Raw genomic sequence first — 230,686 nt, 5'->3', positions numbered from 1 at the left:
GCCAATTTCCATTTTGCCAAGATTGCTCAAAGGCTGTACATAATCGATCTTCGCCGTTTTGATCTCAATATTGGAAGGCTGGTTACTGCGGGAAGTATCACTGCTTAGGAAAGCTTTTCCAATGCCATCTATAGATAGTGCGGTGATGTTGGCGTATTGCCTGTTGGTATTACGCGCATAATCCAGATCTACATTCAATTCCTTGCCGGTAGAATCCAGTATACCACGATAGTTAAGGTTATAAGCTCCTCTTTTCCACTTGTTATACATCAGGGAATTGGTATTCAATATGGAGTCCAGCTGGCCAACACGGCCAACATGGGTAGTAGCGTAACTGAATCTATCCTGGTTCCTCATAGCTATATCCGCCATTACGCCAATGGTATTGTTTTTATTGATGAAATAATCTACGCCTATTTTACCCCCCTGATATCTGGATTTATTACGCTGGCTATTTGTTTGGTCGTATATATTGGTAAAGCCGTTTTCAGGAACAGTACGGTAAAGACCCAGGTACTGCTGCTGATCGCGGTTACTGTAGTTATAAGAACCATACATGTTGAAGTTGGCATTCCGGTGATTCAAATTCACCCCGGTATTCCAACGGGGACGTATACCATAGGCGCCACCCAGGGTAAAGTTGCCATTAGTACCGAAATTGATGTTCTTTTTCAGTTTAAGGTTAATGATTCCCGCGTTGCCGGCTGCATCATATTTGGCGGAAGGGTTCGCGATCAGTTCAATCTGCTCGAGGTTAGAAGCCGGCATACTTTTCAGCAGCTCTACAACGTCCTGGGAACTCATATTGGTTGGTTTGCCATCTATCATAATAACTACCCCACCTTTTCCTTTCATGGAAATGTTACCATCTTTGTCTACGGTAATAGTGGGGGATTTTTCGAGTACTTCCATTGCAGAGCCGCCGGAAGTTGTAATGCTGCTCTCTACGTTTACTACCATTTTTTCGGCTTTCTGTTCTATAAACGGTTTGCGGGCAGTTACATCTACTCCTTTCAGGGCTTTAGAAACGGCTGCGAGCATAATTACCGGAAGCGTTACATTAGCTTCTTTCACTTCAAATGCAGGGCCGTAGCTTTTGTTCATCCCCATGGCTACCGCCGCTATCAGGTATTTACCTTGCTTTACCTGCTCAAATTCATATTTACCATTGATATCGGCGATAGTTCCCTTTACCAGGGAAGAATCTTTTGCTTTTAATAAGGTTACGGTGGCTAACTCTACGGGTTTATTTCCTGCCTGGTTCACCTGACCTTTTACAACAGGCGCTTGCTGGGCTATTGCGGTGAAGGAGGTAACTAATAGTATATTTACTATGAGGGCTAACATTTTCATATTTAATTTTATACACATACAGAGGGCGATTTAGAGAGATATTTGATTTTAGGTGATTACTTATCTAGAACCTTAGTTTATATACTACAGTAGATAAACTACTACGATGCAAAAGTAGGTATCATGTATTGCATAGTACACTAGATTACACCAACGGTAAAAATAAAGTATGAGCGGTAAAAATTTACCACAAGGGTGAATAAGAAATCACTATAAGCCTTGTGAACGACTTAAAGACGACTGACTACGATAAAAGTTTCAAAGCGAAAGCAGCTATTTTATAAAGGCAGATGGGGTATAAATGGATAGGTTTGATAAGCACCATTTTAATAAGAAGAGACTTCTTTAGGAATAAACGGAGGGATTATGCGTATCTTAATTCAGGCGTTCATCTATTTTCCGGTAAGTAGGTTTACGGCGGAGTTGATGATACACCTGCATCATTACTACAAAAAGAGTAATGCATAATAGTAAGAGGGTCATCAATAAAAGGCTACGGAAGGCCAATAATAAGCGTGCAGGGGAAAACCAACTGGCCACACTTCTGGAATCTTCTGCCGCCCAGTTGGCCAAGGGATCTGTATTAGGGTTAAAATCTGCGTAAGTGTTCCCATTGGTGAAATGTGTAGCAGCAATAATCATTTGCAACTGCTTTCTGATTTGCTGCATTTCTGTTACTTTACCAATCGCCGTAAAACAAATGGCTCCCCGCCTGCCCAACAACCGTATTTCATAATTAAGTACCGGCGGGAGGTTATTTTCAAATCTCAGTACCCTTCCCCAATGCAGTAGATGATTTCTTTTATCAAAAAAGGGAGGAAAAGCCCAGTACATTCCGGTAATAATACCGGCCCCCTTCTGGCGGCGCAATACATTTTGATACCGCAAAGCATCTTCCATGTCAAGCAATAACTTGTTGTAATTTATTTTAGTGGCTACCTGTTCTTCCAGATGCCCGGAAGGCTCAAAGGTGATCACAATCCCTCTGAAGTTTTTATCCATAGGCCCCATCCGTTCGGGGAGCAGCATCCCCCTGGTATTCGAATCTTCAGGATTACTCCATAAATGTTCCACCAAAACACGGGTTTGACTGGCGTCCAGCAAACGGTAACCTGCCGGCACATTTAATATAATGCCATTACCCAGATCCTGAATACCAGCTTTATAAGAAAATGTAGCAGCAATAATGTCTGATGAATCTAGCTTGTCGTATCTACAAAGACTATCTTCCCTGGGCGCACTCAGGGTTTTGAAGCTAGTTATCAGACAAAACAATATCACGACGCAGCAGTAAAACGTACGCATAGGTCCAGGTATTTAACCAGCTCAACAAACAAGGATAAAGGGGAAATTACTCAGTAAAATATCGGTTATTTAAAATTACAACTAAATAGTGCTGTAATAACGCTATTAAAGAATTAGCATTAAAATATAATGATGCAATAACACATAAGCATTTATCAGGGGTGCTCTAACTCCAGCTCTTCGAGAATATGGGGTAACTCCTGTTGCAGCAATGCAAAAAACTCCCGCTCTTCTTTCCGGATATGCGTTTCCAGGGCTGTTGCCAGCAAGTCCATTGCAGCATCTGGATCTGTGCTTTCAGCAAGCCCGCTGTACATGCGGGATATTACCAGGTGCTCTTCCTGCAGTTCTTTTACCATAACGTCTATAGCATCTTTCTTGCCCACGCATTTCTCGAACAGGTATTCTTCTTTTTGAATATGGGGCACCATTAACTCCTGGAAAACCTTAACAATATATTCAAGCCGGGCTTGTGTTTCCAGGGGAAACCCCTCATAAGCGGCGGCATCTTTTTTCAGGTAGCGGCATACGAATAATAGACGCTTATGCTCGTGCGACAGGGGCACCAGTGACATGTGACGTTGCATAAAATATGATCAGGAAGCTTGAAATAGAATCAGGAAAGCTTATTTGTAGCAGTATTATTTTTCCGGTAAACAGTTATTAATACAACACCGCCAATAACCAGGAGTGTAGAAATGATTTCAGCCTGCGTAGGATGGAATCCGAAGATATCGTATCTCGTATCTACTCTTATTTTCTCGATAAAAAACCGTTCAATGCCATTCAGAATAAGGTAAATACCAAATATTACCCCTGGTATCTTTACTTTTTTACGGATAGCCCACAACACTAAGAATAGCGCTAAACATACAATAATTTCATATAGTGGGGTAGGAAATACTGCAACCGGCAATACTTTACAGTATTGTCCTTCGCATCCTGCGAGCTGTACACCCTCCTTAATTACATTGTGGGGATAACCATAAGCAAAAAACCAGTCTGGCAAAAAACCCAATGCTGCAGGTTTCTCAAAAGAGGCATGCGGTATTTGATCAAAGCTGCTATATTGTTGTTGAAAGAAAACGCTGTTTTTCTGTATTGCTTCGTCAAAGGTAAGCGGCGCCATTTTTACGGTATTGCCGGTATTGGTGTCAATACTGTAAGCACTGTTATAAATGCCCCAATCGCCATCGCCGGCAAAATGACAACCCATCCTACCAATACCATAGGCCAGCATGAGGGCAGGTGCAGCGCTATCTATCAACCCACGTACGTTGATCTGCTTTTTACGTGCATATATAATGATAATAGTAGCGGCTACAATTAATCCACCGTAAAAGGTAAGTCCGCTAAAAGACAATAAAGCGCCCACCGGATCTTGTACGAAATCGTTCCAATTTTCGAGATTATGAAAAATCTTGGCGCCTAGCAAGCCGCCAATAGCAGCCATTACCACAATATCTGGCACCCGCTGGTGCGGCATTACCAGCACTGTTCTTTCTTCCGGTTTGCCGGAAGCCTGTTTCTTGCTGGAATAATATTTATAACCTCCCATAACAGCAGCCAGCAATATACCGCCCACTATACTTCCCTGGTTGGAAAACATAAATGACTGCAGATCGGCAGAGGCAATATCCCATTGAAAGAAAATACCCAGGATTTTATATCCTATCAGAAACCCTACTACCGTGTTACCAATAATTTCACCCTGTGAAATTGGTTTTCCGATGATGATTTTTTCCGGAACACCCTGCATCAGCCCCATAGCTTCACGACGTTTTAATTCCCGTGTGATCACATAGGCAGCAGCTAAAAAAGCAATGGCCACAAAAAAGCCAAATGTCTGAAAAATCTTAAAAACCGGAATCTCCAGGCCAAACAGGTCTCTGAATGCGTAATATAAATTTGGATACATAGCCGACAAAAAATTGGTGATCTGAACTTTCCTATGAACAAAGCCGAATTTAATCAACAGGAAAATCAAACCACCAAAGTACGATGCAATTTCGAATTTCTATATATCGAAATTAGAAATATGAATTATTTAGCAATACTGTTCAAATGCATCATTCAGGTTAGCTGCAATCATTTGTGCAGAACGACCTTCAATCATATGACGCTCGATGAAGTGTACCAGTTCACCATTTTTAAACAGTGCAATCGCTGGAGAAGAAGGAGGATAAGGCAACAGATGAGTACGGATCTGTCTTATAGCTTCTTCATCAAAACCTGCAAAACTGGTCGTCAGTCTATCTGGCTTCTTTTCACTCATCGCTACCGCCATCAATACGCCTGGACGAGCGGTGCCGGCAGAACAACCACATACAGAGTTAATTACAACAAGGGTAGTACCTTCCTGTTTTAAAGCTTCATCTACGCTGGAGGCTGTCAGCAATTCTTCAAAACCATTATCTGTTAGTTCAGCCTTTCTAGGCAATACAAATTCTGCTGGATACATATCGTTAAAGTTTTTTCTGTTAGAATTTTTACAAAGTTAAGCATATACCACCATAAAGAAAAAAACTCCCCGTCTAGGTAGACTTTTTGACATTTAAAATACAAAACACATGACATTATGTCCTTATCTGTAACCTTTTTACTAACAAATAGGCAGTTTTCCTCAGGTGGTATCTGGTTTGATCTGTACCCAACATCAAAATAAAAAATTAATTCACACTAAAAAATTTATAGCGACTATGACACACATTAAATTTAACCACGCCCCTCTTCCCAAAACTTTTGGTGGAATTGTAGAAGATATTCTGAATGGAGGATTCAATAAATACGTAAAAGACGATTTCTTAACCAACGATTATTTTACCACCTATCCTCCGGTAAACATCGTAGAAACACCGGCAGCCTATTTACTGGATGTAGTAGCACCTGGCTTTACTAAAGAAGACTTTAAGATCAGTACCAACGAAAAAGCCATCACTATCAGCGCCGAAAAGAAAGCTGAAACCAAGAATGAAGGCGACAAACAAGTACGCCGTGAATTCAATTTCAAATCTTTTAAACGCTCATTTACGATCGGCGACCTGGTTGATGCCGGTAAAATCAATGCAAAATATGAAAATGGCATCCTGAAAGTGATCCTGGGTAAAAAGGAAAACAAACAGGACGCTGTAACAGAAATAGTAGTGGAATAAGGGAAGTAAGCTTCTTGTACAACAGGAAGTAATACAAGCATTTAAAAAAGGGCGTCTATAAAAACGCCCTTTTTTATTCTTATGTAATTCACACAAACGTTGAATCTTCTATTCTATATTATGGAATAATTTGCCCCTCTAAGTAAGCACTCATGGTAAAGCTATTCCAGCAAGGCTGGTTCTTTATAAAAAACATTTACCTGAACACCGAAAGAGTAGTCCTCGGGAAGGTAATATTCCGCACAGCCAACACGCATGAACAAGCCAGAATCAAACTCATTTTCGATTATGCCTTTTTCTACATTGTACTGCTGATGATGTTGCTGTTCATTAATCTGCTCAGCCAAAACATCGTGAATATGGTGGTCATCCCCCTGATAATCTGCTTGCTCACCGGCTGTTTATGGCTATTAAGAAAAGGCTGGCAGGCCAAAACCATGGGGATACTTACTTCCTTCATTACTTTATTCCTACCCATGATTTCTTCGTTGCTCAACGACCAGGACCTAAGTCCTAAGTATACCCTTATTTGGGTGATGAGCATCCTCTTTTGCTATATCACGGTAAACCTGCGCACGGCGCTCACCTGGAGCTTACTGTTATGCAGCTACCTGGCAGCAGTGGCCTGGATAAAGCTCAATAACATACCGGTATATGTGAGCCCTGGCTATTCTACAGCTTTCCAATACCTGGTTAATCCCGTTATCATGGGCCTGTACCTGCTTTTTCTGATCCGGGCCCTGGGCCAATATTACCGCAATATTATTGCCATGGAACAGTTGAAAACTGCTGAAAAACAAAAACAGCACCTATCGTTAATCAACCAACACCTCACCAAGCAATTTTTATTAGTTAAAGGATTTTCCCGCTCAGGCAAATCCGCTTTTATGAACGGAGAATTGGAAATATTAGAAGCCTGTTTCACTGAAATCGAAAAACAATGCAGTAGCGCTATCGATTACCTGAACGATTCCCAAAAAATATAGTCCTACACTTCTGTGTTATATGGACTTCTCACACATTAATAAAATATGCATTATATGAATAAGTAAATATTACCCTTTTATATTATTTCCTGACAAACTGGTAATAAATTCGGCCTCATTTAGCCATCCTTATTAAAATTCGGCGGGAAAAAATTACAACTTTCGGGGATTACCACTGTCTAAAGAGCGCATTATATTTGAACCATCAATTATTCATCTCCTATTTTCCTTATGCCGGTGAATATCATCTAACCTATGCCACAATAGGCTTTCAGTAAATGAAAGCCTTTTTTTTGTAACTGATATACTGAGAGAAAAAATGAAAAAAAATAAGCCCCCCGAATAATCGGGGGGCTTTCAGTAGGATTACTAACCCATTTTTTTAATAACCCAATATCTTTAACATACTCTGAGAAGTTTGCTCTTTTGCATACAACCAATCTTTCAACTGGCCGTTTTTATCATATCCCACAATCACATGCTTGGGAGAAGGAATCAGGCAATGCTTGATGCCTCCATATCCACTTAATTGATCCTGATAAGCACCGGTATGGAAAAATCCGATGTACAACGGCTCACTGGATGCCTGCTGCTTAGGCAGGAACACAGCATTAATATGTTCTTCAGAGGTATAAAAATCATAACCATCGCAAGTAAGACCCCCCAAATGCACCTCCTGGTATTCCTGGTCCCATTTATTAATAGGCAACATCAGGAATTTTTCGCCAATACCCCAGGTATCCGGTAAAGTGGTAATGAAAGAACTATCAATCATATACCAAGACTCCCTGTCGTTCTGCATTTTTTCGCCTACAACGCTATAGATCACCGCTCCGCTCTCTCCTACGGTAAAGGAGCCAAACTCTGTGTAGATATTAGGTACTGGTACCTTGTTCTTCTTACACATGCTCTTGATATTGGCTACAATCTCATTTACGATATAGTTATAATCGTACTCAAATCCTAAAGAGTGCTTGATCGGAAAACCACCGCCAATATTGATGCTATCCAGTTCAGGGCAGATCTTTTTAAGCTGGCAATAAAGGTTCATCACACGGTTAAACTGGCTCCAGTAGTAGATATCGTCTTTAATACCTTTATTCATGAAGAAGTGCAGCATTTTCAACTCAAACTTCTCATTACCCTTGATCTTATCTACATAATATTCCAGAATATCACGGGGAGGTACACCAAGCCGGGAAGTATAGAAATCAAAGCTAGGCTCTTCTTCTGCTGCCACCCGTATACCCAGTTTCACCTTATCCTTAATGCGCACATTCCGCTTATAATCTTCCAGCTCTTCTTTATTATCTAACACCGGGATCACATTCTTAAAACCGCTGTTGATCAATCTCGCAATTGCCCGGGTATATGCTTTGGTTTTAAAACCATTACAGATAACAAAGATATCTTTATTAATCTTCTTACGCTCATATAACTTATTGACAATGTCAATGTCATAAGCAAAGGAAGTTTCTATATGTATACCATGCTTTAAGGTTTCCTCCATAATAAAGGAGAAATGCGAACTTTTGGTGCAATAACAATAGAAATATTCCCCGTCGTACTTGTTCTTCTTAATTGCATCATGGAACATTTTCTTAGCCTTATTGATCTGCATACCGATCTTCGGCAAGAAAGTCAATTTAAAAGGCGTTCCATACTTATCAATTAATGCCTTAATATCCAAACCATTAAATTCCAGGTAGTTATCTTTTACTTCAAAGCCCTCCTGGGGAAATTCAAAGGTTTGCTTAACCAGGTCTGTGTAGGTGTTGTTCATTTAGTACTACAAATGAATTTTAGGAATTAGAAAAATTAACCTTTTTTCCCTCACTGGGAAACTCCTGGTTTACACACCTACGTCAGTTCGAACCCCAGCAAAATAGGATGCAAATCTAAATATTTTGTTGATTGTCACCCTAATTTTTTTCGGGAGGTATAGAATAAAGGAATACTAACGCCCTTCAGCGCCTTCAACCATTAACCCTGTTTTAGTACGGTCATCGCCTGTTTTCCTTCACAGAAAAGCAGGTCCAGGATGCTTAATCCGGTAATAAAACCGGTGCGCTCCTGGAATACTTGCGTATAAGCCGGCTCTCCTATAGTTACCGGACCCGGCAGTATACTTTCACGTGCATCCGTTACATTTGCCGCCTCTTTTTGATAGCTCTCCGTAAAGGTAACTGGCACATGAAAACCTAACTGGTTATTTACCCATTCCAAACAAGCCAGGTTCCAATCCATCAAAAACTGAAACTCCTTTTCATATAATTGCTGCAACTCTGGCTCATAATACTCAAACCAGGGAGAGCGCCTATAAGCAGACACAAGCGTTTTCCAATGCAAACCCTGCCATTGCTCTTCATTACTGATCCGCACGTCTTTCATGACGGTACGCTGATTCTTTCCGCGCGCCAACGGCACACTCAAGATCATACGTCCATTAGGCCCGGCCACATAGCAACGGTTACGGTAACTGAGCTTTTGGTAGTGCTCATATCGCTCTAATTGTAAAGTATCGTGATTTAATAAAACTTTATATACATCAATCGGTGGAAAATATTGGGATTCAATTAATAATACTTTCCCTCCTGCATTCTCTGTCATAATGTTCGATTTTTATAACCAGCTGACATCGATAATATACCAACGGATTACTACTTAAAAAAGGTATGAGACAGTTAAAAAGGAAGCATTTATTTTCCTCTAAAATTGCCAAAACGCAAAAGTACTAAAGAAATAAGTTGGTAAATGGCTCATTTTTAATATATCTTAATAGGCCGCCCGTTAAATGTTTCCCAATTCCTACCCCCCTTTTTGATAACTAATTCCTTTGCTGTAGGTTTGATGAAAATTAAATTCCGGGGAGAATCATGAAAGCAATCCGAATAATACTGGCCATATTTATAGTATGCATCATCGCCAGTGCTTGTGAAAAAACAAAGGACATTCAATTTGTAAGAGTAGCCGGTATCAATCTGGAACAATTAGGGATGTCTAAAAGCGTAGTAAGAATGACCCTGGCATATTATAATCCGAACAAATACCGGCTCCAAGTAAAAGACGCCAATTTTGATCTTTATTTCGACGACACCCAGGTGGGCCATTCTATCCAGGATACTATGATATCTATTCCTGCCAGGGATACTTTTTATTTTCCTGTAAAATTAGAGGTAAATATGGGCAATGTATTTAAAAACGCCCTGAGCGCTTTTGCCAATAAAGAAGTTACCATTAAAGCTACTGGTAACTGTAAAGTGGGTAAGGCTGGCATCTTTTTACCTTTCCCGATTAAATGCGAAACCCGGCAATCCTTAAATTTCTTTTAAACCGTTTTCCAACTTTGCCACCAATGCCATAATATGACTGCTTTCTGCAGCATTCTTCAACGGCGGTAATTGCAAATGAGCGCGTAATTGGTTAATATAAACAGTTTTATCTTCCGGTAACAAATGTTCCTTTCGAATTGCCCAGCAATAAATCAGGGCTGTTTTTAATGCCGCTGCTTTTACCCGGAAAGTGTGTGGACTATACCTACCCGGATGCAGATGAATGTAGACTGTCTTACCGGTTGCCAAACGTAAGATCCACCGTGAAGCATCAGACAAAGTAAGGGTAGCATAACCTCTACTGGCTGCCAGCCAAGCCACATATTCCGCCTGCGTATACACGCCAGCCTGCTGCAATTGCATCCTAATTTCATTGAAAATAGCAGATATGGGTAATGTCCCATCATACATATCCATCTGGGAGGTGCCTAATATCAGCAGGCGATGATAGATTTCCTGGGGCTGCTCTATCTGGGAAAGCGTTTGCTGAAGAGCGAAGAGATGATGCTTCAGCGGGTTAAACAGAATAGGAATGGTATTAACTTTTAGCTTAGCAATGAGCTTTTAACGCTTAATCAGGCTAAAAGCTCATTGCTTATACGATGTGATTAGTGTTTCTTTTCATCCATACCACCGCCATCTTCTGGTTTTTTGCAACAGGTAGGCAGTTTAGAATAAGACTCCGGATTAGCTGTTACGTTGTCTGCATCATACCCTACATTAGCGATACCGGTTTTGATATTCTCAATATTGGTACGGTCTGTATAATATTTTACAGTAGTAATATGCTTTTTGTAATCCACTTTTACGGATTGTACACCTTCCTCATGTGCCATATATCTTTCAATACGGTTTTTGCAAGATTCACATTGCACGGTAGGCGTGTTGATTTTAACGGTTTCGATAGCTTTCTGCTTCTGTTGCGCCATAGCCATGCCTACACCGGCAAACAGGAACAACATTACTAATTTCAGGATACGCATAAATATTAATATTAATAACCGAATATACGAAAAAAAGATATACACGTACTATTTGCCCCACTGATCCGGCGCACTTCTCCAGGCTTGTAAGGTCGCTATTTCATCGGCAGACACAATACCCTTTTCTTCTGCCAAAGCAATCATTGCATTATAATTACTGAGCGAGTAAAACGGTACGCCCACTGCTTCAAAAGCTTTTACGGCTACGTCAAATCCATAGTTGAAGATAGATACCATTCCTATCACTTCGCCACCAGCTGCCCGGATGGCCTGCACAGCCTCCAGGCTGCTTTTGCCGGTAGAGATCAGGTCTTCTACCACCACCACCGGTTGTCCGGGTTGTAATACGCCTTCAATCTGGTTTCCCATGCCATGCTCTTTAGGCTTGGACCTTACATAAATAAAAGGCAGTTTTAATTGGTCTGCTACCAGCGCCCCATGCGGGATGCCTGCAGTAGCTACGCCGGCAATTACGGCTGCATCCGGAAAGGTTTCAAATACCAGGTTGCACAACTCAGATTTAATATAGTCGCGCACGTAAGGATAAGATAACACCTTTCTGTTATCACAATAGATAGGAGATTTCCAACCGGAAGCCCACGTAAATGGTTTTGCAGGACTTAATTTTACTGCTTGCACCTGCAGCAGTTTTTCTGCAACTTGTTTTTCGCTTACTGTACTCATACAAGCGCCAAAAGTACTACCATTTTATTAAAGTACACGTTGTTTATCACTACTTAATAAAAAATCACCCGTCACATTTTGTGATAAAAATTTATTCCCCCGTCTACCTTACTTATCCCGATCCTCATTACATTTGCGACATGCAAGCAAATACTACTATCTATCTCAACGAACGTCCACTGTTACTTGCCACTCAGTTAACAGACATCCCGCCACATATGGCAGATGCCAAGGTATACCTGAATCCTGACAATTCGAAAATAGAGAATGTGCTCAATAAACTGGAAGATGGTAAAAAGGAAGCGGCCGTTTTTATTGCACCGGATGCCAAACAACTGCTGAAAAAAGTATGTCTACATTTTACTGTACTGGTAGCAGCAGGCGGTCTTATTACCAATCCGGCCGGAGAAGTGCTGATGATGTTCCGCCGCGGCAAATGGGATCTCCCCAAAGGCAAACAAGACCCAGGAGAAGACCTGGAAACCTGCGCCCTGCGTGAAGTGGCAGAAGAAACAGGCCTGCACAACGTTTCACTGGAGGGTAAGCTTGTGGAAACCTACCACTATTACCCTATGAAAAATAAGAAAGTCCTGAAACATACCTACTGGTACCGCATGCAGTTTACCGGTACAGAGTTAACAGTGCCACAAATTGAAGAAGATATCCAGGATATAGAATGGATTAAACCGGAAAATGTAGAGAAATACCTGAAATTCTCTTATGAAAATATACGGGAAGTATTCAAAGCGGCATATCTCTGATAAGGCTGCAAAGCGGGCTGGGAAAAAGAGGTCTTTTTTTCAGCCCCGCAATTATTTTTTATTCAGAATGGCTACTGTAAGCCGGCTTACACAAACCAACCTGTGCTGATCGTCGGTAATCCGTACATCCCATACATGGCTGTTAGCTCCAATATGCAAAGGACGGGCAATGGCATGCACATAGCCTTCTTTTACGCCTCTCACGTGGTTGGCATTGATTTCCATCCCTACACAAATCTGCTTTTCTGGATCAATAATCAACCCCGAGGCTACGCTACCCACTGTTTCCGACAATGCTGCCGAAGCCCCGCCATGCAATAATCCATATGGCTGCACAGTCCGCTTATCTACCGGCATCATCATTTTCAGGTAGTCGGGCCCAATTTCCGTGAACTCCATTCCCAATATAGCGGCCATCGTATCATCTCCCATCTCATTCAACTGGTCCAACGAAATTTTAGTAGAATGCCAGATCGTTTTCATATCAACTGCTTTTATTGCTTAGTGCGCTTAATACTTTCCAACACTTCCGGTGGAAGAAAAGGAGATACATCTCCCCCATACCGGTAAATATCCCTTACTAAAGTAGAGGCAATGCTTGAATAACGCGGTACGGTGGTAAGAAAGATCGTTTCTATTTCTGGCGCTACAGTGCGGTTTACATCCGCAATCGCCTTTTCATATTCAAAATCGCTTACGTAACGGATACCCCGTAAAATAAAACGGGCATTTATCTGCTTGCAAAAGTCGATAGTTAATCCGGAATAAGTAGCAACTTCTACCCTGGGATCATCTTTATAAATCTCCCTGATCCAGTTTATCCGCTCTTCCAGTGTAAACATAGGCGTTTTATTGCTGTTTACGCCAATGCCTACCACGAGGCGGTCAAACAGATCGAGCCCACGGTTAATTACATCTGTATGGCCCAGTGTAATTGGATCGAATGTACCTGGGAATAAACATGTTCTCATGAAAGTGCTATTAACAATCGTTATTTATCCACGCTTTAGTTCTTCCCGGTTAATGAAAATAGAGAAGACGGTAGCGCCATAATTCCTTTCTGTACGGTAATAAGAATAGTCACGAAACCGGTTATGTGCTGTATGCTCTATAATCAGCCATCCTTCCGGGTTTAACAGCCCTTTTTCAAATATGAGCCCAGGCAGTTGCTCCAATGTATCCATCATATAAGGTGGGTCAGCAAAAATGAAGTCGAACTGCTCCGTGCACTGCTGCAGGTACTTAAACACATCCATTTTCACTGTTTTCAGGGTCGTAATCCCTAAAGATTGGGCAGTTTTACTGATAAAAGCAGCCATAGCGGGATCTTTCTCCACAATCGTCATATCAGTTGCCCCCCTGGAAGCCAGCTCATAGCTGATACTGCCAGTACCGCCAAAAATATCCAATGTTTTTAAAGTGGATATTTCCAGGTTGTTTTCAATGATATTGAACAACCCACCCTTTGCAATATCTGTAGTAGGGCGGGTATGCGGCATCTTTGCCGGTGGTTGTATTTTCCTTCCTCCACTGTTTCCTCCGATTATACGCATAGCGCTAACGCATATAAATTATGAAAATAATAACCCGGGATTTCCTGCATTTTGTTGATGTAGTTAAATCCGGGCAACCGTTGCATCCATTCCAGGTGCGGTATAAATTTGTACATTTCCTGGTATACGCCGGCATCTGTAGCCAATGCCCCACCAAGTTTAACCCTTACCTGCTGCTCATCCAGCTCTAATTGCCGCAATACATTCACTACGGCATACACTACGTCTAACCCTACCTGATAATCTATTTCCTGCTGGATCAGCAGTTTACCGCCAGCATATACCGTGATGGTAAATGAATGGCGTTCTATCTCCACAAAAGCAATACCTCCAGGAGCATTGAAATCCAGGTCTATTGGATAAGATTGCAGCAAAGCGGAATTGGCATGCACAACCAGGTCTGTAGAAAACTCCTTACGCAGAAAGCCCAACAGGTCTTTATCCACACTGTAAATGTTCACCATAGACAAGCCAGACAGCTGATCCGACAAAACGGCTTCCTGTACTTTTTCCGGCGCCGACAGGTGCAAAAAATCCTTTTTCAGGGAAGACATATAGTACATATGCGGCACCAGTACACCACTGCCGGTATTAAAAGCTAACAGGATAGATTTAAAAGCGGTAAACAGCAGTTTATCGGTATCAAACACCTGTTCTATCATTTCCAGATCGGCCAGGGCCAGTTTCTGCGGTGTAAAATGGTAAGATTTCAGGGCCAGAAACTTCTGAATAGCAGGATCATATACAACATAACTGAATGTTCCGCTTCCCACCAGTACCAATAAATAACAGGTAGTGAGATCAGTTTCCAGCAGGGTTTCATCGTCTACTGTAAATGCAGGATGGATGTTATAGGCCACGGGCATATTTTACCTTTCAAATGAACTACAATAATAATCTTTTTAGTTAATTGGTGAGGACGTTTTGTTGTTTTATATCCGGTAGATGATCAACTTATAACTATATCTTTGTTTTTCAGACCCACAATCAGAGAAAGATTCATGCAACTGGAAGTTACCACCCGGCAGATTATAAAAATAGCAGGCCCTATATGTCTGGCGCTCATCATCCCCCAGATTAATCATATTACCAACACTGCTTTTGTAGGCCGGTTAGGTGAATTTGAACTGGCCGCCAATGGTATAGCAGGTATTTACTACCTGGTGATGTACATGATTGCATATGGTCTTAATAACGGTATGCAAGTGCTAATAGCCCGCAGGGCCGGACAGCGGCAATACAGCGGTATCGGACAGCTTTTTTCCAACGGCATACAGGTAGGGGTATTTTTTTCCCTCCTGGCTATTTTACTGACATTATTGGCAGCGCCCTGGTTCTTTTCCAAAAGCTTGCATGATCCACACATTATCCAGGCCGCAGTTTCGTTCATCCGTATACGTATATGGGGGCTCCCCCTGCTCATGTTGTTGAACATGGCCAATGCGTTTTATATTGGTAGCGGACATTCCAAAGTGCTGGCGGTTACTTCCTTTTGCCAGGAAATGATAAACATCTTCTTTGATTACACCCTTATCTTCGGAAAACTGGGCTTTCCGGCCATGGGGCTCAATGGCGCCGCCACGGCTTCCGTTATTGCAGAAACCACCGGCTGTTTGGTAGCTTTCAGCATCCTGTTTATCCGTCGTTACCACCAACAATATAGTCTGTTCAGCTACCTAAAGATCAACTGGAATATCATTAAAAGCATATTGAATGTATCTGCGCCACTGATCGTACAATTCTTGTTCAGTATAGGCAGTTGGTTTATATTTTTCATCTTTATAGAACACCTGGGAGAAAGGCAATTGGCTGTATCCAATATGTTACGTAGCATTTTTGGCTTTTTTGGCATTTTCACCTGGTCGCTGGCAGCAGCCTGCAATACCATAGTGAGCAATATCATTGGCCAAGGACGGCCAGAATTGGTGTTCACTGTCATCAAAAAGCATGTGTTGCTCAGCGTTATCTGTGCTACCAGCGTTTGTATTCTGGTAAACCTCTTCCCTTATGCCTTATTGCATGTTTATACCAACAATACTGATCTGATTACGGTAGCCATTCCTTCGATCCGTGTTATTACGCTCAGTACCATCTTAATGGCGGTAGCAGCTGTAGTGATGAGCGGCGTAGTGGGCACAGGCAACACCCGTATAAATCTGATAACAGAAATCATGGCCGTTATTGGCTACCTGATCTATTGTGATATTATTATTGAAAGAATGCATAGTAAATTACAATGGGCCTGGGGAGCGGACTTCATTTATTGGGTCATCATTTTTGGGCTCAGTTACTGGTACCTGAGAAGCGGAAAATGGAAAGGGAAAGAGATATGATCTTAGCTGCTAGCGACTAAGCCGATAGCAGCTAAGTGCTATTGCAAATCGTCCAGCATCTTCTTGCAATCTACCTTTATGCTGGCATCGTCTTGATGAATATTTCGCAGTGTTAAAGCTTTCTTGAGCACTTCAATCGCTTTATCCTGTTGGTTGTTAGCTTTATAAGCACGGGCCAGTTCATAATAGTTCAATATGAAACCGGGGTCCAGTTGCCGGCATTTTTCATAGTCGGTGATAGCATTCTGTAGCGAGCCATCTGGCAATCCGCCAAACAACATTTTAGCAGCGCCTCTTTCAAAAGCATTCAGGTTAGCCACTTCATAATTCCATTTGCCTAATACGTGATACCCCTCAGCCAGATTAGGATCGAATTTGATCGCCAGTTCTGCATATTTCTTTACATCCTTGGAAGCAGCCACTTTGTCTTTGGCGCCGGAAATCAGCGCCATACGTCCCCTGGCAATAGCCATGGATAAGTTAGATTGCGCACTATTAGGGTCTACTTTCAGGGCTTGCTCTGCATAACTTTTAGCCTGATCAAAATAGGATATTTTATCTTGCTTGCTCTTCTGGCGGTTACCGATGCGGGAAGCCAATTGGCTGGCCTGGTTTAGGGCATCTAGTTGATTAGGTTGTATTTTGAGAATTTCTTTGTCCTTGTCAAATGCTTCCGATTCCTTCATCTGGCTTTCCAATTGCTTGGCTTCGTCCACCATCTCACTGACGCTCTGAGCCCTCACCAATAAGACGGTCAACATCAGGGAACAAAATAACAGGATTCTTGTAGTCATGGGGACTGATTTTTATTCGTTAGGATTTGCAGATTAACTTATACCTAAATTTACGAAAATTACAAATCGGAAACGCGGGGCGCACAAGTAAAATATTAGCTGGTAGTTATTAGCAGCCAGGAGCAAGAGGCCTATAGTTTTTAGCTGCCAAGCGCTGGAAGCTAGGCGCTTTTTAGCTGCCAGGAGCGAATAGCCAACAGGCTTTTAAAGTTCAATATTGTTTCTCCAGCGACACCATAGAGTTGCGGATGCTGGCACCCATGGGCGGGTTCATTTTGCGAAGGGTAACGGTACTGTGCTGGATTGCGGGATAACGTTGCTTGAGGGCGTCGGATAGTTCGTAAACAACTTCTTCCAGCAATGGGCGTGGTATTGCCATCACCAGGCTGGCTACTTCATATATTCCCTGATAATTCACTGTTTCAGAGAGATCGTCTACTGGTACGGTACCGGGTATACGAACCGCAACATCCAGTACGAAAGTATTCCCAATAATGGTTTCTTCAGGATAAAAACCATGATAGGCATAAAAAGTAGCTTGTTCGAGGGCAATAGTAAGCATAAAAAGGATTGGATTATTGTTATTTTGATGACGGCTATTTGTTCGGAACAAACCATCCATCATCAAAATAACAAAATAACCAAATGATTATTGATGATGTTCTTTTGCTGACAAATACCTTTCTGCATCCAGGGCGGCCATACATCCGCTGCCGGCAGCAGTTACAGCCTGACGGTAAATTTTATCCTGCACATCTCCGCAGGCAAAAACACCTTCTATACTGGTACGGCTGGAGCCGGGAACAGTAACAATATAATCCTGTTCGTCCAGTTCCAGGTAATCCTTAAATATAGCAGAATTAGGTTGGTGACCAATGGCTACAAAGAAAGCGCTCACCGGCACATCCTTCTTTTCACCGGTTTTATTGTTCAGGATACGAACAGCTTCCACTTTATTATCACCCAGTACTTCGTCGGTTTCTGAGTTCCAATATACAATGATGTTAGAAGTCTTCAGTACGCGGTCTTGCATTACCTTAGAAGCGCGCATTTCATGGCGGCGCACCAGCATATGCACGGTGCTGCACATTTTAGAAAGATAGAGGGCTTCTTCAGCGGCAGTATCGCCTGCGCCTACAATTGCCACTTCTTTACCACGGAAGAAGAAACCGTCGCACACGGCGCAAGCGGAAACGCCACTACCGTTGAGACGTTGTTCGGAAGGAAGTCCCAGCCATTTGGCAGAAGCGCCAGTAGCAATGATAATTGCATCTGCGGTGATTTCCTTTTCTTCGTCTATAGTCACTTTATAAGGCTGTTTGCTGAAGTCCACGGAAGTTGCCATACCATAACGGATATCTGCGCCCATACGGGTAGCCTGTTTTTCAAAGTCCACCATCATTTCCGGTCCTTGAATACCTTCTGGATAACCGGGATAATTCTCCACTTCAGTAGTGATAGTTAATTGTCCACCGGGTTGGATACCCTGGTATAATACTGGCTTAAGGTTGGCTCTTGCGGCATAAATAGCAGCGGTGTAACCGGCAGGGCCGGAACCAATGATCAATAAATGCACATGCTCTTGTTGCTTGTTTTCCATACTTTTTTACTCTATAATTACTTGCTGATAATAATCGTTTTATAGGTTACTGTATACCCACCCCAATAACCTAATGCGCCGGGTACATTGCCTAGTACTTTAGTAGGTGATGAAAACGGGTTGCCATTGCTATTATAGGCAAAATCTAGTGTCCGCCAGAAATCCCAGGTTGCTTTGTCAATATTACAAAACTTAATGGTAATGGTATCTCCCCTGTCAAAGAAGGCATAGGTATCCAGTTCCAGCTTTTCATTTCTGTTTACGCCGGCGTCTACTGGAATTTCAAATGTTGTGCCGTTCACGAGTTGATCGTCCAGTACAGAATTCAATCCGGGATAAAACGGCTCGCTGTTTTTCCGGGTAAAGTAGCGGGCATAATTCGTCACCAGCGACGTATCCTTGATCTGCACCCACAGCCGGACCTTATCCATACGATCATCTACCCTCACCAGGGTAGCCCACATAGAGTCTAGCTGTAAGGAGATGGGAGGAATGGTAGTCACCGCGTCGTATGTCTTATTGTCAGCTTCGATATGCAAGGCATATCTTCCTGACGTTTTTCCCTTAAAAGTGACACCTTGACTGAAATCTGGCACATAAGTATAATACCGGTTGCTATCGGTGCCGGTAACCTGTTCTTTCAGCATCATAGTATTACTGCCGTCTGAAATGGTAACTATAGCGTTGTGTACGAAGCTGTTCTCTAAAACGGCAGGAGCTATTTGGGAGAAATAGTTCATGCTTCTGCTGAGCACTACTTGCGGATAGCTACCACTTTCAAATTTACCTTCCACCACCAATTGCGACTCCTGGCCTGGCAGATGGATATTGATATCTTTTTCACAAGCTACCAATAGAATGGTAAGCAGTGTACCAAGAGGCGTAATATGCATAGCTGCAAAAATAAGGGGTGTTCACTAAATAAAAACACCGGCCATGTATTTACAAAGCCGGTGTTCTTATAGAATAAAGAGGATTAGTAGAGATTCTTTTATTTTCACTTTTCAAATCTGGTTCCGGACTGGTTCCGGCGCCTGGACTGAAAATATAAAAAAACAGATGCTATCCCAGGTAAGATTTGAGAGCGCCACTATAGCGGGCTTTTTGCAGCCTTTTGATAGCACGTTCTTTAATCTGCCTGATTCTTTCTTTAGTCAGATCATATTTCTGACCGATTTGTTCGATTGTTGCGCCATTTTCACCATCCAGACCAAAATAAGCATTCACAATTTCCGCTTCGCGAGGGCTCAGGGACTTCAGTACCCGGCGAATTTCCTCACGGAGTGAATCTCTCATAACATCATCATCAGTAATATCTCCACCTTCCAGCAGGTCGCCCATCGCTACGTCTTCTGCCTCGTGCACAGGTGCATCCAATGACATGTGGCGCGTATTGCTTTGGAAGATATTGTTAATTTCTGATTCAGACATTTCCAGGATTTCTGCGAGTTCCTCGGTAGAAGGTTCACGCTCGTTTTCCTGTTCAAATGCCATATAAGCTTTGTTCGCTTTATTATAGGTGCCAATTTTATTTTGCGGTAAACGGACAAGGCGACCTTGTTCGGCTAACGCTTGCAGGATGGATTGGCGAATCCACCACACTGCATAAGAGATGAATTTGAAACCCTTTGTTTCATCGAAACGTTGCGCAGCTTTGATCAAGCCAAGATTACCTTCATTGATAAGGTCACTGAGGCTAAGGCCCTGGTGCTGATATTGCTTTGCAACAGAAACCACGAAACGTAAGTTTCCTGTAGTCAATCTTTCAAGAGCCTTTTGATCGCCCATTTTAATGCGTTGCGCCAAAACGGTCTCTTCCTCAGGTGTTAACAAAGGGATCTTCGAGATTTCCTGCAGGTACTTTTCTACCGCCTGCGAATCACGATTGGTGATCTGGGTGGCAATTTTAAGTTGCCTCATATGAAAAATTGTATTGGTTTATAAATAAATAACAGCGAAAGAAATTTTTTGTTCAATTATTGAAAGTTATTAACTTACGAAGTTTCCCGCGCTTTATTGTTGAATTCAGAAAATAAGTCTGCAAAGATCGTGCTAACGAACCACTCTACCAAATCCTTCTTATATTTGCCAGCCATATAACAAAATACAGTTTTATAACGGAATTTAATAGCCATTTAGTTCAGGTAAAGGATGCTTTATGCAAATTTTAACAATTGATAAAGAATCACTATCAGATTATCATATTAACTAATTTATCCATAATTGCATTGCAAATTTTTCAATGAAATGATTGACTATAGAAGCGACACGTTTACTCGTCCCGGCCCTGGTATGTTACAGGCGATGCTACAAGCAGAAACCGGTGATGATGTTTTTGGTGAGGACCCCAGCATCAATAAACTAGAAGCCATGATGGCAGATTACTTTGGCAAACCGGCAGCCTTATACTGCCCTTCCGGCACCATGAGTAACCAGATCGCCATCAAAGTACATACGTTACCAGGAGATGAAGTGGTTTGCAGCAACCTGGCACATGTATACATTTATGAAGGCGGCGGCATTGCCTTCAACTCCGGCGCACAGGTACATGCTATCACCGGCGACAGGGGCATGATCAGCGCCGCCCAGGTAGAAGCGGCCATCAATCCAGATGATGTGCATAAAGCCCGTACCAGCCTGGTATGCCTCGAAAATACCTCCAACCGTGGCGGCGGATGCTATTACGATTGGGAAGAAATGGTGAAAATAGGCCAGGTATGCAAAGAACATCAACTGGCCCTGCACCTGGATGGCGCCCGCTTGTTTAATGCACTCGTAGCCACCGGCCAGGAGCCAAAATCCTATGGTCAACTATTCGATAGTATTTCCGTTTGCCTCAACAAAGGCATGGGTTGCCCCATGGGCTCTGTACTCCTTGGCAGTGAAGCTTTTATCCGCGCCGCCAGAAGAATCAGAAAAAAACTGGGTGGCGGATTACGGCAGGCCGGCTATATGGCTGCTACCGGCATCTATGCCATGGAAAACAATATTGCCAGGTTGGCAGAAGATCATCTTCATGCCAAACAAATTGCCCAGGCTTTATTAGAACAACCTTTCGTTGGCTATATACTGCCTGTTGAAACCAATATCCTGATCTTTAATATAAACAGCCCCTGGACACCGCAACTGTTTGTTGATTATCTGAAACAGCAAGGCATCCTGGCTATAGCTATTTCTCCTACACAGGTCAGAATGGTGACCCATCTGGATATTACACCGGATATGGTGGCAAAAACCTGCGAAGTAATTGCCCAAATGGTATAAATGATCTACATAAAAGCTCCGAAGATGCTATCGGTTTGTTCTGATAATATCTTTGGGGCTTTCCACATCAACCACCCCCTACATCACCGGCCGGAAAAACACAACTTTTCGGATTAATCTAAATTTTTGGGATCTATTCAAGCAACCAAAATAACAATAATTAATTTCGCCATATTACATGATTGTTTAACTGGGAAGATAAATTTAATATCTGGCAGTTATTAACGGATAATTGTCTGACAACTAAGATTATCAGAGAGGCCATAAACTAATTTCCATCTCTGCCTAATCTCTGTTATTTTTGCAACCTTATATTATGAATAGCATGGAACTCTCGAAAAATTACCTGCCTGCAACGGTTGAAGAAAAATGGTACCAACAATGGATGGACAAAGGCTATTTCCGCTCTAAGCCGGATGGCCGCCAGCCTTTTACTGTAGTTATCCCCCCTCCGAATGTGACCGGGGTCTTGCATCTTGGCCATACGCTCAACGAAACCGTCCAGGACATCCTGGTACGCCGTGCCCGTATGAGTGGGTTTAACGCCTGCTGGGTACCTGGTTCCGACCACGCTTCTATTGCAACAGAAGCCAAAGTGGTAAATATGCTTAAACAGGAAAAAGGTATTGAGAAATCCCAGCTTACCCGCGAAGAATTCCTCAAATATGCTTTCGAATGGAAAGAAAAATATGGTGATATCATCTACCACCAGATAAAGAAACTCGGCTGCAGCTGCGATTGGGACCGGGTTACCTTTACCATGGACGACCATTACTACAAAGCAGTTATCACTGTGTTTGTAGACCTCTATAAAAAGGGCGTCATCTATCGCGGTGCCCGTATGATTAACTGGGACCCGAAAGCTAAAACAGCCCTCAGCGATGAAGAAGTAGAATATAAAGACCTGCAGGGCAAATTGTATCACGTGAAATACGCGATTACAGATGCAACAGGACAGCCTACTGGTGAATTCATCACCATTGCCACCCAACGTCCGGAAACAATTATGGGAGATACCGCCATTTGCGTAAACCCCGACGACGAAAGATATAGCCACCTGAAAGGACATTTTGCCACCGTACCATTGGTAAACCGCCGCGTACCTATTATTTTCGATACTTACGTAGACAAAGAATTTGGTACCGGTGCGCTGAAAGTTACGCCGGCACATGATATCAACGACTATAACCTGGGCTTGAAACACAACCTGGAAATCATTGATACCCTCAACGACGACGGTACACTTAGCGCTGCTGCAGAAGTATTTGTAGGAGAAGACCGCTTCGTAGCCCGCAAAAAAGTAGTAGCAGCCCTGGCAGAAGAAGGCCTGCTGATCAAGGAACAGGAATATACTACCCGCCTGGGCTACAGTCAACGTAACCCAGACACTGTAGTAGAACCCCGTATTTCCACCCAGTGGTTCCTGAAAATGGCCGATATGGCCAAGCCCGCACTGGACGCAGTTGTAGATGGCAACGTAAGGATACATCCCGGCGACCGTTTCCTGGCGACCTACAAATATTGGATGGAGAATGTGAAAGACTGGTGTATTTCCCGCCAACTCTGGTGGGGACAACGCATCCCTGCCTGGTATGCGCCGGATGGCACTTTTGAAGTAGCAGCCACTGCAGCAGAAGCCGTACAACAGTTTGCCACACGCAATATTACCGTGAACGCCGCCGACCTGAAACAGGACGAAGACTGCCTGGATACCTGGTTCAGCTCCTGGCTCTGGCCAATGGAAGTATTTAATGGTATTTCCCAGCCCAACAACGAGGATATTAACTACTACTACCCTACTTCTGTACTGGTAACCGGTCAGGATATTATCTTCTTCTGGGTAGCGCGCATGATCATGGCGGGCCTGGAATTTAAACACGAACAACCATTCAAGGATGTATACTTCACAGGGATGGTGCGCGATAAGCAAGGCCGTAAAATGAGTAAACAGCTGGGCAACTCCCCAGATCTACTGGAACTCATTCATTCCTTTGGCGCCGATGCCGTACGCTTCGGTATCATGATCTCCTCTCCTGCCGGTAACGACCTGCTGTACGATGATTCTAGCTGTGAACAGGGCCGTAACTTCTGTAACAAAATATGGAATGCCCTGAAACTGGTAAAAATGTGGGAACAACGCCAGGAAGATGACGGCACTGCCAATGCTGCCGCTGATAGCTTCGCCGTAAAATGGTTTGAAAGCAGATTGAATGAAGTGCAACAAGAAGTTGCTACCCTGCATAAAGACTTCCGCCTGAGCGAAGGCCTCAAAGCCATTTATAGCCTCATCTGGGACGATTTTTGCAGCTGGTACCTGGAATGGGTGAAACCCGGTTTTGAACAACCTATCCCGGCTTCCATATACAATAAAACCGTTTATTTCTTTGAACAGCTGATGCAATTACTGCATCCGTACATGCCTTTTATTACAGAAGAAATTTACCAATTGCTGCAAACCAGGGAAGAAAATGATTCTCTCATGATTAAACAGTTCGCTACGCCGGAAGTACCAGTACAAGCCACGCTGGTGGAAGGTTTACTAGCCAAGGAAGTAATCAGCAGCATCCGTGATGCACGCAATAAACACCAGATCAAACCAAAAGATCCGATTGTACTACATATAGAAACCAAACACGAAAATGCTTTCAAACAGATTGAGAGCATGATCGCCAAACAGGTGAATGCCAAAACAGTCAATTATGTACAGGAAGCTGTTCCAGGCTGTATCACCCTGGTAATACAGAAAGATAAGTTCTACCTGGGCACAGAAACAGCACTGGATACTACCGCACAGAAAAACGCACTGGAGAAAGACCTGGATTACCTCAAAGGCTTCCTGGTATCTGTAGAAAAGAAACTCTCCAACGAACGTTTTGTACAAAATGCCAAGCCGGAAGCAGTAGAAGCGGAACGCCGTAAAAAAGCAGACGCTGAAGCTAAAATTGTTGTCATCGAGGAAAGTTTAAAATCCTTATAATTTTTGGGATCGCCCGGCCGTTACTATAGCCGGGCGATCTTTTTATATCCCGGTACTATCATGCAAAAAAAACTGTTACTTAGTTGTTGCTTCGCAATAGCGGCTATTACACCCGCATTGGCGCAAACAAATAAAAAAGGCGCTACGCCACCTGCTCAGGCCGCAGTAGCCAGCAATAAACGACCTATGAAATTACGCAGTAGCTGGGGCATTTACCTAAGCGACACACTCCCTAAAAGCGAGGTGGTAAAACTGCTGGATTCCGCGCTGATTGTGCGGGATGAGAAAAATATTAAGTATGCTGTTATTTCTTTCGCCTTTACTTACGAAAGACATGAACCTTATCTCAACGATACCACTGGCCAAGTAGCAGTGTATAAAGATTATACGGGAGATAATTTCAAATCCGCTTCCCTGACGCCCCTCTGGAGCAAAGGCCTGAAAGAAAACCTGCAAACAGGTGATGTGCTGTACTTTGATGAAATCATTATCCGCTATACGCCAGACAAATTGTATAAAGCACCGGCGCTACAGATCAATGTGAAATAATTCAATCAGTAATTAAATAGTTGCTGGATCGGTATGATGAAATCTACCCGGTTCTGCGCATGATCCACCGGATCACGGTCGAGCAGATGGCTAAAACGTACGCCAAATGAGAATGGTAACGTATTGCCAATCTTGGTATCCAGGTATAATTCTGTACCTAGGGAACTGTACCGGGTATTGGTCTGTAAATAAGTAGCCCTGCTATAATCGTAGAACAGGTTGGCGCGGATGCGGCTAAAATACAACAGCTGCGCAAATCCCCAGTCGGGATACGCAAGTGGGAAGTAATAATTGGCGCCCAGCTTATAGATATGCGTATACAACGGTGTATTGTACCCTCTCGCATATACGAAATTATCCGTAAAACTATAGTTAAATAACTTATCGCGTTGCTGCCAGGCGGCCTGTAATACCAGGTTATGATTGGCCCATAACCCAGGCAGATACTGGTCAAGGCGGGCATAGAACTGCTCTGCAAACAAGCCGTTCACTGTCCGGTTATACCGCATAGCCAGATATTGCCCAAAGTGCGTATAAATATTCTGTGAACCCTTGATCCGTTGGTTGCTAAAGATCAGGGTATTGGTAACAAATTGCAGGTGGTTACCCCTGTATTTGTCGTCTAGGTAACGCTCACGGATATTATAGCTGCTGCCAAAAGACAGGCCGCGGCTGTATAAACCTGCACTAAAATTCAGTGGTATCGAAAATCCGGCACTAGCCGTTGCTTCGTTCCAATACACCAGTTTACCGGACTGGTCATAAGCATTGCGGTTAATATTATAATCTGTTCCTATGGCCAATACCGGGTACCATCCACCAAAAGTAAACCCTGCACCGATGTCTGAACTACCTTCATTACGGTTATACGTATAGCCGATGCTGGTAGAAGTAGTATTGAGGATATTTTCACCGATCAGGGAAATACCATACTCTGGATCATTAAAAGAGGGTACCCAGCTATGGAAATTAAACGGACGGGTGAACTGCGGATATTTTTTTACCGGCAGGGAATCCCTTGACACTTTATCCAGGATATTGCCTCCTTCTTTAAAGTCTGGCTGTAACCAGGCGCTATGACGATCTTCACTAACAGGCACGGGCTTCCAGGCGCTGGCATTGAGAGCAGCCTGATATAGTTTGTATCCTTTTACCGTGAACTCGCTGAAAGTAATACTATCCTTATTATGGTTCAGCGACATATGCATAGCGCTGTTGCCGCGGTCTGTTACTTCGTAGGTAATTTTATCCGATAACGTGATGGCATATACGTTATTTACATCGCGGTTGCCGCTGGTAAAATAAACCGTATCACCGTTCACTGCCGGAGCACCAATTACATTATAGCTAAAGGGCGTTAGCACTGTATTTTCTCCGGTAGCCAACGACTGTTGCACAAGGGCCATCTCTCCCTTAATATTCCGTACTGCACTGATCACCGATTGCTCCCCTGCAGCAAAGCGTGGATAGGTGTAATACCAGTTATCAGGATTGGGTAGTTGCCGCTCTGTTTTTCCGGTTTGTGTGTTGATCAATTGCAGACTATACTGCATATGGGTGGTTTCAGTTGCTGCGATGATATGCTTACCATCTGTACTGATATCCGGAGAGAAAAATTTACCGCGCAGGGAAACTGTTTTCGTATGCCCGGTAGCACGATCCCATACACGTATCACCGAAAAATCTTTCCAACTCCAGCGGGCGTCAAAGCGGGCAGCAGCCCATACAATGCGGCCATCACGATAGCTGAAAAAATCGTCGTACACAATACCGGGTCTTACCAGCAATTGCATATCTCCATTTGGTTTCAGCAGATAGATGCCTGGCACTTTGTTCCAGGCGTCTTTAAGTATGATCCATCCGTCGGGGGTAGCGTATACGTATTTATAGTTAGTCACGGTTTTAGCCACCGGCAGCAAAGGCACTGCAGGCGTAGTATCCGGCCTGGCCGCGTAACTATTCCACAGCGGCTGATATTCTGCCAGCATAGCATGATAGAAGCCGGTAACGTTTTCTCCTGTTCTTTTCTTTAAGCTATGCGACAGGGGGTAAAAAACTCCGCGGTAACGCACAGCGTCGCTGGTCACATTTTTCCAGAAATTTTGCCTATAATGTTCGCGGCCATAGGCAGTCATCAGGTACCCCAGGGGATAGTGATCTGGTACAAAATCTTTATAGGAGCCATTGCGGATCTTCATATATGCATACTGTTTCCCTGCCAGGGAAAGGCCGCGGAACCCATCAAAAAAACCAGGCAATCTGCCACGGCCTTGTGGGGTAAGCGCAGTTTCCATCACCACAGCATCTCCTTCCCAAAACCAATTGGGTACCGCAATATTGGTAACCGCCGCTTGTCCGAGCTGGCCACCGAGAATAGAAAACACTTTGGAAACACCCTGACGGAAGTTCATATTCTGCAACACATGCCGGTATTCATGTACCGATAACTGTTCTATCCAATTTAATGAGCCCAGGTCGAGAGAAGAAGGAGGCGGCGTAAGATAAAATTCTGAACGGAAAGGGCCTAATTGTACATATCCATTAGATTGCATCGTTTGATTCTGCAAAACGATGTCTACCTTTTTTTCCAGGTTACCAATAGAAGCGCGGGTATACCGGTTCAGGTATTGTGTAATGCTGGCTACCCGCTCACCTTGTGCTGTCATGCCAAAAGGAAAGATCACACGTACCGTATCCGTATTGATCTGTTGCCATTTCAAAGAGGGGGGATTTCCTCCAAACTGTTGAGCCGATAACGATAATGAAAGGGAAAAAATAGAAAAAATGGCAAGGATAAAGCGCATAAAATAATCACGAATTACAAATTACGGACCTGTGCGGATGTATAAACGAAAGTAAGTTTCTTTCCTTATATTATAATCATTAATATTCCGAACAGCTCCGTAATCTGTTATTCTTATTTTATACTTAACATTCCGGTAAGCTGATAGGGATATTTACTGCCAGTCCGCCATCGGAAGTTTCTTTGTATTTAGAATTCATATCCTGCGCGGTTTCCCACATGGTTTTTACCACGGCATCCAGGGATACTTTTGCCAGTTCAGGGTTGCTTTGCAGGGCCAGTTGAGATGCCATAATAGCTTTAATAGCACCCATAGTATTCCTTTCAATACAAGGCACCTGCACCAACCCGCCTATGGGGTCGCACGTGAGTCCGAGGTGATGTTCCATAGCTATTTCAGCAGCCATTAGCACCTGGCGTTGTGAGCCGCCCATACATTCGGTGAGTGCGGCCGCGGCCATGGCGGAAGATACGCCTATTTCAGCCTGACAGCCACCCATAGCAGCTGAAATAGTAGAGCGTTTTTTGAAAATGCTGCCAATTTCAGAAGCGGTGAGCAGGAACTGCTGGATCTTCTCTTCGTGGGAACCATCACAAAAAGTAATAAAATATTGCAGTACAGCGGGGATCACGCCAGCAGCACCGTTGGTGGGCGCCGTTACCACGCGGCCAAAAGAAGCATTTTCTTCATTTACGGCGAGTGCAAAGCAGCTAACCCAGTCGAGGGTATAGCTAAAATGCTGCCCTCCTGCCCGGATTGCTTCAATCCAGGAAGCATAATCGGTGTAGGTACGGCCTTGTAGCAATTTTTTATTGAGTACAGCGGCACGGCGGGCTACCCTCAACCCACCCGGCAGATCGCCGGTAGTATGGCAACCGCGGAAAGTGCACTCTTGCATTACGCGCCAGATATTAAGCAAGCCACTACGGGTTGCTGCTTCAGGACGCCATGCTTGTTCATTTTCCATTACTACTTCAGAGATACTATAGCCAGTTTTGATGCACCATTGCAATAACTGACGGGCGGTATCTATAGGAAAAGGCAGGTCTACCTGTTGTGCGCTGCTGCCGCTATCTCCTTCCTGCACTACAAAACCGCCACCGATAGAATACCAGGTGGAAGCTATCTGTTCTCCATCCAGGAAGGTAACGAGAAAAGTAAGTGCATTCGGATGGAAGGGAAGGGATTCTTCAAAAAGGAAATCAATATCCTGTACGGGGTCGAAATCTATTTCGTATTTGCCGGCCAGCAACATCCGACGGCTACGGCGGATATCATCCATTTTGCTATTGATCTGGTTAACATCGAAGGTTACCGGGTCATCTCCGCATAAACCCAATTGCACAGCAATGTCGGTGCCATGTCCATGCCCGGTTTTAGCCAGGGAACCATATAATAACACTTGTACTTTGCTAACAGAGGCTAATTTATTGATGTGTTCCAATTGTGCCAGGAAATGGAGGGCAGCGCGCCAAGGGCCTAAAGTATGAGAACTGGAGGGACCAACGCCTATCTTAAAGATGTCGAATACGGAAATACTTTCGTGTGCCACTTTTTATTTTTAATGATTGATTTATATGTAAAATTAACGGAAAGCGAACGAATAAAACAAAAGCAGGTAGACGGAGCATAAAAAGGGGATGTATCAAAAGTTTGATACATCCCCTGCTCATTATTAAGTTAAATAGTTTATCTATTTACAAAATTCTTCAGCTTTACATTAAATATCAATACGCTGTTAGCGGGTATACGGCCGGCATTAGGGCCATAACCATAGATAGAAGGCAGGAACAGGTTGATTTCTCCACCTTTACCAATTTTAGGCACGCCTATTGTCCAACCCTGGATTACCTGGTTCAGGCCAATGCTAAGGCTATCACTGCTATCAAACATAGTTTTATCGAGGAGAGTACCTTTATAGGCTACGGTTACGAAGGCAGCAGCGTTTGCGCTGTCTTTGGTATCTCCTCTGTTAATAATCTGATAAAAAATACCACGGGGATCGTGTTTTACGTCTGTGATGTTGTTAGCGGCCAGGTAGGCTACTATTTTTGCAGAGTCGGTATCGTACTGTGCAATAGCATCATAAGCAGGTAAATTATCTTTTTTGGTGCAAGCAGCCAGCAATACAAGGAACAATCCTCCCAACAGGAAAAAACGCTTCATACAATAACAAGTTTCAGATTAAATATTAAAAGTTGACAATTTACTTATTTGATACTCACTAATTGGACATCGGAAATCAGGACAACATTAGCCGGGATCACACCGGGAACGCCGGTACTGCCATAGGCCAGGGCAGGAGGAATATAAAGCCGGATTTTCCCTCCCAGCGAAATTTTTTGCAATCCGATCTGCCAACCAGGAATATGATTTTTCAGTTTCCGCTGGTCAAAATCGGTAGGGCCGAAAGAGGTACCAACCACTTCTCCGGAGAGGAGTGCATTAGCGTAAATCAGGCTGGGTACGGAAGAAGCTTTCACGAAGTGAATACTATCGCCTTGTTGTACAATTCTATAATAGAGACCGGAGGCATCTCTCACTGCGGTTTCGTTATGGGCAGAAAGATAGGCTTGTATTTGATTATCCATCCGGGCATCCGCCAGGACAATATTTTTTATGGCATCATCTTTTTTAGCACAGGCAATAGCCAATAATAAGAGCATGCATGTGCTGATTAGTTTTACAACTGTATTCATCCGCTACTGTTTACGGTCCTGCTTATTTAACGGTTATAACATGATAAAGTTACAGCCAGGGGAGTGTCTTCCATAAAAAAACTCCTGACAGGGTAGCCCTGCAGGAGTTTTTTTATGATTATGTTGATACAGATTAATAATCCATACCCATACCGTGACCGCCTGGCATAGCAGGAGCCGCAGTTTTAGGTTCTGGTTTATCAGCGATTACGCATTCTGTAGTCAGGAGCATGGAAGCGATAGAAGCAGCATTTTCCAGTGCAACGCGGCTTACTTTAGTAGGGTCGATAACGCCTGCTGCCAGTAAGTTTTCGTAAGTTTCGGTACGTGCGTTGAAACCGAAATCGCCTTTACCTTCTTTTACTTTCTGTACTACGATAGAACCTTCGATACCTGCGTTAGCAGTGATCTGACGTAAAGGCTCTTCGATAGCGCGTTTTACGATCAGGATACCGGTAGTTTCGTCGTTATTATCACCTTTCAGTGATTCCAACGCTTCGATAGCGCGGATATAAGCCACACCACCACCAGGCACGATACCTTCTTCAACGGCAGCGCGGGTAGCGTGTAAAGCATCGTCTACGCGATCTTTCTTTTCTTTCATTTCTACTTCGGTAGCAGCACCTACGTACAGTACAGCCACACCACCGCTTAATTTAGCCAGGCGTTCCTGTAATTTTTCGCGGTCGTAGTCGGAAGTGGTTACTTCGATTTGAGCTTTGATCTGTCCGATACGGGACTGGATAGCCTCTTTTTCGCCTTTACCACCTACGATAGTAGTGTTGTCTTTATCGATAGTTACAGATTCTGCTCTACCCAGGTAAGTCAGGTCAGCATTTTCCAGTTTGTAACCTTGTTCTTCGCTGATAACGATACCACCGGTGAGGGTAGCAATGTCTTGCAGCATATCTTTTCTTCTGTCGCCGAAACCTGGAGCTTTTACAGCAGCCACTTTCAGGGTACCGCGCAGTTTATTTACCACCAGGGTAGCCAATGCTTCGCCTTCCAGATCTTCAGAGATGATTACCAGCGGAGCGCCTTGCTGTGCTACTTTCTCCAGGATGTGGAGGATATCCTTCATGGTGCTGATCTTTTTATCGTAGATCAGGATATAAGGATTAGACAGCTCAGCCTGCATTTTTTCGCTGTTGGTGATAAAGTAAGGAGACAGGTAACCGCGGTCGAACTGCATACCTTCTACTACTTCTACAGTAGTATCAGTACCTTTCGCTTCTTCTACGGTGATTACGCCGTCTTTTGTTACTTTCTGCATCGCTTCAGCGATCAGTTTACCGATTTCGCTGTCGTTGTTAGCAGAGATGGAAGCTACCTGTTCGATCTTCTGGTTATCGTTACCAACCTTTTCAGATTGTTTTCTCAGGTTTTCTACCACAGCTTTCACTGCTTTGTCCATACCACGTTTCAGGTCCATTGGGTTAGCACCGGCAGCAACGTTTTTCAGTCCTTCTCCGATGATAGCCTGTGCCAATACGGTAGCAGTAGTAGTACCATCACCTGCCAGATCAGCAGTTTTGGAAGCTACTTCTTTCACCATCTGCGCACCCATATTTTCGATTGCGTCTTCGAGTTCAATTTCTTTAGCAACGGTAACACCATCTTTGGTTATGCCAGGAGCACCGAATTTCTTTTCGATGACTACGTTACGGCCTTTAGGTCCCAGGGTTACTTTAACGGCATCAGCCAATGTGTCAACACCCTTCTTCATTTTGTTGCGGGCGTCTATATTGAAGAAAATTTGTTTTGCCATAATGTTTTTTGTAGATTTTTCTTTTAGGAATTAAAACGATATCCGTAGGGCGCTACTGGTTAAACGATAGCCAGGATATCTGATTCGCGCATGATTAAGTAATCTTCACCTTCAATAGGGAGTTCCTGACCAGAATATTTGCCATACAGTACAGTATCGCCTACTTTAACTGTGATCGGCTCATCTTTTTTACCAGGACCGGCAGCCACCACGGTGCCTCTAACTGGTTTTTCTTTTGCAGTATCGGGGATAATGATACCGCCAGCTGTCTTCTCTTCTGCTGCTGCAGGTTTCACGATTACCCTGTCAGCTAAAGGTTTAATACTTAATTGTTTAGCCATAGTAGTTTTTATTTAAAAAAGATGTTTAGTTTTTGTGTTTGCCTCCGCCACGAGAATTGTGCCAACGCAGTTTTTGGGTCAAATTTACAGGCTGCAAAGGTATTGCGCAGATTCACACTGACAAATCATGACAAGTGTAAGGAAAAAATGTCAGATTTCCTTGTAAAGATGCTCAGGAAGCCAGACATTTTTCTGTTTGCAGACTTTCTATCTTCTACCCAAAATCCTTAAATATGAAATTTTTTCTCTAGTTTTGCGCCCTTATACCAGTTCTTTTTTATACGATGATCAGTAGAAGAAACATCCGGGTAAAGGTTATGCAAACACTTTATGCCTTGGAAACGATGGAGCAAAGCAGTATTAAGCCAGGTACGGCCACCAGACTTTTAAATGAAAAGCTGGATCAAACCTGCCAAATCTTTACCTACTTACTTAATTCAGTGGTACAGGTAGCACAATACGCAGAAACCGATGCGCAGGCCCGTGCTTCCAAACACTTACCCTCTGCCGAAGATTTGCAGGTAAATACCAAGATCGCAGGCAATGAATTTATTTACCAGATAACCAGTGACAAAGGCTTCCAGGTAAATCTGGAACAATGGAAAATGAAGTTGCTCACAGATGAAGATCTGATCAGGAAACTTTATAACCAGTTAGTAACTACGGATACGTATAAAGCTTATATAGCAGATAATATCCGTACAAAAGCCGGAGAAAAGGAAATACTGGAATTCATCTATAAAGAGATACTGGCAAAGAACGAGCTGTTCATCCAGCACATGGAAGATACCTTCCTTCACTGGGGAGATGACGAAGAAATGATGGGGATCCTGATCAATAACTATTTCAATAAGCCACATCTTTTCAATTTCCTGCAACTGATCAGCAAAGAAAAACTGGATTATGCCCGGGAATTGCTGCTGACAGTAATAGACAAGAAAGAATACTGCTTGGAGCTTATTAAGCCCAAATTGCAAAACTGGGATTCTGAGCGTATCGCAGCCGTAGATATGTTACTGATGGAAATGGGTGTCTGTGAATTTCTTTATTTCCCGACCATCCCCACCAAGGTAACCATCAATGAATATATAGACCTGGCGAAAGCATACAGTACACCACAAAGCGGTCAATTCATCAACGGTATCCTGGATAATATCCTGAAAGACCTGGAAAAAGACCAATTAGTTCAGAAACAGGACCGTCCGAAAAAGTAAGTGGGAAAAGTTATTTTTACCGAAAATAGCAATGCCATGAAAAAACTGTTCTACTTACTTGCCTGTGGAGTCTTGCTCATAGCGGCCTGTAACAATGCCAACAAAAATTCAGCTCACGAAGGAACCGGAGTTGGAAATGGTAAAACAATCGATGCCGGCCAGGCCGGATTGGCCTTTGAAGAAAAGGTACATAACTTCGGTGAAATTCAGGAGGGGGAAAAAGTGGAATATTCCTTCAAATTCACCAATACCGGCACCAGCCCATTGGTAATTGAAGATGCTATTTCCAGTTGTGGATGTACCGTTCCTGAATGGCCTAAAGCACCTATTAAACCCGGACAATCTGGCTATATGAAAGTAATTTTCGATAGCCGCGGAAAATCCGGATACACCGAAAAAGAGATTTCGGTCAAGATAAATAACGATGATGGCTATGTATTAGGTCCTAAGATCCAATGCAATATCGTCGCAAAATAGACGAAACAAAACTATTAAATCAATTATAAATGAACATCCTGAACATTTCATTAATGGCGCCTCAGGCAGGTGCACAGGGCGGTAGCTCTGCGATTTCCTTCCTGTTTTTTGGCGGTATGATTGTCGTAATGTGGCTATTCATGATCCGGCCCCAGACTAAAAAAGCTAAACTGCAGAAACAATTTATCGATAACCTGAAAGAAGGTGATAAGATCGTTACAATTGCCGGTATCCATGGAAAAGTAAAGAGAATGAACGAAGACAACACTGTACTGGTAGAAGTTAGCCCTGGAACTACCTTTACCATTGAACGTTCAGCGATCAGCATGGAATACACACAGTCGCACCAGAAACCGGCTGCAACAAAATAATAAAGTCCCCAATTACGCCTCCAGGCGTAGTAAAGGCATTACGCAAAAAGCGGAGTTATGAATTTAACTTCGCTTTTTTGCGTTTTTTTATACCCTGTTTTTTGCAGACACTTTTTTAAATTGCAGATTATGTTAAAGATAGGCATCACCGGAGGCATCGGCTCCGGTAAAAGTACAGTCAGCAAAATATTTGAGTTACTGGGTATCCCTGTATACTATGCAGACGACAGGGCTAAAGATATACTGGTGCGTGATCCCGAACTGGCGGCCCAGGTGAAAGCACATTTCGGAGAGCTGGTATACGACAGCCAGGGCGCACTAAACCGTAAATACCTGGGCAATATTGTATTCAACGATAAAAACAAACTGGCCTTACTGAACTCTCTTGTGCATCCAGCTACTATCCGGGATTCCGACAACTGGGCCGGGCAACAACATAGCGCCTACGTAATCAAAGAAGCGGCCTTACTTTTTGAAACAGAATCCTTTCACCATCTTGATAAGATTATAGGCGTGTCTGCCCCCCTCCCATTGCGGATACACCGGGTCATGAAAAGGGACCATGTTACCCGCGATGAAGTACTGGCCCGTGTTCATAAGCAGATCGATGAAACCATCAAAATGCGGTTAAGCGACTATGTCATTTATAATGATGAACAACATATGGTGATACCCCAGGTATTGGCACTGCACAAAGAGCTACTGGTACTGGCAGCGTATTAAGTTACCTGCGGTATAGCAGCACCGGTAAACAGCCGGCCAATTACCTAACTTTGGAAAAAATAAGGATCATGAGTACGCATATTTCTCCCATACAATTAACAAATAGCGCTGTGGAAGCGATCAAACAACTGTTGGCAGGCGCTATAGAAGCCCCTTACCTACGCGTAGGCGTAAAAGGCGGCGGATGTTCCGGTATGGCCTATATGCTAGGCTTTGATACCAAAATGGAAGACGACGATACATTTGAAGTAGCCGGCATACCCGTGATCATGAAGAAAGCGCATGGTATGTACCTAATGGGGATGGTAATAGATTACCAGCAAAACGAAGAGGCGACGGGCTTCATTTTCAGTAATCCTCAGGCCTGATATCTCCCCTATTACCCTTTACTGCTCATTACTCTCCATAAAAAAACCTCCTGGATAACCAGGAGGTTTTTTATTTATCAAACATTTTTCAGTTATCCTACTTATTTGGTAGCAGAAGCAGCTTTCTTAGCAGTTACTTCCACAGACTCAGATTCGTTGGCCAGCTGGTTCTTCTTGTCGAAGTCTACCAATACTGGTGCAGCTACGAAGATAGAAGAATAAGTACCAGTGATCACACCGATCAACATGGCGAACGCGAAACCACGGGTAACTTCACCACCGAAAATAAACAGGATCAGGATGGTCAGGAACACGGTGAGGGAGGTCATAATGGTACGGCTCAGCGTATCATTAATCGCTTTGTTGATCACCACATCTCTATCACGGCCATGTTTACCGGTTCTGAAGTACTCACGAATACGGTCAAACACGATCACAGTATCGTTCATGGAGAAACCGATTACAGTCAGGATCGCAGCGATAAAGTGCTGGTCAATTTCCAGTGTGAACGGTACAAAAGACCTGCACCAGGAGAATACCGCCAGTGTTACCAGTACGTCGTGTAACAGGGAGAAGATAGTACCGATAGAGTACTGCCATTTATTGAAACGGATCAGGATATACACGAAGATCACCAGGATAGATAATACGGTAGCCTTTACCGCACCTGCACGCAAGTCGTCGGAGATCGTAGGCGATACCGTTTGGGACCCTACAATAAAGCGGGAGTTGAATACTTCCGGTGTTACAGAGGCATCATAGAAAGGCTTCAGGCCATTGTACAATTTATCTGACACTTCTTTATCTGTTTGCAGGTTCTGTTGGTCTATCTTATAAGAAGTAGTGATATTCAGCTGATTGGTAGAACCAATTGTTTTTACATATACTTCTGATTCGAATTCTTTTTTCAGTACATCTGCTACTTGCTGTCTGTCCATTGGGTGTTCAAAACGAACGGTATAGCTACGGCCTCCGGAGAAGTCGATACCGTGGTCGAAGCCATGGAAGAAAGAAGAGATACCAGCTACCATTACGATAGCGGAAACGATATATGCGTATTTACGTTTACCTACGAAATCGAAAGCAACGTGTTTGAATACCTTACGGGAAATCGGAGTGAAGTATTCAAAGTGCTTTTTGCGTTTCAACCAGAAGTCGGTTACCATACGGGATACCAGGATACCGCAGAACAGGGAGAGGAATAAACCTATGATCTGAGTGGTAGCGAAGCCCAATACCGGACCTAAACCGAAGTAGAACAGGATAAAGGCAGTGAGCAAAGAGGTAACGTGACCATCCAATACCGGAGCATAGGAGCGTTTGTAACCATCTTTTACCGCATCTTCATACGATTTACCGTGGCTGAGTTCATCCTTGATCCTTTCGAAGATGATTACGTTGGTATCTACCGCCATACCGATGGTAAGTACCATACCCGCAATACCTGCCATAGTGAGCGTAGCGCCCATAGAGGCCAGGATACCGAAAGTAAACAGCAGGTTGAGTACCAGCGCGATGTTAGCCACCCAGCCGGCAGAGTTATAATATACCAGCATGAGCACGAAGATGATCACAAAGGAGATCATGAAGGATTTAGCGCCTGCAGCGATGGATTCAGCACCAAGGGTAGGTCCTACGATCTGTTCCTGAACAATTTGTGCAGGAGCTGGCATTTTACCGGATTTCAGGATATTGGCGAGGTCATTGGCTTCTTCAATAGTAAAGCTACCACTGATAGAAGAACGGCCACCTGCAATTTCGCCATGGATAGACGGAGCAGAGTAAACGATATTATCGAGTACAATGGCGATGTAGTTAAAAGTAGCAGGGTCTTTAGGATTGGAGGGAGCCAGTTCACCGGTCAGTTTTTTCCATTCATGCGCGCCCACGTTGTCCATGGTCATGCTGATTTCTGGCTGGTTGTTCTGGTCCATATCCTGACGGGCATCAACGATCCTGTCGCCGCCTACACGGGGTGCAGGGTTAGCAGGATTTACCCTCAACGCGTATACGGAAATAGGACCGTGCTTATCTTCTTTATTCTCAGGGCCATATGCAAATACCGCATCTTTAGGCAGCACATTTTTAACGGCTGGCAGTTCCAGGTAGCGGTTAAAGGTAGCAGTATCTTTAGGTAAGATGCGACCGATCGCAGGGCCAGGGAATACGGTACCGGATTGCGGATCTACGTTCGGGAACAACACCATGAACAGCGGGTTTTGTTTCTGCTGTTCTTTGATCTGCAATTCTTTACTGGTAGCACCGGTATCTTTGGCTTTATCTTTTGCCAGGTAATCGCTCAAGCTAGCGTCTTTGCTGGTATCTTTAGCAGCAGCGGCAGTTGCAGGCGCTTGCTGGGCAGAATCAGCAGGAGTAGCGGTAGCAGGAGTAGCTGGCTTGTTGCTCAAGGAGTTCCTGATCGCCTCGTTCATAGGAGACAATACATTCTGGATAAAATCCGGACTGTTTTTGTATACTTCCCTGAATTCGAGGTTAGCAGTTGCCTGTAAGTATTTGTGTACACGGGCAGCGTTGTCTACGCCAGCCAGTTCCACGGAGATCAGCCCTTTATTTTCATCCAGGCTGATGTTAGGTTGAGCCACACCGAATTTGTCAATACGTTTTTGCAGTACGGTATAGGTATTCTTAATAGCCACCCTTGATTCCTTACGGATCATATCCAGCACTTGCTGGTTAGTAGAGTTGAAATTAATGTCTTTCTGGTATGCATTAGCGAAAATAGTCGCCAGTTTACCCTGGGGTGCTACCTCGGCGTATGCTTGTCCGAACAAAGTAACAAAATCTCCCTGGCTTGTTTTTTTCAGTTCATTTGCCCTGTCCAGCGCTCTGTTAAAAGCAGGGTCCTTGGATTGGCCGGATAAAGCGCGGATTACATCCTCCACGTTTACTTCCAATACCACGTTCATACCACCTACCAGGTCCAGACCCAGGTTCAGCTCTTTTTCCTTAGCTTTGGTGTAGGTGACATTCCACGGGAAACCTGCAATTTGCTTGCTGCTGGTACTGTCAATGATCTCTTGTCTCCTCTCTTTGACATACCCTTTCAGTGTATCTGAGTAGAAACCCTGCAGTTCCTGACTGCCAGGATATTTCTTGTCAGGTGTAGGGTATTGTTTGGCCACATCGTTTTCGGCCTGCTGCTCTATCTTCTTCTCATAGTTCCGCACCAAAAACGTGAAGGACAATTGGTACAAAGAGATAAGGATCAGTGCGATGGCAAAAAATCTTACCAGTCCTTTAAGTTGCATACTGTTTGTTTCGGGTTTATAAAAAAAAATTTTAAGAGTTGCAAAGATAGAATTTAAATCGATATATTAAAGTCCTTGTTAAAAGAGGTGTAAACACAATATGCGTCTGGCTTTACAGGTTTGTTAGCATACTTTTTATAAATCGGCGGGGCCTGATCGCTGTATTTTTAAGCCCCGCAACGCCCTGGGAAGGTGGCGTTCCACAACTACTTCACCTACAGTCAGGTATCCCGGCGCTGCCCAATATAATTTTTTAAGCTACTGTAACAAAGTTGCGGCATTTTCGTTTAACTGAAAAAAATCACCGTTTTTTGTACCTGGCCATGTCGCTATCCGGAAAGAATGCCAGCATTCCGGAGTAGCATCGGAACAATACCACCAGACATATACCGGTTCCTGCTTTTGGGTAGAAATGAATACCCGGATACCGGAAAACATGGGACCTTCCTGACAACAGCACAAGAACGCAATAAAAATTATGACCTCATCTGATGATGAGGTTAAACATTGGGAAAACTACCAATCTATAAAACACAATTTAAAAAACGAGCACAAAATGCTAACCAAAAAAAATCGCATATGGGCTGCTTTAGCCCTGTTGGCCGCTGTTACAGGATTATCTTCCTGTTTGAAGAATAATACGGATAATACACCGGTAAGACCTACAGCCCAAATCTGGTTCCTGAACGTTTCCAACAGCACTGTTCCCGCTACCTTTTACGATAATGGCCGGAAAATAAGCAATGATACTACCAACATCGGTTTTAACTTTTACTCCCGCTATTCCGTTTATGGAGGCCCTCATATCTTTGAACTCCGTAAAAAAGGCAGCGATAGCGTAATCGTTTCCTCTACTTACCAATACGATTCTACCGATGTACTTAATTCCAGCTCTCCTTACTATACTTACCTGATCTACAACAATCCTGTACAGGCAGTAACTATTAAAACAGATCTTTCTACAGCCAGCACCAGCAAGATCAACATCCGTTGCTTCAACCTGAGCCAGAACGCAGGTCCGGTAGATTTTTACGTAGGCAGTGAAAAAATTGACAGCAACCGGAATTACATGACCCAGTATCAATTGGTAGCAGCAACTTCCTTTGCACAGTTCAGTAGCTTCAGCATCAACAACACCGTTACCGTTAAAAAAGCGGGTACCACTGAAGTACTAGCCACTGCTAACAGCAGCCAGCTGATTGTTGGTTCTTTTAATACAGGCAATGTATATACTATTTACTTTGCAGGTACAGCGGGCAGCACTGGCACAGACAAATTAATGGTGAACGCTTTCCCAAGCTATTACCCTTCCTATTAATCAACAATTAAATTTATATCCGTATAAATGCAGAACGGGCCGTGATTGCGGCCCGTTCTGCATTTATACGGCAGCTTGCCATTATCTTTCGTACATTATCTACTTTTTTTGTGTAGGTTTGTTCCGGTCAATCAATGTTAAGATATGAATCAATTAGCAGAAAGGCTGTCAAGGATTTCCGAGCCTCAAACAATTAAAATGGCTAAACTCGGCCGCGAGTTGAAAGCCCAGGGAATAGACATCGTGGACCTTAGTATCGGAGAACCGGATTTTGACACCCCGGTACATATCCGGGAAGCCGCGAAAAAGGCGATTGACGAAGGATTTACCCACTATACTCCTGTGGCAGGCTACGCGGAAGTAAGACAGGCAGTAGTGCAAAAACTGAAAAGAGATAACGGTCTTGATTATGCGCCAGAACAAATAGTAGTAGGCACCGGCGCCAAACAAAGCCTGGCCAATGCGGTACTCAGTATCGTAAACCCCGGCGACGAAGTGATTATCCCCACTCCTTATTGGGTTACCTATTCAGAACAAGTAAAGCTATGTCAGGGTGAAGTAGTATTTGTCCCCTGCAGCATTGAAAATAATTATAAAATCACGCCAGCGCAACTGGAAGCGGCCATTACGCCCAAAACCAGGCTGTTTATGTTCTCCTCTCCCTGTAACCCAACAGGTTCTGTATACTCCAAGGAAGAGCTGGCTGCGCTGGCAGTAGTATTTGAAAAGCATCCTAATGTATATATCATCTCAGATGAAATATATGAATATATCAATTATGTAGGACCGCACGAAAGCATTGCACAATTTGGCGACCTGATCAACCGTACCATTATTATCAATGGGCTGAGTAAAGGTTTTGCCATGACGGGCTGGCGCCTGGGCTACCTGGCGGCACCGCTAGAGATTGCCAAAGCCTGCGATAAAATACAAAGCCAGATTACATCTGCTACCTGTTCCATCACCCAACGGGCGGCAATTACAGCCCTTACCGGCGAACTTACTTCTGCCATTGAAATGGTAGCAGAATTCAAAAAACGCCGGGCGTATATTCACGGAGCACTGAAAAGCATTCCTGGATTAAAAGTAAATGATCCTGAAGGCGCTTTTTACATGTTCCCGGATATGAGTGCCTTCTTCAATAAATCGTTTGAAGATACCCATGTAAAGGATGCCGACGATCTTTGTATGTACCTGCTGCACAAAGCGCACGTATCTACAGTAACTGGCGCTGCCTTCCAACAACCCAACTGCATCCGGTTATCTTATGCCACCAGCATGGATAAACTGGAAAAAGGCGTAGAAAGGATGAAAACATGGCTGGGCAAATTGTCCTAATTGTCATTAACCGGATCCGGGAATGCTATTATTAGTGACGGCAGTGGTTGCCAGCCCAATTATGGCATTCCCTAAAATGATTAAGGATATCAATAATATATAATATTATTATATATTTGTGCGCATAACGTATAAAGATGGATGTGACTAATTTTCTATATGTAGCAGTTGCTGCGGGTGCAATTGCTATCGTATACCCGACAATAAAAGATCTCTTCAAAAAAAACAAGTCAAAGGATACCGCTACACAAGAAAGCCAGCCACCAGTTAATGCCGCTGTGCTTCCTTTACAACTGCAAGCCTATGAAAGAATGGCGCTGTATGTAGACCGTATCACTCCTCAAAGCCTGATAGGACGCATTTACCAGCACGGATTATCTGCTGTGGATATGCAGATGACCATGGTACAAAGCATCAAAGCTGAATATGAGCATAACGTTACCCAACAGATTTATGTATCTGCCATGGCCTGGGAAGCTGTAAAGACCTTAAAGGAACAAACTATTTCCGTTATTAACCAGGTGGCAGTACAATTACCACCAGACGCCCCTGCCCTGGAATTGAACAAACAAATATTGGAAGTATTCCTGCAAGCAGGCGAATCTCCTGCCGAGCTCACCTCCCAGATCATTAATGCAGAAGCTAAAAGGCTGATGAAATAATCAGCGGACGTGGATCACTTCATTGAGCAGGTAACTTCTTCCGTTAAACCGTATATAAAGGGGCTTTCCCAGGTACCAGGGCACGCCGGTTTCTTTTGCATGCACCTGAATATGCAGGTGAGGTTCTGTACTAAAACCGGAGTTTCCCACACATCCCAGGGCATCCCCCTGTTTTACATATTGTCCTTCGTGCACGACTACACTACCCATTTTCAGGTGCCCTACGAATACAAAATACCCGGGCGTTTCCAATAATACCTGGTTAGTATTTTTAGGGCCACGGTTCATGGCAGGTGGGATATTATCCGGGTTGCTGCTGAAAGCGCTTACCACCAATCCATCACAGGGAGCGTAGATAGTATCCCCGTAAATCAGGTAGTCATCTAAGTGCCGGGAAAAGACTTTGGTGGCACGTTGTCCCTGACTGTTGAGTTTTACAATATCCATCGCATAAATAGCGCCACGCAAACTGAAATGGAACACATTAGTAGGCAATCCTTTTCCACCCTGGAGCACAAAGTAATTCCCCGACTTAAACGGGAATGCAAGTTCCACAGTATCAGGCTTGCCAGTAGTGCCGGTAAAATAGAGTATGCTTAACAGAACAAACAGCACGGCGAGGATGCCATTGCTACGCCGCTTCCACCGGGGAACGGGCCTGGCTACAGGGTAGCGCTTTCGGAGCACGTATACCAACAGGGCAACTACCAGTAAGCTACCGAAAACATATTTTGTGTAAATAGAAAGATACACCCAGGTGCCATAAAAATAGAGAAAAACACCTAAAGAAAGCCCCAGCAATAAGTAACTGTTTGCTGCAGAAAAGAGCTTGCCTCCGGCTTTCCCAACAAGGTACAAACTATAAATGGCCAGTACGAGGGTAATGCTTAATAAACAATAAATGATCATAGTAACCTGCCAATCTTTCACACAAATTATCAATATTTTTCTCAGCGGCGAAGTACCATAATAATTATGTAACATTGCAGCGCTAGTTTTTGATACTATGGAAAAGACCATTCAAACCGATTCAGGCATTGTTATAGCGCCGCTGTACACACAGCCGGTACCCATGGAGGAGCAGCCCGGCGTCTTTCCTTTTACACGGGGCATACATGCCACCATGTATCGTGATAAGCTCTGGACCATGCGCCAATATGCCGGTTTCAGCACTGCAGAAGAATCTAACAAGCGTTACCATTATCTGTTAAGCCAGGGGGTAATGGGTTTGAGTGTGGCCTTCGACCTCCCTACCCAGATCGGTTATGATTCCGACCATCCTATGTCGGAAGGGGAAGTGGGCAAAGTAGGCGTAGCCATCGATTCGCTGGAAGATATGGAAATACTGTTTAAGGGAATTTCCCTGGAACAGATTTCTACCTCCATGACCATCAACGCCACAGGATTTATACTCCTGGCCCTATATATTGCCCTCGCCAAAAAGCAGGGCGCCGACCTTAAAAAGATTTCCGGCACCATACAAAACGATATCCTGAAAGAATACGCCGCCCGTGGTACATTCATTTATCCGCCCAAGCCTTCCATGCGCCTGATCACGGATATCTTTGCCTACTGCAGTAAAGAAGTGCCCAAGTGGAACACTATTTCTATTTCTGGGTACCATATACGGGAAGCGGGCGCCAACGCCGTGCAGGAACTGGCTTTTACATTAGCTAACGGTAAAGCCTATCTGAAAGCCGCTCAGGAGAAAGGGCTGGACATCAACATTTTTGCCAAACGGCTTTCTTTCTTCTTTAACGCGCATAACCACCTGTTTGAAGAAGTGGCCAAATTCCGTGCTGCCAGACGTATGTGGGCGCATATCACCCGGGAACTAGGAGCTACTGATCCCAAAGCGCAAATGCTGCGTTTCCATACCCAAACGGGTGGCAGTACACTCACCGCCCAGCAGCCCCATAACAATATTGTGAGGGTAGCCATTCAAACATTGGCTGCCACATTGGGAGGCACCCAATCGTTGCATACCAACGGCTACGATGAAGCCCTGTCGCTACCTACCGAAGAAGCGGCCCGCATAGCTTTGCGCACCCAACAGATTGTAGGATACGAAAGCGGCATAGCAGATACGGTAGACCCCCTGGCAGGCTCTTTTTATGTAGAAGCGCTCACTAATGAAGTAGAAAGCAATGCCTGGGACCTAATCCATAAAATTGACGCGATGGGCGGCGCAGTAAACGCTATAGAACAAGGGTTTATTCAGGATGAAATAGCCCGCAGTGCATATAAATACCAACAAGAAATTGAGAATAATGAGAAAATAATCATCGGTGTTAATAAATTTACAGCCGCGGATCACGTAACACCAGAAGTATTCCGGATAGACGACAGCATCCGGATCGTACAATCTGAACGACTGAAACACCTGCGCGAGCGCCGTAACAATGCAGCGGTAACAGCCGCTTTGGCCCGTATCCGTACAGCAGCCGGAGGAACCGAAAACCTCATGCCGCTGGTAGTGGAAGCGGTAGAACATTTGTGTACCCTGGGCGAAATAGCAGATGTATTAAGAGAGGTTTGGGGAGAATATAAATAATATTACTAGCGTATTAACAATAAGATGAGTTTAATCTACTACAACAACTGTCCGCTTTGTGGCTCTTCAGAGATATATAAAGCGCTAAGCGCCAAAGACTATACTGTATCAAAAGAAACATTCGATATCTTCCATTGCGGAGATTGCAGTGGCAGGTTCACCCAGAACGTACCAGGTCCGGATCAGATCGGACGCTATTATCAGTCGCAGGAATACATTTCCCATTCCGAAACTAAAGAAGGGCTTATTAATCGTTTATACCACAGCGTAAGAAAGATCACCCTGCGTTCCAAACAAAACTGGGTACGCCACGCTACCGGGCTTAAACAAGGCGCTCTTCTGGATATCGGCAGCGGTACCGGTGCTTTCCTCCACTACATGCAGCTTGGAGGCTGGACGGTAACCGGCCTGGAACCAGACGACGTTGCCCGCAGCAATGCCAAAGCGCTTTACAACGTAGAGGCATTGCCGATAGAACAACTCTATACCCTTCCTGCCCAGCAATACGATGCCGTTACCATGTGGCATGTACTGGAACATGTACACGAACTACACCGGTACCTGGATCATATCCGTACCTTGCTGAAACCGGGCGGCTCACTACTCATCGCTGTTCCCAATTATACCTCCGCTGATGCTGATCATTATAAGGAGTATTGGGCTGCTTACGATGTGCCGCGCCACCTGTACCATTTCTCTCCAGGCGCCATGGAGCAGTTATTAACACAACATCAGATCACACTGGTAAAAAAATACCCGATGGTGTTTGATGGCTTCTATGTGAGCTTGCTCAGTGAAAAATATAAAACTGGCAAAAATGGCCTTGTTGCTGGCTTTTTTTATGGTTTCCGTTCCTGGAGAAAAGGACTGAAGCAGGTAGACCGCTGCAGCTCTATCGTATATGAGTGTAAGTTATAAAACTGATTTTCCGGGTAGATAAAATAAAAGGCGCAAAACATAGCATGATGTTTTGCGCCTTTTATTTATATCCTGCAAATATTTAGATAATCTTCATTTCATTCACCAGGCGGGTGCATCCTGCATACTTATCAATAATAAACAGTACATAGCGGATGTCTACCATAATATTACGGCAGATAGAAGGATCATAATTAATATCGCTCATCGTGCCTTCCCAGGTACGGTCGAAATTAAGTCCGATCAAATGTCCGTATGCATCCAGGGCCGGACTACCGGAATTACCGCCGGTAGTATGGTTGGAGGCGATAAAGCATACAGGCATTTTACCATTAACCCCGTAGCGGCCATAATCTTTTTTCTTATATAGCTCAATCAGCTTGGCTGGTACATCAAATTCATAATCTCCCGGAATATATTTTTCCATTACTCCATCCAGGTAGGTATAGAAATCGTACTGCACAGCATCACGGGGCGTATAGCCATCCACTTTACCATAGGTAATGCGCAGGGTACTGTTAGCATCAGGGTAAAAACGCTTTTTGTTACCCATTACATCCATCTGGGCCTGCATATAAGTACGCTGGAGGTTATTAATGTTGGCTTGCAGATCTGCTAGCGGCCGGCTTACATTTTCCACAAAGCCTTTACGCAGCGCCATTACCAGGCGGACAGCAGGATCTTTCCACATCTGTGCTACGACTGTAGTATATGGCTGCTGCATGAATGCCTTTAGTTTATCCATAGAAGTGAGCCCCGACAATCCATATGCCTTTTCCGCCAGCACGCGGCTGTCTTTATTGTACTCCTGCCAAACCTGGGCGAATTCACTGCCAGCATATTGCGCCGGTACCCCCTTTACATAAAGGTCTGTAAGACTTACGCAAATATCCTGGTCTACTTTTGCACTATAGTTCTGATAAAACGGCTGCATACCATCCAGAAACTGCTGGCGCATGGTTTCATACTGCCCCTCTCCTTTTTCGTAGACATCATTCAGGAAAGTAATTAACCGGTCGGCGGCGCTGAACAGTTCCACATTCCGGATCAATTCACTGTAATAATCGCGTGTTTGGGCATATGGTTGGATTTCCTGGTAGTAGTGATTCAAGGAATCCAGCACACCGGCGTATTGTTGTTGCCACACCGGGTTAGCGGCCAGCGTTTGGCGATAGTCGGCTTCATATTGCTGCTTTTTCCCGATACCGTTAGTATGTTTCACACCCTGCATTTCCCCCATCCATTTTTTCCAATAGTTGGCGGTGCCGGCATATTTGGCAGCATATTGTATTTTGATCTGTTCGTTTTTACGCATATACCCATCCATTATCCGGAGGGCAGCGTCGCGCATCTCCACCTTAGCAGCATCCAGTACGTCTACGGTTTGCTTTACCGCCTCAGAAGGCAAATATTCGGTAGTGCGGCCAGGAAAACCCAATACCATGGTAAAGTCGTTTTGCTTCATTCCTTTCAGGGAGATGGTAAGCGCGTATTTAGGTTTTAAGGGCACATTATCTTTAGAATAAGGAGCCGGACGGCCATCTTTACCGGCATAGATACGAAACATAGAGAAATCGCCGGTATGACGGGGCCATACCCAGTTGTCGGTATCAGATCCGAACTTACCAATAGAAGACGGAGGCGCCCCAACCAACCTAACGTCGTGGTAAGTTTCCGTTACAAACAGGAAATATTGATTGCCTTCATAAAAAGGTTTTATCATGACGTCTTGCCAGCTTTCTTTACGGGCGCCCTGTTTAATTTCGTTGAGCCGCTTATCAATCACCGACTGCCGTTCCCTTTCACTCATACCAGGTTTTACATCTTGCAACGCAGCTTTGGTAATGTCATCTATCCTTACAATGAACGTCGCAAAGAGCCCGGGATTAGGCAACTCTTCCACTGCGGATTTTGCCCAAAAACCATTTTCCAGGAAATTATTTTGCAGGGAAGAATGTTTTTGAATAGCATCATAGCCACAGTGGTGATTGGTGAGCAGGAGACCTTGCTCGGAGATCACTTCCGCCGTACAGAAGCCACCGAAGCTAACAATTGCGTCTTTCAGACTACCTTTATTGATACTATAAATATCGGCAGCACTGATTTTCATCCCCATTCCTTTCATTTCCTTCTCATTAAGACCGGAGAGCAGCTGGGGGAGCCACATTCCTTCTGTAGCGTAGGTGCGATGCGTAAGTACGAGGAGTACCAACAATAACACCGGCTTCACAATTCGTTGCAACATATCTGATATTCTTTTTATAAAAGAAGCAATTTACTATAAATCACGGAGGGGAGAAAAGATCACCCCAGGTTTCCTATCATTCATCGATATAAAGCAGCTATTTACAGAGAATACCACTGTTATCTGAACAGATTGCCTGAATTTCACCACATATCTATCTGTCGCAAATGTTCCGGTTAAAATCTTCGGTAGTAATAGCACATATTACTGGGTGGCTGATATGCCTTGGTTTACCCTTACTGTTCATCAGTGGGCAAACAGGCGACCGGCGGGCTCTTTCTATCCTGCTCTCTTCAGAGTACCTCATATTTCTTGTCACGTATGTGGCACTCTTCTATTTTCATACCATCTTTCTTTTCCCCCGGCTTTATTTCAACAAACAATATCTAGTTTATTTTCTCTCCCTATTATTGTTATTGCTGATGGTGAATTACATGCGGCCTTTCGAGCACCTGTTTTTCCAGTTACCACCGCATTATGGGCAGCCATCTTTAGTTAGCAGAAACATGAGGCCACCGGTGAGGATAGATATTATCAGCGACTTTCTCTTTTTGCTAACCATTGCACTGAGTACTGCCATTGAAACTACCCATCGCTGGCGGCTCACAGAAAAAAGGGCACTTTATGCAGAAACCCGCAAAAGCCAGGCAGAATTATCTTTCCTGAAAGCCCAGATCAACCCACACTTCTTATTTAATACCCTGAACAATATTTACTCACTGGCCATGACCCGCAGTGAATACACTGCTATGAGTATTATGAAATTATCTAACATGCTACGGTATATCACAGCAGAAAACAAAGGTGATTTTGTATTGCTGGAAAGTGAAATCGCATGTATACACGACTATATAGACCTGCAAAAATTGCGGCTCACCACTAAAACAAAAGTGAATTTCTCCGTTACAGGCAACCCCGGTATTAAATGCATAGCCCCGCTGATATTACTCCCATTCCTCGAAAATGCCTTCCAATATGGCGTGAGTAACCACGAGCCATCAGAAATCAATATCCTGTTAGCCAGCGCAGACAATTACATACATTTCTACTGCAGCAATAAATTATTCAGGCTCACACCCGATGCAGCCCATACCGGCACTGGTATTACTAACACGCGGCAACGGCTGGATCATCTATATCCCAACAAGTACGAGCTACATATCAGTGATGAAAACGGCGCTTACACCATTTCACTACAATTAGAAGTGTAAATTCCATTACCATAAATAACAACCTTAGGAAATAATAAAAGCAATATCCGGATGCCGATATCCTATCAGCACCCGGAACAACTCAACAGATAGCTCACGCAACGATTAGTGATACAAGTAGTTTAATGCAATAATATCATTCGCATTAAAAGTACGGTTACCACCATTAGAGCAAGCCAGCATCCAGGAGTTAGCATCAGCTCCGGAAGGAGTACCAGGGATCTGTATAGCGCCTACGCCAGCATCACCTTCATTTACAGCACTGCCACCACAGCTATAAGCACGGTTCAGGTAGTCGGTATGACGCAACCCGATGCAATGCCCTATTTCATGCTGGATAACAGAACCTACATACAATACATCTGGGTTGGAACCATAAGCATACTGATTGGTGTTCATCTGAATGGTATTATAAGGATTGCCGCCACTGGTAGGAAATCCGGAAGATCCCAGGGTAATGTAACCGCCACTGGGCCCCTGATTAAATCCTTGGATAGTAATGTTCGCAGTACCGCTGGCAATACGCTGGAAAGTGATACGCAATCCCAGCCTATTGTACCTTGCGATGGCTGTATCCGTACCCGCAATAAATGCAGCGCCCAAACCTGTTACCTTTATGGTAATTACACGGGGTAATGCAGTAACAAGATAATTGGTACGGTACTGTTCCGTTCCGGCTATCCTAATAATAGGACTACTAACTTTTTCTTTTAACTGATCTGCAGTCAGTAAAATATCACCTTCTACCAAATAACCGTCTTTTGTTTTAACAACATTGTCGGTACTAAATCCTAAGGATTTGATTTGGGCCAATACTTCTGCTGGTACAGGATCAGGTGTCACTTCTTTTTGTGCACCTTTTTTCTGACAGGATGCAAACAGTAAAACTACTGCCATCAGGCAGATCACAGGAATTGTGTGTTTTGTCATAGATTCAGATTTTTGGATTTATGTGAGAAAAAAAAGACGATTATATAACCCCATTTCACAACAGTAATATTTAAGCGCGGATCAATTACGCTGTCGCCATATCAGGCATACACGCTTCCTCATCAGCCATATCTGGCCAACGTTTGATATACTGTAAACCAATCCGTTCAGCAGGAACACATAAGCAAATGGTCCGTACGTAAATAAAGCGCACGTTACACACTATCTCCAAACAATAATTTGGATGCGGCCAACAGTGCTCAAATAATAAATATCCTATACTTTATAAAATGGCTTCCCTATTGCATACAAAGGATACCAGCCAGCATCACAGGCATCATGAAACATATTCATTACCTGCAACAAACAATGCCTTATAAAATAGCTTCCTTATTGCATACAAAGGATACCAGCCAACATCACAGGCATCATGAAACATATTCATTACCTGCAATAAGCAATGCCTTATAAATGGCCTCCCCATTGTATATAAAGGATAATCACTTGCACTGCAAGCAATTTGTTAACAATGCTGAAAAATGTTCCAAAAACAGTAATTGAATAAGAGCGCTCTTATTTTGGATACATCTACAATTGACATATCGTCTATGACATTGTACAGATTTTAAATTGGCTATAACTCGGAACTACCGGTCCTTTCCGGCTACTAAGACTTGCTCTACAGATTAACTTTAAACTTTGGCTTTCTATATCGTTGCTCGGATTTCGTTGAGTTTATACTTTAGGATTTCCGGTTTCAATATTACAACTTTCGCTTTATTTAAAAAAAATATTTTGCTTTAATCTGCATAAAATTATGTTGGCATAACTAAATACAGTAGTTTTAATTCAACATATTAAACCAACATATTTTTACCTATTGCCATTTTCTCCATGCTTTTCCCTACCTTGAAAATATGGCCTATATTGCTTCTGCAGTTATACAACTGTTACACTATGGCAGCGCAACCAAAAGTTATTGCAAGTACCACTAAAGGTAATGTCCCTACGCTTTCATCCAATGCTTCTTCCTCCAATATATCCCCTGCCATATTAACACTGCAGCATTCTTCCATTACACAAAATACTGCAGGTACGGGGCAAGCTGTTATCCACAATAAAATATTTACAGATACAACGGCAAAAGAAACTTTACGTCTGCTTGCAGATACTGTGATTCAACGTTACGCAACAGACACCTGCAACGTTTGGCAGCCGGCAACTTCGCCTTACCTGGTAAAATTTAAATCTGTTCCTGCTGCACCTATTTTACGGCGCTACGGTTACTTACTCGCTATTTCCCGTTATCATTATATTTTACAACAAGCACCTACAGATAGCACTGTGCTTTACTGTTATCATGCTAACAATAATTATAAAGCAAGTTCGGGCCTACTGCAAAAAATGGAAAAAGCAGGAGCCAATGATCGCCTTGCAATACAAGTATCCTATACACCAGGAAAAAAAATTATTCCATATGCCGCAGTGAAATGGCGCAATGATCACTTTGCAGTAGCCATTGTACAAGTAAAGCAACAAGACTGGATGGCTTTTATCAGCGATTCAACTATCCGGTTTGCAGATCTGGTAAAACAACCCATTCCCGAAATCATCATCAATACGGCCAACCTATATATAAACCGCATTCTGATTGCGCAACAACAATTTCCTGCCATTACCGGAAAACGTATAACCGTTTCCGTTAAAGAGGATATGTTTGATACAACCGACCTGGATCTGCAGGGAAGATACCTGCCTTCTTCCAATATATCGGAATTTCGGAGCTCACATGCCTTGATAATGGCTACGCTTATAGGAGGCGCCGGTAATAGCGGCGCCAATGGAAAAGGCGCTGCGCCGGAAGTACGTCTCAGCAGCTCCGATTACAATATCAGCTTATTTCCCGACGACAGCGCCTATTACACTCATACAGGTACCACCATACAAAACCACTCCTATGGCACTGGCATCGAAAATTATTATGGCGCAGAAGCGATGGCCTATGATCAGCAGATATGGGAAACTGATACCGTGTTACATGTATACTCATCTGGCAATATTGGTACCACGGCGCCAACTGCCGGGCAATACCAGGGGTTGACAGGTTACGCTAATTTATCCGGCAACTTCAAACAGGCTAAGAACATCCTAGTGGCCGGCGGTACCGATGCCACCGGCACCGTAGTACCATTAAGTTCTAAAGGCCCAACTTACGATGGGCGTATAGGACCAGCTATTGTAGCATATGGAGAAGATGGCACTTCCGGAGCCGCTGCGCTTACTTCCGGCGTAGCAGCCTTAATAGAGGATGCATGGCGGCTTCAATACCACCAGGCGCCTTCTGCCGCACTGGTAAAAGCTGCTATTATCAACAGTGCACTTCGCCCGGCAGGAGTACCGCCCGCATACAACCACGGCTATGGTAGCCTGCACGCCCTGGGTGCATTGCAGACCGTTGTAGAAAACCATATTCTACACGGACAAATCAGCAACGGCAACACCACATCTTTTGATATTACCATACCTGAAAAAACAGCGACCGTAAAAATTACGCTATGCTGGAATGATCCGCCCGCCACCATTAATGCAATGACGGCATTAGTAAACGACCTGGATCTACAAGCCGCTACCGGGGACCAACAGGTATGGTTACCCTGGGTGCTTAGCGGACAGCCCGACTCCCTGGGCAAGGCTGCTTACCGGGGCCGGGACAGCCTTAATAATACTGAACAGATCAGTATTGAAAAGCCAGCACCTGGCCAGTTGCACATTACTGTAAAAGGCACCCGGATCACAACAGCTACACAGCCTTTTTACCTCGCCTATGAATTTACACCACAGCAAAGTTTTCAATGGCAACATCCTACTGCAGCAGCAACATTGCTTGCTGGCGAAGTTATTCCCTTACAATGGCAAACTACGTATAGTGGTAAAGGTGATCTCAGTTACAGCACAGACAGTGGCTATACCTGGCTGCCGATCGCACAACAGGTTCCTCTGCAACCAGGCGTCTATAACTGGCATGCACCAACTGCTTTTGCACCTCTACTGCTGAAACTGGCATTGGCAGATACTACCTTTATAAGCCCTACTTGCTACCTATCCCCCATGCTCACTTTGCATACAGGATTTAATTGTAGCGATACGGTATTACTGTACTGGCCTGCACAACCCGGAGCCACTGCCTACCAACTATATACCATGGGCAATACAAACTTAATACCGTATAGTCAACCCCGTGATACTTTTCTATTTGTTCCACGATCTACGGCTTCGCGCTTCTTTGCTGTAAGCCCCATATCCGGTGAAGGATGGACAGGCGCCCGCAGCTATGCTATAGACTATTCACGGCAAGGCGTAGGCTGCTATGTACAGTACCTCCTGGCAGATAAAACTACCAATAACAGCATCCTGCTTTCATTATCGCTGGGCAGTAACTACCATCTCGAAAACATATACTGGGAACGGCTTTCCGGTATAGGTTGGCTGACGCTTTCCATGCAACAGGTAAATGAAGGACTTCATTTTAACTTAATGGATAATTCGCCCCCGGAAGGACTAATGCATTACCGCGTACGGTTGCAAACTACTGATGGAAAATTTATTTACAGTGATCCGGTAACCGTGGAAATATACCAGGACAACAATATCCTTCTGTTCCCTAACCCTGTTAGCACCCAGTTGACCATCCTGGATAAAATATTACGCACCAGAAAATTAGTGATTACAGATATAAGTGGACGCATAGTATGGCAGCAACAACTAACAGCATCGCAAGAAAGTGTACCCGTACACCAGTTAGCCAATGGGATATATAACTGTAGCATTTATGCGGAAGGAAAACACATCTGGTCTAAACAATTCGTCAAGCTGGCAGCTGGCAACTAGCGGCAAAACGCTCACCTGAACACTTGTTGAATTCCCAATATACTTGCTGCCATTAATAAAAACGGCCGCTCTGATTAAATCAGAACGGCCGCTAATTGTATTTACAATAAATTATTACAGGTGAATAGCTTCTCCGTAGGCTACTTCGATAGCATCTTTCACGGATTCGCTCATGGTTGGGTGCGGGTGGATAGCATCCAGCACTTCCTGATAAGTAGTTTCCAGTTTACGGGCTACTACTGTTTCAGCAATAATTTCGGTTACATTAGCGCCGATCATATGTGTACCTAACCATTCGCCGTATTTAGCATCAAAGATTACTTTTACGAAACCTTCAGTAGCACCGGCAGCAGAAGCTTTACCGGAAGCAGAGAATGGGAATTTACCCACTTTCACTTCGTAACCGGCTTCTCTTGCAGCTTTTTCAGTATAACCTACAGAAGCGATTTCAGGTGCGCAATAAGTACAGCCTGGGATGTTCATGTAGTCGATAGTAGCAGGTTTGTGTGCGTATTTCTTTTCGTTGTAAGCGATACTTTCCACGCAAACGATACCTTCTTTGGATGCTACGTGCGCAAGCGCCTGACCAGGTACCATGTCGCCGATAGCATATACGCCAGGGATGTTGGTTTGATAGTATTGGTCTACCAATACGCGGCCTTTATCAGTTTTAACGCCCAATGTTTCCAGCCCAATATTTTCGATGTTGGCAGCAATACCTACAGCGCTCAATACTACGTCTGCTTCCAGCGTAATTTCGCCAGTTTGTGTTTTTACTTTTGCTTTAACGCCGTCGCCATTAGATTCCACTGCTTCTACAGAAGCGTTGGTCATGATTTCGATACCTTTTTTCTTGTAGATCTTTTCCAGTTCTTTAGAGATATCTTCATCTTCCACAGGCACAATACGAGGGAGGAATTCTACGATGGTTACCTTAGTACCCAGGGTAGCGTAGAAGTAAGCGAATTCAACACCGATAGCGCCAGAACCTACTACGATCATAGATTTAGGCTGTGCAGGAAGCACCATTGCCTGACGGTAACCAATTACATTTTTACCATCAATCTTCAGGTTAGGCAGCTCGCGTGCACGGGCGCCGGTAGCCAAAATGATATGTTTTGCGTCGTAAACAGTGGCTTTACCGTCTTTATCGGTTACTTCCACCTGGCCTTTGGATTTCAATTTTCCAGTGCCCATGATCACGTCGATCTTGTTCTTTTTCATCAGGAACTGAACGCCCCTGCTCATTTTATCAGCAACACCGCGACTACGTTTGATTACTGCATCAAATTCTACTTTCGCATCACCTATTGTAATACCATAGTCTTTTGAATGCTGCGTATATTCAAATACCTGTGCCGTTTTTAATAAAGCCTTGGTTGGAATACAGCCCCAGTTTAAACAGATACCACCCAGGTTCTCTCTTTCCACTACTGCAGTTTTAAATCCCAGCTGAGAAGCACGGATAGCAGCCACATATCCGCCGGGCCCACTACCAATTACGATTACGTCGTATGCCATATTGTTTAATTTTAAATTGAACTTGCCAAAGGTAAAAAAATAATTATGAATTGCCTATTATATAGGGAGTGATAGCAGAAAGCCACTAGCGTAAAGACAAAGCGGCAGATCAATGTTGACCAGCTTTATCTTTACCCTAGTGGCTTTTTTCATGATGAATATCGTTTACCGGAGATCTACTACTTCTACTCCAGGATACTTTTTAGCATCGAAGGTGAAGATTGCATCGCTCAGATTTGTATTTGGCGTAAAACTGGTGATATCATACGTATAGTGGTTACCGTTTTTCTCAAACACTTTCATTCTCGCAATGCTCTGGTTTTTCTTATCTACAGAAACGATCACTTTGAAAATATTTTTAGACTTATCGGTAGGCGTTAGTTCTATATTTTGTAACACCTTGCCTTTTTCGGTGGTTTCCCCATCCAGTTTGTAGAGATAATCTTTATCATAGAAGTTGGTGAACAATTTAGCGGGAGTCATAGCACCACTGCTCTGGTCTACCGTATTGATCGTTACTTCATTTACATCCTTGGCATAAGTCCAGGATGTTTTGTTGTCACTGATAATCTCCTGACCTGGCAGCGTTACTTTATACTTGGCACCTTTGAGGTACACAGTTCCTTTCTTGGAATCTGTTACACTGTTATTGGCGCCTTCCACTTTCAATATAAAATTGGCTACTACTGTTTTTAAAGATTTGAATTTATTACTAACGCCATCGAGAACAGATTTTGCCTTAGGGTCTGAGGCTCCTTTGGATTGTGCCATGCCGCTGAAAATGATACCACTCAACAACATTCCTGTTAATACAAATTTCTTCATCGTAGTTTTTTTTAGTTTGTGCTATCCGGCCAAAACAAATGCTATGCCGCATAACAAGAGTTGGTCTTTGCAGGACGCAAAATTCGATATATTTCCTGAAAAAGGATAATAAATTCGAAAGCCACCAACATATTATAACAAATTGTTAAGGATTTCCTGTAGCTCGCTATCTGTTTTTACCAGCACCTCACGGGCTTTGCTGCCCATATTAGGCCCTACAATACCGGTAGCTTCCAGCTGATCCATTAAGCGGCCTGCGCGGTTATATCCCAGTTTCATCCGGCGTTGCAACAAAGACGTAGAACCCTGCTGGGTAGACACGATCACCTGGGCGGCCTCTTCAAACAGTGGATCGCGGTCGGCAATGCTCAATTCTTTGCCGTCCGGATCTTTGTCGTCTACATACTCCGGTAACAGGAAAGCATCCGGATAACCTTTTTGATGGCCAATAAATTCTGCCACACTTTCCACTTCCGGCGTATCCACAAAAGCACACTGCAAGCGCACCAGCTCCCCATTAAACGATACCAGCATATCTCCCTGCCCGATCAACTGCTCTGCTCCTCCAATATCGAGAATAGTACGGGAATCTATTTTGGAAGATACTTTAAAGGCAATACGGGCAGGAAAGTTGGCCTTAATCGTACCGGTAATAATGTTTACAGACGGGCGCTGCGTAGCAATAATCAAGTGGATACCTACCGCACGGGCCAGCTGGGCCAAACGGGCAATCGGCATTTCCACTTCTTTCCCGGCCGTCATAATCAAGTCTGCAAACTCATCTACTACCAACACTATAAATGGCAGGTAGCGATGTCCCTTGAGCGGGTTCAGGCGACGCTGCGTAAATTTTCCATTGTATTCCCGGATATTACGGGTCCCGGCTTCTTTTAACAGGTCGTAGCGCAGGTCCATTTCAATACACAAGGCATTGAGCGTATGGATCACTTTTTTGGTATCGGTAATGATGGCGTCTTCTTCTCCCGGCAGCTTGGCCAGGAAATGCTTTTCGATCAGTTTATACAGGGACAATTCCACCTTTTTGGGATCTACCAGCACAAACTTCAACTGCGACGGATGTTTCTTATACAACAACGACACCAGCAACGTATTGATACCTACCGATTTACCCTGACCTGTAGCACCAGCCATGAGCAGGTGCGGCATTTTGGCCAGGTCGGCAATGAAGTTCTCGTTATCGATCTTCTTTCCAATAGCAATAGGCAAATCCATAGTACTGGTCTGGAATTTTTCGGACGCCAGCAGGTTTTTGAGCGATACCACCGTTTTCTTTACATTAGGCACCTCAATACCAATAGTGCCCTTGCCTGGGATCGGCGCAATAATACGTATACCCAAAGCCGACAGGCTTAGGGCAATGTCATCTTCCAGGTTTTTAATACGGGAGATACGTACGCCGGCAGCTGGCACAATTTCGTATAACGTAACGGTAGGACCTACCGTAGCGCTTATTTTCTGTATAGAAATATCGTAGTTTTTCAGGGTATCAATGATCTGGTTTTTATTCTTTTCCAGCTCAGTAGTATCCTGTACGATTACTTTATCGGCGTTGTGGTTTTCCAGCAAATCGAGGGTAGGGAATTTATAATCGCGCAAATCGAGCGATGGATCATAAGGATCTACTGGTTCTACTGGCCGGGGAGCTACTATTTCATCCGCTTCCTCTTCTTCATCCCGGTAAGTAGGTTTTATTTCGAAAGCCACTTCCTCTGGTGTACTTTTCTTTTTCGGGGAAACAGGCGCTTGCTCCAATCTTTCTTCTATGTATAATAGCGGACCCGGATCTTCTTCCACCTCCTCTTCTTCTGCCGCGGCATCGAATGCTTCAAATGCGGCTGGCGCCATAGGCGTAACCACAGGTGCTACCACTGGGGGCATGTAGGCAGCGCGAACAGGCGCCACAGTAATATCTTCTTTTTCCACCAGCTCCATGGGCGGCAGGTCGTCTTCCGGCTCCTCTTCAGCACCCTGAGTAGGGATTACCATCATACCACCTTCTTTCATCCCATTTTTCCGGCTCTCAGCTTCTTTAATAGGAGAAGGCGGAACGGCTACCGGAGCCACCGTTGCTGCAGGCTTACCTACCGGCGCCGGCGGAGCGGCGGCTGGTACCGGCTTCTTTGGTTTTACCTTCTTTTCAGGCCACTTAAAATCAAAATTAAATTTCCAGATCAACCAGGAGAAACCTACAACGAGCAATAAAAGGGCCGTACCAGTTTTACCTACAAAACCAGAGGTCCATTTATCAAGGGCATCTCCCAAAGCTCCCCCCCAGGGAAATTCAGCTCCATTGGCTACAAATGCCATGGTCATACTAACGTACAGTAGGCCAAACAAAATGTACTTCACATTGCGCCAGATACGGAACACGCGGCGGCCTACAATAAAGTTGACGCCTATAATAAAGAAGAAGTAACAAAACAGGTAAGCGGCGATACCCACGCCATAAAAAAAGAAGTTATGCGACACATAGGCTCCCAGTCTGCCCAATAGGTTATCTACTTTTACATCGCCTATCAACAATTCCCGGGTTGAGTAATGAAAAATCTTATCCTGGTCATCTTCCCAGGTAAATAAATAGGAGGTGAAAGCAATAAAACAATAAACAGCTAGTAGCAGGAAGAACACGCCCATTACCTTATGCGTGCGTTCGTCCTTTACCAGCTCTTTTACCTTTACCTCCGGCTCTCTGTCTTTCTTCAGCACATCAGGGTTCGTTGCAGGGCCTTTTGGTTTCTTACTTTCAGGTTTTTCAGTTTTCAGTTTATTCTTAGACATAATTTAACTTCAGGTTTTGGGACTACCTGGCCGACGGCGGTAACTGGACAATCCAGTGCGCCATAAATTCCGGAACCAGGGGATCAATGGTTTGTTCCAGCTCTCCATACTCGCTGGTAGTACAAGTTTTACAGCGTTGGAACAAATGGTTTAATCCATTAAACTTACGGACTGTTACCATCTGATTGCCATTCTCCGTTAATGCGCGCTGAATAGCATTCAAATTGCTGGTGGCATCTACCTGCAGGTCTTCAGTACCGTTGATTGCCATAAACGGGCATTTAATCTGCTTTAGCCAGGTGAGTGGCTGATAACGCAAGATTGATATGGCTTCCGGACTTAGATTGGCACTTTGTACCATGTCTTCTTCCGATACTTCTTTTTTCACCTCTTCTCCGGAGCTACGGTATAATTCCCTGATCAATTGCTGTGCCTTGGGTTTTACTACGGCGATATTGCTATCACTAGCCAACAGGTCCCAGTAAGGCTTCATACGTTGCCTGTCTGCCTCTATCAGGCTATCCGGCTTACCTTCTAGTTTCCCCTTAATAAATGCCTGCTGATCTATCAGTTCCCTGCCTGGCAATCCTACTCCGGCCATGGATATTACAAAAGCTACCGCCGGATTGTTTGCCGCCACTATCTGGGCTACGATGGCGCCTTCACTATGTCCCAGCAATCCTACGCTGTGAGGGTCTACATCTTTCCTTGCTTTTACATATGCCATAGCGGCGGCCGCATCCCGGGCAAAACCATAAATATCTGAAGTATCAAAATCGCCGGAAGAAGCGCCTATGCCACGGTCGTCGTACCGCAAAGTAGCAATGCCATTGCGGGCAAAATAATCCGCTATAACGAGGAACAGTTTATGACCCGCCATTTCGTCGTCGCGGGTTTGAGGCCCGGAGCCATTCAGCATTACCACCACGGGGTATTTACCCATAGCAGCCGGACGGGTAAATGTGCCGGACAAGGAAACCCCATCTTTGGTATTATAAAACTTAACCGCTTCTGTATAATAAGGATAAGGAGGTTTAGGTTCCTGTGGACGTTTGTAAAGATCTGCACGGGTTAGCTCCCTTCTGCCCAATTCCAGGGCGCTCCTTTCGGAATCGAAACTAGACACCCCTTTGAACCGCTTTGTTACGGGGTCCCAAACGCCTACAAAAGTAAATTTTACTTCGGCCGTGCGGAGCAACAGGGTATCTTTACGATACACCACCGATTCCAGCTCAAAGGTATCGCCATCTGCCACATCGGGAAACTGCACCTGGCCGGTATACCCACTACCGGTTTGTTGCAATTGTATGATCACCCGTTGCTTATCGCCGTAGTATAATTTATAGGCGCCATACCATTTACCTGCAATACCTATATTGTTATTGTCTTGTGCATTCACAACAACACCTGGCAGCATCACCAGCAGCAGCATCCAAAAACCCTTCCACATCTATAATGTTTTTATGCTTTTATTTTTAAAACGCCTGCCAGGAAACAGATCCAGCCTGCAATAAAGAATACGCCACCAATAGGCGTAAGGATACCGATACCTTTTAATCCAACATTACCGGTCATTTTTAATATTGTGAGCAGGTACAATGAACCAGAGAAAAGGAGCACGCCAATAATAAAGCATCTGCCCGCCCATTCCAACTGGCTGCCAGGAAGATGCGCAAAGAGGATGCCGGTAGCAATTAATGCAAATACATGATAAAACTGATACGTAACGCCTGTCTGAAAAGTAGATACGGTTTCGGGAGGCACCAGCTCTTTGAGTTTATGCGCACCAAATGCGCCTAACATCACGGCCAATGCACCTAATACCGCTGCCCATACTAAAAAGCTTTTATGCATATTATAAATTTTCGGTAAAGGTATCCAATGAAATATTATCAGATGAAATTATATGTCTGGATTGCTGATAAAAAGGCAAACGTTCCGCTAATTTCTTCTCTACAAAGCCCATCAGGTCTTTATCTTCCAGATCTGCTATGAGCGGGCGCTTATTCTTCTTCCGTTGTAACCTTTCTACCATCGTTTCCAGGGAAGGATTAAGCCAAATAGTAGTACCATGTTGATTCATAAAATCCATGTTCTCCTGAAAACAGGGCGTTCCGCCGCCGCAGGAGATCAGAAAGTTTTCCTGCATGGATAATTCACGCAGCAGCGTGCTTTCCTTTTCCCTGAAATAGTCTTCCCCTTTAGTTGCAAAAATATCTGCGATGGCCATTTCTTCCGCTTCCACAATCACTTCATCCAGATCGTAATAGGGCAGTTGCCAGTGATCTGCCAGCTGTTTGCCCCAATAGGATTTTCCGGCACCCATAAAACCGAGTAAATATACTTTCATAAATAACGCAACAGGTCTAAAAAAATTCTTTCCTCACGCAGGATGAGTCCATGCCAGGCATAGGCCATTTTCCATAATATACTGCAAATATAACCGCGTATTTGAATCAGGTTTGTTAAAATCGGCAGTTATAAAACCTGCCTGCTGGTATACAAAAGGATGCAACCGCATATGCTCTTTAAAATCGACACTCCCTAGTCCGTACCACTTAAAAATTGCCTCTTTGGCACTCCAGCAAACCGTTTCATGTGGCAAAGAATGAGCATTATCTATAAACAATCTTTCCTCCGGCGACAGGAACTTATGCACTACCAAGTCTATTTTCTTTTTCACTTCTTCAATATCAATGCCTACCGCCCCTTTAGTGCTTACAATAGCTGCGGCATAATTGCCACAATGTGAAATAGAAAAATGATAGCTCTCACATTCCAGTACCGGCTTACGTGAATTGGTGACCATGATCTTTTGAATGGGAAATTCAGGAAAGAGCGTTACCAATAAGTATCTGCCGGCAAAATGCTGCAACCGTTTGTGCGGATGGTGAATCGCGGGGCTGATGTTTACCTTCTCCCGGAAAAAGTCTTCGGATTCTTCAATCTCCCATACTCCCAGCTTCGTATCCTGGTCAATTTGTATCGTTCGTATTAATGGCATATCTTGCCAAATTAAAGCAAAAAAGCAGAAAAAACAGCTTTTAGCCCTTGGTGTTTAACTATTTGCTAACGGCTAAAAACTAAAAGCTACTAAAACTAAACGACCTAAGCATGATTCTGTCAGACAAACGGATATTGGAGGAAATTGACAAAGGCACCATCGTTGTTACACCTTTTGACCGGAAATACCTGGGTACCAATTCTTATGATGTACATCTGGGTAAATACCTGGCTACCTACAAGGACCGTGTGCTGGATGCACGCAAACACAATGAAATTGAGCATTTCGAAATACCAAAAGAAGGATACGTACTCCAACCTGGCACCTTATATCTGGGCGTTACCGAGGAATACACCGAAACACATGCCCATGTACCTTTCCTGGAAGGTAAGTCTAGCACCGGCCGCCTGGGAATAGACATACATGCCACCGCCGGCAAAGGAGATGTAGGTTTTTGCAATACCTGGACTCTTGAAATTTCCTGCGCACAACCAGTACGTATATACGCTGGCATGCCAATTGGCCAACTGATCTACTTTGTGGTAGAAGGAGATGTAGAAACTCTTTACAACAAAAAAGGGAATGCCAAATATAACGGCCGCACCATTAAACCTGTAGAGAGCATGATGTGGCGCAACGACTTCTAGCCGATAGGCGCCAGCTATTAGCCATCAGCTAATGCAGCAGAGATCGTTTACCGATGATTAGTAGTAACTTAAGCTGCTTATTTGAATCAACAACTACCAAGTGCTATGAGAAAATTTCTTCTTTGCGCAGCAACAGCAGGAGCGCTAACAGCCTGCCACAACAGCGGCAACGGCAGTGAAACAAAGGGAACAGACAGTATGTTAAACCTGTCATTCAACCAGTATTCCAGCCGCTTCATTGATGCGCTTTGGAAAATAGATCCCTCCTGGGCTACCAGCGTAGGGTATCATCGTTACGACGCTGTATTGATTATTCCTGACAGCGCCGCCCACCAAGAACAACTGGCCTTTGCAAAAGCGCAATTGGATTCCCTGAAATCTTTCGGACCGGAAGGCTTAAGCGATGCCAATAAAATTGATTACCAGCTGATAAAGAACTTCCTGGAATCTTCACAGTGGGAGATCAATGAAGAAAAAACCAATCAATGGGACCCTGCTTCTTATAATGTAAGCGGCACTTTCGCGTTCATCTTAAATGAGAACTATGCGCCGCTGGAAACAAGGCTGCGTAGCTTCGGCGCCAGGCTCAGCAACATTCCAGCTTACTACGAAGCAGCGAAACAACAGATCAAAGACCCGGTTCCGGAACTGACCGACCTGGCCATAGAACAAAACCTGGGTGGCCTATCCATTTTTGAAAAAGACTTCACCGACTCGCTCAAAAAAACTACCATTCCGGCCGCAGAGCAAGCTGCTATGGCAGCATCTGCCCAAATTGCCACCAATGCTATCCGTGCATACACCGACTGGCTAAAGGGACTGAAACCAGCACATCCGCGCAGTTTCCGCCTGGGCAAAACCTTATACGACCAAAAATTCAAGTACAACATACAATCCTCTTTCACCGCCGAACAGATATACGATTCCGCTATCGCCAGAAAAGCGTATATCCATGGTGAAATGACGAAGATCAGCCGCGAACTGTGGCCTAAATATTTTGGTAAAACTACCATGCCTGCCGACTCACTGGAACTGGTTAAACGGATGATAGACACGCTTTCCCTCCAGCACGTAAAACCAGAAGAATTCCAATCTGCCATCGAAAAACAATTACCGGCATTGGTTGCCTTTATCAAAGAAAAAGACCTGTTATACATAGATCCTTCCAAACCGCTGGTAGTACGTAAAGAACCTGCCTATATGGCTGGTGTGGCTGGTGCGTCTGTTAGCGCCCCCGGCCCTTACGACAAAGGCGGCAATACCTACTACAACGTGGGCAGTCTCGAAGGATGGCCAAAAGATAAAGCAGAAAGCTACCTGCGTGAGTACAACCGCTACATTCTGCAAATATTGGATATACATGAAGCCATTCCAGGACATTATACCCAGTTGGTATATTCCAATCAATCTCCCAGCCTGATCAAATCCCTGATGAGCAATGGCGCTATGATTGAAGGATGGGCAGTATATACAGAGCAAATGATGCTAGAGAATGGCTACGGCGGCAATGAACCGGAAATGTGGCTGATGTGGTATAAATGGAACCTCCGCACCGTATGCAATACCATCCTGGACTACGGCGTACACGTAAAAGATATGAGTAAGGAAGATGCCATCCGTTTGCTGACCAGGGAAGCCTTTCAGCAGGCAGCCGAGGCGGCAGGTAAATGGAAAAGGGTAAGCGTTACCAGTGTACAACTCACCAGTTATTTCACTGGCTATAAAGAAATTATCGACCTGCGGGAAGCCTACAAAAAACAACAGGGCGAGCATTACAGCCTTAAAACATTTAACGAAAAGTTCCTGAGCTATGGCAGTGCACCGGTAAAGTATATCCGCGAAGCAATGCTGGGAACTGGCCACTAGCTGCCAGCCGTTAGTTAGCCAGGATTATTTTTATTTTTTTATCCCCCCAGCTACAGATTACAAGTACTGGGGGGTGAATATTTACCGTAAGAGAATCGTATAGCGGGTGCAATTTTCCATGCTTTATTTTTCGAGATGGCAAAGGTAACCCCCAAAGGAGTTAAAATTGGAACCAGATTTGCCCTTCTCCATGAGACCTCATCGTTCCCCCATTTTTCAACATATAAACAGTTTGCGATATGAAGAACAAATCTTTACCGGTACTGGGCATCTGCGCATTACTGCTGATAGCCAGCTGTGTACCACCCAGACCTCCCAGGCCACCAAGACCGCCGCATCCTCCAAGACCACATGCAACTAATTTTCTTTCCCCTACCACTGCAACATTTTTCTTTATTTAGCGGTGTTGTAATAAGTAGAGTATTCTATTTAGTTTAACCGGGTCATTGATATAGGGCGACAGATCAAATAGCTCTACCTTCCGGAAAGCTACCGGGTGACTTTCACTTTGCAGTGAAATAGTGCCTTCCTTTAGCAGTTTTCCTGTTTGTAACAAGCGGGGATCGGCGTATGAAACATTTCCGCCACCAATTTGCGGTTTATTGTACACGAGCACGGTATCCTTGTCCACGATGTGTTTGATGACGGAGTCTCTCAATACAAGCGCCTCCACGTGTACCCAAACATCGCCATGATAAGTTTTAGATGTTGAGCTGATGCAATGGTCGGTGATGAGTTTACCGTTCATGACTACATTAGTACCAGGCGTGCAGAGATTGGCCGTTGAGCGGGAGTCCTTACCATTACCCCCCAACAGTTGCTCTTCCAGGGAAACAGGAAAGTCCTGTTCTTTGGTCATACTGGCGGCGTTTTGTCCGTGGAGCATCACACCACTATTCCGGTAAGCCCAACCCGGGCCACCTTTTACCTGGTCGCCAGTAAATTTATATTCTACTACCAGCAGATAAGCAGAGAAGTTTTTTTTGTAAAAGATATGCCCGAACTGGTCGTTAAATCCTGTATAGTGGTCGTAGCAGACTTTAAGCTGCCCACTGTCTACCCGGAAAGTATTGCCAAAGTTATCGTTAAGTGGATGCCCGGTTATTTTGATATCCCAGTCTTTCAGGTCTTTTCCATTGAACAATTTCAGCCATTTATTAGGGGCAATTTCTTGCTGCGCTACGCTTTGCAGGCCAGCTAGCAGGAATAATGCGGTCAGTACCTTTTTCATAAGTGGTTTTATTTAGCGGGTTAAGATAGCAGATCGGCAACAGAAATGCAAGTTGCCTTGTTATGGCATATAATTCGTGGCGCATGCCCTGATAGCAAATAGATGGCAGTACAGCTACTGTAACAGTGTGTAAGAAAATACGCAGCATTCCTCATTAGGTGCATCAACAACAAAAGTTATAATATATCTATCATAATAAATATCAAATATTTATCTGCTTTTACCCAAAAGTGCAGGGTTTTAGCTGTAAGTTCCACAAACTGTATATATGAAGTCAAAAACCTTAACACAACAACACAACGGAAATCATCCAGATCAACCCAAGGCAGGGGCACTGTATGAGAGTTCAAATATTATTAATGTCACGCCGGAGGGTAGAATTGTCTCGATTTTCACGGGCGCCTGGTTACTGGGCAATGCCATCAGCAAGGTGGATAAATCTCCTTTTAAAAGCCTTTTTAAGCTATTTGGTGCGGGTTATCTTCTTTACAGGGGCATTAGTGGCAATGACCTGGTGAACGGCTTGATGGGCAAGAGAAAACCGGATAAGCATACCACCGCAATCAATATCCGTACTGCCATATCAATTGCCAATCCTAAGGAGGAAGTGTATTATTTCTGGCGGCAATTGAGCAATCTGACAGTTTTTATGAAGCACCTGCAAACAGTGGAAGAAAAAGACCCTTTCCATTCGCATTGGGTGGTGAAAGGCCCAGGGGGCATTGGCACCCTGGAATGGGACGCAGAGATAGTGAAAGAAATACCCGGAGAGATTATCGGATGGCGTTCGTTGCCAGGTTCGTCTGTTGCCACAGCGGGCCGGGTTACCTTCCGGGATACTTTTAATGGGGGTACGGAAATAGATGTGATGATCACTTACCGTCCGCCGGCGGGTTATGTAGGTTCCGGACTGGCGTGGTTACTCAACCCTTCATTTGAAAACATGATCATCAAAGATGTCCGGCGGTTCAAGAATTATATGGAAACCGGAGAAATTGCCAAGTAAGCGTATCTATATAAAAATAGCGGAGACCCTAGCAGGTATCTCCGCTATTTTTATATAGCCGTTAGCATTGCTGACATATATTCATATAGCCAGTAAGGCGTTCATCTATGCACAGCTAAGAGAGTGCTTCCTTTTTGAACCGGTTAAAATAGCCCTGACTTCTATTAATCAGTTTTAGCACACGTTGCCGGGTATCATCCTGTAAGCCGCTGATTTCGTGCTCGAATACATTTTTAAGATCAGAAAGATCATCTCCCCCGTTGTTGATCAGTCCGTTGATCTTCTGGCGCCAATCGTCTGCCCTGTTCTTTATTTTTCTGCGGGTTTTATTACCACTGTCCGGGGCGGTTAACAATCCTATTACTAATCCGGTAGTTAATCCGGCGATTGCGCCGGCTAAGAATTTAGTTGTAGACATGATTACTGGATTTTTATGGTTTAACAAAAGTCAGGTGTGCATAGTTCATTCACACTATCTATCGCCTTAATTTTCAAATATCAGGCCACTATACTGGTATTAGCAAGAGAAATATAGCACGTGCGGCTATAAAAAAGGGGAAAACCACCTGCTTTGAATGAAAGTTGAATGGATTGTATCAATAACGTAAAACCGGATATGAAACGCTATCCAGGACAACATCAGAACAGACATTGCCCCGGCAGGTGGATAAGATAAGCGTATTAGATAATGGAATTTATAAAAGTCAAACGGAGCAGTAAAATAGTTACATTCCGGTATTTTTCAAACCTTTTTGAAAGAAATGAAATAATAAATTTTCTTAAAAAGTTGATTTTCGTCGAAAACCCAATACCAGACAGAATTTCCTGGAAACGCTATAATATTAATAAATAAAACAATACGAAATCAAATTTCCAGTGTTCATCAGATTTAGCTTAAACGTTTTAGCAAATATTTTGGTAGAAATTCCGGGTATTTATGACCTGGATCAAATACCATTTCCAATGCTGCTGGCAGCATTGTCAGATTAGCCATGGTACTACATTTTAGCTTATCCAGGCTACTCATTTACCTTGCACCGGACCGCAGTGGGCCCACAGTATAAAAACAGCCAGCAACCGGTTTATGGCGTTACACATACCTTAAACGTATTTTTCAGCGTTAGAGAGTGCCGTTAAAATAAGCAATACAGATTTGCTCTCTAAAAAATAGAAACCCCGTGGGGAAAAATGATAATGCAGATGAAGTTCCGTGCTAAAAAAGGCAACACCGGCCTATTAAAGCCGGTGTTGCCTTTTTATGTTATAATGATTACTTCGCTTCCAACAGCTTATTTACCAACCGGTTAAAGTCGGCCTGAAACTGTTCGTAATGTTCTCCGGTGCCCGGGCCGGAAAAGCCGGTGTGAACTTCTGCCACATTCCCTTTTTTATCGATAAAAATAGTCGTCGGAAAACCTTTAATGCCAGTTAACTGCGGAAGCGTTTTAGCTCCTTTTTCAGGATCTGCAGGTGTAACCCCGGTAATGAGTACCGGATATTGCATATCAAAGCGTTTCAGGAAGCTTTCGAGGCTTTTTCTGGATTTTTCGAAATCCGTGGTGCGTTCATAGGCCAAACCAATTACTTCTACACCACGGTCTTTGTTTTTCTTGTACCAGTTACTCAGGTAACCGGTTTCATCCATACAATTAGGGCACCAGGAACCCATCAGCGTGATGATCACCACTTTGTTTTTAAAGCGGTCGTCTTTTATGCTTACCTTGTTGCCATTCAGGTCCGGAAAAGAGAAATTCAGCTGTTGTTCACCGGGTTTCATGGTAGCAATCGTCCTTTCATCGGGTAATGTGGCCGTATCATTTTTTACGGCCCACCAATTCTCGAGGCCATCCCCGATACCCGCATAAAAACGGCCATCTGTGATGCTGTCTTTACCCACCAATGCGGTAAAGAGATAGGCATGCGATCCATCAAAAGTGGAGAGCTTCAGCGTATCTCCATCCATCACGCCATCCAGGAAACGGTAATCGCCGGTAGTCGTTAAAAACGTACCATGCACAGTATTGCCAGATTGCTTGAATTCACCAATAGCGGTAGATGGTGTTTTATCTTTATCTTTTGCAGATACAAACTGTGTAACCCAACGACCGGATACATCGGCAGCAGCAGGGGTATTTACTTTAAACCGTTCAGCAATACCGGCTACTGCAGCAAAAGGCACACTTACATCCTTATCGGCCAGGTGCCTTATCCATAGACCTTCTAGGGCACTGTCGGATAGTAATTTTGCTTTAAATTCGGAATCAAAGAAAGGCATTTTGATAAAAAGGGAATCACCATTCACCTTTACGTCATCTACCAACAACCGGTCTGTTGCATTGACCACATATAACACTTTTTTACCGGTGGTATCTCTCACTTCAAAGTTAAAAACAATATCTGCTCCGTCTGGGCGGTGCAGTTTAGCCTGCCACACACCATTGGCCAGGTTCTTTGCAGCATGACCATTATTGCAGGCAGCCATACCTATGCCTGCCAGGCAAAAAATCCATAATTTCTTCATACATCTACTTTTGTGAATAGGTCCTTTCTCCAAACAGCAGGCTGCCGATGCGCACCATGGTACTACCTTCCTGCAGTGCAATGGAATAATCAGCGCTCATGCCAATGGATAATTCTTTAAAGGACGATTCGTTGTTAAAATAAGTGATTTTAATTGATCCGAATAACGCGTGAAGCTGGTGGAACTCCCGGCGGACCTGTGTTTCATTGTTGGTATTGGTAGCCATACCCATTAAACCGGCGATACGCACATTTGCAAAATCCGGAAGATTGGCTTTGTACGTGTTCAGCAGCTGCTGTAACTCCTGCTGATCCATGCCAAACTTGGTTTCTTCCATCGCAATATGCACCTGTAACAGGCAATAGATTATCCGTTCTTGTTTTGCCGCCTGTTTGTTGATTTCCTGTAACAGTTTCAGGCTGTCTACCGCATGGATAGTATGTACAAAAGGCGCTATGTATTTTACTTTATTGGACTGCAGGTGTCCGATGAAATGCCATTCGATATCTGCCGGCAGTACAGCTTGTTTTTCTGTTAATTCCTGCACATAATTTTCTCCGAAGATCCTTTGCCCTGCTGCGTACAATGCCGCTATATCTTCCACTGGCTTGGTTTTTGAAACCGCCACCAACCGGGCATGATACGGCGCTAGCCGGGCAAGTACCTCTTGATATGCTCCTATATTAATTGCCATCCCGTAAAGATAAGCACGAATGGCTGAATTTTGACGTAAAGCAAATGAGCGAAAACAGACGTCCTGTTTTCGCTCATTTCTTATTGACAATAAAAGCCAGATTAGGATAAGATCGCCCTGCTGATCACAATGCGTTGTACTTCTGAAGTACCTTCATAGATCTGGGTGATCTTGGCATCACGCATCAGGCGCTCTACATGGTATTCTTTTACATAACCATATCCGCCGTGTATCTGCACAGCTTCAGTGGTTACCCACATAGCCGTTTCTGAAGAGAATACTTTGGCCATAGAGCCGCTGAGGGTATAATCCAGGTGATGGTCTTTCTCCCAGGCAGCTTTGATGCATAATAAACGGGAGGCCTCTATACGGGTAGCCATGTCAGCCAGCTTAAACTGGATAGCCTGGTGATGGGATATTTCCTTACCGAAAGCCTTTCTTTCCTTAGCATATTTCAATGACAGCTCATAAGCGCCGCTGGCGATGCCTAACGCCTGTGAAGCAATACCAATACGGCCGCCACCCAGGGTTTTCATGGCAAATTTAAATCCGAAGCCATCTTCCCCGATCCTGTTTTCCTTAGGCACTTTCACATCCTGGAACATAACGCTATGTGTATCACTGCCACGGATACCCATTTTATTTTCTTTTGGGCCGATAGTAACGCCTAGCATATTCTTTTCCACAATAAGGGTATTAATGCCTTTACTGCCCTTTTCAGGATGGGTTTGAGCCATTACCAGATATACGCTGGCAGAATTGCCATTGGTGATCCAGTTTTTGGTACCATTCAGCAGGTAATGGTCACCTTTATCTTCTGCGGTGGTGCGCTGATGGGTAGCGTCGGACCCGGCTTCCGGCTCACTGAGCATAAAAGCGCCAATAATTTGCCCTGTTGCCAGTGGAACCAGGTATTTTTGTTTTTGTTCTTCTGTACCAAAAGCTTCCAATCCCCAACAAACAAGAGAATTATTTACACTCATGACCACGGAAGCAGATGCATCAATTTTCGAAATTTCCTCCATTGCCAGCACATAGGAAATTGTATCCAGTCCGGCCCCTCCATACTTTGGGCTCACCATCATACCTAAAAATCCGAGCTCTCCCAGCTTCTTAATCTGTTCTGCCGGGAATTTCTGATGCTCATCCCTTTCAATTACACCTGGCAACAGCTCATTAGTAGCGAAATCACGTGCTGCTTTTTGTATCATCAGATGCTCTTCCGTAAGTTGATAATCCATGGTTGTAGTTTTATAAAGTAATAGTCTTCAAATTATTTATAAATCAGGACCTAAAAAAATGGGGTTTCTAAAATTCAATGTTGTCAACCAGAACAAGGAAATTATTGAACAAATCGTTAGGATAAAGCTACTGTATTGGATTTGGTTCAGCTATCCCCCACTACTTTTATACCATTCTGCGTTTCACTGCCATGAATATTCCCATAAAATCCTGTAGCTTGCCTGTAACGATGTTTTTATGAAGAATATTAAAATAATAGAAGTCAAATCTGAAATAGGCGCAGGTACCCGTGGCGCCAGTTTAGGTGTAGACGCAATCAAGATCGCGGCCCTGGACTTCATGAGCAATTTTTTTGTGCACTTTCCTACCGAGGCCATTGAAACCGAAAATAAGTTATTGTTTGAACCTATTGAATCGCCCTATGCCAAACGGATCAAAGGTACGCTGAGCATGTACGAACGCATCAGTAAAAGCGTGTCTGAAACGGTAAAAGCCAATTGGTTCCCGGTGCTATTATCGGGCGACCATAGCACCGCCGGCGCCACTATTGCCGGCCTCAAAATGGCACACCCAGAATCCAAGCTGGGCGTGATCTGGATAGATGCCCATGCCGATCTGCATACACCTTATACCACCCCTTCCGGCAACATGCACGGCATGCCGCTGGCTACCGCCATTGCAGAAGATAATATAGATTGTAAGGTGCATGACATTGATGAGAATACGGCAAAAACCTGGAACGCCCTGAAAAATATTGGCAAAATAGCCCCTAAGGTGCTGCCGGAAGATATTGTGTTCATCTCTCTGAGGGATTATGAGAAAGAAGAAGATTACCTGATCAAACAATACGGCATGAAGGTAATTACCACCAGTGAAGTACGCCGGAAAGGACCTGAAAATATTTCCCGTTCTGTATTCCGTTACCTGAGCGATTGCGAGTATATCTATGTTTCTTTTGATGTAGACAGCCTGGATGCCTCCATTTCCAGGGGCACCGGCACCCCCGTAAGCAATGGGCTAAGGGAACGGGAAGCAGAAGACCTGATCGCCAAGTTTATGCAACACCGTAAAATCTGCTGTTTTGAGATCACAGAAGTAAACCCGACACTGGACCGGGAAAACCTGATGGCAGAAATAGCGTTTAACATATTGCAGCGCAGCGTGAATGTACTAATGATGAATTAGCTGCCAGCTACCGGCATCATAATTTATAGTAAGCCATTAACCACCCTATCACTTCACTATAGCTGTTGATACCTTTATGTTGGTTGTTGGCTTTCAGATAGCGGTCATACAGCATAGCGGAATATTCATCTGCTTTACCGGTATAGGGTTCATAAAAGTCTATAATAGCTTTGTAATCGGCTTTTACGCCGGGTACCGCCCTGCTCCAGATATAATGGGCCAGTGTGGTATCGCGGCGAGACAATTGCCGGACGCTATACATAAACATATCAAAATTGGCAGCATAACGGAAACGGTTATCCGGAATACTGGTAGCAGCCAGGTACCCCACAAAATTAGCATCTTCTTCCGGCGCATAGCCCAGCTGATGAGCTATTTCATGGCACGTCACAAAAGGTTGCATAACCGGTGGCACGGTGGTATTCACCTGCGCCTCATTGGTAAAGGGGTTAAGGTAGCCCGTAGTGCCAATATAATTCAGCCACTTGCCAAACAGGGAGGACTTAACACTAACGCCACGGTAGCGCAGGGCCGGCCAAGTATGTTCAGCAATGTTGTAGGCAGCAACCGCTCTTTTAAAAACAGGAACAGCAGCTGTATCCGGGAGCAGTACGCCCATCGTATCACCTATAGCAGCTTTATCATGGTTAACGAGTTGCAGCAGAGTATCCGACAGTTGGTAGAGCTGTTGGGTATTGTAAGTACTTGTCACTAAACCGGTATCAGATTCCAGCGAATCCCTTTCATAGTTAAAACCCCATAATATCAGGAAAACAAGGTAGGCTTTGAGCACGAAATGCAGGCCGCGGAGTAATTGCAGCCCGATTGCAGCCCAGGCCATACGGATAAGTTTATAACATAGTTTTAACAAATAAACTATTCCACCAATAATCCAAGCACTATATATTACATCGCCAATACTGAATGGCACTATACCTGTTACTTGTCTGAAAGCCAAGCTACTCCAAATATACCAGCTATGGAAGTAGAAATCGCAGCAACGATTACTCCAGGCGAATAATCCTTTTAACAACAGTATAGCCGTAAGTGTTAGTACAATACGGACAATTTTCTTTTTAATCCGGACTTTTGTCTCCATATAATTTGGGAACATGATAGATGAAACGCTGCAAAAACAATTAAGTACGGCTTTATCCGAACAATTGAAAGTAAAAATACATATAAATGACGCAAAAAGCGTGCACGGTGGTGATATTAATGAAACTTTCCGTATAGGCACAAACGAAGGTTATTTTATTGTGAAGATGAACGATGCGAAGCGTTACCCGGATATGTTTGGACAAGAGTATGCGGGATTGTTAGCATTATCTGCTGCCCATGCGCTGCAAACCCCCAAGCCATTGGCCTACGGGCAGGTAAGCGGCCGGTCTTATTTATTGATGGAGTTTCTTATTAAGGGGAATGCCATTGTAGATTTCTGGGAAGACTTTGCCTACTCACTCGCCCGGCAGCACCAGGTTACTCAGCCCAATTTTGGATTTGCAGGCCCTAATTATATTGGCACATTAAAACAATACAATACTCCTTATACCAGCTGGCCGGTATTCTATGCATTTAACCGTTTACTGCCGTTGGTTAAGTTAGCCTATGATCAGCAGATTGTAGACAAGCAGCTGGTACAACAAGTAGAAGCGCTTTGCAAGCAGCTGCCACAGATATTTCCGGCAGAAGCGCCGGCTTTGCTGCATGGCGACCTGTGGTCGGGGAATTTCATGGTAGGCAATAACGGCAAAGCCTGTGTGTTTGACCCGGCAGTATATTATGGGTACCGGGAAATGGACCTGGCCATGACGCGTTTGTTTGGCGGTTTTGATACCCGCTTTTATTATGCATATCAAACCGCCTATCCATTGCTACCGGGATGGCAACAACGGATAGGCATATGTCAGCTCTATCCTTTAATGGTACATTTGATATTGTTTGGCGGTAATTACTACAGTAACATCCGGGAGATCCTGCAAGCTTATTGACTTTCACCCGGCAGATCAATATAATCGCGCATTTTGTGGTAGTCATCTTCTACAAGTGGGTAGTATTTGTTCACCTCTTCCCTGATTTCATCAAACAGGCAGGAGATCTCATCATGGGAAGCCTCCTGATTGATCCGGAGTAAATTTTCAAGTTCCTGCATTTTAGCGCTAATCCAGGTAAGACCTACCATGGAAAAGTTAGGTTTTAGTTTGTGTACCTGAAATTTCATTTGTTCCCAGTCGTCGTTTTCCACCATCACATTGAGTTTAGCGATTTCCTCCCGTATGGTTCTGATAAAAATTTCGAACAAGTCTGCTGCATAGGAAATATTGTTCTCATAAAGATTTGTGAGATACTTTACATCCAGCTCGTTGTTAAATTCAAATCCACTTAGGTGCTGCACTTCTTCCATTATTAATTCTGTTTCTTCTTCGTTGAGATATTTATTAAAAATCTGTAATAGTTGGTCTGGCGTGTAGGGTTTGGTGAGTATATCCGTAATTCCGGCTGCCCTTGCCATATTTGCGGTACTCTCCATCGCTACAGCAGTAGTGGCTATTACAGGAGTGGCTACATTAGGTTGCTGTTCATCTGATCTGATCTTTTGGGCCAGCTCCAGTCCGTTCATACCAGGAATGCGGATATCCATCAGGATAAGGTCGTATTGCCTGGATTCCAGAAACCAGGTAGCGTCCGGGCCATTAGTAGCGAGCTGGTAACGGATATTGTATTTTTCCAGCAGGCTCATGATATAACGGAGGTTCATTTGATTATCTTCTACCACCAGTACCCTGGCGTTTTCGAAAGACCGATGCAAAAGTTTCCTGCTCCGTTTGCCGGTAGAGGCCGTGAGAGGCTTCCGGCTATCCAGAAATGGAATATTGAAACTAAAACAGGTATTAAATCCGGGCATTTCCTCCACCTGGATATTGCCTCCCTGAAACTCTACCAATTGTTTAGCGATGGCTAACCCGAGACCGGTACCTCCGTATTTTTCCCGGATATCACTTTCTGCTTGTTTATAATTCCGGAAGATGAGCTCTAATTTGTCTTTTTTGATACCGATACCGGTATCGCATATGCGGAAGCGTATCCAGTGTTTGTTATCCTGCCAGCTTTCGAGCGTAACCCTGATAGCAATTTCTCCTTCACTGGTAAATTTCTCTGCATTACCTAACAAATTGATTAGTATTTGGTTCAATAGCACATCGTCGCCTATCAGCCAGGTATTGAGAGATGCGTCCAATTCGGCGGTTATATTAACAGGGCGCCTCCCTATTTTTAATTCAAAGGTATGGCGCAATGATTGAATCAGGTCCCGGAGGTTGAATTCCCGTTGATTCATCCGGATTTCCCCGGCTTCTATGCGGGAAATATCAAGAATATCACTGACAATACCCAACAATATCCCCGAAGAATGCTTGAGGATGCTAACGTATTCCTGTTGTTGTGCATCGAGATGGGTTTCTTCCAGTAAGTGGGCCATACCGATGATAGCGTTGAGTGGCGTTCTGATTTCGTGGCTCATACTGGCGAGGAAATCCTTCTGGGCATTGCGGGCTTCTTTGAGTTTTACCTCCATATCATACACTAAGGGAACGTTTTCTTCCAGGCGTTTCCGGCGCAGTGCACGGGCAAAAGCCTGGTTCTCTTCAGGCACAAAGATATCTGTGATATTTTTACCGATCAATTCCTCTTCCTGATAGCCAGATAAGCGACAGAAGCTTTCGTATACACAGGTAATGTTGCCGTTGGTATCTGTTTCGCACATCGCTGCATTGAGATTATTAAGGATAACCCTAAACTTTTCCTCATTGCGTTTTATTTCTTCCTGCAGATGATAGCGGCGGGTAATATCTATTGCCTGCCAGATGCTGCCGGCAAAACCCTTATCGGTGTATACGGGCAGATAGGTAATTTCCCATATCTGGCCGTTTATAAAGGGCACTTCCCACCCAAACCAGGGCTTTTTGTTACGGCGCAGGCTTTTCATTTTTTCTTCCAGGGGCACGTGGGCAGGCACCATGGGCTTAAAAAAACGAATTAATCCGGCAAAAGAAAGGTTTAAGGGGGAAGCGCTATTAATATGCCGGGTAAATGCATTATTTACCCAAATGCAGCGATGTTTTTCATTGGTCACCAGTATGCCGGCAATCGTATTGTTGAGCCAGGCAGTAATGGGCAAGGAGAAGATATCCGGTACGCCTTCTGATGGCATGCCGATGCTATCAGCAGTTTTTTTCTTACTGTTTCTTCCTATAGCCTTCATCTAAAACAAAATGGGGAGGGTTTTCAATTTAATCTTTGCATTGCGAAAAACAGGAATAAGATTAGCGAAATTATATACCTTTGCGCCTCACGCCTGTTTATCACAACATGAATATGGCTGATATTTTATATTATAAATATATATATAAATAAGATATCATTAGTGAACAAATTTAGGAAATTTTTGCAATTGCAAATATTTAATTACCTTTGCATCCCTCTAAAAGTGAGGATATTGATATGAAACCACTCCGCGAATTTGATATTGCCTTTGTTGGTTTAAAACCAGGGGAACATTCATTTCAGTATACTATCGGAGACAGTTTCTTTGATAATTTTGAAGAGCCGAAGGATTTCAGCAATTGTGAGGTGAATGTACAGCTCACAATGGATAAAAAGAGTAATTTTTTCCTGCTGAAGTTTGCCATAGGAGGCAAGGTAACCGTTACCTGCGACCGGTGTGGCGAGGCTTTTGAAATGCAGCTCTGGGACGATTTCAACCAGATAGTAAAACTGGCAGACAATCCGGAAGAGATGATGGAGGGAGAGGAAGACCCGGATGTATCGTATATCTCCAAAACGGAGAGCCATTTAAACGTGGCCAACTATATATACGAATTCATCCACCTGAGCATTCCAATGCAACGGATACATCCCAACAAGCCGGATGGCTCCAGCGGATGCGATCCGAAAGTAATTGAAATGCTGGAGCAAATGAACCAGCAGGCGAAAGCAAACGACAACCCAATCTGGAAAGGATTGGATAAATTTAAGGACAATTAAAAATTAAATAAAATGCCAAATCCTAAACGCAGACATTCTCAGCAGAGATCAGCAAAGAGAAGAACGCATTATAAGGCGGTAGCGGATACGTTAAGCACAGACAGCGCAACCGGTGAAGTGCATCTGAGACACCGTGCTCATTGGGTAGAAAACAAACTGTACTACAGAGGAAAGGTAGTGTTGGAAAAACAGAGTGCTGCTAAATAATAAATTTTACTATTTTTACCCGAGCTAACAAAGAACAAACTTGAGTTACATGAGAATCGGGCTTGATATGATGGGCGGCGATTTTGCGCCCACAGAAGCAGTAAAAGGAGTAAAATTATATTTAGACACTGTTGCACCTGATGTGCATCTGGTACTAATTGGCGATGAACAACAGCTTGTCCCATTATTAACTGAAGCACAGCTGGACCAATCAAGATATTCAGTCGTTCATTCATCCCAGATAATCGGGATGGATGAACACCCTACCAGGGCACTGAAAGAAAAACCACAATCTTCCATCTCTATCGGCTTTCATTTACTGAAAAGTGAGAAAATAGATGCTTTCATCAGCGCAGGTAACACCGGCGCCATGATGGTGGGTACCTATTATTCCATTAAAGCCATAGATGGAGTGCAACGTCCTACTATATCTACTCTGGTACCCCGTGAAAACGGTTCGTACGGCCTCTTGCTTGACGTAGGTATCAACGCCGACTGTAAACCTGAAAACCTGGCGCAATTTGCTATGCTTGGTACCCTTTATTCAAAGCACATTCTGAAGGTGAACAACCCTAAGGTAGGCTTATTGAATATCGGAGAAGAAGAAAGTAAAGGCAATCTGCTTGCGCAAGCCACTTATCCCTTGTTAAAAGAGAATAAACAGATCAATTTCATCGGCAACATAGAAGGTAGGGATATCTTCAACGGAAAAGCTGATGTAATCGTATGTGAAGGATTCACTGGTAACATTGTACTTAAGATGGCTGAATCATTCCATGATATTGCACAACAACGCAACATCAATGATGAGTACATCAATAAACTGGATGCTGAAACATATGGCGGTACACCCGTTTTAGGCGTTTCCAAACCCGTGATTATTGGTCACGGTATTTCCAAAGGAAAAGCCTTTAAAAATATGATCCAGGTAGCCCAGCAAATGATCGAAAGCAAATTGTTGGAGAAAATTAAAGAAAGCTTTGAAGCTGAAGCTAAGGAAGCTTAGCCGCCAATACAAAATTATTAAAATCCCCGTTCCGGTAAGGAACGGGGATTTTTTTATGCATTTAGTTTATTTAATAGCGTATAGGGAGCCCTGATAGGATGGCAATAAAATAAATCACGTATAGCCGGCACGGTAATTTCTAGGGATTTTTATACCTGCTGTAGTGGCAACTTCACATAAAAAGTAGTGCCTTCATTGAGCTTCGTTTCAAACCAGATCTCTCCCCGGGACTGCTCTGCAATATTTTTACACATTGCCAGTCCTAAGCCGGTGCCGGAAGATTTGGTAGTGAAATTAGGCACAAAAATCCGGGACTGCACTTCGGTAGAAATACCCTCTCCATTATCCGACACGCTCACGATCACATATTGATCTGCCGTAGCCTGCAAGCGCACAACGATTTGCCCTAACCGGCCCTCCGGGATAGCCTGTATAGCGTTAAGCAACAGGTTCGTAAAAAGCCTGTTCATCTGGGTTTTATCTGCAAGCACATAAAAATCCTGCGCCGGCGGCACATAGGTTACTTCACAATCTTCATGCCCCTGGTACAAAGCAGTAAGGGAATGCAACACTTCATTGATCAGCACTTCTTCATTATTAGGCTCACCTATACGGGCAAACGCAGAAAAGTCGGACGCAATATTAGACAGATGCTCTATCTGCTCTACCAGAGTACCTGCTACATTACGCGACAGCTCTTTTACATTCGGCGAATCGTTGGCTATTGCACGTTGTAAATATTGTATGCTCAGCTTCATGGGCGTAAGCGGATTTTTGATCTCATGAGCTACCTGCCGGGCCATTTCACGCCAAGCACCCTCCCGCTCACTTTTGGCTAGCCGCACAGCGCTCACTTCCAGCTTACGGACCATCTTATTATATTCTTTTACCAACGCCCCAATTTCATCGTCTTTGTCCCACTCTATTTCATCATTACGTTGCCCAAGGTTCACATGCCGTAATTTTTCGGTTACCAGTGAAAACGAACGGGTAATAGAATTCGTGATCAACAATGCCACCATACCGGCAATCAGGAAAATGAATGCATTGAAATTGATGAGCGCCACCAGGAAGTTGGAAATCTGTTGATTAAGCTCTGTTTGCGTAGCAAAATAAGGCACGTTGAGATAGGCAATCACTTCGTGGGTATCGTGGTTACGCAAAGGCGTATAGCCAGAAAGGAAAGGCATTACGCCAATATACTCCGTATGTATAAACTGTATTTCTTCCAATCGTGACAACCGGTAATAGGCCTGTGGGTCCATTTTGGAAGAGATCAATCCTTTGTCGGTCATCAATGGTTGGGTGGTAAGCTGCATATTGCCATCACGGTCGTAGATATTGATATCCAACGCGCGCTCATCTGCAATATCAGACAGAGATGCGGATAACTTCTTCATCAGTTCAGAATCATATATATCCCCTACCTGATCCAGGTCGCGCTGATTTTCGAACACCTTCTCCACCTCTTTGGCCACTTCCCGCATGGTTTTACTTAAACGTTCCCGGTTCTGCGACTCCGAACGGTAGATAAAGAATTTGATCGTGGTGATCCCCAATATCAGGAAGGAGAATAGTACTACAAAGATGATAGTGCCATGCACCTTTATCCGGATGCTTACATTAATCAGGCTGCGGAGATTACTCAACCGCATCCTGGCTTTGATCAACAGGTCGAATGCCTTATAAATCACCACAATGAGCAGGAACAGGCAGAACATGTAGGCAAACAGGGTAATAAACTCTATAAACATCCTGTTTTCCTTTACCACTACCACTACTTTATCGGGAGAAGCCCGGTAGGTAAGCTCTGAATAACCTTTAACTGATTTTATGGATATATCCGTAGGCGGTATATCGTGAGGGTATATACGAATTGGGAATGGATAGGCGCTGTTGTTACTTACCAATATACCTTTATCGTATACGGCATATGCATAGGCGCCGGCGTATTCGCGACCGGGGTCATTCACGTCTCCTTCCACCAGCAGCTCCGGATAAAGCCGGTCGGTGCTCACCGGCTTAGGCGACAAGGTATACACGAGCCACCCCGTTACCTCATTATTGACATTATGGAATTCCTTTTTGGCAATATAGCTGTAATCGTTGAAGCTACGCTCATAATAATAAAGATCATTACCGGTAACCGAAGCTGGCGTTGCCTCCGGATCGAAGAACATACGCCGGTTAAAGGTCATGAGACTTACGGTATCTGAAGAGAATAATGAGGCCCCGTTTTCATCGTAAGCATAAATATTTACCTTAAAGCGATTAAGATAGCCTTGAAAATATTTCTCCAGCAGGAGACTGTCGAAAACCGCCTTTTTACGTTGCCGGTTGCTACTGTCCAAGAAGAAATACTGAATAGCCTCATCACTTTCGATTTTTTTACCAATGTCGTTCAGCAACATTTCCAGGTAAGGATCTTTTTGCCTGGACAGCTCTTCCGCCAGGTTTTCGCGGGCAGATAATTCCTTATGGTTATTATAATGTACCAGCGCGCCGGAAGTAGTAATGGTGAGCAGGAATAGCCAGAAAAGAAAAGGCACTGTAGCCATACTGCTTTCAAAACGGTCGGCGATAAAATCGAGCAGTACTATATATATCAGCAACCAAACCACCATAGATATGGAGAAAGGAAGTTCCGGATTATGAATGCGGAACAGCAGCCAGATAACGCCTACTGCACCCAGCCAGATGTATTTGGTACGGTACTGAAAATTAGTTAGTTCGTTTAACAGATAGTTGATAATCTGGGAAAAAAACAAGAAGCTGAAAGAGATAAATCCCAGCACCATAAACCCGATTACACTGTACTCAAGACCATTTTCCGTAAGGCTAAAAAAGTTGGTAACATCAAACGAGATCTTAGAGTCGATCACCAGGCTTTGGATCAATTCTGCCAGGAATTGTTCCACGATATACAGGATCAGGCTGGCAACGATGATCACCGCACTTTGCAGCCCCCTGTTGCGGATCACTGGCGGATTAATGGTTTTAACATGCTCCCGGAAAAACAGGATCATCCAGAAAGCAAGCAATACGTTAATGAGCAGATCACCCAGGGAACGGAAAATATCATCTTTTGCATATATTCTGGGATCAAAGACATTCAGCGTATGCAGGTTAAAGGGAAAAGAGGGATAGAGGTAACTCAATACCCTTAGACCAAATACAATCAGGAACAGGAACAGAAAACCATATAGCGGGTTGGTGGTTTTAGCCAGTAAGGTAGCAAAAAGGTTCAGGAATATAAGCACACAGATGCATCCGAGCACCCGCAGCAATACACTGAGGAGATTAGGTGGATGCACATGCATGCCGCTGTTGTAGTCCAGAAAAAAAAGCGTTTTCCCATTACCGTTATTAACAGGCAAAATAATATGCTCCGGCAACATCAATACAGGCCGTTCAAACAGGATACTGTACTCTTCTCCCAGTTCTTCCTTATGATAAAAGTGGTTAACGAGATAGTTATTTTTGATGGCATACTCTAAACGTACCGGTATAGCGCCCACCAGGAATTGTTTGTGGCCCGGGGCCGACTTCACTTTCCGGGTGATTACTTCATAATACCCATTTTTGAGCTTCATGAAGCGTTCACCGTTTTCCAATGTTGTTTGCAATTCTTCCGGCTGCACCTGGCTGGTGTTCCAGAAAGTGAGCCAGATACCGCTGTTAGCAGAATCGTAGGCAAACAACGAATATTCCAGACTGGTAAGGTGGTCCAGCTCATGCTGGTTATAACTGCGTTGAAGTAAAGAAGAACAGAGAACCGTATCTTTTGTGAGTCTGAGAAACTGCTTCTCCCGCTGCTGAATACTCTTCTCCATACTGCGTTTTACGCCTTGCGGAGAGGAGTAATAAGACCAGTAATTGCTAAACAGGAAGGCAAAAGTAAACAACCAGGCCGCTACGATAAGCAGGTATCCATGGCGCAGAAAAAAAAGCCGTATTTCTTTAGTATCAATCAATAGATGCCGGAGTTAAAAGGTTATTTGCTGTTTTCAGTGGCTTTTACCTGGTTCCAGAGTGTATCCATTTCCGTTAAGGACATATCATTCAGGGTACGCCCTTGTTGCAAGGCCAGTACTTCCATAGCCTGGAAGCGGCGTTGGAATTTCTTATTGGTGCGTTCCAAAGCATTTTCGGCATCAATGTGCAGGAAGCGGGAATAATTGACAAGCGAGAACATTACATCGCCGAATTCATCTTCTATAGCATCTTTATGGCCCAACTGCACCGCTTCGCCTAATTCCGCCACTTCTTCCTGCACTTTTTCCCATACCTGGCTGGTATTGTCCCATTCGAAACCGGTTTGTTTAGCTTTTTCCTGGAGGCGCATCGCCTTTACCAGAGCGGGCAACGAAACAGGCACACCGCTGAGCACAGAGGTCTTCCCTTCTTTGAGTTTTAGCTTCTCCCAGTTTTGCTTTACCTGGTCTTCGGTTTCTGCTTTCACATCTCCATAAATATGCGGATGACGGTGGATCAGCTTATCACAAACTCCGTTGATCACATCATTGATATCAAACTGCTGTTGTTCCGAACCAATTTTAGCATAGAATACAATATGCAGCAGGATATCTCCCAGTTCTTCTTTAATAGACTTCCAGTCTTCCTCAGTAATAGCGTCTGCCAGTTCATAGGTTTCCTCAATCGTGAGCTGCCGGAGCGTTTGGATAGTTTGCTTACGGTCCCAGGGGCATTTTTCCCTTAAATCATCCATGATCTTTAATAGGCGATCAAAAGTAGCTGTCTTTTCCATATGTTGTAAAAATAGGGACATTTCGGGATTTTCAGCGGGTATTGTTTCATGCAAAGGGGGCTACAGGGACTTCCCCACAAGGCAATGCCGCAAGAAAATGACAAAGAACAGGAGGGGATTTCAAGCCTTTAGCCGGGCACATATTATTTTTTTGTTCTCTCTTGTTTTTCCTTGATAAAAAGGCCATTTTAGTTACATTTGCGAGCTATTAATTTGTAGCGATTTCCTGGTTGAAGATGTTAAAATTTTGTTGCTGCAAGGTAATTACAGGGTCTTAATATCTGATAATCAAAAATCCCAAAATGTATTGATTTATGAATCCGAAACACATTGCGCTTATTTCATCGGAGTTAAGTATTTCCGGCAAGCAGGCAGAAAATACCATGAACCTGTTAGCTGAAGGATCTACAGTACCCTTTATCAGTCGTTACCGTAAGGAGGTAACCGGAAGCCTGGACGAGGTGCAGATAGGCCGTATTGAAGACTTACAGAAGCGTTACAAGGAGGTGGATGAACGCCGTGAGTTTATTATCAAAACGATCACAGAACAGGAAAAAATGACGCCTGAGCTGCTGGCCAAGTTGGAAGAAACCTGGGTGCTGGCAGAGCTGGAAGATATTTACCTGCCTTATAAACCCAAACGCAAAACCCGCGCTACTGTTGCCATTGAGAAAGGTCTGGAGCCGCTGGCAAAGCTGTTATTTGAAGCACAGGATGGCGACATCGCTGCTGCCGAAACCTTCATCAACGAACAGGTAGGCAGTTCAGAAGAAGCACTGAAAGGTGCGCGTGATATCATTGCGGAATGGATCAACGAAAATGCAGAATGTCGTGATAAGCTACGTAAATTGTTTACCAATACCGGTAAGCTGACATCCAGGGTAGTAGAAGGAAAAGAAGTGGAAGGCGATAAATATAAAGACTACTTTGAGTTTTCAGAAGACTTGCGGGAAATGCCTTCCCACCGCGTACTGGCGATTCTGCGTGCAGAACATGAAGGTATTTTGTTCAGTTCCATTGCTCCTGAAGAAGAAGAAGCGATAGGCCTGCTCAACAAACAATTTGTAACTGGTAAAGGCAAGGCAGCAGAACAAGTAGGAAAAGCAGCAACGGACGCCTATAAACGCTTATTGCGCCCTTCGCTGGAAAATGAATTCCGGGCGGTAGCCAAAGAAAAAGCGGATGCTGAAGCCATTGAAGTATTTACAGAGAACCTGCGTCAGCTGTTACTGGCAGCGCCATTAGGGCCTAAAGGCGTTATTGCGATAGACCCTGGCTACAGAACAGGTTGTAAAATAGTAGCATTGGACAACCAAGGTAACATGCTGGACAATGATGTTATTTTCCCACTGGAAAAAAATTATAAAAGAGATGATGCAGAAGCCCTGTTGAAAAAGTGGGCAGAAAAATATCATGCCGAAGCGATAGCAGTAGGTAATGGTACTGCCGGCCGGGAAACAGAAGAATTTGTAAAGAAGATCGATTTCGGTAAAAAGATCAATGTATTTATGGTGAATGAAAGCGGCGCTTCTGTATATTCTGCTTCAGAAGTGGCGCGTGAAGAATTCCCGGATCACGACGTTACAGTACGTGGCGCGGTATCTATTGGCCGTCGCCTGATAGATCCGTTGGCTGAACTGGTGAAGATAGATCCTAAATCGATCGGTGTAGGCCAGTACCAACACGATGTGAGCCAGTCGTCCTTGAAACAAAGCCTGGACCGCGTAGTAGTAAGCTGTGTGAATAACGTGGGCGTAAATCTGAATACCGCCTCCAAACACCTATTGGCATATATTTCAGGTTTGGGCCCCTCCCTGGCGGATAACATTGTAAAATACCGCAAAGAGAATGGCGCTTTCAGCAACCGTATGCAGTTAAAGAAAGTACACCGGTTGGGCGATAAAGCATTTGAACAATGCGCGGGCTTCTTACGCATAGAAAACGGCGATAATCCGTTGGATAATTCTGCCGTACACCCGGAACGCTACGATTTGATCAAGGAAATGGCGGCCAAACAAGACTGCTCTGTACCAGATCTGATGAGCAAAGAAGAACTGCGCAAAAAAATCAATCCAAAAGATTATATCAGCGAAGAAGTAGGTTTGCTTACCCTGGAAGATATCCTAAAGGAGTTGGCCAAACCTAGTCGCGATCCCCGTGATGAGATCTCTATTTTCGAATATGCAGAAGGCATCCACAAAATAGAAGACGTAAAACCAGGTATGGTGTTACCAGGCGTAGTCACCAATATCACCGCCTTTGGCGCCTTTGTGGATATAGGTGTAAAACAGGATGGCCTGGTACATATCTCTCATCTGTCCAACAAATTCATCAGCAATCCAAATGAAGCGGTAAAGCTGAACCAGAAAGTACAAGTTACTGTACTGGAAATAGATGTAGCCCGTAAGCGTATTTCCTTGTCTATGAAAGATAATGAAAAAGCGCCTGGCAATACACAACAATCACCGCGCAAAGAACAACTACGCCGGGATAAACCGGCAGCAGCCGGTAAACCAGCCAAGGAAGTGAAGGAAGCTCCACTGAATGATTTCCAGGCAAAATTGGCTGCCTTAAAGAATAAGTTCGACCGTTAAGATTAAGGCAGATCTAGATATAATAAGAAGAGCGTGTACCATCAAGGCACACGCTCTTCTTATTATATCAAATATGTTACGCCTCGTTTCAACTACCGCTATCTGCTTCCATCTATTATCCATTGCTGGAATTTATCCGGGTAATTTGTATTGCCATTTTCGATAAAAAGTACCAGGTGTTTATTGATTGTAAAGCCGGCATAGATGATATCACGGTCTATATCGATAGCCATAGCAGCTTCATCATAGCCTGATTTCCCGGGCATATACCCTTCACTGAAGAGGATACCATCTTCTACTTCTATGGGAGGCGCTACTCTCAGGCGCTCGAAGAAGGATTTCCTGGCTTTGCCCAAAAGCAGCTCAAACCGGCTTTTCAGCGGTTCTTTTTCAAACAGGCCACTTTCTATGGCGTATTTACCTTCGAATATTCTGAAGCCGTTCCAGGAGGCTACCTGGTCTGTTTGAATGGTATCTCCACTGGCAATCATTGAATCCATACGGGGAATATGTGGTTTTCCAACCGATATTACAGTCTTTGTATGCGGTGCCGGATAGTTGTTGCAAGCAACGGCACATATAGTAAACGTTAATAGTGATGCAACAGGAATCCTCATCGCACTCATGGTTAAAATTTTTATTTCTTTGATTGCAAGAAGTTACAAAAGCCGACAGGCACTACTTTCTCCTATTGGAAACGATTATATAGCGAATTGATCAGCTAAAGTCGGCGGAAGATTAACAAGTCAGATAATAAAATAGTTTAATGGTTTCAGATAAATTTTTGGATTATTTTCCTTTAAATACAGGTGTTCTTTTTTCGATAAACGCCTGCATACCTTCCTGCTGATCTTCTGACGCAAAGAGAAGATAAAAGTTTTTACGTTCAAAATGGAGTCCTTCTTCCAAGCTGGTTTCGAAGGCCTTTAATACCGCTTCTTTCGCGAGCTTAAGCGCCACAGGGCTCATACTGGCTGTTGCTGCGGCCAATTTTATGGCCTCCTGCAAGTAAAGTTCTGTAGGCACCACCCGGTTTATCAAGCCTGCTTGCAGGGCTTCTTCAGCGGTGAGTAAGCGGCCGGTGAGCACCATTTCCATGGCCAGGGCTTTTCCTACAGCACGTGTAAGCCGTTGGGTACCGCCAGCACCGGGCATGATACCCAGTTTAATTTCGGGCTGGCCCAAGCGGGCAGTTTCGCTGGCGACTATCATATCACAGAGCATCATCAGCTCACAACCACCACCCAGCGCAAAGCCACTAACAGCCGCAATAATAGGTTTCTTTGTTTTTTTGATCGTGTCCCAGGTACTGAACTGGTCTACATTAAACATATCTATAGCTGTTTTATCAGCCATTTGTTTGATGTCGGCCCCGGCAGCAAAAGCTTTTTCATTTCCGCTCAGTACAATTACCCGTACCTGTTCATCTGCATCCAATACTTTCAGGGCTTCTCTCAGTTCTCCCATCAGCTGTAAATTGAGGGCATTCAGTTCTTTGGGGCGATTTAATTGAATGTGGGCCACATAGGGCGCCACTTGTTGGTGTATAATAATATATTCTGGCTGCATACTTAAAGTTAAAAAAATATTATAACAATCAGTACACAGCCCCTACCAATATTACCGGGATTCAGGCGTTGTTGATAAAACACATAACGAGTTAATACAGAATTATAAAATTTTAATATGATTTTTGCGTTTTACCTTAGCAACTACTAAAAATCAGCGACTTTACGTTCATGAAGAAAACAATCCTACTGGCACTGAGTACATTGGCATTTGCCGGCCAGGCTTTCAGTCAATTTTATTTCCAAGATATTTATAATACCCAGCAAACCATGGCCACCATGGCTTTACTTAAAGGTAATAAAGTAAAGATCCAGATGGTGCAAACGTTGGATGCCAATATGGAAACAGACCGCGATTTCCGTTGCGAGCGCAGTTTAAGTCCTACCCAGATGAAATCGCAGACACAATCCAGTGCCACCGGTTATTCTGCTATGACCTCCTCTTTTTCCGGGAAAGGCCAGCTCACCAAAACAAGCGACAGCACCAGTGCCAGTGTTACCATTACGCTGTACCGGTACAATAACCAGGGCAAACTGCAATACATTAACAGCAGTTCCACTACCCGCGACAACAAAATGCATTTCGAAGAAACCCGTAGCTACAGCTACGATACCGCCGGACACCTGCAGCAGATGATCCAGAAAAAGGGAGTGAATGGCGATTCCGCATTGGTACTCTTCAATACCGATAGCAGCGGTAATGTAATCGAAGAAATAGAGCGGCGCCCCGGTACTCCCGTTAAACATACCTATTACAACTACGATAAATCCGGGCATCTCACCGACGTATACAGATACCAACCTACCAAGCAACGTATGTTGCCGGATTATATCTTTGAATATAACGAACAGGGACAATTAACTAAAATGACTACCGTTAATGCCCAAACGTCGTCTTATACCATATGGCAATACGAATATCAGCCCAATGGCTTACCTTTAAGAGAAACTTGCTATGGTAAAGGGAAAGAGTTACTAGGCCTGGTAAAATACAGCTATGAACTGAATCCATAGATACAGTCAAAAAAATTAAGATTCATAAAATATTTGCATTCAGAGGGAAAAAAATTTTGCAACTTCAAAAAGATTCCTATCTTTGCAATCCCAACGAAAAAAGTTCTTATACAACAAAAGCGGAAGTAGCTCATTTGGTAGAGCACGACCTTGCCAAGGTCGGGGTGGCCGGTTCGAGCCCGGTCTTCCGCTCGGATTATTCCCTACAAACCCTGGTGGTGGAATTGGTAGACACGCGGGACTTAAAATCCCGTTCGCAGCAATGCGAGTGTGGGTTCAACTCCCATCTGGGGTACTTGAAACCGTCATAAATACTTGAAAGACAGTATCTTATGGCGGTTTTTTTATGCCCAAATTTTCGAGTTCGCTTCCCTGTTTTTTACACATTATTTTCATTTTTAGCCACTTACGTGTTCAAATCCCATCTGGCTCAAATCCCCTCTGCTAGCTGAAATAAACTAAGGATGAATAAATTTTGTCCTACAAACGAATAGCAATACTTCGTTCTGTCTTCCTCTTTGATCTGCGAGAAGTCCGTCCAGTCAGCTTTTACGGTGTCTTCAACTTTTTTATCACAGCAATGACATTCGTGGCTAACGATTAATTCATCGTTTAGCCCTTCCAGTGATACTGTCATATCAAAGCCACAGTCCGAGCATTTTTGCATAGGCATATCATAGCGCCTTCCATCAGCATCCACTAGCACTCTGGGCAAATGACCCTTTAGACATTCAAAAACAAATAATGATCTTCCATATCGAAGAAATAGGTGCAGAAGCGCAAGGGTAAGCCACAGACGTCACATGTGACGTCTGTGGCATCGGGAATTTATCAATGAGCAGATCCTTCATCTCATCACTGTCCATCATTTCCTGTACTACCAGGTGCTTAATATTTGCCCTTTGAATTGCAATCGTTTTGTGCAAATCAAATTCAAGATCCCTGTTATTAGATTCATCAGATATTCCTTGCAACAAGGTAATCGTGTGGCTATCATAACAGTTAAGATAGCTACTATCTGCCTTCCGAAGTTTTGCCTTTGTTTTCATCTTTAGACTGTTTTAAAGTGAGAAGATCATAAAACAAACCCTTCTTGTAGTTGAAAGCCAAAGCTGGATGGATGGCCGAGGTAAGAAATAATTTACCGTCAAACTCAAGTGCCTCCGGAAAAATCAATTTCATTAGTTTAAATTTTTCCGCCTCTCCACATGTCGTAAACAACTCATTCAAATGCATTAACATCTCTCCCGCCCTACTGAGCATATCCAGTACTGGTAATTGTTCTTTCATCAGGATATTTGCTACTGCCTCCCAATGTGCCTTATACAGGCTGCAATCGGCATATGTGCGTTTGTATATACTAGTTGAAATCACCCCATTTAATAGGGCAATTTGTAGGTAACTAATTTTTTGATTTATTGTCTTTATCTGATCAACGCACGTTTTTATCTGCGCACTTTGATTCTTCCGGTATTCCTGCAACCAATTCACAGCCTTATCCCGAACCAGGTCAAAATCAGCCGGTGTGAAAGATAGCTGCTTTAGAATTCTATTGCGCATATGACCTAGCTTCCAAACTTAATGTCATTACGTGTCCTTATTGTAATAGAAACTATACAGTAACTGTGGATCAAGGAAATCAAAGGGTCGTTAGGCCAGATTTTGATCACTTTTTCCCTAAAAATCAGTATCCACTACTTTCTTTATCATTCTACAATCTAATTCCTAGTTGCTCAATCTGTAATCGCACGGTTAAAAATCAAGCTAAAGTTATTTATGGACAATATATTCATCCTTATGAAGAAGGATTTGATAATTCGATGCACATCCGATACTTCCCCAAAGATCTTGATAGTTCTCTTGGGCTAAACAACAATTACTCCATTTTGACATCAAGAAATCCACTACCATCCTCCAAGGCAATAAGAGCAGAAAAAAGTTTCAAGTTATTCAAACTGAAAGAAATCTATGAGGCAAGCCATGGTGAAGAAATTGCAGATATGGTAAATATCTTGAAATGCTAATAAGATCCTTTCCTAAATTGGGCAATATATCAGAGCTATACCGAATGGCATTGGGCGCATATTATAATCAAGATGAATTCGAAAAAAGGCCACTATCAAAGCTGACAAGTGATGTAGTGAAGCAGCTTGCATTCGACTTTCCAAATATTACCTAAGCTCTTTTAAAATAAAGTTTCAGTAAAAATACATCAAAGATTAAAACAGGTAAAACGGTTGTAAATAGAGGCTTTACAATCGTTTTTTGATTTTTTGGTAATGAGGTAAAAAGCAGGAAAAAGCAACGATAGGCAAAAGTAAGGTTACTAAAACGTTACTTTTGAATATCGAAAACAATCGTTTCAAGACACTGTATTTCAGCTTTTTGCATAGTTTTTCATATTGTTCCGTGGCTCACATAAGTTTAATTTTATCATTAAGAATTGTGAGTATGGAAACGACAAAAAAATCAACGTTTAAGGTTTTGTTTTACCTTAAAAAGAATGCCCCAAAGAAAAACGGATTGGTTCCGATTATGTGTAGAATTACCGTAAACGGTACACAGTCTGCATTTAGTACCAAACTGGATATTTCTATAACAAATTGGGATTTAAAATACGGCAGGGTTTTAGGCAGAAGCAGGGAAGCCCAGGACGTGAACGGCAAACTTGATAAAATCCGTTTGGGTATTGAAGAGTGCTATTCCAAAATTCTGAAGAACGAGAGAGCAGTAAACAGTGCGAAACTTAAAAATGCCTTTCTCGGTATGGAAAGCGGAGAACTGACCTTTTTCAAGTTCTGCGAACAATTTCTTTTAGACTTCGAGAAAAAAGTTAATAGTGGACTTAGGGTTATAGGCTCTTACCGGAGGTACAGGACACTCATAAAGCATCTTCGCAATTTTGCACGTGTGAAATACGGTTATATCGATGTATCGTTTAGTGACCTTACCCCTGATTTTGTGCAGGACTTTGATTACTACCTGCGTGACCATCATTTAGGGCATAACACGGTTTGGGTATATATGATTGGATTTACCACGCTTTGCCGATTAGCAATGAGCAGAAAACATCTTGCTTTCAATCCTTTCAGCGAGTACAAGAATACCAAAAAGGACAAAGACAGAGGCTATCTGTTACGGAACGAGTTGGAACAACTTGTAACATTCAACTGTGCTACAAAGAAAGATGAGTTGATAAAAGACCTGTTCGTTTTCAGTTGCTTTACAGGACTGTCTTATTCGGATATGAAAGCATTGAAAAACAGCCATCTTCAGGAGTTCTTTGACGGTAACAGGTGGATTATCATACGCCGGAAAAAGACGGCAACATCGTCAAACGTGATGCTTTTGGATATTCCAAAAATGATTATCGAGAAATATGCAGGACTGGAAAAGGACGGAAGGGTTTTTCCCGTACCCTCAAACACGGTCTGCAATGACAGCTTAAAGAGAATATCCGGACTTATCGACTGCATTAAAGAAAAGAAAGTAACCTTTCATTTGGCACGTCATACCTTTGCCACCCTGTTTTTAAGCGAGGGCGTTCCGCTCGAAAGTTTGAGCAAGATGCTTGGGCATAAGAACATTGCCACCACACAGATTTATGCCAAGATTCTCAACGAAAAAGTCGGAAAGGATATGCAAAAGGTTTCGTACAAGTTTAAAAGTATGGAAAGGTCTTTTGTTTCTGAGCTATGATTTCATATTATTAAAATAACTTATTTAAAAATAGAGGTAAATTTACCTCTATTTTGTTTTTTATTCGAAATTTTTTATTATTTTTGAGGTAAATTTACCTTTTATAGGAATGATAGATAATTTATTACATAAGAGTTTTGAGTATAACGGACCTTCTATTGAAGATTTGTTTACAGAGAAATTAGAGCAGTCAGGCTTAACAAAAACCCAATTTGAGAAGCTGTCTGGAATGGAGAGAAGAAGTTTGGATGCTATTTTAGATAAGACTTCTAAGCAAACTGATATTATTAAACTATTAAAGCTCGCTGAGTTTTTGGAGGTCGATCTAAGTGACTTACTCATTATTTATTTCAAAGATAGACCTGTTGAAGAAATCAGAGAGCTTCAATCATCAATGGATATTACATTCATCAATAAATATTTTGATTTAAAAACATTGGCGGGATTAGGATTTATTCAAAAGAATGATTCTTTAGAAACTCTGAAAGACCGCATTTGTAGCTTTTTTGACTTAGATTCTATTTACGATTATGATAGAGAGTTAAGTGATGCTCTTTATAGTAGAACTAAAAAATCTTTCAGTGATAAAATGAAAGACTTTTGGATAAAATCCAGTTATAAATATTTCGAGCTTATTGATAATCCAAATGAATATAGCAGAAAGGAATTGGTCGAACTGATTCCTAAAATCAAACCTTACACTCAAAATATAGAAAATGGCCTGCTAACTGTTTTTCAAGCATTATATAATATCGGCGTTACAGTAGTTTTTCAGCCATTATTACCTAAAACACAGATTAGAGGCGCAACTTTTTTCATAAATGATAAACCGTGTATTGTAATCACTGATTTTAATAAGAACTATGCTACCATTTGGTTTGCGTTAATCCACGAATTACATCACGTATTATTTGATTTAGAAACAATACAAAAAACAAGTTACCATTTATCAGGAGAGCCGGATTTGTTTTTAATTCAGGAGGACAAAGCAAATGAATTTGCCTCTGAATACTTGTTGTCCTCAGAAAAAATGAGATACATTGAGAAATTGATTCATAATAAGTTTATGGTAGAAAAATTTGCCAAAGAGTGTCAAATACATCCTTGTATTATTTATTCTCAATATCAATGGAGGCAATCTGAATTAGGAAACGATTATTGGGCAGCATTTAAAGATGCTTTTCCAAACATAAAAAATATAACCAAAAAATTGAATGTTGCTAATTGGGATGTGGAATCAATCAAAGAAGCATCATTAAAAATAAGAGAATTATTAACTGTATAAAGCAACCGGAATGAGCGATAATAATTTAAACAAAAGCAAAGTAGAACGTAATCTCTCGAAAGAAGATTTAGAAAGATTAGAGATTTTACAAAAATCAGAAGAAGTAAAAGGCGAACAGCTTTTTATAAATTATGACTCAGAAGTTGTAATTGAAAACGAAGCTGAAAAACTACTCGGTCAAAAAATAGATGACCCTGTTCAAAAATTTCAGTTATACTATCACGGTCTTACCAAACTATTAAAAGATAATTTGCTTAAGGGTAAAGAGTTTGAAGATATTCGCAGAATAGTATATGATGAAAAGAATGTCCTTATAAACCGAGGTGCTAAAAAAGATGAAAAGGGTATTCGAGGAAGCGACGGTAGAATGGCTTATATTGAAGATTTGGAAGAAGCAATAAAAATTGTTGCAGAATGGACAAGTAGAAAAGGAACGCCGGCAGAACTTTTTATGTCTTTTTGGGATAAGAACGAAGAACTTGGTTATGGGCATCAAGATTAGTTTATTATGAGCAAGAATAACTTTACAAAAATTGGTTTCGATTATGGCGTAAAACCATTTTTTATATTATTAGGCGATATGGAGTTTTCAGATTTGTTTAAAAAGGCTGATTGTAGAGGTGTTGCCTACATTTTTAGACAAGGAGAAAGTGAAGAAGAAATGATTCCTGTACAAATGGCATTTATGTTTCAAAATGAAGAACCAGCCGAGAAATTTATGGATAATTTGTTAGGATGGATTTCAAAATCAAATGATGATGGGGATGCCGTTAGTATGGAATTCATTGAGAATAATGAAGGTGGATATACAATAGCAATTTCTCCTGAAATTGATAGATTCCATAACAGAATGATTCCAAAAAATCTAAGAAATAGAGTAACTCCCATTTTTATGGTTCAGACCCACTTTAAGGAAATTGATACATTAGGTCAGAATTATTTAAATTTTAAAGCTAACTATTCTAAAGCTGACGGTATAGCTATTGGCTATGTTATTGGGAATGCGAATAAAATTATCAAACAAAGTAAAAAATACTTTATCAAAAAAGATTTTCATTTTTGTAAACAAGATGATATTTCCAATAATTCAACTGCAATGACTTATCAAGCTGTAAAAGGAAAATCATCATTTGACCCTAGTAAATTTCCAAAACCACCAAAGGAATCTATAGAAAAAATAACAGAAAGAAGGGTTTCCGAAATGAAATCGTTATTACCACTAACCTATAACAAATTAAGCAATTTATGGTTAGGTGATATACAAAAAAAACTAAGTGGAACTTATGATATGGAGATTATAAAACAAGCCATTTGTAATTTGACAATTTTTGAAAGATTAAAGCAGATGGACAATTTGTCTCCTGATTTTACAAAAGAAGGATATCCAAACAGAATACAAGAATATCTACTTGGAACATATGAATCATTTGATAGTTATTATCCTTCGGATGGTTTCTATACAGAAGAACGCATTGTTAATCAAGTTAAAAATGACCAAAGAGAATTAGAAAACTACTTAAAAAAATAATGGAAACAGAAATGGTAACTATATTTTCATCCCTTTGTGCTTTTTTATTAGCAGAAAAAGCAGGAATAGCCTCTAAAGTGATTGCAAGTGCAACATATGATGGTTTAAAAAAAGTGCTCGATTTTTCAACATTAAAAAATAGGATTAGTAAATTTTTTCAAAAAGAAGAAGATGCAGATAAATACATAGAAATAATATGCAATACTGAATCTAAAAATACATCCAAACCATTTAGAGATGTGGAGGATAGTTACGAAGAAATTTCAGAAAGACCATATAATGAAGAACTTTACAACGAAGTAAAAAAATGGATTGAAGAAAATCAGGAACAGATCACCAATGTTTCGAAGATGGAATTTAAAAATGAAAAAGGATTTAATATAGGAGTTCAAAATGCCGGAAAAAGCATTTTCAATATTCAGGGAGATTATAAACCAAAAAAGGATTAAATCGTAGATGAATATAGAAGAACAGAACGCAGAAAATATATACAACATTGCGGGAAATATGGAACTTCACAGTTCTCCCGAGGTTGTTGCTCTATTAAAGAAAGAAAAACAAGATAAATTAAAGGAGCTTAATTCCTTTGCTTATTTCGATATTCTTTCAAAAGAGTTTGAAAATAAAAAACTGATTTCCAGAAATTCTGAAGTAGAAAAAATAGAAAGTTTATTAAAAGAGAAAAGACAGGTTTTACTGTACGGGGAGCCTGGAATTGGTAAAACAACTTCTATTTACCAAATCTCAAATAAAATTGATGATACTGTTTACATATCAGTAAAAGGTAAATCTTCTGTATCTATCATCTCGTATTTAGTCAACAAAATAAGGTTGTCGAACAATGAAGATCTTATTGAACTCAAAAATGTTGAAGAAGCATTAGAGTGGTTACAGGTTTGTTTACAAAAATCTAAACAATTTTTTATTATTGATGATTGTGAGCGGGATAAAGAAACTGTTTCTAAATTAATTACACTTTCAAAATTTGACACTACTTTTCTCTTTGTTTCAAGGAACAAAAGTTTGTTTGAATCAACTGGTATAAGTTCTTATCAGTGTTCTCCTTTTACCGATGAAGAGGTTATTGAGTTTCTATCTTCATATGGAATATCTCCATCAAAATTAGATCTCAATGCTATTTTGATAGCATCCAAGGGTAACCCTCTGTATCTTTTCTATTTCTCTCGGTTTAAAATATCCCCACTACCCGAAAGTTTAGTTGAATATCAAAATTCTATTTGGAATGGTTTAACTCCTGTTCATCAAGAAATTTTAGCATTTATTTCTGTTCCATATTTTAACATTAATATTTCAGAGCTTAGTGAAATTTTAAATTCAGCTTCAATCATTGAGTTATCAAATGAGATAGATAATATATCATCATTAATAAATAACAGGAATGGATATCTAGAGTTATTTCATCCATCATTTGACGAATTTGTTTTTGATAAGCTTGATAGTAAAGGAATTGTTAATCACTACAAAGAAAAACTTGGAAACTATTACTTATCTAAAGAAGAAATAATCCAAGCTACTTACCTTCTTATTGATATTGTTCCAGAAAAAATTGAAAAATATTTATATGATGTTTTTCCAAGCTTAATAAGTTGGGGGGAACTAGGTTTTGCTTTAAAAGTACTACAAACTAAATTAAGATTTGTAAGTAGCGATCTTGATAAGGGCTATTTAAATTATCATTTGTGTCACGTACATCATCTTTTAGGAAATCGGGAGCAATCTACTATTTGTATTGATAAATCATTAGAGCATTTAAAAAAAACAGGAAAAAAGAAGTTTTATGCAAGTGCTCTTATGTTTAAAGCAATGAATCTTATTGAAGATGGAAAAGTTGAAGAAGCTAAGCAAATAGCAGATAAGGTTTTTGGTAAAATTTCAGAAGATGCAAAGGAATTCAAAGCACCACTCCTTGTCAATCTATCAAAAATATATGTTGATTTATCAGAATTTGAAAAGGGAGCAAAAGCTTGTAAAGAAGCTTTTGAGATATTTGAAGAATTGGGTGATAAAACCGGAATGTTAAGTAGTCTTGTAAATTTAGTTACTTGTTTAGGTCAAATTAATGAATACAGAGATGAAGCTGAAAAATATGGACTACAACTTTTAGGATTGATCGAAGAATCATCTGAATTTTCAATTGAGGTAATAGTATTAAATGCACTAACAAGTATTTATAGACAGAAAGGTAATTATGAAAAAGCTAAAGAGTTTGGCAATAAAGCCATACAGCTTTGTCAGAAATATGAAATGAAAGATAAGGTAATTTTAAACCTAATCAATTACGGCAATATTATAAGAGATGAAGGAGATATTGAAGAAGCTAAAAAAATATACGAAGAAGCTTTAATCAAATGTAGGGAATATAACTTACGAAAAGATGAAGGGAGAATTTATTGGATTTTATCTGCCATAGAACGAGATACTGGTAATTATAAGGATAGTATCGAATATGCGAATAAATCAATCGCTATAAGTAAAGATTTGAATTTTTATTATGGTGTAGCAAACGCTTTTAGAGAGAAAGCAGACACTTTTTTATTGATGGAAGAACCTTTAAAAGCTGCTGAATCACTAGTTGAAAGTGCTTCCTATTATTCAAGAATTGACCAATTTTCAGAATCATATCAGTATAACATTTCAAAAGCAATTAGCATTTACAATGACGAAGGACATCAAATAGAGGCAAATAAACAGATAAATCAACTTATTCAAAATACAGCTACTAGAATCAATGTAGATGATACGTTTAGTTTGATATTAGATAACTCAAGTACTGAATCCGTTGAATCTAACTTTGAAAGTTTATATGAGAGATATTTTACAACTGAAGAAAGTAAAGAAAATGCAATCAGATCCTTCCTGTCTTTTATAAATTATTGTGAAGGACTTGAACTTCAAGAGGGGAAAAGAATATTTAAAAAAATTATCACTTTAATAATTGATAATATCGGTAAATCTCGATTCTCATATAGTATATTAGGAATTGGGATTGAACAATCAAGAAATCTATTAGACCAAGATGATTTAGAGATAATTTTTGAAAATCTGTCAAGTAAGCTATCAATATTTTCAGTTAGGGAGGTAAACGATGAAATGATTTTCATTGTATCGATAGCAGGAAAAATTAATTTGGAAATACACACCTTTTCTGATGAAATAGTTCCTCAAAAATTAGCCGTTGCTTTAATATTAATTCTAAACGAATCTCCTAGCTTAATAATAGATGATTCTGAGTTTATTGAGAAATCTTCCGTTGTTTTTATTCATCTATATTCAGATGAGATGAAAAAAGCACTTGGTAAATATCTTCCAAAAAAAGAAGAGTTATTTACAGAAGATACTCAATCACTCCATATGAGCAAAAGTGGATACGAGATTCACGAAATGATTATGATAAACACTGCTTATGAAATAAATGGTAATTTAAATACTTTCCCTGATAATAAGGTTTCATTGTATTTCATTACTCAGACCATTATGGGGATAAAAAGTCATTTTTATCATTCTAAAGTATTGGAAGATAATGAACAAAGAAGGTTTATTCTTAATACAGTTGCAAGGCAATTTGATTATACCAATGTAGAGTTAGATGATAGAACTAAAAAGACTGAATTTGAAATTAATGTAGAGAGAGTAAGAGGAGCAGATTAATTGAGTTAGTCATTTTTCCCTGTTCTGCCTTCACAAAAATTATCGATTATAATTTTCTTCCAACACCCTCACAATATCACTTTCACGAAACAAGATTTTTCGTTCGAGTTTGATAAAAGGTATCAGTCCGTCATCTCTGTACTGTTGTAACGTCCGTTTGCTGATATGCAACATCTCGCAAACCTGTTCGCCTGACAGGTAGATTTCCCCTTTTAAGAGAGGGTGGAAATATTCCCTGATATACAGCAGTTCGTTTTTGATGCCTACCACAGCTTCGAGCAGAGCAAGCATATCCTCGTTTGAATTTCCAATCTGTTTCATTTCTTTTGCTTTTTTAATGGTTGCTCTCCCCGCATCAATAATTCCACATCGGATAATCTGAAATATGTCTTCCGGTTGATTTGCGTTGCCCCAAGAATACCTTTTGCCCTGTAAGTCTGTAACGTTCTTTTGCTGATATTGAGCAGTTGGCAGGCTTCCTGTTGGTCGAGCCATTTCGTTGCCTGCTGCAATGCTTTATAGGGTGCAGTAATTTCCGCAATCAATCGGGCAACTTCCTTTACTTCCTTGTGTAGTGCTTTCGAAATCTGAATGTCCAAAACCGTTATTTCCATATCTGCATCATTTTGAACTTCAAAAATATAAGGTACTTATACGTGGCTTTCCAATATTGCTTTCAGAGGTAGCATTTGGCGTTCAGTTGCCAAATTGAATAGTTGAAAATGTACCCAAAAAAAGAACAAAAAGGTAGCAAAGATAAAGCGGACACCCACCGCACCGCCCAACCAAAAGACTACGGCATAATGGCAGGGCAAATAAGGTGGCTTCGCCGAGTTTTTTATGTGCCTTGCCTCCCTTCGGGACTTATTCCGTTTCCTTTTGGTTTTCGCTTGTCTACCTTGTTTGAATGGCTTTCTTTTTTTTCTGTTTTTTTCTTTTGGAAACAATTTTAAGAGGATGAAGCATCACATTTACGGTCTAAAAAATAGGCTTATTCTTTTCGTTGAAGCTTGCCGTTATCTGCTGTTCAAACTCCTGAAAATGGTAATCCAATAAATTACATAGATAAGCATAGATTGTAATATTATCTTCTCCGATAACCTGAACGATACGGGAGAGTTTTTTGTGATGGTCGGGGTCAATATATACGGATTTCCCGTGACGTGCCGTACTCTTTACTTCCTTAAAAAATATCTTTTCATAATCAGCCTGATTATTACTTTTTACTCTGCTTCGTTCTCTTGAAACAGGTCTTTCTTTTTCCGGCTGTTGGATTGGTTCTTCAGCAGGAACTTTAAAGCCATCTTTTCTTACTCCATCCACCATCAATTCCATCATTTTCGCTTCATCAATATCCGGTGTCACTTTTTTCTCATTGTCTCTGTTCATAATTTTTATGTTTATCTGTTTGTAAATTTTGTCGTTTGTTCTTTAATACAACTGTATAACTGCACCTGTTTTTATTTGTAGCTCTTGTATATCGTACGTAGCTTCAAATAAACCTACGGTGTGTTGCTCTGCTGTTTGTATTTTCGAACATTGGGAGCTGTATATGACCGTTTGTACGTTTCTCCGTTTGTGCAACTTGCTCATTGTTCGGACAAATAAAAGGAGATATGCAACAACCACAGAAATATGGTATTCGGTGGCAGTGTTTGGTGTCCAATGGCTTACAGGTTTTCTATTATTCTTTCCGAATTTTGATACAGGAGATGAGCATTTTCTCTGCTAACTCTAATCCATCTCGAAGAGTGGATTATTGTGTTCACCGGAACACGGCAAGTTGTGTTTTGAGCTGCTCGAAATAAATTCCGCTGCTCAAAACCACTTGCCCTTAAGCAGGGAGCTAAACCATTTCTCCGAAGTCGAATGGTTACAAATTTCAAATGGATTGTTATGGATGGAAATCAAAGAAAAAAATGGAACAAAGGCGGTAGAAAACCAAAGCTTAACCCCGCACAAAACAGGTATATGTTCAGGCTTGCCGATGAAGAAAACGCTCGATTTTTAGCAATGTTTGAGAAATCGGGTCTGCATACAAAGGCTAAATTCATTACTTCCGTGTTGTTTGGAAAAGAAATAAAGACAGTAAAAATTGATAAGGTTACTATGGATTACTATATGCGGTTAACCAATTTCCACAGCCAGTTCAGGAGTATTGGTGTAAACTACAACCAAATTGTGAAGATGTTATACCGTAATTTTTCAGAGAAAAAAGCGGCAGCTTATCTATACAAATTGGAAAAACAAACGGCAGAACTTGCTGTATTGTGCCAAAAGATGATTGCACTGACGGAAGAATTTGAAGCCAGGCATTTGCAATGAAACAGATGCTATCTTTCGTCCGCTTCATCCATTTTCTTAATCAGGGCATCACGCAAACTGTCAAGGAATTTCGTTCGGTTTATTTTCCGGGATTTAAGTTCCATAAACGTATGGTAAAACGTCCCCTAAGTCAATATTAAAAATGCGTTCAAATGTTTTGGCAATGACTTTAATATCTGCATTCCTATTGTCAAACACACCTTGTGAATGTAGTGCGTAAATCAATTCTATCATTGCTGTTTTACTGCTTGTCCAATTTAATTTCGGGAGGTCTGTTGATTTATCCTGATATGCCGTGTTGAGAAGCTGGTCTTCAAGATAGACTTGTATCAGGTCGTTCGCTATAATCTTCGCTACTTTATAATCGTGGGAAGTGGAAAACCTATGGTCTGCCTCAAAATAAAATGTGTCTAAACTTAGCTTAATGTCGTACTTACCCCTTACAAAGAGCTTATCATCAATAAAAGAATTATTGGTTCGGTAGTATTTGTAAAATTCAAGGTTGTTGTCGAAATATCTTTTGAGTTTTCTCAATTCATTATTCAGGTATTTCTTAATAGGTTTTGCACCGTAAGGCTTTTTGGTTTCGATTTTATAAATGGCATTATAGTAAATTAGTTTTGAAACGATGGCAGGTTTCTGATATTTGAAAAAATGGATTTCCTCTTTGATACTCTTAAATCCTCTATTTAGAACATATTCCTTTAATTCAGACAAGCATTTGAGGATGGTATCTATAACGGCTTCTATCCGTTGTATAGAGTAATCAACTTCAATCTCTAATTCGTTGATTGCCGTTTCCAGCTTATATAGCACATCATTATAAAATTTATCCATTTAGTTATTTTAAAATCTTGGTGTTTGGTTGCTAATAGAAAAAGCCTGTATTTTAGGCATCATCCAGAGTTGACTGAAAGAAACGCAAAGCACGTTAATATCAAGCAATACATTATCGGGCTGTACTTTTGTATAGCCTTTATCCGAAAATTAAACTATTTGATATTTATTAGACATAGCAATTCTAATTGCAACAGCTGATAAGCAACCTGCATTACTTTAAAAAAACTATTACTCCAGTTGATTTAATTAATCGATTGTCTAAATTCCAAAGGCGATGTACCTGTTTTGTTTTTGAAAATCTTTGTGAAATGAGAGGGATATTCAAACCCTAAATCAAATGCAATTTCGCTTACTGATTTGTTGGTACTCCACAATAATGTTTTTGCCTTTTCTACTAACTGCAAATGAATGTGCTCCTGTGTCGATTTTCCTGTATATTTTTGCAACAAATCGGATAAATAGTTAGGCGACAAACTCAATTTTGCGGCGAAGTATTTTACATCGGGTAAACCTATTTCAATCAATGTTTCTTGTGAAAAATGCGTTTTCAGCAAATGTTCAAAACGCTGTACAATATCATTATTGATTTTTGCTCTTGTGATAAATTGTCTATTATAAAAACGAGTGCAATAGTTTAGAAACAACTCAATATTATTCACAATCAGACCTTGCGTGTGTTGGTCGATATTTTGACCGTATTCTTTTTTGATATTTTCAATGCAATTTTCCAAAGTGTTTTTTTCATCCTCCGATACGTGCAATGCCTCGTTAGCATCGTAATTAAAAAACGAATAGTTGCCGATAGTTTTTCCCAATTCTGTCCGGTTTAATAAATCAGAATGAAAAGCCAAACACCAACCTTGTTCAAGTTCAATATTGGAATTGGAAGAAATTGTTTGATAAGGTGCAGTAAATATCAACGTAGCCTCATCAAAATCGTAATATGCCTTTCCGTATTTTATTGCACCTTTTGTTGTTTTTAGGTAAACCGAATAAAAATGCACCCGATACATCGTATCTGCCTGAACTTTTTGTCCACTGACTTTTGCAAGGTCAATAGCTGAAATCAAAGGGTGCTTTGGCTTCTCATAACCGTAAACATCATTCAGTTCACTAATGGATTTTATGTCAATTATTTTTTGTTGCATAATGAAAACAAATTTACAAATTAGTTACGCAATATTTTCAGCAATTCGGCTTCGCTTTTTTTCATTTTCAAATCTATATAAAAGTGTGCGTCATCGCCTACAACGTAACGCAAGCGTGGCTTTTCGTCTGTCGCTGCTTCATAAATTGTATTGGCAACGTCTTCCGCACTTGCTTTTTTAAGGTGTTCGGTGCGTTTTGCATATCGTTGAACAAAAGTTGCCAAGCGTGGATTGTAATCTCCAATTTCATTTTTAGTCATTTCCATTCCATTTCTGAAATTGGTTGCCACGCTACCCGGTTCAACAATTTTTACGACAATGTTCAAGAACGCCAATTCGTGTGATAACGCTTCGGACAAACCTTCTACCGCAAATTTTGAACTGTTATACAGACTGATAAATTCTGCTGCTGTAACTCCGCCAAAAGAAGAAATGTTTATGATAGTACCGTTTTTGTTTTTACGCATAATCGGAAGTACAGCTTGTGTTACATTCATCAATCCGAAAACATTTACCGCATATTGCTTTTGAATTTGTGCTTCGGTAGCGGCTTCAAAAATGCCTCCCAATGCGTAACCTGCATTGTTTACTAAAACATCAATTGTACCGAATTTTCAATGCCTTTTTTACGGCTTCATCAATGTTTTGCTTGTTAGTTACATCTAACTGCAATAATAAAACATTGTCCAGTTGAGATAACTCATTTTCTTTTTCAGGCGAACGCATCGTTGCGATTACATTCCAACCATTTTTTTGAAACAGTTTTGCTGTTTCTTTCCCGAAACCTGAAGATGCTCCTGTGGTCAATATTGTTTTTGCCATTGTTTTGAAGTTTTAGAATATTGATTACCAAGGTAATTGATTCCCTGTCTCTGAAAAAGTGTTAGATTGTCCATCATCAGCTAATATCGCTAATTCAACACCCATTTTTGCACCTTCGGCAGGTGTAAGTGGTGCACGTTCTGAACCGATAGCTGTTTGTACCCAGCCCGGATGAACAGCATTTACTTTAATGTTCGTATCACGTAAAGCGTGCGCCAAGAAAACCGTAAATTGATTGAGCGCTGTTTTGGAAGCACTGTAAGCGTAAGGTTTTAGTGCATACAACCAATGTTCAGGATTTAAGTGTACCCCAAATGAACCTGATGCACTGCTGATGTTTACAATACGTCCTGCTTCGCTTTTTTTGATGAAGGGTAATAATGTTTGCGTCAATTCTACCGCACCGAAATAATTGATGTCAAACGTATCACGAAGTGTTTTCATTAAAACTGTTTCTGTATTGTTGCCAAACCATTCTCCATCTAAAAACACACCCGCATTGTTTACAAGAATATCCAATTTCCCAAATTCATTTTCGATGTAGTTTTTTATTTCGTTAATATCTTTTGATTGACTGACATCAAGTTTTACAAACCGAACATCTAAGCCTGTTTCTTGCAAGTTCTTTGCGACTGTTTGACCTTTCCGAGCGTCTCTTGCACCCAATAAAACTGTGATATTTTTCTCTGCCAGTTGTTTCGCTATTTCATAGCCGATGCCTGTATTTGCACCTGTTACTAATGCTATTTTCATTGTTCTTATTTCTTATTTAAAAGCTTATTCATTACATTCATATTCAGAAAGGCTGTTAGTTTTACAATTTTTCCGTCTTCCATCTCTATCAGCCAAACGTATGTGTTGGAATATGGTAAGCCGTCTTTTGCTGTTGCCATTCCCTCCCAATAAGCAATTACCGTATTTCCGTCTGCGTAAATGCCGACAAGTTTGGGTTTGATGATACCGTCCAATTTTGCATAAAGTGTTTTCAGGTCACTGTTCAGCAATGCTTCCTTGCTGTTGTAAACAATAGGTTTGCTTATAAAGCCTTCGGTACTTTCCGTATAATTTTCTATCGTCCATTTTACATCGTCAGCTACTATCGGAAACAAATTCCCGACACCTTTTTCCCAATCTTCAAATCCCTTTTTAATAATTGCTTTATTGGTGGCAGTAATATCATTTGTGTCTTGTGCAAAACAAGAAAATGATAAGATGAATGCTAAGAAAGCAATAGCCATTTTTTTAATCATAATGTTTGATTTTTCGTTCCAAAAAATTGTTTCATATATGACACATATTCTTGGTCATTTTGCGGATGCAAATGATTGATGAAATTTTGTGCGTCATTGCCAATTACATATCGCAATTGTTCTTTATCATCGGTCGCTGCGCTGAATATTGTGTGAGCAACATTTTCAACTGTTGCCGCTTTTCTTTCAGTCAGAAATTTCTGAATATAACTGTTGGCATTTTCAAGGAAAGGCTCGTAATCTTTGATGGTATTCGAAATATAATCCATAGAAGTTTTTCCGAAGTTTGTATCAACACCGCCCGGCTCAATCAATTTAACGTGAATGTTGAGTGAATACAGCTCGTGAAACAATGATTCCGTAAATCCCTCAACAGCAAATTTGGTGGCGTGATACAAACTCATCATTGGCAACGTAATTTTTCCGCCCATTGATGAAAGATTGATAAAAAGCCCGTTTTTGTTTTCTCTGAAATGCGGCAATATGGCCTGTGTTACGTTCATTAATCCGAAAACATTTACTTCAAATTGCCGTCTGATTTGTTCGCTTGTTGCGTTTTCAAAAACGCCAAATGTGCCGTAACCTGCGTTATTTACCACCACGTCAATTTTATCGAACTTTTCAATACCTGCTTTTATGCCCGAATGAATGCTGTCAACATTTTGTACATCTAACTTTGTTACCAAAACATTTTCCAATGTATTTAGTTCCGTTTCTTCTTCAGGCGAACGCATTGTTGCAATTACGTTCCACCCATTTTTTTGAAACAGCTTTGCTGCTTCTTTTCCGAAGCCAGAAGAACTTCCTGTGATTAATACTGTTTTTGCCATTGTTTTTCAATTTTAAATTATAATGCAAAGGTCAGATAGATGACTATATTCTATTTATACATTTCTTCGGAATGCTTATACATTTCAACGAAGTGAAAGAAAACTGATGTTTGTAGTGTTAATTGACGCACTTATCAATAGCATTGTTGGAAATAGGCTTGCCATCTATTATCTGGGTATGCAGCGGTAATTAATATTAAAAGCCTGCTTTTAGGCAGCCTCTTTTTTTCGTTTCCCTGTGATTATCCCTGTTGCACCAAATGTTGCAAATCGGGGTCATTCTTGATGCGTTCCAATTCCGTTTCGATAATCTGTACAATGTCTTGTTTTATCTGACGGTAGTTGCTTTCAATCTGCTGTTTCATTTTATCCATTCCGTTTGTATCGGTATCCGTTTGTAGAATAGTTTTCTTTTTTTTCTATTGGAATGAATTTTTGACCTTTTAGGGTAAAAAGAGTCAATAGTGTTATTAGGTGTTCGACTGTAATTTTATCCAATTGATACGAAGTCTTACTATATTCAACCAAAATAAATTTTCGTATATTTGCCTTGAGCTAACGGAAACACATTGAAAAACAAAGCAATAAGCACCGTTACCAAATCGTTACCTGACTTCTTTGATTATCTCTATAAAAGCTTAGTATTCAACCGATACAGCTTTTCCCTGAAAATTTTAAAATATAATAATTTATTGTAGAGCAAAGTTAATATTGAATATATATATATATAATTATAATATGTCAATTAAATTATTTCTAGACCAGAGATAAACAAACCATGTATTTCAGACAAAAAAGAGGTAATATTTTCCAAATAACTCCGTTCCGGGGTACATTGGATTTCTGACGAAATCCTCAAAGGGCTGCTTCAAAAAAGCAGCCCTTTTTGCTTTTCAAGTAGTTCCTTCCTATTAAGGCATTGTATAATTTATGCGTTCCTAGTAATCCATTTCACACGATCTACTTCAGCAAGGAAGCGACGCAATCAATTTTTAAACGCTATCCAATACACGATGCACAAACAAACCAGCGAGCGGCAGCCTTTTGGAGTTCGCTGCAATCTGGGTTGTTGTCAGCAGCCCAGGCGATAATCCCATCAGGACGTATCAGTACGGCGCTTACAGCTAATCGGTTTTTTGCACTGCCTGAAATATACTTGATTCGGTCGCCATATTTACTCGCCAAAGTTTTAAGTGAAGCATTCCTCTCAAAATCAAGCAGTATTCCTTGGCCATCGTGCATTAACTCGCCAATTCTTGCACCGTCTTCGAACTCAAAGTTGGGAACGCTGCGGCCTATTAGTGGGTGATCGCCACCGAGATTGTAGTACGTGAAAACGCCCCACACCCTTCCTGCAATATAGGTGGCACCATCGCGCGTATTCATAAGGTCGCGGACAATTGCATTCAGCGCGCGGGCATCTGGGCCTGGTTTCATGATTGCTACCTGGGCGCGCGACCAATCCAGAACCTGTGCACCAATTGGGTGTCGTTCAGTATGATAACTGTCCAACAAGCCTTCCGGCGCTTTCTTTTGGATGGTTGCGGCGAGCTTCCAGCCCAGGTTCATGGCATCGCCCAGTCCAAGATTAAGCCCTTGGCCTCCCAACGGCGAATGAATGTGCGCAGCATCGCCAGCTAAAAGTATCCTGCCGTTGCGGTAGGTTGTGGCCTGCCGTGCCCGATCAGTCCACGTGGTTGCGATATGCAGGGCGCTGATAGTAACGTCGGTGTTCGAGATACGGCGTATAACCTCCTGCACGTGTTCAAGCGTAACCGGCTTTTCTGCATGATGAATATGAAATGCCCCGGCATCAAAATCCTGCATCATTAGGTAGCCTGGCTGGGATTGGAAGTACATGCCTGTTGGTGTTACGTTTCTGCCTGGACTGAGCTTCTCCGGGTCGGCAATATCAACCTGAGCAGAGTAGCCGGTAAATTGTGGCTCTGTACCGGCAAATTCAAAACCGCCCGCCTTGCGAACAACACTACGGCTTCCATCGCAACCCACTAGCCACTTACCTTTAAAAGATTGGTCACCTGACTGAACAATCACCTCATCCGCCGTTTGATGAAAGTCAATAATAGCAAGCCCGCGCTTAATTTCTACCCCCAAGGCTTCCGCACGGCGAGCCAGCACAGATTCAAGCTCCTCCATTTCAGACAACAAATGGGTGCTAGTCGAGCTTGGCAGGCGATACCTCCACTGTGAGGTATCAATATTGCCGTAATGAAATGGAATGCCAGCGAAGTGTCCTACCTGACGCTGAGGTTGCGGCCCTTGTACGGAAGTTGAGGTGCCAAAGGGATCTTTAAGGCGGTTTGGTACCTCTAGTTCTTTTAGCAACCCACGACGGTAAAGCGCTTCAATAGTAGGCGCTGAGAGTCCCCGCATCCCAAAAGGAAGTTGCTTCAATGGCGAGTGCGGATTTTCCGCCTTTTCCAGGATTAAGACTGAACATTGGGCCAAGGCCAGTTCACAGGCAAGGAATAGACCTACAGGCCCTGCGCCGGAAATGATTACATCATAAATAGAATGATTTTGTGCCAATTTCTTGCTTTCAGGTATAGCTTTCATACAAAATGATTGAAACACAAAATTCTGGAATGCTCCTGCGTTAGGCTTGTATAAACGCGACAAAATCGTTGCCTATAACCTGTTTTGCTTTTCGTGCGAATGCCGCTGGCGTAGTACCGCTATAGCGCTTAAACTCCCTACTTAGGTGGGATTGATCCGTATAGCCCAGCTCATGAGCTAAGCCGGCAATGTTGGAATTTGGATAAAGCCATAATTTGTTTCGTACTTGCTCAAAGCGCATCAGACCGGACACGTCTTTAATAGTATAGCCAGAAGATTGCTTGAACTTCCTTTCCAATGTACGAACCGTTGCATGAGCCGCCGCCGCTATTTGGCTTACCGGCATAGTGCCGTTTGCTTCCCTCAAAGCAACTCCCGCTTTAAATAGCATACTGTCAATAGCAATCCGCGATCGTTCATTCAAGAAATACTGTTTTACCTGAGCCAGCACTTCATCTATCCTATCAGCATGAATCCACTTACTCAACGTGGATTGAAGCTGGGCGATAGGATGCTCAAATATGCGCACGCCATCTTTACCGGACGGCAGTCCGAGCAAATCGAACACGGTCCAAGGAAAGCACCTGATACCAATGATTTCTAAACGGTTTTTCGTGTTTAAAATAACAGGCTGATTAAGCAGCCCCATTATAAACGGTGATGGCAATGGCTGCAAGCCTCCATTATAAGAAATGCTACAGGCGCTTCCGAAATGAAAAATAATTTCAGCGTAGCCATCAGGTAATATCTCAAAACTAGATTGTAGTGCTCCGAAGTCTATTCTAGTATACCAAAAGCACTTTATGGTATCCCGTAGCTCTTCAGGAGGTTCAAATTCTTGGTGCTGCATTTTGAAAGATAGTATAATTTGGGGTTCCAAGGAAATCTATGATGGGGCTTAACATCGCCTATGCGACTCTTAAAAACACCCTTACCCAACTGCTGGCAGAAAACCTAGTTGTAACGAAGGAAAAAGGAACCCCATTCTCAGGATTACCATGATGCTTAACGAACTATCCTGTACATTTTCTTCATACTATCCCCCATCATTGTAACTGCTTTCTTCCTGGAAAAAACATGCTGCATTAAAAAGGATACGAGCTTGTTACCTGTACCACTCACAAACGAAGGCGTGGTACCTATCCTCCGTAAACATTCTTCCACCACCTCTTCCGGCAGCTGGACCCTGGGTTCAATTGGGCTGGCTTTTACAGGTTTAGTATTGATATAATTAGGCGTTGCTATGGCGCCTGCACAGCAAGCAATAACATCTACTCCCAAGGGACGCCATTCGTACCATAATCCTTCGGCCAACACACGATTAAATGCTTTGGTAGCCGCATAAGTAGAAAGGTATCCGGAACCCTGGAATCCTGCTATGGAGGCCATTATTACAATTCCTCCCTTGTGCCGCTCCACCATTTTACCGCCAAAATAATGCAGCATGGCAAGAGGCGTCAATGCATTTACTGTAGCAATATTTGTATGGGTGGATAGGTGAGTAGCCAAGTAGGGACCAATGTAAGATAAGGCAGCATTATATACTAGGAAATCAATCACCACATCTCCTGTGGCATGTACTATCTGTTGTGTTGCATCAGCAGCAGCCAAATCGCATACTATGGGTAACACCTTTACCCCAAATTGTTTTGTAATTTGCCGGGCAGTAGCTTCCAACGGCTCTTTACGGCGTGCAATAAGCACCAGGTTGAGGCCACGCGCAGCAAGGGCATATGCATATGCCGCGCCCATTCCTTCCGACGCACCTGCTACCAGTGCCGTATTACCATATTTCTCCTTAAATGTCATAATTATTATTATCTTTTATGCCGGGACGAGGCAAACGGATATATGGAACGCCACATGCGATATAAAACAATTATGGGAAAAATTACCCAAGCCGCATTTGATAGAAATACACGGGCCAGCTGTGGCGAAGCATGCTCGCCATTTACCTCTTCAAATAAAATGATCGACACATTGGTAAGCATTACAGATGCCCATACGATACTAACAAATCGTATCCAGTTCTTTCCCGCTGCGTAGGCATAAATTGCAAAGACATAAAAGGGACCAAAGAAAAGCGCATCTATCCATATAGTAGCACGCCACCAGGCGGGCCTGGCAATCAATACAGGATCAAAATTATGGCCATACCAATGCACCAGGTCTACTAACTTTGCCGGGGGCCATTGGGGATATTGAAAATGATTCGCATCGGGAATAACTAACTGTTCCAGGTCAACTATATAAGTGATAAAAAAAAGGTTAACGCAAAAGAAGACAATCAATATAATGTCTATAGGACGTTTTGATAAAGGCAATGGCCGCATATAATGATGTTTTATCGGTCAGGCAACATGAAAATGATGAAAAAATATGATAATACAAGGCTTCTCAAACGGGCAGAACAGTATTAAGCTAATCATTTAAGAACTTTTTAATACACACGTTGTTGTATTAAACTTTAAACAACAGGTAGCAATCCAGGATAGCATCTATACAACGCGTATATAAATTCTTTTAAACAATCCTATTATAAACATGAAAAAACTTCTTTTTGTTGTGGCGCTGTTCACTGTTATAAATGCTGTAGCACAAAATGGGAAATCTACAACAGCAGACGCCATCATGCACATTTGGGAAACCGAAGAAAAAGATGGGAAAATGCAAATATTGAAATCCGGGGAAAATTATTATGGAAAAATGCTATATGGGAAATACCTTCTCGAGGCCGACGGTAAAACATACAAAAAGGATGTACATAATCCAAACCCTGCATTACGGTCAAGGCTCCTAAAAGACTACACCCTCATCTCCAATTTAACTTATAAAAATGGTAAATGGGTAAATGGAAAAATTTATGATTTTGAGAATGGCAATACCTACGACGTTGATCTCTATATAAAGGCCGAAGTTATGTATATGCGGGTATACAAGGGCATACCTGTAATTGGAAAAACCCTTAAATGGAATCTGGTTCAATGATGAACACCTTCTATTCAAAAGTCGGGCGATCTGACAGGCAGTCCATCTGCCAGCTCCCTGAATACCCCTGCCTGCTGCCATAATTGTTTATTACCTATTACATATAACACTTCTTTGGCCCTGGTAGCAGCTACATTCAATAGATTAGGCTTTTTACCTGCCCAAATACGGGCGCCTTGCTGATCTCCCACAGGCGCTCCCAATACAAATATCACCGCTTCTGCTTCCCGGCCTTGCGCAGTATGTACCGTACCCACCCGCTCGTTCAGCCACTCCAACACTTTACTTTCTTCTATCCAGGAAGATAAAATCCCTACCCTTCTGATTAGTTTCCGGAGCTCATCTGCTACTACCGTAAAAGGAGTCACTATATATAAATCGGGAGGGATACCGGCCTTTTTCATTTCCAGTAACAGACTAAGCACCGCTTCCCCTTCTTCCGGGCTCCACTTTTCCAGCGCTCCTCCCTGGATATCTATCCAGGCAGTAGTGCCAAGGCATTTCCTGATAGAGGATGATCCGGGCTGCCTGGCATGTACCATCAGTCCTTCGTAGGCGATTGTATTGGCAATACTAAACATGGGATCATTGCAACGGCGGTGCACCAACAAAGGCACTCCCACATAGCGGCTACCTTGTTTACCATCAAATTCTGCATAATAAGTAGTAGCAGCATCAGCCAGGGTTTGGGCAGAAGCAACAGGTGCATTGTATACATTGGGATCTACATTAAACTGTTTACAGATAGCTTCTGTGAGCAACTCCGGCAATAATACCACAGGCTCAATCTGCATAGGGTCACCTACCACAATTGCCTTCTGTGTGCGCATCATAGCTCCTACCGCCGCCTGTGGCAATGCCTGCCCCGCTTCGTCTATTAGGAGCCAACCCAGGCTGGCAATGGGCAACTCTTTAAACATACGTTCTACGGAAGCGAAAGTGGTAGAAATACCCGGAACAACCATAAACAAGGAAGACCACAAATCCGGTAAAACATTTATCTTTTTATCTTCCATTAAACTTCCACCGGCAAATACATGCATCAGTGCGCCCAGGTTGTGTTTCAAGGGTTTCGCAGCAGCATCAATAAATGCCTTATGTACCCGCATCGCCGCTATAAATACACTATCACGCAGCCTTTGTGTAACTGCATCACACCAGGGTGAAACCAGGTGCTTTTTCTCATGCGGCAAACGAAAGAACTCCTCATCGATAAAATGATGTCCCAATGCAGTGGCCACGGTAGCCAATTCTTTTTTCACGCTATCCAGTTTACCTGCTCCCTGCCGGTATTCTTGGTCTAACTGACGCTGCAACTCATTGCAACGCTGTAGCTGTTGGTCAAGTACCTGCACTCCCTGCTCTATCCGCCGGTGTTTGCCGATTAAAAAATCTAATTCCGTATGCTTAATTACTAATGCTTGTTTCCATACTTTAGCTATTTGGGTACCCAATAAACGGGCAAAGAAACCCGGGCGTTTCCCAAGATGTATGGCCACCTCCTTTTGAGCATACAATATCTGTTGTTCCAGACTATTCAGATGGGCTATCTCCTGCTGGTATTCCTGATAACAGGCTGTTGTTTCAAAAATGGCCTTATCCAGCTTTTTTTTGTGTTGAGCTACTTCTTTCTCGAGTGGCGCTACTTTGAAAAGCTGTTGCCTGGCCTTTTCCAGCTGAGCAAGCTGTTTGCGGCTATCGGCAAGTATAGCCAGGAAGGCAGCCCGTTCTGTTACCCAATTAAGCCGTGCTGCTGCTGGTCCTGATGGGGCCTTTTCTGCTGTAATGATATGGGGCTTTCTTCTTTTTCTTGTTTCCGTAAGAGCATCATACGCCTCTACAAACTGCGGGGTACCTGCTGCTTCCGCAAGGTAAGTAGAGAAACCCACCTCCTTATCCCACCAGAAAGTTTGCCTGAAGTCGTTCTTGTTTTTAGCGTTGCCCAGTACCGCAGCCACCAGTCCCCAGCTATCTTTATCTAACAAAGCATTGGATAAGCTGCTAAAATATCTTAACTCCGTTGCATCATCTGCAACAGACTTCAATCCGGGCAATTCTGCACTTACATTCTCCACTGCCTTATTATTAGAGGAGGTGATTACCATTTCAAAGCCTCTGAGCCGTTCATCTACCTGGTATAATCTTAAAAAGGCAGCCCCCATGTGTATTTTTTCTCCCGAATCAATGAAAGCATCGACGGGATCGTTGAAAGTACACATGGCCTCTGCCCGTTCGGCAACCAGGCCAGCCACGATGTCACGCAACAACGTGGTTTTGCCGGTTCCGGGTGGTCCGTTCACCGCCATGATACCACCGCCCTTCAGTTCACTAAACGCTATATTAACAGCTGCTTGCTGTAACAATACCAATGGATGCCTACCAGGACCCGGCCACCGTGCCGGCGGTATCCGGGCAGGAGCAATTACTTCTTCCAATACCGGAAAATTATGTAGCAGTTCACTCCTTTTCGCTGGCTTCCGGGCGCCCAGATAACGTTGTAAATTTTCCGGAGCAGCACCTGTATTAAACAATTGAAGTGCAGTAGTGAGATCACTGATAAAAAAACTATTGAGCAACATAGGATCTGGCGCCTCCGCATTTTTACCGTACTCGTAGCTACGGATAGCAAAGCTATGATGCTTCAGGTGAACAACCGGGATATTAAACCGGTTACAGAGAAAACTACGGGCTTCTGCCAACATAACCAGGTCTAACGGTAATATATTGCCCGCTTCATCCGTTTTCCTGATCAGGGTTTCCAACTGGTACACCAACTCCTTTTCCACGGTAGCCCACTTGGCCAACTCCTTTAACTCCTGGTTAAGCGCGATATTTAATCCCCAGCCAAAACTGGATATAGCAACCGACGGAGCTTTACAAGGCCTTCCCTTCTCGTCTACCACTACAGTTGCCAATACCGCTTCATTTTTAACAGAAGGGCGCTCCGGGCGCTTATCTGCGTATATATCCAATAAATCGTAAACCGCTTTCTTATAATCAATCGTTTCGATGATCACCTGATAATATAAACGATAATTAGGCCGCGGCTCCTCTCCTCCTCCTGCCCAAGGCAACTTGCCACCGGTAAAATTGGCAATTGCCGCCTCTTTGCCCGAGGTGAGGTCATGCGGGTAATTGAATGTTTGTGGTGAAAGCACCTCCAATGCTATCCAGGAAGAAAGAATATCATTCGGGTTATTAGAATGGGACATTATCTATGCTGTTTAGTACTGAAAAATAGGGCGGCTGCAAATAGCAGACTATTGAATGGTATTTTAAGTCGGGTAAAAATAGTATTTTTTTGATACCTACTTTCCATTCAACCAATACCTTGATAAAAATAGTGCCCGGAAAATCAGTATCTTAAATCAGGAAACCTACTCAACCATCCACTCATGAAGTTATTTTTAGTACGCCACGGACAATCGCAATGGAACCTTGAAAACCGCTTTACTGGCTGGAAAGATATAGATATTACGGAAAAGGGAAGAGCAGAGGCACGCCAGGCAGGTATACAACTTAGAGGAGAAGAAATAGATGTAGCCTTTACCTCTACCCTTCTAAGAGCGCAGCATACGCTGTACATTATCCTGGAAGAATGTGGGCTTACCAAAATCCCTGTAATCCGGGATAAAGCGTTAAACGAACGGTCTTACGGCGATTTAGAAGGATTGAACAAGGCTGATACTGCTGTCAAATATGGAGAGGAACAAGTACACATCTGGCGACGTTCCTTTGATGTAGCGCCTCCCGGTGGAGAAAGCCTGAAAGACACTTATAACAGGGTGATACCCTATTTCAAGCATACTATACTTCCCTGACTCAAAGAAAATAAAAATGTGCTGATAGTAGCACACGGCAACAGCTTGCGGGCATTAGTGATGTTCCTGGAGCAGCTCAGTCCGGAGGAAATACTCAACAAAGAACTGGCAACAGGCATACCACTTACTTACGATCTGGATACTCATTTTCTATCTTCTATATGAGCATAAAAAAGAGGATACTCTCCTGGCATCCTCTTTGAAATAATGGCTTATGCAGCGCTTGCTTTAATCTGGGTTGTCTACGCATGCAGAGCGCCGGTATTCAGCTCTTCCAATGTCCGGTTGTCGCTATCAGCAGCATTATCCCAATTGCTACCGGAAGCGGGCAATATATGCACACATAAACCGAAAAGACTGCTGCAATCGTGCTCTACTGCCGCCGCTGTCCGATCATCACTCACGTCGAGCCATCCAAAACTGTGGTACATGCGTACTTTTTCGATTGGCGTATCTGGCGATAATTTATCTTTCAGCGAATACATACCCAACATTTGTGGTCTGCAGAAAAACTCCAGCTTCAGGAAAGGGTACAGTTTGTTGAACTTATCCTGAATATCCGCCACTATTGCCTCTTCACTTATGTATATCTGCATAATGGGCGTTTTAAACAGATACAATATTACCCTAGTATTTGTTGCTTGAAAATGAGTTTTATCAGGAAGATACCTGATTAGCATCAGTGAAAAAGGGGTTATTTGTTATGGGCAACGAACAATGGCGCTGAAGCAAACTGCATCAGCTCATCTGCCATGCTGCTGCGGAACCAGCGCGATACAGCGCCCCTCCTGTAAGCGCCCAGCACCGCCAGGGTTCCTTTGGTCTGTTCTTTCAGGTAATGGGGTATTTTCTCTTCCGGTACGCCTTCCATCACTTCAAAATTGGCCTGTGGATAATGTTGTATGATAAAATCCCTGATCAACTCCTTATTACTGAGGTAGTTTCCTTCATAATTTACAGAAAGCACTGTAACAGGCAGTTGTTGCAGCAATGGCATTACATAGCTAAACATTTTAATAGCGTACACCGAAGAAGGTTCTCCATCATATAGCAATACTACTTTCTCAATTTCGCTGATACTGGGTATGGTATGGTATTCAGAAGGTACAATCAACACAGGGCATTGCACATCTACCAACAGATCCCTGATAAACCGCGTAGGAGGCGCCATTTCCACCCTCGCAAATGTTTCATGTGCATCGATAATCAACAGGTCGGCATAAATACTTTCCTGCAATACTTCCAACAGGGAAATATTCTTATTTTGATGCATATTATATGAAATACCTGCCTGCTTGCAAGCCGCCTCAAAAGTGGCAGCGGCAGCGATCCGTTTGGCCTTATCCTCCTCTTCCAATTCATTGAGTTTCGCTTGCTCCACACCAGATTTTAACAGTTCATACATACTAAAACTGTTGTAGGTAAAATCATCCGGAAAAATGCCTGTCAGATGCGCCTGCTGCTCCTTTGCCAATAACACGGCATAGTAAAGTGTGCTCTCTGAAAATTTCAATCCATCAAAAATGGCTGCTATCTTTTGCATAAACCAAGATTTACCCAAAGCTATCTAATTCTGTTAAAACACCCAATGACAGAAATCAACAGGCATACTGATGATTATCATTTAAACACGTTAATGATGACTACTACAACTACACAACGCTTGTTGGTGCAGGAATTATCATATATCCTTATTTAGTTATAACACGATAGATATACATTTTATCTTCTACTATTAATTATTAACGAACAAACGATCCTATCATGCAACGTTATAGCCAGCTAATTATCTTGAAATAAAAATGTAATTTTATAAAAACAGGAAGCCATGAAAAGTTTGGTTACACACCCCTTTCCTGACCATATCATTAAGTATGTAAATACCCATGACTTGATTGGGATAAAAGCGGGGGGCGACCGGGATAAATCTATTGAAATATGGATGGTGGTAGTGGATGATCGCATCTTTGCCCGCTCGTGGGGATTGGCAGAAAGGAGTTGGTTCACCGCATTCCAGGAAGACCCTACCGGCGTTATTGAATGTGGCGACGAAATTGTACCTGTAACAGCTATTGTTATTCCCGATGATCACGAGTTAAACGTTGCTATCAATAAAGCTTATTTGTTAAAATACAATCATGGAGAAAATGCCATGTACGCGCGGGAAATGATCGATAGAAATCATTTATCACGTACAGTGGAACTAAAAGCTATTTGAAGATAGATAACCTACATAAAACGGGGCGTGATGATCATCACGCCCCGAAAATAAAGTACTTAAAACGGAATTACAGCAACAGCTGTCATTATTATTTTTCTGTTCCGGAAGTAGATGCTGCCTTTTTCTGACGATGCTCATCCATCCGTTTCTTCATCTTCATCTCATGATTTTTATACATTTTGTATTGGTCGTCTGTCAGCACTTTTTTCAATTCAGCATCCCTTTGTTCATAAGCCTTTCTTGCCTGTTCCCTTTTCGCTGTTTTATCTCCGTTATCAGTTTTTACTTTAGACATATCGTCAGAGAACTGCTGATTGATGTTATACACTTTTGAATATTGATCATCTGATAATGACAACTTTGATTTCATAGAGTCTGTCATTGTTTTAGCATCAGGGTGATGACGCTCTTGCCCGAAGCTAGCCGTACCTGCCAATACCATTACAGACAAGAACGCTGCCGTTAAAAAATGAACTACTTTCATACTTTGATAATTTAGGGTTTAGATATGATATAATAATGGACAACAAATAGTAAATGGCTTTTGTTCAGGTATGCCTCAGCATGCTCATCAAGGTTTCATTTTATCCAATATCTCCTGCCAGATTAAACGGGCAATCTGCTCTTCCTCTACAGTTTTCAAGCGCTCCTTCAATGTTACATGGCCATTTTCGTTGAACTCCAGATGTGCTGGAACATAATCGCTTGCCACATTGGCTTCTTCTGCCGAAGATACCTGATAGGTGGTAGAATCATTCAGGTAATCTACCTGCACATGAAAACGATAAGGCTTGTTATCGATGTATACGGTAATGTCTGTAGTTTTCATAATCTATTATCCTTAATGAGAGAGATCAGGTAAGGAATAGGACATACAGCTAATTTACCATATCCTGTCAAGAAAAACAATTCTTGTATTAAAGGTGATTCACTTCTCCTGTATATAATTGCACAGCTGTTTGTAAGTAAGCCTTCCTGGCCAGGCGGAGAACATTGTTGCTATTATGCTCTGCCTTCCTGCAAAATCGAAAGGTGGCTACCAGCTCTGCCTCCTGCCATTCGCGGCCAATCAGATAAGTATAATTCGTGTCGAGGTAAGCTGCCACATCTGTAGCAAATGTTTTATCTGCAGTATCTACAGCAACTTTCTGTTGCTGCATCTGCTTAAATATTTTTTTTATTATGTCTTCCTGGGTTTTAATCTCAGCAGCAAGCTCCCTCATTACAGATAATTCGAAACCTTCCGCCGCATAAATATATTCTATCCGTTCACAAATGATTTGTATGGCAGTATGAAAGGTGGATGCTGCTGATTGTAGCACCAACACCAACTTATATTGTTCCTGCAACAGGGTGGCGACATTTGGATCTTGGATAACAGCCGCTGCCTGATGATAATAGTAAGCTTCCTGGTTTAGCTTGCTCAGCCACTCATCAGCCGATATTACTTCCTGTTCGAGTGCTGCGAAAACATTCGCTGCCTGTTGTTGAGTATAAGCATCATCATCAAACTGAAAATGCTTAATATCCATCTTCTTCTCTTTAATAGCCCATAACACCTGCAGGTCAAATACATTTTGAGCATGACGCTTTAGCAGACGGATATTCTCCGGACTGTACAGCATGTCGAACGACATACCATCGGTTGCCACAAACGATTCATCTATTACCTGGAATTCCCGGCTATCGTAAAAACCGCCGAATGCGGCCGGGTATTCGTATAGGCGGCCTTCGTTAAATACTTCTTCCATTACCGCATCATCGCTTACAAGGGCGCTGGCTACCATTTCTTTGAAATGTACGCTGGCATAGTGTTTCGTCATCTCTTCCTGCAAAGTAGTGCTATTGCGGAATAATATCCAGGCGGAGCGGATGTCGGTTATATTTTCTATAGCTGCCGCACGGTAACGTGCCTCCCGCTCTTCCTCAGAAGGATGACTGGCCCACTGATTCTTGATCACCAGGCGCGATGGCACATAAGTATTTAGCAACTCGTCTGAGATCACAGGCAATCCGTTCTCTATCTCCATACCATGCACCTGCTCACCATATCGCATCATACGTTGTTGCAAAGAGAACATATTGACCAGTATTTGCTGCTGGCCGGCTATAGCTGCCGCCTTCTGCGTACAAAATTGCATACAGTTAGCGCCAAAAGATACGCGACGCATGGCGGAAATAGCCACGCTACTACTGGTTACGGACAAGGCTACTGTATCTGCATGAAACTCCATCTCTCTCGACAACTTCATATAGCTGAGATTAATAAGCCGGTACAACAGCTTCAATATGCTTTGAATAACGTAGATAATTCTGGCCGTTAACACCGACATCAGGGCAAAAACATTATGCAGGCTGGCCCAGGCTTCCAGTATATCATTATAGCCATTATTTTCATATAACATATTATAAATGGCCCTGTTCATGGTAAATACATAACTACCCAGTTTCATGCTCCGCTGGGAAAAATGCCCAAACTCATGCGCCAGTATCATTTTAAGTTCGCTCAGGTTCACACAATTCACCAACCCCAATCCAATGGCCAGGTTCTTTTTTACGGGAAAAAACATGCTCCAGAAACTGGAATCATAAAATACGCCTGCATTAACATCTGCTGTTATAAAAACACGTTTAGGCATGGGCGTATTTGTATCATGGGTCAGCTGCTCCAGAAAACTGAAAAGCTCGGGGTGTTCATGTGCAAAGATCTCTTTTCTTCCTGGGTCTTTGCTGGAGTAAGTGCTGAAAATGAATTTCACCATAAAAAAAACGACTAACAGCCCTACAACGATAATACCCAGTCCGGCCCCCATGGTGATCGCGTTCGCATTAATACTGAAAATAAGTCCTCCCAGGTACACACTACCTATCGCCAGGGCTATTGCTATCGCTAATAACAGTAAATAAGCCAAACAGAAAAAAACGATAGCGCAGATCACTTTCATCACCTGACGTTGGAAAGCAGCGGCAGGCTTTGTAAATTCCGGGGGTACCTGCAATGGATTGGCAGGATAAAAAGTTGTGCTCATAGGTTGGGCGGAAGCCATGTATTTCCATGCAAAATAATAAAATTTGTTTTTTTACCCTATTTCTTACAATTATACGTTCCCTCCATTTTCCGGTCTCCATCGATTTTTTCGTACCTTAAATACCATTGCAAACATTAGCTGCTTAAAATCTGAACACATGCTATCCAACAGACATCTAATATTTATGGAAGTTGCCCACCAGAAGAGCTTTTCGAAGGCCAGCCAGGTATTGTTTATTTCGCAACCAGCAGTAAGCATGCATATAAAAGAACTGGAAGAGCAATACAAAACAAAATTATTTGACAGGAAGGGATTGCAGATAGAACTAACCGAAGCTGGGCAATTGCTCTATAACCGCTTACTAACGGTGAGGCATATACAACAAGAAACAGAATTCGACATCTCTGTTATACATGACCAGCAGCAAGCCACGGGAATGTTGAACCTGGGCGCCAGCACTACGGCAGCATTATATATTTTACCCAAGGTAATGTCGGCGTTTCACCGGGAATATCCCCTGGTAGATATTTCCCTGCTTAACCGGAACAGTGAGATTGTTTTACAGGCTTTACTGGATAAAGAAATCAACATTGGTGTAACAGAGGAAAAAGGCAAACTGAGCAATATTACTTACCAATCCTTTTTAAAGGATCAGATTGTGGCAGTATGTAGTCGCGACAACCCATTAGCCAGGAAAAAAAACTATCCGTTGAAAGACATTCTGCAAATGCCTGTAGCGATACGCGAACGGGGCAGCGGTACATTAGAGGCGCTTAAAAACGGGTTACAGAAGAGCAGAATCAGCTTAAATGACCTGAAAATCAAAGTAAGATTAGGCGGTACAGAAGCGTTGAAAAATTTTTTACTGGAATCTGGTTGCGTAGGTTTTTTATCTACCCGTTCCATTGCCAAAGAATTGCAACATGGAGAGCTTACCATCCTTAACTTTGAAGGACTGCGAATTGAGCGTAGTTTCTATTTTATACAACGCAAGGGAGAAACCAGCGACCTAAATAAACGCTTTATTAAAATGGCCAGATCCATCTATAACTATTAATTATAGGTCATAAGATTTTCATATAGCCAGGATTATAAGCTTAGGCATACATTTGATCCTAACAAAATATAGTTTTTTATGAATATGCTTTTTTATTATGAAGAGTTGTACAAGGCTGCTGTAGAGAGGATCAACAAATTGGTAGATATTTCCGTCAACCAAAAAAATGTGCTGTTGCAACGCCTGAAAAGCCAGTCGCCATTCTTTGGCACCACCACAGAGGATATTGACCATGTATCAGATAAGATGATGGCCTCTATGGGAATGATATTATGCCCCGATGCTGCAGCAGATTTTGCAGGAGGCAGCAAACTGTTAGAAATGGAAATGCAATATAATGGCGAATAAAGAAAAGTTATTCCTCATCAGGCTCCCAGTCATCGCTGAAGCCTCCCCATATCGCATGATACATTTCATCGCCGGAATGCTGGGTAAATTCAATATTCAATTGGTGCTTTTCCAAAGACAGCATTTCTGTACAAACATCAATCAACGCCTTGGCCAGTGTAGCACGCACTGCTATAGAACGGCCCTGGCGCACATCCAACATCAACAATGCACCGGGAGTAGGGTCTCCTTCGCTGCAACGCCAAATAGACCCTTCTCCCAATTCTCTGATAGAAACAGTGATCCGCATAGGATTAGTATGCATAATCTCTGAGAACACCTCTCCCATCTTCTTTGCCAACGCTTTTTTAGTATCCGCCGGATAATGCTTTATCACTTCTAATTGCAAGTAAGGCATACTGCTATTTAGTTTAATTTATATATCACTATAACATTCCCTTACCATCTACCTCTGCCCATTTCACCCACTACAATATATTTATAGCAGGTTCATCCATCAATATATCAGCCTGTACATCCTCTTTCCACAACTAACCGCCGAAGCGCCTGCACCGTTTAAACAAGGACCCCATATTAATGGTTTTATGAGTGAGGAAGATAGGTTTTTTACTTTATAAAATTTACATATGAAAGTGCTTAAATTATTAGTGTTGGCGATGTGCTTCCCTATTTATCTGTTTGCACAAACAGCAGACAACGATAATGACGATAATAACAATAATATCAATAACTACGACCGTAGCCTATTGCATGGTTACGGCTACCTGATGCTACATGATGGCCACTTCGGCGGAGGCGTAACTGGCAATTATTTCCTGTTTAAATACCTTGGCCTGGGGCCGGGAGTGGAAATCACTTCCTTTAACCACCGCACCCTGGTACCAGCTTTCCTGGATCTAAAGCTGCGATATCCGTTACCCAGGATCACCCCTTATATTGAAGGGCAGTTTGGTTACAATGCTTACAGTAGCCATAAAATCCTTAATGCAGGCGGACAGCAAATAGAATACAATGAAAAAGGAAAACAATTCTATGGTGTAGGCGGCGGCATCACTTACCAGATTAATAAGTATATCGGTGTTTTTGCAGCTTATACTTACCGGGGGTATACTTATAAAAACCCAAAAGATATTGTTGTTAATGAAGAACTGATCCCTATACCGGATGAGCACGTAAGCACTAATGTTTTTACTTTGGGCGTGGTGTTTTAAGGCGTTTTTAAGGACTCAAAAAGAAAATGAAACGTTCCCCCAAGCCCATGTGCAGATAAGCTATTTTACGTTCTCATATACTGATTTCGGCGGGTTTGACACAGACTGGGAAGCCGCCCTTTAGCTTCCCGGAAAAAAGAGGGGCTGCACCATCAGATGCAGCCCCCGCTGTTATTGGTTAGATTAGACCGCTTTTTACTTTGTGCAAATGGGCATCCTCAGCGTAGCCGGTGGCTGCATGCCATGAGTATTAAACTCAATAGAATCCCTACGCTGACCAGGATAAGTGATGCGAATCACATAATCCGTTTCTTTTTCCAACATCAAATTGATTTCCCGATTTGGCTCACCAATAAAACACCAACCTATAGCACGCTGACGATTGTAAATATAAATGCAAGCGTTGCTTAATTGTGGACAAACTGTACCTATAAAAGGAATTACCAATAATGGAACGTTGCGTACCGTATATGTTTCAGGTGTTGTAACGGCATAAATATCATCGCTACCTTTTCCTCCCGGACGATTCGATGCAAAATAAGTATCGCCATTAGCCACCGCTACAAAATAAAAATCGTCGGCGGGAGAGTTGATAGGGTAACGGAGGTTTTCCGGCGTGCCCCACTGCGACCTGCTGCCGGTAACATGGAAAATATCGAAACCTCCCATACCTACCCAACCCTTACTACAAAAAAACAAACTGCCATCAGGAGCAATAGTGGGGAACTCTTCATCTTCTGGCGTGTTGATGCCAGGACCACAGTTTACAGGAGCGCCCCATTTACCATCTGCCTGTTTGTCGCAATACCAGATGTCTGTTCCGCCTTGTCCTCCCGGCATATCGGTAACAAAATAGAGTGTATTACCGTCTGTACTAAGCGCTGCGTCTCCCAATGAATATGCGGTAGGGTTATTATAAGGAAATGCTGCCAAGGGTTGCCAGTGGCCGGCGCCATCTTTCTGCGAAGTATACAATTCCAGGCGGCGGTCCCCTAACTTCACAGGCGGTCTGCCTTCTTTTATTTTGTCAGGCACACTGCGTTCCGGGTAAGTCATGGTAACGTAGGCAGTATTGTAATCACTACTAAAAACCACTGGTCCTACATGGTAACGCGACTGGTTGAATGTGGGGGAAAAATCCTTAATATATACGGCACCGTAATTACTGGTATCTGCCAGGTACAGTTTATAATATCCTCTCTCTGTACGGAAATACCTGTTCCTGTTAAAGCGGCTTTGGTCGTTCAGCTGATCGCGCAACAATGAATCTGTCATAAATACCACTCCTCCCGGATAACGGATAGCCCCCCAGTCAGAATAGGTAGTATTGAGGCGATCTACGCCACGGATAAAAACAGTTGCAGGCGATTGTATCCACTCAGTAGCGGCATCGCAACCGGCAATACGATTCCTTACCTGGTCTTGCTGATTGCTGGTTTGCGCATACTGGGTATAGGCCGCCTTAGCTTCTGCATATTTACCCTGACTTTTGAGCATATCGCCATAATACAGCCTGGCATCGGCAGGAGCATCTGAACGGTTAAGCAGTTGCTCGTACCATTCGGCCGATTTACCATAACGGTTCATTTTCCGATAAGAATTAGCCAGTCTTTCTAACACTACTGTTGTCGTTTTTTCCTTTCTTCTGGCGGCAATCCTTTCATATATAGAAGCTGCTTTGGCGTATTCGTATTTAGCATAACAGAGGGCTGCCTGTCTGTTTAACGACGGTTGCTCCTGCGCCAGTGCAAATTGTACAGACAAGGTGAGTAAAATTATAGCTATCTGCTTTTCCATAGAATAATTTTAAAATAATGCTGCTGCGAATACTAAAAATACCGGGGGCTCAACACCCGCTGCTTTTTACCCTGAAATAAAAAACCGATGGAGATTTCATGCGAGCCACTCTGATAAGAAGCCATTTTACTGATGGTGAGATCGTAAGAATATCCCACCCTTATTTGCTCCGTAATATTAAATTGCACGAGTGCGCAGGCAGCGTCCAACTGTTCGAGGTCGCTGGCCAGGGCCGGCTTGCTCCACAATTTTACACCGGTCCGGTAAGACGCGCCTAACCATAGCCGGTCGGCAATGTAGAACAGGGCAGTAAGATCCAGGTTAGTAGGCCCTCTGAAATCTTCTTTCACCAACAGAGAAGGTTTAAATTTCACCTGGTCTGATAAGCCGAATACAGCGCCGGCATTCACGTACAAGTGCTGTGTTTTACGGATGGTTTTATACTCATACCCTTTCCAGTAATACCGGGAATCATCTGTATACAAAGAAAAGAGGTCCATCATAGAAGCGCCTACGTAAAACCGGGAAGTATAGTAGTACACACCAAAGCGGGCATCTGGCACCCAGGTAGTGGCGCGCCCTAACGGAATAGCCGGATCGTTCAGATCGTTGTATTGCAAGGCATTGCCATCTATGGCGTATTGGGTTACGCCGGCACCTACCCCCAGGCAAAGCCTTTTATCACCGTCTTCATTCAGTGGAATGCGGTAAGCGTACATTCCATACATAGACGTGGCATCCTGAGGTCCCAGCTTATCATACATCACCTGAAAACCAAGTCCTACCCGGTTATCCCTGGAAGCATTCAACGCACCATCAACGGAAACGTTGGCCGTTTGAGGAGCACCCGGAAAATCCACCCATTGCTTACGGTAAATGGCGCTCGCATATAAATCTTCCTTATAACCTGCATAGGCAGGGTTTACACTCAACATATTAAAAACATATTGACTGAATTGTAAGTTCTGCTGCGCCTTCATCAGCTCTGGTATCAATAACATGCCTGAAATCAACCATAGCAGCATCAACTTGAATGGTAATTTTGTATCCATACGAAATACCTTTAGGATGTCAATAAGTATTCTGTTATCTCATTAATTCTATCCAACCCTTATATTTTCTTTCTCCCTGCGCTGTATGCAACTTCATGATATAATAGTAAGTACCCTCACTAAGGCCATGTCCATTCCACCTGTTATCATAGTTCTTACTTTGATATACCTCGTTGCCCCAACGGTTGTAGATCAATAATTCTGTTCCCGGATACCTGTCTATGCCCGGCACTACGAAGTAATCATTCTTTCCATCACCATTCGGCGTTATCACATTAGGGATGAAAATATCATTACCGGTTACCGGTTGCGTAACGGTGGCAGTATTATCGGAGAGGTCTACATCTATTTCATTACCTGCAATAGTAGCTGTATTAATTACCTCCCCACCGCTGATCAACTTCACGGTGAAAGTCAGCGTTTCCTGAGTACCGTTGGCCATGTCTGGCAACTGCCAGATAATACCCTTGGTAACCGGATCATATACAGCATTTCCTTTAGTGGTAACAATACTGAGCGGCACTCCTAACATACTTTGCAACAGATCTTGCACCACTACACCAGTAGCACTGTCTGGTCCGTTATTGATAGCGGTAACCACAAACTGCAATACCTCGTTCACATTTAATGGTTCGGGTGCATTCAGTACTTTCAGCACTTTCAGGTTCGCATATTTCCCCGTAGTAATATTCACCGTACTGCTATCCGGCGTGCTCACATCCGGCGGACCAGTTATCACGGCAGTATTATGTATTGTACCAGCGCCAACGATAGTAGCTGTGTAGCTCCAGCTAACGGTTTCCCCGGCATTCAGCAATCCTACGTTCCATTTCAATATCCGGGTACTGTTGTTATAATCTATGCTGCCCTGAGCAGGACTGTTATAAGCAGGATCGCTCAGCAACGCAGCCGGCGGCAGTGTATCCGTGATTGTTACCGGATTTACGCCGGCGCCACCGGTATTTACAGCTGTAAGTGTATATGTAACCTGTTGTCCTATGGTATAAGGACCCGTAGCCGGATTCACTGATTTGTTGATCGTGAGTTTTGCTTTCGCCAGCACCTGGGTGATAACAGTATTACTGGTATTATTCGAAGAATCAGTGTCTGGCACTCCTGCAGGTGTATTTACTACAGCAGTATTGCTTAATGTGCCTGGTTGCGGTGCAACCGCCGTAATCTGCAAGACAGCACTTGCCCCTGCCGGGAAGAGCCCCAGCAACGCCGTAGCAGTATTACCGTTAACGGCAGCCTGTATATTGCCAGCACCATTGGAAGCGCTCAATACAGTGATCGATGGCTGCAGGAGTCCTGGCGGCAATACATCATTCACCACAGCACCATCGGCATTGGAAACTCCATCATTAGTAACAGTCAGCTGATAAGTAACTGTACTACCTTCATACACTTCCATAGGACCGGCCTTGGTAATAGCCAAATTCGTTTGACCTTGTATAGCGCTCACCACAGGGTTGGACGGGAAGTCTTGGCCGGTGCTTAACGTAGCATGGGCGATGTTGGTAATCTGGCCCGCCGGGGTATCCTGGCTTACCAATCCGCTCACATCTATCAGGATGCCGCTGGTATCTCCAGGAAGATCCGCTGTGATGTTTACGTTGTTACCCTGGCCGGTAGCACCGTTGGTGATCACCCCATTTTTCACCGGCGTAGCGGTCCAGTGTACAGCTGTTAACTCTGCAGGCACCAGGTCTGTAATATTTACGCCGGTAGCATTGCTCGGGCCTACATTCACCACATTGATGGTATAATTCGCCTGGCCACCACGGATGAGCACAGCCGCTCCTGTTTTCATGATCTTCAGATTAGCTGCTACACTCACGGCGGTGGTAACGGTAGATTGTACCGGTGATGTACCTGGTTCAGATGGCGTAACAGTAGCCGTATTCACAATGTTGCCGCTTACATTATCTGCTATTATACCATTTACGGTAATCACGATACTGTTGGCAGCACCAGCTGGCAAGTTGCCATTCAGACTAATATTATTACCAGTGCCGGAAGTAGCGCCGATAATAGTAGCCATGCCATTGGTCGCCGCTTGCCAGTTAATTTGTGTAACAGTTGCAGGTACCAGATCGGTGATGTTAAAGTTTTGTGCATCACTCAATCCTTCATTGGTCACAATAATATTATAGCTAATAGGCTGACTGGCAGTAGCTGTAGCCGGACCGGTTTTTACAATCACCAACTGCGGTTCGGCTGTTACCACGGTTTGTACCAGGTTGGAAGAATCAGCTGGCAGGCCTGGTTCGGCCGGTGTAATAATAGCCAGGTTATTTAAAGTATCCCGGAAGGCCGCACTTACGGTACCGGTAACGGTGATAGTAATACTATTACCTGGTCCTCCTGGTATATCCGCATACAGGTCTATCATGTTACCATTACCAGCGCTGGCTCCCCTGATATGCGCATTTCCTGCCGCTACAGCTGTCCAGGATACCGGTGAAATAGCAGTAGGCACTGCATCATGCACCCATGCGTTTAAAGCCGCACTTGGACCATTATTCGTAGCCACAATGGTATACGTGATATTTTCACCAGCATGTAAAGTAGCCGGGCCACTCTTCGAGATCTGCAGATTAGGTTGCAGGGTCACAGCCGTTTGTACCTGGCTGGTATCTGGCAGGTTGCCGGGTTCCGCTGGCGTTACTACTGCCGTATTCACTATATTACCAGCATAGGTGGAGTCTACCTTACCGGTAATGGCTACCAACAAGCTGGCAGCAGCTGGTATATTAGCTGTGAGCTGCACATTATTGCCAGTACCTGTATTGCCGGCAGTAACCACTGCACCACCACTCACACTTTGTACTGTCCACTGTACCTGGCTGACCGTAGCAGGCACCACATCTGTTATCTCTGCCCCTACGGCATCGCTGATACCATTATTAACTATCTGCAAGAGATAATTGATCTGCTGACCAGCGGCCAGGGAAGCAGGACCATTTTTGGTGATGCTCAGCTCTGGATGTTTGTTGATTGTAGTAACCACTGGCGGTGAAACTACCGGCGGATTATGCGTACCTGGCGGTGTAGCCGTAGCTGTATTGGTAAGCGTACCTGTTGCATCAGCATCTACAGTGCCTGTTACAGTGATCACTACTGTAGCATCGCCACCTGCTGGAATATCTGCATTTAGCGCTACCAGTGCGCCATTACCGGAACCGCCGCTATTGATAGTAGCGCCATTCTGGGCCTGCGCCGTCCAGGTTACATTATGTATACGGGAATCAATGGTATCAGTAACGGCTATATTACGGGCGTATCCAGGTCCCTGATTGCTCAGGTTAATCACATATGTGATCATGCCACCCGCAGTTACGCTTGCCGGACCACTTTTACAGATATTCAGACTGAATTCACGATCTACCTGTGTCAACACTGAATCGCTCACAGCAGGTATGCCTGTACCGGTTACAATTGCCTTATTCAGAATAGTACCATTAAAATCACTATTCAGTGTACCCGTTACAGTGATCACCACACTATTACCGGAGCCACCAGGTATATTCACTGTTGTAGCAATATTATTGGTATTACCAGAGAATGGACCCGTAACAGTAGCTGCGCCATTTACGGCAACTACCCAGCTGGTACCTGTTACTTCTCCCGGCACCATATCGTTGATGTTCAGTCCTATCGCGTCGGAAGGGCCACTATTGGTTACTACCACGCTATAGGTAATGCCGTTACCCGCCACAGCCTGGGCCGGGCCGGTCTTCTTCACCTGCACATCTGTAGAGGTAACTATGTTGGTAGTAACAGTACTGGTATTATTCGCCGGATTGTAATCGGTTAATCCATTCACCGCTACATTAGCTGTGTTGGTTAACACACCTGCTGTAGTGGCACCGCTTACAATACCGTTTACATAAATCGTAATATAATTTCCCGGACCTGCTGCCAATGTAGCTGGCAGATTAATCACATTACCACTGCTATCTACTGTCTGGCGGTTAAGCACAGTAGCATCACCGGTGGCTACCGCCTCCCAGGTAACACCGGTAATAGCAGACGGAATCTGATCCGTGATCAACAGGTCGTGAGCATCGCGAGGGCCATCATTATATACTTGCAGGGTATATGAAATCGCTTGTCCAGCTAATAATTTCGCCGGGCCATTTTTCACGATACGGACATCAGTAGAATTATTGATCGCAGTAGTTATGGAGCCTTCCTTGTGCTTACCTGCTGTTACAGTTGCAAGATTGGTAATAGTAGTGCCCGCGGTTTTACCGATCACGCCATAGATCTCTATACGGATGCTATTATTACCCACCGGAATATCTCCTGTAGTGCTTATCGTATTGCCTGTACCGGAAGTAGCGCCAGTTACCGTAGCTGTACCGGTACCTACAGCGGTCCATCCGGTTACATGCACATCTGCCGGTACGTTATCTTCTATGAGGGCACCGGTAATATCCCCTGCGCCACCATTGGTTACTATAATCTGATAAAGAATAGTATCCCCTATACTGGCCACTGCCGGCCCCCCCTTAGCAATCCTCACTATTGGATCATTATCCACTTTAGTATGAATGGTACTGGTATTATCCCCTGGATAAGGATCTACAACCGGACTACCGGCAGGTAAGGATACGGTAGCCGTATTAGCTATTTCTGTTCCATCTACTGTGGCCGGGTCTAAAGTACCGGTCACCCATATATTCAATACGCTGCCGTCTGCCGGAATATCGGCGGTGAGGTTAACATTTCCGGTACCAGTGGTCTGAGAAATATTAGTCACATTACCCGTGCCAGTAGCCGTCCAGGTAGGATTCAATAAAGCAGCTGGTAAGATATCGTTCACAATTACTCCTACTGCATTAGCCGGACCTGCATTCTGTACGCTGATTAAATACTGCATTTGCTCTCCTGCTCCTTTATTAGCAGGGCCGCTCTTGGCAATACGCAGATTTGCCAGCCGGGAGATGGTGGTGAGTACAGTAGCTGTATCACCTACCGGTGTAACAGGACGATCATTGAGGGCGATGGCCGTATTAGTAATAGACGGGCCGCTAAAGCCGGGATCTACTTTACCCGTTACCACAATATTCACCGCAGCACCGGCAACCGCTGGTATATCTGCCAACAGTTGAATATCTCCGCTGCCAGTATTACCGCTGGTAATTACAGCGCCGTTCTGGGCAGTGGCCACCCAGGTGGCATTGATGATGCCTGCCGGCAATATGTCTTTGATCGTTACATTAGTAGCTGTTCCCGGACCATTGTTGGTTACGTCAATATCATAACGGATAAGATTACCCGCAGAAAGTTCTGCCGGTCCGGTTTTACGGATTCGCAATACAGCCCGGCGACTCACCGTAGTAGTTACCTGTGACGATACTGGCGGTAGGCCTGGTTCTGCCGGTGTAATGGTAACCTTATTGGTTAACTGGCCGGCATAATCGCTGCGCAGGGTACCCGTTACCGTGATATCGACAACATTTTGTTCCCCGGCTATAAGATCGGTAGTAATCTGTATAATATTACCTGTGCCACTAACGGCGCCACTCACTACATCGCCACCAGTAGTAACAGCTGTCCACGTAGGATTCTGTACTGCAGCCGGAATAGTATCCCTGATCACCGCTCCATATGCGTCGCTAGGGCCTACATTAACAGCACGAATAGTATAGGTGATCTGTTCTCCCGCATTAGCTGTAGCCGGGCCCATCTTCGTAATCAGCAATCCGGGCTTCTGGCCGATCACTGTAATTACGGTATCAGAATTAACAGCAGGATTACCTGGTTCGGCAGGTGTTACCACTGCGAAGTTCTTTATGCTGCCATCTGCCGTTGAAGACGGGATATGGGTATTAATAGTAATGATGACCAGTCCTGTTCTGGCAGGAATGGAAGCAGTAACCCCCAAGGCATTGCCTGTACCGGTAGCGCCGGCACTGATGGTAGCCCCACCGCTGGCAGTAGCCGTCCAGGTGGTATTAGCCAATAGTGCGGGCAACTGATCGGTGATCCGGGCGCTGATGGCATTAGAAGGCCCATTATTAGTTACCTGGAGGGTATAGATGATATTTTCACCAGCATTAGCTTTAGTGGGTCCCGACTTAACAATACGCAAGGACGGCTTGCTGGTAACAGTGGTAACCACTGGATTGGAAGTGCCGGGAGCAGCACCAGGTTCTGATGGCTGGAAGCTGGCGGTATTCTGGAAGGTGCCATTAAAGGCAGGATCCACCACCCCATTCACTGTAATCACAATAGCATTATTACCACCGCCATTGATATTACCTGTTACGCTAAGATGATTACCGCTACCGGTTTGTCCGGCGGTGATCACCGCTGCTCCGGTAGTAGTGGCGGTCCAGGTAACCTGCTGCACCTGATCGGGTATTAAGTCATTTATCAACAGATTGGTAGCATCCGATGCTCCGGTATTCGTAACTACAATTGTATATACGATAGGCGAACCAGCGCCGAGTGCAGACGGTCCTGATTTAGTAATAGACAGGGTAGGTATCTTCCGTATTTTTACACTCTTACTGGCAGATATAGGAGCAGGCAGTTCGGAAGAAGTAACAGTAGCTGTGTTCACCACCGTGCCATCAAAAGCAGGATTTGTTTTTCCTTTTACAGTAATCGTAATCTTATTACCGATACCTGCCGGTATATTTCCTACCACGTTAATCTGGTTGCCAGTACCGGTAGCCCCGTTGGTAACGGTGGCAACACCTGTAGCTGTAGCCGTCCAGGACACCCCAATGATCTGTGCAGGCACCAGATCCGCAATCGTTACCCCTTGGGCATTTGCAGTGCTGGTATTATTTACTTCTATTGTGTAGGTAATACTATCACCTGCCAAAACCTCATTTACAGCGGTTTTGCTGACAGTAAGCCGCGGCTGGCGCCTAACGTTGGTTACCTTAGTAGCCGTATCAGCAGTACCGGTACCCGCAACAGGTGTGATGACCGCCATATTGGAGACTTGGCCTGAGAAATCCGGCGATACCTGACCATGAACAGTAATAGTGATTGTATTTCCGCTGCCTGCAGCAATGTTGCCGGTAAGCGCAATATTGTTGCCTGTGCCGGAAGTAGCACCGGAGATAGCTGTATTGCCATTGGCTACCGCCGACCACGTAACGTTTTGTATCGCGGCTGGCACCACATCAGTGATCTGCACGCCTTTCACGTTGCTTGGGCCATTATTACCTGCTGTAATAATATAGGTGACCATTGCCCCTGCATTAGCGGTATCCGGGCCTGTTTTAGTGATCTGTAAGGCAGCCTGCTGCTGTATGGTAGTAATAATTTCGTTAGAAGTAACCGCCGGCTGGTTAGGCTCAACCGGCACTACCTGTGCGGTGTTCCGGATAGCATTAACAGTAGACGGCAATATGGTACCGGTAATGGTTACACGAATAGTAGCGCCTGCATTTATATTCGCTGTCACTTCCACTACATTACCAGTGCCTGTAGCACCTGATTGCACCGTAGCCGTACCTTGTACTACAGCAGTAGTCCAGGAAACATTATTTAAGGAAAGGGGCACATTATCCCGGATCACTGTGGCAGTGGAATTAGAAGGACCCTGATTGGTGACATCCACTGTATAAGAGAGCTGTTGTCCTGCTACACTGGTAGCCGGTCCGTTTTTGCGGACATTAAACTGCAGTGATTTCTGTACCGTAGCTATATCATCTGCTGTTACAGGTGGCACGCCTGGTTCTGACGGTTTAGCCGTTACCCTGTTCAGGATAGTACCGGCGTAGTCGGCACTTACAGTACCAGTCACGTATACTATGATACGGTTAGATGCGCCTGCCGGAATATTACCGGTAACACTGATACGGTTACCTGTTCCGGAAGCACCGGCGGTAATGGCAGCCGCCCCCTGCGCAGCAGTAGTCCAGGATACATTTTGTATCATCGCCGGAACCGAGTCTGTCATCACTGTTCCTACCGCATCACTAGGCCCATTGTTCCGGAGGGTAAGCACATAGTCTATTCTTGTTCCCGCAATGGCAATAACAGCACTGGTCCGGCTCTTATCTACCACCAATCCCGGAGAGCTGGTAATACGCGTACTGGTAGTATTGGAAGTTGCCGGCGGTACAGTGGGCTCTGTGGCTGTAACTGTAGCTGTGTTGAGAATAGTACCGGTAGCATCCGCATTCACAGTACCGGTAACGGATATATAGATTTTACCGGTATCATTTCCGGGCATATCAGCTACCAACCGGATATTATTACCGGTACCTGTATTACCGGAAGTAATTTGCACAGTGCCGGTGCTCACTGCCGACCAGCTCACATTACTGAGTTGGGAAGAGATCACATCTGTGATCACTGCCCCCTCAGCATTTCCTAACCCTTTATTATCAACAGTAATACCAAAATGGATCACATCTCCTGCCACCGCGGAAGATGGCGCCGTTTTCACAACGTCGAAATAAGGACGACGTGTAACCGGTACCGTTATCATACCTGTAGCAGTTCCCTTAGGATCTAATTCCACCAACGAAGTTGCCGCAGCGATATTCGTCAGGTTACCATCAAAAGATGATTTAATATGCCCCTCTACCATAATGGCCACATCTGCCACACCCACCGGGATACTGGCATTAAGGTCGATATTGGTAAGCGTGGAGTTATTCTGCAGGATCTGTGCCGCGCCATTAGTGGTAAATGAAAGATTGGTAGCCACAAAACCTGCGGGCAACACATCCGTAATGTGTACATTGGTAGCGGTACTCGGGCCAAGGTTGGTCACGTCAATTTCATACGACATATTCTGACCTGCCAAGTAAGGACCAGCATTGACTATGGTTTTATTTACCCGGATATCTGTCTTACCGGTGTAAGTGAGCATTACCTGGTCTACACTGGGTGGGCATCCTCCATTAGTGATGGTCCAGGCCAGGGTAGCGGTAGTGTTGGACGCTAAGGTCACCTCGGTTTGCGGATCGTTTGGATTTTGAATAGTAGCAGTACCGCTTACCACTGTCCAATGGCCGTTGCCAATAACCGGTGTATTGGCTTTCATATTAAAAATGCCGGAATTATACTGGATCTGGTCTGGTCCGGCATTTGCAACAGTAGGTGGCGCCGCAATAGTAATCTGCACATTGTTGGCAGTAGAAGGACAAGTACCATTCGTAATTGTCCATCTAAAAATGTAGACACCTGACACTAATCCACTCACCGTAGTTGCCGGATTATGCAAGTCTGCAAATACCGCTGTACCAGGACCGTCTACCTGCGTCCACGTGCCTACGCCTACCGTGGCAGGATTGGCGGCCAGCGTGGCAGTAGTAGCACACAGATTTTGCGCAGGCCCCGCATCCGCCATGGTGGGCGCGGCATCTATTCTTACCGTAAAAGGCAAGCTGATGGTAGTACATCCACTACCGTTATTACTGAGCGTCAACGTAAAATTGTAGGTACCTGCCGGCACATTATCTGGAACTGCCACCCTTATAGGTGATCCGGTTAACGGAACATTGTTGGGCGGCGTAAAACCAGGCATATTACTGCTGCTTATACTATACCTGTCCGGACTACCGGAAGTGATGCTATAAGGCAGCGAAAACACAGTAGTACCCGCACATATATCCGTCACCGTACCCAAGGTAGCCATAAGAGCAGGGCTCACCGTTACGAGGAAAGGCTGCGAAGCTCCATCGCCATTGCAGCCATTTACGCTGGCGGTTACACGGTAATAACGGGAAGCGGTAAGCGCGCCGGTATTTAGTGTAGCGGTATTTTGCCCCACTATGGTTGTCCACCCTGTACTACCATTAGCGCTGGTTTCCCAAACATAGCTAAAGCCGGTAGCAGGTGTACCTGTTCCGGCTTTCGGCGTTACTATGGCAGACAATTGTGTAGCAGTATTATAGCAGATAGGTTGTTGCCCTGTAATGGAAGTAGTATAATCCACTACCTTTAATTCTACCACACCAGACGCTACGCGGCAGCTCACATTATTGATTTCCGCAGCCCCTCCCGCAACTAATACACGGTACTCGAAACCTGCACTGGCATTAGAGACAGTGAAAGTATGCTGGTTATTGCCCCCGTTATTAACAACACCACCTTCATTGGTCCAATTGATACTACCTATAGATCGTTTCTGCAACTGGAAAAAATAGGAAGAATAACTGCCAACAGGCACACTAACATTCAACTCAGCAGTGCCGCCACCGCACACTACACCTGGCGCCTGACCAAAAGTGACAGACGGGCCGCAGGCCGCAAAAGCAATATCGTCCAGCGCCAGGTCATTGCCATAGCTGCTGGGTGTATTACTAAATATCCTCAAAATAACAGCATTGGTAGTAGCAGGCATTTGGAAAACGCCCGCCTGCCTTACCCAGGTACCCGGCGCCTGATAAGGCACCTGCCCTGTAGACACAGAAGTGATAACCGGTCCACCAGGGTTGTTGGCATCCACAATATCAAACCGCAAACTAGGCTGCGACACCCCAATCGATGGATTAGCATTCATCATCCAAACGGAAAACTCGAAAGTAGTGCCTGCACATAACCCAGTGATCGTTCTTTCATAGAATTTACCCGGCGTGGCCTCGGCATCTACTACCATACAAAAGCCCCGCCCATCCGTAGAGGTATGATCGGGCCTGTCTACAAAATAAGGATTGTTATATCCCCTGGTAGTGTTACTGATCGTGTACTGCCCAGGATAAGGACCCACAGGATCATTTATCTCTGGCGCATAATAAACGTAATTGGTAACACCTGCAGGCAAAGGCGGGCCCAATGTGGGTTTCGCCGACGTAGGCGCCTCACCAAAAGTTTCTTTAAATATAGGATCTCCCAGAGAGCCTGTGCAGCTCTGCCCATTACTACGGCCCACCATCACCACACTTAACAGGACGCTATATACGAATAGCTTCCACCACTGGCTTTTTTTAAGGAGCAGCATTACTAAAAAAACAGCGGATAATGACAATAGCGTTACGCTATTCAGCATGGAGGATCTATTCACCATAGTAGCATCATTTCAGATATATAGTCTGTCAGATCAATAATATACACTGCACTCCTTATTCTGCGGGGATCAACAAGCGTCAGTTTCCATCATACAAAAAGGGTTTCCTGCACACCTTCATGGTGTACCACATCTACAGCATGTAGCTATATAATTAACTTCTGACAATAAAAAAGGGGATACATCAGCGATCTACATACATCTTGGCGCAGCAACTGTATCTTTTCAGGAATTACTAACAACCGAGGTTACAGAAAGTTTAAGAATTTTTTTCTTTTTTTAAAATGACCATAACCCATATATACATCACACTACCTAAAAATGGTTAACTTTCCTAACTATTAATGTACAACACACACAAATACTATACACTTCTACCTTAGACATCTTTACCAACCGGCAAGCATACAACACTAATATGGAATTAAAAAATTAAAATTGGCAAGCCTTATTTACGGAAGTAATCCAACAGGCAGGATCCGGCCATCCCACCAGACAGTAATAGGTAACAATAACGAATAAACGTAAATATAAAAACAGCGCATACTGTTATACGGCATAGAAGTAAACATATATTATTAGTTGCCGCATTCTCAAGGGCTATATGTACTAATGGATTAACAATACCATCCTCCCATCGCTACGAGAGCAGCCAGGAGAGTGTTCAGGAAGTTTACCGTGTTATTGCCGATTCGTTGCTTACGTTCCAGGGTAGCTCCCAACCAGGAATCTGCCAGGTTGCCTACATTACCGGCTATAAAAACAATTATTACATTACCTGTAATACCAAAGAACAATGCGTAAACCACAGCTATTATCAAGGCGCCGGCGGCGCCCAACAGCGTGCCTTCCAGGCTTACCACACCATCCAGTCCTTTAAGTTCTTCTTTAAAGCTGATGATATTATAAAAGTTCCGGCCATATATCATTCCCAGTTCAGACGACAAAGTATCTGCCGTAGCACTGGCCAGGGCAGCGGCCATCATCATCCGGTACAATGCTTCCCTATCAGTATCCAACAGGGCCAATAGAGCCATAATAGCAGCCATTCCTCCATTGGCAAATACCTGGCCTGAACTGCGCTTTTCCTGATGCTGTTCACCGGGAACCATTTTCAGCGCTCTCCGGTGGGAGGTAGCTTTTACCCCCAGGAAAAAGAAAACACCTAATAATACCAAACCACCAACACCAGCTCCCAACCATATCAGGAAGCCGATAACACCCCCTGTTAATGCAGCAGGTATAGTTAATTTATTGGTTTTTATACAGATGATCACCACCGCTATTAACACTAACAGCACAATAATAATTTCCAGGAGAGAGGATTGCATCATGAAAAAGTGAAGCTAAAAATTTATTCTTTCATAAATGATTGCAGTAATTCGTTCGTTGGATACTATGACTGTCCTGGTATGCAAATAGTAGCGTGAAAATGCTTAGGTAGCCGCACACCAGGACCATCATTAATATCATTTAAAGCATTACTGCTGGTACCAGTCTTTTAAACGTACCTCTATCTGTTTATCTCCTGCATTAACCAGGGCTTTAAACTTATGCACATCGCTGAAACCATCTTTTCCACGGTAGTGATAAGGATACACGATTTTTGGTTTGAAAGCCAATACGGCTTCAGCAGCCTGATCTACATTCATCGTATAAGGCAGGTTCATACAAACGAAAGCCACATCAATGTTTTTGAGGGACTTCATTTCCGGGATACCACCGGTATCTCCAGAGATATAGATCCTTTTTTTACCTATCTCAATTACATACCCATTGCCACGGCCTTTGGTATGCATAGCATCCGGGCTTTCAGGCAGGTTATACATAGGAATAGCCGTAAACGTAAAGCCGTCATTTACTTGTTTATCGCCATTTTTCATGACCACTGTTCTTTGCTGATCAGCAGCAGACAATTTACTGGCTACTGCGGCTGGCACAATAAGCGTGGTTTTAGCTGTTTTAATAGCGTCGATGGTAGGCTGGTCAAAATGGTCGCCATGGATATCTGTAATCACAATAAGATCCGGTGCAGGAAATCCCTTGTACTTTTCCACGCCGCCGGTAGGATCTACATAGATCGTTTTTCCTTCTGCTGTTAAGAGCAGGGTGGCATGTTCGATGGGCTGGATAGTGAGCGCGCCTTTAGCCGTTTTCAGCTCATCTGGTTGCACCCGTTGGGCATCTGCCTGGCCAAGGGCCAACAGCAGACCTAAAGAGAGGATAGTGAATTTCATGATAGTATAGTATTAATTAAAAACCGGGAGCTAAAATAGACAATTCTACGTGCTTCCTTTTTATATTTATTTGCGTATTTTGTTTTTTGTCCACCTTCGGATACCGGTTTTACCCATGCCCTGAAGCCATAGAAATATTAAAAAAATTATACAACAAAGCACTACCAGCTTTTAATAAACAACTATTCCTTGCATTATAATGTTAACCAGGTAGTAAATGATTTGTATGAAAACGCTCCCTTTGTTCCCCAGCTTATTATTCCTATTTTTTCATGTGGAGGCGCAATCTTTACCTGCTGTGGGCGCCAGTACTATAGCAGGTACCATCAATGGCATTACGATAAGCGCTACCGTACAGGGGCCTGCCGAAGAAAAAACCCCACTACAAATTGCTTGTGTGTTTGAGTACGAGGAAGGGGATATTTACAATCCTCCTGCCCTACCTGCAGCAGTGAACGGTATGCAGCAACTCGACAAAGCCTTGCATGGCCTGATTACAGACCTGAGAAAAAGTGGAAAATTCAGCGGCCATGCCTTTGAAACACTATTAATTACGCCAGCAGCAGGCACCATACCAGCAGAACGGCTGTTGCTGATCGGATTAGGCAACCGGCAACACTTTACACCCGACATAATGACCCTGGTGGGTAGCGTTGGTATGCGGGAAGCATTGAGGCTGGGTGTAGACCGCTACGCCCATGCCAGTGATCTGAAAGATGCCGGAATAGATTCCCCTACTGCCGAGGTAGCCGCGAATATCCTAAAAGGCGCTATTGCAGCTTATCGTACCCAATTATATCTGCAAAACAGGCAAATGGCTGTATTCAAACCCCTCACTGGCTTTGTACTCCTTGCAGGGCCGGCCTTTTATGAGACCACTGCAGCCGCCCTTAAAGAGACAGTGGCTACATTGCAATAAGCCTTACAGGCAGCGGTTTATATCACCTCAATTGTATCTACATGAAAAATATACTCTTATCCTTACTCTTCTTGCTCGGCACAACGCAGACGTTTGCACAGCTCAACCTGGATCTTATTACAGACTCCATTGCACAAGAAGGCGAACGTTTATACCGCTCCGAACTGGCTGCGTGGTATGGTACGGATATTTTCCTGGAAAGATTTAAAACATTAAAAGAGCAATCTGGCGGGTATCTCTCTTACCCCAATCATGGCTTATATAATTGCATATTCTTTTCGAAGGGTGAAGCACCAAAGGTGTTGGTCACTATTTCATTTGACAGTACTTACAACCTAGAACAGGCCATTATTTTCGGGGAAGAACGGAATTTTACCGAAGAAGAAAAAATGCTTTACAGCATCCGGAAAGAAGCCCTGGAAGAGGCTAACAAACAAGACAGCTTCGTACGTTTTTACGAACACTGTAACCTGAACCTGATCCCCCTCGTATATAGAGGACAAAAGAAGGTGTATATACTAACAGGCACTTCTATTGAAGGTATTGTATTGTTTGGCAATGATTACCTGTTCACCTATGGAGAAGACAACCAATTATTGGAAAAGAAACGCATCCACCAAAACCTGATACCAGTACAGCTTCCATCGAAAGATTCTTCACAGCAGAAGGTTATAGCCGCCTTTCACAACCACCTGCAGGCATCCGGCGACTTCATCAGCGCCACAGATATTTGCACCTTGCTATTATATGAACGTGTTACAGATTGGCAACAATACTATGTAATTTCGGAGAAATATGTTTCTATTTGGGACTGCAAGAAACATTTGCTAACGGCCCTTACGCGGGAAGCATGGGATAAAATACATAACGAAGAAACTGGCACAAAGCAATAAATACCACCTTGTGCCAGCACTATTTATTTATTCATAATGTGCATATCTCATATCTGCAAAAAAGCTTACGTTTCCTTCCATATTCACTCTTAATACAACAGGATTACCTTTCTTGTCTTTCAATTCAATAAAATAATTATCTGCATCATCGAACTGGGTACCATAAAGAATCATATCTGTATCGTTTGCTTCGTTATCATCGTAAAAAACAACGGGGGCATCTAAATAATTGGTATAATGCTTTATAATATCTTTCTGTGCAGGCTCAGGCAGATCGCTGAATCTAGCCATAGTAGTAGTACCTACTAATTGACCATTATAATCATAATAAGCATCAGTTCTTAAACCTCTATCATTGACAAAGCTGGCCACATCAAAATACTCCTGATGAGTCCATGTAGCAGGCACATTCCCAAAGTCGATTCCAAACTGCCGTTTGGATTGTACATTTACATCTCTTCCTTCTAACGCTTTTAAAGTGATTTTTTCTTCCCGGCGCTCCCTACGCATATCCTTGCGGGTAACAGGAGTAGTGGTAGTGACAGTTTGCGCCTGGATGGAGAAAGCCGCGATGATCAATGCTAAAGACATCATTAGTTTTTTCATGATCGCAAATTTTAACATTCAAATAAAATCCCGTAGATCCGGTGTGATAAATGATATTCAAATAACAACCCTATACAAAAAGGGGTTTAAAATTATATGTTAAAAGAACCTGCGCAGGCACAGCCAGCTTTTGTTTTGAGATAAGCAAGCCTTCCGGGTAGCAAAGGAGCGTTAGCGTTAGAATCAGAAAAGGAACCAAATCATAGCTATGGCAGCCCCTGTCATGAGTAACAGGGTAAGGGCGCCCAGGAAATTGGATAAAAGCGAATTCGTGTATTGTCGCATAATCTTTTTATTGTTGCCGATATGCATGATCAACACAATCATTATGGGTGCGGTGAGCCCATACGCAATAGCTGTATATAACAAAGCCTGGATAGGGCTTACGTTAAAAAAATCGAGTGATACCCCTACCAGCAACGACACCACAATGGAGATATAAAAGGGCCTGGCTTCTGCAAATTTCTTATCCAACCCCGCTTCCCAGCCAAAAGTTTCCGCCAGCATATACGACTGCGCCCCCGCCAGCACCGGAATAGCCAGTAAACCCGTACCCAATACACCTAACGCAAAAGCAATATACGCAAAGCGGCCTGCCAGCGGTTCCAATGCTTTGGCCGCCTGATCTACTGTATCTATCTGGTATATGGCAGCAGGATGCAGCACAGCGCCTGTAGTGAGGATAATAAAGAACATCACAACACAGGAAAACAACATACCAAAATTGACATCTGTTTTCATGTCTGCCAACAAAATTCTTTTATCTACCATAATCCCTTTTTGCGCATGTTGCTGGTCTTCTGCTTCCATTGTGGTTTGCCAGAAAAAAAGATAAGGAGAAATAGTAGTACCCAATACCGCTACGATGATGGAGAAAAAGTCTTTGGTCCAACGGATTTCCGGCACAAAGGTATGGTATAACACCTCCTTCCAGTTAAGCTTCAACATAAATGGTACAATCACATACAGCAACAAAGAAACACAGAGCCATTTCAGGATCATCGCAATTTTACGGTAGGAATACCTGATAATGATAAACATCAACAGGCCGGTAATCAATATACAAAAACCGGATACCGGCACCACAGGACACATCATATTGCAAACGGCTCCCATACCCTGTATATCAGCCCCTATATTGAACGTAATAGCAGGAAAACTGAACAGCAGCATAATATACAATACGGGCTTGGGGTAATGTTCTTTAAGGGTTACGGTGAGCCCCTGGGTAGTAACCAGGCCAATGCGGGCGCACATCCCCTGTATAGCAGCCATTAATGGAAAGGTAAGCAACGACATCCACAACGTGCTTAATCCCAATTGTGCTCCTGCCTGGGAATAGGTAGCAATACCTGACGGATCATCATCACTGGCGCCTGTAATTAATCCGGGGCCTAATTTTTTGAAGAAGTTACTGAGTTGACTACCGAATGCCTTTTTTTGCATAAATCAGTATAATTAATGGGTATACAGTAAGTTAACTCAAATTCAATTAACTCCCAATTGTTTCCTTATAGCGAGCGCTCTTACCATTTTATCACCTTGATGAAAGCCTCCAGAATATATTTGTATTTTGTATTCCTTTGTTAAACAGGCATTCCCCATAAACGATAAAACCTGCTTATATGATTATTAATCACCTGGATCACCTCGTACTCACCGTGAAGGACATAGCCGCCACCTGCCACTTTTATGAAACAATACTAGGCATGGAAGTAATTACTTTCGACAATAACCGTAAGGCTTTGCGTTTCGGTCAGCAGAAGATCAATTTGCACGAAAAAGGAAAGGAAATAACTCCTAACGCCAATACCCCTACCACAGGCTCAGCAGACTTATGCTTTATTGCAGATACAGCGTTAGCGGAAGTAGTACAGGAGCTAAAAGACCATCACATCCCTATTCTGGAAAGTGGTATTGTAGAGCGTACAGGCGCCACCGGTAAGATCCGTTCCATATATTTCCGTGATCCGGATGGCAATCTGCTGGAAGTAAGTAATTACATTTACTAAACAAAATACGCCGGCCAGCAAAAAAAACAGACCGAATACACATTAGCAGTTTGATTTACTTATTTAATTCAGGAACTTTGTTATAATACTAACATCCCCCCTAAATTAATTCGCATAAAGTAATTATTTTGTTATGATACGCCCTCCCTTAAGCCCGGTCTATCTGACTGGGCTTCTTTAATTCGGATTACACCTTTCTCTAATATCTCCTTTCAACCCAGTATCGGATAAATGTTTGCATTCCTACCGCAGTTGGTTCATCTATATTCATATTATGAAAAAAGCCAGGTATCTATTAGCCGCCATTGTGCTGCTAGGCACTGCAGCCGGAGTGTTCAGGCCTACCATCTATTACCGTCCTGCCTACAAAGGCGGACAATGCACCATTTCTACCATCCCATCTTATAGCATAACTACAGATACAAATACCCCAGGAGAAAAAATTGAATTAGCATTGAAGCCAGGACCTTGCTCAACATATGTGAAGTTGTCTGGGAAGGAATAAGGCGGCATTAAAGTGAATCATTTTACTTCTCTTAATAAGACGATATGCCCCATTGCCCATAATTAGATTAGATGAAATAAAAACAGTTTTGATTTCATCGTGTATACTATGATTCAGATTTTGGTAATTAATTAGTTTATTAGCTACAGTAGAATGCTTTCTTTACCAAGTGTTCCTTGAATCCCTCCTTCCTTTCTCCAATGAGTAAATATACATTTCTATACCAATATACAGTACGTTTAAACGAAAAGGGGCTCACTTATTCATGAGCCCCTTCAAAAAGAGCCAAGTACCAAAATTACTCAATACTTTAATTAGTCACCGATGATAATAAAAGTAGTTGGGCAGCTAACAGTTGTTGACAGAGTACTTAACTGATAAGTAGTTGCACCTGGGAAAGTGGATGGAACTGTACTATAAGTCAGAAGAGTTGGCAGTGTACATTTACCATCTGCAGCAGGAACATAAAAACGAACTGGTAGAGCAGCTTTAAATGCGAAAGCGCCGCCAACAACAGCTAATACAGCAATAGCAGATAATGCGATTTTTGCTTTTTTCATAATAATAGATGCCATTTAAAATCAAAAGGCGAAACTTTAATATTCAATAATTGCCTACTCTATTATACTGGTTTTCGGCTTCCCCATTCTTTGATTGATCTAGCTTGCAAGTCTGACCAATCTACATTGCGCAATAGTTTTATTCACTTGCAACCATCTTTATTTGTTGTATTTAGTTAAATCACGTCAATTGTAATTGATAAATTTTCGTCTGTTCATTATTATCCAATAGGATTTTTTACCTTTTGCCACATTAACGTAAGAGACACCCAAGTAAAATTTCAATTAACCGTAAATAGTAATATAAGTAATTGGACAACTAGTGGTTGTAGGAAAAATGCTCAGCCGATAAGTAGTTGCACCTGGAAAAGAGGATGAAACGGTAATAGTTGGGAGTGTACATTTACTACATACACGAAGAATAAAAAATAGGGTTATTACAATAGATTTAAACCGCCAACGATAGCTAATGCACTAATGGTAAAGTAAATAAGATCTCGCTCTTTCTACAACAACTCAATCCCCTCTTCTAGCTCCAAGAGCTTAGCTTCCCACAATTTTCTCTCCTATCGTATAATTACTAATTATGGGAAGCTAACTATTATAATTATAAAGGAAGTAAACAATGTACAAGGTATTAGCTCATTTATTTATACACTAAGAATCAATTCATTCAAACACATTACTGAACACTAACCATACAAGTAAGCGGACACCCTGTTGTTGTAGGCAACGAACTTATATAACTAGTAAAGGCGCCTGGCATTTCACAATTAGGTGCTATTGAATAGAGAAGAAGTACCGTCAAATTACAAGCATTTCCCTTAAAGGCATTAGGGGCGTAAAAATGTCCGGCTTGTCTTTTTTTTATAAGACTATAGGCAAGCGATCCACTAATAACCGTTAATAAAAACAAAATGGTTAACATTAATTTTGCTTTTCTCATAATGATATCTATTTAATTTTTGAATTAAATTAAAACAATATTATGCTCGGCTACAAACTTACTCAAACCTAATGAAATCAGATTTCATATGAAATTCATAACTGTTCATAAATACTAAACAAGCTGAATTGAGGCCTAAGCTATTTATAAATCCTATTAATACTCTTTTTGCAGCTTTAATTTCATCGTGTATACCATGATTCAGATTCTGGCAATTAATTAGTTTTGCTACGGTAGAATACTTTACCAAGGATTGATAAGCGTTACTCGATTAGCCCCTTCCTTCCTCAAATCAGTAAATACACATTTTTATCTCAATAGATAATACAGCACATTTAAACGAAAAGGGGCTCACTTACTCATGAGCCCCTTCAAAAGTGCCAAGCACTTACTTTGCCAAATTTACTCAATAATTAAAATTAATGTTAGTGGATAGTTATAACAATCCACTCTGACAAAATTCTAATTACAGGGTAGTAACAACATAAGTAATTGGGCAAGTAGTGGTTGTAGACAGAGTGCTCAACTGATAAGTAAATGCACCAGGAGCATTTATTGTAGTAGTAGCATAAGTAAAAATAGTAGACAGTGTACATTTACCATCTGCAGCAGGAACATAAAAACGAACTGGTGTAGCAGCTTTAAATGCGAAAGCACCGCCAACGATAGCTAATACAGCGATAGCAGATAATGCGATTTTTGCTTTTTTCATAATGATAGATGCCATTTAAAATCAAAAGGCGAAACTTTAATATTCAATAATTGCCTACTCTGTTATACTGGTTTTCGGCTTCCCCATTCTTTGATTGATCCAGCTTGCAAGTCTGACCAATCTACATTGCGCAATAATTTTATTCACTTGCAACCATCTTTATTTGTTGTGTACTTAATATCCCACTAAAAGCACCCTTTAACAATTTATCACGTCCATATATAGCAACGTAAGGAGTTCCGGTTACATTGAAATAGGAAATAAACTTATTATTATAATCAACACCAATTTTAATGTTAGTATATTCATTCAAATGATTCCGGTCATAAAACATTTTCATATCATGGAACGATTCTGAAGTAAGTAAGCATAATTGAATTTTATTTAAAATCTCCTTCTTTCTCAATATCGCTTCCAATTCTGCCTGGCAATAGGCACATTCTGCACTAAAATAAAATAAGACCAGAGGTTTCTCTTTCTGCAAATCGTTAATATTAAACAATGTGCTATCATATGTCAAAAGACTAATTTGTGGTATTTTAGCGCCTTCTTTACCCGTTTTTTCAGGCATCCGAAGTGCGATTGGCGGGGCGCCACCCAAGATTGGAACACCTAATAATTCGCTTATTCCTATGTAGAGTAATATACCTACCGCCAATACGATAGAAATATATTTAACATTCTTATTCATTGACATCGTAAATGACTTTATCAGTTTACTTATAATACTTGATTATCGCCAGGAGTAGAAGCATCGATTAAAACGTCAACCTCCAAATCACGCTTTATTCCATTCCCGATAGCAGATCTTATAAGAAACTCCACTAACAGAAAGGAAAAAGAAAACGATATAATAATCGGAAACAGTTGAAATCTTAATGCAATAGAAGAAGCAAATACACTAAACCCCAAATTCAGTAACCATACACCAGCTACCAGGGTTATTCCTCTCCTGAGTTCAAGCTGCTGTTTATGTCCTTCTAAAAACAGGAAACTTATTATTCCAAAAAAGAAGACCACATTCATTACCCCAGTCAAAACGGGATAAAAATCCAGAACATGCACTTTGTAATCCTTTGTCCTTGTTTTTAATTTATTAGTTTTATATCCAAACCAAGATTGTGCAATTGGCTGTACACTATCCACCCCCGTACTATAACTATCCAGAAATTCCACAGGTGGCGCATAGTATTTAACAGCATTAGGAATAAGGTAATACTTGATAAATTCTCCGGGATATGCTTTCATGAGAAAAGATCCATACGCCGCCATCACCGGTGCAGCCACAGACCATTTCTTTAATTCCGGCGCAGTAGAGTCTGTTTTAAACATGTACTTTTTATACAGTTGCAAGGGGGAATTAGGGGCCCACATATATACCGTACTTGCCATCAACGTTTCTTCCGGATGCTTGGTTATATCCCTTGTTGTATCAAAATAATTCCTCACCATCTTATCTAAATACTGTAATTTTTTGGGCGCTTTCTTAACATGCGCACTATCTACGTACCGGTAAGCATACATGGCATTATTCGCTAACTGCCAGCCTGTAAATGGGCTAAATTGGTAATAACCACTTAGTTTATGATATTTATTGCTCGTGAATGAAACAAAAAGACCAATTAAAGCTATTCCTAAAGCCATCCCAACGATCTTACCTATGTTTTTGTGTTTGGACAACAGGAAGGCAAGTACCGATATAATCGGATACACCAAGGCATTATACCTAACCGTAAATGCTAAAAAAAGTATTATCGCATTGGCTACAACCAATCGTATGTCAGCATAATGTATAATCCATATCAATTGAGCGAACCAAATTAAACTAAGCGAAAGAAAAAAAGCATCGCTAGACACATAGTTGGCCAGATATAAGAATACAGGATTAAACAACGAGCATACTAATAAGAGTATTTTAGTGAACCTGGCGGGCTTATAAAAATAAAATATCGTAAATACTAAAAACAATACACTACCCTGTAAAAGTAAATATTGAAATACAACGAGTACAGTATCTGATTTAGTAAACACACTCAATAATCGCAGGAACATTGAATACCCAACCGGATAGGTATTAATACTTAAATTATGATAAGCAGTTTCCAGATACGCATAAGAATCCCCATTGATAAATCCTGCATAAGGATAAAAGTATTTAAACACTATCAACTGTATGAATATAGCAGGAATAATCATTCTAACAAACCATTTATTACTGGCATTCTTAAACACATAATTGATCAGAATGCTTGATACTCTTTCCTGTGCATTTACCTGTGCTAATTGTTTTAATAAAATATTCATCATTTTATTTCATTTTTTCTACCAAATAGTCTCATTTAATACTAACAAGTCAGTGCTTATTTTACCTCTACTTCATTGACAATATCAATTAACGAGCATCAATAATTATAAACATGGATTATTACATGTTATATTCAATCAGGAAGGCATACAATATTTATTACAGGAACAGCTAATATCATTAGACCAATACACCATAACATGAATGATAAAATCGAATACAGGAAACGGAATTATTTTGACATGGTTTATAGATTGAGGGTTTAGTATTAAAAAGCAATTCAAATACTTTTTTCTTAACTTCAGCAGTAACCGTGCAAACAGATCTAACGAGAATTTGAGAGGTAATACTATTTATTCATTTATTCTCTCATAAACCAAAATTAGATTCTTCCACTGCAATCTCCACTCAGCCCATAAAAATTCAATAAACGTATACAAAGAATTAAAAGTGCTACTGCCACCTATTTGCATTGAAATGACAGAATTTAGAACACTGGCAATCCCTCTATATGAAGCACCTCATTACTATTTTTGTATTACTGTTTTTCACCCTTAATGTTTGCGGGCAATACATTCTTACGTCTGGCTTAAAAGGTTATATACGCGACAGTGCAACTACTACAAGGCTATCAGGAGCAACCGTTAATTGTTTACGTGCAAAAGACTCCAGTAAAATCAATATAACTTTCACAGATAAGAATGGCGCTTTTTTAATAGATAATATTCCCAGTGGGGATTACTTACTTTACATTACCTATATGGGATACAAACCACTACTTTCCAGGAAGCCGATCCATGTAAGCGGACAAATAGTTAACCTTGGCAATATAGATATACAAAAAACAGGACTCACCTTAACTGAGGTGGAGATAGTTCATACAGGTGCACCCTGGAAGATCAAAAAAGATACTATTGAATTTAACGCCAGATCTATAAAAATAAGGGAAAATGCTTCCATAGAAGAATTATTAAAGAAGATACCCGGTGTATCAATTAACGAAGACGGCCAGATAACAGTAAATGGAGAAACAGTTAAATATATATTAATAAACGGCCGACCCGTTTTCATGAACGATCCAGGTATGGTTACCAGAAACCTGTTAGCAGAATTAGTCGATAAAATACAATTAATTGACCAGAAACCAGATGAACTGTCACAAGCAGGAGAAATAGATACCAGGAAACAAAAAACAATCAACATTACTATAAAAGAAGAAAAACAAAACAAAGTAACCGGTCAATTAACTGTTGGTGGAGGAACACAAAATAAGTATGCACTAAAAAGTAACGCCAGCAGGTTCAAGTCTGATCAGCAATTGATATTTATTGGTAATGGTAATAATACCAATGGATATCAAGAGGGAAGCACCAATATTCCCGCAGGTAACATCAGGAATTGGAATGTTGGCATAAACTACAGTGAAGATTGGAGTAAAAAATTTACTTTTAATGGAAGCTATTCATTAAATGATAATTATCTTAAAAATGAAAGCAGCAGCATAAGACAGAACTTCCAGGAAGAAGGCAATTATTATAATGACCAGAAAAATACAATTGGTAATTGGATGCACCAACATACCATTAGCAGTAAATTAGATTATAAAGTAGACTCCTTTACTCTTCTTTCACTCAAAAGTGATTTAAATTATACACAGAACAAAACAACATCAGACAACGATTACAAATCGTATAGCAATACGCAATCCCTCATCAATATTGGCGACATGCATAATAAAAATAATTCCGGTTTTATTAATGCATCCGAAAGCTTCAATCTTATAAAAAAATTCAAGAAACCAAATCGAAAATTGAGTGCAAATATCTACTTGAACAACAACAACAATAATGGCAGCGCATACAACGAGTCGAATAATTCGTATGCACTATCCAATGGCGCATTAGCTACAGATACAATTAACCAAAAAAACAAAATAACAAATACAGTACAAACCGCTCAACTGGGAATATATTACACAGAACCACTTACTAAATATTTCTCGCTTGAGTTTCAATATCTATACACTAATTCTCTCACCAAATTTGGTCGTTCCACTTATGACTATGATATAAAAGAAGATACTTATGATCTCTTAAACGACAGCTTAACAAACGAATATAAAAGTACTTCCGTCACGCATTACACAAGTATTGGCGTAACCAAACAAAAAGAAAAATACGACTATTCGATTTCACTCTACAGTTTTATAAACGATATAAAAAACATAAATTTTAGCCACCCTTATCATATAAACACACATACCGCTGCTTTAGCCCCACAATTAGATTTCAACTACTACCTCTCCAATCACTCCCGGTTATTGTTACTATACAGAGAAGGTATTATAATCCCTAATATCAATCAACTACAGTTGGTACCCGACAACAGTAACTCATTATTTATTCAGAAAGGAAATCCTAATTTGAAATCTCCCAAAACAAATAACTTTACTATTGTATATAGTCAATATAATAGTACGAATGCATATAACATGAACATAAATATCACAGGAGTGATATTTAAAAATAAAATAATTGATAATACCTATCAAGATTCCATTGGGCGTCAAATCAGCGAGCCTACTAATAAAAACGGAGCTTATAATATTTCCACTACAATAGAGAACAATATAAACATCAACAAACAAAACTTTTCCTTAAGATCGGTTACAAACTTATCATTCGATCACGACGTGAATATTATCGATAACATTGATGGAAATATAGACAATAGAATGATCGACCAAATGATTAAGCTCAACTTCAGATCTAAAGAATTACTAGACTGTTCATTATCCGCTGAAGTTCGTTATAACAATATTATATACCGCTTGCAAACAAACAGCTATAGTGAACTGCTCATGTATCACCTCTTCTTTGACGGAATATTGAATCTACCAGCTAATTATACATTCATCAGTAACATTACTTATGTAATAAATAACACACAGGCCATCCAAAGTAGCAATAGCGGCTTACTGTTGAATGCCTCCATCTCAAAAGCTATATTAAAAAAGCATGCTATCCTAAAATTACAGGGATTTGACCTGTTAAATAAAAACCTCAGCATTCATCAGAATGTGGGAAGTAATTATATAGAAACATCCCATAATATGGTAATGCAACGCTTTTTTATGATATCCTTTTCTTATCTTTTGAAAGGAAGATAATAGATCAACCATTTAATGGATAGGTGCCGAAATAGTCCTGAGCAAACCAACGCCTGGGGTTACGTACTTGTCATACAACCCTAATCCACTTTCTACCCCCCTCTTTTCCGCAGGCACTCCCTCTATCATCCACTTAGGCGGTGGTGTTCCTTTCAGATAATGATCAAAAAATTGCCGTTGGCGAATACCAAAATCTACTGCATCTGTACCCACAAGTCCATGGCCTGCATCGTATGCTAATAACCAGGACCGTTTCCCCAATCTGCGTAAAGAGGTAAAAAACTCCATCGCATTATTAAAAGCGCAAGCAGCATCATTCCTTCCTTGCATCAGCAAAATCGGAGTAGTCACTTTATCGGCACTTAAAACAGAAGAATTCCTAAGATAAATATCTTTCTTCTCCCATAAAGACGCTCCCATCCGACTTTGTCCTATTTCATACAAGCTTTGTCGTGAGTGCCTCTCTAATGAGAGAGCGCTATAATCACTTACCCAATCACCAAGACTGGAGTTAGCGTTAGCAGCTGCAAATAAACCAGAATGAGTTACCAAATAATTGGTTTGAATACCTCCCCAGCTACATCCGGTGATAGCCATTTTGCAAGAATCTACAAAATCTTTCCGGGCCATATAATGGGCTGCTGAAATAACAGCATCATAAGTCCCTTGCATAGGGTCGCCTATATCGTACCTGATATCAGGACAAAATACCAAATACCCGTTACTTACGTAAGTGGGAATATTTATAGAACAATAACCACTCAGCGCTTCAGGCGCTATATACACATTAAGCCTGTCCGATTTACCTTCATAATACTCAAAAATAATAGGGTATTTTTGAGTAGCATCAAAGTTCTCCGGTTTATAAAGAATGCCCTGTAGAGGATGTCCATCTAACGATGTCCATGTGTGCAGCTCTGGCACTAACCAATTGTAATTAGATTCAGGATGCAAGTTGGTTAACTTAGTATATGTTTTAAAATCGGCCGTTACGTAATAATTACCAGATTCCCCGGCACTGGAGCGTTTAACAAGGTAAAGCTGCGCATCTTTGGCCTTAACGGGGGCTCTATTTAAAATCGGCGGAAAAAGACCAGGATGATATTTTGCAAAATAGAGATATGGCCCCATCATTAATAAGTCAGGAGCCCCTGATTTGCCAACCGTTACTCCATAAAATCCGTTATCCTTTGTTTGATTATTAAACGCCGAAAAGATAAACCGGTCTCCATTCACCGGAAAACGGTGGATACTCTCAATATCTAACAGAGAAAAAATAATATCATTTCTTCGACCATATCCATGGGTTAAATTAAGGGCAGCTTTTTCTCCTTTAGGATCTAATATCCAAACATCATTATGATCATTAATAATAACTCCTTCATCATTATCTAACCATTTTTCAATACTAAAACCGTACTTCTTTGTCCTGTCAGTCTTGATTTTGCTGGTAATATTTCTCACAACACCAGTTGACATTTCATATGTAAAATAATCAGTCCGTTCTTTGTTTTGGTATATTAAAAAATTGGCTTCCTTTGACACCATGGGAAATAGTATCGTATCCAATAAAAACATTCTTTCCCGCTGCTCACTGGTAGTAGATACTTTATACCAAGTAGATTGGCAAGCCTCATTCCAGTTACTTTCACCTGGATCCATGACAGCTGCCTCTTTGATCAAGAAAAAGTCATCCTTACCCCGGACATCCCAATACATCACGGATTCGGATTTCCCCTCTATTCTTAATGGTTGGCGATGCGCTATATTAATCACCATTAAATAACTCCGGACCCCATTTTGGAGCGCCATTACCTGTTCTGATTGTAATATGGCGTCTTTATAACTCCATACTTCCACTGTTGATTCATCGTTTACCTTGGGTAACGGTAAAAGCCGATCCTTACAATTAAAAAAAAGCCTTTGGCCTTCCTTACTAAACCGAAGAATATCGTTTAACACTAATTCATTAGTATTGAGCATACTATCAGTTAAAAGTATATCACCCCCTTTAGCTCCTTCAGTATAATACCAGATTGCTTTTTTATTCCCTTTCTCAGACTTATCGGCAGTTATATAAGCAATTTGAGTGGCGTCATCATTAAAAATAACTTTCTCCACTCCCCTGCCCTGCCCAAAAGCATATCTCGTATGCTTATTTAAGTTGATCCAAACCAGCGAATCAATGCCATTAGCGTTACCCGCAGCAAACTGCAAAATCATTTTATTATCATTATCACTTAGCCAGTATCGCTTTACGAATGAATAAGAGGATTTTCTTTCATTTCTCAGATTTTTAACAACCAGATTTGTATCATTTCCTTTTAATTCATAAATCAACAAATCTCGCTTAAGGGCATCGCTATTCAAAGCAATAACATTAGGAATATAATCAATTAAGTTAGTGCCCAATTTTATCGTACACAAACTATCACCTTGATTAATAAAATAAACAGATTGGCTATTATTTGAAAAAAAAGCGTCATCAACATTTTTTAGTTTTAACAACCAATTGCCTTTAACAGACTGAACACATAAAGTTGTATGTTCCAACGAAGGATTAGTTTCAAAATACATCACAAACTTACCATCATTGCTGATGTACATCCGATGATCATAAGATGGCCAGGTATTATAAACACTGGAATCAACAACCTTCTTCTCACCTCCTATGTACTTATTATGATTACTTAACAGTTGATTTTGCCCAAATACCCAATGACTTAAAACGATAAAAAGCAGCAGCAAAGAGGTTCTATTATTCATATAATATGGTATGTTTTAGCATTATAAGATACTTACTCACCCTCCTCACTTACCAGCTCTAAGCAAACCAACGCCCGGGGTTACATACTTGTCATACAACCCTAATCCACTTTCTACCCCCCTCTTTTCCGCAGGCACTCCCTCCATCATCCACTTAGGCGGTGGTGTTCCTTTCAGATAATGATCAAAAAATTGTCGTTGGCGAATACTAAAATCGACTACGTCTGGCCCCCCAAAAAGCCCATGGCCTGCATTATATGCCAATAACCAGGACCGTTTCCCTAATCTGCGTAAAGAGGTAAAAAACTCCATCGCATTACTAAAAGCACAACCAGGATCATTTTTTCCTTGCATCAGCAGAAGGGGAGTAGTCACTTTATCGGCACTTAAAACAGGAGAACTCTTAAGATAAATATCTTTCTTATCCCATAAAGCCGATCCCATCCGACATTGCCCTATTTCATATATCCCCTGCCGTGGGTGTCCCTCTAATGATAATGCACTATAATCACTTACCCAATCACCAAGACTGGAGTTGGCATTAGCAGCTGCAAATAAACCAGAATGGGTTACTAAATAGTTAGTCTGAATACCTCCCCAGCTACATCCGGTAATGGCCATTTTGCAAGAATCTACAAAATCTTTCCGGGCCATATAATGGGCTGCTGAAATCACAGCATCATAAGTTCCCTGCATGGGGTCGCCTATATCGTACCTGATATCAGGACAAAATACCAAATACCCGTTACTGACATAAGTGGGAATATTTATGGAACAATAACCACTCAATGCTTCAGGTGCTATATACACATTAAGCCTGTCCGATTTACGTTCATAATACTCAAAAATGACAGGATATTTTTTAGTAGCATCAAAGTTCTCCGGTTTATAAAGAATGCCCTGTAGAGAATGTCCATCTAACGATGTCCATGTGTGCAGTTCTGGTACTAACCAATTGTAGTTAGATTCGGGATGCAAGTTGGTTAACTTAGCATAGGTTTTAAAATCAGCCGTTACATAATAATTACCAGACTCCCGGGCACTGGAGCGTTTAACAAGGTAAAGCTGCGCATCTTTGGCCTTGACAGGGTCCCTATTTAAATCCACGGGAAAGAAATCAGGATGATATTTTGCAAAATAGAGATATGGCCCCATCGTTAATAACTCAGGAGCCTGCGATTTGCCAACCGTTACCCCATAAAATCCGTTATCCTTTGTTTGATTATTAAACGCTGAAAAGATAAACCTGTCTCCATTCACCGGAACACGATGAATACTATCAATATCTAACAGAAAAAAAACAATGTCATTTCCTCGACCATATCCATGGGTTAAATTAAGGGCAGCTTTTTCTCCTTTAGGATCTAGTATCCAAACATCGTTGTGATCATTAATAATTACCCCCTCATCATTATCTAACCATTTTTCAATACCAGGACCGTATTTCCTTGTCCAATCAGTCTTGATTTTGCCGGTAATATTCCTCACAACGCCGGTTGCTATTTCATATGTAAAGTAATCAGTCTGTTCTTTGTTTTGATATATTAAAAATTTGGCTTCCTTTGACACAAAGAGAAATGGTATTGTATCCAATAAAGACATTCTTTCTCGCTTCTCACTGATAGTAGATACTTCATACCAAGTAGATCGCCAAGCCTCATTCCAGGAGGTCTCACTTGGCCCCATGCCAGCCGCCTCTTGGACCAAGAAAAAATCATCCTTACCTCGGGCATCCCAATACATCACGGATTCAGATTTCCCCTCTATCCTTAATAGTTGGTGATGTTCTACATTAACCACCATTAAATAACTCCGGCCCCCATTTTGGAGCGCCATTACCTGTTCTGATTGTAATATGGCGTCTTTATAACTCCATACTTCCACTGTTGATTCATCGTTTACCTTATGCAACGGTAAAAGCCGATCCTTACAATTAAAAAAAAGCCTTTTGCCTTCCTTACTAAACCGAAGAATATCGTTTAACACTAATTCATTAGTATTGAGCATACTATCAGTTAAAAGTATATCACCCCCTTTAGCTCCTTCAGTATAATACCAGATTGCTTTTTTATTCCCTTTCTCAGACTTATCGGCAGTTATATAAGCAATTTGAGTGGCCTCATCATTAAAAACAACTTTCTCCACTCCCCTGCCCTGCCAAAAAGCATATCTTGTATGCTTATTTAAATTTATCCAAACCAGCGAATCAATTCCATTAGTATTGCCCCCTGAAAACTGCAAGATCATTTTATCATCATTATCACTTAGCCAGTATCGCTTTACGAATGAATAAGAGGATTTACTTTCATTTCTCAGATTTTTAACAACCAGATTTGTATCATTTCCTTTTAATTCATAAATCAACAAATCCCGCTTAAGGGCATCGCTATTCAAGGCAATAACATTAGGAATATAATCAATTAAGTTAGTACCCAGCTTTAGCGTACACAGGCTATCACCTCGATTAATAAAATAAACAGATTGGCTATTATTTGAAAAAAAAGCGTCATCAATATTTTTTAGTTTTAACAACCAATTGCCTTTAACAGACTGAACACATAAAGTTGTATGTTCCAACGAAGGATTAGTTTCAAAATACATCACAAACTTACCATCATTGCTAATGTACATCCGAGGATCATAAGATGGCCAGGTATTATAAACCCTGGAATCAACAACCTTTTTCTCGCCTCCTAGATACTTACCTGGATCATTTAGCGTTTGCTTTTGACCAAATACCCAATGGCTTAAAACGATAAAAAGCAGCAGCAAAGAGGTTCTATTGTTCATATAACATGATATTTTTTAGCATTATAAAATACTTACTCTCCCTCCTTATTTACCAGCTCCCAGCAAACCAACGCCTGGGGTTACATACTTGTCATACAACCCTAATCCACTTTCTACCCCCCTCTTTTCCGCAGGCACTCCCTCCATCATCCACTTAGGCGGTGGTGTTCCTTTCAGATAATGATCAAAAAATTGCCGCTGGCGAATGCCAAAATCTACTGCGTCTGTACCCACAAGCCCATGGCCTGCATCGTATGCCAATAACCAGGACCGTTTCCCCAATCTGCGTAAAGAGGTAAAAAATTCCATCGCATTACTAAAAGCGCAACCAGGATCATTTTTTCCTTGCATCAGCAAAATAGGAGTAGTCACTTTATCGGCACTTAAAACAGGAGAACTCCTAAGATAAATATCTTTCTTCTCCCATAAAGTCGACCTCATCCGATGTTGCCCTATTTCATACGTCCCTTGTCGTGAGTGCCCCTCTAATGATAAGGCACTATAATCATTTACCCAATCACCAATACTGGAGTTGGCGTTAGCAGCTGCAAATAAACCAGAATGAGTTACTAAATAGTTAGTTTGACTACCTCCCCAACTGCATCCGGTAATAGCCATTTTGGAAGAATCTACAAAATCTTTCCGGACCATATAATGGGCTGCTGAGATAACAGCATCGTAAGTTCCCTGCATGGGGTCGCCTATATCGTACCTGATATCAGGACAAAATACCAAATACCCGTTACTTACGTAAGTGGGAATATTTATGGAACAATAACCACTCAATGATTCAGGTTCTATATACACATTAAGCCAATCCGATTTACGTTCATAATACTGAAAAATGATCGGATATTTTTTAGTAGCATCAAAATTCTCTGGTTTATAAAGAATGCCCTGCAAAGAATACCCATCTAAGGATGTCCATGTGTGAAGCTCTGGTACCACCCAATTGTAGTTAGATTCGGGATGCAAGTTGGTTAACTTAGCATAGGTTTTAAAATCAGCCGTTACATAATAATTACCAGACTCCCGGGCACTGGAGCGTTTAACAAGGTAAAGCTGCGCATCTTTGGCCTTGACAGGGTCCCTATTTAAATCCACGGGAAAGAAATCAGGATGATATTTTGCAAAATAGAGATATGGCCCCATCGTTAATAACTCAGGAGCCTGCGATTTGCCAACCGTTACCCCATAAAATCCGTTATCCTTTGTTTGATTATTAAACGCTGAAAAGATAAACCTGTCTCCATTCACCGGAACACGGTGAATACTATCAATATCTAACAGAAAAAAAATAATATCATTTCTTCTACCATATCCATGGGTTAAATTAAGGGCAGCTTTTTCTCCTTTAGGGTCTAGTATCCAAACATCATTGTGATCATTGATAACTATCCCTTCATCATTATCTAACCATTTTTCAATACTAGAACCATATTGCTTTGTCCAATCAGTCTTGATTTTGCTGGTAATATTTCTCACAACGCCGGTCGACATTTCATATGTAAAGTAATCAGTCCGCTCTTTGTTTTGGTATATTAAAAAATTGGCTTCCTTTGACACCATGGGAAATAGTATTGTATCCAATAAAAACATTCTTTCCCGCTGCTCACTGGTAGTAGATACTTTATACCAACTAGATTGCCAAGCTTCATTCCAGTTGCTTTCACTTGGTCCTATCCCAGCCGCCACCTGAACCAAGAAAAAATCATCCCTACCTCGGGCATCCCAATACATCACGGATTCGGATTTCCCCTCTATCCTTAATGGTTGGCGATGGTCTATATTAACCACCATTAAATAACTCCGGCTTCCATTTTGGAGCGCCATTACCTGTTCTGATTGTAATATGGCGTCTTTATAACTCCATACTTCCACTGTTGACTCATCGTTTACCTTGGGCAACGGTAAAAGCCGATCCTTACAATTAAAAAAAAGCCTTTGGCCTTCCTTACTAAACCGAAGAATATCGTTTAACACTAATTCATTAGTATTGAGCATACTATCAGTTAAAAGTATATCACCACCTTTAGCTCCTTCAGTATAATACCAGATTGCTTTTTTATTCTGCTGCTCAGACTTATCGGCAATTATATAAGCAATTTGAGTGGCATCATCATTAAAAATAACTTTCTCCACTCCCCTGCCCTGCCAAAAAGCATGTCTCGTATCCTTATTTAAGTTGATCCAAACCAGTGAATCAATTCCATTAGCGTTACCTGCAGCAAACTGCAAGATCATTTTATTATCATTATCACTTAGCCAGTATCGCTTTACGAATGAATAAGAGGATTTACTTTCATTTCTCAGATTTTTAACAACCAGATTTGTATCATTTCCTTTTAATTCATAAATCAACAAATCCCGCTTAAGGGCATCGCTATTCAAAGCAATAACATTAGGAATATAATCAATTAAGTTAGTGCCCAATTTTATCGTACACAAACTATCACTTCGATTAATAAAATAAACAGATTGGCTATTATTTGAAAAAAAAGCGTCATCAACATTTTTTAGTTTTAACAACCAATTGCCTTTAACAGACTGAACACATAAAGTTGTATGTTCCAACGAAGGATTAGTTTCAAAATACATCACAAACTTACCATCATTGCTGATGTACATCCGATGATCATAAGATGGCCAGGTATTATAAACCCTGGAATCAACAACCTTCTTCTCGCCTCCTATGTAATTATTATGATTACCTAACAGTTGATTTTGCCCAAATACCCAATGACTTAAAACGATAAAAAGCAGCAGCAAAGAGGTTCTATTATTCATATAATATGGTATGTTTTAGCATTATAAGATACTTACTCACCCTCCTCACTTACCAGCTCTAAGCAAACCAACGCCCGGAGTTACATATTTATCATACAATCCTAATCCACTTTCTACCCCCCTCCTTTCCACAGGCACTCCCTCCATCATCCACTTAGGCGGTGGTGTTCCTTTCAGATAGTGGTCAAAAAATTGCCGTTGGCGAATGCCAAAATCTACTGCGTATGTACCCTCAAGCCCATGGCCTGCATCGTATGCCAATAACCAAGACCGTTTCCCCAATCTGCGTAAAGAGGTAAAAAACTCCATCGCGTTATTAAAAGTGCAAGCACCATCGTTCCTTCCTTGCATCAGCAAAATAGGAGTAGTCACTTTATCGGCACTTAAAACAGGAGAATTCTTAAGATAAATATCTTTCTTCTCCCATAAATTCGATCCCATCCGAATTTGTCCCATTTCATACGCCGCTTGCTGCGAGTGCCCCTCTAATGATAAGGCACTATAACTACTTACCCAATCACCAAGACTGGAGTTAGCGTTAGCAGCTGCAAATAAACCAGAATGAGTCACCAAATAATTGGTTTGAATACCTCCCCAACTGCATCCGGTGATAGCCATTTTAGAAGAATCTACAAAATCTTTCCGGGCCATATAATGGGCTGCTGAGATAACAGCATCATAAGTCCCCTGCATAGGGTCTCCTATATCGTACCTGATATCAGGACAAAATACCAAATACCCGTTACTTACGTAAGTGGGAATATTTATGGAACAATAACCACTCAATGATTCAGGCGCTATATACACATTAAGCCTATCCGATTTTTGTTCATAATACTCAAAAATAACAGGGTATTTTTTAGTAGCGTCAAAGTTCTCCGCTTTATAAAGAATGCCCTGTAGAGAATGTCCATCTAACGATGTCCATGTGTGCAGCTCTGGTACCACCCAATTGTAGTTAGATTCGGGATGTAAGTTGGTTAACTTAGCATAGGTTTTAAAATCGGACGTTACATAATAATTACCAGACTCCCGGGCACTGGAGCGTTTAACGAGGTAAAGCTGCGCATCTTTGGCCTTAACCGGTTCTACATTTAAATTCCCCGGAAAAAAATCAGGATGATATTTTGCACAATAGAGATATGGCCCCATCGTTAACAAGTCAGGAGCCCCTGATTTGCCAACCGTTACTCCATAAAATCCGTTATCCTTTGTTTGATTATTAAACGCCGAAAAGATAAACCGGTCTCCATTCACCGGAAAACGGTGGATACTCTCAATATCTAACAGAAAAAAAACAATGTCATTTCTTCGACCATATCCATGGGTTAAATTAAGGGCAGCTTTTTCTCCTTTAGGATCTAATATCCAAACATCATTGTGATCATTAATAACTACTCCTTCATCATTATCTAACCATTTTTCAATACCAGGAGCGTGCTTCTTTGTCCAATCAGTTTTAATTTTGCTGGTAATATTTCTCACAACGCCGGTTGACATTTCATATGTAAAGTAATCAGTCCGTTCTTTGTTTTGGTATATTAAAAAATTGGCTTCCTTCGACACCATGGGAAATGGTATCGTATCCAATAAAAACATTCTTTCCCGCTGCGCACTGGTAGTAGATACTTTATACCAAGTAGATTGGCAAGCCTCATTCCAGTTGCTTTCACCTGGTTCCATGCCAGCCGCCTCCTGGACCAAGAAAAAATCATCCTTACCTCGGACATCCCAATACACCACGGATTCATACTTCCTCTCTATTCTTAATGGTTGGTGATGGTCTACATTAACCACCATTAAATAACTCCGGCCTCCATTTTGGAGCGCCATTACCTGTTCTGATTGTAATACGGCGTCTTTATAACTCCATACTTCCACTGTTGACTCATCGTTTACCTTGGGCAACGGTAAAAGCCGATCCTTACAATTAAAAAAAAGCCTTTCGCCTTCCTTACTAAACCGAAGAATATCGTTTAACACTAATTCATTAGTATTGAGCATACTATCAGTTAAAAGTATATCACCCCCTTTAGCTCCTTCAGTATAATACCAGATTGCTTTTTTATTCCCTTTCTCAGACTTATCGGCAGTTATATAAGCAATTTGAGTAGACTCATCATTAAAAATAACTTTCTCCACTCCCCTGCCCTGCCAAAAAGCATATCTTGTATGCTTATTTAAATTTATCCAAACCAGCGAATCAATTCCATTAGTATTGCCCCCAGAAAATTGCAAGATCATTTTATTATCATTATCACTTAGCCAGTATCGTTTCACAAATGAATAAGAGGATTTACTTTCATTTCTCAGATTTTTAACAACCAGATTTGTATCATTTCCTTTTAATTCATAAATCAACAAATCCCGCTTAAGGGCATCGCTATTCAAAGCAATAACATTAGGAATATAATCAATTAAGTTAGTACCCAGCTTTAGCGTACACAGGCTATCACCTCGATTAATAAAATAAACAGATTGGCTATTATTTGAAAAAAAAGCGTCATCAACATTTTTTAGTTTTAACAACCAATTGCCTTTAACAGACTGAACACATAAAGTTGTATGTTGCAACGAAGGATTAGTTTCAAAATACATCACAAACTTACCATCATTGCTGATATACATCCGAGGATCATAAGATGGCCAGGTATTATAAACACTGGAATCAACAACCTTCTTCTCGCCTCCTATGTAATTACTATGATCACTTAACATTTTATTTTGCCCAAATACCCAATGACTTAAAGCTATAAAAAGCAGCAGCAAAGGTGTTCTATTATTCATATAGTATAATATATTTAAATTATCACATATCAATAAACAAAAATTAATCATTCCAACTGCAATCCTATTACAAGCGGAAAACGTTTAACATATTACACCTTACTGATAAAATTGTACTATTTAAAAAATAATAAACAGTTAATACCCATTAATAGTACTTAACCTCAAACAGACTTGTATTATATCTTGAATGCACAAGATATCCGGACTACGCCTATCTGGGTTGCATATTTTACATTCTATACTTACCATCCCAAAAACCGAGGCCATGTTAAAAATGCAATTATTGAATCTTATAAACAGAATTTGCATAATAATCATATTGTTTATCTCATCAATAAATACTAATAATATCTACGCAACGCCTTACAGACAATACCAAAAAATAACTTTATCCGGGAAGAATATACGACTTGGAGACGTATTTCAAAGTATCCAGCAACAAACAGGGCTCATCATAATGTATGATGCCGCAGCAGTAAAATTGGATGAAGGTAAAAGAATCACCGTACAGTTTTCCGAAACAGCGCTTAATGAAGTGATGGCCTTTTTACTGAGTGATAAAAGGGACCTTACCTTTGAGCTCCATAAAAAAAGCATACATATTTACAACACGGATTATTCATCCAAAAACGCTTATATTAAAAAAACAGTTGATAGCGTTCCTACCAATATCATTACCGGCAGAGTAACAGACATATCTGGTAACTCCATACCAGGAGCTACAGTAAGAATAAAAGGCACAAATATCGGCACTACTACAGATCCGGATGGCAAATTTAGAATCCCCTATCTATCCAAAGGCGAAATTGTCACCATAAGTTCCATAGGATTTTCTTCAAAGGATGTTCCGGTGAACGATAAAAATATAATAACGCAATTAAATCCATTTATAAACACCCTGGATGAAACTGTAGTAATTGCATATGGCACTACCACCAAAAGAATGAATACGAGCAATACAAGTACACTAAAAGGTAGTGAATTCGAAACCCAACCTATCAGCAATCCTTTATTGGCTTTACAAGGCCGGGTGCCGGGCATATATATACAGCCCAGTACAGGCGTACCAGGAGCAGGAATAAGCGTGCGCATACAAGGGCAAAACAGTATCCAGTCTGGCAACGATCCTTTGTACGTAATTGACGGCACCCCTTATATTTCTCAATTACTATCTGGCACGTCTCCATCCATCCTGGGACAATCTGGTCCCGGTATGCCACTAGGTAATCCTTTAAATTATATTAACCCTCAGGATATTGAAAGCATCGACGTATTGAAAGATGCAGATGCTACCGCCATTTACGGTTCCCGTGCAGCCAACGGGGCAATTCTAATTACCACTAAAAAAGGGAAAGCCGGAAGTACAAGGGCAAATATCAATATAAACACGGGTTGGGGAAAAGTTCCTAAAAAATTGCATTTACTGAATACCCAACAATACCTTAGCATGCGACATGAAGCGATAAGTAATGACAACGCATCTATAAGTCCAACCGATTATGATGTGAATGGTACCTGGGATACCACAAGAAATACCAACTGGCAGAAAGAATTATTAGGAGGTACCGCCCGCGTCACTAAAATAAATGCAGGTGTATCGGGCGGCGATCAATATACAACGTATCTTATCAATGGAGGTTACTCTAAACAAACCAATGTATTCCCAGGCGATTACGATGACAAAACAGGTAGTTTACATTTTAACATCAGCAATACTTCTCTTAATAAAAAATTTTCAATCCAATTATCGGGAGACTATCTTAAAGATATTAATAAATTACCACAGGTTGACCTAACGAATACAGCCCTGCTATTATCGCCCGATGCCCCTCCCCTTTATAACGCTGACGGAAGCCTGAATTGGGCGCAGGTAAATGGGATTTCTACATGGACTAACCCTCTTGCCCAACAACTATATAACAGATATACCGGTAAAACAGACAACCTGATAAGTGCCATGAACATCAGTTACCAAATTATACCTGGCCTGAAGATAAGCAGCAATTTGGGCTACACTAGAACAGAAATGAATGAAACAATTATTTCCTTGTTAGATCAATACAATCCTGAATCCAGACCATATAATACCAGGGCCAGTACTTTCGGGAGCTCTACTATCAGTAGCTGGGATATAGAACCCCAAATTAGCTACCAGCATTCCCTTAGCAAGGGTATATTCGAAGTACTTATTGGTAGTACCATTCAACAAAGGAATAGTAATATGTCGTCAATAAATGCCTCGGGCTTCAACAGTGATGTAGTTATGGAGGATATAAAATCTGCAGCGAATATTACTGTTGCTTCAACAGAAAGTGATATTTACAAATACAATGCGCTATTTGGTCGTATCAATTACAATTGGCAAGATAAATATATCATCAATTTAACCGCCAGAAGAGATGGAAGCAGTCGCTTTGGTTCAGAAAAGCAATTTCATAATTTTGGCGCCGTAGGTATAGGATGGATATTTACCAACGAAGATTTTATAAAAAACAAGCAGTCCGTTTTAAGCTTCGGGAAATTAAAAGCCAGTTATGGTACAACGGGAAATGATCAGATCCTGGACTACCGGTTTTTAAACCTTTATACTGCTATACCTAATCCCGGCGTACCCTATCAAGGCATAATAGGACTTCAACCCACTGGCATACCTAATCCTTATCTGGCATGGGAAGAAACAAGAAAACTTAATTTGGGCATTGAACTGGGATTTCTTCGGGATAAGGTTATTTTCACCGCAAACTACAATCATAACCGCTCTTCTAATCAGCTGCTTGCATACGTACTACCTATTTTCGCAGGCTATCCTTCTATAACAGAGAACTTTCCTGCCGTTGTACAAAATACAGGTCTGGAGTTAAGCGTTAATAGCACGAATATTAACAAGCGAAATTTTACCTGGTCTACCAATGCTAATTTAACCATTCCAAAAAACAAATTAATATCTTTTCCTGGTTTAGCAACATCCAGTTATGCTACCGGTTATGTAGTTGGTCAACCTATTAGTATTCAAAAAGTGTTTCATTCACTAGGCGTAGACTCCGCAACAGGCGCCTATCTGTTTACAACAGCTAAAGGTATCCCCACCTTAAATCCCGATTACTCACAAGACAGAACCACTATCCTTAATAGTGCCCCAACCTTCTATGGAGGAATTACCAATAATTTCCGTTATAAAAACATAGAACTATCATTTCTATTTTCATTTGGCAAGCAAAAAGGAATAGATTATAGTTTAGGATACTTTCCTGGAATCTTTAACACCAACCAACCTACTTCCGTTTTAACCCGTTGGCAACACCCGGGAGACCAAACCAACATTCAACGGTTTAACTCCAACTATAGCCTATTTCAAAGTTTTCTAAATGCCGACTTATATAGTGATGCAAATTGGGCTGACGCATCTTATATACGCCTGGAAACAGCTACGCTCTCCTGGCATTTCCCGGAAACCTGGTGTAAAAAAATACATATACAAAACTGTAGGTTGTACGTAAATGGCCAAAACCTTTTTACCATTTCCAATTACTTAGGGTTAGATGCCAAAACGCAAAGTATATACAACTTACCTCTATTAAGAGTGCTGTCAATTGGATTAATGGCTTCTTTATAATACCACTAACAAAGAACTACCCGTATGTTTTCTAAAATGAATAAACATGAGACTATTATATTATAACATATCAAAACACACTACCCGTTCATATAAATGCTATTCGTTTATTGTATGTTTTTTATTTATTATTCCTACGTTACAAAGCTGTAAAAAATTAATACACGTTGATCCTCCTACCACCAGTATCAATGCAGGCAATGTATATACAGAGGATGCAAATGCAATAGCAGTATTAACAGGATTATATACTCAAATGAGTAAACGAATGGGAAATGCCGGGCTGCCATCCGTTTCCTTACTTCTTGGTTTATCTGCCGATGAGCTCACCCTATTTGGAGGCGCCAGTAGCCAAACAGGCGATTTGATTCCATATTACCTTAATATACTTACCTCATCCTCCCCCCCGCTGGATTTTACACAAAACCTTTATCCTATGCTTTTCACTGTAAACTCAGCTATTGAAGGAATAGAACAGTCATCTAGTTTAACGCCAGCAGTAAAGCAACAATTACTGGGAGAAGCAAAATTCATGAGAGGCTTTATTTACTTCTACCTTGTAAACCTCTACGGAGATCTTCCTCTTGCGCTTACTACAGATTACACTAAGAACAGGCTCTTGTCGAGAACCCCTCAGAACGAAGTATATCAACAAATTATTACTGACCTCATAGACGCGGAAAGCTCGCTAAGTACCAATTATCTGGCAGGAGATGCCATCACCGTTAGCACAGACCGGATAAGACCCACAAAATGGGCGGCTACCGCATTATTAGCCAGAGTTTATCTATTTACGGGCGACTGGCCCAATGCAGAAACCGAAGCGTCAAAAATCATTGAGAATGGCGCTCTATTTAGCCTCACTTCCTTGGATAGCACGTTCTTAGCCAATAACCAGGGAGCTATCTGGCAATTACAACCTGTTGATTTACCTTCTTATACTACCAATACTCCCGAGGCAAGATATTTTGTTCTGCCAGACTCCGTAGGCCCCAATATTTCTTATCCTGTATATTTAAGCAATAGCTTAGTCAACAGCTTTGAAACCGGCGACCAACGTAGCGTACATTGGATAGATAGCACTATAGTAAAGGCAAGTCCTAACCCTCCCATCATCTATTACTATGCATATAAGTATAAAGTAATCGCTCCCAATGCCCCTGTAACAGAATATAGCGTTGTATTCCGCATAGAAGAACAATACCTGATCAGATCAGAGGCCCGGGCACAACAAAATAACATCGCCGGCGCCCAGGAAGACCTGAACATTATTCGCCATAGAGCCAGCCTTGGGGATACGCCAGCCAGTTCAAGAACAGATTTACTAACTGCAATTTTACGGGAACGACGGGCAGAGCTATTTACCGAATGGGGCCACAGGTGGATTGACTTAAAAAGAACTAAAACAATAGATGCCGTAATGCTATTGGAAGCGCCTAAAAAAGGAAGCACCTGGAATACCACTGCCCAATTATACCCCTTTGCCTCTTCGGATTTATTAAAAGATCCCAATTTAGTGCAGAATCCAGGATATTAATTACTATTTATAATGAGAAACCTGCTTAAGTAAAACAACCAATAATGAATGTTAAAAAAAATTCCAGCGCGCTATTGATTCTACTATTGAGTAGTAACTGTTACGCGCAAAATGGGAAAAACACTACGCTTAATGGTACTGAAATATCCCACTACAAAATGCAGCCCATTCACATGCCATCCCGTTGGGCAAAAGAGGTTGGACCAGATAACGCGCTCAAAGAATACCCACGCCCACAAATGGAACGAAAAAACTGGGAAAATCTAAATGGATTATGGGAATATGCTATCACCGATTCATCGATTGCCTTTCCTACATCGTTTGATGGCTCCATTTTAGTGCCTTACCCGCTTGAATCCGCCCTTTCAGGCGTGCAAAAAAAACTAATGCCTGACCAGCGACTATGGTATAAGAGAAATATTAAAGCAGCAACATTACAACGCAATGAACGGTTAATACTTAATTTTGGAGCTGTTGACTGGCAAGCAACGCTATTTGTAAATAATAAAGCAGTAACAACGCACAGTGGAGGATATGAAAACTTCTCTGCAGACATTACTGATTACTTACACGCCGGCCCAAATGAAATATTGATTAAGGTATATGACCCTTCTGACAGAGGCCCTAATCCACACGGAAAGCAAGTATTAAATCCTGGAAACATTTATTACACCCCATCCAGTGGCATCTGGCAAACTGTATGGATGGAAAAAGTGGCTGCTACTCATATAAACCGGATTCAAACAACTCCGGATATTGATAAAAAGCTACTGGATGTGCAGGTATCCACTACTGCTATCCAGCCCAATATGCAACTTGAAGTTACCGCAAGTACAAAGGGCAAGATAGTAACTACTAAAAAAATACCGCTAACAGGTAATGCATCGCTAAGCCTGGCTATTCCCAATGCCCATCTTTGGTCGCCAGATGATCCTTTTCTATATGACTTAACAGTAAAATTAATAACAGGTGGTAAAACAACAGATGAGATTAAAAGCTACTTCGGTATGCGAAAAATTGCTATTCAAAAAGATGAAAAGGGAATAGACCGGATTTTTCTTAATAATCAATTCACCTATAACCTGGGTACGCTTGACCAGGGATTCTGGCCAGAAGGATTATATACTGCTCCTACTGATGAAGCATTGGCTTTTGATATAAAAGCAATAAAATCCTTAGGTTTTAATACTATCCGCAAACATATTAAAATTGAACCGGAGAGATGGTATTACCATGCAGATAAAATTGGTGTATTAGTATGGCAGGATTTTGTAAATCCAGCCCAAGGCCTACCGGCAGGGGCTAAAGAGCATTTCGAAAAAGAAGTACAAGCCACCATGGACCAGTTACATAATCACCCCAGCATAGTGACCTGGGTAGTATTTAATGAAAGATGGGGCGCATATGATCAGCAAAGAATAACAGAATGGGTAAAACATTATGATCCAAGTCGCATTGTAAACGGGCATTCTGGCGAACTGTTATATGTAGGGGATCAATTAAGAGCTCCTGCCGCCGCTCCCTGGATTAGCAGTGATATGACTGATGTTCATTCCTACCCTGATCCAAGAAACCCGCCAACGCAACCGGGCAAGGCAAAAGTAGTAGGAGAATTTGGCGGCATAGGCGTTGCCGTACCTGGTCATGAATGGAATGACATGCAAGGTTGGGGATATGTACAGATAGATCCGGCACAATTAAAAAATCAATATGCACTCATGGTCGACTCTCTCAAAAAATTGGAAGCACTTGGTTTGAGCGGCTCTATTTACACCCAGCCATACGATGTAGAAGGAGAAGAAAATGGATTGCTAACCTACGATCGTGAAATTATTAAAATGCCCGTAAATGAGATAAGAGAAATTAATAAAACATTGGTAGCACAAACAAGTGGTTTTTCACTCGACCAACACTTTTATATAGCAGCCAATATGGATGTAAACGACAACGATAACCGGTATACGGAATTGTTATCACAATTTAAACAAGGTAATCGCGACTCTGCTTTTCTGAGAAGGTTAACTTTAATGGCTATGCGAAAAAAAGACCAGTCTAATGCTACATTGGCTGGGAATACTTACATCGAAGCACTCACTGATCCATATTCCAAAGAAAACCTTGTTTTTATCAGACAGATTACCAGAACGACAAAAGATAAAGGATTCCAAATGTTTATTTCATCACCTGAAAGAGTAAATAATACGCTAGGAGAGCATCCCATTGAATACGACGTACGAGCTATCATCAATAAGGAAGATGTAGCACATTATCTTACCAATAATAAAACGACTGCCAATTGGGATAGCCTTCAACAAGCCATGGCTGCCAAATATGGATCTTTAGGTGAAGAAGTGATACTGGGAGAACATATGGCATATTGCGAAGCTACCAATGATTGGAAGAACTATGGTAAATACTATGTCCTTTATTTTAAAAAGGCAATAAAACGTTCCGATTATCACATTAATAATAAAACATGGACATTATTTGAACACGTTAATGACTCCGCCGTTTTAGACTTTGCCGCCGAAGTAATGAAATATGATATTCAAGCCTTCGATGGAGGGTCTGCGGAAGCATACGATACATATGCAAACTTACTGCATAAACTAAATAGATCAGCGGATGCCATTAAGTGGGAAGAAAAAGCCGTAGAACGGAAAAAAGGGGCGCCCGATGAAAAAGAATATACCGACAACCTGCAAAAAATGAAAGCCGGCCAGCCAACCTGGCCTCAAAATAACTAATCACATACGCGGTACAAGTGGGTGCAGGTTTACACCCCTTGTGCATAACAATGGCACGTCGCTAATAGTCTTATTGGTGACCTTTTTTCTCTGATAATTCTGACACCTCACTATAACATTTAAAATCAACGACATATGTTTATTCTGAAAAAAATTCGCATTTCGTATAGTACCTATCGTTATCAGGCATTATATTATATAGGTACGATCCATAAAAAGAATCAAAAGTATCAAGCCTGATTGAAATAGTTTATTGCTATCCTATTCAATCAGATTTGCATCAGGCAGGAAATAACAATTTTATTTAATATCCAAACACTAAAATGGTTATGCAACCGGAAAAACGCCTACTCATCGAAACAGATAATCCCAACTTCACACCATTTGAAAAAATCCCTTTAGAATTCCGGAATCTCATTATCCCCGCCGCCGCGGTATTTTACAACCACGACGATGAATACGACATGATTTGCCAGAACATCAGGATCAAAGAATTCTCTATCTGGATGCATGAAGTTTTTGCTATGGAAAATATTATCCTCGCTCCCCAATCAGAAAGAGAGATCCTTGCCCTACATTTTATGGCCAGCGGTGAAACTACCGCCGAAATACTGGACCGTGGCCCCTATAAAATGGCAGGCAAAGAAATGAACCTGTTCAAACTGGGCACCGAAAAACATAAAGCGCCCATGAAAAGGGGAGATACCATGTTCAGCTTTCATATTAACATGCTGCCTGCTACCCTTCCCAAGTTAGCCGAAATACACCCCGAACTGCAACAACTGGCTGCAAAAGAAATAACAACCAGCATCGGGCCTATTAATACAAAACCATATCAAATTAACCTGGCCTGTTATAGGTTGATTAATGAAATCTGTCAATGCAGATACCTGGAAATGCACGCCGATGTATTCCTCTACAGATGCTGCATCGATCTTTTCATCAATTTTGCGCATCAAGATAACGCTACTGGCAAAGCTAACGCTACCAAAGAGTATGCCCAGGAAATGCATGACATCCTCAAAGAAGCATTAGACTATATAGAGGAATCCATTGGAGAAGAATTCTCTATGGCAAAAATGGCATACCTGCTCGATGTAAACGCACAACAACTCAGAGATGCATTTGAAAACATTTACTTTATTACTCCGGAGGCATACGCTTTTCAACGTAAAATGATCCATGGTTATCATCTTACGGTAGGTACAAAAGCCACCCCTGAAGAAATTGCCCTCGACCTTGGCTTTAAAGTAAATGACAATTTTACGCAACTCTTTGAATCCTATTTTAACTGTTCCTTCATCGCTATTCGCAATGCCCAATGAAGTTCATCTTCCCCATTTGATTTTTTAGGTTGGTAATAAGCAGGGTTATTCATGGCCCTGCACTTTCTTATTTCTTAAGTAACCCTTGCTTTTTGTGGTCAGCAAAAGATTCCTTAAATTCATTGCTCACCGTAAAAAGCAAGGGTTATGTCTTTTCAGCAACGAACTGTTTTCATCACCGGCGCCAGCCGCGGTATCGGTAAAGCCATTGCTTTACATCTTGCCAGCAAAGGAGCCAATATCATTATCGCCGCTAAAAGCATTGAAGAAGACCCTCGCCTGGGCGGCACTATCTTCTCCACCGCAGAAGAAGTGGAAGCCGCTGGCGGAAAAGCCCTTCCTGTACAAGTGGATATCAGGGATGAAGCCCAGATAGCCAATGCTGTTGCAATGGGGGTCGCCAAATTTGGCGGCATCGATATTGTTATCAACAATGCCTCCGCCATTCAGCTTACCAACACGGAACAAACACCTGCTAAACGGTTCGACCTCTTATATAATATCAATGTACGCGGTACCTTCCTGGTCACCCAACATTGTATCCCCTACCTGAAAAAAGGCAACAACCCACATATACTCACACTCTCGCCGCCGATAAACCTCGACCCAAGATGGTTCAGTCCACATATAGCCTATACCATCAGCAAATATAATATGAGCATGCTGGCGCTGGGATGGGCTGAAGAACTGGCCCCCTATCACATTGCCTCCAATGCTTTGTGGCCTGTTACTACTATAGGCACTGCTGCCGTGAAAAATCTGCTGGGAGGAGATGCACTGGTCAACAAAAGCCGCAGCCCCGAAATACTCGCAGATGCCGCAACACATATCTTGCAGCAGCCTTCTTCTACATACACCGGGCATACGTTCACCGATGAGGAAGTATTACAAGCTGCAGGGATCACCAATTTTGATAAATATGCCATCGTACCGGGGGCACAATTACAGAAAGACCTGTTTCTATAAATAAAGTTCGGATGGTCTTCTTCGGGGAACCTCAAAATGAAGAAACATCAAAACAGGCATTGTCTCAGTATATCCCTCAGCTAACTGAATAAAAAAAGCCATCTCCGTTTTTGCAAACTTAGGAGACAGCCTCTATAAAATATTAACCACCAAAATTAAACATCACGACGATCATCATCGCCATGCAATAAATTATATCTCACGCACCCAAATGTTCCTGAAGCTCAATGGCTCACTCTTGTCGCCGTGTGCCTGCAGTTTAATCGGGCTGGCGCCATGTGGCTGACGGTAAGCAGGAGTACCAATATACTGGGTAGGTCCTTTCAGTTCAACACCGTTTTGTACCAGTACGCCATTGAAAAGTACAGTTACTTTAGCAGGAAATACAAGTGTCCCATCACTTCCAAATACGGGCGCTGTCCAAATCACATCATAAGTTTGCCATTCTCCAGGGGGTAAAGTAGGATTAGCCAGGGGCACAAATTGTTTGTAGATACTGCCGGCCTGTCCGTTCGTATAGGTTTTATTATTATAAGAATCCAGTATCTGCAGTTCGTAGCCTGCATCTCCCTTACCCAGCGAAGCCAGGAAGATACCACTATTACCGCGGGCTTGTCCGGAGCCAGTGATATTGGAAGGCACCTGCCATTCTATATGTAATTGGTAGTTGGTAAAAGTGCGCTGGGTTTCGATATTGCCAGATTGCTTGTTAACAGTGAGGATGCCTTTATTCACTGTCCATTTGGCAGGTGCGTTGCGATCGTCTGCCATTACCCACTGGTCCAGGTTATGGCCATCAAACAATACAATAGCATCGGAAGGCGCTTCTCCGCATTTTTTACCGGGCTTTATTTCCGGCGGTACAGGGCTATATACTTCTGTATCTTCCGGTTTTGCTTTTTCCTGGGCATTAGCAGCGCAAAAACCACTTGCTAATAACATTGTCAATAAGAGTTTTCTTTTCATAATCAATTTTTAACTGGAATTAATGCTGATTGTATTGATCTGCTTTTCGGGTCAAAAAATCGCCGTCCGCACAATAATATATAAAATCCTTTTGCGGCGCAAGCAATTTTACGCAGATGGCAGCGCAATTTGGTAACATCCAGTTAACACTAAAAGCGGTTCTTTGCAGATTGTTTTGGTGTTTATGAAAGGGGTTTTAAAGATTATATTACTATGCTTGCTGATGAGTCCGGCTATGAGCATGTGGGCGCAAGATAGCATACAACTGCAGCTGGAAGCGGCGGCCAGGCTTGGTCAACAGTCGCCCGATGCTGCCTTCTTAACCTTGCGCAAAATGCACGATACCGCACTCACTAATAATGATGAAGTGACTGCCGGGAAATGCTTGCAGGAAATGGGAAAGATCTGTTATACGCTCGGACACTATTCAAAATCACTCGAATACTACCAGCAAGCCGCCACTATTTTTGCGGCCCAACAGCAGTCCAAAGCGGAAGCAGCAGTACTTAACGACATTGGCCAGCTGTATTACCGTAATATTAATAAAAAAGCTGCCAAGCAACAATACGACAGGGCCTTGCAGCTTTACCAACATAGCCACGATGAAAGCGGAATGGCGGCTACCTACGGCTATATCGGCCACTACTACGAGAAACAGCAGCAATACGACAGTGCAAGATACTTCCAGGAACTGGCCCTGAAACAATACCAAACCGTCCGCGATACCTTGGGTATGGCAGGCATCTATGAAAATCTGGGTACCATCCAGGAAGACCTGGCCAAATACGACTCAGCGTTTTACTACTTCCAACAAGCCTTGCACCTGTACGAACTGCGCCATGAAAGGGTAGCTGGCATAGAAGTGCTGAATAATATTGGAGACGTATTAAGAAAAACGGGCGACTATAAACGCAGCATGCCTTACTCCCGCGAGGCGCTCACCATTGCCTTACAAACCAATAATAAATACCAGGAAGCCGCCGCCTGTAAGGATATGGCAAAATTGTTCAACTTACAGGGACACAACGACAGCGCCTATTATTACATGGAGCGAAGCCGGAAATGCCTCCTGGAAATTTATTCGGCTCAAAACAACCAGCAGATGAGCTTCCTCCAGATCATTTATGATACCAATAAAAAGAATGATGAGATCATGCAGCTGGAAAACAGCCATAAAATGAACCTTATTATTTATACCGCTGTGGTAGTTGTAGTGGTATTACTGGTGATCCTCTGCCTCTTGACCATTTCCCGGCAAAAACTCCGGATCAGCCAGGCCCAGGCCCTTTCCGAGAGGAATGCGGAACTGAACCGCATACAAAAAGACCAACTGGAACTGAAAAGCAAGCAATTAGCTACCCATACCCTGGACGTGATCCAACGCAACCAGTTCCTCGATGAACTGCGCAATACCCTCTCCCAAATGGTACAGGAAGACAAAAGGGACCAGAAAAAACAATTGCAGCAACTGGTACTCAAGATAAACCAGAATGTAAATCATGAAAAACAGTGGAAAGAATTCACCGGCATATTTGAACAAGTACACCAGGTGTTTTTTGATAAACTGAATGCATTATATAGTGACCTGACCAACAATGATATTAAATTACTGGCCCTCCATAAAATGAATATGGACTCAAAAGATATGGCCACTATCTTGAATATTTCTCCAGATAGTTTACGGGTAGCCAGGTACCGGCTCAAGAAAAAACTGAACATTCCGGAAGGGGATACCCTTAATGCGTTCGTACAAAACCTATAGTCTTAACATTCGCTTAATGTTGCCGTAACATAATGGTAATGGCGGTTTATGTTACAACAAAATAATTAATAATCAACAACTTACAATCTATTTGTATACGCTGATTACGCTTTGTTTACGGTATTGATAACGCTGTTCACGTTTTGCTTATGCCGATTTCTTGTGATTTTTTTGGCGACAGTTCACCTTTGCAACGCGATCCAAACAGGAACCCGGACCGCATCAAATTCATCAAAAAAATGAAGACACTTTTAAAAACGTTTTTATGTCTGCTGCTCAGCACTGCTATCGCAAAAGCTGACGGTTTTAAAGGACATGTTTACGATCAGAAAACAGGAGAACCGCTGATAGGCGTAACCGTACTACTGGAACAAACCAAAGCGGTGGCACTCACCGGATTGGACGGTTCCTTTGAGTTTAAAAAGACGACGCCAGGGCAATATACCCTTGTGATCTCCCATCTTACCTACAAAACACTGACCCAACAGATCACTGTCCTGGAAAAGGATAATGCCCCTGTGAATATCTACCTGAGTGAGCGCAATAGCAAAAACCTCAGTGAAGTAGTAGTAGCTGCCAACACCAAGGCCTCTTCAGAAAAAACAGCCAGAAAGCTGGAACAGAAATCTGCACAGGTCATGAACGTAGTGTCTGGTCAGGCGATAGAAGTATCTCCCGATCTCACTGTAGCTAATGTGATACAGCGCATATCCGGCGTTTCTGTAGAACGTAGCAGCAATGGCGATGGTCAATATGCCATTCTCCGGGGTATGGATAAAAGATATAACTACACCCTCATTAATGGTGTGAAGATCCCCAGCCCGGATAATAAATACCGTTATGTACCGCTGGACATCTTCCCTTCCGAGCTGCTGGACCGCCTGGAAGTGTACAAATCCCTCACTCCTAACATGGAAGGCGACGCTATTGGTGGCGCTGTGAACATGGTAATGAAAGATGCGCCCAACAAACTGCTGCTCAATGCCAATGTAGCTACTGGTTATAGCCAGATGGTACTTGATAAGGGCTTTACCGCTTTCGATGCCGGTGGTATCAACAGTAAATCTCCTTATGAAGCACATGGAAAAAATTACGATGCCGGTCCGAAAGACTTCGCTACTGGTACGCTTAATTACCACAATAAAAACTTCGCACCTAACATGGTAGCCGGCCTGTCTGTTGGTCAACGCTTCTTAAACGATAAACTGGGCATCATCCTGGCAGGTAGCTTCCAGAACAACTACCGCAGCACTACCAGCACTTTCTATAATTCCTCTGTAGTGGAAACAGATAAATATGCGGTAATCACCAGTATGGTAAACAGACAGTACAGCGAGCAACAACAACGTAGTGGTTTCCATGGTAAGGTAGACTATGCTTTCAATGAAAACAACAAACTGTCGCTTTACAGTGTATACATGAACCTACAGAACTTACAGACCAGGGAAGGTATTAACACCAACTTCTCCAATGCAGACTACAATGGCCCTGCCGGTAATGCCCAGCTTTCTTACGAAAGCCGTTCCAGGAAGATCAACCAACAGATCTATAATTCCACTCTGCATGGCGATCATAAGATTATTCCAGGTAAATTAAAGCTGGATTGGTCTGCTGTATTCTCTTCCGCCCGTAACGAAGTACCAGACAATACCACCATTAAGTTAAACGGTATACGTAAAAACTTTGAAGAAACCCCTACTACCGTTTCAGGAAGTAACCGTCGCTGGGAACGCAATACCGACAATGATATCGCTGGCTATGCCAACCTGACTTATACCGCTAAGATTGCTGGTACTAAGGTAGATTTCACTGCTGGTGGCTTATACCGCGACAAACAACGTAGCAGCTTTTTCAACAATTATGTGCTGAAAGCAGTGAATACTTATGGCATGTATGGCGTGGATTTCAATGACTATACCGAAATTGAATGGGATGTACAGAATCCTAAAGGCGCTGTAGCCAACGCACTTACCTATGATGCCTCCGAAAAAACGACTGCCGGTTATGGTATGTTTAAATTCAAGGCTGCTGAACTGGAAGTAACTGGTGGCGTACGCGTAGAACATACCAACCAGGGCTACCATATGCTGTTTCCTCGAGGAGAATCCCGCCCGGTAGGCAGCCAGATATATACTGACGTATTACCTAGCCTGAACTTGAAATATGAAGTAGCTGAGCATCAGAACATACGCGGCTCTTACTTCCGCTCTCTCAACCGCCCAGGCTTCTTCGAAATAGTACCAGGACCAATTGTACAGGAAGAATACCAGGAGCGTGGTAATCCGGATCTGAAACGCGCCATTGCCGACAATCTGGACTTACGTTATGAATTATTCCCGAACCATTCCGACCAATTACTGGTAGGTGTATTCTATAAAAGAATACAAGATCCGATAGAAAATACAATCAAGGCAGACGCTACCCGTCCGCAGGATGTCTATTATTCCGCCGGTAACTTTGGTACTGCAAGAAACTACGGGCTGGAAATAGATTATATAAAATTCTTCAGCAAAATAGGTATTAAAACCAACTACACCTACACTAATTCCAGCATCACTACCGATAAGAGCAGCAGGATCAGGGATGAAAAAGGTGACCTGAGAACTATTTTGGTTACTCAAACCAGACCACTCTACGGCCAATCTGCCCATATCGGCAACCTCTCCTTGTTGTACAAAGACAGCAATAAAGGCTGGGACGCTCAATTGGCTGCAGCATATACCGGTCCACGTATCAACACAGTATCCCAGTTCGTAGACAATGACCTCTGGCAAAAAGGATTTGTGCAAATGGATCTATCTATCGAAAAACGTATCCGTAATCATTTCAGCATATACGCCAAAGCCGGTAACCTGCTGAACACGCCTACTGAAATTTTCATCAAAGGCACCAATAGTAAAAATGCCGACCTGCCAGGACAAGGTGAAGCCAATGAAACACTGATCAGGAAAGACTATTATAAACAAACTTACCTGCTCGGCGTACGTTACAAATTATAAATTTTAACCCATTTAAAATATTCAACTATGAAACAGTTCAAACAACTCTTTTTATACGCCGTACTGATAACGGCAGCATTTACTGGGTGTAAGAAAGCGAATAGCGATGTGGATGTTACCAAAGAAGTTATCGGTTCCGGCACGCTGAACGGGGAAGTATATGGTATCTGGCCAAGAGGAAGCGTACAACGCATTTCCGGCGACATCATTATCCCTGAAGGTAAATCCCTGGTAATTGAAGAGGGCGTACTGGTACTGATGGACACCCTGGCTAAACCAGAGATCATCGTAAAAGGAAATCTCTACTCTATGGGTACAGCAGAAAATCCGGTAAAATTCACCATTGAAGAAAACTATCGTACCGATAGCCGTAAATTCGGTAAGCAATGGGGCGGTATTCTCGCAGCGCCTACCAGTGCAGAAGTACTACTCGACAATACCATCCTCGAATATGGTGGTGGTACTACCACAGAATCTTCTACCTCTGTAAAAATGGGCTTGTACAAAGCAGTGAGCGGTGAAAACCTGCCAGCTTTATGGTTTAGCAACGCCAATGGTACATTAGTGGTTACCAACTGTATTTTCCGTAATTTCCAGGAAGATTGTACTTATATAGAAGGTGGTAAGATCATCTTCTCTAACAATTCATTCTACACCACTGGCCTCACTGGCGGCGAAGGTATCAACATTAAATCTGGTTGCATTGCAGACGTATCTTACAACCTGTTTTACGCTACCAACACCAACGCCATGAAGCTGTCTAACTCTGGCGACCGTACGCCACAAGCACACGTAATTGCTTACAATAACACCATACTCAATACCGGTTGGAGAAGACCTACTGTAAAAGGCGGTTCTATCTGGCTGGAAGCTACTGTGTTTACAGAACTGCACAACAACCTCTTTGCCAACGCACGTTTTGGTATTAAGAGAGATACCAAAAAACCAGAAGACACCCGTTCTGTGAACAGCTATAACCTTTACTATGGCTTCACCCAAGCTACCGTAGATCAGTTCCAACCTTCTGCAGACGTAGTAGGTGGTAAAAATGATATCATTGGTAAAACAGCTGGTGTTAATGATCCTAAATTTGTAAATTACCCGCTCAATACGGCTGGTGACAATGCAGATTTCAACCGTAGCTGGGATTTCCACTTACAGGAAGGTTCTCCGGCGCTGGGTGCAGGTACTACCGATTTCGTACGTAACTTTCCTAATGGATTGACCATAAACGATATCAATTATCCTTCTCCCGCTCCTTCTTCTTTCATTGGCGCCTTTGGTACCAAAAAATAAACTGTGACCAGATTAGTGATGAAGCAACATAATAAATTATTTTCCACAGCAGTCCCCGGACTGCTGTGGTTATTAGCTTGTGCAGGACAAGCAGATACCAGCCGTACTACCAACGTAAACGTACCTACAGACACTATCCAGGCCATTCAACCGGCAGTAATTACCGAACCGGTAAAATTCGATTCTGATGATCCGGCTATCTGGATCAATTCAAAAAATCCAGCTCAAAGCCTCATAATCGGTACCGACAAATCTGCAGAAGGCGCCCTCTATGTATTTGACTTGCAGGGTAAAATAAAACAGATCGTTTCCGGCCTGCAACGCCCTAACAACGTAGACATTGCCTATGGTCTTGTACTGAATGGAAAACGTACAGACTTTGCCGTTACCACAGAACGCATTACCCACAAACTCCGTTTCTTCTCCCTGCCCGATATGCAACCCATCGATGATGGCGGCATTCCCGTATTTGAAGGAGAAACTGAAAAACAGTACCGCGACGGCATGGGCATAGCTGTATATACCAATAAAAAAGGCCAGCTTTATGCAATCGTAGGCCGTAAAACCGGTCCACAGGATGGCTCATACCTCTGGCAATACCTGCTTTCCGATAACGGCGCCGGAAAAGTGAAAGCTACCTTAGTACGCAAATTCGGCCACTATAGCGGTAAAAAAGAAATAGAATCTATTGCGGTAGACAATGAAGCCGGCTACGTTTATTATTCAGATGAACAATATGGCGTACGCCAGTATTATGCTGATCCGGAAAAAGGTAATCAGGAGCTGTCTGTTTTCGGCACCACTGGTTTCACCGAAGACCACGAAGGCATTTCTATCTATAAAACCGCTCCCGCTAAAGGTTATATCCTGGTATCCGACCAGGGAGCCAGCAAATTCCAGATCTTCAGCCGGGAAGGAACAACACATAAACTACTGAAAGTAGTAAAAGTAAGCGCTACCCATAGCGATGGTTCTGATGTAGTGAATGTACCTTTGAATGATACCTTCCGTCACGGCCTATTTGTAGTGATGAGCGACGACAGGACCTTCCATTATTACCGCTGGGAAGATATTGCCGGCAAACAGCTGCAATACGCGCCAACAAAAAAATAACAATCCATATATGAAATCTCTTTTCCTTGCTTCCTTATTATTATTGGCCGGTACACCTACCGTACTGGCACAGGAAGCCACTGTAAAAAAATACAGCCCCGTTACTGCCGCCCTGTTACGTGGTCCTTATTTACAATCCGCCAGCAGCCATGGCATCGTGATCAGATGGCGTACAGACGTATCTGCCCGTAGCCGGGTAAAATATGGCACTTCACCGGATAAACTGGACCACCAAGCAGATGATGCGGCATTAGTAACCGAGCATAAGATACGGATCACTGGCTTACAACCCGGCACCCGTTATTACTACTCTATCGGCGGCTTCAAAGATGTGTTGCAAGGCAATGAAGATAACTATTTCACTACCCTGCCAGATGCTGGAAAAACTGGCCTGTACCGCATCGCTGCATTAGGCGACTGTGGCGACAACTCCATCAATCAACGGCAGGTAAAAGAACAACTGCTGAAATATCTGGGTAAAAATGAGCTGCAAGCCTGGATACTCCTGGGCGACAATGCTTATCCCGATGGTACTGATGCTGAGTTCCAAAGCAAGTTCTTTAATATATATAAAGACGATCTGCTGAAAAAGTATCCACTGTTTCCGGCGCCCGGCAATCATGATTACCATGATACTGACCTCTCGGAAAAATCCGCGCAGGTTACCCATCAAACCACTTACTACCAGAACTTCACCATGCCCACTGAAGGCGAGGCGGGAGGAGTACCTTCCCATACCGCTTCGTACTACTCATTCGACATCGGCAACATCCATTTCCTGTCACTCGACAGCTATGGTAAAGAAGATAGTTCTTATCGCCTGTACGATACCCTGGGCCCACAGGTTACCTGGATTAAACAAGACCTGGCTGCCAACAAAAACAAAGGCTGGGTGATTGCTTTCTGGCATCATCCTCCTTATACTATGGGATCGCACAACTCAGACGAAGAAGACGAACTGGTAAAAATCCGTGAAAACTTCATCCAGGTACTGGAACGTAACGGAGTAGACCTGGTGCTGAACGGACATAGCCACGACTACGAAAGAACCCGGCTGATCAAAGGCCACTATGGCATGGCAGCAACCTTTGATGCCGCCAAACATAATCTCAGCAATTCTTCTGGCAAATACGATGGCAGCGCCAACGCAGCGCCCTATATCAAAGATAGCCTGCACCAACAGGGAATTGTATACGTAGTAAGCGGATCTGCAGGCAAATTAGGTGGTAAGCAAACTATCTATCCACATCCGGCTATGTACTTTGCTGACGCCGACCATGGCGGCTCCAGCTTGCTGGAAATACAGGAAAACCGCCTGGACCTGAAATGGATATGCGCTGATGGCTCCATCCGTGATCAGTTTACCATGATGAAAGATGTCAACAAACACACCGATATCTACATCAAAAAAGGTCAGCAAGCAGTGTTAAAAGCATCTTACATTGGCGCTTATCAGTGGAGCAGCGGTAAAGACAACGGCAGGAGTATCACGGTAACGCCTACTGCGGCCACCAGTCAATACACTGTAACCGATGCATATCGCCATATTAAGGATACCTTTACCGTGCATGTTTCAAAATAAATACATATGGCTCATCTGGCCGCTGTTTACCGTAGTGGCGGTGTTTACCTCCTGGGGATTTAAACAAACCACCGACAACGATATAGCAGTGGCACATACTATTACGGTTTTTCGGGAAGGCGCCGCAGGCTTTGCGGCAGCCTCCCGGGAGCTGGAAACAGCTATCCGCGAAATGGATGCCACCTCCCCCCACAGCCTCCACCATGTTGAAGATGCCCTGAAAAACTGCCGCCTGCAATACAAACGGATCGAATGGTTCCTTGATTACTTTTTCTTCAGCGCAGCCATGGTGTATAATCGCCCGGCAAAAACAGAAATAGATGAACCCTACATGGAATACCAGCCCCCTTCCGGATTACAGCAAATGGCCGTACTATTATATAGCCAAGACCCCTATACTCAAAAGAAAGCATTGCTGGAACAAGCCGAAGTGATCAGTTCTTCCGCCGCCGACCTCCCAGCCCTCTTATACCAGTTTACCCCTACTGATAAAGCTATTATGGAAAGTTTACGTATAGAACTGATACGCCTATACGCCAATGGCATCACCGGCTATGATGCCCCAGAACTTAAAAGCGGCATTGTGGAAACAGCACAATCCATGCGCTCCATCCAAAGCGTATTAACACCATGGCTGGAGCAACATCTTCCTATAGCCGATACCGTTAGTATTTACCTAAAACAATGCATACAATACCTGGAACTGCATCCTGACTTCGACACCTTCAACCGGTTGGAATTCCTCACTTCCTACGCCCTACCCTTGCAGGAAAACCTCGGCAACCTCATACGCTCACTGCACCTGGAGCAACATACCCGCGGCGCCCTCAACTACGAAGCCAAACACTTATTTAGCCGCAATGCGCTCAATACAGCCGTTTTCCCCGATAGCCTGGAACAAACGGATTCCTTATTGGCCTTGGGGCAACGCCTGTTCTCCGAGAAAGCATTATCTGGTAACTACACCCGTAGCTGTGCTACCTGCCACCAACCCGATAAATATTTCAGTGATGGCCTGCGTAACAGTGTTGCGTTCGATGGTGTGCACCATGTTAGAAGAAATGCGCCTAGCCTATATTACACAGGCTTACAGTACGCACAGTTCTGGGATGGACGGGCTGGCAGCCTACGCAAACAGATACAAGCAGTGATCCAGAACCCGGAAGAAATGAATGGCGTTGTGACAACAATAGTAACCAGGCTGAAAGAACAACCTACTTATAAGGAAGCCTTCCACAGGGCTTTTCCCTCAGATAGTGCAATAAGCATCCAGCAAGTAGCTACGGCTATTACCGCATATGTAAACAGCCTATCTCCTATGAACAGTGCCCTGGATGAATATATTGCCGGTAACAAAAATGCGCTAACACCCGCTCAAATACGCGGTTTTAACTTATTTATGGGTAAAGCCCAGTGCGCTACCTGTCATTTTGCACCACTGTTCAATGGCCTCACGCCCCCTCTATACCAGTTCACCGAATTTGAAAACCTGGGCGTACCAAACAATGACAACCTGGAACAGCTGCAACCAGATAAAAAAGATGCAGGCAGGTTCGAATTCTTCCCCATCGATTTTTACAAAGGCGCTTTTAAAACGCCTACCGTCCGCAATGCAGCCATGACCGCTCCCTATATGCACAACGGCGCCTTCCGCGACCTCGAAAAAGTAATGGCGTTCTATAATGCTGGCGGCGGCAACGGCCTCGGCCTCAACGACCCTTTTCAAACCCTGTCTGCTACCAAACTCAATTTATCTGATGGAGAAATAAAAGACATTATTGCATTCATTAACGCGCTAAGCGATCGTCCTGCTCCTACGTACAACTACTGATTTTTCCTGCTCCCGAAAAACACTGATAACAATGAATAACAAACAAACATTTTAGCATGAGGTAAATAGATTTTCTGGTGGCGAGTATAACCATTACCATTTAGCTTAAAAAATACTCCGGATGAGATAAATATCTCTTCCGGAGTGTAGAAATGTTGAATTGTATGATATATGTGTGTTTAGTGAGGTCTTTTGTTATTGCTGGGGTTTTTCCAATAGTTGGAAAAACTGATCCAGCTGCGGCAGGATAACGATCCTGGTCCTTCTGTTCAAGCTACGGCCATCCACAGTATCGTTAGTAGCAACGGGCACGTACTCACTACGACCTGCTGCTGTCATCATTGCTGGCGGAATACCATAATCATTTTGCAATATCCGCACAATGGAAGTAGCTCTTTTTACGCTCAGGTCCCAGTTATCCAGTAACACGCCGCGGGCAAATGGAACATTATCGGTATGGCCTTCCACCATAAACTCAATATGCGGCTGATTCAATAATACCTTAGCTACTTTTCCCAGCACTTCTTTAGCCCGGTCGGTTACTTCATAACTTCCCGTTTTAAATAAGAGTTTGTCTGAGATATCTATGTAAACAACGCCTTTATCTATCTTGATATTAACATCTTTATCATCGATGTTACCCAGTACACCCTTCAGATTCATGACCAGAACCATATTGAGGGAATCTTTCCTTGCAATACTGGTTTGCAGGTCTTTAATGTAAGCATCTTTAGCAGTGATATTAGCCAATGATTTCTGAATACTTTCTGCCTGTGAACTGGAGATAACAGACAGGTTTTTCAATTGATCCAGCATTTGATCATTGCTGTTTTTTTGTGTATTCAGCTGGCTATTGAGTGATTCTATCCTGTTAGTCGATATGGCTTCATTCTTAGCTGAGGTGGCCTTACAATCTTGCAGGTCGCTTAGCGTTTGCCGGTACAGGCTGTCGAGTCTTGCGTTATCGGCCTGAGATTTCCGTAATTCCTTCGGGGCTGAACAAGAGGCAAATATTAATAAACCTAATGCTCCTGTCCATGATAGTAATTGCGTTTTCATACACCACTAATTCTTCCTCTTCATTTCCATTGATTACAGGTGCTAAATTACCACGCCAACCTTTACTGAAAAATGATAGTGATCAGGGAATAAACTGATTATAATCAGCTCCATAAAACTACCAGTTATAGTAAACTGATTTGCAAGAACATAACCATCTTAAAAGATACTCCTACCCGGGTCCACCATAAGATAAAATCTGCATGCCCCAGTAAGTTTTGATATATTTGGGGTTAAATTAACCGATATAAATGATAGACGACAAGTCACTGCAGCTGAGGACGGTGAATGTAACCCGCTATGTTACGCCTTTGCGTGAAGGGGGTTCTTTGCCAGCTATTGCGGAAGCAGACGATGGCTTCTTATATGCACTCAAATTCCAGGGTGCAGGCCAGGGAGTAAAAGCACTCATCGCGGAATTAATTGGCGGAGAAATAGCCAGAACCCTGGGATTGAAAATACCTGAGATCGTATTTGCCATTGTAGATTCTGCCTTTGGCCGTACAGAGCCGGATGAAGAAATACAAGACTTACTCAAGAAAAGCGTGGGGCTGAATCTTGCTGTACATTATCTGTCGGGCGCCACTACCTATGACCCGGTAGTAAACCCATTACCAGCTTCCCTGGCCTCGCAGATTATATGGCTCGACTGTCTCCTGACTAACGTAGACCGTACCGCACGTAATACCAATATGCTAATGTGGCGCAATGAGCTATGGCTTATAGATCACGGCGCTTCACTATATTTCCATCATAGCTGGCAAAATTGGCAGGAACAGGCCGTACGTCCTTTTACCCTGATAAAAGACCATGTATTGCTGCCTCAAGCCAGTGAATTGGATAAAGTAGACGCCGCCTTCCGATTGCTGTTAACACCAGAACGCGTACAAGCCATTATAGATATTATTCCCGACGAATGGCTCATTATAGATACCTCCGAAACCGCTACCGTGCGCAGGCAGATATACTTTGACTTTTTAATGACCAGGATCACTCATTCCGAAATTTTTGTAAAAGAAGCACAACATGCAAGAGCAACACTTATATGAGTATGCAGTGATACGTATAGTACCTCGTGTAGAACGGGAAGAATTCCTGAACGTGGGGGTGATACTCTATTGTAAGCAGCAAAAGTTCCTGGAAGCGGTTTATACACTGGATGAAGAAAGGCTCAAAGCGTTTTCGCCTCATATCGACATTACTATTGTACAGCCTTATCTGCAGGCATTTGTGGAGATCTGCAAAGGTAGCAAGTCTGGAGGCCCCATTGCCCGATTGGATATGCCCAGTCGCTTCCGCTGGCTCACCGCCACCCGTAGCAGCGTTATCCAAACCTCTAAAATACATCCGGGATTTTCAGATGATGGTCCCGATACACTGCAACGGCTACACGAACAATTAGTATTATAATCTATCATACTTTGTCAAGTCATAAAAGAGGGCCGGCTTCATATGAAGGCGGCCCTCTTTTATAATCGTATTACTAACGTGTAAAGGTATACGTTTTACCTGCCTGTGTAGCTATATCATACGTATAAACCTTCTTCACGTCTGGTATAATCACCGTAGCTTTGGGATTTACCAGCGCCTCCGATGTGGTATCTGATGCATAAAAAGGATTGGTTTGCCGTGCGTTGCCTGCCAGTTTCAATGATCCACTTTGCTGCAACACATTGGGTAAACGCAAACGGCAATTTCCTCCGATGGTCGACAAAATAGTTACGCTGACCACCTGCCCATTTTCCCATATTAGCTCCTTAATTTCAAATCCACCGCGGGCACGCAATCCACTCACACGACCATTTTTCAGATCGTCTGGAAGAGCCGGCAGCAAGTGAACAGCACCATCCTGGCTCTGTAATAACATCTCTGCAATACCTGCGGTACAACCAAAATTACCATCAATCTGGAAAGGCGGATGTGCATCGAACAGATTGGGATAAGTACCTCCACCACTGTTCTCTTTTGCTTTGTTCTGACCTGCCGGCGTTAACTGATTTCTGATCAGTTTCATTGCATGATTGCCATCCTGTAAACGCGCCCATAAATTCACTTTCCATCCCATAGACCAACCGGTGGAAATATCCCCACGTTGTTCCAAAGTAGTGCGTGCAGCAGCAAACAAAGCCGGCGTGCGGTAAGCGGAAATCTGATTAGCAGGATACAATCCAAATAAGTGAGATACATGACGGTGTTTATCATCCGGGTTATCTAAATCTTGCAACCATTCCTGCAACTGACCGTATTGCCCGACCTCCATAGGTGGCAGCCGCTTACAGGCTACCTTCATTTTAGCTACCAACGCAGCATCTGTATTTAATAATTCTGCTGCGTGAATGGTATTGGAAAAAAGGTCAAATACCAGCTGATTATCCATGGTAGCACCCGCACTGATAGATACGCCAGGATAAGCCCGGGGACTATTTTCCGGCGACATAGATGGGGCTACCACCAACCATTTATGCGTTGGCTCTTCTACCAAGAAATCCAGGTAAAACTGCGCGGCGCCTTTCAAAGCCTGGTATACGGATTGCAAATACTTTTTATCGCCGCTGTACATATACTTTTCCCAAAGATGGCGGCTTAACCAGGCGCCCCCCATAGGCCACATGGCGGAATAAATACCATCCACCGGCCCGGTAATGCGCCACAAGTCTGTATTGTGATGGGTAACCCAACCATTGGCACCATACATGTCTCTCGCTGTTTGCCGGCCGGTTACCGACAGGTCTTTTACCATCTGTATTAAAGGCTCATGCATTTCAGTCAGGTTGGTTTCCTCGGCAGGCCAATAATTCATTTCTGTATTAATATTAATGGTATACTTACTGCCCCAAGGTGGATTCATCATCGGATTCCAGATACCTTGCAGGTTGGCCGGCTGTCCTCCCGGCTGGGAGGCAGCTATCAATAAGTATCTTCCAAACTGGAAATATAACGATACAAATTGCGGGTCGTTAGCGTTGGAAAAATCTCTCAACCTCACATCAGTAGGATTCTTTACTGAATCTGTGATTCCAAGATCTAATTGTACCCGGTTAAAATATTGCTGCCAGGCGGCAGTATGTGCTTTTAACAACGCAGCATAGCTTTTGGGCCATGCCTTGTTCATATAGCCAGTGGTACGTTTTCCTTCATCTGCACTTAGATCAGCGTAGTTCACAAAGTTGGTGGCCATAGCGATATAAATGGTAACCGCACTGGCATTACTCACCTGCAAGCTGTCGCCGGTTGTAACAGTAGTACCACCTTCGGTTTTAAATCTTACCTGCGATTGAAACTTTACTTTCCCCGGTACTCCGTCTTTATCGCCGCTGATGCCAGACAATACCAGCTCATCGTTACCTTTGGCCACTACACTGGATTTTTGCAGGCTCTTCATCGCTGCACTGAAAGTAATGCTACCAGGTTTATCTGCAGTGATACGAACAATGATCGCCTGATCCGGAATGGAAGCAAATACATTGCGGATGTATTTTACGCCGTTTACGTTATAGGAAGTAGTGGCAACGGCTGTTTCCAGGTTCAGTTCCCGGTAGTAATCTGTACACTGTTCGTGGCCGGGGAAATGGAGGCTCAGGTCACCTACAGGTTGGTAGCACATCCCGTTAATGCGCTCTGACTGTATATTTTTAGCCGCCATCTCACTGGCGGCCTTCATTTTACCATCGAATATCAGTTGCCTGATTTCCGGTAGAGCGGCTAACGCGTGTGGATTATCATTTCGATTGGGGCTCCCGCTCCATACCGTATTTTCGTTTAGCCGTATCAGTTCGTTACCTGGATTACCATATACCATGGCAGCCACCCGGCCATTGCCAATAGGCAAAGCCGCTTCCCATACTTTACCGGCAGGATGGTTATACCACAGCTTCAGCTCCTGTTGCTGTTGGGTAAAACCAGGTGCAGCAGCTAATAAAGCTACGAGGCTAACAGCTATAGTTTTTCTTGTTCTTGTACGCATGAATTTATAATTAGGCTAATAGAATTATTCAGGCTGGTCTGCTGCCAATGCGCCGAAATTATAGTTGGGCTTATTCCCCATTATTATCTTCAGTATACCACCTTTCAGGATGTCTTCATGCAGCAAGTATACTTTCGTATAAACCTTGCCGTTAAGCAGAACACTTTGCACATAAATGTTTTCAGGACTGTTATTTACTGCTTCTATTACAAAAGGCTTATCAGAACCGGTATTGATCACAGCTTTATCTACAGATGGACTACCGATCACGTATTTACCGGAAGCAGGAAACACCGGATAAAAGCCCAGCGAGGAAAATACATTCCAGGCGCCCATCTGCCCACAATCTTCATTACCAATAATGCCATCTGGCTGGTCGTGGTACATTTCCTTCATGATATACCTCACTTTTTCTGCCGTTTTCCATTGTTGACCGAGGAAGGCATACAGGTAGGGAATATGATGCCCTGGCTCATTGCCATGTGCATACTGCCCAATTAAACCTGTAAGGTCGGCAAGGCCTCCTTTTTCTTCTTTCAGCGGTAAGGTAAAGAAGGTATCCAATTTGGCTGCCATGGCTTTTTTTCCACCCAATAACTGCGATAAGCCGGTAACATCCTGCGGTACCAACCAGAGGTATTGCCATGCATTACCTTCAGCTAATTCCGGGTCTGGCGCCTTTGTGGGATCAAAGTCCGGGCGCATCATTCCAGCAGCTGATCTTCCCCTGAAAAATCCGGAAGCAGGATCAAAATACAATTTGTAACTGGCTGCCCGTTGTTTGAAGTAAGTATAGTCTTCCGCGTGATGCAGCTGTTTGGCCATTTCCGCGGTGCTGGCATCGCTGATCGCATATTCGAGCGCAGTGGCTACAGAGCGGCGGTACAGGTTATTCGGCATTACCTCCAGTTTCTTTACATACATTAATCCCAGGCTGTCCGACATAGCAGTACCTTTAATAGCGGCATACGCCCTTCCGGCATCGAAACCTTTAATGCCTTTCAGGTAGGCTTCTGCTATGATCTGCATGCTGCTGATGCCCACCATGGTACCAGTTTCATACCCGTAGAGATGCCATTTGGGCAACATTCCCTGTTCATCATAAATAGCGAGCATGGTATTCACCATATCTGCCGCGCGCTTTTGTTCGATCAAGGTATATAGCGGGTGAGCGGCGCGATAGGTATCCCAGGTAGAGAAAATGGTATAGCTGGTAAAAGACGCTTTCTCATATACTTTTTTATCTGCTCCCCGGTAATCCCCATTATGATCGTTAAAAACAGACGGATTAATCATGGTATGATACAAAGAAGTATAAAAGATCTTCTTGTCACGGTCTGTTTTTGTAGTCACCATAATTTTAGACAGCTCCTTATTCCAACTGGCGTCTGCCTGTTGGGCTACCTGGTCAAAGTTCCATCCAGGTATTTCAGCAGTGATATTAGCCAATGCATTTTCCGGACTTACCGGCGAGAGTCCTACTTTCAGCAACAATTGCTCCGGTGCAGTTTCAAAACTCAACAGCCCTTTGATAGCATCGCCACTTCCTTGCTTTCCCTCCTGCAGTTGCGCATTATTGTATATTTCAAAATCTTTAACTGGAACGGACGTACGAATGGCAAAATACACCCGCTGATCTTTGGCCCATCCGGTGGAATAACGGTAACCTATAAACGTAGTATCATCTACTTGTTCTATAAAAGTTGCCGTGGCTTTATCCTGGGTGCCTTCTTTGAGGTCGATGATTACCCTGGCGGTTTGGCTTTCCGGGAAATGATAGCGGTGCAGGCCTACACGGTTGGTAGCGGTTAATTCTGCACGGATATGATAATCTTCCAAGGTTACTGCATAGTAGCCTGGCCTCACTATCTCGTTTTTATGGTGATACAGGGAAGCATATCCTTCCCGATGATGCGCTTCAGTACCTTTATCAGTTTTAATCGCTCCGGTATAAGGCATTACGAGTATATCACCCAGATCTCCTATACCAGTACCATTGAGATGTAGGTGGGAGAAGCCGATCAATATACTATCGCCATAGTTATACCCAGCGTCCCAATCCCAGCCTTTGAAGATATTGGCAGGCCCTGGCTGCACAGCGCCGAAAGGCACATTGGCGCCCACAAATACGTGGCCATGCCCACCCGATCCAATGTAAGGATCAACGTATTTCGTCACCGACTGGGCCGCAGCAGTTCTTGCGATACCGCCCAACAAAAGGGTAAAAGCGATTATTGAACAATATTTCATGTGTCAAATTAAATAGCCATTGCAACAGTAACCTGTTACAAACAGCTGCGATGATGAGTACCCAGAAGCATTCCCATCATCGCAGCCACGCAAGGTGAATGACTAAAATTATTTACCTGCTTCCAGTTCTGCTATAGTCCAGAACTTATCCCTCCCAGCTACTTCCGCTCTCATTTTCTTCACGTTCTCTACTTCTATTACCGGAGATTTCCCTTTTTCCGGCTTACCAAAATTATAGCGTACATAGCTCAATATGGAAGCTACCCATTCATCTGTATTAGAAGCACCAAATGGCGCCATTACATCGGTATAAGTTTTACCATCAATAGGGCCGGTTAAGCCGTTCAACAGGATCTTCATCAGCAATTCCTTATCCCCGTTTACGCGTTTGGAGCCTATAAAAGGGGGCGCGGCGGCGGTGGTACCTCCTACAAAAATACCTTTACCATCCGGACCATGACAGGTAGAGCAAAGTTGCTTATAAATGTTAGCGCCGTTGAGGATCAGGTTACGGTGTGTTGCCGGCATGTTAGCCAGACGGCTGCCGAACATTTTTGTATTAAGGTTCACTTCTACGCTGTTCGCTACACTATGCATCATTTTACTATAAGCACCATTACTTACCAGTGCGTTCTGTAACACTTTCGCCTCAGGTGATTTACTTACGGATAAAGAGAGCGCAAGCTGGAGTTGCACAGCTGCAGCAGGATCATTTTTCAGGGATGCCAGTTTGTTAATCACGTCCTCATCATCTTTTTTCAGGTAGGCTTCGCTGATCCATACTGCTGTTTTCCTCACCTGCGCATCCTGGTCTGCCAGGGCAGCAAACAATACCTCTTTATCAATACCACCTAATCCTTCCAATGTCCACAAGGCATGAATGCGGGCCAGCGCACCGGTAGCTTTACCGATAGTAGCATGTTTTCCAGCCGCAATTTCTTTCAATGCAGGGATTACAGACCTGTCGTTATTGGCGATAATCTCTTTCTGTGCGTTGTCTCTCCACCAGCCATTAGGATGATCCAAGTAAGTGATCAGTGTATTGCCGGGAACATCCAGCAGATGCGGCTTTACGTCTGGTTTGTAGCCATCGTGCACTAATCTGTAGATACGGCCACGGCCAATATTTTTTTCCAGTCCTTTTGCCAGAATGCGTGGACGCAGGAAGCTACCTTCTGCTGTCCAGGTAGCCTCTTGGATAATACCGCGATACATATCCACAATGTACAGGCAACCATCCGGCCCTGTGGTCGTATTTACCGGGCGGAAGTTCATATCATAAGAGGTAATGAATTCCTGTTTGTTATACGCATTCTTTAGCTTGATTTCTCCTTCTTCTTCCGACACTTTAGCCCTTCTAACCAAACGGCCCACTGGCTCACAGATGAGCAGGTCGCCTTTTAGATCTGCGGGCAATGCATCCCCTCTGTAAACAGATTGTCCGCAGCTGGCAGTAAAATGGTTCAGCGTAGTATCGGGACGCAGCCGGTGCATTCCCCCCTGTACATCCGGAGTAGCGATGATTGGCCATACCTCCTGGAATTCGTTATCATATTGATCGTTAGGATTCAGGAAACCATAGGCCGGATTGATCTGGAATCCCAGGGCCGGAATTTCAGCGCCCGCACTGGAGAAAAACAAACGGCCATAATCATCGTTGCCCAATCCCCATTGCCCACCGGGGGAATTGGTAAGGCTATCCGGCACCAGTTTACCGCCAATATAACGGTAACGTACCGGATCACAACTTACATAGATCCAGTTATCGAGGTTCCACAGCAATCCACTTTTCTGGTGTTCCAGGTTACGCGTATCCGGTTTATCATTTTTATATACCAGTTCTTTAGTATCTGCTACGCCGTCGCCGTTGGTGTCTTGGTAACTCCAGATGTTATAAGTAAAGGTTTCATTCACCAGCAGCTTATGGCCTATGCACAGCATCATACGGGGCAGCACCAGGCTATCGATAAACACGGAGCTTTTATCCATGGTGCCATCGCCATTAGTGTCTTCCAACAGCGACACCCGGCAAACCGGTTTATTTTCGCCAGTGCCATTAATATCCTGCATGTAGGTACGCATTTCTGCTACATACATACGGGCATCGCCATCCCATACAATAGCTACGGGTTCTTTGATCATCGGCTCACTGGCTACCAGCTGCAAATGATAACCTGCAGGCACCTGAATGGATTTCATACTTTCCTGCACAGAGCGGAAAGAGGGGGAAGGGTGTGGATTTACAATAATGTTGCCGGCAGCATCATGCTTAACACCAGATGTTTCTTTGGATACCTTACATTGATAAATAAATATGCTGAACCCAGACAGCACTACTACCAATAATATATTTCTTTTCATTTACGTGGAACTTTATTTGGTATTTAAAGAAAGAATATATGCCACCATTTTCTTTACATCGGCAGCAGCCAAAGTAGGGTGTGCTGCCATTGGCACGGCGCCCCAGTTACCGGAACCGCCGTTAATGATTTTATTAGACAACAGCTCTACATTGGCAACAGAGTAAGGGTATTTCCTGGCCACATCCATATAGGCCGGGCCTACTACTTTGGTGTCTACCTTATGACAAGCCAAACAATCTGATTTAGTAAGCAATACTTTACCATCTTCAACATCTTCTTTTTTAGGCGCTGGCGCAATAGCGGGTTTGGCCTTGATGGCAGGCGCTTTTTTGGCGCCGGCGCCAGTTTTGGTTTGGGCGTATGCATTACCCATCAACAACATCATCAGAAAAACCGGAATAGCTAAACGTTTCATAATAGATATTTATAAAATACAACAAGTTTTTTTATGGATGCTTCCCTGTTTTATTCCAGAAGATAAAAGTTCCCCTGTCTGTGGAAGTAATAATGTCTATCGCTCCATCTTTATTCAGATCGGCGGCTAATATGTCAGATCCCGCGCCGGAGCGGTTATGTACCAGCTCTGGTATAAATTCAGCACCTCCTGGTGCTTTCACATTGCGGACGGTTCTATATACGTAAATCACAGGCGCTCCATAAGGATCAGGATCAAAATGATTATCCAGGTGCGACCAATAACGTTTTCCTACAATAAAATCCGGGACACCATCTCCGTCAATATCAGCAACAGTAGTACCATGTATTTCTGAGATAGTTACATCACCAGCATTTTTCGACGCAAAATCATCACTGATCATATGCATTTTGAAGGAGATATTGCCGGCTGCGTCGCGTTGTTGCTCGAACCAGGCCAGGCCAAAGCCGTGTGCATTGAGACTGGTTACCACATCATTGAGGTGATCTCCATTTACGTCATATACTGCCATCACGGCGCCGCCTACACCGGTAGCACGGTGACCGTAACGGCCCAACACTGCGGGATGATAGGTCCAGGGGTGATCTTTGTTGGCAGCGGGTTGTTCCCACCAGCCATAGGCGTTTACAATATCCTTGCGGCCATCTCCATTGATATCTCCCACACCCAGGCCATGTCCCATAGAATAGCCCTTTTCAGAAACGATATGGGATATCCACGGTTTAGTAGGATCTGCAGGATCAGGCACCGCATATCTTATATACCCATCAGCGCCATACACTAATTCTGGCTTACCATCGCCGTCAAGATCCTGGAACACCGTTACTTCGGTTTGTACAGCGGGAATCACCTCATACTTTTCCCAGCGCCGGGAAGCGCCTTTGGGATTGAGATATACGGTAGCCCGGGGCGTACCATTAATTATATCCGGCCATCCGTCGCCATTAACATCCCAGCTGTATTCACAATTGATCTCCGTAAATTCCTTGGAAGGATTATACGTTAGTGCCGGGTTAATTTCCCGCGATATGGTATAATCCGGACCGTAGAAAATATTCAGCCCGGCAGCAATATCCGTATAGCCGTCGTGGTTAAAGTCGGCCGCAGTTGCTGCCCAGGAATAGTACATATCATTGATCCGCTGTATATGATACCGGTCGCTGGTTTTCTCTTCCGGCAGTACCCTGACGGCGATATCCTTTATGCCTATTTCTTTATATGCTACAGTACCGCTTCCGCCGGCATACAAGGCTATAGGGCCATAGCCGGTGATTTCCTCAGTAGCGGCGCCCTGTTCCCTGCCGTCATTGAGGAAAGTCCGGATAATGTCTGCATCCAGCATTACTTCCACCTGGTTCCAATCGTTGGAACGCAAAGCGGTTTCGGGTCTGGTTAAAGGTAAAACCGGGCCCTCAGCTGGTGGCCTGCGGGCCGGTTGATTGTTGTTAGTAGTAACGGGTTTAGGAGGCAAGGCTAAACGCACAATACTTCCGGCATATCTTAATGGTATTCTTTGCGTTTCATGTCCCTGGGCATCAAGAGTAATACGATAGGCTGTAGCACTTTCCCCTTTAATAGATACCAACACGCCGTGTAAACTGTCGGCAGTTTTTTCTATTCTGAATAGGATACCGGCTGCTGCATCGGGGCTACATTTAAACAGGGCATGAAAGCCTACGTCCTGAAGGGAACGCTCCAACAGTAACCATCCACTGTGGCCTTCTTTCACAGTAGCTGCCAGCTCACCCTGTTGTACATGCCAACTGGCGTCGCCTAACTGTTGCCAGTGGTCCAGGCTATTGCCTGTAAAAGTATAGTCGGGCACAAAACTCAATCCCCTCGGCGCCGTTTGTGCAAACGCTGCGCCTGTAAATAGTGCCCATAACGTGGATAAAGCAATAAAGCGCATACTGATAACTTTTTTAGGGACTGGCAATCCGCTGCCAGTGCTGATATTTGATAATTGACCATAAATCCAGGCTATCCGGCGGAGCCTCTGATGCTGCTTTGCCGGCTATCCGGCAACCGCGGTTAAATATTGGCAGCTACATGCTCTACCAACCAATCCCCCACTTTCGCATAATCAATATCCTGGAAGTCGGGGCTCCATTGCTCTACAGAATAAATTCCTTTGAATCCAGCTTTTTCCGTCATCCGTACGCACTTGTCGAAATCGTAGGAAAGATGTTCCATATTATTGTTGAAGTTCATGGCCTTAGCAGAGATCAGCCCGGCATAGGGCAATATTTTCTCCAGGGATGCGTACATACTGGCGGTAGGGTAATTCCCGAAATCCGGCAGTGTATAGATATTCCCGGGGCCAGCTTCTTTTACGATACGCAGGTGTACATCCGGGTTCATTTCAATTCCGAAGTGGTTTTCAGTTAATAAGATAAGCTTTTTGCTCTTAGCGTAGCTATTCACTTCTTTCAGGGAAGCGATGCTCTTTTCCACGGAGCCATTACCATGTCCTGGATTGATCCGCACACAATCAGACCCCAGAAAGGCCACAGCATCCATCCACTGCTTCACATGCTGCAAACTGCGCTGCCTTTCTTCTTCGTTCGTAGCGGCCAGGTCGTAGGTACTATCTATCTGTACATTTACCAGATGGCTACGGGCAGCTTTGATCTTATTTTTCAATGCCTGCAAATAGTCAGGGGCCTGAGATTCGAAGTGATTGCTCCAGAACTCCAGTTTGCTAATACTGAACCTGTCGCGGTAATACTGCGGTACCTCCAGGAGCGTTAGCTCATCTTTGATAGTGGCGAGTTCTTTGGGCTTGGTTTGTTTGAAGCGGTAACGCATCAATACAGTGCCCATTCCGATGCGATCCATTTTATTACGGATCAGCGGCCGGGCAAAACCGGGCAATACCCATACGGATAGCAACAGCCCTGATGATTGTAAGAGGAATGACCTTCTGTGCATGGAAAACTATTTTATTTTTTCCGGCAGGGCGAATACCACGTATGACCGTGGCAATGCGCCGGGTTCTTTTGTTCTGTCGATACTTTCTTTGGTAAACGGCGAAGTGGCGCTTACCACGATGAACTGCCTTCCATAGGCTTCATACATAGCAGGCATACCATAGGTTTCCCAGGGCAGATTAGCCGACCACAGCTCTTCCCCATTTTCGGCGTCAAACGCATAGATCTTACCTCCCTTTGAAGTGGCAAACAACAGTCCATTAGCAGTAACAATCATGCCTTTACGTTGGGAACCAATAGGAACACCAGTATTTTTACCCCCCAGTTTAGCGATGTTGGCATCCTGACCTAGCTCATGCCGCCACTTCACAATGCCGGTATTAAGATCATAAGCCATAATGGAAGACCACACAGGGCTCATAAGGTTGGGATACTCCAGGCCATAGTCGCTTACGTAGCGTTGGGCGGGCGAGTCTACGCCGGGAGGATAATAGCGCATGCCCATTCCCCTCACCGGAGGACCATCCGGCGCAGGCACACCGCCGGTAGCCACCACAGGGCCAGCTGGCATTACCGGCGTTTCTTTTTTAACCGGCAAAGGTTTGCTGGCAATAGTATTACCAGCAAGGTAATGGTATAACTCAGTTACTGTTTTCTCATCGATATGCTGAAATCCGGGCATCTGTCCTTTGCCCAGGGCCACCGTGTTTTTAAAACCTTCCAGATCTATCCTTTTACCCAATTCTAACAAAGAAGGCCCCGCAGCGCCAGCCTTATTGGCACCATGACAGGCCTGGCAATATTGCTGGTAAGCGTTCATTCCTTTATTATGCTGAGTGCCGGTTACACGGGCCTCTTTCTCTTCCATATTCTCCAGCTTAAAAACGGAGGGATAATCCTGACTGGATATATACACAATACCTCTGGCAGGATCGGAAGCAGTATTGCCCAGGTTAGCTCCTCCAACGGCACCAGGTATAATAAATGTTTCGTATTTATCGGAAGGTGGGGTAAACAGGCCAGCACGGCCGGCAGCCAACCGTTTCCGCCAATTTCCCTGTTGTTCAGCGGTAAAATAAGGGTTCAGGTCATCAGCAGTAACAGTGTGCCGGGTAAAAGGTGCAATAGCCGGCTGAAAGGGCTGCGTAGGCCAGGCTTCTTCGCCTGGCATATCGCTCTTAGGCACGGGTCTTTCTTCTATGGGCCATAATGGCTCGCCAGTAACACGGTTAAATACAAAGAGAAAACCATGTTTGGTAGCCTGGGCTACGGCATCCACTACTTTTCCATTATGCTTTACCGTAATCAACTGAGGGGCTGCAGTTAAATCGTAGTCCCATAGGTCGTGATGCACAAACTGGAAATGCCAGAGGCGTTTACCCGTGCGGGCATCCAGCGCCAGTAAACAGTTGCCGAACAAATTACTGCCTTTACGGTCGCCTCCATAGTAATCGTAAGTGGGTGACCCTAATGGAAAATAAGCAATCCCTCTTTTGGTGTCTACGGATATTTCTCCCCAGGTATTGGCGCCGCCAGCATACTTCCAGGCGTCTTTAGGCCAGGTATCATAACCATATTCGCCAGGTTGTGGAATAGTATGAAACGTCCACACCAGCTTACCGGTCAGCACATTATAGGCACGCAGATAGCCTGGAGCGGAAAAATAATTCTCTCCGGGGGAAGAGCCCAGGATGATCAGGTCTTCAAACACACGACCCGGGGTAGTAGACTGCACCCTGCCTACCGTGTTAGGATCACGGGACAGCCCTTCTTTTAACGATACGGAGCCATGGTCACCAAAACTCCATATCGATTTCCCGGTGTTAGCATCTATAGCCTGTAGGTAGTTATTTAGTGCAAAAATGATCCTGCGGTCTTTCCGGTCCTTACTTTCCCAATAGTTCAGTCCCCGCCAGGTAATGCCTTTAAGGTTGGCATGTATCCATAACTCCTTGCCTGTAGCCGCATCCAGGGCTACCAGGGAATAGTTTTTTGCCACCACGTACATGATATTATCTACCACTATGGGATTAAAAAGGTATTCTGTGCTATCACCGGTAGAATAGGTCCATGCTACCTGTAACTGTTTAACATTGTCTTTGCTGATCTGTGTCAGCACTACATATTTCGATTGGTCTGGGCCGCCACCGTACTCTTCCCAGTTCCTGCTGGACAAAGGGGTAGACTTCCGGCTGCCGGCAGTATCGCGGATGCCATTATTGCAGGCGTATCCCCACAACAAACTGCCTGCGGTCAGGCATAATAATACCATAAAGCTGGTGCTGCGGGAAATCTGAGGATTGAATTTATCCATTGTTGACAGCGCTCTTTTTAACCCTATTATCTGAATGCCCCTTTTAACGTGAAATTTGAAGGGTTACTTATTGTTGATGCAAGTAAAGAGACAACAAATAATAAATGATTAATAAAAGATTAATCCCATGGCATAAGGGAAAATAACTTCAAAAAAATATCCCAACGGGATTAATAAAACGCTAATAAGACCGGTATAGTGACATCATGATAAGATTACAGCATATTTACCCCAGCTGAACGGGGGAGGGAAACGTTATTTATCCGGAAGCTATTTTTCCACACAACGGCTAAATGCAGTGCTAGCAAATGGCAGATTCATAGTTATGGGAGGCCACCCGCTAAACAATTGTTTTTGTGAAATCGGCCTGATAATCTTCCCCATAGAGCTTCCGGTATTCTCTAACGAAGTTTTCGAAAGATGACCGGGCAAGCGAGTGTTTACCGAGATATACCAATGCCTTACATTTCAACCGCATCATATCTTCATTCACGGGATCAAAAGCATAAAGATAATCGGCCACCCGTACCAGGAAGGCGGCATCTTCTTTAATATCGGCAATAGCAGTGTAACGAAGGAAACGGTCTACGATCTCATCGGAGATCCCGGATTTAAAGGGGTCTAACCATTCATGTTCATCGGTCGGCAAGAAACCACCCCGTTTGATGATGTCTGTGATCTGCATCATATCGGAGCGGCGGTTAGTTTCCCCCTGCCTGCGGATCACTTCCAGATAAGCGACGTAATCTACGTATAGCCGTTCATCATTGGTGTTGATCTTCCAATAACCGGTGTCTTTGGATATTTCACTATATCCTATTTTGTCGAGGATGTTTTTGAGCTTAGCGATATTCACTGCCAGGTTGTTGCGGGCACTTTCGGGCGACTTATCGAACCATAAGAGCTCTTTCAGCTTCTCTGCGCTGATACCCCTTTCCCATTTCACCGTATACAGCAGAATAATGAGGAACAGCTCTTTCAACAACGGCGTAAATAGTTTAGTAATATCATTGCCGGCTGCATCAAATACCTGGAAATCGCCGAATAAGTAGACTGCACTTTGTACTGGCGGCAAAGCCAATGCAGTATTTTCTTTTTCCACTTTCTCCATAGGCAACACCCCTTCTGTTTCCTGCAGTTGATCCTTTTTATTAGCGGCCGCTACAATACCACCCAACATAAAAAGTACGGTAAGGCATCCAATAGCCAACAACAGACGCTTATCTACCCGTGATAGTGGCGGCGATGGAGAAACTATAGGGAAAGGCGGATCATAAAGGGAATAAATATTCACGGTGGTATTACTATGGTCATCCGGACTATACAAGGTTACAGCAATAAAACGCTTGATAGCAGGACTATAGAAAAGGTCTGTATAAGCATCCACATCCTGAAATTGAAAAGGGATTTTGTCTCCTACCAACTCAAATGTTGGCTGAGTCAGTGAACCTTTGATCATTTGCAATTCCGAATTGAACTTATGTTTGGGGAAGATCAAACCAAAATATGCCTGGTCTTCTTTTCTGATAATAAGGGAATTAGCGAATACAAATTCTTCCGAGTCCTTTTTCAACTCATATATCTTCTTAAAAGTATGATCCCTGGGATTGAAATAATTGAGATCATAGAGGTTCCTGGGATTCAGTATCTGTTTGCCGGAGGCATTGCCATATCCGCCTATGATATATAATCCATGGTCATCTGCCCCTGCGGCAGCGAGGTAGCGGGGCGTAATAGTGCTACTACCGGAATCGCAACGGTGGTTGGCAACAAAGGGCAACGGCACATGATACACATCACTTTTATACAGAAAGTAACCATATCCATTGAAGGTATACAGGGCTGTATCCCCGCACAAGTATTTATTGAAATGTCCATACCCCGAAGAACGTTCCGGCTTTTCCAGGTAATTGCTCCAGGCGGGAGAATCTACTTGCAAACTGGCCACCCTTTTAAGATCCAGGGAAAACGTGTAGATTTCCCGGGTACCTGGATTGTATATTGACTGATAAGAGTTATACAGGTTCTGACTACCGGTAGTGTAAGCGGCAGGCGCAATTTTACCGGAGGGAATAGTATAGCTGAATAATGAGTCACGGCTTATAATGTAGAGGATACCTTGTTCCCGGTTAAAAGCTACGTTGGCAGGTCCCTTTATGTTGAAATGCCGGAGGGCTTGCCAACTGCGGTGCATTTTCCTGATCCATACCGGATTTGTTACCATACCTGGGCGTTTATTCAGGGAGTCGGTGGCCACGTTGCCTTCTTCTTCATTCAATCGCCAGATATACCGGGTCACACCATCTTCCTTCATCCGTACATTGCGGATTTTCATGGGCGGTACATCTGCATTCCTGAAGTTTTGATAATCATTGGCGCCGAAAAATACCTTATAGCAAGGAGATACGGGAAAATTAACCGTTTCTGTAAAAGTTTCCAGGTCCCGGGTAATGGTCAATAGCTTTTGAGCAGGATCAAATTTAAGATGGATGGTATGCCAATCGTCTGTAATCCCTAACCCGGGGATACTGAAAGAAATCCCGGAATAACTATCCCCGTAGATTACACGGAAATGCTTATCCCCTAAACGGGGATCATAGTCGTAGAGGATATCGATATTTTGCGCTTCATTTTGGATTATCCTCACTACATAACCAAAGTAATTTTTCTGCCGGGGAACAAAGGATATCTCAAAGGATAGTTCAAAACTCCCGGTAAAACAAATAGGTTTATCTTCCCCCAGTGCCAACCCTGTCCTTCTGTCCTGTATCACTTCATGGCTGTAAAAGCCCAGTCCATCCGTTTGTCCGGAGGCGGTAAATGCGCAAAGCAGCAACAAGAAGATACATAGACAGAAATTGTGGAATTTTATCATTACCAGCATTACTTAAATAATCCCCTTATAGTTGGCCATCACCTGAAAATACAAAATTTCACGCAGGTATAGCCAAATTACCAGGGAATCAAAAGTAACCCGAATAATATTTATTGCAAAACCGTTTAGCAAATTTCTACTCGGCCCGCATACTTTTCACAGGGTCTGCCAGCGCGGCTTTGATGGCCTAAAAACTGATAGGGGTAAAGGCGATTAGCAGGGCGGCGCCTCCAGAGAGAGCATAAGTTCGGCAGCAGATTATGCTTTAAAATAAGAAGAGGCCTGGAATTTCTTTCCAGGCCTCCTTACTTCGTTGTGAATATGCTTATTTTTTCAGATCAACGGTAATAGCATTACCCCATTTGATTGGTGTTGCCGGTTTGGTAGGATCTGTGTTCCACAGGCACTCGCGGAAGGTTACCTTCATGGTAGCCGGGTCCAGGGCTGCAAAGAGGAACGTCATTTTAGTCTCATCCGGTAAAGATACCAGGCCTTTCATTGGAGAATCGGCGCTGATTGCACTTAAAGAAACGTCGTTATCCGGACCAGTCCAGGTATAAAATTTACTTTCATGCGTATGTCCATGCAAGTATAAACGAACATTAGGATGTTGTTTCAGGAAAGCGGCGAAAGCGCGCTGTTCGATGGTACCAGCCAGGCTAGCGGAAGTACCGTCTTTGAAATGTTCATCCAGTACGTTATCGAATTTATCGGTATTGTTGATACCATGATCCCCGTTAGGGTTGGTAAAGTGGTTAGACACTACTGCTGGCTGGTCGTGTGCTACGATGACAACCGGCGTAGTTGCTTTCACGTTCTGCAGATCTGCATTCAACCAGATTCTTACAGAAGAATCGGGCCACATCTGGATAAAGCAGAAGTGTACACCTGCAATATCACGTGAATAGTTGATGCGATCGCCGTTATAGCTGTAGGTAGCAGCTGTTTTCAGTAACGACGGTTTAAACATCAGATTATAGATCTCTGCCATGGAGCTGGCATCCGTTAATGGACTCATTGTTGCATAGTAGCCAATTGTATTGGATACGTCGTGGTTACCTGGTACCATCATGAAACCAGCGGGCTGGTTATTCTGGCCTTTCAGTTTCAGGTTCTGCAGGTAATCAATTTTAAACTGCGCCCAGGAAGCAGCAGCAATTTGCACATTGGCACTGGTTTCCATTCTGTTGGCGATATCGCCGGCTTCCATTACATAATCTACGGTACCAATTTTTTTACCGGCATTAACACCACCATCAGCAGGCAGGGTAAGGTCTGGCAGGGTGTTCATTTGGGCTATCATGGCAGCATTTACCACATGAGCATCTACATTGGCTCCTCCCTGAAAATTCGTACGGGTAATACCGTAGTGGGCATCGGAAGTAAATACAAACTGAATAGTAGCAGGAGGTATAGATTTACCTTGGTCTTCATCATCTTTTTTACAGCTGGAAACTGCTACTACTGCCAACAAGGGCAGGAAATACAATATTTGTTTTTTCATATTGCTGATAATTATTTTCGTTGGTAAAATGATAAGGCAACTTGTTCGTCTGGATAGCCTTTAACTTCTGAATCGGTGACATAACCACTTCCGTCTGCTGTAAAGCAAATGCCTTCTCCTTGACGTTCGTTGCGGGCATAGGGGGCATCCTGTGGTTTACGGAGCAAAGCGGCAGCAATGCTTTCTCCACTTTGCCGCTTCCAATACCATATCTGACCGGTATTCCGCAAAAGGATTTCCGTACCGTCGGGAGAAATATCTCCGGAAGTCAACAGGTCAAAGGGTAATTTATCCAATGCTACAAGCATAGTTGGCATAGTGGTAGACTGTGGATAACGGGCTACGTACAACGTACTTCTTCCTTTCTCCTTAGTGGCAATATAAAGGTCCTTATTGAGTGGGTCTAACAGCAGCGATTCTGCATTCACCGCTCCACCAGGATAATGTAATTCAATTTTATCTACCGCAGTAATGGTAATATTAGTATTAGCAGTAGCAGCCGACAGATCCGGTTCTGGGAACCGATAAATAAATACGCTTTTATTAGCGGCATTATTATCGCCTATTTCAGCAACATAGATATAGCTTTTATCTTTATCTGGCCCCGGGCCTATTGCAATATCTTCCCAATCGTGGTTATTAATTCCCTGCAATACTAACTTTCCCAAATTAGCACCCTGAAGGTTGGTAACATACACTTCGTTGGAATTGCCGCTGTCTTCATGCACATATAACACGTTCGCATATACGTGACTGGGAGCTACTCCCGATAGTTCAAGATAATCTTGCCGTTGGGTGGCGTTAACCAATGGTGTTTCGGTAAACAAGGTGCAACGGTCTAACAAAGAAAGATCATAGCTGGCCGTTTTCACAGTATCCACCACTACGGTATCCTTACCCGGATTGGCCGTCAAAGGGCCGTTTCCTTTACCGCAAGCAGCCGCAATGGCCATCCATCCCATCAGGAAAAAACAACTATAAACACTTTTCATCATGAGAGAATTAAAATGAAAAAGGACGCGCAAACACGTCCTTTTTCACCAATATGTATAGGAATCAATACGTGTGTTGATTACCTGAATTATCTGTAGGGAAAGCACCCAGATCTTTGTTAGGTACAGTGATGTTAGCACCAAAAATTTCACCTGCAGCTAACACTTTCGTTGGGAAACCATATTGCACCAACAGTGGAGCATTAGGTTTTGAAGGAATAGCGTTTTTGCCGGTACCACCTGGATACACACCAGCACCAATAGCAGGAGAACCACTTTTCAGATGAAAATCAGCACCTGCAGGAATCTGGTTGATACGGTAGTTTCTATCTTTACTCATAGCAGCCATATCGTAGTTGGCAAACATCGGATCGTATTTCAATGAATCTGTAGCAGTATTAGTACCGTTGTTGGTACCGTTAGCCGCGATAGTTCCGTTCACATAACCATTCAGGTCGTTAGACTGTTTCAGTGTAAACTGATTTGATTCGATGAATACCATGTATTGCTCTGCACCTCCCATTGGCGTACCACGGCCAATAGCAGTAAGATTGTTGTTGTACAGGGTATTCAGGGTATCGCTGGGCTTACCTTTTTCAGAAGCATAAGAAATTCTCAGCCCTGCTTTACAGTTAACGATGATGTTATTGAAGATAAAACCACCTGCATTAGTTTCTGTATTGATAGAACCATTACGGGTAGCTTTTGTTTGTCTGAAACCACAGTTCACCACGGTGTTGTTATAGATATTCACTTGGCAACCTTTACCGGTAGCGCCAGAAGTTTTCAGACCGTTGGTAGCAATACCGTAAGTCAGGTTATAGGCCATATCTCCTATTACGCCGTCCTTGATGTTAGTAGCTTCACCACCGGTGCCGCCCATCTTGGAAAAAGTATTACGCATCAGGCTCATTTTAATATTGCTTGGACGGATACCATCATCTTTACTACCATAAAACCAGCTATCTTCCACGATCAGGCTACCCAGATCTTTAGTGCTGTTCATATAAATGGTAAAGCGTGCATCGCCAGGTGCAGCACCATATTGTGCAGCATCTTCGCCCCAGGCGCCGCCAGTATATTCCACATGCGTCCAACGCAGCAACAGCAATTTAGCATTACCACCGCACTGGAAGCCACCCCAATAACCTTTGAAAGCAGGATCATTCGCTGCATCGTCAGTATAGCTGGCGTTAGATTTTTTTACGGTGCTGGTTTCCATTACAGTGAACCAGTTTGGCTTTTCTTTAGTACCATCGCTCACCAGGGCACCATTTACATAAATAGCAGGACTGCTGGCAGGGCTAAGACCATCCCCTTCTACCAACACTGTTACGCCAGGCTGCAAATACAGTGTATCGCCTTCATTAATCGTTACATTAGACTTGATATGATAAGTTTTACCAGACAGCATAGTACCTTTCAATGGAATAGCATTTCCGGCAGCATCTTTCTTCGGCAGAATAGTATCGCTAATAGACTGTCCAACGATCAGCAAGGGCTTTGAAATGGCCACATGTTCATCGCTTTTCTTACAAGAGGAGATGACAGACATGGCAACCAAAGCTACCAGACCACTTTTAAATAGGATCTTTTTCATAAGTTTCAGCTTGGAATGAATGATTGATTGTATAATTGAAAGTGTTAAAGGATAAATCTTACTCCCAGTTGATAGGTCTGACCATATACATCCTTCTGGGCAAGGGTTTCGTTACTGCCGGCCTTCTGGTAAGGCACCGGCACGGCGTTATCAGGTACACCTTTGATATATACTTCATACGGTGTGTTCAACAAGTTCTGTATCTTGGCAAATACGGAAAAGTGTTTGCCAATCTTCTTCTCTGCAGAGAAATCAAACAGGTGCATATCTTTTTGCCAGTAATCAAATCCATAGTAAGGAGATACCAGTGCAATACGCTTACCTGTAAACTGCCAGTTCAGCTGCATATCCAATCCTATAGTTGAATTCTTATACAACAGTGCGGCGTTGGCAATATGTGCCGACTGACCCTGCAGCGGGCGTTTCTCTAATGGCGCCGGGTCAAGGAACACCTTGTTGAAAGTTTTCAGTTTAGAGGTTTCAATCGAAGAATTCGTATAGGTATAATTTATCCGGATGCCAAAATTGCGGATATACTTTTCATACACCAGTTCAAATCCAAAGTTAGTGGCATCACCAAAATTGTTGGGCTGGTATACCAAGTTGCTCTGCACGTTGGTGAGAGAGAAACCATACTCAATAGGATTCTGGATATTCTTATAGAAAGCGCCGATTAGCAATTGTTCATCTGGCTTAGGCAAGAACTCATAACGCAGATCGAAGTTATTGGCAGTAGTATGCTTCAACAAAGGATTACCTCTTTCTGTCCATTCATCGCCCTGGTAATTATAAGGCACCAGCTCAAAATAACCCGGACGGCTGATGGAACTAAAATAAGACAAACGCAGATTAGTGCGGCTGTTCAACATATATTTAAAATGTACACTCGGCAACACATCTGAATAATTGATTTTACCGGATTTTGCATCCTGTGTTACCGGCACATCTGTTTCAAACTGCTGGTCTGTATGCTCCATGCGCACACCAATAATTGTTTCCAGTTTCTTGACTGTAAATTTCAACATCGCATAGGCTGCTGAGATATTCTCATCTGCACGATAATTATTGGCCTCTGCAGGTGAACCTGCAGGATTAATCACCGTCCAATTATAATGGTAAATATCTACCCATTGTTGCATGTTCTGGCCATCTGGCACCGGCGCCATATTATAGTTCTGATAGAAATTATCACGATGTTTAGCACGGAACATTCCTCCTCCTGTGAGGTTAAAAGGAATGCCCGCTACTTTTGCAGCATAAGTAGCATTCAGGTAACCAGCGTAATCACGGTCGTTATTCTTCCACCAGGCACGGTTATACTGTTGAAGAATATTTGGGTGCTGATAGGACTCTTCTTTGGTACCATCTATATAATATCCACCATCATACTCAAACTCAGTGAGATCGGGAATAATGCTGGTAGCTTTGGAATATACAGCAGACCAATCGAGCCACAAACGTTGCGGCAAGAGATCATGATTACCTTGTAAAGAGGTACTGTTAATAGTTTGGCGTTGATATTTGGAACGGTTCAGGTACCATACTTGCCCAATGCCTGGCGCTGTGCGGGGCGCTGGTTGTAAAGTATCTCTCCCCAACCGGGCCTGTGCATCTTCCAGCATCGCAGTAAAAGAATAAAGGCTCAGTTTATTCCGGTCATTGAAACGGTAATCCACTTTTGCATTCAACCCAGTGCGGGTCAGCTCTGTAGAATAATCACGCACATAGGCATGCTTGATATACAAAACACCATCTGAATTAGCCTTATCATGATATTCGCCCGGATTGAAGATACTATGGTAACCTTTATAGGTGTGTTGATAAGAACCTCCTAACATGATACCTAACTTTTTATCGAAAAACCGGTTGCCTACAGACAAGCTACCCATCATGTTAGGCGTAAAATATTTTTTCGTGTAATTCAGGTTATCGCGGGTAAAATCTTCCGGCTTAGCCAGATAAGCAGGGCCATTGGCTTCATACGGTGATGTACGGTTAATAGCGCTAGTAGGGAAATAATCAAAAGGACGATCTATCAGCGACTGACTATAACCAGTAGATAACTGCCCGTTGAGATACAAATGGTCCGGTGCATTTTTCATCACCATATTTACAGTACCTCCAATGGCATCCCCTTCCATATTAGGGGTTAAGGTCTTATTTACTTCTACCCGCTCTACCAATTCGGCAGGAAACAGATCCAACGGCACATAGCGGTTCTTATTATCCGGACTCGGTATCTTAATACCATTGATCAGCGTATAGTTATAACGTTGATCCATACCCCGGATAATAGCATACCGTCCTTCTCCACTACTGCTTCTCTCCAGCGAAACGCCAGATACACGCTGCAATACGTTGGCAATGGTAATATCTGGAGATAACTGTATAGTTTTAGCCGAAATGATATTCATTACATTGCCGGCCAGCATTTCAGCTTTTTTAGCAGACTGGGAGGATTCCTGATCCTGCTTAGCGCTAACATTCACTGCCTTCAGCTCCTGGGTATTATCGCGCAACAGTAAATTAAGCACCATACTCCCCTGCACATTTATAACCGTGTCTAAGGTACGGTATCCTATATACGAAACTTGTAAATGATAAGTTCCCGCGCTTAACTTATCTACTGTAAAAGTACCGTCTAACCTTGCGGTACCAGCTTGTTTACCTTCTGTAACCCGGATAGTGGCGCCAGGTAATTGTTCTCTGGTTTGGGCGTCCAGAATTTTTCCTTTAATTGTAAAATCGGCTTGTTGACTAAAAGCGGTTGATATGCCACAAAAACACAAAAAGAAGACGGGTATCGTTCTTATCATTCCATAGAATTTGCTGCAAAGGAAATTTTATTTTTTCTCAGATAACAGCCGCTGAAATGATCTTAATGAAATAGTAATTATATGGTAACGATTACTTAACAAGTAATATACATATCTAGCTACAGTATTTATCCACCAGCTATTCAATACTATTGATTAACAACGTATAGCCATTGACTACTATCAGTTGGTAGTCAATGGCTATACGTTATCCTAACATTCTTATCAAGTGTTAATTATTATCTACACAAAGTTTGTTGTAGATCAGTTCATCAGAAGATATGGGCCATATATATTGTTGTGCGGTAGGCGCTACTGCCGGTACAGTGCTACTTTTGGCAGGAAAAGCAATACCCAACCGGGTAATTTCCATTCCTCTAAAACCTTCTCCCAGGAGTTCAATATGTTTCTCCTGTGCGATAGCAGCTAATAATACAGTAGCGCCAGAAAAGTTAGCTACCGTATAGCTAACGGTAGCGTCTGAACGATTTCTTACAGCAGACAATAATGCTACCGCGTATGGATCTACGCTGTTTGTCTGGCGCACCCTTGCTTCTGCCAGATTCAATAACACCTCTGCATAACGTATCACTGGTACATAGTCTGTAAAAGGGCTGGGGGTAGGAAATTTCACCCAATACTTCTTACTACCGGAAACAGCGATAAATTTCCGGCGGGCATCGGTGGCTTCTTTCCAGGAAGCATCAGCAATGATCCCATCGGGATGCAGAGAATATTCTCCATTACCGGTGTAAGGCTTGGCAGCTGGTGTAAAGTAGTATCCTAACTGGGTTTGAGTACCGGGGAAGTCGCCGGTGGTTCCTGTAAAAGGTAGCGAAAAAATAGACTCACTGGTAAGATAAGGGGCAGCAAATACCTTCTGTACATCCGGCTCCAGTTTATGCCCTGCCGGGGATACAAAAGGAGCGCCGGTTGATACTAATTTACCAGCTTCTTGTATTACTTTATCATATTGTTCCAGATAAAGGTATACCCTCGTTTTATAAGCAATAGCACTCCAAGCGTTGGCGTGTACCACTGCGGTAAGCGTACCAGGCGCCACTTTAGGCAGTAATGTTTCTGCTGAATCCAGATCACGGAGGATCTGCGCATATACTTCGTTTACAGTACTACGTGCCTTTACATAGCTGCCCAACTTATTATGCCCTTCCCAATGCAGGATCACACCGGGCTTGCTGCCAGCACCATCCCAATGTGGGCGGGCATATAACTGCAGCAAAGAAAAATAACTGATACCGCGTACAAACTTTGCTTCACCCGCATAAATCTTAGCGAGTGAATCACCTACTACCTTATTACCTACAGCATTCATTCCATCCAGGAATACATTTACGTTGTTAATAGTAATATATCCCTGCGACCAAATCTCCTTTACTTCCTGTGCCTCACCAGTAGGTACCATCCGCCATGTGGCATTCAATGTTACATTGTTCGCCTTTTCATTTACAAAGTCTTCTCCCCTTACTTCATTGGTAATAGCAAATTTGCCTCCCAGAAATTTGCCATTTTTTAATACCGTATATAAACCATTCACCTGACTGGCTATACGTTCTTTTGTCTCGAAGGCTTTAAAATCGGATATATCCGTGGTAGGCACAGGGTCTAACAATTCCTTCCGGCAGGATACCATACCCACCATTATTACAACAAATATATACAGGCTATATTTTTTCATCTTCATTCAGGTTTAAAAATTAACATTAAAACCAATAGTCAACGTACGTCCGTTGCCAATAGTATTACGATCTATCCCCTGCCCGGAGGCATTGTTGCCATTAGAAGACACTTCTGGATCTGGACCGGGATACTTTGTGAGCAATGCCAGATTCTGCCCACGCACATATACCCGGGCGCCGGTAAGATGCACTGACTTAATCATATTTTCCGGAATACCATAGCTCAATCCCACTGTATTCAGCTTAACAAAATCGCCCTTGAATACATTAGCCGCAATAGCAAAAGAAGATCCATTAGAGATATTATCGCCATACACTACTCTAGGCACATCTGTATGGTCTCCTGATTTTTGCCATCTATTCAATACATCCGTGCTGTTGTTCCAGTAACGCTGATCCCTCAAACCTGCGTTACTACCGTAATACACGTAGAAACCTGCCTGATAGGTAAGCAATACATTCAACTCAAATCCTTTATAACGGAAAGTGTTTTCAAAGCCACCCAATATTTTCGGATTGGTGTTCTTATAAGGCACAGCGTCTTTCACGCCTACTGTAGGCGCTGGTTTACCATCTGCATATTGATATTTTACTGCATCGGAATAACTGAAATATACCTGTTCACCTTGGGCGTTAATAAAAATCCTTCTGCCAGTGCCAGCGTCTACTCCGGCAGTACGTACTACATATAGCATACTCGCCGGGTAGCCCACCTGGTTAATACTGGTTTGTTCCAGGCTACTGGTGATAAAAGGAATGGAAGTAATATTCCCTGCCAGCGAGGTCACTTCATTTTTATTATAAGCTATATTGAAAGAGGCATTCCACGTGAAAGCTTTGTGTTCTACTACAGCTGCGTTTACACTAAACTCTATGCCCTTATTATACATACTGCCTACGTTGGTAGGAATGGTGGCAATAGTACCGCTGCTAGGTATCCCTGCAGAAGGCATCTGGGGAACTAACAAGATCAATCCATCAATGTTATTATAGTAATAAGAAAACTCACCGGTAACCCGGTCTTTCAACAAACCATAAGTAAAACCTACATCTGTTTTCTTACTTGTTTCCCAACTCAGGTTAGCGTTGCCTGCCTGGTTAAAATAAATGGAAGGATTCCCACCATAAGGAACAGGCCTGTAGAGTGACAATGCATCAAAATCGCCTATACCTGCGAAATTGCCCACTTTACCATGGCTACCCCGTATCTTGAAACTGCTGAACACATGATCCAGCCCTGCACTGCTCCAGAAATTTTCTTTCGTGATTTCCCATCCGGCAGAAAAACCATAAAAAGTACCTTTCTTATAATTCGGTCCAAATGCAGAATACTGGTCCTGGCGAACATTTGCGCTGAGAAAATATTTTTCTTTGAAATTATAGTTCAACCGCACAAAATTAGACAACAAATAATTCTCCCTGCGCAATAGGCTTCTGGACAGATCTGTGAGCCACCCGCCACCGGTATTATTGAAATAGTTGTCCATTTGATTCTGCCGCTCCAAACCATACCGTTCGCGGGCATCACGTTGTTGCTCATTACCCAGCAACAAGCCCAGATTATGCAAACCAAAAGAATGATCCAGTTGTGCGGTATTGGTCCATACCCATCTTTTGTACTGCGAATGGATGCTAGAAGCATCTCCATGAGAGGAATAAGCATCACCACCCAGATAGTTCTGATAGATATCGTTGTTGGTGATCAGGTAATCGGCGCCATATTGGGTTTTTAAAGTAAGCCAGTTAACCGGCTTCAATTGCAAGTATACATTACCTTGCATATGGTTACTCTCTGCAATGGAATGGTCCAGGTCTAACAGGATCTTAGGGTTATAAATAGCTACCGACAAAGTATTTTTACCCCCATTCATACCGGAGCCGCTGGCGTTATAGCTGCCATCACTGTTAAAAGGTGCTACCAACGGCGCGGTTAGAAAGGCCAAACGGCCCAATCCTCCTGAGTTAAAGGCTTCCCCTTCCAGAGAACCGGAAGAGCCGGAAATCTGGCTTAATTCATTAGAATAAGAGAGTCTGCCTCCGAGGGTAAAGGCTTTACCTAACCGCTGGTCGATGTTAAAAAGAAGATTTTTACGGGCAAAATCATTCCGTTCCAATATGCCTTGCTGTTTTGTATAGCCGGCAGAAAAATAATAGCTGCCACCTTCGTTGCCACCGGCAACATTTACACTATGGTTCTGGGAAAAAGTGCTTTTGCGATATACGATGTCCATCCACTTCGTATCTATCATATTGCCGTTAGCATCTGTATTGGCTACATAACGATCTGTACTGCCGGCATTTTTCAACCCTTCATTTTTTATTTCCAGGTATTGTGCACTGTTCAGTACACTGGGCAATCGCGTAGGCTGTGTAGTGCCTACCCAACCGTCGTAGCCTACCTTAGGGCGGCCTGCTTTACCTTTTTTGGTAGTAACAAACACAACGCCATTAGCAGCACGACTGCCGTAAATAGCCGTAGCAGCTGCATCTTTAGCAATATCAATAGAAGCAATATCTGCAGGATTGATACTGGATAACGGATTAATCGCTGCACTGTAGGTAGCAGTAACATCGCTTGTAAAGGTAGGCACCCCATCGATCACGATCAGCGGATAAGCGCTGATAGAAAGGGAGTTAGCACCCCGGATGCGGAATACCGGCGGATTATTGACAATACCATTTGGCACCGTGATCTGTACGCCTGCCGCGCGGCCACCTAAGCCCGCTTCAAAACTTTGTACGGGTAACTCGGCTACTGCCCCACCTCTTACGGAGGCAATGCTACCTGTCACTTCTTTTCTGCGCTGGGTGCCGTATCCCACTACTACTACTTCTGAGATAGCTTTGGTATCTGCTATTAACACTACTTGCAGTGGAGTATTATTCTTTATTGCCAACGTTTGTGTTTCAAAGCCAACAAAGGATACTTTTAATGTTTTTACATCTGGAGGCACTAGAATTGTGAAAGCCCCCTGTGGATCTGTAACAGTTCCTGTTTTACCTCCTGGTAAACTTACAGAAACACCTAGCATCCCTTTGCCGGTTTCATCTGTTACCCTCCCTTTAATGGTAAGTAATTGCTGGGCAAGTGAGGGTAATGCAAGCAATAGCATCCCTGCCAGCACGAGTAGAAATGTTCTCATGTTAGTTAGATTTTGGTTTTGATGATGTAAAAAATACTACAGCGGTGGTTTAGATTGTAGGTATGACCAGGCCTATCAGCTCCGTTTCAGGTGCACTGATCGCGATACGTTGTGAATAGCAAAAACTGTTTTAACTGGTGATTAATCAGATTTAATTATTAATCAGATTCAGAATTTTGGTTGTTATATGAGTACAGTCGGAATATTTCTGTATGCTTCTTAAAAATAGAAAAAAAATTAAATCATTGTATAACGATTATGCATATACTTATTTTTTATGAGGATTAAAAAACAGTTATACCCACCAGGGTAATTAATTATCAATTTTTTATATATTATAAAGTAGGGCTAATTTTTTTTATATTGCTAAAATAATGTTGTCTGTTAGCTCTTAACTGCCCGTGAGCCAATAAACAACAGGCCGCTTACCCTTACGGATAAACGGCCTGTAACGCCAGCGAATAAACGCAGCTGTTATTTGTTAATATTAGGATTATTATCTACTTCATCCTGTGAAATAGGGAAATATAATTTATCTGCGGTAACGTTATAATTCAAAGCGTTATCATTACCATCTTTCAAGGCATTCATTACTGCAACAGCGCGGTTAGTACGTACCAGGTCGTACCAACGCTGTCCTTCAAAAGCCAGTTCCAACTGTCTTTCTTTTTCTACTGCCAGGCGCAGTGCTGCCTGGGTAGCAGCAGGGGTATCTCCCAGTTTAGCACGATGTCTAACCTTATTGATGTAGTATTGAGCGCCAGCAGGGGTATTATCCAGCTTATTCAGCTCGGTTAATGCTTCTGCTTTCAATAGGAGAATATCGGCATAACGCAGGCGATAAGTATTGCTCTTACCATCTGGATCATTGTACTTAAAAATCACTGGCACTGGTTGCGCCCAGTAATCATCTGTCCATGATACATTGACAAATTGCACACTGGCATCTTTCCTTACCTGGTCATTTTCTGCATCCCAAGCCGCTACGATGGCATGGGAAGGGATATTGAATTTCTTCCAGTCGCCCCACATAAACGGTGTGTTCATACCTGCGATCCAGTTCTGGTGTACACTGCCATCAAACTGCGTTTCCCAGATAGACTCCACATTATTTTTACCGGAAGTCTGGAAAAGGCTGGCAAAATCGGCTACCAGGTCGTAACCACCGGCGGTTACTGCATCGCAGTAGCTGCTCACTTTATTCCAATCCGGATTAGGTTTTTGTGCGTATACTTTAGCTAACAGCGCATTTACACAACCTTTCGTTACAATGCCTTTGTTATTATTAGGTGGCGTTTCCCGCACGCGGGTCAGCGCAAATTCCAGATCACTGATGATCTGCGCATACACTGTATCCGCAGGCTTCTTGGTTACATACATACTAGGCAGGTCGGTAGGTACGCCTGTAATTACCGGTACTTCTTTCCAGGAGCGGATCAGGTTAAAATAATGCCAGGCACGGAGAAAGGAAGCCTCTCCCATGATCTGCTGCCGGCGTTCGTCTGTAAGGCCTTTATCATCAGCAGTAGGCGTGATACTGAGGATGAGATTACAGTTTTTGATATCGCTGTACAAATAGCCCCAATCGCGTTTTACGTTGCCATTAGCGGAGTTCACAGTAAACTTATCGATTGCAAAGTTAGCGGCATTATCACCTCCTGCGTAAGTATTATCCGACATCACATCTCCATTTACGAGGAAATCGGAAGTATAATACTCATCATACAGGTTATCATAAGCGCCCTGTAGTAATGATTCTGCACTGGCAGTTTCTGAATTAGAGATCATTTCCTTATGCAGGAAATCTTTGGTACAGGAAGTCAGCGCAGATACGCTCAACAATCCGGAGGCTATATAAATGTTTAATTTCTTCATAAATGGAATCATTAATTTTTAAGATCAAAACTCAGCATTCAAACCAAAAATAAAAGCGCGGGCCTGTGGATAAGTACCATAATCGATACCCATGGCCGGGCCATTAGCGGCATTCACATTTACCTCTGGATCAATACCGCTGTAATGAGTGATGGTGAACAGGTTCTGTGCAGTTATATACACATTCAAACGGCCGATACCTGCGTTTTTCAGCACTCCATTAGCGAATTTATAGCTCAGGGTAGCTGATTTAAGGCGCAGGTAAGAACCATCTTCCACAAAGCGGGAAGATACCAGACTATTGTTGGTATTGCCTTTATCTGCTTTAGGAATGTCGGTAACATCGCCCGGATTTCTCCAGCGTCTTAACACAGCTGTGCTTTGATTCTTGGAATCGTAGAGTCCTTCAAGTTCTATACGGGAAGCATTAAAAATATCATTTCCCTGTACCCCCTGGAATAAGAAATTCAATTCAAAATTCTTGTAGTTAAGGGTATTGGTGAGGCCATAAGTAAATTTAGGTTGAGCATTGCCAATCCAGGTGCGGTCGCCATCGCTCAATGATTTACTGCCATCCAGATCAGCGTAAATAATGTTACCGGTTTTAGGATCTACTCCTTCTGATTTATAACCATAGAAAGCGCCCAGTGGATGTCCGGGTTGTACACGGATCACATTGCCCCTTTCATATACATCGCCATACGCCAGATTAGGTGTGGTAGAACCCAAACTGGTCACTTTATTACGGTTAAAGGAAATATTACCGTTCACATTCCATTTAAAGGCAGCATTATTAACAGCTACTGCATTGATGCCAAATTCCATTCCCCTGTTTTCCATATTACCCACATTGTAACGTTGCTGGCCATAACCGGAAGAAGGAGGCGTTTGCACAAATACTAGCAGGTCGCTGGTTTTCTTGATATACGCATCCGCAGTAAAGGAAATGCGGTTATCCAACATGGAAGCATCTATACCGATGTTGCTTTGTGCAGTTTTTTCCCAGGTAAGCCCCTCTTTCAGCAGGTTGGTAAAGTTAAAACCACCGGTGCCATTGGGAGAGAAAGTAGTATAGTAATCGTAATCGCCGATACGGTCGTTACCGGTTTTACCCCATCCTGCACGCAGTTTCAAATCGGAGAAGAAATGCTGTTTAAAGAAGTCTTCGTTAGAAATACGCCATGCTGCCGCAATAGAAGGGAATGATCCAAACCTGGAGTCATGCGGAAAACGGGAAGAACCATCGAAACGGATATTGGCTGTCAGCAAGTATTTATCAGCAAAGCTATAGTTCACACGGCCAATATAGGCGCGTTTACTCCACTGCGATTTGGTAGTAGTTTGAGTTTCACGGATACTGGAGGCATTGAGGGTAGGTACTTTATCGCTGCCATATGCCCTGGCTACGTCATAGGTATAATTGTAGTCGGATTCCTGCATGGTATGACCTACCAATGCATTGATGTTATGTTTACCGAATACTTTGGCATAGTTAACCGTATTTTCCCAAAGCCATACAAAACGTTCGGTGGATTGCGACTTACCATAGCCATTCTTATCCCGGCCATAATCAGTAGAATAAGGGTCAAGGAAATAATCATAACGGTAACCTTCAGATTCTGCGCCCAGGTTGGAGCGGAAATGTAATTCCGGCAGAATGGTGAAGTCGGCGTTTACATTACCCAGGAAACGGTTATCGATGGCTTTCTGGTCTGGGGCAAAAGCATATGCGATCGGGTTCTGCCAACTTTTCTGGTTAATATTGGCAGTGTAGCTACCATCAGGGTTATAAATACCCAGTGTAGGCGGCGACGTTAGTGCTGCCAGAATGGTACCACCTTTGGCTACGCCCAGGTTATCCGGTACGTCTATATATACAGAACGGTTAAACGATAAGTTGGCACCCATGGTAAGCCAATCTTTTACTTTATTGTCCAGGTTAGCCCTTACAGAGTAGCGGTCGTAGTCGGCTGGCGCTACCACCCCTTTCTGTTTCTGATAGCCACCGGAGATATAGTAATGCCCTTTATCATTGCCACCGGATACGCCTACCTGAATATTCTGTTCCCGGCCGGTTTTAAAGGTTTCTTTCTGCCAGTCGGTATTATTGTTATTCGGATCTGTATATCCCATGCTGGTGATCAGTTCCTTGTATTGCGTAGCACTGAGTACATCCATTTTTTTGGCAAAATTGGACATACCTGTATAAGCATTTACAAATACTTTCGACTTGTTAGTACCTTTCTTGGTAGTTACCAACACTACGCCATTAGCGGCGCTGGCACCATAAATAGCTGCTGAGGAAGCATCTTTCAATACAGAAAAGCTTTCAATATCGGAAGGATTCAGGAAATCGATGTTATCCACGATCACGCCATCTACAACAAATAGCGGGTCGTTTTTGGCATTCAACGAGGTGTTACCACGGATACTGATGCTTAATCCTGCACCGGGCTTACCGGAAGGAGCAGTTACATTTACACCGGGAGCCTGACCTTGCAAACCCGCGGCAGCGCTCACAATCGGACGGCTTTCAAAAGCGTCTGCTTTTACTACCGCCACAGCGCCGGTGATATCTTTTTTCCGCTGAGTACCATATCCCACTACCACTACTTCATTCAGCTTACTATTTTCTGCGATCAAACGTACTGGTATAGAGGTTTGTTCATTCACCGCTATTTCCTGTGCCTGATAACCTACAAAAGAGATAACCAATACAGCTTGTTTGTCTTGTACAGCAATAGAGAACGAACCGGTAGAGGTAGTAGTGGTACCTACATTGGTACCTTTGATACGAATGGTAACACCTGGCAACGGACTACCATCGTCACCTGTTACCTTTCCGGTTACCGTGATATCTTTCGTTGAAGAATTGTCCGATCCATGGTACAACAGGATCTGTTGGTTATCGATTACTTTAAAATCGATACCTATTGGCTTTAAAATATCATCCAGGAATGCTTTCAGTTGTTGTGATTCCAGGTTGCAGGATACCTTACGGTTTACATCTACTATATCGCTGCTATAAGTAAAGTTAACACCGGTCTGATTCCGGATCTGATTCAACAACCTTTTTACGGAAGTTTGTTCCGCGGAGAGATGGATCGTTTTTTCCAGTACAGACTGTGATTTTACTTTACTTGCATACAACGAAAGTGAAAAAACGGTAGCAAGGATAAGTTGAACGGCAGTTAATCTCATAACGTAGTAGATTACGGCAGCAAATCGCTTTTTTTTCATAACTTGTGTGGCTTTGGTTCGTTAATATTAGTTGGCGGACATAGCGCATTTTAACCGCGGCAAACGGTTAATAGTATTAGACTGGTAATGCCCCCCATTACCAGTTTATTTTTTTGTAACCTTCTGTACTTACATAGGCAACTATTTTAATTACATCCTTTTCCTTTAATATAAATAGTAGTACCTCTTACCTCATACGAAGCCTGGATAGATTGGCAAATGATGTCCAGCTTATCGTAGAGATGCTGCCTGGTAAGATCTCCTGTAAAATGGCAATGGCTGAAATGCTGATCGTCTGTTTCAATGGTGATGGCGTAGGTTTTTTCCAATGCCTTCAGTACTTCAGGAAGCGGGGCATCCTCAAATGCAAAGGAAGCCGGTTGTTCCGCTGTTATTACCGGTGTTGGATCGTCTACCAGTGAGGTAGTAAATTGGTTGTTTTCCGATTTAAACGTAACCTTCTGATTTGGTGTTATAATGATACCGTTTGCCGGCAAAGCAAACAAGGTATCCTGTTTTTTCTTGCGTTCATATACAGATACACGGCCGGTGACTACGGCCACCTCTATTTTATGGCTTTGCTGATCATGACTAATGTAAAAACTGGTGCCCAACACTTCTGCCAACATACCTTCGTTGGTATGTACAATAAAATGCCGGCTGGTGTCGTGCGCTACTTCAAAAAAGGCATCGCCAGACAAGTATACATCCCGGGTTTTACCTTTAAATACAGCCGGATACCAGACTACACTGCCTGGGTCGAGCCGTATATGGGAGCCATCACTCATGGCAACTTCCTGCCAACCGTTCTCCGAACTGGAAGCAAACAGATACCCCTCCGGCACCTGCTCTCCGGTAAATTGTTCCGGATGAAAGCCCGTATGCCGGTACAACCGCAAATACCACCCTGCAACAGCCACCAATAACAAACTACCGGCTACGGCCCAACGGTACCAGCGCCGGGAGGGCATTTTTACGACCTTAGTTGCTTGCGCCTTCCCTCTTTCTCCTTCCTTCATTACCGTAGCTGACACACTTGCCCAGATCTTGTGCTCTATGCGCTGCTTTTCTTCCTGGGAAAGCGTTACTTCACTCTCCCCTATAAAAGACCTGTACCACGCTAATACCAACTGCTCCTCCTGCGGAGAGCATTGTCTCCGTAAGTATTTTTCCAGCAGATCGTCAAATTCGTATTGGCTCATGAATCAGTTTGTCTGATTACATTGACGCATAACTGGAAAAAACCCCTAAAAAAAATCTAACTTTTTTAGAAAAAAGGCAGGTATCCCCTCAATCGTTGGCGCAACAGTTTAATGGCCTTTGTAATATGGTATTCCACCGCTTTTTCGGTTAGCTCCATGCTACCGGCTATTTCCCGGACAGATTTATTCTCGAAACGGCTCAGGCGAAAAACAACCTCCGTTTTTTCAGGTAACTCCCGTAATGTTTTGTCGATAGCTTTGAGCAACAGTTCCCGGTTCACATCTTCTTCGGTAGTATTGGTGAGCGGAGGTGCATCCAGTGCCTGCCGGTATTTTTCGGCTGTCACTTTCCGGCGCTGCAGGTCGTTCAGGCTATTTCGCAGGGAAATAGCCAGGTAAGCACCCACATTACTGATCTGCGCCTTACGGCGGTTGGCCCAGAGTTTCCCGAAAATGGTTTGAATCAGCTCTTCTGCTTCCTGTTGGGAAGTAGTTCGTTTAAGGGCAGCACTGTACAGTTTAAACCAGAATCTCTTATATATTTCCTCAAATGCACGGATATCCTCATTCTCCTGGAAAGCCCTCACCAAATCGTTCTCCTCGTACAAGGAAAAATTACTGCTGTTATCTTTCATGTTACACTTCCAAGTAACGGGCAAAATAACTGCTTTTATCTGACAGACCCAAAAGCTTTTAGGATTTAGCGGATAGCTGCTGGCAAATGCAGCGGAGATTAGCGGGAGTGATCGATTTAGCAGCTAACAGAAACGGCTAACTGCGAGCAGCAAGCAACTAGTGGATGGTTTTCCACTACCCCAAAAAATTTAGGGACGTTTTAATACATACAGTATCAGCAAGAGCGTAAAATCACCGAATTGCTCCCGCAACCTTTCCAGCGCATGGTAAATCAGCTTATAGGTACCTCCAATGCTCATATGCATGATGTCGGCAATTTCCTCGTAAGAGAGATTTTCGTAATATTTAAGAAACACCGCTTCGCGCTGCCGGTTGGTAAGCGTGGCCAACAAAGATCCTACCTTGACGGAGAGTTCAGTCATACGTTCTTTCCGGATAAGCGGATGTTCGTAGCTGAGCTCTAGATGAAAAGGAATATGTTCCCCGGTAAGCTCTTCCTCATGACGGGAAGGGCTATACTCCAATTTGCGGAGCAGAATACGGCGAAAAGATAAATAAAGATATTGCTTCACCACGGCCGGGCGGGCAATACGCTCTCTGTTCTGCCAGAGTTTCAAGAAAAGAAACTGCATGCTCTCCTCTATACAAGCATTATCTGGGGTGAATTTGAATCCATAATTGGTTAACGGGGTGTAATATCGTTCGTACAGTCCTTCCAACGCTTTAACATCCCCTTCCTTATAGGAGTACCATAATTCATTTTCATGCATGACTTTGGAATAATAGGATTAGCACTTCGAGAGAAAGCAAAATACAGCAAAATTCGCTTATGGCAAAATTCGCTATTCCTCATAACAGAATATTAAATAATCATTTATTAAAATATTTTATTAAATTAGCCCAACGTACACAACGGATAGTATCCAAACCCTAACCGATGATAAAATAAGATAAATCCGGGTAACCGGAAACAACCAAAATTAAGATAGTAACTGCTTTAGAACTGTCTGGAGAGATTTAAAACAATGTATACTCATCATTGTATGCGTATGTATGCCGGCTATAGTAGCTATGACTTGTTGATGCCAGCGACCAGGTACAGATCAATCATTATCAATGTTCTTGTATTTAATATGAATTAAACCCAAAATGCCGTTATGCATTCAACCAAAAAATGTAGAAAAAGGGAGGTGTTTTATGTCGAGCAAACACCAGCCCGATTACGATCAACAAAACTGCGTGGCCTAAAGTTATTGTCTGTTTTACTGCTGATGTGCTGTTTACAGGTACATGCAGCTGTGCTGGCACCGCCGATTCACGGAATTGTTCGTAATGCCAAAGGAGAGCCGGTTGTAGGCGCCTCCGTAAAAGTAAAAGGCAACACCAAAGGCGCTATCACCAGTCCTACGGGCGCCTTTGAGCTGGAGGTCCCCGACAATGCCGTACTGGTAATATCTGCCATTGGCTATAAGTTAGAAGAGGTAAAGGCTAAAGACAACCTGATTGTGGTACTTGCCGAAAATGTCACTGAGCTCGGAGGTGTGGTGGTAACCGGTTTCCAGAACATCGACCGGAACAAATTTTCTGGGTCGGCCGTTACCCTCAAAGGCGATAATGTGAAGATAAATGGTGTGGTGGATGTGAGCCGTTTACTTGAAGGACGTGCTGCCGGTGTAAGCGTACAAAACGTATCCGGTACCTTTGGATCTGCCCCCAAACTGCGTATCAGGGGTGCTACCTCTATCTACGGAGAAAATAAACCGCTGTGGGTAGTAGATGGTGTGGTACTGGAAGACATCGTCAACGTATCCAACGAACAGCTTACTACCGGGAACAGTAGTACGCTTTTGGGCTCTTCTGTAGCTGGCCTCAACGCCAATGATATTGAAACCTACGACATCCTGAAAGATGCCGCCGCTACAGCGCTTTTCGGCGCCAGGGCCATGAACGGCGTAGTGGTGATCACCACCAAAAAAGGAAAGGCCGGTAAACCCCGTATCAGTTACTCCGGCAACTTCGGCGTACAACTGAAGCCCTCTTACAGGAATTACGATATCATGAATTCGGCCGACCAGATGTCTGTATACGCAGAAATGGAACGCAAACAACTGCTCCAGTATTCTGATATGGTGAATGCCCCTACTTCCGGTATTTACGGTAAACTGGGACAATTACTGCAATATCCGGAAGATGATAAGTTCAATGTGCTCAATACCCGCGAAGCCCGGCAACAATGGCTGATGCGGTATGCTAACGCCAATACCGATTGGTTCGACTTGCTGTTCCACAACTCCCTCACCCAGGAACACTCCCTGAGTATTTCCAGTGGTACAGACAAATCACAACTATACTTATCTACCAGCTTCTATAACGACCAAGGCTGGACGATCGCCGATAACGTAAAAAGATATACGGCGAACCTGAAAGCGACCTTCACCCCCAGCAATAAACTGAGCTACTCTTTCCTGATAAATGGCAACGTACGCCAACAAAGAGCTCCTGGTACGGAAGACCGGTCGCTGGATAGCATCAGAGGTACCTATAGCAGGGATTTCGATATCAATCCCTTTAACTATGCCCTGAGCACCAGCCGTACGTTAACTGCCTATGACGAAAAAGGTAACCTGGAATATTTTACCCGCAACTTTGCACCCTTTAATATCCTGGATGAAACAAAGAACAACTTTACAGACATCCATGTAACAGACGTAAAACTGCAGGGTAACCTCCGTTACCAGTTTGCACCGCACTTCAACTATGAGTTCACCGGCATGTTCCGCTATGTAACCACATCAGAAGAACACCAGGTGAATGAAAACTCCAATGAAGCCAGTGCATACCGGGCCAACAGCACCAGTATCATCAACGACCGTAATAAGTTCCTTTACCGCGACCCAGATAATCCGGATGCATCAAAGATAGTGGTACTTCCTTACGGCGGCTTCTACAAACGCCGGGATGTGGATATGAACAACTATACTTTCCGTAACCAGGTAAACTACAAACAATCTTTCGGCGCAAACGACAAACACCTGCTGTCTGCGCTCGTTGGACAGGAAATTAAGTACACCAACCGCCGCACTGCTTATAACAACGGTATAGGCTACCAGTACAACACCGGCGGTACGCCTTTTGTAGATTACTACTTCTTCAAAAAAATGGCGGAAGACAACCAAACCTATTATGGCATGGGTAACGAATACGACCGCTTTGTAGGTTTCTATGCCAACGCCAGTTATACTTACAACAACAAGTATACCTTAGCTGCTACCGCCAGGGAAGATGGTTCCAACAGAATGGGTACTTCCCCAAGCGCCAGATGGCTGCCTACTTGGACGGTTTCCGGCGCCTGGAATGCCGACCAGGAAAAATTCCTGCAAAATGTTTCCGCCATTAACCACCTGATGGTAAAAGCCAGCTATGGCCTCAACGCCAGCATGGGCCCTGCTACCAATACTACCGCTATACTCCGGTCTATTGTTACTAACCGGCCTTTCCTCTCCGACCAGGAAACCGCTATTACACTGGCTGCACTGGAAAACGCGCAACTTACCTGGGAGAAAAAATATGAAGCCGACCTGGGAACAGATATCGGCTTATTGAACGAGCGCCTGGGATTTACTTTTGATTATTATAACAGAAGAAGTTTTGATCTCATTGGCCTGATCCGTACTTCCGGTGTAGGCGGACAAGTATACCAATTTGCCAACTATGCCAACATGAAATCACACGGTATAGATATCGCATTAAATGGTAAACTCATTGCCCGGAAAAACCTGGAATTGAACAGTACCTTGATATTCAGTTATAACACCACCCTGATCACCAATGCCAAAAACAATCCGGTGCTCATGGACCTGATCGGTGAAGGCGGCGGCGCTCTGGAAGGCTATCCTGTAAGAGGCTTATTCTCTCTGCAGAATGCTGGTTTGAATCCAACCGACGGTGTAGCGCAATTCGTAAACGATACCGGCGCCGTTTCCTCCGCAGTATACCTGCAAAGCCACAACGTGAAATACCTGAAATACGAAGGTCCTTCAGACCCCACTATTACCGGTGGCTGGAACAACAGCCTGCGTTTCAAAAATTTCACCCTGAGTGCATTGGTTACTTATCAGGCTGGCAACAAGATCCGGCTTACACCGGTGTACACTACCGACTACACAGACTTCATGGCATTGCCGAATGAATTCAAGGGCAGATGGAGCTTACCCGGAGATGATAAAAAGACCAATATCCCTTCCGTAGCGGACTTCTATACACAATATGGCTTAACGAATCAAACCGCCTATCCTTACAGCAACTACAACTACTCACACGACCGCGTGGCCGATGGAGGTTTTGTAAGATTAAAATCTGTAACACTGAGCTACCAGTTACCTGCTAATCTGCTCCGCCGGGCCGGTTTCCAGGGTGGTACCCTTACCGCTACAGGAAATAATCTCTGGCTCATTTATGCTGATCCGCGGCTGCACGGGCAAGATCCAGAATTCTACAACACTGGAGGGGTAGCACTTCCAGTCAACAAACAAATTACGTTTTCGCTTGCTGTAAGCTTCTAATCCAAAAGAACTATTTATGAAAAAATCGCTGATTAATATATGCCTGATAGTGGGGATTGTTGCCATGGCAGGCTGTAAAAAATACCTGGAAAAACTGCCGGATAACAGAACGGTGATCACTACTCCGCAACAAGTAGCCCAACTGCTCACCACAGCTTATCCCCACGCTTCTTATATGCTCTTCTGCGAAGCCATGAGCGACAATGCTGAAGACAAAGGAAATAGTGGCGTAGGCATAGATCCACAAACGTTCCTCATCAACATACAATCTTACAAATACCAGGACGTACAAAACATCACACAAGACTCCCCCATCGCTTATTGGGATTCCTGCTATGCTGCCATTGCTGTAGCTAACCAGGCACTCTTATATTGCAATGGCCCGGATTCAGCCAACTACAAAGCACAAAAAGGGGAAGCACTGGTTTGCAGGGCTTACGCACATTTTATGCTGGTAACACTTTTCGCCAAAGCTTATAATCCTGCTACCGCTGCCAACGACCCGGGCATCCCTTATATTACCCAGGTAAGTAAATCAGTATTCAACACCTATAACAGAGGTACAGTAGCTGAAGTGTACCAACATATAGAAGCAGACTTGAATGCCGGACTGGCCTTGATCAAAGATGAGCTATATGGCACTACGCCCAAGTTCCATTTTACTTTGCAGGCAACACACGCTTTCGCCACCCGCTTTTACCTGTTTAAGAAAGATTACCAGCAAGTAGTAAACCATGCTACCGCCGTCTTTGGCAGCAGCAATCCGGCTTCCCTGATCCGCGACCAGGTGGCCACCTATAAGTTGTCGTATAACCAAATGCTGTTTCAGTACACCAGCTCCACCAACAACGCGAATATTCTATTGCAGGAAGCAGATTCCGAATATCCATCCAATTACCCTTCTTACCGGTATGGATTGGGCTCAGTTATTAACTCAGCGCTGTTCCTCTCTACCAATGTTACGCGCGGCCAATATGCCATTAGTACCTATGGTGCAAGCCCACAGTATTTCAACTTTCCCAAACTTAATACAAGGGTGCTTCCCCTGTTTGGCATGGAAGAAGTACTGCTGAACAGGGCAGAGGCTTATGTAAACCTGAAAAACAACACCGCAGCTATCACCGACCTCAATTCCTGGATCAGCAAAAATGTGACCAGCTACAGCGCCAGCCGCAACAACATTACCGCCGATGTTGCCAGCACCTTTTATGGCTTACCGCAAGACCAGGCCCTTATCCAGGCAGCTATAGATTTTAAAAGGATCACTTACATGCAGGAAGGTTTGAGATGGTTCGATATTCTCCGGTTGGATATACCCGTTACCCATACCGGCGAAGGTAACTTTTCTACAACCCTCGTACCTGGCGATAAAAGAAGGCTATTACAACTGCCCGCTGAAGCAGTGAACGAAGGAATGGCACTGAATCCCAGATAATGTTTAATTAAAAAATGACAACCATGAAACTAAAAATATTCCGGAACCTCCTTTTACTGATCATCGCTACCATCACCTGGAGCGCCTGTAAAAAGGAACAACTAGGACTCATTACGCCACCATTAGGTTTAGGTGGCGACTCTACAGCGATTACTCCTACCGATCAATTCATTTATGATAGCCTCACAGTACCTTATAATGTGGCGGTTTATTATAAGTGGCAGCCCGGTATGCTGGATTTCCCTGCAGAAATAGTACCACCTACTGCAGAAAAAACAGAGGAAGCACTGAAAGCATTACTGGCTATCTCTTTCCGGCCTTATAATGATATTACCGGCAGTACCAAATTCCTAAGGAGATATTTCCCAAAAACCATCAAAATGGCGGGTAGTGGCGAATACCTGAGCAATGGTGCTATCTTCCTCGGACAAGCCGAAGGCGGTACTGCTATGTTGCTGTATGAGATCAATTATGTAACACGCCTGGCGAAAGATTCTGCAGTGCTTAAACAGATGGCCCATACCATGCACCACGAGTTTGGACATATCCTGAACCAGAATATTATCTATCCAACTCCTTTTAAAACCATTTCTACCGGATATACCGGTAACTGGTACAACGTAAGCGATCCGGATGCGCGGAAGCAGGGGTTCATTACCGCATATGCCATGTCTGCTCCCGACGAAGATTTTGTAGAGATGGTCAGCAGTATGTTGATCGGCTGTCCTAACGGCAATAGCGGATACGACGACTACGAAAAAGTACTGGCAGATCAAACCGGCGGCACCTCTTCTCAGGCTTACCAACAAATTAAAGCAAAAGAAGCAATTGTAGTAGACTATTATGCACGGGCATGGAACATCGACTTCTATGCGCTGCAACGTAACTGCCGCCGCGCTTTGCATGGATACTTTCAATAATGTGCATCACCTGAACTATTATTTATGAAAAAAATATTAATATACCTTTTGGGTATCACGGTGGCCATCTCGAGCTGTGATAAAAAATCGGATCTCAATATAGATGGCAAAACGGTAGATGAAAGAATAGCTGCTTCCCTGGCTTCCTACCAACAAAAACTGGTAAATGCACCCTACGGTTGGATACTCCGGGAAACTACCTCCGGAACAGCGCTCAACGGAGGCGTAACGCAAAATGGGCCTAAAGCTGTTTTCTCCTATTACGTGAAATTTGATAAAGACAACAAGGTGTCTATGATTTCAGATTTCGATACCACTATGGCCTTTACCTTTCAGAGCAGCACGTTCCAGATAAAAGCCATACAGCGGCCCACACTTGTATTCGACACCTATAGTTATATACATGTGCCTTGCGATCCGGATGCCAGCATTTCCAAGAGCCCTATCGGAGATGGTTTCGGCTGGGGAACCGATTTTGAGTTTTCCTTCGCGGATAACGTTGGTGCAGATGAACTGGGAGACACCATTCACCTCACCGGTAATCTGAACAGCTGCCAGGCCGTGCTCATAAAAGCTACCGCCGCCGATCAGCAGAGTTTTACTACCTCAGGCTTCCAATCGATGCGCACCATCAACAAAATACTCACCTATTTTAAGCGCTTCACCATCAACGGTACTACTGTGGAAATGACGCCAGGTATTGGCGGGCGGACAATTGATATCCAGTATACTGGCCATAGTGATATCATCAACGTACCATTGGCTTATTCCTCCGGCGATCTGATATTTGGTACGCCTGTAAACATAGGTACCGGCACCGTTAGTAGCCTCACCAACCTTACATGGGATAATGCTACCCAAACGATTGCCACCAAAGTAAATGGCACAACGGATGCTACTATCAGCGGTGCTACTGCCCCCCTTAACCCACAGCCGCAAATTGCTACAGATTTTTACAATACAGGATTTGATGTTCCCTGGCTGGCACCTATGCCTTTCCATGTTAATGGCGTAGATGATGCGTTTAATATCAGGGCCCTAACTGCTTCTCCCGGCGCATTTCTGTTCTTTGTATTTTATCCCGGCGGTTATGGTGGGCAGTACGATATCATTACACCTTACTTCAATAACTCGAGTCCGTATAAATATGTGTACACAGGCGGCATTTCCGCTACTACAGTAAA

The 230,686-nt window shown here is 42.9% G+C and carries 176 protein-coding genes, 2 tRNA genes and 1 pseudogene (2 of these 179 running past the window's edge); 70 read left to right on the top strand and 109 right to left on the bottom strand.

Annotated features, from left to right (window positions below; genetic code table 11):
- The 5 genes from ACDQ55_RS10105 to ACDQ55_RS10085 form a co-directional block, all read right to left on the bottom strand.
- A protein-coding gene (locus tag ACDQ55_RS10105; protein WP_420981260.1) for a TonB-dependent receptor domain-containing protein crosses the window boundary here: on the bottom strand, positions 1-1,371 show its 5' portion. 1,113 nt of this gene lie to the left of the window's left edge; the window shows 1,371 of its 2,484 coding nt (coding positions 1-1,371); its start codon is at positions 1,369-1,371; its stop codon lies off the left edge, out of view.
- Positions 1,372-1,728: 357 nt separating this feature from the next.
- Complete coding sequence (locus tag ACDQ55_RS10100) at positions 1,729-2,658, bottom strand: DUF2167 domain-containing protein (protein ID WP_420981259.1); 930 nt, start codon at positions 2,656-2,658, stop codon at positions 1,729-1,731.
- A 155-nt stretch (positions 2,659-2,813) separates the two neighbouring features.
- Entirely contained in the window at positions 2,814-3,245 is a 432-nt protein-coding gene (locus tag ACDQ55_RS10095; RefSeq protein WP_420981258.1) for a hemerythrin domain-containing protein, read from the bottom strand.
- A 29-nt stretch (positions 3,246-3,274) separates the two neighbouring features.
- Positions 3,275-4,576: a prolipoprotein diacylglyceryl transferase gene (locus ACDQ55_RS10090; protein WP_420981257.1), complete on the bottom strand. Its 1,302-nt coding sequence runs from the start codon at positions 4,574-4,576 to the stop codon at positions 3,275-3,277.
- Positions 4,577-4,705: 129 nt separating this feature from the next.
- On the bottom strand, positions 4,706-5,119 hold the full coding sequence (locus ACDQ55_RS10085) for a BrxA/BrxB family bacilliredoxin (RefSeq protein ID WP_420981256.1): 414 nt from the start codon (positions 5,117-5,119) through the stop codon (positions 4,706-4,708).
- Between the two features lie 238 nt (positions 5,120-5,357).
- Here ACDQ55_RS10085 and ACDQ55_RS10080 point away from each other — a divergent pair, with 238 nt between their 5' ends.
- Together ACDQ55_RS10080 and ACDQ55_RS10075 are read left to right on the top strand one after the other, a co-directional pair.
- Positions 5,358-5,810, top strand: coding sequence for an Hsp20/alpha crystallin family protein (locus ACDQ55_RS10080; RefSeq protein WP_420981255.1), 453 nt, complete (start codon positions 5,358-5,360; stop codon positions 5,808-5,810).
- 152 nt (positions 5,811-5,962) lie between these two features.
- Positions 5,963-6,796, top strand: a complete 834-nt coding sequence (locus ACDQ55_RS10075) for a hypothetical protein (RefSeq protein ID WP_420981254.1) — start codon at positions 5,963-5,965, stop codon at positions 6,794-6,796.
- A gap of 382 nt (positions 6,797-7,178) precedes the next feature.
- Here ACDQ55_RS10075 and ACDQ55_RS10070 read toward each other — a convergent pair whose 3' ends face one another.
- Both ACDQ55_RS10070 and ACDQ55_RS10065 read right to left on the bottom strand, forming a co-directional pair.
- Positions 7,179-8,579 carry an arginine decarboxylase gene (locus ACDQ55_RS10070; RefSeq protein ID WP_420981253.1) on the bottom strand — a complete coding sequence of 467 codons (1,401 nt, stop codon included), beginning with the start codon at positions 8,577-8,579 and terminating at the stop codon, positions 7,179-7,181.
- Positions 8,580-8,779: 200 nt separating this feature from the next.
- The gene (locus ACDQ55_RS10065) at positions 8,780-9,406 is read right to left on the bottom strand and encodes a WbqC family protein (RefSeq protein WP_420981252.1); all 627 of its coding nucleotides are present in this window, start codon (positions 9,404-9,406) and stop codon (positions 8,780-8,782) included.
- 266 nt (positions 9,407-9,672) lie between these two features.
- Between ACDQ55_RS10065 and ACDQ55_RS10060 the strand changes: the two genes are divergently transcribed.
- Positions 9,673-10,128 carry an LEA type 2 family protein gene (locus ACDQ55_RS10060; protein ID WP_420981251.1) on the top strand — a complete coding sequence of 152 codons (456 nt, stop codon included), beginning with the start codon at positions 9,673-9,675 and terminating at the stop codon, positions 10,126-10,128.
- On the opposite strand, the gene ACDQ55_RS10055 is transcribed toward ACDQ55_RS10060, so the two are convergent.
- From ACDQ55_RS10055 to pyrE, 3 genes are all read right to left on the bottom strand, one after another.
- Entirely contained in the window at positions 10,114-10,491 is a 378-nt protein-coding gene (locus tag ACDQ55_RS10055; protein WP_420981250.1) for a hypothetical protein, read from the bottom strand. The two genes, ACDQ55_RS10060 and ACDQ55_RS10055, sit on opposite strands and share 15 nt — an antisense overlap.
- A 245-nt stretch (positions 10,492-10,736) precedes the next feature.
- The gene (locus tag ACDQ55_RS10050) at positions 10,737-11,111 is read right to left on the bottom strand and encodes a heavy-metal-associated domain-containing protein (RefSeq protein ID WP_420981249.1); all 375 of its coding nucleotides are present in this window, start codon (positions 11,109-11,111) and stop codon (positions 10,737-10,739) included.
- Positions 11,112-11,159: 48 nt separating this feature from the next.
- Positions 11,160-11,795, bottom strand: coding sequence for an orotate phosphoribosyltransferase (pyrE, locus tag ACDQ55_RS10045; protein ID WP_420981248.1), 636 nt, complete (start codon positions 11,793-11,795; stop codon positions 11,160-11,162).
- A gap of 140 nt (positions 11,796-11,935) precedes the next feature.
- Between pyrE and ACDQ55_RS10040 the strand changes: the two genes are divergently transcribed.
- Positions 11,936-12,556: an NUDIX hydrolase gene (locus ACDQ55_RS10040; RefSeq protein ID WP_420981247.1), complete on the top strand. Its 621-nt coding sequence runs from the start codon at positions 11,936-11,938 to the stop codon at positions 12,554-12,556.
- Between the two features lie 51 nt (positions 12,557-12,607).
- Here the strand turns inward: ACDQ55_RS10040 and ACDQ55_RS10035 are convergent, their stop codons facing one another.
- The 4 genes from ACDQ55_RS10035 to ACDQ55_RS10020 are packed head-to-tail and all read right to left on the bottom strand — an operon-like array spanning position 12,608 to position 14,975.
- The gene (locus ACDQ55_RS10035; RefSeq protein ID WP_420981246.1) at positions 12,608-13,039 is read right to left on the bottom strand and encodes a hotdog fold thioesterase; all 432 of its coding nucleotides are present in this window, start codon (positions 13,037-13,039) and stop codon (positions 12,608-12,610) included.
- An 11-nt stretch (positions 13,040-13,050) separates the two neighbouring features.
- A complete protein-coding gene (coaD, locus tag ACDQ55_RS10030; RefSeq protein ID WP_420981245.1) occupies positions 13,051-13,527 on the bottom strand; it encodes a pantetheine-phosphate adenylyltransferase in 477 nt (158 codons plus the stop codon).
- A 24-nt stretch (positions 13,528-13,551) separates the two neighbouring features.
- Positions 13,552-14,109 (bottom strand): RsmD family RNA methyltransferase, encoded by a 558-nt coding sequence (locus tag ACDQ55_RS10025; RefSeq protein ID WP_420981244.1) that lies wholly within the window; start codon positions 14,107-14,109, stop codon positions 13,552-13,554.
- A complete protein-coding gene (locus ACDQ55_RS10020) occupies positions 14,100-14,975 on the bottom strand; it encodes a DUF3822 family protein (RefSeq protein WP_420981243.1) in 876 nt (291 codons plus the stop codon). The genes ACDQ55_RS10025 and ACDQ55_RS10020 overlap by 10 nt, the downstream gene beginning before the upstream one ends.
- A 135-nt stretch (positions 14,976-15,110) precedes the next feature.
- Between ACDQ55_RS10020 and ACDQ55_RS10015 the strand changes: the two genes are divergently transcribed.
- Positions 15,111-16,442 (top strand): MATE family efflux transporter, encoded by a 1,332-nt coding sequence (locus ACDQ55_RS10015; RefSeq protein WP_420981242.1) that lies wholly within the window; start codon positions 15,111-15,113, stop codon positions 16,440-16,442.
- A gap of 38 nt (positions 16,443-16,480) precedes the next feature.
- Here the strand turns inward: ACDQ55_RS10015 and ACDQ55_RS10010 are convergent, their stop codons facing one another.
- The 5 genes from ACDQ55_RS10010 to ACDQ55_RS09990 all read right to left on the bottom strand — a co-directional run bounded on the left by ACDQ55_RS10010 (position 16,481) and on the right by ACDQ55_RS09990 (position 20,756).
- Positions 16,481-17,236 (bottom strand): hypothetical protein, encoded by a 756-nt coding sequence (locus ACDQ55_RS10010; RefSeq protein ID WP_420981240.1) that lies wholly within the window; start codon positions 17,234-17,236, stop codon positions 16,481-16,483.
- 211 nt (positions 17,237-17,447) lie between these two features.
- Positions 17,448-17,798: a dihydroneopterin aldolase gene (gene folB / locus ACDQ55_RS10005; protein WP_420981238.1), complete on the bottom strand. Its 351-nt coding sequence runs from the start codon at positions 17,796-17,798 to the stop codon at positions 17,448-17,450.
- 87 nt (positions 17,799-17,885) lie between these two features.
- Positions 17,886-18,836 carry a thioredoxin-disulfide reductase gene (gene trxB / locus ACDQ55_RS10000; RefSeq protein WP_420981237.1) on the bottom strand — a complete coding sequence of 317 codons (951 nt, stop codon included), beginning with the start codon at positions 18,834-18,836 and terminating at the stop codon, positions 17,886-17,888.
- Between the two features lie 17 nt (positions 18,837-18,853).
- Entirely contained in the window at positions 18,854-19,729 is an 876-nt protein-coding gene (locus ACDQ55_RS09995; RefSeq protein WP_420981236.1) for a DUF4249 domain-containing protein, read from the bottom strand.
- 169 nt (positions 19,730-19,898) lie between these two features.
- A complete protein-coding gene (locus ACDQ55_RS09990; protein ID WP_012793808.1) occupies positions 19,899-20,756 on the bottom strand; it encodes a sigma-70 family RNA polymerase sigma factor in 858 nt (285 codons plus the stop codon).
- 327 nt (positions 20,757-21,083) lie between these two features.
- Between ACDQ55_RS09990 and ACDQ55_RS09985 the strand changes: the two genes are divergently transcribed.
- From ACDQ55_RS09985 to ACDQ55_RS09975, 3 genes are all read left to right on the top strand, one after another.
- On the top strand, positions 21,084-22,100 hold the full coding sequence (locus ACDQ55_RS09985; protein ID WP_420981234.1) for a threonine aldolase family protein: 1,017 nt from the start codon (positions 21,084-21,086) through the stop codon (positions 22,098-22,100).
- 325 nt (positions 22,101-22,425) lie between these two features.
- Positions 22,426-25,077: a valine--tRNA ligase gene (locus tag ACDQ55_RS09980; protein WP_420981233.1), complete on the top strand. Its 2,652-nt coding sequence runs from the start codon at positions 22,426-22,428 to the stop codon at positions 25,075-25,077.
- A 60-nt stretch (positions 25,078-25,137) separates the two neighbouring features.
- A complete protein-coding gene (locus tag ACDQ55_RS09975) occupies positions 25,138-25,626 on the top strand; it encodes a hypothetical protein (protein WP_420981232.1) in 489 nt (162 codons plus the stop codon).
- Positions 25,627-25,631: 5 nt separating this feature from the next.
- On the opposite strand, the gene ACDQ55_RS09970 is transcribed toward ACDQ55_RS09975, so the two are convergent.
- From ACDQ55_RS09970 to ACDQ55_RS09945, 6 genes are all read right to left on the bottom strand, one after another.
- Positions 25,632-28,430 carry a hypothetical protein gene (locus ACDQ55_RS09970; protein WP_420981231.1) on the bottom strand — a complete coding sequence of 933 codons (2,799 nt, stop codon included), beginning with the start codon at positions 28,428-28,430 and terminating at the stop codon, positions 25,632-25,634.
- Between the two features lie 124 nt (positions 28,431-28,554).
- Positions 28,555-29,982 (bottom strand): L-serine ammonia-lyase, encoded by a 1,428-nt coding sequence (locus tag ACDQ55_RS09965; protein WP_420981230.1) that lies wholly within the window; start codon positions 29,980-29,982, stop codon positions 28,555-28,557.
- 137 nt (positions 29,983-30,119) lie between these two features.
- On the bottom strand, positions 30,120-30,596 hold the full coding sequence (locus ACDQ55_RS09960) for an FKBP-type peptidyl-prolyl cis-trans isomerase (RefSeq protein WP_420981229.1): 477 nt from the start codon (positions 30,594-30,596) through the stop codon (positions 30,120-30,122).
- Positions 30,597-30,640: 44 nt separating this feature from the next.
- The gene (locus ACDQ55_RS09955) at positions 30,641-31,129 is read right to left on the bottom strand and encodes an FKBP-type peptidyl-prolyl cis-trans isomerase (RefSeq protein ID WP_420981228.1); all 489 of its coding nucleotides are present in this window, start codon (positions 31,127-31,129) and stop codon (positions 30,641-30,643) included.
- A 133-nt stretch (positions 31,130-31,262) separates the two neighbouring features.
- Positions 31,263-32,897, bottom strand: a complete 1,635-nt coding sequence (groL, locus tag ACDQ55_RS09950; protein ID WP_420981227.1) for a chaperonin GroEL — start codon at positions 32,895-32,897, stop codon at positions 31,263-31,265.
- Between the two features lie 59 nt (positions 32,898-32,956).
- Entirely contained in the window at positions 32,957-33,238 is a 282-nt protein-coding gene (locus tag ACDQ55_RS09945) for a co-chaperone GroES (protein ID WP_079473337.1), read from the bottom strand.
- A gap of 317 nt (positions 33,239-33,555) precedes the next feature.
- Here ACDQ55_RS09945 and nusB point away from each other — a divergent pair, with 317 nt between their 5' ends.
- The 5 genes from nusB to ACDQ55_RS09920 all read left to right on the top strand — a co-directional run bounded on the left by nusB (position 33,556) and on the right by ACDQ55_RS09920 (position 36,391).
- Positions 33,556-34,452 (top strand): transcription antitermination factor NusB, encoded by an 897-nt coding sequence (nusB, locus tag ACDQ55_RS09940; RefSeq protein WP_420981226.1) that lies wholly within the window; start codon positions 33,556-33,558, stop codon positions 34,450-34,452.
- Positions 34,453-34,488: 36 nt separating this feature from the next.
- Positions 34,489-34,929 (top strand): DUF1573 domain-containing protein, encoded by a 441-nt coding sequence (locus ACDQ55_RS09935; RefSeq protein ID WP_420981225.1) that lies wholly within the window; start codon positions 34,489-34,491, stop codon positions 34,927-34,929.
- 29 nt (positions 34,930-34,958) lie between these two features.
- Complete coding sequence (gene yajC / locus ACDQ55_RS09930; RefSeq protein ID WP_420981224.1) at positions 34,959-35,300, top strand: preprotein translocase subunit YajC; 342 nt, start codon at positions 34,959-34,961, stop codon at positions 35,298-35,300.
- Positions 35,301-35,429: 129 nt separating this feature from the next.
- Positions 35,430-36,023 carry a dephospho-CoA kinase gene (gene coaE / locus ACDQ55_RS09925; RefSeq protein WP_420981223.1) on the top strand — a complete coding sequence of 198 codons (594 nt, stop codon included), beginning with the start codon at positions 35,430-35,432 and terminating at the stop codon, positions 36,021-36,023.
- Positions 36,024-36,091: 68 nt separating this feature from the next.
- The gene (locus ACDQ55_RS09920) at positions 36,092-36,391 is read left to right on the top strand and encodes a HesB/IscA family protein (protein ID WP_420981222.1); all 300 of its coding nucleotides are present in this window, start codon (positions 36,092-36,094) and stop codon (positions 36,389-36,391) included.
- 101 nt (positions 36,392-36,492) lie between these two features.
- Here the strand turns inward: ACDQ55_RS09920 and secDF are convergent, their stop codons facing one another.
- On the bottom strand, positions 36,493-39,660 hold the full coding sequence (secDF, locus tag ACDQ55_RS09915) for a protein translocase subunit SecDF (protein WP_420981221.1): 3,168 nt from the start codon (positions 39,658-39,660) through the stop codon (positions 36,493-36,495).
- Between the two features lie 556 nt (positions 39,661-40,216).
- On the opposite strand from secDF, the gene ACDQ55_RS09910 reads away from it, so the two are divergent.
- From ACDQ55_RS09910 to ACDQ55_RS09900, 3 genes are all read left to right on the top strand, one after another.
- On the top strand, positions 40,217-40,978 hold the full coding sequence (locus tag ACDQ55_RS09910) for a DUF4397 domain-containing protein (protein WP_420981220.1): 762 nt from the start codon (positions 40,217-40,219) through the stop codon (positions 40,976-40,978).
- Between the two features lie 198 nt (positions 40,979-41,176).
- Positions 41,177-42,316, top strand: a complete 1,140-nt coding sequence (locus ACDQ55_RS09905; protein ID WP_420981219.1) for a pyridoxal phosphate-dependent aminotransferase — start codon at positions 41,177-41,179, stop codon at positions 42,314-42,316.
- Positions 42,317-42,453: 137 nt separating this feature from the next.
- Positions 42,454-42,978, top strand: coding sequence for a hypothetical protein (locus ACDQ55_RS09900; RefSeq protein WP_420981218.1), 525 nt, complete (start codon positions 42,454-42,456; stop codon positions 42,976-42,978).
- Here the strand turns inward: ACDQ55_RS09900 and ACDQ55_RS09895 are convergent, their stop codons facing one another.
- A complete protein-coding gene (locus ACDQ55_RS09895; protein ID WP_420981217.1) occupies positions 42,979-43,962 on the bottom strand; it encodes a M23 family metallopeptidase in 984 nt (327 codons plus the stop codon).
- A gap of 22 nt (positions 43,963-43,984) precedes the next feature.
- Here ACDQ55_RS09895 and ACDQ55_RS09890 point away from each other — a divergent pair, with 22 nt between their 5' ends.
- A complete protein-coding gene (locus tag ACDQ55_RS09890) occupies positions 43,985-45,532 on the top strand; it encodes an acyl-CoA mutase large subunit family protein (RefSeq protein ID WP_420981216.1) in 1,548 nt (515 codons plus the stop codon).
- 24 nt (positions 45,533-45,556) lie between these two features.
- Positions 45,557-46,450, top strand: a complete 894-nt coding sequence (locus ACDQ55_RS09885; RefSeq protein ID WP_420981215.1) for a class I SAM-dependent methyltransferase — start codon at positions 45,557-45,559, stop codon at positions 46,448-46,450.
- 82 nt (positions 46,451-46,532) lie between these two features.
- Here ACDQ55_RS09885 and ACDQ55_RS09880 read toward each other — a convergent pair whose 3' ends face one another.
- Positions 46,533-48,695 carry a S46 family peptidase gene (locus ACDQ55_RS09880; protein WP_420981214.1) on the bottom strand — a complete coding sequence of 721 codons (2,163 nt, stop codon included), beginning with the start codon at positions 48,693-48,695 and terminating at the stop codon, positions 46,533-46,535.
- A 167-nt stretch (positions 48,696-48,862) separates the two neighbouring features.
- Between ACDQ55_RS09880 and ACDQ55_RS09875 the strand changes: the two genes are divergently transcribed.
- Complete coding sequence (locus ACDQ55_RS09875) at positions 48,863-49,906, top strand: sensor histidine kinase (protein WP_420981213.1); 1,044 nt, start codon at positions 48,863-48,865, stop codon at positions 49,904-49,906.
- Between the two features lie 105 nt (positions 49,907-50,011).
- Here the strand turns inward: ACDQ55_RS09875 and ACDQ55_RS09870 are convergent, their stop codons facing one another.
- Positions 50,012-50,836 (bottom strand): M57 family metalloprotease, encoded by an 825-nt coding sequence (locus ACDQ55_RS09870; protein WP_420981212.1) that lies wholly within the window; start codon positions 50,834-50,836, stop codon positions 50,012-50,014.
- A gap of 957 nt (positions 50,837-51,793) precedes the next feature.
- Here ACDQ55_RS09870 and ACDQ55_RS09865 point away from each other — a divergent pair.
- Positions 51,794-54,724, top strand: a complete 2,931-nt coding sequence (locus ACDQ55_RS09865; RefSeq protein ID WP_420981211.1) for a S8 family serine peptidase — start codon at positions 51,794-51,796, stop codon at positions 54,722-54,724.
- A 114-nt stretch (positions 54,725-54,838) separates the two neighbouring features.
- On the opposite strand, the gene lpdA is transcribed toward ACDQ55_RS09865, so the two are convergent.
- The 7 genes from lpdA to ACDQ55_RS09830 all read right to left on the bottom strand — a co-directional run bounded on the left by lpdA (position 54,839) and on the right by ACDQ55_RS09830 (position 62,873).
- On the bottom strand, positions 54,839-56,245 hold the full coding sequence (gene lpdA, locus ACDQ55_RS09860; protein WP_420981210.1) for a dihydrolipoyl dehydrogenase: 1,407 nt from the start codon (positions 56,243-56,245) through the stop codon (positions 54,839-54,841).
- A gap of 165 nt (positions 56,246-56,410) precedes the next feature.
- Positions 56,411-57,070, bottom strand: a complete 660-nt coding sequence (locus ACDQ55_RS09855; RefSeq protein ID WP_420981209.1) for a LolA family protein — start codon at positions 57,068-57,070, stop codon at positions 56,411-56,413.
- A gap of 132 nt (positions 57,071-57,202) precedes the next feature.
- Entirely contained in the window at positions 57,203-59,869 is a 2,667-nt protein-coding gene (locus tag ACDQ55_RS09850) for a DNA translocase FtsK (RefSeq protein ID WP_420981208.1), read from the bottom strand.
- Positions 59,870-59,891: 22 nt separating this feature from the next.
- Positions 59,892-61,319, bottom strand: coding sequence for an alpha/beta hydrolase family protein (locus ACDQ55_RS09845; RefSeq protein ID WP_420981207.1), 1,428 nt, complete (start codon positions 61,317-61,319; stop codon positions 59,892-59,894).
- An 11-nt stretch (positions 61,320-61,330) separates the two neighbouring features.
- Positions 61,331-61,723 (bottom strand): DUF423 domain-containing protein, encoded by a 393-nt coding sequence (locus ACDQ55_RS09840; RefSeq protein ID WP_420981206.1) that lies wholly within the window; start codon positions 61,721-61,723, stop codon positions 61,331-61,333.
- A gap of 1 nt (position 61,724) precedes the next feature.
- The gene (locus ACDQ55_RS09835) at positions 61,725-62,219 is read right to left on the bottom strand and encodes a shikimate kinase (protein ID WP_420981205.1); all 495 of its coding nucleotides are present in this window, start codon (positions 62,217-62,219) and stop codon (positions 61,725-61,727) included.
- A 33-nt stretch (positions 62,220-62,252) separates the two neighbouring features.
- Complete coding sequence (locus ACDQ55_RS09830) at positions 62,253-62,873, bottom strand: 4'-phosphopantetheinyl transferase family protein (RefSeq protein WP_420981204.1); 621 nt, start codon at positions 62,871-62,873, stop codon at positions 62,253-62,255.
- 110 nt (positions 62,874-62,983) lie between these two features.
- On the opposite strand from ACDQ55_RS09830, the gene dcd reads away from it, so the two are divergent.
- Positions 62,984-63,520, top strand: coding sequence for a dCTP deaminase (dcd, locus tag ACDQ55_RS09825; protein ID WP_420981203.1), 537 nt, complete (start codon positions 62,984-62,986; stop codon positions 63,518-63,520).
- A gap of 105 nt (positions 63,521-63,625) precedes the next feature.
- Complete coding sequence (locus ACDQ55_RS09820) at positions 63,626-65,386, top strand: DUF885 domain-containing protein (protein WP_420981202.1); 1,761 nt, start codon at positions 63,626-63,628, stop codon at positions 65,384-65,386.
- A 160-nt stretch (positions 65,387-65,546) separates the two neighbouring features.
- Here ACDQ55_RS09820 and ACDQ55_RS09815 read toward each other — a convergent pair whose 3' ends face one another.
- Together ACDQ55_RS09815 and ACDQ55_RS09810 are read right to left on the bottom strand one after the other, a co-directional pair.
- Positions 65,547-65,765 (bottom strand): hypothetical protein, encoded by a 219-nt coding sequence (locus tag ACDQ55_RS09815; protein ID WP_420981201.1) that lies wholly within the window; start codon positions 65,763-65,765, stop codon positions 65,547-65,549.
- 18 nt (positions 65,766-65,783) lie between these two features.
- On the bottom strand, positions 65,784-66,617 hold the full coding sequence (locus ACDQ55_RS09810; protein WP_420981199.1) for a 3-keto-disaccharide hydrolase: 834 nt from the start codon (positions 66,615-66,617) through the stop codon (positions 65,784-65,786).
- A gap of 268 nt (positions 66,618-66,885) precedes the next feature.
- Between ACDQ55_RS09810 and ACDQ55_RS09805 the strand changes: the two genes are divergently transcribed.
- Complete coding sequence (locus tag ACDQ55_RS09805; RefSeq protein WP_420981198.1) at positions 66,886-67,623, top strand: SRPBCC family protein; 738 nt, start codon at positions 66,886-66,888, stop codon at positions 67,621-67,623.
- A gap of 115 nt (positions 67,624-67,738) precedes the next feature.
- Here ACDQ55_RS09805 and ACDQ55_RS09800 read toward each other — a convergent pair whose 3' ends face one another.
- The 4 genes from ACDQ55_RS09800 to ACDQ55_RS09785 form a co-directional block, all read right to left on the bottom strand.
- The gene (locus tag ACDQ55_RS09800; protein ID WP_420981197.1) at positions 67,739-68,041 is read right to left on the bottom strand and encodes a YtxH domain-containing protein; all 303 of its coding nucleotides are present in this window, start codon (positions 68,039-68,041) and stop codon (positions 67,739-67,741) included.
- Between the two features lie 852 nt (positions 68,042-68,893).
- Positions 68,894-70,144, bottom strand: a complete 1,251-nt coding sequence (locus tag ACDQ55_RS09795; RefSeq protein WP_420981196.1) for a TlpA disulfide reductase family protein — start codon at positions 70,142-70,144, stop codon at positions 68,894-68,896.
- Between the two features lie 4 nt (positions 70,145-70,148).
- Complete coding sequence (locus tag ACDQ55_RS09790) at positions 70,149-70,838, bottom strand: YggS family pyridoxal phosphate-dependent enzyme (RefSeq protein ID WP_420981195.1); 690 nt, start codon at positions 70,836-70,838, stop codon at positions 70,149-70,151.
- 101 nt (positions 70,839-70,939) lie between these two features.
- Entirely contained in the window at positions 70,940-72,079 is a 1,140-nt protein-coding gene (locus ACDQ55_RS09785) for an acyl-CoA dehydrogenase (RefSeq protein WP_420981194.1), read from the bottom strand.
- Between the two features lie 238 nt (positions 72,080-72,317).
- Between ACDQ55_RS09785 and ACDQ55_RS09780 the strand changes: the two genes are divergently transcribed.
- The gene (locus ACDQ55_RS09780; protein WP_420981193.1) at positions 72,318-73,265 is read left to right on the top strand and encodes an arginase; all 948 of its coding nucleotides are present in this window, start codon (positions 72,318-72,320) and stop codon (positions 73,263-73,265) included.
- Between the two features lie 16 nt (positions 73,266-73,281).
- Here the strand turns inward: ACDQ55_RS09780 and ACDQ55_RS09775 are convergent, their stop codons facing one another.
- Positions 73,282-74,364: a DUF3810 domain-containing protein gene (locus tag ACDQ55_RS09775; protein ID WP_420981192.1), complete on the bottom strand. Its 1,083-nt coding sequence runs from the start codon at positions 74,362-74,364 to the stop codon at positions 73,282-73,284.
- Positions 74,365-74,377: 13 nt separating this feature from the next.
- On the opposite strand from ACDQ55_RS09775, the gene ACDQ55_RS09770 reads away from it, so the two are divergent.
- Positions 74,378-75,256: a fructosamine kinase family protein gene (locus ACDQ55_RS09770; protein ID WP_420981191.1), complete on the top strand. Its 879-nt coding sequence runs from the start codon at positions 74,378-74,380 to the stop codon at positions 75,254-75,256.
- Here the strand turns inward: ACDQ55_RS09770 and ACDQ55_RS09765 are convergent.
- On the bottom strand, positions 75,250-77,526 hold the full coding sequence (locus ACDQ55_RS09765) for a response regulator (protein ID WP_420981189.1): 2,277 nt from the start codon (positions 77,524-77,526) through the stop codon (positions 75,250-75,252). The genes ACDQ55_RS09770 and ACDQ55_RS09765 overlap by 7 nt on opposite strands.
- 239 nt (positions 77,527-77,765) lie before the next feature.
- On the opposite strand from ACDQ55_RS09765, the gene ACDQ55_RS09760 reads away from it, so the two are divergent.
- From ACDQ55_RS09760 to plsX, 3 genes are read left to right on the top strand one after another with little or no spacing between them, the layout of a single operon-like run.
- Positions 77,766-78,308, top strand: a complete 543-nt coding sequence (locus ACDQ55_RS09760) for a YceD family protein (RefSeq protein WP_420981187.1) — start codon at positions 77,766-77,768, stop codon at positions 78,306-78,308.
- Positions 78,309-78,320: 12 nt separating this feature from the next.
- A complete protein-coding gene (rpmF, locus tag ACDQ55_RS09755; RefSeq protein WP_079473289.1) occupies positions 78,321-78,515 on the top strand; it encodes a 50S ribosomal protein L32 in 195 nt (64 codons plus the stop codon).
- Positions 78,516-78,564: 49 nt separating this feature from the next.
- On the top strand, positions 78,565-79,521 hold the full coding sequence (plsX, locus tag ACDQ55_RS09750) for a phosphate acyltransferase PlsX (RefSeq protein ID WP_420981186.1): 957 nt from the start codon (positions 78,565-78,567) through the stop codon (positions 79,519-79,521).
- 149 nt (positions 79,522-79,670) lie between these two features.
- Here plsX and ACDQ55_RS09745 read toward each other — a convergent pair whose 3' ends face one another.
- Together ACDQ55_RS09745 and mazG are read right to left on the bottom strand one after the other, a co-directional pair.
- Positions 79,671-83,495, bottom strand: a complete 3,825-nt coding sequence (locus ACDQ55_RS09745; RefSeq protein WP_420981185.1) for an ATP-binding protein — start codon at positions 83,493-83,495, stop codon at positions 79,671-79,673.
- A 20-nt stretch (positions 83,496-83,515) separates the two neighbouring features.
- Positions 83,516-84,289, bottom strand: coding sequence for a nucleoside triphosphate pyrophosphohydrolase (mazG, locus tag ACDQ55_RS09740; RefSeq protein WP_420981184.1), 774 nt, complete (start codon positions 84,287-84,289; stop codon positions 83,516-83,518).
- A gap of 314 nt (positions 84,290-84,603) precedes the next feature.
- Here mazG and ACDQ55_RS09735 point away from each other — a divergent pair, with 314 nt between their 5' ends.
- The gene (locus ACDQ55_RS09735; protein WP_420981183.1) at positions 84,604-86,883 is read left to right on the top strand and encodes a Tex family protein; all 2,280 of its coding nucleotides are present in this window, start codon (positions 84,604-84,606) and stop codon (positions 86,881-86,883) included.
- A gap of 98 nt (positions 86,884-86,981) precedes the next feature.
- On the opposite strand, the gene ACDQ55_RS09730 is transcribed toward ACDQ55_RS09735, so the two are convergent.
- Positions 86,982-87,383, bottom strand: a complete 402-nt coding sequence (locus tag ACDQ55_RS09730) for a hypothetical protein (protein ID WP_420981182.1) — start codon at positions 87,381-87,383, stop codon at positions 86,982-86,984.
- Positions 87,384-87,672: 289 nt separating this feature from the next.
- Positions 87,673-88,452 (bottom strand): enoyl-CoA hydratase-related protein, encoded by a 780-nt coding sequence (locus ACDQ55_RS09725; RefSeq protein WP_420981181.1) that lies wholly within the window; start codon positions 88,450-88,452, stop codon positions 87,673-87,675.
- A gap of 170 nt (positions 88,453-88,622) precedes the next feature.
- Here ACDQ55_RS09725 and ACDQ55_RS09720 point away from each other — a divergent pair, with 170 nt between their 5' ends.
- The 3 genes from ACDQ55_RS09720 (at position 88,623) to ACDQ55_RS09710 (ending at position 89,760) form a co-directional block, all read left to right on the top strand.
- Positions 88,623-89,465: an RHS repeat domain-containing protein gene (locus tag ACDQ55_RS09720; protein ID WP_420981180.1), complete on the top strand. Its 843-nt coding sequence runs from the start codon at positions 88,623-88,625 to the stop codon at positions 89,463-89,465.
- Positions 89,466-89,584: 119 nt separating this feature from the next.
- Positions 89,585-89,657: transfer RNA gene (locus ACDQ55_RS09715), tRNA-Gly, on the top strand.
- Between the two features lie 17 nt (positions 89,658-89,674).
- Positions 89,675-89,760 (top strand) — tRNA-Leu (locus tag ACDQ55_RS09710).
- 436 nt (positions 89,761-90,196) lie between these two features.
- On the opposite strand, the gene ACDQ55_RS09705 is transcribed toward ACDQ55_RS09710, so the two are convergent.
- Complete coding sequence (locus ACDQ55_RS09705; RefSeq protein WP_420981179.1) at positions 90,197-90,514, bottom strand: hypothetical protein; 318 nt, start codon at positions 90,512-90,514, stop codon at positions 90,197-90,199.
- The gene (locus ACDQ55_RS09700; protein ID WP_420981178.1) at positions 90,480-91,025 is read right to left on the bottom strand and encodes a hypothetical protein; all 546 of its coding nucleotides are present in this window, start codon (positions 91,023-91,025) and stop codon (positions 90,480-90,482) included. Before ACDQ55_RS09700 ends, ACDQ55_RS09705 begins: the two co-directional genes overlap by 35 nt.
- Positions 91,026-91,090: 65 nt before the next feature.
- On the opposite strand from ACDQ55_RS09700, the gene ACDQ55_RS09695 reads away from it, so the two are divergent.
- The 7 genes from ACDQ55_RS09695 (at position 91,091) to ACDQ55_RS09665 (ending at position 99,646) form a co-directional block, all read left to right on the top strand.
- Positions 91,091-91,489, top strand: coding sequence for a hypothetical protein (locus ACDQ55_RS09695; RefSeq protein WP_420981177.1), 399 nt, complete (start codon positions 91,091-91,093; stop codon positions 91,487-91,489).
- 427 nt (positions 91,490-91,916) lie between these two features.
- On the top strand, positions 91,917-93,164 hold the full coding sequence (locus ACDQ55_RS09690; protein WP_420981176.1) for a site-specific integrase: 1,248 nt from the start codon (positions 91,917-91,919) through the stop codon (positions 93,162-93,164).
- Positions 93,165-93,273: 109 nt separating this feature from the next.
- A complete protein-coding gene (locus ACDQ55_RS09685) occupies positions 93,274-94,449 on the top strand; it encodes an ImmA/IrrE family metallo-endopeptidase (protein WP_420981175.1) in 1,176 nt (391 codons plus the stop codon).
- A gap of 10 nt (positions 94,450-94,459) precedes the next feature.
- Positions 94,460-94,951 carry a hypothetical protein gene (locus tag ACDQ55_RS09680; RefSeq protein ID WP_420981174.1) on the top strand — a complete coding sequence of 164 codons (492 nt, stop codon included), beginning with the start codon at positions 94,460-94,462 and terminating at the stop codon, positions 94,949-94,951.
- A gap of 6 nt (positions 94,952-94,957) precedes the next feature.
- Positions 94,958-95,977 carry a hypothetical protein gene (locus ACDQ55_RS09675; RefSeq protein ID WP_420981173.1) on the top strand — a complete coding sequence of 340 codons (1,020 nt, stop codon included), beginning with the start codon at positions 94,958-94,960 and terminating at the stop codon, positions 95,975-95,977.
- A complete protein-coding gene (locus ACDQ55_RS09670; protein ID WP_420981172.1) occupies positions 95,977-96,426 on the top strand; it encodes a hypothetical protein in 450 nt (149 codons plus the stop codon). Before ACDQ55_RS09675 ends, ACDQ55_RS09670 begins: the two co-directional genes overlap by 1 nt.
- A gap of 7 nt (positions 96,427-96,433) precedes the next feature.
- Positions 96,434-99,646, top strand: coding sequence for a tetratricopeptide repeat protein (locus tag ACDQ55_RS09665; protein ID WP_420981171.1), 3,213 nt, complete (start codon positions 96,434-96,436; stop codon positions 99,644-99,646).
- A 39-nt stretch (positions 99,647-99,685) separates the two neighbouring features.
- On the opposite strand, the gene ACDQ55_RS09660 is transcribed toward ACDQ55_RS09665, so the two are convergent.
- Positions 99,686-99,967 (bottom strand): helix-turn-helix domain-containing protein, encoded by a 282-nt coding sequence (locus ACDQ55_RS09660; protein WP_420981170.1) that lies wholly within the window; start codon positions 99,965-99,967, stop codon positions 99,686-99,688.
- Complete coding sequence (locus ACDQ55_RS09655) at positions 99,964-100,260, bottom strand: helix-turn-helix domain-containing protein (protein WP_420981169.1); 297 nt, start codon at positions 100,258-100,260, stop codon at positions 99,964-99,966. The genes ACDQ55_RS09660 and ACDQ55_RS09655 overlap by 4 nt, the downstream gene beginning before the upstream one ends.
- Before the next feature lie 108 nt (positions 100,261-100,368).
- Here ACDQ55_RS09655 and ACDQ55_RS09650 point away from each other — a divergent pair, with 108 nt between their 5' ends.
- On the top strand, positions 100,369-100,599 hold the full coding sequence (locus ACDQ55_RS09650; protein ID WP_420981168.1) for a hypothetical protein: 231 nt from the start codon (positions 100,369-100,371) through the stop codon (positions 100,597-100,599).
- A gap of 25 nt (positions 100,600-100,624) precedes the next feature.
- On the opposite strand, the gene ACDQ55_RS09645 is transcribed toward ACDQ55_RS09650, so the two are convergent.
- Entirely contained in the window at positions 100,625-101,035 is a 411-nt protein-coding gene (locus tag ACDQ55_RS09645) for a DUF3408 domain-containing protein (protein ID WP_420981167.1), read from the bottom strand.
- Between the two features lie 507 nt (positions 101,036-101,542).
- On the opposite strand from ACDQ55_RS09645, the gene mobA reads away from it, so the two are divergent.
- Positions 101,543-101,971, top strand: coding sequence for a conjugal transfer protein MobA (gene mobA / locus ACDQ55_RS09640; protein ID WP_420981166.1), 429 nt, complete (start codon positions 101,543-101,545; stop codon positions 101,969-101,971).
- Between the two features lie 8 nt (positions 101,972-101,979).
- On the opposite strand, the gene ACDQ55_RS09635 is transcribed toward mobA, so the two are convergent.
- The 12 genes and pseudogenes from ACDQ55_RS09635 to ACDQ55_RS09580 all read right to left on the bottom strand — a co-directional run bounded on the left by ACDQ55_RS09635 (position 101,980) and on the right by ACDQ55_RS09580 (position 111,771).
- Positions 101,980-102,075 carry an RteC domain-containing protein gene (locus ACDQ55_RS09635; RefSeq protein ID WP_420981165.1) on the bottom strand — a complete coding sequence of 32 codons (96 nt, stop codon included), beginning with the start codon at positions 102,073-102,075 and terminating at the stop codon, positions 101,980-101,982.
- Positions 102,065-102,808: an RteC domain-containing protein gene (locus tag ACDQ55_RS09630; protein WP_420981164.1), complete on the bottom strand. Its 744-nt coding sequence runs from the start codon at positions 102,806-102,808 to the stop codon at positions 102,065-102,067. Before ACDQ55_RS09630 ends, ACDQ55_RS09635 begins: the two co-directional genes overlap by 11 nt.
- A gap of 245 nt (positions 102,809-103,053) precedes the next feature.
- Positions 103,054-103,959 carry a helix-turn-helix domain-containing protein gene (locus ACDQ55_RS09625; protein WP_420981163.1) on the bottom strand — a complete coding sequence of 302 codons (906 nt, stop codon included), beginning with the start codon at positions 103,957-103,959 and terminating at the stop codon, positions 103,054-103,056.
- Between the two features lie 20 nt (positions 103,960-103,979).
- Positions 103,980-104,781: pseudogene (locus ACDQ55_RS09620) on the bottom strand (SDR family oxidoreductase).
- 24 nt (positions 104,782-104,805) lie between these two features.
- A complete protein-coding gene (locus ACDQ55_RS09615; RefSeq protein ID WP_420981162.1) occupies positions 104,806-105,534 on the bottom strand; it encodes an SDR family oxidoreductase in 729 nt (242 codons plus the stop codon).
- Positions 105,535-105,539: 5 nt separating this feature from the next.
- A complete protein-coding gene (locus ACDQ55_RS09610; protein ID WP_420981161.1) occupies positions 105,540-106,031 on the bottom strand; it encodes a nuclear transport factor 2 family protein in 492 nt (163 codons plus the stop codon).
- Positions 106,028-106,861, bottom strand: coding sequence for an SDR family oxidoreductase (locus ACDQ55_RS09605; RefSeq protein ID WP_420981160.1), 834 nt, complete (start codon positions 106,859-106,861; stop codon positions 106,028-106,030). Before ACDQ55_RS09605 ends, ACDQ55_RS09610 begins: the two co-directional genes overlap by 4 nt.
- A gap of 242 nt (positions 106,862-107,103) precedes the next feature.
- On the bottom strand, positions 107,104-107,226 hold the full coding sequence (locus ACDQ55_RS09600) for a hypothetical protein (protein ID WP_420981159.1): 123 nt from the start codon (positions 107,224-107,226) through the stop codon (positions 107,104-107,106).
- A gap of 634 nt (positions 107,227-107,860) precedes the next feature.
- Entirely contained in the window at positions 107,861-109,438 is a 1,578-nt protein-coding gene (locus ACDQ55_RS09595) for an FAD-dependent monooxygenase (protein WP_420981158.1), read from the bottom strand.
- A 40-nt stretch (positions 109,439-109,478) separates the two neighbouring features.
- Positions 109,479-110,288, bottom strand: a complete 810-nt coding sequence (locus ACDQ55_RS09590) for an AraC family transcriptional regulator (RefSeq protein WP_420981157.1) — start codon at positions 110,286-110,288, stop codon at positions 109,479-109,481.
- Between the two features lie 155 nt (positions 110,289-110,443).
- Positions 110,444-111,247, bottom strand: a complete 804-nt coding sequence (locus tag ACDQ55_RS09585; protein ID WP_420981156.1) for an SDR family NAD(P)-dependent oxidoreductase — start codon at positions 111,245-111,247, stop codon at positions 110,444-110,446.
- An 8-nt stretch (positions 111,248-111,255) separates the two neighbouring features.
- Positions 111,256-111,771, bottom strand: coding sequence for an EXPERA domain-containing protein (locus tag ACDQ55_RS09580; protein ID WP_420981155.1), 516 nt, complete (start codon positions 111,769-111,771; stop codon positions 111,256-111,258).
- Between the two features lie 211 nt (positions 111,772-111,982).
- Here ACDQ55_RS09580 and ACDQ55_RS09575 point away from each other — a divergent pair, with 211 nt between their 5' ends.
- On the top strand, positions 111,983-112,426 hold the full coding sequence (locus ACDQ55_RS09575) for a DUF2147 domain-containing protein (RefSeq protein WP_420981154.1): 444 nt from the start codon (positions 111,983-111,985) through the stop codon (positions 112,424-112,426).
- Positions 112,427-112,440: 14 nt separating this feature from the next.
- Here the strand turns inward: ACDQ55_RS09575 and ACDQ55_RS09570 are convergent, their stop codons facing one another.
- Positions 112,441-115,638: a DEAD/DEAH box helicase gene (locus ACDQ55_RS09570; protein ID WP_420981153.1), complete on the bottom strand. Its 3,198-nt coding sequence runs from the start codon at positions 115,636-115,638 to the stop codon at positions 112,441-112,443.
- Between the two features lie 183 nt (positions 115,639-115,821).
- Here ACDQ55_RS09570 and ACDQ55_RS09565 point away from each other — a divergent pair, with 183 nt between their 5' ends.
- Positions 115,822-116,247 (top strand): 2,3-bisphosphoglycerate-dependent phosphoglycerate mutase, encoded by a 426-nt coding sequence (locus tag ACDQ55_RS09565; protein WP_420981152.1) that lies wholly within the window; start codon positions 115,822-115,824, stop codon positions 116,245-116,247.
- Positions 116,248-116,265: 18 nt separating this feature from the next.
- Complete coding sequence (locus ACDQ55_RS09560; RefSeq protein ID WP_420981151.1) at positions 116,266-116,412, top strand: hypothetical protein; 147 nt, start codon at positions 116,266-116,268, stop codon at positions 116,410-116,412.
- A gap of 77 nt (positions 116,413-116,489) precedes the next feature.
- Here the strand turns inward: ACDQ55_RS09560 and ACDQ55_RS09555 are convergent, their stop codons facing one another.
- Positions 116,490-116,843, bottom strand: a complete 354-nt coding sequence (locus tag ACDQ55_RS09555) for a hypothetical protein (protein ID WP_420981150.1) — start codon at positions 116,841-116,843, stop codon at positions 116,490-116,492.
- A 98-nt stretch (positions 116,844-116,941) separates the two neighbouring features.
- Positions 116,942-117,790: a universal stress protein gene (locus ACDQ55_RS09550; RefSeq protein WP_420981149.1), complete on the bottom strand. Its 849-nt coding sequence runs from the start codon at positions 117,788-117,790 to the stop codon at positions 116,942-116,944.
- 285 nt (positions 117,791-118,075) lie between these two features.
- Here ACDQ55_RS09550 and ACDQ55_RS09545 point away from each other — a divergent pair, with 285 nt between their 5' ends.
- Positions 118,076-118,465 (top strand): DUF2255 family protein, encoded by a 390-nt coding sequence (locus tag ACDQ55_RS09545; RefSeq protein ID WP_420981148.1) that lies wholly within the window; start codon positions 118,076-118,078, stop codon positions 118,463-118,465.
- Positions 118,466-118,556: 91 nt separating this feature from the next.
- Here the strand turns inward: ACDQ55_RS09545 and ACDQ55_RS09540 are convergent, their stop codons facing one another.
- The 3 genes from ACDQ55_RS09540 to ACDQ55_RS09530 form a co-directional block, all read right to left on the bottom strand.
- Complete coding sequence (locus tag ACDQ55_RS09540; protein WP_420981147.1) at positions 118,557-118,952, bottom strand: hypothetical protein; 396 nt, start codon at positions 118,950-118,952, stop codon at positions 118,557-118,559.
- An 87-nt stretch (positions 118,953-119,039) separates the two neighbouring features.
- Positions 119,040-119,297: a hypothetical protein gene (locus ACDQ55_RS09535; RefSeq protein ID WP_420981146.1), complete on the bottom strand. Its 258-nt coding sequence runs from the start codon at positions 119,295-119,297 to the stop codon at positions 119,040-119,042.
- A gap of 88 nt (positions 119,298-119,385) precedes the next feature.
- A complete protein-coding gene (locus ACDQ55_RS09530) occupies positions 119,386-121,497 on the bottom strand; it encodes a M48 family metallopeptidase (protein WP_420981145.1) in 2,112 nt (703 codons plus the stop codon).
- Between the two features lie 157 nt (positions 121,498-121,654).
- Here ACDQ55_RS09530 and ACDQ55_RS09525 point away from each other — a divergent pair, with 157 nt between their 5' ends.
- Positions 121,655-122,554: a LysR substrate-binding domain-containing protein gene (locus tag ACDQ55_RS09525; RefSeq protein ID WP_420981144.1), complete on the top strand. Its 900-nt coding sequence runs from the start codon at positions 121,655-121,657 to the stop codon at positions 122,552-122,554.
- 78 nt (positions 122,555-122,632) lie between these two features.
- Positions 122,633-122,902 carry a hypothetical protein gene (locus ACDQ55_RS09520; protein WP_420981143.1) on the top strand — a complete coding sequence of 90 codons (270 nt, stop codon included), beginning with the start codon at positions 122,633-122,635 and terminating at the stop codon, positions 122,900-122,902.
- A gap of 7 nt (positions 122,903-122,909) precedes the next feature.
- Here ACDQ55_RS09520 and ACDQ55_RS09515 read toward each other — a convergent pair whose 3' ends face one another.
- Complete coding sequence (locus ACDQ55_RS09515) at positions 122,910-123,299, bottom strand: tautomerase family protein (protein WP_420981142.1); 390 nt, start codon at positions 123,297-123,299, stop codon at positions 122,910-122,912.
- Positions 123,300-123,528: 229 nt separating this feature from the next.
- Here ACDQ55_RS09515 and ACDQ55_RS09510 point away from each other — a divergent pair, with 229 nt between their 5' ends.
- Positions 123,529-124,113 carry a hypothetical protein gene (locus tag ACDQ55_RS09510; protein WP_420981141.1) on the top strand — a complete coding sequence of 195 codons (585 nt, stop codon included), beginning with the start codon at positions 123,529-123,531 and terminating at the stop codon, positions 124,111-124,113.
- 195 nt (positions 124,114-124,308) lie between these two features.
- On the opposite strand, the gene ACDQ55_RS09505 is transcribed toward ACDQ55_RS09510, so the two are convergent.
- From ACDQ55_RS09505 to ACDQ55_RS09485, 5 genes are all read right to left on the bottom strand, one after another.
- A complete protein-coding gene (locus tag ACDQ55_RS09505) occupies positions 124,309-125,910 on the bottom strand; it encodes a hypothetical protein (RefSeq protein ID WP_420981140.1) in 1,602 nt (533 codons plus the stop codon).
- A 32-nt stretch (positions 125,911-125,942) separates the two neighbouring features.
- On the bottom strand, positions 125,943-126,962 hold the full coding sequence (locus ACDQ55_RS09500; RefSeq protein WP_420981139.1) for a type IX secretion system membrane protein PorP/SprF: 1,020 nt from the start codon (positions 126,960-126,962) through the stop codon (positions 125,943-125,945).
- Positions 126,963-126,996: 34 nt separating this feature from the next.
- A complete protein-coding gene (locus tag ACDQ55_RS09495) occupies positions 126,997-137,955 on the bottom strand; it encodes a gliding motility-associated C-terminal domain-containing protein (protein ID WP_420981138.1) in 10,959 nt (3,652 codons plus the stop codon).
- Positions 137,956-138,572: 617 nt separating this feature from the next.
- On the bottom strand, positions 138,573-139,289 hold the full coding sequence (locus ACDQ55_RS09490) for a DUF92 domain-containing protein (protein WP_420981137.1): 717 nt from the start codon (positions 139,287-139,289) through the stop codon (positions 138,573-138,575).
- A gap of 147 nt (positions 139,290-139,436) precedes the next feature.
- Entirely contained in the window at positions 139,437-140,192 is a 756-nt protein-coding gene (locus ACDQ55_RS09485; RefSeq protein ID WP_420981136.1) for an MBL fold metallo-hydrolase, read from the bottom strand.
- 226 nt (positions 140,193-140,418) lie between these two features.
- Between ACDQ55_RS09485 and ACDQ55_RS09480 the strand changes: the two genes are divergently transcribed.
- Both ACDQ55_RS09480 and ACDQ55_RS09475 read left to right on the top strand, forming a co-directional pair.
- Entirely contained in the window at positions 140,419-141,111 is a 693-nt protein-coding gene (locus ACDQ55_RS09480; protein WP_420981135.1) for a M17 family peptidase N-terminal domain-containing protein, read from the top strand.
- A gap of 41 nt (positions 141,112-141,152) precedes the next feature.
- Positions 141,153-142,004, top strand: a complete 852-nt coding sequence (locus tag ACDQ55_RS09475) for a hypothetical protein (protein ID WP_420981134.1) — start codon at positions 141,153-141,155, stop codon at positions 142,002-142,004.
- A gap of 27 nt (positions 142,005-142,031) precedes the next feature.
- Here the strand turns inward: ACDQ55_RS09475 and ACDQ55_RS09470 are convergent, their stop codons facing one another.
- A complete protein-coding gene (locus ACDQ55_RS09470) occupies positions 142,032-142,610 on the bottom strand; it encodes a hypothetical protein (RefSeq protein ID WP_420981133.1) in 579 nt (192 codons plus the stop codon).
- A 183-nt stretch (positions 142,611-142,793) separates the two neighbouring features.
- Positions 142,794-144,056 carry an NRAMP family divalent metal transporter gene (locus ACDQ55_RS09465; protein WP_420981131.1) on the bottom strand — a complete coding sequence of 421 codons (1,263 nt, stop codon included), beginning with the start codon at positions 144,054-144,056 and terminating at the stop codon, positions 142,794-142,796.
- 179 nt (positions 144,057-144,235) lie between these two features.
- Between ACDQ55_RS09465 and ACDQ55_RS09460 the strand changes: the two genes are divergently transcribed.
- Both ACDQ55_RS09460 and ACDQ55_RS09455 read left to right on the top strand, forming a co-directional pair.
- Entirely contained in the window at positions 144,236-144,622 is a 387-nt protein-coding gene (locus tag ACDQ55_RS09460; RefSeq protein WP_420981130.1) for a VOC family protein, read from the top strand.
- 274 nt (positions 144,623-144,896) lie between these two features.
- Positions 144,897-145,127, top strand: coding sequence for a hypothetical protein (locus ACDQ55_RS09455; protein WP_420981129.1), 231 nt, complete (start codon positions 144,897-144,899; stop codon positions 145,125-145,127).
- Between the two features lie 314 nt (positions 145,128-145,441).
- Here the strand turns inward: ACDQ55_RS09455 and ACDQ55_RS09450 are convergent, their stop codons facing one another.
- The 5 genes from ACDQ55_RS09450 to ACDQ55_RS09430 form a co-directional block, all read right to left on the bottom strand.
- Positions 145,442-145,687, bottom strand: a complete 246-nt coding sequence (locus ACDQ55_RS09450; RefSeq protein ID WP_420981128.1) for a hypothetical protein — start codon at positions 145,685-145,687, stop codon at positions 145,442-145,444.
- Between the two features lie 682 nt (positions 145,688-146,369).
- A complete protein-coding gene (locus ACDQ55_RS09445) occupies positions 146,370-146,633 on the bottom strand; it encodes a hypothetical protein (RefSeq protein WP_420981127.1) in 264 nt (87 codons plus the stop codon).
- A 466-nt stretch (positions 146,634-147,099) separates the two neighbouring features.
- Positions 147,100-147,345 (bottom strand): hypothetical protein, encoded by a 246-nt coding sequence (locus ACDQ55_RS09440; protein ID WP_420981126.1) that lies wholly within the window; start codon positions 147,343-147,345, stop codon positions 147,100-147,102.
- 139 nt (positions 147,346-147,484) lie between these two features.
- Positions 147,485-148,036, bottom strand: a complete 552-nt coding sequence (locus ACDQ55_RS09435) for a TlpA family protein disulfide reductase (protein WP_420981125.1) — start codon at positions 148,034-148,036, stop codon at positions 147,485-147,487.
- Between the two features lie 29 nt (positions 148,037-148,065).
- A complete protein-coding gene (locus ACDQ55_RS09430) occupies positions 148,066-149,652 on the bottom strand; it encodes a hypothetical protein (RefSeq protein ID WP_420981124.1) in 1,587 nt (528 codons plus the stop codon).
- 509 nt (positions 149,653-150,161) lie between these two features.
- On the opposite strand from ACDQ55_RS09430, the gene ACDQ55_RS09425 reads away from it, so the two are divergent.
- Positions 150,162-152,819 carry an outer membrane beta-barrel protein gene (locus tag ACDQ55_RS09425; RefSeq protein ID WP_420981123.1) on the top strand — a complete coding sequence of 886 codons (2,658 nt, stop codon included), beginning with the start codon at positions 150,162-150,164 and terminating at the stop codon, positions 152,817-152,819.
- 12 nt (positions 152,820-152,831) lie between these two features.
- Here the strand turns inward: ACDQ55_RS09425 and ACDQ55_RS09420 are convergent, their stop codons facing one another.
- From ACDQ55_RS09420 to ACDQ55_RS09405, 4 genes are read right to left on the bottom strand one after another with little or no spacing between them, the layout of a single operon-like run.
- Positions 152,832-155,585, bottom strand: a complete 2,754-nt coding sequence (locus ACDQ55_RS09420; protein WP_420981122.1) for an alpha/beta hydrolase family protein — start codon at positions 155,583-155,585, stop codon at positions 152,832-152,834.
- Positions 155,586-155,630: 45 nt separating this feature from the next.
- Positions 155,631-158,375, bottom strand: coding sequence for an alpha/beta hydrolase family protein (locus ACDQ55_RS09415; protein WP_420981121.1), 2,745 nt, complete (start codon positions 158,373-158,375; stop codon positions 155,631-155,633).
- Positions 158,376-158,420: 45 nt separating this feature from the next.
- On the bottom strand, positions 158,421-161,162 hold the full coding sequence (locus ACDQ55_RS09410) for an alpha/beta hydrolase family protein (protein ID WP_420981120.1): 2,742 nt from the start codon (positions 161,160-161,162) through the stop codon (positions 158,421-158,423).
- A 45-nt stretch (positions 161,163-161,207) separates the two neighbouring features.
- On the bottom strand, positions 161,208-163,949 hold the full coding sequence (locus tag ACDQ55_RS09405; protein WP_420981119.1) for an alpha/beta hydrolase family protein: 2,742 nt from the start codon (positions 163,947-163,949) through the stop codon (positions 161,208-161,210).
- A gap of 460 nt (positions 163,950-164,409) precedes the next feature.
- On the opposite strand from ACDQ55_RS09405, the gene ACDQ55_RS09400 reads away from it, so the two are divergent.
- From ACDQ55_RS09400 to ACDQ55_RS09380, 5 genes are all read left to right on the top strand, one after another.
- Positions 164,410-167,565 (top strand): SusC/RagA family TonB-linked outer membrane protein, encoded by a 3,156-nt coding sequence (locus tag ACDQ55_RS09400; RefSeq protein ID WP_420981118.1) that lies wholly within the window; start codon positions 164,410-164,412, stop codon positions 167,563-167,565.
- A gap of 256 nt (positions 167,566-167,821) precedes the next feature.
- Positions 167,822-169,102, top strand: a complete 1,281-nt coding sequence (locus tag ACDQ55_RS09395; RefSeq protein WP_420981117.1) for a RagB/SusD family nutrient uptake outer membrane protein — start codon at positions 167,822-167,824, stop codon at positions 169,100-169,102.
- Between the two features lie 44 nt (positions 169,103-169,146).
- Positions 169,147-171,849: a sugar-binding domain-containing protein gene (locus ACDQ55_RS09390; protein WP_420981116.1), complete on the top strand. Its 2,703-nt coding sequence runs from the start codon at positions 169,147-169,149 to the stop codon at positions 171,847-171,849.
- Between the two features lie 329 nt (positions 171,850-172,178).
- Positions 172,179-173,174 carry a hypothetical protein gene (locus ACDQ55_RS09385; protein WP_420981115.1) on the top strand — a complete coding sequence of 332 codons (996 nt, stop codon included), beginning with the start codon at positions 172,179-172,181 and terminating at the stop codon, positions 173,172-173,174.
- Between the two features lie 147 nt (positions 173,175-173,321).
- Complete coding sequence (locus ACDQ55_RS09380; RefSeq protein ID WP_420981114.1) at positions 173,322-174,140, top strand: SDR family oxidoreductase; 819 nt, start codon at positions 173,322-173,324, stop codon at positions 174,138-174,140.
- Between the two features lie 192 nt (positions 174,141-174,332).
- Here the strand turns inward: ACDQ55_RS09380 and ACDQ55_RS09375 are convergent, their stop codons facing one another.
- Positions 174,333-175,106 carry a 3-keto-disaccharide hydrolase gene (locus ACDQ55_RS09375; RefSeq protein WP_420981113.1) on the bottom strand — a complete coding sequence of 258 codons (774 nt, stop codon included), beginning with the start codon at positions 175,104-175,106 and terminating at the stop codon, positions 174,333-174,335.
- A gap of 163 nt (positions 175,107-175,269) precedes the next feature.
- Between ACDQ55_RS09375 and ACDQ55_RS09370 the strand changes: the two genes are divergently transcribed.
- The 6 genes from ACDQ55_RS09370 (at position 175,270) to ACDQ55_RS09345 (ending at position 185,689) form a co-directional block, all read left to right on the top strand.
- Complete coding sequence (locus ACDQ55_RS09370) at positions 175,270-176,868, top strand: tetratricopeptide repeat protein (RefSeq protein WP_420981112.1); 1,599 nt, start codon at positions 175,270-175,272, stop codon at positions 176,866-176,868.
- A gap of 239 nt (positions 176,869-177,107) precedes the next feature.
- Positions 177,108-179,867: a TonB-dependent receptor domain-containing protein gene (locus ACDQ55_RS09365; protein ID WP_420981111.1), complete on the top strand. Its 2,760-nt coding sequence runs from the start codon at positions 177,108-177,110 to the stop codon at positions 179,865-179,867.
- A 27-nt stretch (positions 179,868-179,894) separates the two neighbouring features.
- On the top strand, positions 179,895-181,163 hold the full coding sequence (locus ACDQ55_RS09360; protein WP_420981110.1) for a right-handed parallel beta-helix repeat-containing protein: 1,269 nt from the start codon (positions 179,895-179,897) through the stop codon (positions 181,161-181,163).
- A 3-nt stretch (positions 181,164-181,166) separates the two neighbouring features.
- Positions 181,167-182,276: a phytase gene (locus ACDQ55_RS09355; protein ID WP_420981109.1), complete on the top strand. Its 1,110-nt coding sequence runs from the start codon at positions 181,167-181,169 to the stop codon at positions 182,274-182,276.
- Positions 182,277-182,286: 10 nt separating this feature from the next.
- A complete protein-coding gene (locus tag ACDQ55_RS09350; protein ID WP_420981108.1) occupies positions 182,287-183,858 on the top strand; it encodes a purple acid phosphatase family protein in 1,572 nt (523 codons plus the stop codon).
- Complete coding sequence (locus ACDQ55_RS09345) at positions 183,845-185,689, top strand: cytochrome-c peroxidase (RefSeq protein ID WP_420981107.1); 1,845 nt, start codon at positions 183,845-183,847, stop codon at positions 185,687-185,689. Before ACDQ55_RS09350 ends, ACDQ55_RS09345 begins: the two co-directional genes overlap by 14 nt.
- A gap of 195 nt (positions 185,690-185,884) precedes the next feature.
- On the opposite strand, the gene ACDQ55_RS09340 is transcribed toward ACDQ55_RS09345, so the two are convergent.
- Positions 185,885-186,748: an OmpA/MotB family protein gene (locus ACDQ55_RS09340; RefSeq protein WP_420981106.1), complete on the bottom strand. Its 864-nt coding sequence runs from the start codon at positions 186,746-186,748 to the stop codon at positions 185,885-185,887.
- Between the two features lie 251 nt (positions 186,749-186,999).
- On the opposite strand from ACDQ55_RS09340, the gene ACDQ55_RS09335 reads away from it, so the two are divergent.
- Together ACDQ55_RS09335 and ACDQ55_RS09330 are read left to right on the top strand one after the other, a co-directional pair.
- The gene (locus ACDQ55_RS09335; RefSeq protein ID WP_420981105.1) at positions 187,000-187,797 is read left to right on the top strand and encodes a HipA family kinase; all 798 of its coding nucleotides are present in this window, start codon (positions 187,000-187,002) and stop codon (positions 187,795-187,797) included.
- Positions 187,775-188,158 (top strand): DUF3037 domain-containing protein, encoded by a 384-nt coding sequence (locus ACDQ55_RS09330; protein ID WP_420981104.1) that lies wholly within the window; start codon positions 187,775-187,777, stop codon positions 188,156-188,158. Before ACDQ55_RS09335 ends, ACDQ55_RS09330 begins: the two co-directional genes overlap by 23 nt.
- Before the next feature lie 73 nt (positions 188,159-188,231).
- On the opposite strand, the gene ACDQ55_RS09325 is transcribed toward ACDQ55_RS09330, so the two are convergent.
- The 19 genes from ACDQ55_RS09325 to ACDQ55_RS09235 all read right to left on the bottom strand — a co-directional run bounded on the left by ACDQ55_RS09325 (position 188,232) and on the right by ACDQ55_RS09235 (position 223,355).
- The gene (locus ACDQ55_RS09325) at positions 188,232-190,712 is read right to left on the bottom strand and encodes a glycosyl hydrolase family 95 catalytic domain-containing protein (protein ID WP_420981103.1); all 2,481 of its coding nucleotides are present in this window, start codon (positions 190,710-190,712) and stop codon (positions 188,232-188,234) included.
- A 24-nt stretch (positions 190,713-190,736) separates the two neighbouring features.
- Positions 190,737-192,962, bottom strand: coding sequence for a GH92 family glycosyl hydrolase (locus ACDQ55_RS09320; RefSeq protein ID WP_420981102.1), 2,226 nt, complete (start codon positions 192,960-192,962; stop codon positions 190,737-190,739).
- A 108-nt stretch (positions 192,963-193,070) separates the two neighbouring features.
- On the bottom strand, positions 193,071-195,323 hold the full coding sequence (locus ACDQ55_RS09315; RefSeq protein WP_420981101.1) for a DUF7133 domain-containing protein: 2,253 nt from the start codon (positions 195,321-195,323) through the stop codon (positions 193,071-193,073).
- Between the two features lie 12 nt (positions 195,324-195,335).
- The gene (locus tag ACDQ55_RS09310) at positions 195,336-195,740 is read right to left on the bottom strand and encodes a c-type cytochrome (RefSeq protein WP_420981100.1); all 405 of its coding nucleotides are present in this window, start codon (positions 195,738-195,740) and stop codon (positions 195,336-195,338) included.
- 31 nt (positions 195,741-195,771) lie between these two features.
- Positions 195,772-197,670 (bottom strand): FG-GAP-like repeat-containing protein, encoded by a 1,899-nt coding sequence (locus ACDQ55_RS09305; protein ID WP_420981099.1) that lies wholly within the window; start codon positions 197,668-197,670, stop codon positions 195,772-195,774.
- Positions 197,671-197,792: 122 nt separating this feature from the next.
- Positions 197,793-198,692, bottom strand: a complete 900-nt coding sequence (locus tag ACDQ55_RS09300) for a TIM barrel protein (RefSeq protein ID WP_420981098.1) — start codon at positions 198,690-198,692, stop codon at positions 197,793-197,795.
- Between the two features lie 6 nt (positions 198,693-198,698).
- Positions 198,699-201,005, bottom strand: a complete 2,307-nt coding sequence (locus tag ACDQ55_RS09295) for a PQQ-binding-like beta-propeller repeat protein (RefSeq protein WP_420981097.1) — start codon at positions 201,003-201,005, stop codon at positions 198,699-198,701.
- Positions 201,006-201,345: 340 nt separating this feature from the next.
- A complete protein-coding gene (locus ACDQ55_RS09290; RefSeq protein WP_420981096.1) occupies positions 201,346-203,880 on the bottom strand; it encodes a hypothetical protein in 2,535 nt (844 codons plus the stop codon).
- A gap of 325 nt (positions 203,881-204,205) precedes the next feature.
- Positions 204,206-205,384, bottom strand: coding sequence for a metallophosphoesterase family protein (locus ACDQ55_RS09285; protein ID WP_420981095.1), 1,179 nt, complete (start codon positions 205,382-205,384; stop codon positions 204,206-204,208).
- A gap of 11 nt (positions 205,385-205,395) precedes the next feature.
- Positions 205,396-206,379, bottom strand: a complete 984-nt coding sequence (locus tag ACDQ55_RS09280) for a hypothetical protein (protein ID WP_420981094.1) — start codon at positions 206,377-206,379, stop codon at positions 205,396-205,398.
- A gap of 61 nt (positions 206,380-206,440) precedes the next feature.
- Positions 206,441-207,976, bottom strand: a complete 1,536-nt coding sequence (locus ACDQ55_RS09275; RefSeq protein WP_420981093.1) for a hypothetical protein — start codon at positions 207,974-207,976, stop codon at positions 206,441-206,443.
- 44 nt (positions 207,977-208,020) lie between these two features.
- Positions 208,021-210,792 carry a TonB-dependent receptor domain-containing protein gene (locus ACDQ55_RS09270; RefSeq protein ID WP_420981092.1) on the bottom strand — a complete coding sequence of 924 codons (2,772 nt, stop codon included), beginning with the start codon at positions 210,790-210,792 and terminating at the stop codon, positions 208,021-208,023.
- A gap of 232 nt (positions 210,793-211,024) precedes the next feature.
- Positions 211,025-212,488 (bottom strand): RagB/SusD family nutrient uptake outer membrane protein, encoded by a 1,464-nt coding sequence (locus ACDQ55_RS09265; protein ID WP_420981091.1) that lies wholly within the window; start codon positions 212,486-212,488, stop codon positions 211,025-211,027.
- 12 nt (positions 212,489-212,500) lie between these two features.
- Entirely contained in the window at positions 212,501-215,632 is a 3,132-nt protein-coding gene (locus ACDQ55_RS09260) for a SusC/RagA family TonB-linked outer membrane protein (RefSeq protein ID WP_420981090.1), read from the bottom strand.
- 474 nt (positions 215,633-216,106) lie between these two features.
- Positions 216,107-217,507 (bottom strand): RagB/SusD family nutrient uptake outer membrane protein, encoded by a 1,401-nt coding sequence (locus ACDQ55_RS09255; protein WP_420981089.1) that lies wholly within the window; start codon positions 217,505-217,507, stop codon positions 216,107-216,109.
- Positions 217,508-217,531: 24 nt separating this feature from the next.
- On the bottom strand, positions 217,532-220,747 hold the full coding sequence (locus ACDQ55_RS09250) for a SusC/RagA family TonB-linked outer membrane protein (RefSeq protein ID WP_420981088.1): 3,216 nt from the start codon (positions 220,745-220,747) through the stop codon (positions 217,532-217,534).
- A gap of 146 nt (positions 220,748-220,893) precedes the next feature.
- Positions 220,894-221,949: a FecR family protein gene (locus ACDQ55_RS09245; RefSeq protein ID WP_420981087.1), complete on the bottom strand. Its 1,056-nt coding sequence runs from the start codon at positions 221,947-221,949 to the stop codon at positions 220,894-220,896.
- A 65-nt stretch (positions 221,950-222,014) separates the two neighbouring features.
- Positions 222,015-222,584, bottom strand: coding sequence for a sigma-70 family RNA polymerase sigma factor (locus ACDQ55_RS09240; RefSeq protein ID WP_420981086.1), 570 nt, complete (start codon positions 222,582-222,584; stop codon positions 222,015-222,017).
- Between the two features lie 189 nt (positions 222,585-222,773).
- A complete protein-coding gene (locus tag ACDQ55_RS09235) occupies positions 222,774-223,355 on the bottom strand; it encodes an RNA polymerase sigma factor (protein WP_420981085.1) in 582 nt (193 codons plus the stop codon).
- Between the two features lie 483 nt (positions 223,356-223,838).
- On the opposite strand from ACDQ55_RS09235, the gene ACDQ55_RS09230 reads away from it, so the two are divergent.
- The 4 genes in view from ACDQ55_RS09230 to ACDQ55_RS09215 are tightly spaced (at most 24 nt apart) and all read left to right on the top strand, a layout consistent with a single transcriptional unit that may run on beyond the window.
- A complete protein-coding gene (locus tag ACDQ55_RS09230) occupies positions 223,839-227,147 on the top strand; it encodes a SusC/RagA family TonB-linked outer membrane protein (protein ID WP_420981084.1) in 3,309 nt (1,102 codons plus the stop codon).
- Between the two features lie 16 nt (positions 227,148-227,163).
- Positions 227,164-228,582: a RagB/SusD family nutrient uptake outer membrane protein gene (locus ACDQ55_RS09225; RefSeq protein WP_420981083.1), complete on the top strand. Its 1,419-nt coding sequence runs from the start codon at positions 227,164-227,166 to the stop codon at positions 228,580-228,582.
- Between the two features lie 23 nt (positions 228,583-228,605).
- Positions 228,606-229,502, top strand: a complete 897-nt coding sequence (locus ACDQ55_RS09220) for a substrate import-associated zinc metallohydrolase lipoprotein (RefSeq protein ID WP_420981082.1) — start codon at positions 228,606-228,608, stop codon at positions 229,500-229,502.
- A 24-nt stretch (positions 229,503-229,526) separates the two neighbouring features.
- Positions 229,527-230,686, top strand: partial view of a DUF4302 domain-containing protein gene (locus ACDQ55_RS09215; protein ID WP_420981081.1) — the 5' portion only. Its footprint extends 229 nt past the window's final position; 1,160 of the gene's 1,389 nt are visible here — the first part of the coding sequence; its start codon is at positions 229,527-229,529; the stop codon falls past the right edge of the window.

The sequence above is a fragment of the Chitinophaga sp. 30R24 genome (assembly GCF_049056765.1).
Classification (GTDB): domain Bacteria; phylum Bacteroidota; class Bacteroidia; order Chitinophagales; family Chitinophagaceae; genus Chitinophaga.
This window is presented reverse-complemented; position numbering and strand designations above follow the sequence as displayed.

Coding starts and splice junctions, on each gene's coding strand:
- ACDQ55_RS10100 (WP_420981259.1), bottom strand. CDS start 2,658: ATGCGTACGTTTTACTGCTGCGTCGTGATATTGTTTTGTCTGATAACT.
- ACDQ55_RS10095 (WP_420981258.1), bottom strand. CDS start 3,245: ATGCAACGTCACATGTCACTGGTGCCCCTGTCGCACGAGCATAAGCGT.
- ACDQ55_RS10090 (WP_420981257.1), bottom strand. CDS start 4,576: ATGTATCCAAATTTATATTACGCATTCAGAGACCTGTTTGGCCTGGAG.
- ACDQ55_RS10085 (WP_420981256.1), bottom strand. CDS start 5,119: ATGTATCCAGCAGAATTTGTATTGCCTAGAAAGGCTGAACTAACAGAT.
- ACDQ55_RS10080 (WP_420981255.1), top strand. CDS start 5,358: ATGACACACATTAAATTTAACCACGCCCCTCTTCCCAAAACTTTTGGT.
- ACDQ55_RS10075 (WP_420981254.1), top strand. CDS start 5,963: ATGGTAAAGCTATTCCAGCAAGGCTGGTTCTTTATAAAAAACATTTAC.
- ACDQ55_RS10070 (WP_420981253.1), bottom strand. CDS start 8,579: ATGAACAACACCTACACAGACCTGGTTAAGCAAACCTTTGAATTTCCC.
- ACDQ55_RS10065 (WP_420981252.1), bottom strand. CDS start 9,406: ATGACAGAGAATGCAGGAGGGAAAGTATTATTAATTGAATCCCAATAT.
- ACDQ55_RS10060 (WP_420981251.1), top strand. CDS start 9,673: ATGAAAGCAATCCGAATAATACTGGCCATATTTATAGTATGCATCATC.
- ACDQ55_RS10055 (WP_420981250.1), bottom strand. CDS start 10,491: ATGCAATTGCAGCAGGCTGGCGTGTATACGCAGGCGGAATATGTGGCT.
- ACDQ55_RS10050 (WP_420981249.1), bottom strand. CDS start 11,111: ATGCGTATCCTGAAATTAGTAATGTTGTTCCTGTTTGCCGGTGTAGGC.
- pyrE (WP_420981248.1), bottom strand. CDS start 11,795: ATGAGTACAGTAAGCGAAAAACAAGTTGCAGAAAAACTGCTGCAGGTG.
- ACDQ55_RS10040 (WP_420981247.1), top strand. CDS start 11,936: ATGCAAGCAAATACTACTATCTATCTCAACGAACGTCCACTGTTACTT.
- ACDQ55_RS10035 (WP_420981246.1), bottom strand. CDS start 13,039: ATGAAAACGATCTGGCATTCTACTAAAATTTCGTTGGACCAGTTGAAT.
- coaD (WP_420981245.1), bottom strand. CDS start 13,527: ATGAGAACATGTTTATTCCCAGGTACATTCGATCCAATTACACTGGGC.
- ACDQ55_RS10025 (WP_420981244.1), bottom strand. CDS start 14,109: ATGCGTATAATCGGAGGAAACAGTGGAGGAAGGAAAATACAACCACCG.
- ACDQ55_RS10020 (WP_420981243.1), bottom strand. CDS start 14,975: ATGCCCGTGGCCTATAACATCCATCCTGCATTTACAGTAGACGATGAA.
- ACDQ55_RS10015 (WP_420981242.1), top strand. CDS start 15,111: ATGCAACTGGAAGTTACCACCCGGCAGATTATAAAAATAGCAGGCCCT.
- ACDQ55_RS10010 (WP_420981240.1), bottom strand. CDS start 17,236: ATGACTACAAGAATCCTGTTATTTTGTTCCCTGATGTTGACCGTCTTA.
- folB (WP_420981238.1), bottom strand. CDS start 17,798: ATGCTTACTATTGCCCTCGAACAAGCTACTTTTTATGCCTATCATGGT.
- trxB (WP_420981237.1), bottom strand. CDS start 18,836: ATGGAAAACAAGCAACAAGAGCATGTGCATTTATTGATCATTGGTTCC.
- ACDQ55_RS09995 (WP_420981236.1), bottom strand. CDS start 19,729: ATGCATATTACGCCTCTTGGTACACTGCTTACCATTCTATTGGTAGCT.
- ACDQ55_RS09990 (WP_012793808.1), bottom strand. CDS start 20,756: ATGAGGCAACTTAAAATTGCCACCCAGATCACCAATCGTGATTCGCAG.
- ACDQ55_RS09985 (WP_420981234.1), top strand. CDS start 21,084: ATGATTGACTATAGAAGCGACACGTTTACTCGTCCCGGCCCTGGTATG.
- ACDQ55_RS09980 (WP_420981233.1), top strand. CDS start 22,426: ATGGAACTCTCGAAAAATTACCTGCCTGCAACGGTTGAAGAAAAATGG.
- ACDQ55_RS09975 (WP_420981232.1), top strand. CDS start 25,138: ATGCAAAAAAAACTGTTACTTAGTTGTTGCTTCGCAATAGCGGCTATT.
- ACDQ55_RS09970 (WP_420981231.1), bottom strand. CDS start 28,430: ATGCGCTTTATCCTTGCCATTTTTTCTATTTTTTCCCTTTCATTATCG.
- ACDQ55_RS09960 (WP_420981229.1), bottom strand. CDS start 30,596: ATGAAGCGTTTTTTCCTGTTGGGAGGATTGTTCCTTGTATTGCTGGCT.
- ACDQ55_RS09955 (WP_420981228.1), bottom strand. CDS start 31,129: ATGAATACAGTTGTAAAACTAATCAGCACATGCATGCTCTTATTATTG.
- groL (WP_420981227.1), bottom strand. CDS start 32,897: ATGGCAAAACAAATTTTCTTCAATATAGACGCCCGCAACAAAATGAAG.
- ACDQ55_RS09945 (WP_079473337.1), bottom strand. CDS start 33,238: ATGGCTAAACAATTAAGTATTAAACCTTTAGCTGACAGGGTAATCGTG.
- nusB (WP_420981226.1), top strand. CDS start 33,556: ATGCAAACACTTTATGCCTTGGAAACGATGGAGCAAAGCAGTATTAAG.
- ACDQ55_RS09935 (WP_420981225.1), top strand. CDS start 34,489: ATGAAAAAACTGTTCTACTTACTTGCCTGTGGAGTCTTGCTCATAGCG.
- yajC (WP_420981224.1), top strand. CDS start 34,959: ATGAACATCCTGAACATTTCATTAATGGCGCCTCAGGCAGGTGCACAG.
- coaE (WP_420981223.1), top strand. CDS start 35,430: ATGTTAAAGATAGGCATCACCGGAGGCATCGGCTCCGGTAAAAGTACA.
- ACDQ55_RS09920 (WP_420981222.1), top strand. CDS start 36,092: ATGAGTACGCATATTTCTCCCATACAATTAACAAATAGCGCTGTGGAA.
- secDF (WP_420981221.1), bottom strand. CDS start 39,660: ATGCAACTTAAAGGACTGGTAAGATTTTTTGCCATCGCACTGATCCTT.
- ACDQ55_RS09910 (WP_420981220.1), top strand. CDS start 40,217: ATGCTAACCAAAAAAAATCGCATATGGGCTGCTTTAGCCCTGTTGGCC.
- ACDQ55_RS09905 (WP_420981219.1), top strand. CDS start 41,177: ATGGCTAAACTCGGCCGCGAGTTGAAAGCCCAGGGAATAGACATCGTG.
- ACDQ55_RS09900 (WP_420981218.1), top strand. CDS start 42,454: ATGGATGTGACTAATTTTCTATATGTAGCAGTTGCTGCGGGTGCAATT.
- ACDQ55_RS09895 (WP_420981217.1), bottom strand. CDS start 43,962: ATGTTACATAATTATTATGGTACTTCGCCGCTGAGAAAAATATTGATA.
- ACDQ55_RS09890 (WP_420981216.1), top strand. CDS start 43,985: ATGGAAAAGACCATTCAAACCGATTCAGGCATTGTTATAGCGCCGCTG.
- ACDQ55_RS09885 (WP_420981215.1), top strand. CDS start 45,557: ATGAGTTTAATCTACTACAACAACTGTCCGCTTTGTGGCTCTTCAGAG.
- ACDQ55_RS09880 (WP_420981214.1), bottom strand. CDS start 48,695: ATGTTGCAACGAATTGTGAAGCCGGTGTTATTGTTGGTACTCCTCGTA.
- ACDQ55_RS09875 (WP_420981213.1), top strand. CDS start 48,863: ATGTTCCGGTTAAAATCTTCGGTAGTAATAGCACATATTACTGGGTGG.
- ACDQ55_RS09870 (WP_420981212.1), bottom strand. CDS start 50,836: ATGACAAAACACACAATTCCTGTGATCTGCCTGATGGCAGTAGTTTTA.
- ACDQ55_RS09865 (WP_420981211.1), top strand. CDS start 51,794: ATGGCAGCGCAACCAAAAGTTATTGCAAGTACCACTAAAGGTAATGTC.
- lpdA (WP_420981210.1), bottom strand. CDS start 56,245: ATGGCATACGACGTAATCGTAATTGGTAGTGGGCCCGGCGGATATGTG.
- ACDQ55_RS09855 (WP_420981209.1), bottom strand. CDS start 57,070: ATGAAGAAATTTGTATTAACAGGAATGTTGTTGAGTGGTATCATTTTC.
- ACDQ55_RS09850 (WP_420981208.1), bottom strand. CDS start 59,869: ATGTCTAAGAATAAACTGAAAACTGAAAAACCTGAAAGTAAGAAACCA.
- ACDQ55_RS09845 (WP_420981207.1), bottom strand. CDS start 61,319: ATGTGGAAGGGTTTTTGGATGCTGCTGCTGGTGATGCTGCCAGGTGTT.
- ACDQ55_RS09840 (WP_420981206.1), bottom strand. CDS start 61,723: ATGCATAAAAGCTTTTTAGTATGGGCAGCGGTATTAGGTGCATTGGCC.
- ACDQ55_RS09835 (WP_420981205.1), bottom strand. CDS start 62,219: ATGAAAGTATATTTACTCGGTTTTATGGGTGCCGGAAAATCCTATTGG.
- ACDQ55_RS09830 (WP_420981204.1), bottom strand. CDS start 62,873: ATGCCATTAATACGAACGATACAAATTGACCAGGATACGAAGCTGGGA.
- dcd (WP_420981203.1), top strand. CDS start 62,984: ATGATTCTGTCAGACAAACGGATATTGGAGGAAATTGACAAAGGCACC.
- ACDQ55_RS09820 (WP_420981202.1), top strand. CDS start 63,626: ATGAGAAAATTTCTTCTTTGCGCAGCAACAGCAGGAGCGCTAACAGCC.
- ACDQ55_RS09810 (WP_420981199.1), bottom strand. CDS start 66,617: ATGAAAAAGGTACTGACCGCATTATTCCTGCTAGCTGGCCTGCAAAGC.
- ACDQ55_RS09805 (WP_420981198.1), top strand. CDS start 66,886: ATGAAGTCAAAAACCTTAACACAACAACACAACGGAAATCATCCAGAT.
- ACDQ55_RS09800 (WP_420981197.1), bottom strand. CDS start 68,041: ATGTCTACAACTAAATTCTTAGCCGGCGCAATCGCCGGATTAACTACC.
- ACDQ55_RS09795 (WP_420981196.1), bottom strand. CDS start 70,144: ATGAAGAAATTATGGATTTTTTGCCTGGCAGGCATAGGTATGGCTGCC.
- ACDQ55_RS09790 (WP_420981195.1), bottom strand. CDS start 70,838: ATGGCAATTAATATAGGAGCATATCAAGAGGTACTTGCCCGGCTAGCG.
- ACDQ55_RS09785 (WP_420981194.1), bottom strand. CDS start 72,079: ATGGATTATCAACTTACGGAAGAGCATCTGATGATACAAAAAGCAGCA.
- ACDQ55_RS09780 (WP_420981193.1), top strand. CDS start 72,318: ATGAAGAATATTAAAATAATAGAAGTCAAATCTGAAATAGGCGCAGGT.
- ACDQ55_RS09775 (WP_420981192.1), bottom strand. CDS start 74,364: ATGGAGACAAAAGTCCGGATTAAAAAGAAAATTGTCCGTATTGTACTA.
- ACDQ55_RS09770 (WP_420981191.1), top strand. CDS start 74,378: ATGATAGATGAAACGCTGCAAAAACAATTAAGTACGGCTTTATCCGAA.
- ACDQ55_RS09765 (WP_420981189.1), bottom strand. CDS start 77,526: ATGAAGGCTATAGGAAGAAACAGTAAGAAAAAAACTGCTGATAGCATC.
- ACDQ55_RS09760 (WP_420981187.1), top strand. CDS start 77,766: ATGAAACCACTCCGCGAATTTGATATTGCCTTTGTTGGTTTAAAACCA.
- rpmF (WP_079473289.1), top strand. CDS start 78,321: ATGCCAAATCCTAAACGCAGACATTCTCAGCAGAGATCAGCAAAGAGA.
- plsX (WP_420981186.1), top strand. CDS start 78,565: ATGAGAATCGGGCTTGATATGATGGGCGGCGATTTTGCGCCCACAGAA.
- mazG (WP_420981184.1), bottom strand. CDS start 84,289: ATGGAAAAGACAGCTACTTTTGATCGCCTATTAAAGATCATGGATGAT.
- ACDQ55_RS09735 (WP_420981183.1), top strand. CDS start 84,604: ATGAATCCGAAACACATTGCGCTTATTTCATCGGAGTTAAGTATTTCC.
- ACDQ55_RS09730 (WP_420981182.1), bottom strand. CDS start 87,383: ATGGATTCAATGATTGCCAGTGGAGATACCATTCAAACAGACCAGGTA.
- ACDQ55_RS09725 (WP_420981181.1), bottom strand. CDS start 88,452: ATGCAGCCAGAATATATTATTATACACCAACAAGTGGCGCCCTATGTG.
- ACDQ55_RS09720 (WP_420981180.1), top strand. CDS start 88,623: ATGAAGAAAACAATCCTACTGGCACTGAGTACATTGGCATTTGCCGGC.
- ACDQ55_RS09705 (WP_420981179.1), bottom strand. CDS start 90,514: ATGAAAACAAAGGCAAAACTTCGGAAGGCAGATAGTAGCTATCTTAAC.
- ACDQ55_RS09700 (WP_420981178.1), bottom strand. CDS start 91,025: ATGCGCAATAGAATTCTAAAGCAGCTATCTTTCACACCGGCTGATTTT.
- ACDQ55_RS09690 (WP_420981176.1), top strand. CDS start 91,917: ATGGAAACGACAAAAAAATCAACGTTTAAGGTTTTGTTTTACCTTAAA.
- ACDQ55_RS09685 (WP_420981175.1), top strand. CDS start 93,274: ATGATAGATAATTTATTACATAAGAGTTTTGAGTATAACGGACCTTCT.
- ACDQ55_RS09680 (WP_420981174.1), top strand. CDS start 94,460: ATGAGCGATAATAATTTAAACAAAAGCAAAGTAGAACGTAATCTCTCG.
- ACDQ55_RS09675 (WP_420981173.1), top strand. CDS start 94,958: ATGAGCAAGAATAACTTTACAAAAATTGGTTTCGATTATGGCGTAAAA.
- ACDQ55_RS09670 (WP_420981172.1), top strand. CDS start 95,977: ATGGAAACAGAAATGGTAACTATATTTTCATCCCTTTGTGCTTTTTTA.
- ACDQ55_RS09665 (WP_420981171.1), top strand. CDS start 96,434: ATGAATATAGAAGAACAGAACGCAGAAAATATATACAACATTGCGGGA.
- ACDQ55_RS09660 (WP_420981170.1), bottom strand. CDS start 99,967: ATGAAACAGATTGGAAATTCAAACGAGGATATGCTTGCTCTGCTCGAA.
- ACDQ55_RS09655 (WP_420981169.1), bottom strand. CDS start 100,260: ATGGAAATAACGGTTTTGGACATTCAGATTTCGAAAGCACTACACAAG.
- ACDQ55_RS09650 (WP_420981168.1), top strand. CDS start 100,369: ATGTACCCAAAAAAAGAACAAAAAGGTAGCAAAGATAAAGCGGACACC.
- ACDQ55_RS09645 (WP_420981167.1), bottom strand. CDS start 101,035: ATGAACAGAGACAATGAGAAAAAAGTGACACCGGATATTGATGAAGCG.
- mobA (WP_420981166.1), top strand. CDS start 101,543: ATGGATGGAAATCAAAGAAAAAAATGGAACAAAGGCGGTAGAAAACCA.
- ACDQ55_RS09635 (WP_420981165.1), bottom strand. CDS start 102,075: ATGGAACTTAAATCCCGGAAAATAAACCGAACGAAATTCCTTGACAGT.
- ACDQ55_RS09630 (WP_420981164.1), bottom strand. CDS start 102,808: ATGGATAAATTTTATAATGATGTGCTATATAAGCTGGAAACGGCAATC.
- ACDQ55_RS09625 (WP_420981163.1), bottom strand. CDS start 103,959: ATGCAACAAAAAATAATTGACATAAAATCCATTAGTGAACTGAATGAT.
- ACDQ55_RS09615 (WP_420981162.1), bottom strand. CDS start 105,534: ATGAAAATAGCATTAGTAACAGGTGCAAATACAGGCATCGGCTATGAA.
- ACDQ55_RS09610 (WP_420981161.1), bottom strand. CDS start 106,031: ATGATTAAAAAAATGGCTATTGCTTTCTTAGCATTCATCTTATCATTT.
- ACDQ55_RS09605 (WP_420981160.1), bottom strand. CDS start 106,861: ATGGCAAAAACAGTATTAATCACAGGAAGTTCTTCTGGCTTCGGAAAA.
- ACDQ55_RS09600 (WP_420981159.1), bottom strand. CDS start 107,226: ATGAAACAGCAGATTGAAAGCAACTACCGTCAGATAAAACAAGACATT.
- ACDQ55_RS09595 (WP_420981158.1), bottom strand. CDS start 109,438: ATGAAAGCTATACCTGAAAGCAAGAAATTGGCACAAAATCATTCTATT.
- ACDQ55_RS09590 (WP_420981157.1), bottom strand. CDS start 110,288: ATGCAGCACCAAGAATTTGAACCTCCTGAAGAGCTACGGGATACCATA.
- ACDQ55_RS09585 (WP_420981156.1), bottom strand. CDS start 111,247: ATGACATTTAAGGAGAAATATGGTAATACGGCACTGGTAGCAGGTGCG.
- ACDQ55_RS09580 (WP_420981155.1), bottom strand. CDS start 111,771: ATGCGGCCATTGCCTTTATCAAAACGTCCTATAGACATTATATTGATT.
- ACDQ55_RS09575 (WP_420981154.1), top strand. CDS start 111,983: ATGAAAAAACTTCTTTTTGTTGTGGCGCTGTTCACTGTTATAAATGCT.
- ACDQ55_RS09570 (WP_420981153.1), bottom strand. CDS start 115,638: ATGTCCCATTCTAATAACCCGAATGATATTCTTTCTTCCTGGATAGCA.
- ACDQ55_RS09565 (WP_420981152.1), top strand. CDS start 115,822: ATGAAGTTATTTTTAGTACGCCACGGACAATCGCAATGGAACCTTGAA.
- ACDQ55_RS09555 (WP_420981150.1), bottom strand. CDS start 116,843: ATGCAGATATACATAAGTGAAGAGGCAATAGTGGCGGATATTCAGGAT.
- ACDQ55_RS09550 (WP_420981149.1), bottom strand. CDS start 117,790: ATGCAAAAGATAGCAGCCATTTTTGATGGATTGAAATTTTCAGAGAGC.
- ACDQ55_RS09545 (WP_420981148.1), top strand. CDS start 118,076: ATGAAAAGTTTGGTTACACACCCCTTTCCTGACCATATCATTAAGTAT.
- ACDQ55_RS09540 (WP_420981147.1), bottom strand. CDS start 118,952: ATGAAAGTAGTTCATTTTTTAACGGCAGCGTTCTTGTCTGTAATGGTA.
- ACDQ55_RS09535 (WP_420981146.1), bottom strand. CDS start 119,297: ATGAAAACTACAGACATTACCGTATACATCGATAACAAGCCTTATCGT.
- ACDQ55_RS09530 (WP_420981145.1), bottom strand. CDS start 121,497: ATGAGCACAACTTTTTATCCTGCCAATCCATTGCAGGTACCCCCGGAA.
- ACDQ55_RS09525 (WP_420981144.1), top strand. CDS start 121,655: ATGCTATCCAACAGACATCTAATATTTATGGAAGTTGCCCACCAGAAG.
- ACDQ55_RS09520 (WP_420981143.1), top strand. CDS start 122,633: ATGAATATGCTTTTTTATTATGAAGAGTTGTACAAGGCTGCTGTAGAG.
- ACDQ55_RS09515 (WP_420981142.1), bottom strand. CDS start 123,299: ATGCCTTACTTGCAATTAGAAGTGATAAAGCATTATCCGGCGGATACT.
- ACDQ55_RS09510 (WP_420981141.1), top strand. CDS start 123,529: ATGAAAGTGCTTAAATTATTAGTGTTGGCGATGTGCTTCCCTATTTAT.
- ACDQ55_RS09505 (WP_420981140.1), bottom strand. CDS start 125,910: ATGGAAAAGCAGATAGCTATAATTTTACTCACCTTGTCTGTACAATTT.
- ACDQ55_RS09500 (WP_420981139.1), bottom strand. CDS start 126,962: ATGGATACAAAATTACCATTCAAGTTGATGCTGCTATGGTTGATTTCA.
- ACDQ55_RS09495 (WP_420981138.1), bottom strand. CDS start 137,955: ATGGTGAATAGATCCTCCATGCTGAATAGCGTAACGCTATTGTCATTA.
- ACDQ55_RS09490 (WP_420981137.1), bottom strand. CDS start 139,289: ATGATGCAATCCTCTCTCCTGGAAATTATTATTGTGCTGTTAGTGTTA.
- ACDQ55_RS09485 (WP_420981136.1), bottom strand. CDS start 140,192: ATGAAATTCACTATCCTCTCTTTAGGTCTGCTGTTGGCCCTTGGCCAG.
- ACDQ55_RS09480 (WP_420981135.1), top strand. CDS start 140,419: ATGAAAACGCTCCCTTTGTTCCCCAGCTTATTATTCCTATTTTTTCAT.
- ACDQ55_RS09475 (WP_420981134.1), top strand. CDS start 141,153: ATGAAAAATATACTCTTATCCTTACTCTTCTTGCTCGGCACAACGCAG.
- ACDQ55_RS09470 (WP_420981133.1), bottom strand. CDS start 142,610: ATGAAAAAACTAATGATGTCTTTAGCATTGATCATCGCGGCTTTCTCC.
- ACDQ55_RS09465 (WP_420981131.1), bottom strand. CDS start 144,056: ATGCAAAAAAAGGCATTCGGTAGTCAACTCAGTAACTTCTTCAAAAAA.
- ACDQ55_RS09460 (WP_420981130.1), top strand. CDS start 144,236: ATGATTATTAATCACCTGGATCACCTCGTACTCACCGTGAAGGACATA.
- ACDQ55_RS09455 (WP_420981129.1), top strand. CDS start 144,897: ATGAAAAAAGCCAGGTATCTATTAGCCGCCATTGTGCTGCTAGGCACT.
- ACDQ55_RS09450 (WP_420981128.1), bottom strand. CDS start 145,687: ATGAAAAAAGCAAAAATCGCATTATCTGCTATTGCTGTATTAGCTGTT.
- ACDQ55_RS09445 (WP_420981127.1), bottom strand. CDS start 146,633: ATGAGAAAAGCAAAATTAATGTTAACCATTTTGTTTTTATTAACGGTT.
- ACDQ55_RS09440 (WP_420981126.1), bottom strand. CDS start 147,345: ATGAAAAAAGCAAAAATCGCATTATCTGCTATCGCTGTATTAGCTATC.
- ACDQ55_RS09435 (WP_420981125.1), bottom strand. CDS start 148,036: ATGAATAAGAATGTTAAATATATTTCTATCGTATTGGCGGTAGGTATA.
- ACDQ55_RS09430 (WP_420981124.1), bottom strand. CDS start 149,652: ATGATGAATATTTTATTAAAACAATTAGCACAGGTAAATGCACAGGAA.
- ACDQ55_RS09425 (WP_420981123.1), top strand. CDS start 150,162: ATGAAGCACCTCATTACTATTTTTGTATTACTGTTTTTCACCCTTAAT.
- ACDQ55_RS09420 (WP_420981122.1), bottom strand. CDS start 155,585: ATGAATAATAGAACCTCTTTGCTGCTGCTTTTTATCGTTTTAAGTCAT.
- ACDQ55_RS09415 (WP_420981121.1), bottom strand. CDS start 158,375: ATGAACAATAGAACCTCTTTGCTGCTGCTTTTTATCGTTTTAAGCCAT.
- ACDQ55_RS09410 (WP_420981120.1), bottom strand. CDS start 161,162: ATGAATAATAGAACCTCTTTGCTGCTGCTTTTTATCGTTTTAAGTCAT.
- ACDQ55_RS09405 (WP_420981119.1), bottom strand. CDS start 163,949: ATGAATAATAGAACACCTTTGCTGCTGCTTTTTATAGCTTTAAGTCAT.
- ACDQ55_RS09400 (WP_420981118.1), top strand. CDS start 164,410: ATGTATGATGCCGCAGCAGTAAAATTGGATGAAGGTAAAAGAATCACC.
- ACDQ55_RS09395 (WP_420981117.1), top strand. CDS start 167,822: ATGAGTAAACGAATGGGAAATGCCGGGCTGCCATCCGTTTCCTTACTT.
- ACDQ55_RS09390 (WP_420981116.1), top strand. CDS start 169,147: ATGAATGTTAAAAAAAATTCCAGCGCGCTATTGATTCTACTATTGAGT.
- ACDQ55_RS09385 (WP_420981115.1), top strand. CDS start 172,179: ATGCAACCGGAAAAACGCCTACTCATCGAAACAGATAATCCCAACTTC.
- ACDQ55_RS09380 (WP_420981114.1), top strand. CDS start 173,322: ATGTCTTTTCAGCAACGAACTGTTTTCATCACCGGCGCCAGCCGCGGT.
- ACDQ55_RS09375 (WP_420981113.1), bottom strand. CDS start 175,106: ATGAAAAGAAAACTCTTATTGACAATGTTATTAGCAAGTGGTTTTTGC.
- ACDQ55_RS09365 (WP_420981111.1), top strand. CDS start 177,108: ATGAAGACACTTTTAAAAACGTTTTTATGTCTGCTGCTCAGCACTGCT.
- ACDQ55_RS09360 (WP_420981110.1), top strand. CDS start 179,895: ATGAAACAGTTCAAACAACTCTTTTTATACGCCGTACTGATAACGGCA.
- ACDQ55_RS09350 (WP_420981108.1), top strand. CDS start 182,287: ATGAAATCTCTTTTCCTTGCTTCCTTATTATTATTGGCCGGTACACCT.
- ACDQ55_RS09345 (WP_420981107.1), top strand. CDS start 183,845: ATGTTTCAAAATAAATACATATGGCTCATCTGGCCGCTGTTTACCGTA.
- ACDQ55_RS09340 (WP_420981106.1), bottom strand. CDS start 186,748: ATGAAAACGCAATTACTATCATGGACAGGAGCATTAGGTTTATTAATA.
- ACDQ55_RS09335 (WP_420981105.1), top strand. CDS start 187,000: ATGATAGACGACAAGTCACTGCAGCTGAGGACGGTGAATGTAACCCGC.
- ACDQ55_RS09330 (WP_420981104.1), top strand. CDS start 187,775: ATGCAAGAGCAACACTTATATGAGTATGCAGTGATACGTATAGTACCT.
- ACDQ55_RS09325 (WP_420981103.1), bottom strand. CDS start 190,712: ATGCGTACAAGAACAAGAAAAACTATAGCTGTTAGCCTCGTAGCTTTA.
- ACDQ55_RS09320 (WP_420981102.1), bottom strand. CDS start 192,962: ATGAAATATTGTTCAATAATCGCTTTTACCCTTTTGTTGGGCGGTATC.
- ACDQ55_RS09315 (WP_420981101.1), bottom strand. CDS start 195,323: ATGAAAAGAAATATATTATTGGTAGTAGTGCTGTCTGGGTTCAGCATA.
- ACDQ55_RS09310 (WP_420981100.1), bottom strand. CDS start 195,740: ATGAAACGTTTAGCTATTCCGGTTTTTCTGATGATGTTGTTGATGGGT.
- ACDQ55_RS09305 (WP_420981099.1), bottom strand. CDS start 197,670: ATGCGCTTTATTGCTTTATCCACGTTATGGGCACTATTTACAGGCGCA.
- ACDQ55_RS09300 (WP_420981098.1), bottom strand. CDS start 198,692: ATGCACAGAAGGTCATTCCTCTTACAATCATCAGGGCTGTTGCTATCC.
- ACDQ55_RS09295 (WP_420981097.1), bottom strand. CDS start 201,005: ATGGATAAATTCAATCCTCAGATTTCCCGCAGCACCAGCTTTATGGTA.
- ACDQ55_RS09290 (WP_420981096.1), bottom strand. CDS start 203,880: ATGATAAAATTCCACAATTTCTGTCTATGTATCTTCTTGTTGCTGCTT.
- ACDQ55_RS09285 (WP_420981095.1), bottom strand. CDS start 205,384: ATGAAAAAACAAATATTGTATTTCCTGCCCTTGTTGGCAGTAGTAGCA.
- ACDQ55_RS09280 (WP_420981094.1), bottom strand. CDS start 206,379: ATGATGAAAAGTGTTTATAGTTGTTTTTTCCTGATGGGATGGATGGCC.
- ACDQ55_RS09275 (WP_420981093.1), bottom strand. CDS start 207,976: ATGAAAAAGATCCTATTTAAAAGTGGTCTGGTAGCTTTGGTTGCCATG.
- ACDQ55_RS09270 (WP_420981092.1), bottom strand. CDS start 210,792: ATGATAAGAACGATACCCGTCTTCTTTTTGTGTTTTTGTGGCATATCA.
- ACDQ55_RS09265 (WP_420981091.1), bottom strand. CDS start 212,488: ATGAAAAAATATAGCCTGTATATATTTGTTGTAATAATGGTGGGTATG.
- ACDQ55_RS09260 (WP_420981090.1), bottom strand. CDS start 215,632: ATGAGAACATTTCTACTCGTGCTGGCAGGGATGCTATTGCTTGCATTA.
- ACDQ55_RS09255 (WP_420981089.1), bottom strand. CDS start 217,507: ATGAAGAAATTAAACATTTATATAGCCTCCGGATTGTTGAGCGTATCT.
- ACDQ55_RS09250 (WP_420981088.1), bottom strand. CDS start 220,747: ATGAAAAAAAAGCGATTTGCTGCCGTAATCTACTACGTTATGAGATTA.
- ACDQ55_RS09245 (WP_420981087.1), bottom strand. CDS start 221,949: ATGAGCCAATACGAATTTGACGATCTGCTGGAAAAATACTTACGGAGA.
- ACDQ55_RS09240 (WP_420981086.1), bottom strand. CDS start 222,584: ATGAAAGATAACAGCAGTAATTTTTCCTTGTACGAGGAGAACGATTTG.
- ACDQ55_RS09235 (WP_420981085.1), bottom strand. CDS start 223,355: ATGCATGAAAATGAATTATGGTACTCCTATAAGGAAGGGGATGTTAAA.
- ACDQ55_RS09225 (WP_420981083.1), top strand. CDS start 227,164: ATGAAAAAATCGCTGATTAATATATGCCTGATAGTGGGGATTGTTGCC.
- ACDQ55_RS09220 (WP_420981082.1), top strand. CDS start 228,606: ATGAAACTAAAAATATTCCGGAACCTCCTTTTACTGATCATCGCTACC.